The sequence below is a fragment of the Microbispora sp. NPDC049125 genome (genome assembly GCF_040802045.1).
In the GTDB taxonomy this organism is placed as follows: Bacteria; Actinomycetota; Actinomycetes; order Streptosporangiales; family Streptosporangiaceae; genus Microbispora.
On record NZ_JBEZDW010000010.1, the window covers coordinates 1 to 221755 of the forward strand.

Consider the following 221755-nt stretch of genomic DNA (forward strand, 5'->3'; position numbering starts at 1 on the left):
GGCGGGGGTGGCGGGGGTGGCGGGGGTGGCGGGGGTGGCGGGGGTGGCGGGGGTGGCGGGGGTCATGTCCCTGACGCCGGCGAGGCTGAACCTGCGCCCGAGGACGGCCCCGGCGGCGACCAGCTCACGGGTGGCCTCCGCGCAGGCCCCCAGCCTCGACGATACGGCCGCCGCCACGCGCTCGGGGGCGGGCAGCGGGCCGTGCCCGAAGACGATGGAGTGCAGGGGAAGCTCGTCCAGCAGATGCCGGACGTGGAGGGGGTGGCCGCCCGTGTGCGCGTGCAGGCGTGCCGCCCCCGCCGGGGACAGGCCGGGACGGCCGCACGCGACGGCCAGCCGGGCCAGTTCGCCCGCCGGCAGCCCGCCGAGCCTGAGGCGCAGCCCCCCGTCCGCCTCGAACAACCTCCGCCATCCGTCGCCCACCCCGTAAGTGGGCGGCGGCGCGACGCCGGTGACGCCGCCTCCCGTCCCGTGGACGACGACGATCATGACCGGGTCGGCGAGCAGCCGCCGGGCGGCGACCCGGAGGGCGGCCATCGACGAGTGGTCGGCCCAGTGCGCGTCGTCGACCACGACGAGCAGCTCGCCGCCGTCCTGGAGGGTCCTGGCGAGGTCCTGCCCGACGAACAACGGGTCGGCCCGCGGGTCCCAGGGGCCGGCGCCGCGCGGCGTCCCGCCCAGAGCCCGATGGAGCTGGGCGAGCACGCCCCACGGGAGCCCCGCCTCCACCTCGTCGCCGCTGACCCAGACCCGGGCCCGGGGGGCGGCGAGCTCGGTGAACCTCCGGACCAGGGCGGTCTTCCCGATGCCAGGGTCACCCTCGATCCCGGCGATCACGGCCTCGCCCCGACGGGCGCGCTCCCATGCCGCGCACAGGCGTCCCAGCTCGTGCTCGCGCCCGACGAAGCCCGCTCCGCCCGGTTCTGTACTCACGCGCGGCCTCCCTTCCGTGGACGAACGCCCGCGAAACAGGCTGGACCGTTTCTACTCCAGATCCGGTCTCCCGTAGAGGGCCCGGCCGCACCGGTTCATCCGGACACGGCCGCCGAGCCGTCCCGTACAAGCCGAGCCGTCCCGTACAAGTGGAGAAGGGGGTTCTTCTCAAGGCTGCCCGGCGAGCGCACACTGGAATGGACAAGATGGGCGATTTTCTGGAGTAGCTCGTGCACGGTCACATGCCTCCGGCAATGCCGATGCTGTCGCGCGGCAAGCATCGCAATCCCAGCAAGGGCGCCTGCTTCATGGAGCTCGCGTCCTACCTCGCAGGTGAGCGGTGGAGCGACCATCCATCGTGCACGCATCCGCTCCTCGCCGGGCTCGCGCGCCTCGTCAACGACCACACGTCGGACGAGGCCCGCCCCGCCCTCGCCGGGCTCATCCCGTCGGTGATCGGGCTCACCGGCGACGACCCGCGGATCGACGCCCGGATCGCGCTGCGCTGCGCGACGGCGGCGCTGCCCGTCGTGGCGCACGAGCGCCAGCTCGCCATGGCGGTCTCCGTCCTGTCGGCCGAGTACGTGCTGGCCGAGATGGAGGGGCGGCCCGCGGGCGACCTCGGCGAGCGGAGCAGACGGGCGCTGGCCCAGGTGCCCGAGGCGGCACGCTGGGCGCACACCTTCGGGCGTGGCGTGCGGATCTCCGCCAAGGGGTTCCGCAGGTACGCCGCCCCGAACACGGTGCAGCTCGCGGTCCGCGGCATCGCGCAGGCCTGCGTGCCCGATCCCGACCCGTTGCTGCGGGACCTGCTGGCCGGGACGATCGACGACTGCTGGGCTCTGGTCGAGCCGTCCCCCGGGCGGGAGGCCGCCGTCGACCCCGCCCGCTGGGCCGACGCCTGCCGCCTCACGGGCCTGACCGGCCTCACCGTCTGACCGGCCTCACCGTCTGACCGGTGCATGCCTGAGCCGCCCGGCCGGGGTCGCGTCCCCTGGCCGGGCGGCAGCTCGCATGAGTCCGCGTCAGGTGGCGGCCGCGTCGGCGCGGGCCCCGGTGGGTACGGCGGGCGCCGAGCGCCGGGACGCCGCGGTCACCGGCCGTATCAGGAGGGCGTGGCCCAGCACCGCCAGGCAGACGACGCCGAGGAGGAGCCCCCAGCTCACGTCCGTCAGGTGGTGCATGCCCCGGTAGAGCCGCGAGCCGGCCACCGAGAGGGAGGCGCCGAGGCCGAGGAACCACCACAGCGCGTTCAAAATGGCGTGCCGGTGGGTGTGGAGCGTCAGCACGAGCGCGACGCCGCAGTAGAACGCCACCGCCGCGCTGGTGTGACCGGAGGGGTAGCTCGATGTCGGCGGCGCCGGGTCCAGATGCTTCACGTACGGCCGGGGGCGCTGGGCGAAAACGGTGGCCAGCAGGAAGATCGCCGACTGTGCGCAGACGACGAGGACCAGGAACAGCGACTCGCGCCAGCGGTGGAACGCCAGCCGGAAGACCACGACCATGATGGCCGTGATCACGATGATCACGGGTGTGTCCGACAGGCGGGAGCCGTAATGGGTGACGTCGTTCCAGAACGGCGTGCGGTCCTGCGCGATCTCCCGGCTGACCGCCTCGTCGCCGGCGATGAACGCCGAGTGATTGAGCACCTTGGTGATCAGGAGACCGACTCCCAGCGTGGCGGCTGCCATGAGCACCAGCGGCAGGAGGATGCGCCGTGCCACCTCGGCCACCACCACCCGCGCCGGGGCGCCGCCCTCCTTGTCGTGGTCGCTGTCGCTGCTCACGTCGTCCTCCCTTTCGGTGAGATCTTGCGTCTGGCCTCCGGCTCGACGCCTTCCTTGTACGTCTCGGCCGGCCGGCGGCCGAGGTCCCTGCGCCAGGCCTCGAACGCGACGGCGGTGGCCGCCACGACGGCGACGCCCAGCACGAGCCCGGCCAGCACGTCGCTGACCCAGTGCACGCCGAGCGCGACCCGGCTGAAGCCCACGGCCAGCGAGATGACCACGGCGAGCCCCCAGGCCAGCGCCTTCCAGCGCCCCTTCACCAGGGGGAGGACGAGCAGCAGCAGGATCCCCGACCCGAGCGTCGCGTTCACGGTGTGCCCGGAGGGGAACGACGCGCCCGGCGCGAGCGCGACGGGGTCGGGCAGGTGCGGGCGGGCCCGGGCCACGAGCACCTTCAGGCCGAGACCGAGCAGCCCGCCCACGGTGATCGTGGTGGCCGCCCAGATGGCGAGGTTGCGCGCCCGGCGGTAGAGCAGCCACGCCACCGCGGCGCCGACCGCGACCCGCCAGGTCAGGGGCTGGAAGACGTCACTGATCAGCTCCATCGACCGGGCGAACGCGGGATGCGCGATCGCCTGCGCGTGCAGGTCGTCGGCCGCGCCCTGGTCGAGCCGCTTGAGGGGGGCGAACGAGGTCTCGACGAGGACCAGCAGAGCCGTGAACGGCACCGCGGCGACGGCCAGCGCCCCCGTCGCCTGGATGAGCCGCCGCCCGAGCCTGCGCTCGGGATTGATCCGCCTGTTCCACCAGCTCATCGGCCGCTCACAACGGGCTGCCGCTCCTGCTGGGCGGTCGGTCCCGGGTCCGGCGCCGCAGGTTCGCCCCGGCCCGCCCGGCACGCCTCCAGCTGGGCCGAGAACGCCAGGCCGAGGAAGAGGGCCATCGAGCTGAGGAACGACCACAGCAGCAGCGCCATGACCGCGGTCAGCGGGCCGTAGGTCGCGCCGAACGTCCCGCTGCTCGCTGTGTAGAAGGCCAGCAGCCAGGTGAACAGCGTCCACAGCAGCACGGCCACGGTGGCGCCCACCGCCAGCCACGTGTGACCCGGCTGCCTGCGCCGGGGCGAGGAGCGGAACAGAACCGAGATGGACAGGACCGCGAGCAGGAAGCCGACCGGCCAGCGCAGCAGGCTCCACCACGACTTGCCGGCGTCGCCCCAGCCGTAGACCTGGGCGGCCGCGTCGCCGACGGCGCCGCCGCCGACGAGGATGACGAAGCCGACGCTCATGAGGATGCCGGCCGTCACGGCCATCAGCAGCGCCCTGCCGTACTTGCGTTTGAAGGGGCGGTCGCGCTCGACGCCGTAGATGCGGTTGGCGCCGCGCTCGAACTGGCCCATGGCGGTGGTGAGCGACACCACGGCGGTCAGCAGTCCTAACCACAGCGCGAGCGTGCCGCCGGAACCGCCGTTGTGGTGGCTCTGGTCGAGCGTCTCCGTGATCACCTGCGAGCCGGTGCCCGGGGTGAGGCGGCGCAGCGTCAGCTCCAGGAGCCGCCCGAAGTCCTCCTGGTGGAGCACCGAGCTCAGGCCCACGACGGCGATCGCCCCGGGGATGATGGCGAGGAGGACCTGGAACGCCAGAGCGCGGGCGTGGCTCACGCCGTCGCCGTATCTGAACCGCACGATCGAGTCCCGGACCAGGTGCCAGCCGCCGTACCGCTTGATCGCGGCGTAGGCGTCGTCGGCCGAGAGCTCGTCGCCGCTCATGGACCGGGTCTCCGGCACCTTTGTCGCGGTTCCCATGTCAGTTCTCACCTCGGTATCAGGGGGGACGCCGCCGCGGACCGGGTCGCGGGCCGGCCGCGGCGGCTCCTGTGGGGACTCCAGCTACCCCGTTCGTGACCTTTCGAACGCTTCCGGACCGAAAGGACCACACCGGGCACCCGAAAAGATCGGGCCGGGGAAAGCGCGGGAAGCCGTCGTAGCATCGCGACCAGACCCCCTCGAAAGGACTTGACTCAGATGAAGAAGGTCTTGTCGATCGTCGCCGGCGTGATCATGGTCGTGGTCCCGCTCAACGCCCTCCCCGCGCCCGCGCAGGCGGCCACCTGCTACGCGCTGGCCGAGACTCCGTACTGGGACGGCGGCTACATGATCGCCATCGGGTCCGGGCACTGCTCCAGCTCAGTCAACATGTCGGTCACCGTCGCGCTCTACCGGGACGGCACGAACGTGGCCATGGGCACCGACACCTGCACGGGGACGAGCTGCGCCACGGCTGTCCTCTCGAGGAACCTCGCCGGAAACCAGAAGTGGTGCGGCAGGACATGGCTGTACCAGAACGGCTCCATCGTCGCCTCGTCCGGGATGGAGTGCGAGACGACCGGCTACATCTCACCCAGGTAGGGCCCGTGGATCCCGCCCGGAGCCCGGTGGGACGGCGAGAAGCCGGGCGCCCATCCGGGCGCACCGCACGAATGGACCGGCCCAGGAAGGGCCGGTCCATGTAGTGGGCGGGTGGTCGAGGCGGGCGCGGACGGTCAGAGCACGGCGCAGCCGACGCGGACCGGGACACGGGCCGACCAGCGGCCGGAGAGCACGTCGTACGCCTGGGCGTAGGCGTTGGCGGGACGGCCCGGTGCGGCGCAGTCGAACGCGCCGGTCTTCTTGCCGAAGCTGCCGCCCGCGTAGCCGGTGTGGGCCGTGGCGTTCACCGTTCCGCTCCAGTACAGCCGCCCGGTGGTGTAGCGGATGTACAGCCTGACCTGGCCGAAGTTGTAGTGGTCGCCGTTCAGCTTGAGCCGCGGGATGTCGTCGACCGACGTGCTGGTCGAGGTGCCGTCGCCGTTGTCGCGCGGCGGCACGGTGTACCGGCTGATCCACAGGCGGGCCGAGACCTTGCGGTCGGCGGCCGCGGCGTTGTCGGCCCGCGCCTGGGAGCGGACCGCAGGGACGACGCAGACGTCGTCGCCGGCGAAGGCCTCACGCCAGACGTAGCCGGTCACGCAGGTGTGCGGGCCGAACGGGCCGGAGGTCCAGCGGCTCGCCTTGACGCTGTTGTCCGCGGCGGTCTGGGTGCGCGTCGCACCGGTGACGCAGACGACGTCGCCCGTGCGGGCCTCCCGCCAGACGTAGCCCTCGCGGCAGGTGTCGGGGCCGTAGTCGCCGGTCGCGGAGGCGGGGCCGGCCATGATCGTGAGAGGAGCGGTGACGGCCAGACCTGCGATCGCGGCGGCGGCCAGACCGAGAAGGGTGCGCTTCATCGTGATCTCCTGGTGCGTGTGGTTCCCGGTCTGGCCGTTGCCGCCCGGGGCTGCACCTCATTGATAGGCGGGCCTGCCTGCAGGTCCCTTGAGCGCCGCTTGCCGCCGCAAGGCCGATCGCGTGCAAGCGGCACGCAAGCCCGCGGCCCGGTGGAGGCCCGCTCACGCGTCTGTGCGGACCTACCCGTCCGGCTGATGTGGGCCCCGGAGAGCACCGGCGACGATCGATGCCATCCCGCCATCCCCATGCGGCGGAGCCGACCGGAGAAGGAGATCATCGATGAAAGCCCTGACCGGCTTGGGGGACGACCGCGTCCCGCGCGAGGACGAGCTCGCGCGGACGATCCAGGCCCTGACCAGCAGGACCCGGGAGCTGGAGGGGCGGCTCCAGCGGGAGCGGCGGTTCGTCGCCGACGCCTCCCACGAGCTGCGCTCTCCCCTCGCCGCGCTGCGCGCGGATCTGGACGAGGCGCGGTTGCATCCCCGCCACACCGACCTCGGCCATCTCGTCGGACGGGCGCTGAGGAACGTGGACCGGCTGGAGGCCATCATCACCGACCTGCTTCAGCTCGCCGGGCTCGAGGAGGGCCGGACCCGCGAGGCGCGTCCGTTGGACCTCGCCGCGCTGGTCCGCGGCGAGGTCGCCCGGAGGGTGGACCGCCTGCCCGTCGGCGTCCGGCTTCAGACGGGGGTGACCGTCGACGCCGTCGTGTCCCAGATGACCCGCGTCCTCGCCAACCTGCTCGACAACGCCCAGCGGCACGCCGAGAAGACGGTGCTCGTCGAGGTGGCCCGCCGCGGCGACGCCGCCGAGCTGACCGTCGACGACGACGGCGACGGGATCGCCGAGGCGGATCGGGAGCGGATCTTCCAGCGGTTCACCCGCCTGGACGCTGCGCGCCGCCGGGACGACGCGGGAGTGGGGCTCGGCCTGGCGATCTCGTACGACATCGTCCGGGCGCACCGGGGCACGCTCCACGCCGCGGACTCCCCCGCCGGCGGGGCGCGGTTCGTGCTCAGGCTCCCCGTTTCCGGCGCCCGGGAATCGGACGTCGGCGACGGCGCGGCGCGCGCCTTCCCACGGTGAGCCCGCCTTCCACATCCCCCGATCGGGCAGGAGACAAAGGACTGGGTACGTTGGAGATGTCGTGTTCCAGCAACCCGCGGACGCCCTCGCCGGCCACGCGTCATCGCCGGGCAGGCGCGGCCGGGCCCAGGAGTGGGCGGTCGTCGCCGGTCTGCTGCGGACCGCCGAGAGCAGCCGGGGCGGGGTGCTGCTGGTCGAGGGCCGGCCGGGGATGGGCAAGACCCGGTTGCTGGACGGCGCGGTCGAGGCCGCGGCGGAGCGGGGGTTCGCTCTCGCACGGGCCGCGGCGGACGAGCCGGGCCGGCTGATGCCGCTTGGGCCGCTGCTGGCGGCCCTCGGGAAGTCGGCCCTGACGCTCCGGGCCGCCATGTCCCCGCCGCCTCCGGATGTCGTGGACCTCCGGTTGTCGCTGGTGGAGCGGCTACAGGCGTTGCTGGAGGAACGGGCGGCCGCCGGCCCGCTCCTGATGGTGCTCGACGATCTGCACTGGGCCGACCCGACGACGATTCTGGCGCTGCGGTCGCTCATCCCCGAGCTGGCCTCCTACCCGCTGGCGTGGATCCTGTCCCGCAGGACCGGCGGCGGCGAAGTGGAGCGCCTGTTCGACGTCCTGGAGCGCGACGGCGCGTGGCGGATCGTCCTGGGGCCGCTGGACGACCAGGCGGTGGCCGAGGTGATCACCGATGTGCTGGAGGCGGGCCCCGAGCCTGAGCTGCTCGCTCTGGCGGCGGGAGCGGGAGGCAACCCGTGCATGCTCGGCGAGCTGCTCGGCGGGCTGTGCGAGGAGAAGGCGATCGAGATATCGGGCGGCCGGGCCCACCTCGTCTCGGAACGCCTGCCGCGGCGGATGAAGGAGATCTGGCGCCACCGGTTGGCCAGGCTCTCCCCGCACGCCCGGCACCTGCTCCAGGTGGCGGCCGTGCTCGGCCGCTCGTTCTCGGTGGACGACCTGGCGGACATGCTGGGCGAACCACCCAGCCGGCTGCTCCCGGCCCTGGAGGAGGCGGAGGCCACGGGGGCCGTGGTCCCCGGCTCCGACACGCTGAGGTTCCGGCACGAGATGCTGTGGCAGGCGGTGACCGAGACCATCTCCCCTCCGGTCCGCCAGGCCCTCCACCGGCAGGCCGGGGAGATGCTGCTCGGACGCGGCGGCTCGGCCATCCCCGCCGCCGCGCACCTGATGTGCCAGGCCCGGCCCGGCGACGCCCGGACGCTGGACGGCCTCGACCGGGCCACGCACGAGGTCCTGCCCTCCTCCCCGCAGACCGCGGCCGACCTCGCACTTCGTGCGCTCGATCTCACCCCCGTCACCGACCCGGACCGGTTCGACCGTACGATGACCGCCGTCTACGCCCTGACGACCACCGGGCGGCTGGCCGAGGCTTCGCAGCTCGCCCGCTCGGCGCTGAGACACGCCGTGTCACCCTGCCAGGTCGCCAGGCTGCACTACGAGCTGGCCCACGTCCTGCTGCTGACCGGACGGCCGGTGGACGCGGTCACGGAGGCGGACGAGGCGCTCACCGAGGAGGACCTTTCCGGCGAGCTGCGCGACCTGGCGGAGCAGGTGCGGTTCCAGGGGTTGTTCGCCAGCCACGACCACCGGCGCGGGCGGGAGCAGGCGGAGGCCGTCGTCGCCGCGGAGGAGCGCCACAGCGCCCTGGCCCTGGTGGGGGCCCACCTGCTGCTTACCATGATCGCTGTGGTGGAGGGTCGGGCGGCCTGCGCGGTCGACCACGTGCGTGCGGCGATGCGCATCGCGGCCGGCGGGCCGATCCGGGCCCGGCACGCGCACCCCGTCCTGCAACTGGTCACCCTGCTCACGGACGCGCGCCGGTTCGACGAGGCGGAGACCGCCCTCCAGGCCGCCGCCGAGGAGATCACAGCGCTCGGGCACACCGCGTTCGGCGCCTGCCCCGCGCTCTTCCGCGCCCGGTTGCGGCTCGCCGAGGGCCGCCTCGACGACGCCGCCGCCGAGGCCCAGAGCGGGCTCGCCATGGCCGGCGAGCTGGGCACGGACGCCTTCGCGATCATGGGGATCGCCGTGCTCGCCATCGTCGCCGTGCGCCGCGGCGACATCGACGCCGCCGCCACCTACGCCGAGCGGCACGGGTCGCAGCGTCAGGCCAGCCAGGGCGCGCAGTGCGGCATCGGGTGGGGCGACTGGGCCGCGGCGCTGGCCGCCGAGGCGCAGGACGGCCCCGGCCGGGCGATGCGGGTGCTCGGCGCGGTGTTCGGCGACCCCGCCGAGCGGTGCTGGCTCCTCATGTCCGAACCGGCCGCCGCCGCCTGGCTGACCCGGACCGCCCTCACCGCCGGCGACCGGTCCGGCGCGCAGACCGTGGCCGCCGCGGCCGGGCGCCTCGCCGCCCGCAACCCCGGCTTCCCCACCCTCACCGCGGCCGCCGCCCACGCCCACGGCGTCCTGCACCAGGACCGCGCCGCCCTGTGCCGCGCCACCGCCCACCCGGACCCCTGGAGCCGCGCCTCGGCTTCGGAGGATCTCGGCGTGCTTCTCGCCCGCTCCGCCGGCGAGCGGGAGGCGGCGGTCCACGCCCTGGACCGGGCGCTCGACGGCTACCAGGGCACCGGCGCCACGCGGGACGCGGCCCGCGTCCGGGCCCGGCTGCGCGAGCTCGGCGTCCGCCGCCGCCACTGGATCCAGGCGGAACGGCCGGTGTCCGGATGGGCGAGCCTGACCGACACCGAACGCGACGTCGCCGTGCTCGTCGCCCGGGGGCTGACCAATCCCCAGGTGGCGGCGCAGATGTTCGTCTCCCCGCACACGGTCAAGTTCCACCTCCGCCAGGTCTTCCGCAAGCTCGGCATCGGCTCCCGTATCGAGCTCGCCCGCCTCGCCGCCGAGGGCGTCCCGGAGGGCCCATGACCGGGCGCGCCCGCTCGCCCCGCGTCAGGGACGGACGGGCGCGCCGCCTCGCCCCTCCGTGCCCCGCCGGGCCGAATAGGCGGTGGCCAGCAGCGCCTCGGCGTCGTCGAGGTAGCTCTCCAGGGCACTGGCCGCCTGCTCGGCGCGCCCCGTCTCGATCAGCTCGGCCAGGTGGCGGTTCCGGGCCACGAACGGCTCGTGGAACGACCTCGGGTTGTCCATGGCGTGGAAGACGAGCCGCAGCTCGGCGAGGAGCTGCCGCATGATCTCATCCAGCCGGCGGCTGCCGCCGAGCCCCACCAGCGCCTGGTGGAACCGGATGTTCGCGGTGCCGACGTCGCTCCACCGGCCCTGCGCCGCCGCGCGCTCGGCGTCGTCCACGGCCTCCCGCATCGCGGCGACGGCCGCCCGGCCGCCGTCGCCTCCGGGGTCTCCTCCCCGCCGTACGGCGGCGCACTCGATGGCCCTGCGGACCCGGTAGACGTCGACCAGGTCGGTCTGGGAGAGCACCCGGACGAAGACCCCGCGGTTGAGCTCGTGGACCAGCAGCCGTTCGTGGACCAGCAGCCGGAACGCCTCCCGCAACGTGTTGCGGGAGACGCCGAGGGCCGTGCCGATGGCCTCCTCGGACAGCCGCTCCCCAGGCCCGAAGATCCCCTCCGTGATGCGGTCGCGGAGGATGTCGGCGACCCGCTCGGCGGTGCTGGTACGCCCCAGCCGCATCCGGTCCTGCTCAAGCCGTGCGACGGCGGCGTCCCTGCCCACGTCCCTGCCCACGTCCCTGCCCACGCCGCCGCCCACGCCGCCGTGCACGTCCCTGCCCGCGCTGCCGTCCATGTCCATGCTCACGTCCCTGTCCACGGATCGCAGGAAATCATCCGCCAGTTCTCTTGTCGAATTGTTGAACGATTCTTATGTTGGATGAAATCCCCCATCCAAGGAGCGTTCTCCATGGGACTGAGCCGAGCCCTCACGGCGGGGGCGATCGCCGCCGCCGGCCTCTTCGCTCTCGTGACGCTTTTCGGGGCGGCCACCGGCTTCGACCGGACCGACGGCGGCGAGATCGCCGTCGTCCGGGACGGCGGGCCGTTCGACGACAGCGGGATCCGCCAGATCATCGACCCGAGCTCGGGCCTGACGTGGACCGGACTGTGGTCCTCGTCGCACAAGTACCCGGCTCAGCAGCGCTTCTACACGATCACGGCCGATCCCAAGCGGGCCACCAACCTCGGCGTCGACGTGGTGACGGTCCCGAGCAGCGACGGGGTCAACCTGGGGATCGAGGGCACGCTCTACTTCACGCTCAACCTCGATCACGAGACGCTCAAGCGGTTCGACGACAAGTTCGGCACGCGGACGTTCCGCGGCCAGGACGACGAGCAGCGGTACGCCTGGGAGGACGGCGAGGGCTGGTCGGCGTTCTTCGGCCAGGCCGTCCGCCCGGTGGTGGACAACGCCCTGCGCGTGCAGGTGGGCGCCATGCGCTGCGCGGACCTCGTCCCCTCGTGCGAGATGGTCGACAGCGCCAGGCGGGGCGTCACGCTCCAGCCGCGCGACGCCAACGGGGGCATCGCCCGCGTGCAGAACGCGATCAACACCACCCTGGAGCGCGATCTCGCCCAGATGCTCGGCGACCGGTTCCTCACCGGCCTGCGCTTCAACCTCGTCCGGGTGACGCTGCCGCAGGACGTGCAGAAGGCCGTGGACGGCTCACTGGCCGCGAGCGCCGCCGTCGCCCAGGCGCAGGCCGAGGTGGACTCCGCCGAGGCCAGGGCCAGGGCCGACCAGGCCCGCCAGACCGGCTACGAGAAGTGCCCGGCCTGCGCCGAGATCGACAAGCTCAAGTCGCTGCCGCAGGGCATCACGGTCTACGCGCCGGGCAACTCCGAGATCGTGGTGCCCAGCAAGTAAGGCAGGCGCGGCGCCGGGGTCAGCCCCACCAGAAGGCGGCGGCGATCACGCAGTAGAGCACGATCAGCGTGGCGCCCTCCAGCCAGTTCGACTCGCCGTCCAGCACCACGATGACCGTCACGAGGACGGCGATGATGAGCGCGGCGATCAGCAACGGCGGCAGCACGAGTGTGAACGACGCCCCGACCAGCGGCGACAGCAGGACGAGGGCCGGCGCCACGACCAGAGCGACCTGCAGCGGGCTCTGCAGGATCACCGACAGGGCGTAGTCCGACTGGTTGCGGGCCGCGAGCTGGATGCCGACGGCGTTCTCGACCGCGTTGCCCGCGATGGCGACGATCACCAGACCGGCGAACGCCTGGGAGATGCCCAGCGTGGTCATGGCGGGCTGCAGCGCGTGCACGAACCACTCGGAGACGAACGCCGCGCCGATCGCGGCGGCGGCGAGCATGCCGAGGGCCAGCTGGAGGGGCCACGCGGGCCCGTGATGCCCCTGGTCGCCCCCTTCCTGCGCGTTCTCCGCCTGTACGTGCTCCTTTTGTGCGTGCTCCTCCGCGGCCTTCGCCCCCGCCGGCACCGCGCCACTCGCACCTGGCCCCGTGCGCGCGGAGGCGGTGACCCCGGCGGTTTCAGGTGCCCCGGCGGTTTCGCGGGTCCCGGCGGTTTCCGAGGGCCCGGCGGCGGTCTCCGTTTTGGTGCGGCGGCGGATGGCCGCCGGGAGCGACGCCACGAAGAGCGCGAGCAGCAGGATCGACACGACGATCGACAGCCCGCGCTCGTGCCCGGCCGCCGGCGTGTGCAGGGCGGCGGTGAGCGCCGGGATGAGCAGTGCGAAGACGGCGAGCACCAGCAGCAGGCTCATGGTGCGGGCGGACTCGGCGACGAAGCGCTGGGTGCCGTTCTTGAGGCCGCCGACGACGAACGACAGCCCCAGCACGAGCAGCAGGTTCGCGAGGATCGACCCGACGATCGAGGCGCTGGCCAGCTCGTAGAGGCCGTCACGCAGGGCGAACAACACCACGAACAGCTCGGGCAGGTTGCCCAGCGCGCCCTGCACCACGCCGGTGGCACCGGCGCCGAGCCGGTCTCCGAGCGCCTCCACGCTGCGGCCCACCAGGCTCGCCAGCAGCGCCAGCGCGACAGCCGCGATCACGAAGGGCAGGACGGTCCCGCCACCGGCGAAGCGGGTCACGCCCGTCCCCGCGACGGCCACAAGGCACAAGATGATCAGACGCCAGTCGGATCGCGTGAAGACCATGACGCCCGATCGTAGGGGCATGGCGATCAGGATTGAAGGCGGGGCCTCAGGCCTGGAGCCACACGTATCCGGCGAAGCGGCCCGTGCGGTGCTCCCGCCGGTACGAGTAGAGGCCGGGGGTCTCGATCGTGCAGCGGCCGTCGTGCCTGACGTCCGGCACCCCCGCCCGCGCCAGCTGGGCCGCGATTCCGGCCCGCAGGTCGAGGGCGGGCGTGCCCGCCCTGGTGACCGACCACGTCTCGGGGACCCGGCCGGCGACCCTGTCCCTCAGGTCGGCGGGGACCTCGTAGCACAGGCCGCAGGCCGACGGCCCGATCATCGCGACCATCCGGGCGGGCTCGGCTCCGCGCGCCGCCATCGCCTCGACCAGCGCGGGGACGACCCCCGCCTCGGTGCCGGGGCGGCCGGAGTGGGCGCCGCCGACGACGCCCGCCACGGGGTCGGCCAGCAGCACCGGGGCGCAGTCGGCCACCAGGACGGCCAGCCCGAGGCCGGGCCGGTCGGTCAGGACGCCGTCCAGAGCGGGCGGCTCTCCTTCGAAGGGCGCGGTCACGTGGGCGACGTCCGCGCCGTGGACCTGGCGCATGAACACGACCTGGTCGAGGCCCAGCTCCGCAGCGGTCTTCGCCCGGTTTTCTGCGACCGCCTCCGGGTCGTCCCCCACCGCCCCGCCCAGGTTGCGCGTGCCGTACGGCCCGGCGCTCACGCCGCCATGCCGGTCGGTGAAGGCCATCTTGACCCGGTCGATCGCAATCACCGGACCAGCGTACTGAGCCGCGTGCCGGCCGGGTCGCGGCACCCGGTTACCGCAGCCCCCGGTTACCGTGGCACCCGGACGAGGAGGCGGCGATGCGCGCTGTGGTGTACGAGGCGTTCGGCGGGGAGCCGCGGGTACGTGAGGTGGCGGATCCGGCCGTCCCCGTGGACGGCGCGGTGATCAGGGTGGAGGCCACCGGGCTGTGCCGCAGCGACTGGCACGGCTGGATGGGGCACGACCCCGACATCACCGCCTTCCCCCACGTGCCGGGGCACGAGCTGGCCGGCGTCGTGGAGGCGGTGGGCCGGGACGTGACGGGCCCGCGGCCGGGCGACCGGGTGACGGTCCCGTTCATCTGCGCCTGCGGACGCTGCCGGGAGTGCGCCTCGGGGAACCAGCAGGTCTGTGAACGGCAGACGCAGCCCGGTTTCACCCACTGGGGGTCGTTCGCCGAGCGGGTGGCCGTCGGCCACGCCGACGTGAACCTCATCCGGCTGCCCGGCGGCATGGACTTCCCGACCGCCGCCGGGCTGGGCTGCCGGTTCGCCACCGCCTTCCGCGCCGTGGTGGCGCAGGGCCGGATCGGGGCGGGCGAGTGGCTGGCCGTGCACGGCTGCGGCGGCGTCGGGCTGTCCGCCGTGATGATCGGCGTGGCCGCCGGCGCCCGGGTCGTCGCCGTCGACGTCTCCCCCGCGGCGCTGGAGCTGGCCGCCGGCCTCGGCGCGGCAGAGCTCGTCCAGATCGCGCCGTACGCGCCCGGCGAGCCGGACGGGATCGGCGGGCGGCAGGGGCGGGACGAGCCCGGCGAGCACGGCGGCCCGAGGGACGCGGCGGCGTGGGTCAGGGAGGTGACCGGCGGAGGCGCCCACGTCTCGCTGGACGCCCTGGGCAGCCCCGGCACGTGCGCCGCCTCGGTGGGAAGCCTGCGCAGGAGGGGCCGGCACGTCCAGGTGGGCCTCCTCCCAGGCGAGACCGTCCTGCCGATGGGCCGGGTGATCGCGCACGAGCTGGAGATCCTGGGCAGCCACGGCATGGCCGCCCACGCCTACCCGCCGATGCTGGACATGATCGCGGCGGGCACGCTCCGCCCCGGCCTGCTGGTCACCCGCACGATCGGCCTCGACGACGCCCCGGCCGCCCTCACCGGGCTCGGCGGCCCGGCGGCGGCTCCCGGGATCACGGTCATCGTCCCGTGAGCCGCCGTCCGGCGAGCGGCGTCCCCGCCGTCGGCAGGCCTGCGAAAAACGGCAGACCCGCGTGAGCATCAGGCGCGCGGCAGACCCGCGTGAGCGTCAGGTGCGCGGCAGGCCCGCGTAGAGCGCGTGCGTGCGCTCCGCGATCCGTTGCCAGGAGAAATGCTCGATCGCGCGGGCGCGGCCGGCCTCGCCCATGGCCGCGGCCAGCGCGGGATCGCCGAGGAGCCTGCCGACCCGCTCGGCGATCGCGGCGGCGAAGGCCTCCGGGTCGTACGGCTCGCCGTCCGGGCCCTGGTCGATCGGCACCAGCAGCCCGGTGGAGCCGTCGGCCACGACCTCGGGGATCCCGCCCGTCGCGGTGGCGACGACGGCGGTCTCGCACGCCATGGCCTCCAGGTTGACGATGCCCATGGGCTCGTACACCGACGGGCACACGAACACCGTCGCGTGCGTGAGGATCTGGATGACCTCGGGGCGGGGAAGCATCTCGGAGATCCACACCACCCCCTTCCTCGTCGCCGAGAGCTCGCGGACCAGGCCGGCGACCTCCTCGGCGATCTCGGGGGTGTCGGGGGCGCCCGCGCACAGGACGATCTGCGCGGCCGGGTCGAACGCCCTGGCCGCGCGCAGCAGGTGGACCAGGCCCTTCTGCCGGGTGATGCGGCCCACGAAGACGACGTACGGCACGGCCGGGTCGATGCCGTGCCGCACCAGCGCCTCGGTGCCCCGGGAGGGGGCGTACTCGCCGGTGTCGATCCCGTTGTGGATCACCTGGACGCGGTCAGGGGAGACCTCCGGGTAGGCCGTGAGCACGTCGCGCCGCATGCCCTCCGACACCGCGATGACCGCGTCCGCCGCCTGAAGGGCGGTCCGCTCGGCCCAGGACGACAGCGTGTAGCCGCCGCCGAGCTGCTCGGCCTTCCACGGCCGCAGGGGCTCCAGGCTGTGGGTGGTCACGACGTGCGGCGTGCCGTACAGCATCTTGGCGACATGGCCGGCGAAGTTGGCGTACCACGTATGGCTGTGGACCACGTCGGCCCCCGCGCAGCCCGCCGCCATCTCCAGGTCGACCCCGAGCACCTGGAGGGCCGCGTTGGCGTCCGCCAGGCCGCCGGGGACGCGGTAGGCCCGCACGCCGGGCTCCTCGCGGGGGGCGCCGAAGCACCGCACCCGCACGTCCGCCAGCCCGCGCAGCTCGCGCGCGAGGTACTCGACATGGACTCCGGCACCGCCGTACACCTCGGGCGGGTACTCGCGGCTGAGCAGATCGACACGCATACCAGGAGCTTAGAGTCATCGGGCGCGTCATCAGGCGGGTGGAGATGATGCCGTTTACATGGGCCCCGGGTGTTTGTTCGTTGTTTGGCGGGTTAAGGTCCTGGCTATGAAGGTGCTGGCGATCGTGCTCGCGGGTGGTGAGGGGAAGCGGCTGATGCCGCTGACCGCGGACCGGGCCAAGCCCGCCGTGCCCTTCGGGGGGATCTACCGGCTGATCGACTTCGTGCTGTCGAACCTGGCGAACGCGCACTACCTGCAGATCGTCGTGCTGACGCAGTACAAGAACCACAGCCTGGACCGGCACGTCTCCCGCACCTGGCGGCTGTCGGCGATGCTGGGCAACTACGTCACCCCCGTGCCCGCCCAGCAGCGGCTCGGGCCGCGCTGGTTCGCCGGATCCGCCGACGCGCTCTTCCAGAACCTCAACCTGATCTACGACGAGCTGCCCGACCACGTGATCGTCTTCGGGGCCGACCACATCTACCGGATGGACCCCCGGCAGATGGTGGAGCAGCACATCGACTCGGGGGCCGACGTCACGGTGGCCGCGATCAGGCAGCCGATCGAGCTGGCCGACCAGTTCGGGGTGATCGAGGCCGACCCCTCGGGCCGCCGGATCGTGGCCTTCAGGGAGAAGCCGAAGGACGCGGTGGGCCTGCCCGACGCGCCCGACCAGGTCTTCGCGTCCATGGGCAACTACGTCTTCAAGACCCAGTCGCTGATCGAGGCCCTGCGCGAGGACGCCCTGGACCCCAGCAGCAAGCACGACCTCGGGGGCAACATCATCCCGATGTTCGTCAAGGGCGGCGGGGCGGAGGTGTACGACTTCGCCCACAACATCGTCCCCGGCTCCACCGAGCGGGACAGGGGCTACTGGCGTGACGTCGGGACGCTCGACGCCTACTACGAGGCCCACATGGACCTCATCTCGGTGCATCCGATATTCAACCTGTACAACGACCGGTGGCCGATCTACACGGGCCACGACCCGCTGCCGCCGGCCAAGTTCGTCCACAACGAGGGCGACCGCGTCGGCCAGGCGCTGGAGTCGCTGGTGTCGCCCGGCGTGATCGTCTCGGGCGGCACCGCCCTGCGCTCGATCCTGTCGCCGGGGGTGGTGCTGCACTCCCATTCCCACGTCGAGGACTCGGTCCTGATGGGCTGCGTCAAGGTCGGCAGGGGCGCGATCGTACGTCGGGCGATCATCGACAAGAACGTCGTCATCCCCGACGGCGCCCGGATCGGCTTCGACCTGGAGCACGACAGGCAGCGGTTCGCGGTGACGCGCAGCGGCGTCGTGGTCATCGGCAAGAACGAGATCATCGACCGCTGAGGACCCGGCCGAGGACCGCCCCTGGCCGGGTGGTCGTCACCGGCCGTTGATGCGCCACATCGGCTCGACCACGCTCCACTGGGCCTCCCACGCGCGCCGGGCCCGGCGCTGGTTCACCGTCCTGACGAGGAGGACCAGCACGGCCAGCCCCGCGCTCGCGGCCATCGGGACCCCGGTGCCGACCGTCAGGGCCGCGACCACCGTCGTCTCCCTGTCCTGCGGGCGCGGGGTCAGCGTGCCGTGCTCGTCGGTCCATACGCGGATGACGTCGCCGGCGTGTTTGCTCGGGGCCGCGTCGACGACGCCCGTCCTCTGGACACCGTCGGGTGCGGTCCATCGCGCCTGGGCGTGACCCACCGCCGCACCGGCCGCCGAGAGCCGCGGCGTGGTGACGTCCTCGACCAGCGTGGCGGTCACCTGATGGCGCGACCGCTGCTGCTGGGCCTCCGTCCGCACGCCGTCGTCGTACGCGCGCACGCTCAAGGCCATGCCGAAGACGACCGCGGCCATGAAGCCCAGCACGGCGACCAGCCGGACCAGCGCTTCGACGCGGTCGCATCGGCGGCGCAGCGGATTTCTATCCAGTCCGAGCCACCGGGCGAACCTGGCGAATGGATTCTGCGACATCTCACACCTCACAGGGTCATTACCACTGCGAGTCCTGTTTATGCCTATTTTGACGTCCAAGGAACGTAGAGGAAACACCCCTCCCCATACAAGCGCACATCCTCGCGGATCGGCCTGCCCCACAGGGCTTCCCGGCGCCGGGCGACGGGCTCGCCCGCCTCTTCGGCGGCCGGCGATCCGGCCGCCGGAGGAGGGCCGCGAGCGCGGGCACGGGCGAGCCGGGAAGCGCGGACCAGGAGTCCTCATGCCTCCCCGCGCCTGGTTCGGGAAAGTCCGCCGGCACGCTCGCGCGGCATCGAGCGCCGCATTGAAGGTGGCATTGAGGGCGGCACCGTATGGCCAAGCACAAGAAAGGCCCGAAATATCCTTTTAATGGCAAAGTGCGGCATTCTCCGCTCGGCACCGCGATCTGCACCACACCGTCTCGTACGGCCCCTTGCCTGTGGGCCACTCGGTGGCATAATCGCCCGGAAACGGGATGATCCCGTCCGCGCGACCATCAAGGATGGTTTGGGTGTTCGGGATCCTCCGTCCGTGTGCCCGTCACAGCCGCCCCTCCGTTCACGAGGCCTGGCGGGCCCACCTGTGCGGGCTGTGCCTGACCCTGCGCGACCGGCACGGGCAGGTGGCAAGGGCCGCCACCAACTACGACGGGCTGATCCTCTCCGTCCTGGCGGAGGCGCAGCGGCCGGACGGCCGTGAGCGCCGCACAGCGGGCCCGTGCGCGCTGCGGGCCTTCCGGACGGCCGAGGTGGTGCCGTCCGCCGCCGAGGGGGCCCGGCTGGCGGCCGCCGTGTCGCTCGCCCTCGCGGCGGGGAAGATCCGCGACCACGCCGCCGACGGGGACGGCGTCGCCGGCCTGCCCGTCCGGGGAGCCCCGATCCGTGCGGTCGCCGCCTCCTGGGCCGCCGCCGCCGAGCGCGGCGGTCGTTCGATCGGCTTCGACACCGCGGTCCTGACCGAGGCCGCCGGGCGTCAGGCCGTCCTCGAAGGGACGCCGGGCCTCACGCTGCTCCAGCTCACCGAGCCGACGGAGGCCGCCGTCGCCGCCGCCTTCGCCCACACCGCCGTGCTGGCGGGCAGGCCGGGCAACGCCGGGAGCCTGCGCGAAGCGGGGCTCCACTTCGGGCGGATCGCGCACATCCTCGACGCGGTGGAAGACTTCGACGCCGACCAGGCCCGCGGCGCGTACAACCCGCTCGCGGCCACCGGCACCTCCGTCGAGGAGGCCCGGCGGCTTTGCGAGCGGTCTCTGCACGGGCTCGCCCTGGCCGTACAGGACCTGGACCTGGCTGATCGGCACCTGGTGGAGGCTCTCCTGCGGGACGAGACCCGGCGGGCGGTGCGTCGCGCGTTCCCGGCACACCCGGGCGGCTCGCCCCACCCGGGCGGCATCGCACAGGGCTCGCCCCACAGCGGCGGCGCGGCACACCCGCAAGCCTCGCCACACCCGCAGGCCTCACACCCGTACGGCTCGCCCCACCCGGGCGGCTCGGCCTGCTCCGGTCACGCACGCCCTTCGGCCGGCCGGGCCGTTCCGGAGAACTTGGCCGGTTCAGGGCACCTGGGCGGTCCGGCGAGCCCCGGAGCGGTGGGCAAGGTGCTCGCCGGCGGCCTCACCTTCGTGACCTGCGGGCTCTACCGGCCGCCCTGGAGCCCCTACCGCGACGCGCCGTGGCATGCGCGCTGCTACCTGGACGGGTGCGACTGCTGCCCTTGCGACGAGTGCTGCTGCGACGGCTGCTCGTGCGATGGGTGCGGCTGCGACGGGTGCTGCTGCGACTGCGACTGCTGTTCCTGCGACTGCTGAGCCTCCAGCCCCGCTCAGCCCCGGCCCCGCTCAGCCCCGGCCCCGCTGAGACCCCCGGCGGCTGAAGGCTGCCCCCGCCGGGGCCTCCAGCCGGTGGTAACCGGGGCGGATCACCCGATCCGACGGTATGGTCCCATCGTGCGTGGATCACGGCCTTTCCGGTGGCTGACACCGGCCGAGCGGAAGCTGTGGGAGGCGTACCCGACCGGCGCCTGGGTGGACCTGCGCGGCGGCTCGGCCGGCAGGGACGGCGGCGCGTACCACGGCCCGGGCGAGGTCGCGGGCGGCGCCCCGGAGACCGGCGGGTCGTGGGGGCGGGCGCGGACCGTCCGGGCAGAGCTGATCGCCGCACTGCTCCTCGGCCTGCGAGGCGACGAGCCCGGCCAGGTGCCCGGGGTCCGCCTCGCCGGGGCGCGGATCACCGGCGACCTCAACCTGTCCGACGCGACCATCGAGGCGAAGATCCACCTCCTCGGCTGCCACATCGCGGGGACCGTGTCGCTCGACGACGCGCGAACCCGGGGCGTCCGCCTGAGACACTGCGACGTCCACCGGGTCAAGGCACGCCGGGCCACCGTCGACGGCCTGCTCGACCTCGACGGATCGACCGTACGGGAGGCGCTGCATCTGGACAACGCCCACGTCACCGGGCAACTCCGGCTGTGCCACTCCGAGCTGTACGCGATGGAGGAGCTGTCACGGCCGCCGCACCGCCTCCCGGAGGGCACGGAGGGCCCGCCTGCCCCGGGCGGCGCGCACGGGTGGGAGGACTGGCGTGATCCGCCCGGGCGGGGACCGGTCGCCCTGTGGGGCGGAGGGCTCATCGTGGACGGCGGCGCGTTCCTGCGCGACCTGCGGGCCGGCGGATGCCTGCGGCTGGTCGGCGCCCGGTTCAACAGCGGCCTGCACATCGAGCGGGCCGTCGTCACCAGCGCCGGGACGCACGCCGTGCAGGCCGACCACATGCAGGCGACGGCCGCGGAGTTCAGCGGGGGCTTCACCGCGTACGGCACCGTGAGGCTGCGGGGGGCCAGGATCACCGGGGTGCTCTCGTTCAGCGAGGCCGTGCTGGCGGCCCCCGCCGCGCTGCCCGAGGGCCGGGCGCTGCACCTGAGCCACATGCAGGCCGACGAGCTCATCCTCCTGCCGGCCTCGATCGAGGGGGAGGTGAATCTGGCCTACTCCCGCCTCGGCGTCCTGTTCGACCAGCCGGCCAGCTATCGGGAGCATGTGCACCTCAACGGCCTGACGTACGAGTCGCTGCGCGGACCCGCCTCCCTCGCCGACCGCCTGTCGTGGCTGCGCCGGGACCCCGCGGGCTACCGTCCCCAGCCGTACGAGCAACTCGCCGCCTACTACCGGCGGATCGGTCACGAGCCGGACGCCCGCAGGGCGCTGCTGGCCAAGCAGCGCGCCCGGCGGCGGACGCTGCGCCTGCCGGGCCGCCTGTGGGGGCGGCTGCTCGACGCCGCGGTCGGGTACGGCTACCGGCCCTGGCTGGCCGGGGTGTGGGCGGCCCTGCTCCTCGCCGCAGGGACGGCGGCCTTCTCCCACTGGCCGCCGCACCAGATCGGGCTCGACGAGAGCCGGCACTTCAACCCGTTCACCTACACGCTGGACCTGCTGGTGCCGGTGAGCGTGTTCGAGCAGCGGGCCGCGTGGGAGCCGTACGGGTGGACGCTGTGGCTGGCCAACGGCCTGATCGCGGCCGGCTGGATCCTCGCGACGGCGCTCATCGCCGGCGGCACGCGGGTGCTGCGCGGCTCCGGCACGTCCTGAGCCGGCCGGGCGGGCCCGTCACACGAACCCGCCGGCCGCACGAACCCGCCGGTCAGGCGGGCCGGTCGACCCGGAACCGGGGAATGCTCTCGGGGTACTTCTCGCGGATGAACGTGACCATGTGCTCGCGGATGTCGCACCGCAGGTCCCAGGCGCTGGCCGAGTCTGCCGCGCTCATCAGGGCCCGCAGCTCGATCAGCCCGGTGGGTGTGACGTCGGTGACCTGGAGGGTCCAGTCCTTCTGGTCCCAGAGCGGGTTGTCGCGAAGCGCGCGGTAGAGCTCGGCCCGCAGCTCCTCCACCGGGACCGACCAGTCGGCCCGCAGGTAGACGCTGCCCAGTATCCGGCTCTCGTGCCGGGTCCAGTTCTCGAACGGGTTGGTGGTGAAGTAGGACACCGGGAGGATGAGCCGCCGCTCGTCCCACAGGCGCAGCGCCACGTAGGTCAGCGTGAGCTCCTCGATCCTGCCCCACTCCTCCTCCACCACGACCACGTCGTCCAGCCGCAGGGCGTCGCTGAAGGCGAGCTGCAGCCCGGCGAGCAGGTTGCCCAGCGTGGACTGGGCCGCGATGCCGCCCACCACACCGGCGATGCCCGCGGACGCGAGCAGCCCGGCGCCCAGCGCCCGAACCTGCGGGAAGGTGAACAGCATCGCGCCCAGGGCGACGACCACGACGACCGCCGCGGACACGCGGCGGACGAGCGTGATCTGCGTGCGGATCCGGCGGGCCCTGCGGTTGCGCTCACCCTCCACCCGGGTGAGCCGGTCGAGGACCACGTCGGTGACCGCGTACGCCGCCTGGATCACCAGCCACGTCACGCAGACGATCAGCAGCAGCGTGAACATCTGCCGGAGGAAGCTTTGCGAGAGCCAGCCGGACATGCCGGGGGTGTAGACGGCGCTGACGGTCGCCAGCACGGCCGTCGCGAACCCCGGCCAGGTGCACCGGCGGACCACCGGCCCGGCGAGGGCCCAGCGCTCCCCGATGAGCCGTGATTTCAGCACCCGCCGGACCATCTCCACCGCGACGATCGCGGCGGCGACGGCGATTCCGAGACTTGCCCAGTTCCACGCGGCCGTCAGGACGGCGCCCCCTTTCGTCGTCATGGCGGGCCCCTTGCCCGCCCAACAAAGGCATAAAACCGGTCAAAAGTGTGATCAGAATGACTCGTCGAAGCTCACATCGCCCTCGACGGCCACCTGGTAGGCGGATACCCGGCGCTCGAAGAAGTTGGCCAGCTCCTGCACGTCCTGGAACTCCATGAAGGCGAACGGGTTGGCCGTGCCGTACCTGGGGGGCATGCCGAGCCGGGCGAGACGGCGGTCGGCGACGTACTCCAGGTACTCCCGCATGTGGCCGGCGCTCATGCCGCCGAGGCCGTCCCCGCACAGGTCGCGTGCGAAGGCAGACTCCGCCGCGACCGCCTCCTCCATCATCCGGACCACCTGCCCCGCCAGCTCGTCGTCGAACAGCTCCGGCTCCTCCCGGCGTACGGTGTCCACGACCTCGAAGGCGAACTCCATGTGCATCGACTCGTCGCGGAACACCCAGTTGGTGCCGGTCGCCAGGCCACCGAGCAGGCCGCGTGAGCGGAACCAGTAGACGTAGGCGAAGGCGCCGTAGAAGAACAGGCCCTCGATGCAGGCGGCGAAGCAGACGAGGTTGAGCAGGAAGGCCCGCCGGTCCTCCCGGGTGCCGAGGCGGGACAGGCCGCCGATCGAGTCGATCCACCGGAAGCAGAACTCCGCCTTGGCCCTGATCGAGGGGATGTGCTCCACCGCGGCGAACGCCTTGGCCCGCTCGTCGTGGTCGGGCATGTAGGTGTCGAGGAGGGTCAGGTAGAACTGGACGTGCACCGCCTCCTCGAACAGCTGCCTGCTGAGGTAGAGCCGCGCCTCCGGCGCGTTGATGTGCTGGTAGAGGTTGAGCACCAGGTTGTTGGCGACGATCGAGTCGCCGGTGGCGAAGAACGCGACGAGCCGGTTGACCAGGTGCCGCTCGCCGTCGCCGAGCCTGGCCAGGTCGGTGAGATCGGTGTGGAGGTCCACCTCCTCGACCGTCCACGTGTTCCTGATGGCCGCGCGGTACCTGTCGTAGAACTCCGGGTACCGCATCGGCCGCAGGGTGAGGTCCATCCCGGGGTCGAGCAGCATGGCACGCCTTTCAACGGTGGTTCCTGAGTTGGTCCCTGAGTGGGTCGCTGAGGTGGCCGCGGTCACTGGCAGGCCTCGCAGATCTCGGGGTTCTCCAGCGAGCAGGCGACCGCCTCGCCGGGCTCCGGGCCGGTCTCCGCGGAGGACTCCGCGGCGGGCCGTACGGCGGCCACCGTGGTCTGCGCGATCCTCGTCGCCGGGCGGGACCGCAGGTAGTACGTCGTCTTCAGGCCCGACCGCCAGGCGTAGGCGTACATCGACGACAGCTTGCCGATCGTCGGGGCGGCCATGAAGAGGTTGAGCGACTGCGACTGGTCGACGTACGGCTGCCGGGCGGCGGCCAGGTCGATGAGCGCCTTCTGCGGCAGCTCCCAGGCGGTGCGGTAGAGCGCCTTGAGCTCGTCGGGGACGTCCGGAAGCCCCTGGATCGACCCGTCGGCCACCTTGAGCGCGTCCCGCACGGCCCCGGTCCACAGCCCGAGCGCCTGGAGGTCGCGGACCAGGTACCGGTTGACCTGGAGGAACTCCCCCGACAGGGTCTCCCGCTTGAAGACGTTGGACACCTGCGGCTCGACGCACTCGTAGCACCCGGCGATCGAGGCGATGGTGGCGGTCGGGGCGACGGCGACCAGCAGGGAGTTGCGCAGGCCGGTCCGCTCGATCCTGGTGCGCAGCTCCGCCCACTCCTCCGGGTGCACGGGTCGCGCCGGGAAGTGGTCCGGGTGCAGGATCCCGCGCGCCGCCCTGGTCTCGCCGTACGAGGGGTGCCGCCCGCGCTCCACCGCGAGGTCCGCCGAGGTCCCGTACGCGGCGAGCGCGATCTCCTCGGAGATCCGGGTGGACAGGGCGAGGGCCTCCGGCGAGTCGAACGGCAGCCGCAGCGCGAAGAACACGTCGGCCAGGCCCATCACGCCGAGGCCGACCGGACGCCACTTCAGGTTGGCCGCCTCCGCCTCGGGGGTGGGGTAGAACCCGAGGTCGATGGTCCGGTCGAGGAACCGCACGGCGGTGCGGACGGTCGCCCGCAGCCGTTCCCAGTCGACGCCGCCGTCCGTGAGGTGCGCGGCGAGGTTGACCGAGCCGAGGTTGCAGACGGCGGTCTCGCCGTCCGAGGTGACCTCAAGGATCTCGGTGCACAGGTTGGACAGGTGGATGACGTTGCCCGCGAGCGCCGTCTGGTTGGAGGTGCGGTTGGCCGCGTCCTTGAACGTCATCCAGCCGTTGCCCGTCTGGGCGAGCGTCCGCATCATCCTGCCGTACAGAGCCCTGGCCGGGACCTGCCGGACGTACCGTCCGGCGGCCTCCAGTTCCCGGTAGCGGACGTCGAACGCCTCGCCCCAAAGATCCGTCAGCTCGGGCGCCTCCTTGGGGTCGAACAGCGACCAGGTGCCGTCCGCCTCGACCCGGCGCATGAACTCGTCGGGCACCCAGTTGGCCAGGTTGAGGTTGTGCGCGCGCCGGGCGTCCTCGCCGGTGTTGTCGCGCAGTTCGAGGAACTCCTCGATGTCGGCGTGCCAGGTCTCCAGGTAGACGCAGGCCGCGCCCTTGCGCCGGCCGCCCTGGTTCACCGCGGCCACCGAGGCGTCGAGGGTGCGCAGCCACGGGACGATGCCGTTGGACAGCCCGTTCGTGCCCCGGATGAGCGAGCCACGCGACCGGACCCGGGTCCAGGAGACCCCGATCCCCCCGGCGTACTTGGACAGCCGGGCCACCTGGGCGTACCGCTCGTAGATGCTCTCCAGCTCGTCGCGCGGCGAGTCGAGCAGGAAGCACGACGACAGCTGCGGCCGGCGGGCGCCGGAGTTGAACAGCGTCGGGGAGCTCGGCAGGTAGGCGAGGGCCGACATCAGCCGGTAGAGCTCGGCGGCCTCCTCCACCGACGACGACAGGCCGCACGCCACCCGGAGCAGGAAGTGCTGCGGCCGTTCGAGCACGCGGCGGGTGACGGGGTGGCGCAGCAGGTAGCGGTCGTAGACCGTGCGGAGCCCGAAGTACTCGAAGCGGTCGTCGGCTCCCTTCTCGGTCTGCGCGTCGACCAGTTCGTCGAGCGCCGCGGCGTTGGCCGCCACGAACGCCGCGACGCCGTCGCCGAGGAGCCCCGCCGCGTGGGTGGCCGCCACCGACTCGGCGAACGTGCGGACCCCCTGCCCGGCCGTCTCGTCCGCTATCAGGGCGCCCAGCAGCCGGGCGGCCGTCTTCGATTTCCCGGGGTCGGAGATGACCCCCGCCGCCGCCTCCTCGATCGCCTGCCACGCGTCGTGCGCGGCGCCGAGCGCGTGTGCCGGGGGCGCGCTCGTCGTTTCCGCGGTCGTCGTTTCCGCAGTCGTCGTGTCGGCGGTCGTCGTGTCGGCGGTCGTCGTCAGTGTCAACGTGCCCTCTTCCTCGCGAGCTCAGGTCCTGGCCGGAGCCGCGGGGAGGGCATGCGTCAGCGCACGCGCACGCCGGTGGACGTGCCGCGCCTGGCGGGCCCTCCCACGAGGCCCGGCATGGCCGCGCGGACATGGGTCCGCGCGCGTCACCGGCAGGTCTTCGGACTCGCGGGCGTCCGGCGCGGCCTCGGGGCCGGCCGGTCCTACTGGCCGTCGCTTCCCAGGCGCACGGCGCCCAGTGCTCAATGACGGCGGTCGTTCCCGCTCACCGCTGCGGGGCAGTCCCGGACTCGCACCGGGTTCCCTCTTGCCTCACCCGTAGGCGAACCAGCGACTCGATGATCCTACATGTAGTGGCGCCCGGCGCAACAACCCCTACAGGTTGTGTCTGCCGGTGGAGTCACCGCAATCCGAGATCGGCCAGCAGCCGGGTCGTACGGCGAGCCTCAGCGGCCAGCCACTGCCGGAAGTCGTCGCCCTCCAGATAGAGCGGGGTCCACCCGTTGCGGGCGCAGACCCGCTCCCAGAGGGGCGAGCCGCCGATGGCGCGGCAGAGGTCGAGTAACCGCTCCCGGCCTCCCGCGGCCTGCGCGAGGGGGGTGAGCAGGCCCCACCAGTTCGCGAACACCACCCCCACGCCGGACTCCAGGAGCGTGGGCGCGTCCACCCCCGGCAGGCGCTCGGGCGACGACACCACCAGGGGACGCAGCCGTCCCGCCCGGATGTGGGGGACGACGTCGCGCTGCCCGGCGAACCCGGCCGCGACCCGGCCGTCCAGCAGCGCGTCCACGGCCTGCGCCCCGTCCTCGAACGCCGCGTAGTCGATGAGGCGGGGGTCCGCCCCGAGGCCCACGGCGGTCAGGCCGAAGGCCTGGTGCTCGGGCCCGCCCACGGCCCCGCCCGCCACCTTCCGGCCGCCCGGGTCGCGCACGAGGTCCCGGGCGAACCGCTCGAACGTGCCGACGCCCGAGCCGGGCGCGGCGACCAGGACCTCCCACTCCCCCGCGAGCCTGACCAGCGGCGCCGTACGGGTCGCCGGGAGCGGGCCCCGGCCCATCGCCGCCTGGGCCAGCAGGGCGGGATCGGCGACCATCAGCTCGGCGCTCGGGGCGTCGGCCGGCCGTGAGCCGACGGCGGAACCGCCGCTCCGCCGGCGCTCGAACCCGCCGCCGGGATCGCGTCCGGCATCACGGCCAGGATCACGTCCGGGCTCGCCGTCGGTCTCGTCGGATTCCGGCTCGCCGCCGGATCCGCCGCCTCGCGACCGGCGGATCCGCACGGCCCGGGCCCACCTGCGGGCCTCGATGAGGGCCTTCAGCTCGCGGGCGACCACGTCGCCCCGTCCGGCCCCCGGCACGACCAGCGAAATCGCGCTCTGGTACGGCGGTGCCTGCGTCCCGCATCCCCCCGCGAGGGCCAAGACCCCCAGTGCGAGAACCGTACGGCGTCGCATGTCCGGCACCCTCCCCCCGAAGAGCCCCTTATGCGCACAGACTATGGCTTACTACACCAAGTCACTACATATCGGACGCTAGGGGACGATGAACTCATCGGGATGGGTGCGCGGGGGCCCGATCAGGGGCCGGAGTCTCCCGCCGCGGCGGGCTCCGGCGCGACCGGCGGGAACGGGATCCCGGTCAAGACGGGCAGCAGCGCCTCCTCCTCGTAGTCGAGGTGCGCCGTGAGCTCCTCCGACAGCCGGTCCAGCTCGGCCAGGAACCGCCGGGGGTCCGCGACGCCGACGCCGGCCAGCAGTGCGCTCAGCTCACCCTGGATGCGCGCCACCGTCCGATGCTCGGCGCGGAGCCTGTCCAGAGCGTCGCGCAGGTGAGGGTGCTCACTCGCGAGCGCGGGGAAGATGTACGCGTCCTCGCCGGTGTGATGCGACTCCAGGCCCTGACAGAAGGCCAGGCAGTGCTGCCTGATCTGCATTCCGAGCCCCGGCGCAGGGGGGTCGCCCGGGCCCTGGTGGGCCGCGCGCTCGGCGAGGTGGGCCTCGGCCTCGGCGCGCAGGTTCCGCAGTTGCGCGCGCAGCCAGGTGTGGATCTGCACGAGCTTGCCGCCGAGAGTGGTGACCGGCCCCTCCCCCGCGTCGAGCGACGGGCGCTCCAGCACCACGACCGGCAGCGTACGGGCGGTGCCGGCCTGGTAGCCGGCGAACCCGGGTGCGGCGCGCACCACCTGCTCGAACAGCCGCTCACGACGCGCCCCCTCGGCGGGGACCGCGATCGCCTCGAACACCTCCGTGCCGATCTCCACCCGTACCACGGGGTGGGCGAGCAGGTTGTGGTACCAGGCGGGATGCCTGTCGGCGCCGCCGGCGGACCCGACGACCAGCAGCAGGTCGCCGTCACGGACGTAGCCGAGGGGCACGGTGTGCTCCCGCCCCGACTTCGCGCCGGTCGTGGTGAGCAGGAGGAGGTCGCCGCCCTCGAAGGGACCACCGACCTTCCCCCCGTTGGCTCGGAACTCCTCGATGACGCTGTGGTTAAAGGACATACGGTGTCAGATCTCCAGAAAAGTGCATGGGTAGAAAAGCGCATGGGTCAGCGGTGACAGTCGCTGAGTGATCACGGTGTCGTGATGACGTGATGACGTGATGGCGGTGACGCGCGGCTTATGGCGCCACCGCACACCGGCCCTCGTCTGGAGAAGGACATCGATCCGGCGCCCGAGGCCGTAAGGGGCCCGCCCGGACCCCGCCGGCCGTCGAGGAGGCCGTCGAAGAGGCCGCCGCGAAGCTGCGGAGGGCGTGGGCGTGCCGGATGTCACGCGGCGGTGCCGGGCACCGGGGAGGACGAGGGACGGCGCGCGGAGGCGCTCAGATCATGCGCGCGGCGCGGAGTGCGACCTCATGGCAGCGGTCCCTTCGTGAAGGTGCTCGCCCGGTCGCCGGCCTGGCCCATACATGCTCTCTGCTCGTCGGGGCCGGCGCCACGCGGCACGCCGACCATTACACCCACCCGGTGACCGACTGTCAACGGCCCGCGCCCCCACCCGGGGGACGCGGGCCGTACCGCACGGAGGAGCTACTCGACGGTGACGCTCTTGGCCAGGTTGCGCGGCTTGTCCACGTCACGGCCGAGCGCGACGGCGGCGTGGTAGGCGAACAGCTGCAGCGGGATCGTCAGCAGGATCGGGTCGAGCTCGTCCTCGCTCTTCGGCACCACGATGCAGTCGTCGGCCGCGTCGGCGGTCCGGTGGCCGACCATCAGGATGCGGCCGTGGCGCGCCCGGATCTCGCCGAGCGTCGTGAGGTTCTTGTCGAGCAGGTCGTCGTCGGGGACGATCGCCACGGTCGGCAGCTCGGGGCTGATCAGCGCCAGCGGCCCGTGCTTGAGCTCGCTCGCCGGGTACGCCTCCGCGTGGACGTAGGAGATCTCCTTGAGCTTCTGGGCGCCCTCGCGGGCCACCGGGTAGCCGCGCACCCGGCCGACGAACATCATGCCGGGGGCGTCCGCGTACTTGATGGCGAGCTCCCTGATCTGCTCCTCCAGGGTGAGGATGTCCTTGATCTGCTCGGGCAGCCGGCGCAGCCCCTCGCAGATCCTCCGGCCGTCCGCCGGGGACAGGTCGCGTACGCGGCCCAGATGCAGGGCCAGCAGGGCGAAGGCGACGGCGGTGGAGGTGAACGCCTTGGTGGAGGCCACCGAGACCTCGGGCCCCGCGTGCAGGTAGACGCCGCCGTCACACTCGCGGGCGATGGCGCTGCCGACGGTGTTGACGATGCCGAGCACGCGGCCGCCCTTGCGCTTGAGCTCCTGGACGGCGGCGAGGGTGTCGTAGGTCTCCCCCGACTGGCTGATCGCGACGTACAGGGTGTCGGCCTCCACGACGGGGCTGCGGTAGCGGAACTCCGAGGCGGGCTCGGCGTCGGCGGGGATGCGGGCCAGCTCCTCGATGAGCTGCGCGCCGATCTGCCCCGAGTAGTACGCGGAGCCACACCCGATGATCTTCACCCGGCGGAACGAGCGGGTCTCGCGCGCGTCCATGTTGAGGCCGCCCAGGTGGGCGATGTGGAACCGGTCGTCGACGCGGCCGCGCAGCGTGCGGGCGACCGTGTCGGGCTGCTCGGAGATCTCCTTGAGCAGGTAGTGCTCGTAGCCGCCGTTGTCGTAGTGCCCGGCGTCCCAGTCGACCGTGAACGGCTCCTTGGCCGTCTCCCTGGCGTCGCTGGTGAACGTGTGGAACCCGTCGGCGGTGAGCACGGCCAGCTCGCCGTCCTCGAGGTGGACGACCTGGCGGGTGTAGCGGATCAGGGCCGCGACGTCGGACGCGGCGAACATCTCCTTCTCGCCGATCCCGACGACGATCGGGCTGCCGTTGCGCGCGACCACCACCTCGCCGGAGCGCTGCGCGTCGACCACCGCGATGCCGTACGTGCCGACCACGCTCTTGAGCGCCTTGCGTACCGCGTCCTCCAGGGAGTCGGTCTCCTTGACGGTGCGGCCGATGAGGTGCGCCAGCACCTCGGTGTCGGTCTCGCTCTCGAACTTGACGCCGTCGGCCTCCAGGCGGCGGCGCAGCTCGTCGGCGTTCTCGATGATGCCGTTGTGGACGACCGCGATGCGCTCCTCACGGTCGAGGTGGGGGTGCGCGTTCACGTCGCTCGGCACGCCGTGCGTCGCCCAGCGGGTGTGCCCGATGCCGATCGTGCCCTTGAAGCGGGCCGGCATGGCGCTCGCCAGGTCGGCGACCCGGCCCTTGACCTTGCGCATCTTCAGGCTCTTGGCGTTGACCACGGCGAGACCGGCCGAGTCGTAGCCCCGGTACTCAAGGCGCTGGAGACCTTCGAGGAGGATGGGTGCCGCATCCTTCGGGCCGACATAAGCGACGATTCCGCACATGTGCGCTCCTATCCGTAAACGATCCGGCGGAGCTGGCGCAGGGTCAGCTCCGGTGCCGTGACACGCCTTCCCGACAGCTCGGCGGAGATCCGGGGAAAGATCTGGTCGTTGGTCAGCCCCCTCGACTTGAGCTCGCCGTGGCGGCGCCGCACGTAGTCCTCCGCGGACTCGCCGAAGTACGCCAGGACGTCGGCCACCACGCGGGCCGCCTCCCCCGGGCCGAGCGAGGTGGTCCGGATGAGGTGGCCGATCAAGTCCTCGAAGGGATGCCGTGTCGTCGACACAGAGCAGGACCCTAACGCAGTACGGATGCCGACTAACAAGTTTCTTGCCCGTATTCGGGCAGGATCAGTCCCAAAACCCTCTTGGCCGGATCTGTACGGACGGGCGACGGCCTCTTTCCCGTCCTTCCACGGCCGTCAGGTTCCCTCTACGGCGAGTCAGGTCACGTCACGCGGCCGGGCCGACCAGGTGTCGCAGGATCCCGGCCGTCCCGAGCGGAACCCCTTCGTCAGCCATCGCAGCCGGGTCGCGAGACGCCCGTGGTCACGGACCCACCGCGGCGGACTCACCCCCGCGAACGCGTCCTGGAACCGGCTCCACGGCGGCATCACCTTCCGCATCGCGTGGAGCGCGACGCCGGAGAAGCACTCGGCCTGGAGCTCGAGCCGTCTGCTCACCAGGTCCTTCTCCTGCCGCGTGCCCGCCTGGCCGGTCATCTCGTCGGCCCGCCTCATGAGGCCCGCGAGGTGCTGGATGCGGTGGCCGTACTCGTGCGCGACCACCTCCGCCACCCACGCGGCGGCGACGGCCTCCCGGTCCTCGGGCAGGAGCAGCACGTAGTACGTCGCGGTGCCGCCGCAGTAGGTGCCGGCGGCGCCGTCGGCGGGCATCCTGCCGCACACCGAGTCTTTTTCGTGGCGCTTGACGAACCTGCGCAGCGGCGGCAGGAAGTCCATCCCCACCTTTTCGAACTCCGTCGCCCAGATCACGTCCAGGCAGTCCGAGACCGACTCCATGTAGCGCTTCATCGACGTCCAGCCCCCGGCGGGAGAGCGGACGTCACAGGAGGCCTTCGCCGCCGGCGCCGTGTAAAGGGTGCTCCCGGAGTCGGCGGCGTCCCGCTCGTCGTCCGGCGCGAGCAGGTGGAATCCGGCGTCCGGCGGCGTCCGCGAGGGCGTGGCCGTCCACTGGGCCACCCTCATGGGGAAGGGCTCGGGGGAGGTCTCCCCCGCACAGCCGGCCACGAGAGCGAGCAGCCCCAGCACGGGGAGAAGACGGCGCATGATCGGGAATCGTATGCACCGTTAGTCACGACATGATCCTTCTTGTGCAACACATTCCCATCCGCGCCGGGACACCGCGACGCCCCATGCCAGGGCCGCTCACAGCGAGGGCGGCCGCGCACGTCGCAGGGGGACGGCACGGCCGCCGCCGCGGGCGCCGCGGCGGTCAGCCCGCTGGGGCGGCGGCGCGCAGCACCTTCATGAACTCCCGCATCCAGGCCGGGTGGTCGGGCCAGGCCCGCCCGGTCACCAGGTTCTGGTCGACGTGCGCCTCGCTGTCCAGCCACGTGCCGCCCGCGCTCTCGACGTCGACGGCGCAGGCGGGGTAGGCGCTGCTCTCCCGTCCCTTGAGCACGCCGGCCGCCGCCAGGACGAGCGGCCCGTGGCACAGCGCCGCGATGGGCTTGCCCGCCTGCGCGAAGTGGCGGACGATCTCCTGGCAGTCCAGGTCGCCCCGGATGTACTCCGGCGCCCGGCCGCCCGGGATCACCACCGCCGCGTAGTCCCCGGGGGTGACGTCGCCGAACGCGACGTCGGCCGCCCAGGTGTGCCCCGGCTTCTCGGTGTAGGTCTCGAATCCGTCCACGAAGTCGTGCACGACGAACTGGAGCTTCTTGACCGCCGGTGCGGCGATGTGGACCTCGTAGCCCTCCTCCAGCAGCCGCTGGTACGGGTACATGACCTCCAGGTCCTCGGCCGCGTCGCCCGTGATGATCAGCACCTTCGCCATGGCGGATCCCCTCCTCGTACGGTTTCCGCCTCGATCCTGCGCGCGGCCCCGCCCGCCGGTCAACGCCTTCTCCGGGTACGGCCCGGCTTTGGTACGGCCCCGCCCGCCACGCCGGCGACCAGGCCGTGGACGGGTAGAGTCACCACGTGTCCCGGCAGCGGGACCCTGGTGGAGTGGCCGAGAGGCGAGGCAGTGGCCTGCAAAGCCGCGCACACGGGTTCGAATCCCGTCTCCACCTCTTGAGGCTGAGACTGACAGACGGCTCCGGCAGCCCGCCGGATCCGCTAGAGTTGAGCATGCGCCGCGGGGGAAACCCGAGCGGCGGTCGCGGAAGTGGCTCAGTGGTAGAGCATCACCTTGCCAAGGTGAGGGTCGCGGGTTCGAATCCCGTCTTCCGCTCGAAACCCGATCTTCGGTCGGGCCCGGGCGATTAGCTCAGCGGGAGAGCGCTTCCCTGACACGGAAGAGGTCACTGGTTCAATCCCAGTATCGCCCACCATAGGTGTCTTATCAGAACCTTGGCCGCAGAGGGCTGGGGCTGGCGGGGCCACGTGGTTGTCTGCAACGCCGTACCCGGTTCCGGGTGCGGCGTTGTTGTGTTGTAGGGCCTGTGCGCCGTGAAGGGGCGTGCGTGGCCGTGTGGCCGTGCTGGGGCGTGAGTGCCTGCTGGTGGTGTCCGCATCCTCCCCGGCCGCCACCACTCGTACGCCGGTCGTGGCTCACTCCGCCCTGAGGATCGGGGCGATCGCGAGGCGGGCCACGGCTCGGGCGGGCCGCGCGGCGACGGCCGCGGCGGCGGCCAGGGTCACCGGGGCGATGAGGGCCAGCGTCGTGACCGGGACCGGGGGCACGTAGACCATGGGGGTGTTGTCGGCCACCAGCCGCCACAGCGCCCGGCCCGTGACCAGGCCGAGGGGGACGCCGGCGAGCAGGCCGATGGCGGCGAGCGTGCCCGCCTGGGTCAGCGTGATCATGCGCGCCTGGACACGCGTCATGCCGAGGGCCCGCAGGACGGCGATGTCGTGCCGTCTCCTGCGTGCCGTGATCGTCACCGCGTGCGCGGCGGCCGCCACGGCAAGCAGTGCCAGGAAGGCCGCGAGCGCGCCCGGCAGGACCCGCACGTCCCTGATCTCGTTGAGCTGCGGCGGCATGATCGCCGGCACCAGGCCGACGTCACGGCCAACGAGCCGGGACAGCCGCGCGGAGACCGTGCCGACGTCGGCGCCCGGGCCGAGCACGACCAGTCCCATATTGACATCGAAGGAGTGGAAGACCCGGTCGTAGCCGGCCGCGGTGACCTGCGCACCGTCGTCGTAGGTGTTGGAGACCCCCATGGGGACGAACCCGATCGCCGAGACTCGGAAGTCGGCCGCCGCCTCCCGCCCGGTGAGCCTGATCACATCACCGACCTTGGCATTCAGGCGCGCCGCCGTGGTGACCGCGAGCAGGACGTCGGCATCGGTCACCGGTGGACGGCCGGTGACCACCACCGGCGGGACCTCGTTCCTGACGGGCCTCGGCCCGTACACCATGTACGGGTTCCCTCCCGTGGACGCGGCGGCGACGCGCTCGTCGGCGACGGCCAGCACATCGGGGTCCGCGGCCACCTTGGGCAGCACACCGGTAGCGCCCTCCCTGTTGTACCCGAGGAAAACGAGGAGCTGATGAGTCTGCCCGAACCGCTCCGGATGCTCCGCCGCGTCCCCCACCCCTGCGGAGAAGGTGAACGCGGCCGTCACCCCGAGAACCCCCGCCAGGGTGCCGGACATCGCCGAACGGATCGGGAGCGCCTGCCCGCGGCCCAGGGCGTACCGGAGACCGGTCACCACCGGCACGGGCAGTCCGGCCCGCGCGGCCGCCGACACCAGGGCCGAAGCGCGCGGTCCCCGGTTCCGCCCGGTGGCGAACCGGCCGATCCAGGCGCCGGCCACGGCCGTGCCCACGGCCAGCAGGGGCACGATGATCAGCGGCGGCAGCAGGACCACCGGATCGATGTCGAGCCCCGGATGGGGCTCGAAGTTCGCGGCGGCCCCGATCGGCATCCAGGGGGACGCGGCCGCCGCCCCACAGACCCCGAGAACGGCCCCCACCGCCGTGGCGGCGGCGGGACCGAGGGCCGCCGCGAGGGCCTCCTGCCGGGGCGTCAGCCCGCTCACCCGCAGGGTCCGCAACTCGGCGAGGGTCCCGCCGATCGACCGCAGGAGATGCTGGCCGATGAGCAACGTGGCGGCGGCGAGGGCGGCGAGCGCGAACGCCAGCAGGCTCACCGCCTCGTAGTTCAGCAGCCGGTCGTAGCGCCGCCCGGTGTCGGCGAGCCTGTCGATCGGGATCGGATGCCCGGTGAGCGCCGCCATACGGGTCCGGAGGCGCTCCACTCCGTCGGCCCCGTCCGTGAGCCTGACCAGGGCGACGGAGAACCCTCTGTGGTCGGCCCCCATCAGGTTGTCGCGATATTTCCGGAACAGTCCGGGCGATGGGAGGACGACCCCTGGGCCGTCGACGCCGTCGGAGAAGTACGGCGACCTTATGATCCCCACGATGGTCGCCGTCACCGTCGGCCCCTGCCCGCCCTGCATCGCGCCCCCGGCGTCCGCGACGAGATCGACCTTCTCGGGCGTGTTGAGCTGGATCCGAACGGTGTCGCCCACGCCCTTGCCGTACAACCGGGTGAACCGCCACTGCACCACGACCTCGTCCGCCCGGCGGGGGTCCGGCAGCCGCCCCGCGAGCACGACCGGTCGCTCTAGATCCCGCCACATCGCGTCGTCCACGGGCGGCACGCACAGCCAGTTGAACGGCATGTCGTCGATGTGCAGACCGGTGATCGCGTAGGGCGCGACAGCCTCGACGCCCGGCAGTGCGCGCACCCGGTTCCAGTCGAGATCCGGATCCTGGTTGGACACCAGCGCGTCCGCGGGCCTGGTCACCGCGCGCAACCTGTCGAGCGCGCCGGCCCCGCGGCGTGCCCCCGCCACGGCTGTCAGCACGGTGGCCAGCGCGAACGCCACCAAGAGGGTCAGCGCCAGCCACATACGCCAGCGGCGCCGCAACTCCAGCGCCAACCAGGCTCCCAGGAAACCCACGCTCAAACTCTGCTACGGGCCTGTCACGGGGTGAAGTGTGCTAGCACCACTCCGAGTCGTCAGCGACGCGACCGGAGTGCGACCACCGCGACGGCCCACAGGAAGACGGCCGCGATGAGACCCGCTGCACCAGTCCGGCATAGGGGGTGACGAACGGCGGTTCGATGACCGTTCGGCGCCTGGCGGAGGACCGTCCGACGCCGGCAGCGGGCGCAGGCCCGAACCTTCGAGGCGTCCTCGCGCTAGATGACATCACCGATGTGGTGCACGACCCCGATCGACCAATTTAATCATTCTGTACCCGGGATGCTTCAGTCGCCAATCGCGCCACAACCGATCTTGCACCTCGGAGTTACCGGGCCCTGTACCCATACTCATCGATGAATGGCTGGAGATCAGGAATACCGAAAATGCCGGCCATCAACTCAAGCATGCCGACTTTATCTTCCCCGAAACGGCGAATATAAGCCGAATAGGAGCCAAGAGAGACGAACGATGGAGGGTCGCTCTTACTGTGAAACTTGTCCGCGTACATTACCAGCATTTCCTCGTTCGATTCTGCAAGATAATCGGCCGGGGGCAACGGCAGACGCTGCCTCACCACGTCATCCCGACTTATTCCCATTCCCGTGTGGCACGAGCAGAAACGACAGATCACATCCGGCAGGCCCTCCTCGCGAAGCAGTTCGTGACCGAGAATGCCGTGCATTACATAGCGAGCGTGATCAAGTCGTCCATCGGTGTCGTACAGTCGATAGACTCCAATGTCATGGAGCAGGCTTCCAACCTTCACTAAATTCACGTCGACACGAAGGCTGGAGTGAGAAATCAGCTGCTCTGCGATTCTGGACACGATTTCGCAGTGGGTATACACGAGATTGAACGCTTCCCGGTTGGGGGCGTATTTCATATGCAATGAACGAATTTCATCGTCGTTTGGAAGCCGCACGCAGGGAGTCTAGCAAGGTGCGATCACGGCGTACTGACTGCTAGCGGCCGGCATGAAGCGAGGAAATCTCCTCGTCCACACCCTTGACCGACCACCCTGGAAGCACAGCAATCAGAACTCGTTATGGCAGGCGACCAAGGCCCAGGCTGTACACGTCATCTCGGCCTGAGCTCAGCTTTCGGCCGGAGATTTCCCCGCTCGGTGAACAGACGGAACTTCTGGGAGACGATCGCCTACCCTTTCCGGGTACGGTCAGCACTTCGTACCGGTGGGATCCAGGCGGGGATCGATCGGCGTCAATCGCGGAGTCCGCGCCTCGATCTCGGCGGCGGCGTCCAGGCACAGGTCCTCGCGGAAACGCGGACCGATGATCTGCACGCCCTGCGGCAGGCCCCCGGCCTCTCCGGTCGGCACCGCCACCGCGGGCAGTCCCAGCAGGTTCACCACCACGCTCATGCGGAGCGCCGCCGGCCAGCCGGCGAGCCATTCCGGGTCGAGGTCGGCGCCGACCGGGAACGCCGGACTGGCGCAGATCGGCGCGAGAACCAGCGGGGTACGGCTCATCCAGTCGTTCCAGGCCCGGGCGATCGCGGCGCGCTCCATCATCGGATCGAAGGCGCGGTCGCCGGCCGCCCGTTCCCAACTGGGCTGGTACGCGGCCCAGAAGCGCACGAACTCGTCGGAGGCGAGCGTCTCCACCGGTGGCTGTTCTTCGTGCGCACGGCTGTGGTCCGACATGATCTGGGTGTAGATCTCACCGGCTCGGGTCAGCGCCGGGGCCTCGTGTTCCTCGACCAGGTAACCGGCGTCCGCGAGGAGCCCGGCAGCCCGCCGTACGGCGTCCGTCACCTCGGGATGCACGCCGCCTCCCTGCTGGTCCATGACCACCGACACCCGTATCGGCGTCGCCATGGGCGGTCCTTGGAGGGCGACCGGCGCGTACCAGGGATCACCGCCCGCGCGTCCGCACATGTGCTCGAAGGCCAGGCGCAGGTCGCTCACCCGCCGCGCGATCGGTCCGTGTACGCCGAGCAGCTGGAACGCGAACGGGGCCGGTCGCCCCGGCAGGCCCGACTGGGCCACGCGGCCCAGCGAGGGCTTCAGCGCGCAGACGCCGCAGCACAGAGCGGGCCAGCGCAGCGAGCCCGCGCCGTCGTTGCCCATTCCCACCGGGGCCATGCCGGTCGCCACCGCCACCGCGTCACCGCCGCTGGATCCACCGGGCGTGTGCCCGGCCGACCAGGGGTTGCGCGTCGCACCCCGCAACCCGTTGCCGGTGTGCCAGCGCATGCCGAACTCCGGCATGTTCGTCCGGCCGACCGGGATCGCGCCCGCCGCCCGCAGCTCCGCGATGTGCGGGGCGTCGCACGGCGCCACCGCGTCGCGCAGCGCGGCGATTCCCAGCGTCGTCGCCGAGCCCGCGACGTCGACGTTCTCCTTGATCGTCATAGGGACGCCGCACAGCGGACCGGCCGCCTCACCTTCGCGCAGGGCCTTGTCGGCGGTGTCCGCCGCGCGCAGCGCCTCCTCCCCGAGCACCACGGTGACCGCGTTCACGCGCGAGTTCACCGCGTCGATCCGATCCAGGTGCGCCTGGACCACCTCACGGCGCGACACCTGCTCGTCCCGGACCAGCCGCGCCAGATCCCCGGCGTCCAGCTCCCACAGTTGCGCCACGGCGTTCTCCCTCGGTAAGCCTGCCGCAGAACGTAGGACCGGAGTTCACGAAAAGGCAGTCTTGTTCTTCCGGGCGCCTTCAGCCGGGTCCGGTTCGTCACTCCGCGGCATCGGCGGGTGAGCCCAGGATCTCCAGGTAGTGCGGGTTCCGCATGACGCCGAGGATGTTCCCGAACGGGTCGACCACCGAGGCGGTGACGAATCCGGCGCCGCGCTCCCGCGGCCCCTCGTACTCCTTGGCCCCCTTGGACAGCAGCTCCCCGAACGCCGCCGTCACGTCGTCGACGTGCCAGTACACGATGGCCCCGCCCGGACCGGCCGGGGCGCCCGCGGGGGCGTGGCGGCTGTCGATCAGCCCCAGCTCGTGCTGGTAGTCGCCGAGCCGGAACTCGACGTACCCGGGCCGTTCGAAGTAGGGGTCGACGCCCAGCACGTCGGCGTACCAGGTGGTCGCGGCGGCCAGATCGTCCGCCCAGAGATTGATGGTGGCGAGTCCTCGCAGCATGGGTCTTTCCTTTCGTCTCCGTCTTCGTCGTCTTGGAATCTAGGCACCCAACAGGTCAGTGAATGTCCTATTGGCGGGCCAGAATGAATTCATGCGTGATCCATCCGGCAGGCTCCTGCGACTGCTGTCGCTGCTGCAGACTCCGCGCGAGTGGACGGGTGCGGAGCTGGCGGGCCGTCTGGACGTCACGGCCCGCACGATCCGGCGCGACGTCGACCGCCTGCGGGAGCTCGGCTATCCGGTCCACGCCACCCAGGGCAACACGGGGGGCTACCGGCTGACCGCGGGGACGGCCATGCCTCCGCTGCTGCTGGACGACGACGAGGCGATCGCCATCGCCATCGGCCTGCGCACCGCCGCCACCGCCGCCATCACCGGCATCGAGGAGACCTCGCTCCGCGCCCTCGCCAAGCTGGAGCAGGTCCTCCCCGAACGGCTCCGCCATCGCGTGAAGGCGCTGTCGGAGGCGGCGGTTCCCCTGCCGTACGGTGACGGCCCGGTGGCCGACGCGGACGTCCTCGCCTCGCTCGCCGCCGCCTGCGTGATCTCCGAGAAGGTGCGCTTCGCCTACACCAAGGCGGACGGCGAGACGACCCGGCGGCTGGCGGAGCCGCACCGGCTGGTGGTGGCGAGCCGCCGCTGGTACCTGGTGGCGTTCGACGAGCACCGGGCCGCCTGGCGGTCATTCCGGGTGGACCGGATCACCGAGGTGCACCGCACGGGAGTCCGCGTACGCCGCCGGGATCTGCCCGACGGCGTGGACGTCACGACCTGGGTGACCACGGCGATGGTCGGAGCGGATCTCCAGAGCCGGCCGGCCACGCGGGGGCGTGCGCGGGGACCAGGGTGAGCGGCACGGGCGTGCGCGCCGGCGCCCGGCCGGCCCCGTGGCCGAGTGCCGGCCGCGCGAGCGAGCCCTGAGGTGCACCGCACGGAGTCCGCGTACGCGGCCGCGACCCGCCCATCGGCCCGGCGAGGCGGCAGGGCTCTACCCGGACTCGCCCCGGCGAGGAGGCTCGCGGGCATTCCGTGAGGGGCCCCCGACGGCTTCATGGCCCGGAGCCGACCTGCCCGTGGGTACTGTGATTCGAGGGTTGACATCCCGACCACGGAGGGCCGGCGGCGATGGTCGACAAGTGGGCAATCAAACGTGGGCTGGCCGACGCGATCAACGCCCACGACATGCAAGCGCTGCTCGATCTCTTCAGCGAGGATGCCGTGCTCGTCTCTCCCGCGGGAATGGCGGAGGGACGCGAACAGATCGCGTGGCTCTACGAGCAGTTCTTCAGGGGCTTTCCAGACCTCCGCCTGACGGTGTGGTACGAGGCCACCGACACCGACCGGCCCATGATGGTCGAATGGACGGCGACCGGCACGCACACCGGGCCGTTTCTGCTGCCCGACGGACGAGAACTGGAGGCGACAGGCCGCCGCATCACTCTGCGCGGCTCCTGCGCGTCGTTCGTCGAGAACGAGAAGGTCGTCACGCACCGGGAGTACTTCGATCAACTGGAGCTGTACACACAGCTCGGCCTCCACCTCTCAGGCGACGGTCCGGCCCCGTGTGGCTCCGCAGCCAATGGCTCGCCGGGCTCCCATCGACAGGCCGGCCCGGTAGGCGGAAGCGGCGCGGCCGGTCACCAGGCGAGGGCGGACACCGAGGGGTCGCCGCGCCAGACGACGCGTCCCGGCAACGTGAACACAGGTGGCTCTTCGGCGTAGGCGGAAAGGGCGTCTGCGGGGAGGTCGATGCGGACCAGCTCCCTCCACGCGTCGGCGCACTTCCGCCCGGCCGTCTCGTCGCCGGTCCCGCTATGGAAGACGAGGAGGTGGCGCCCTGTGGAGTCGGTCGCGAGCGCGGCGCCCGTCGCGCCGCACGCGGACTGGTCGACCAGGCCGACAACCCCGCCGGCGCCGTCCACGAGGGCGAGCCTCGGGTCCTGCCTGCCGTCGACGTCCCCGATGCTGGCGACTACCCACCCGGTGGCGGAACCGGCAACCATCGCGGATACTCCCATCGCCCGCACACGCAGGTGCCTCCGGGGGCCCCCGCCAGGCGCCGCCGTGTCCAGTGCCAGCAACTCCATCCATTCCGAGGCGGTGACGCCCTGGAAGACCAGGGTGGCGGGGCCGTCCCAGACGAGGCCGCGGACGCCGTCCGTCCCGGTGCCCCGCAGCGGCCACTCCCTTGCCGGGCCGAGGACGCCGATCACCGCGGCCCACGGGCCGTCGCCGGGATCCGCGTACTGGCCGTCACCCGGATCGACGTTCTGGCGGGCGTACGCGATCCGGCCCTCGGGGGAGACGGCGAGATCGCGGACGAGGCCGTCGAGATCTCCGCCCACCGGCCCGTCCACCCGCGCCACGCCGCCGCCGTCCACGCTGATCCGGTAGACGCGGGAGCGGGCCGGGCCGAGCCCGTCGCGCCGGAGGGTGCTCGCCGCGGCGACGTAGTGTCCCCGGCCGACGTCGCGGGCGACGGCCGTGTAGTTGTAAAGCTCGGGGTCGGCGGCCGGGACCCTGCCCACCTCCACCCCGCGCTCGAGGTCCAGCACGATCAGGCGGCGGCCGGAGATCATGAGCGCGTGACGGGGCGTGCCGTCGGCCGCGACCGCCGCAGGCGACGGAGCCGTCCACTCGACCTGTACGGCCACGAGCGTCGCGGCGGCCACGACCACGGCGGCTGTGACGAGGCCGATCCTCCGCCAGGGCAGCGGACTCCGCCGCAGCGGGTCGCGCAGCCCCGTCCAGGCGGCGGCCATCACGAACAGGGCGGGCCCGAGCGACCATGCGACATCGGCCGGCGAGAGGATCGACAGGAGGTCGGGGTCGACCGAGCAGGCGGCTTCCTCGGGCAGCGGATCGAGCCAGGCGCCGATCGCGGTGATCACATAGCCGAGCGCGACGGCCAGCGTCCCCACACCGGCCGCCCACTGGTGCACCCGGGGGCGTCCCCTCCCCCGTACGGCCACGGTCCAGGCCAGCAGGGCGAGCAGGACCGGCGTGCCGGTGACCAGCCAGCTCTGGATCGCCGACAGGAGGTCCACGAGCTTCTCGTGCTGAGGGTCCTCCATCGGGCCGTACGACGTCCAGCCACAGGTGACCGTCTCCAGGAGTCCGGACGGCAGCAGCCCGGGGGGCAGGAACACGACGAAGCCCCCAGCCAGGGACCACAGGGTCATCCCGGCCGCGAGGCACCACCAGAACAGGGGGACACGGCGCGACGTGGCAGCCATGACAGGCACAGCGGACACGGCAGGCGGGGCGGGGGCCAAGGGGGGTGCCTCCGGAATGGACGCGGCAGGAAGTGATCAGCGAAATGCCGGGACTCTACCAAGAGGCGACGACGCGATCCCTTTCGAAAGCACCGGCCGTCACGAGGTGACGGACTCCTCGTCGGCGCCGTCTATCAGGGGACGACGACGAGGGCCTGCGGCGCGGCCTGGCGGATCCGAGTGCGGAGCCACCGCAGGTGGACGGTCGTCTCGGGGCCGCAGTGGCGGACCACGTCCAGCAGCTCCTCGTCCCTGACCCCCTTGGCGGCCTGGGCGACGACCCCCCACGAGACGTCGCACACGGTTGCCAGGAGGTACAGGTCGTGCAGGTCGCGCAGTAACCCGAAGCCGCCCCGCCGGGCCCCGGCGAACAGCGGGGCGTGCAGGCGCTCCGGCTCCTCCGGAGCGAAGTCGGAGTAGTGCCTCAGGAACGGCTCCACCCGGCGGGCGTGGGCGCTGCACTGCCCCGCCAGGCGTTCGCAGACGCCGTGCAGGTCCGGCTCCCGGGGGTGCCCCCGCCTGACGGCGCGGAACGCGTCCGCCAGCTCGTTCTGCGACCGGTGGAGCAGCCCCAGGTAGTGGGCGAGGTGCACGGGCTCACACCTCCTCGAAGCGTTCGGACGCCTCCGCCGGGGCCCGGGCCGTCGCGGTCACTCCGGGCTCGCCCCCGGCCGCCCCCAGACGGCCGTGCAGGGCCGGCGCGGCGGGGCACGCCTCCTGGGCTCCGGCCGTCTTGGCGACCCGCACCGCCGCCACCGTACGGAGCGGCTGCCGGGAGACCGGGTCCCACGCGGTGAGCGTCAGCTCGGCGGCGGCGCGCGCGGCCTCCCCCCTGTCCGCGTGACCGAGCGGCAGGATCACCACCCCGGGCCGCAGGCCGGACAGGCGGGCCCTCGCCTCCAGGGCGCCGAGGGGCGACTCCACGCGCACCAGGTCGCCGTCGGCGATCCCCAGCGCGGCGGCGTCGCCGGGATGCACCTCCAGGACGGGCTCCCGGGTCCTGTCGCCGAGCGGGGCGAGCCGGGTGGGGAAGCGGCGCAGCGCGCGGCTCGTGGTGAGCACCAGCGGGTACTCGTCCCCCGCGACCTCCGGAGACGGCTCGTAGTCGGCGGCGAGAAGGAAAGCCCTGCCCCCGGGGGCCAGCGCCGTGTACCGCTCCTCGCCCCACTCGGCCCCCGTGGCCAGGTCGTGCCCGTACGTCTGGCAGCGGCCGGCGGACGTCGCGAAACGGCCTCCGGCGTACAGGCGCTCCACGCCGTACGAGCCGCCCGGGGTGCAGGGCCACTGGACGCCGCCGCCGCGCAGCCGGTCGTAGGTGATGCCGGTGTAGTCGCAGGGACGGCCCTTCGAGCAGGCCTTCCACGCCTCGAACGCCTGCTCGGGGCCCGCCCAGCCGACGAGCGGCCCGCCCTGCCTGTCCCGGAGGTCCATCCGCCGGGCGTAGTCGAGCAAGATGTCGAGGTCGGGCCTCGCCTCACCTGGTGGGTCCACCGCCCTTTCGCACAGGTGGACGGTGCGGTCGTCACCTGTGACCGTGCCGGTCTTCTCCCCCCACGCGGCGGCCGGCAGCACGACGTCGGCGACGCGGGCCGTCTCGGTCAGGTACAGGTCCTGCACGACGACGAACGTCTCCTCGGCGGCGAGGACGCGGGCGAGGCCGGGCATGGCGTCCACCGGGTCGGAGGCGCAGACCCACAGCAGCCCGATCGAGCCCTCCTCTGCATACCTGAAGATCTGCGCGGCGTGGCTGGGCGGCCCCCAGTGGGGGATCGCCGACGTGTCGACGTTCCACAGCCGGGCCAGCTCCCGCACATGCCCGGCGTTCGCCCAGTTGCGCAGGCCGGGCAGGTCGCCGGTCGCGCCGGTCTCCAGCGCGTTGCGGCCGGACGGCGGCCCGCCCATCTGGAGGACGCCCCCTCCGGGGCGGCCGAGCATGCCGCGCAGCAGGTGGAGGTTGTTGACCTGGCAGGCCGCGGCGGTCGCCTGGTTCGACCGGTGGAATCCGCCCTCCACGGTCGAGGTCAGCCGCTCGGCCGCACCCAGGATCTCGGCCGCCCGCTCGACGAGCCCGGCCGGCACCGCGCAGATCTCCGCCGCCCGCTTGGCGGGATAGGCCTCCACCACCCGCCAGAGCTCGGCGAACCCGAGGGTGTGGGCGTCGACGTAGGCCGCGTCGTACCAGCCGTTGGCGATGAGCTCGTGCAGCAGGCCGTTCATCAGCGCCACGTTGGTGCCCGGCCGTACGGCCAGGTGGACGTCGGCCTCCCTCGTCACCGGCGACTCCCGCGGATCCACGGCGATCATGGCGGGTGGCGCGGGCCCCAGGCGGCGGTCGAGCATCCGCTCCCACAGCACCGGGTGCGCGGCGGCCGCGTCGTGGCCCCACAGGGCGAGCGCGTCGCAGTGGTCGACGTCGGCGTACGTGCCCGGCTGGCCGTCGGAGCCGAAGCTCGCGGCGAGGGCGGCCGACGCGGTGGCCGCGTGCCAGCGGGTGTCCCCGTCCATGTGCGGCGTGCCGATCCCCGCCTTGCCGACGACCGCGAGCGTGTAGAGCTCCTCCAGGAACAGCCGGCCGCCGGTGTGGAAGCCGAAGCGGCCCCATCCTCCGGGGCGGGCCAGGAGCTCCTTCGAGCGGGCCACGATCCGGCCCATGGCGTCGTCCCAGGTCGTCTCGACGAGCCGGTCGCCGTCCCGGACGAGCGGGCGGGTCAGGCGTCCCGCGCGGGCCTGCCAGCCGTGCCGCTCCCCCGGGTCGAGCCTGCCCTGGCCGACCCGATCGCCGGCCCGGCCGCGCACCCCGACGATCCGGCCGTGGCGGACCGCGACCTCCAGGCCGTCGCCGCCGGAGCCCGCGGCGGAGGCGGCCGGCACCCAGCGCTCTACGTCGGCCTCGTCGACTCCGTCCTCCAGGAACACGTCGACCCGCGCCGGCCAGGGGCTTCCCAGGCGGATCACCGGGGGAAGCGCGTCGCGCATGCGTCCCGGAAGTGCGGCGGCCAGGCGTTCCACCGCGTCCGGAGGTCCGTACGGGGTGCGCCGCCCCCTGGGATCGGCGATCCGGTCCAGCACCTGGCACCTCCGCGGTGACGATGTGTGAACGAGGCTCCCCTTACCCGGTCAGACGGGCCCCTGATCCCCGAATCGCCCGAACTGACCGGTTCCTTTTCGAATACTTTCCATCGGGTGTTAATGCTGGGCTCTGTCGCCTCTATGGCCGACTGATCTGTAAAGTGCATTTACTCGTCGTTGTCGGCGCGGCTGATCGGTCTGACGGGTCCGCGCGTCGTGTGGGGTGGGAATGGATGGACGTACGGCCCAGCCGGTCGTAGCGGGCCCTCCCACGCCGCTCGTGGGGCGTGCCGGCGCCCTGACCGCTCTGGACGAGGCTCTCGACGCGAGCCGCGACGGGTTCCACTTCCTGGCGCTGGTCGGCGAGCCCGGCGCGGGCAAGACACGGCTGCTCGGCGAGCTGGTGGCGATGGCCGACCGGCGCGGCCTGCCCCGGCTGTGGGGCCGGGCCGCCGAATACGAGCAGGTGATGCCGTTCAGCGCGCTCGTCGACGCGCTCGACGACCACCTCGACGCGCGGCGCGGCGACGTCGCCGGATGGGTGGACGCCGCCGAGGCGGAACTGCTGGCGAGCGTCTTCCCGGCGCTCGGCCCCCCGGACGGGCCCGCCAAGGCTCGCGCGGGCGACCGCAGCGGCCTGGCCCGCTACCGGCTCTACCGGGCCCTGCGGCACCTGGTCGACGCTCTGGCCGCACCGGCGGGGCTGCTGCTCGTCCTCGACGACGTTCACTGGGCCGACGACGCCACGCTGGAGTTCCTCGACCACGTCGTGCGCCACCCGCCGCCGGGGCCGGTGCTGGTCGCGGTCGCCTACCGCCCGGCCCAGGCCGCCCCGCGCCTGGCGACGCTGGCCGGGGCGGCCGGGCCGCGCGGTCACGAGGTGAGCGTGGGCCCGCTGAGCCCCCAGGAGGTCGAGCAGTTCCTCGGCCCCGCGGTGGGCCCCGGCCGCAGCAGGGCACTGTACGAGGCCAGCGGCGGCAACCCGTTCTACCTGGAGGCGCTGGCCCGGATGGGGGACACCGAGGTGGCCGCGCTGCCGCCCACGGTGCTCGCTGCGCTCCGGGTCGAGCTGGGCGACCTGTCCCCGGACGCCCTGCTGGTGGCGCAGGCCGCCGCCGTAGCGGCCGACGAGTTCGAGCCGGCCGTCACCGCCGTCGCGGCCGAGGTCCCCCACGGCACGGCGCTGGCCGCGCTGGACGAGCTGGTCGTGCGTGACATCGTCCGCGCCGCCTCAGGCCGGTTCCGCTTCCGCCACCCGCTGGTGCGGCGGGCGGCCTACGAGTCGGCGGCGGCCGGTTGGCGGCTCGGCGCGCACGCGAGGATCGCCGCGCACCTGGCCGAGCTGGGCGCCCCGGCGACCGTCCAGGCCCACCACGTGCAGCACTCCGGCACGTTCGGTGACCGGCGGGCCGTGGACGTGCTGGTCGCCGCGGCCCGCACGGTGGCGACGAACGCGCCGGCCACCTCGGCGCACTGGCTGCAGGCCGCGCTGCGGCTCATGCCGGACGACGACGCCACCCGCGAGGAACGGCTGGCGCTGATGATGGAGCTGAGCTGGGCGCAGGGCGTCAGCGGCAGGCTGGCCGAGGGCCGCGACACCGCCCGCCGGCTGCTGCGCATGCTCCCCGAGGACGACTTCCCGCGCCGCGCCCGGGCCACCCGCGTGTGCGCGCTGATGGAGCGCCAGCTCGACCGCCCGCAGGAGGCGCGGGCGCTGCTGCTCGACGAGCTCAGCCGCATGCCGAGCCCCAGGGCGGCGGCGGCCGTGCCGCTGCGGATGCGGCTGGTGGCCGAGAGCATGATGCGGGTGGACTTCCGCGCGGCGCAGGCCGTCCTCGACCTCATGCCGGACACCGCCGACGACTGGGAGCCCGGCCTCGCCGTGGCGGTGGCCGCGCTGCGGCCCATGCCCGCCCTGGCCGCCGGGCGGGCGGAGGAGGCGCTGCGCTACGCGGAGACCGCCGACCGGCTGCTCGCCGCCGTCCCGGACGACCACCTGTCCGAATGGCTCGACGCCATTGCGTGGCTGTGCTGGGCGGAGACCAGCCTCGGCCGGTACGACGACGCCCTGCGGCATTTCGACCGGGCGGCGGCCGTGGCCCGCTCGACCGGCCAGAGTTACATCCTGACCAACCTCCTCGCCGGCCGGGCCAAGACGCTGGTGGCGATGGGCCGCCTGGAGGAGGCCACGGCCGCCGCGGAGGAGTCGGTGGAGGGCGCCCGACTGCTCGACTCGGGCCAGCAGCTCGTCTTCGCACTGACGCAGCTCTGCCTGGCGGCCTCGTGGACAGGCGCGGACGAGGCGGCGATCCTCGCGGGCGACGAGGCCGTGCAGTGCGGTGTGGGCGGCGGCGAGGTGTGGGAGGCCAGCGCACGCTTCGCCCGCGGGCAGGCCCTGGTCAACGCGGGCAGGCTCGCCGAGGGCGCCGAAGCCGTCCTCGACGCCTGCGACGGGTTCGACGAACCCTCACTCGACCGGGGGACGCTGCTGCAGGCCTGCGAGACCCTCGCCCGGGCCGCCGCCGGCCTGGGCGACGCCGACGGCTTGACGACCTGGGTGTCGCTGGCGGCCCGGTTCGACGACCCCGGCCTTCCGTCCTTCTCCGGCTTCGCCTCGCTCGCCCGGGCGCACGCGCTGCGGGAGGCCAGGCCGGAGGCCGCGGCGGCCGCCGCCGAGACGGCGGCGCGGATGCTGTCGTCGAGCGAGCGGCGGCTGGACGCCGGCCGCGCCCTGCTCGCCGCCGGGCTCTCCTATCTGGAGGCCGCCCACCGCGGCCGGGCCCGGGAGAGCCTCAAGGCCGCCGCAGAGATCTTCGACGCGTGCGGCGCGCGCGGCCTGAAGGCCCAGACCGACCGTGAGCTGCGCCGCCTCGGCGTCCGGGTGAGCGCGGGGGTGAACACGGCCGCCGCCGGCGGCGCCGCCGAGCGGCTGGGGCTGTCGCGCCGGGAGCTGGAGGTGGCCCGGCTCGTCGCCGAGGGTCTCACCAACCAGCAGGTCGCCGAGCGGCTGTTCCTCAGCGTACGGACCATCGAGACCCACCTGTCGCGCATCTTCGCCAAGCTTGAGGTCACGTCACGGGTCGGCGTCGCCACGGCCCTCAACCGGCTGCGCTGACGGGCGCCGGCCCCGCGGACGACCGTGGGCGCCTCGCGGTCTCGGCAAATGTACGAGTTTTCCACGATGCCGCCGGTAGGTAAGTGATTGGGATGGTTGCCCTGGCCAAGGAGGCTGATCGGATGAAGCACCGGATACCCCGGTTCACGCTGGAAGGTGTGCGGGAAGCCGAGGTGACGGTCCATCCGTTCTCCACCGAGGACGAGCTGGGGCTCACCCTCACCCGGTTCCGCCGGGCGGACAGCCCGGCGCCGGACGACGTGGTGCTGCTGGTGCACGGCCTGACCTCGTCGAGCGACATGTTCATCATGCCGGAGCACGAGAACCTGGTCGCGTTCCTGCACGACAACGGGTTCGGCGACGTGTGGGCGCTCGACTTCCGGATGAGCAACCGGTTCACCTACAACGTCGAGACCCGCAGGCACACGCTGGACGACATCGCTCACTTCGACCACCCGGCAGCGCTTCGTGAACTCCGCCGCCATGTGGGGGCGCGGCGGATACACGTCGTGGCGCACTGCCTGGGGTCGTTGTCGTTCCACATGAGCCTGTTCTCCGGCGCCCTGGACGGGATCGCCAGCTTGGTCGCCAACAGCGTCGCGCTGACGCCGCGGGTGCATCCCTGGGCGCGGGTGAAGCTCACCCTCGGGCCGGCCCTGCTGGAGTACGGCACCGGCCTGCCGTACCTGGACCCCCGGTTCAGGGACGCGCCGCCGCTGACCCGCCGCAGGCTGATGGCCTGGGCCGTCTCCCGCTTCCACCCCGAATGCCGGGAGGCGGCCTGCCACATGCAGAGCTTCATGTGGGGCAGCGGGAAGCCCGCCATGTACCGGCACCGCAACCTGCGGCCGCAGACCCACCTGCACGAGCGGCTGGCCGACCTCAACGGGGCCTGCGCCCTGCACTACTACCGGCACGTCCGGAAGATGGTGGCGGCGGGGCGGGCCGTGAAGTTCGACCCGCTTGACCCGCGGCACGCCGCGCTGCCTGACGACTACCTGGCAGGCGCGGCCCGCGTGGACACGCCGATCCTGTTCCTGACCGGCGACCACAACGACGTCTTCACCGACTCCAACGTGGTCTGCCACCGCCTTCTGTCCGAGGCGGCCCCCGGCCGGCACGAGCTGCGCGTCCTCCCCGGTTACGGGCACATCGATCCGCTGATCGGGCAGAACGCGCACGTCGACGTGTTCCCGCACGTCCTCCACTTCCTCAAGCGGCACTCCGGCGGCACCGTCATCGGCGCCTGACGCGGCACTGAGAGCACATCCATGGAACACGTCGACACGGTGGTTGTCGGTTCGGGCTTCGGCGGCGCGGTGGCGGCCTACCGGCTCGCCGAGGCGGGCAGGCAGGTGGTCGTGCTCGAACGCGGCCGGCCGTACCCCCCGGGATCCTTCCCCCGCACGCCGGCCCAGCTCGGGAAGGCCTTCTGGGATCCGGGCGCGGGCCTGTACGGCATGTTCGACGTGTGGAGCTTCGGCGACTGCCAGTCGATCGTGTCCAGCGGGCTGGGCGGCGGCTCCCTCATCTACGCCAACGTCCTGCTGCGCAAGGACGAGGAATGGTTCGTCCACGAGGAGGCGCTGCCGGGAGGCGGCTACGAGTCGTGGCCGGTGACCAGGGCGGAGCTGGACCCGCACTACGACGCCGTCGAGCAGATGATCGGCGTGACGCCGTACCCGCTGAACCGCCCGGCGTACGCCGACACGCTGAAGACGCTCGCCATGCGGGACGCCGCCGCCGAGCTGGGGCTCGACTGGCGGCTGCCGCCGCTGGCGATCAGCTTCGCCCCGTCCCCCGGGGCGGAGGCGGAGCAGGGCACACCCGTGACCGACCGCGAGTACGGCAACCTGCACGGCGTGCCCCGCCGTACCTGCCGGCTGTGCGGGGAGTGCGACATCGGCTGCAACGACGGCGCGAAGAACAGCCTGGACCACACCTACCTGTCGGCGGCCCGAAGGCACGGCGCCGAGCTGCGGACCCTGCACGAGGTCCGCGGCGTCCGGCCGCGCCTCGGGGGCGGGTACGACGTCGAGTACGTCGAGCACATGCCGCCGGCCGTGGCGGGCGGCGACGACCGCCGCGCGCCGAGGCGGACCGGCCCGCACACGATCAGCTGCGACCGGCTGGTCCTCGCCGCGGGCACGTACGGCACGTCGTACCTGCTGCTGAAGGACCGCGCGGCCTTCCCCGGCCTGAGCCGGACGCTCGGGACGCGTTTCTCGGGGAACGGCGACATGCTGGCGTTCCTCCTGCGGGCCACCGACCGGAGCAGGACCCGGCCGGTCCAGGCCAGCCGGGGGCCGGTCATCACCAGCGCCATCAGGCTGGAGGGTGAGGCCGGGGGCCGGGGAGCGTACGTGGAGGACGGCGGCTATCCCCAGTTCGTCGACTACCTGGTGGAGGGCGCCGACGTCGGCGGCGAGCTCGGCCGGGCGGCGCGCTTCCTGCTGGAACGGCTGCGCGGCCGGCTCACCCACGACACCAACCTGTCGGCGGAGATCGCCGGGCTGATCGGCGAAGGCGAGCTGTCGGGCTCGTCGCTGCCGCTGCTCGGCATGGGCCGCGACGTCCCCGACGGCACGCTGCGGCTGCGCGACGACCGGCTCGACGTGGACTGGGACGCCCGGACCAGCCAGCAGTACTTCGACGGGCTGCGCGCCACGATGCGGCGGATCGCCCACGTCCTCGGGGCCGAGTACGCCGACACCCCCTCGTGGCTCGGCAAGCGGGTCATGACGGTGCATCCGCTGGGCGGCGCGCCGATGGGCCGGCACCCCGGAGAGGGCGTGTGCGACCCGTACGGCGAGGTGTTCGGCTTCCCCGGCCTCTACATCGCCGACGGCGCCGCCATGCCCGGCCCGGTCGGGGCGAACCCGGCGCTGACGATCGCGGCGCTGGCCGACCGCATGGCCACGCGCATGCTGGAGACCACCGCCCCCGCGACGGCCGCCGCCAAGCCGGGCTCCGGACCGGACGCCGAGCCGGCGGTCTACGGGGACCGGACGTCGCTGTGGTTCGTCGAGGAGATGCGGGGAGCCCTCCAGCCCGGCGGGGACGACCCGCGCTCCCAGGCAGGAGTGCCGGGAAGCGGGCCCTTCGCCTTCCGCCTCATCATCACCGTCGACGACGTCGACCGTTTCCTGACCGAGCCGGACCACCAGGCCCGGGCGGAGGGGTGGATCGACGCCGCCGTCTGCGGGGGCCGCCGTCCGATCTCCCGGGGCTGGTTCAACCTCTTCACGCCAGGGGACGCGCCGGACCGCCGCCGGATGCTCTACCGGCTGCACTTCTGGGACGGCGACGACCGTCCCCGGACGCTGGCGGGCTGGAAGGACGTCCACCACGGGCCGCCGACGCGGCTGTGGCTGGACACCTCCACCCTGTACGCCCGGCTGCTGGAGGGCCACGTCGAGGAGGGCGCCGACGAGGGGGCGCGGGCGGTGGCCGCCGGAACGCTGCGCATCTCGCCGGCCGACCTCGCCCGGATGCTCGCCACGTTCCGTACGGCGGGGCCCGGCGGCGCGGCGGCGCTCGCCCGCTTCTGCGGGTTCTTCCTCGGCGAGCTGTGGGACGTCTACCGGCCCCGCCAGGGGTCGTAGTCGACCTCCAGCGGCTCCTGGGCGGGCCGCTCGGCCTCGGGGACGTGCTGCAGGTTGACCCTGATCCGCGTCCAGGTGGAGCTTCGCCCGCGCATGGAGTTGACCAGGACGTCGGCCGGTTCCAGGTGCCCCGCCACGCCGGGATGGCGGGCCTTCCACCGCTCGAACCCCGCCATCGCCTCGTCCTTGGTCTCGGCTCTGGCGATCTCGATGAGCGGCATGAGCTGCCTGCGCCGGCCCTCCCCCTTGGGGGCGGCGGGCCTGGGGCCCTGGGCCCGCGCCAGCTCCAGGAGCCCGTCGAGCGAGCCCACGGCGTCGTCCATGCCCGCCCACGGGTCGCCCACCTCGGCGTACCGGTCGGGCACGCCGGCGATGGTGAACCGCCCGGGATCGCAGTCGCCGACCTCGTCCCAGCTCAGCGGGGTGGAGACCAGGCCCGTCGGCCGGACGGAGTAGGCGGAGGCGACGGTCCTGTCACGCGCGTTCTGGTTGTAGTCGACGAAGACGCCCCACCGCTCCTCCTTCCACCACCGGCTGGTCGCGATGTCGGGAGCCCGGCGCTCGACCTCCCGTGCCACGGCCTCGGCGGCCCGCCGCACCTCGGCGAACGTCCAGCGAGGCTCGACCCGGGCGTAGACGTGGAAGCCGCGGGAGCCGGAGGTCTTCGGCCAGGCGGTCAGCCCGTGCTCCTCCAGCACCTGCCTCGCCACCAGGGCCACCCCCACGATCTGGTCCCACTCGACGCCCGGCACCGGATCGAGGTCGATGCGCAGCTCGTCGGGGTGGTCGAGGTCCCCGGCGCGCACGGGATGGGGGTTGAGGTCGACGCAGCCGAGGTTGACGGTCCACAGGAGCGTGGCGAGATCCCGGATGACCACCTCGTCCGCCGTCCGCCCCGAGGGATAGGCCAGCTCGACGACCTCGATCCACTCGGGGCGCTTGGCCGGCGCCCGCTTCTGGAAGAAGGCCTCCTTGTCCACGCCGTGGACGAAGCGCTTGAGGATCACCGGACGGTCGGCCACGCCGCGCAGCGCCCCCTCGCCGACCACCTGGTAGAAGGAGATCAGGTCCAGCTTGGTGTGCCCGGTCCGCGGGAAGACCACGCGGTCGGGGCTCGTGATCGGCACGACCCTGCCGTCGAGCTCCAGCGTCATGCGGCCACGATACGCCGGGGGCCCGCCCGGGCCAGGGGTCCGGCGCGCAGGCCGCGGGGAGACCGCATTCGATCGCCCGGCCCCGTGAGGGAGCTCCTCAGGCGGTCCTGGAAGCGAGCCGGCGGGCGAGCACCCAGGTGCCCGGCCCCGCCGCGCCGCCCGGCCCGGGAACCGCGGTGACATCCTGGGCGGTCACCGCGCCGCCGCACTCCGAGCAGGTCACGCCGGGGGTGAACACGGCGCCGCACGCGTCGTGCCGCAGGCGCAGCGGCGGCCCCTCGTCGGGCGCCGCCCACCGGTCGCCCCACGCCGTCAGCGCGAACAGGATGGGCACCAGCTCACGGCCGGGCTCGCTGAGCCTGTACTCGTACCTGACCGGCCGCTCCTGGTAGCGGACGCGCTCCACGATTCCGTGGCCGGCCAGCTCACGCAGCCGCGTGGTGAGCAGGTTGCGGGAGATGCCGAGGTCTTCGACCAGCTCGTCGAACCGGTTCACGCCCAGATGGAGGTCCCGGAGGATCAGCATCGTCCACCAGTCGCCCATCACCTCCAGGCTGCGGGACAGGGAGCAGCGGAACTCGGCGAAGCTGGTGCGGCGCATGAGCCGAGACTAGTCCGTTGCCAGACTGAACTCACTTGTCTACGGTGAGTTCAATACCAAGACTCACTGGAGGCGGCATGTACCACGCGCTGGTGGCGGCGAGAGTACGCGGGCTGTGGCGGAGGATCGAGACGGACGGCTTCGAGGTCGCCGTACGGCAGGCCACGCCCGGCATGACGTTCACCTTCGTCGGCGACACGCCTCTGGGGGCCCGCCTCACCGGGCGCGAGGAGTTCCGCGGCTGGTTCGAGCGCGCCGTGGCACTGCTCCCCGGGCTGCGGATCAGTGCCGAGGACGTGACCGTGGCCGGGCCGCCCTGGAACACCCGCGTGGCCGTACGCCTCGCCGTACGGGCGACGCTGCGGGACGGGACCGTCTACACCAACCAGGGCGTCCAGTGGATCCGGCTTCGCTGGGGGCGGCTCGTCGACGACTGGGTGCTCGAAGACACGCTGGCCCTGGCGAGGGCGTGCGCCGTCCAGCAGGCGGAGCCGGTGCGGCCCACCTGAGCTCGCTCGCCTGACCTCGACGGCCCGGCCACGGGGGCGCGGGCCGCCCGGGATGCCGGCTCGCCGGCTTGCCTGGAGGGGTCAGGACTCCGCGGCGCGCAGGGCGTCTTCGAGGGCCGCCCGGTTGGCTCGCTGGTCGGCCACGGCCCGGGCCGGTCCGGGAGGCCCGATGTCCCTCACAGCCTCGTCGTTCCCGGACGGCGCGGGGATGTCCTGCTCGACGACGATCCAGCCCTCGTAGCCGGCGCGGCGCAGCTCGGCGGCGACCGCCGGGAGGTCGAGGTCCCCTGCGCCGAGGGGCGGGAAGCCGCCGCCGCCGACCACGTCCCACAGATCGCCGCCGGCGGCGCGGACGCGGGCCAGCGCCGCCCGGACGGCGTCCTTCACATGCACCTGCCGGACCCGGGAGCCCCAGTCGCGGATCGCCGTCACGGGGTCGCCTCCCGCCAGCCACAGATGCCCGGTGTCCAGGCAGAGCGAGACGTCCGTGAGCTCCAGCAGCCGCTCGATCTCGTCCGGCGTCTCCACGTCGGTGCCGAGATGGTGGTGGAAGACGGGCTCCAGGCCGCGCTCGCGGCAGCGGGCGGCCGCCTCCCCCACCCGGGCGGCGAAGGCCGGCCACTCGGACGGGGCGAGCCGCAGCCCGGGATCGGCGGGCATTCCGGGGCGGGCGAACCTGGCGGGGTGGTCCGGGCAGGCGAGCGTCGGCCTGGGGGCGAAACGGGCGTCGCCGGCGAGCGGTGGCACGCCGGCGAAGACGTCCAGCGCCGTCTCCAGCGCGGCCACGTCCTCCGCGAACCCGCCCGGGTCGCCGTACCGCAGGTCCACCCAGCCGCCCGCGAGGGCGAGCCCGTGCCGGGCGAGCCGGTCCGCGAGCTCCTCGCCCTCCCCCAGGTAGCCGATCGGGCCGGAGTCCGTGCCGTCGTATCCGGCCGCCCGCATGGTGGCGAGCAGCTCGTCCGGGCCGGGGAACGCCGCGTCGGCGCGGTAGACGCCGAAGCTGACGGGCGCGCTCGCGATCCGGAGCCCGCTCCGCCACCCACCGGTCATCCCGTCATTGTGCCGCCCGCGTCCGCCGCCGTCACGCCCGCGGCGGTCCGTGCCGATCGCGGTCCGGGTTCGGAGTGGTCCGGTTTCTCGCGGTGATCCGGTTTCTCGCGGTGATCCGGTTCGGAGTGATTCAGAGTGATCCGGTGAGGTAGCGCTCGGCCAGCTCGCAGCTGCCGCGGGTGTAACCGGCGCCGAGCTCCCTGGCGACGTCGACGGCGGAGTGGGACCCGATCCAGGCGACGAGGAGGAGGCGGCGGAACATGATGAACGTCCAGATCTCGGCCGCGTCGTCCTCGGGCAGATCGAGCACCGACCGGTAGCCGCGGACCCAGGAGTCCGCCATCCGCGGCACCTGGGGGTCGTGCTCCATGAAGCTGACGGCGGCGCCCAGGTCGTAGAGGTACCAGCCGAGGCCGCAGTCGTCGAAGTCGATGACACCGGTGCCGGCGTCGTCGTCGGCGAGCAGGTTGGCCGGGCGCAGGTCGGCGTGGATGAGCCCGTAACGCTCCGGCCCCCTGCCGAACCGGGCGAGCCGCTCGCGCAGCTCGGCCTCCAGCCGGGACAGCACATCGTGCGCCTCCTTGTCGACGCCGGCGCCGTCCTGCCACCTGCCCCACCTCGCGACGGAGCCGAAGGCGGCCTCGCAGTCCCAGTGGAACCGGGTGAACGACGCCGGACGCGGCCACTGGCGGGCGTGCCTGTGCATGCGCGCGGTGATCGCCCCGAGCTGTTCGAAGTCCTCCACCAGGCGGTCCTGCGCCGGCTCGCCGCCGGAGAGGAACTCGAACATGACGCAGTCGCGCGGCTCGGCCCCCGGGTCCTCGACCGTGAGCACCCTCGACCCGTCGCGGGCGGGCAGCACGGCCGGGGTCCGGATACCCTCGTCGGCGCGCAGCGCCTCCAGCCAGGCCAGCTCGGAGGCGATGGCGTCGCGGGAGTGGTAGCCGAGCCGGTGGACCCTCAGGATCGTCCGGAGGCCGCCGTCGTCCACGGTGAACGTCGCGTTCTCCGACACGTTGACGAGCGTCACCTCGGCGTCCGGTGACACGTCGTAGTGCCGCAGGGCGCGGCGGGCGACGCTCTCGACGCGGGTCAGCACGTCGTCGCCTGCGGACAGGTCGTGCACCTGCATTGCTCTCCTCACGCTCCCCGGCAGGGACACCGCCCGGGGGTCGGCTGTTCTCGGTGTGAGGACTACGAAACACCGGGCGCCTTGCCCGAACAAACGGACAACTGCCACGATTCACGCATCTACGGTGATACCGCACACCCGGCTGCAGGCGCGACGGTGAAGTACGTCATCATCGGACGGATCGTGCCCGACCCGACGGAGCGCGACAGATCGCGTCTCGCCTGACCAGTTCCGAGGAGAGCCGATGGCCGTCTCGTACGACCCCGACCCGGACGCCGACCCGGCGAGCCTGACCTACACCTTCGGCGGCGCCGCTCCGGTCATGTCGGTGCGGCCGGGGACGGTGCTGTCGACCTGGACCAGGGACTGCTTCGCCGGGCGGGTCCGCTCCACCGGGGACCTGGTCTCCAAGGTCTGCGACCCCCGGTTCATCAACCCGCAGACCGGCCCCTTCTACGTCGAGGGGGCCGAGCCGGGGGACACCCTCGCCGTCCACTTCGTCAGCATCGAGCCGAGGGAGGCGCGGGGCGTCAGCTCGACCGTGCCGTTCTTCGGCGCGCTGACCGGCACAGGGACGACCGCCCTGCTGCACGAGGCGCTGCCCGAGCGCACCTGGATCTACGACATCGACAGGGACGCCCGGCTGGTCCGCTACAGCGCGCTCGACTCGCCGTACGAGGTGGACCTGCCGCTGGACCCCATGCACGGCACGGTCGGCGTCGCCCCCGCCCTCGGGGAGGTGCGCAGCTCCCTCGCCCCCGGCGACTGGGGCGGCAACATGGACACCCCGGAGATGCGCGCGGGGACCACCTGCTACCTCGGCGTGAACGTCGAGGGCGCGATGTTCTCCTTCGGCGACGGCCACGCCCGCCAGGGCGAGGGCGAGACGTGCGGGGTGGCGGTGGAGACCGCCATGGACACCGTCGTCGTCATCGACCTCATCAAGGGCGCGCCGTGCGCGTGGCCGCGGCTGGAGAGCGACGACTTCATCATCACGACGGGCTCGGCCAAGCCGCTTGAGGACGCGTTCCGCATCGCGCACGCGGAGCTGACCCGGTGGCTGGCGGCCGAGACCGGCCTGTCCACCCTGGACGCCTACCAGCTCGTCTCGCAGGCGGCGCTCAGCCCGGTCGCCAACGTGGTGGACACCGTCTACACGATGACCGCCAAGCTGCCCAAGGCCGTGCTCAAGGGCGTCGCGCCGATGGGCGGCACTCACGCGCGCCTGCGCGCCCGTGCGGCCCTCCTGTAGCCGCTGGAAGCGCCGGGCGCCCAGCCCTGTGGCCGGATGCCGCCCGGCGGCCCGCTGGAGGCGCCACGGCTCACAGGGCCGCGTCTATCTCATGACGGCGTCTATCTCATCGCGGCGTCTATCTCATGGCGGCGGGGCATCGACGTGCTGGCGCCCTCCCGCTGGACGGACAGCGCCGCGGCCGCCACGGCGAACTTCAGCGCGTCCTCCGGGGCGAGCCCCTCGGCCCTGGCCACGGCCAGCGCCCCCGCGAACGTGTCCCCCGCCGCCGTGGCGTCCACCGCCCGCACCGGTACGGCGGGCACGCGCAGGCGCATGCCGTCGCGGGAGCCGTACAGCACACCCCGCGCCCCCAGCGTGACGACCGCCTCGGGCACCATGTCGAGCAGCGCCTCGACCGCGGAGCCCGGGTCGGCGAGGCCGGTGATCGCCGCCGCCTCGTGCTCGTTGGGCACGATCAGCCGCACGGCCTCCAGCAACTCCCCGGGAAGCGGGACGACCGGCGCCGGGGTGAGGATCACGTCGGCCCCATGCACCCTGGCGGCGGCCGTCACGGCCTCCATCGGCAGCTCGAGCTGGAGGAGGAGGGCGTCGGACCGGGCGATGACACGCGCGTCCTCCTCCGTGGGGCCGGTGACGGCGCCGTTCGCCCCCGGCACCACGATGATCGAGTTGTCGCCGCCGTCCTCGACGACGATGTGGGCGACCCCCGACGGCCCCGGCACGGTCCGCAGGAGGCCGGCGTCCACACCGGCCTCCTCCAGGGCGGCGCGCAGGCCGGGGGCGAAGGCGTCGTCACCCACCGCGCCGATGAACGCGACATCCGCTCCCGCCCGGGCCGCGGCGATGGCCTGGTTGGCCCCCTTCCCCCCGGGGACCGTGCGGAAGGCCCGCCCCGTCACGGTCTCCCCCAGCCGGGGAGCCCGCGCGACATAGGCGACGAGATCCATGTTGGCGCTGCCGAACACCGAGATCACCGGCCGCTCCTCTCCCCCGAAAATTCAGGAAGACCCACCACAAACCCGGACATATCATCAGGCGTACGTAACAGCCTCGTGAACTTACTAGATCACCCATCAGCAACAAGCCGCGCGTTGGTTCCGCTCTTCGACCCAATTCGCCCTAGAATCCGCCGGTGTGAACGAAGGTCACGACGACCCGCCGAAGCTTCCCACCCGGGAGCGATCGTCCCGGCCCGGGACGGGGCGCCACCGGCGGCCGCTGCCGGCCGAGCTGCCGCACGACGCGCCGGCTCTGGTCCTGGCGGTGCCGGGAAGGCCCACGGACGCGGCGGAGGCGAGCGAGGACGTGGCCGCCGAGGTCGCCACCATCGTCCGGCTCGACAACCCGCAGATCGACCTTCGCATCGTCTCGCTCGGGGACGGCGGCGCCGACCTGACCAAGGAGTTCTCCACCATCGCGGCCGAGCGCTCCGCCGACGGATACGCCGCCGTCGTGGTCCCGCTCGTCACCGGGCCGCACCCCCGGGTCCTGCGTGCCGTACGGGACGCCGTGACGCAGAGCGAGACCGCCGTCAAGATCACCGAGCCGCTGGGGCCGCATCCCCTGCTGGCGGAGGCCCTGCACGTCCGGCTGGCGGAGGCGGGCCTGGCCCGCGCCGACCGGATGCGGCTGTTCAACGTGTCGTCCCCGGTCGACGGGATCATCGTCGCGACCGCCGGAGGCGACGAGGCGGCCCGGGGGGCCGACGCGACCTCCGTCCTGCTGGCCGCGCGCCTGACCCTTCCCGTGGTCCCGGCCGCTCTCGACGGGGTGCCCACCATCCGCGACGCCGCCGAGCGGCTGCACAAGATCGGCGCCAACCGGCTGGCCGTGGTCCCGTACGTGATCGGGCCGGAGGCCGACCTCGATCGCGTCATGGCCTCGGCCGAGGCGATCGGGGCCGGATGCGCGGCGCCCCTCGGCGCCCACGAGGCGGTGGCCCGGATGGTGTGCGTGCGGTACGGCGCCGCCTTCGGCGGCTTCGACGGTTTCGACGACCTGTCGGAGTGACCCCGGCGCCCCGGCGACAGCCGGTCAGGCGCCTTTCCCGACCCGCGATCGATCTTTCCCCGCACCGGAGAACGCCTTTCATCGGAATTCATTCGAACGCCGATCCCGTTCGCCGGCCCCGCTATGCCGGTGCGGCGCCGATCCTGCGGGACGCCGAACCACCCGCTACTGTTGCGAAAAGGCCAGCTGCACAGTGCGGACCAGGGTAGTCGTCGTATGCCACGGGTCCGCGAACGGTGATCGAGGCGAGGGCGGCCTGACAGTGAACGATGCGGTGAACGACCTCGGCGGCAGCGTGCCGGCGGGCTCCGGCGGCGGCGTGCCGGTCGACGCGCGAACGCTGATCTCCGTGATGGGGGAACTGGCCGTTCCGCCCTGCGGAATCGAGCGGACATCGGTGGTCCCCCTGGGCGCCGGCCGCCGGGAGAACGACGCGGAGCACTCCTTCGCCCTCGGCCTGGTGGCGCTCTGCCTGGCTCCGCTGGTCGACGGCACCCTCGATCTGGGGCTGATAGCGAAGTACGCGCTCGTTCACGACCTGCCGGAAATACACTCCGGCGACGTCTCCGTCTACGCGGACCCGGCCGACCTGGAGAAGAAGGCCCTGCGCGAGGAGGAGGCGCGTGAGACCATCACCCGGGATTTCGGCGAGCTCTTCCCATGGCTCATCCAGGAAATGTACGGCTACAAGGCGCAAGGCGATCCGGAGAGCCGGTTCGTCTACGCCCTGGACAAACTCCTTCCCCATGTCAATGTGCTGCTGGCCGATTATCATCCGGTGCGGCCCACCTGGGAGGCGTACAAGCACACCGAGGAAGTGGCCAGGCGGAAGATAAATGCGAGCTGCCCGGCTCTCATTCCGCTGTTCGAGGAGCTGTGCCGGGAGTTCGCACAGCGCCCGCATCTGTTCTCCGGCGTGCCGGGCTCCTCCGGCGTCTCCGGCGCGACCCGGAGCTCACGCGGCGCGCGGGACGACGATGGTCGCGAAGGCGAGCAGGGCGGCCCCGGCCACGGCTGACAGCACCCTCGCCGGCAGCGGGAAGTCCAGCCCCACGACGGCCGGCAGGGCGACGAGGAAGGCTCCCGCGGAGCTCGCCGCCACCCGCGTGAGCAGCCGTGAACGTGAGCGCCGTACGATCACCGGGAAACCGGCTCTGGTCGTCAGGGAGTCGCCCGCCGGGGACGGGGCCCCCTTGCTCTCCTCCAGCCGGACGGTCACCCGGGTGAGCGCGTCGAAGCCGAGCATCGCGGGCTGCAGCCAGAACTCGACGGCGTCGTAGCTGAGAGCCACGTCGCAGGAGTCGTCGGACGAGGTCTTGAGATAGGTGCCGTCCGTGGCGCAGACGAGCCGCTTCGTGGTCTCCGAGTATCTGTCGCAGTAGAAGCTGACGCGCATCTTCACCGACATCCTGTCGCTGAGGGTCAGCCGGCCCGAGGCGTCGAACCGTACCTTTCTGTCGCCGGTCAGCGTCGGCTCCTCGATGCGGACGAAGTAGGAGGAGCGGAACGTCGGGTGCTTCGCGAGCCGCCTGGCGACCCCCAGCCACAGCTGCGGGTCGTCGCCGCCGCCCTCGTGGAGGTGGAGATCGGGGAACCGGGCGGTGGCCGGGTAGTAGCGATGGCCGTTGGCCTCCGCCAGCTTGTCGACGAACCGCCTTCCCTCGGCTCTGATCCCCGCCTCGGTCAGCGGGAGCTCCTCCACGTTCGCGTACTCCTCCACCCGCAGCCGGAACAGGAACAGGTCGGCCACGCAGACGGCGCCGACGACCGAGGCGAAGCGCACAGGCACGACGAACGGCATCTGGGACGGCGACTGGGACGGCGGCTCGGACGGCGACTCGGACAGCGACTCGGACGGCGGCTCGGACGGCGGCTCGGACGGCGACTCCACGTCGGCGACGAAGCCCAGCAGGCAGCGCCGGCCGACGACGGAACGGTCGGCGATCATCTGCTGCAGGGACGGGACCACGTAGTCGGCCTCGTACCGGAACTGGATGAGGGCCCCTCGCGGCAGGGCCAGGGCCGACAGGACGTCCTCCGCGTACCTGCGGCGGTGGTTGGACGAAAGCAGGAGGACGAAGGGCCGAGTAGCTGGCATGTGACCGGTTCCTTGCGGGGAATGTGCCGCTCCGCCGAAGACAGTCCTAGACGGCGGTGGCGAGCCCGTCGTCGAGAGCGAGGAAACGCAGCCACACCCGGTCCCGGGGCAGCTCGTCGAGGCGCAGCCGGGAGACGGGCTCGTACCGCACTCCCCTGCTTCGCAGCGCGTGGTGCTCACCCATGACGACGGGCCCGGCGGCGCCGTCTCCCCGGTCGCCCGCCCCCTGCCGGCCCGCCGCCCGGTCGCCTGCCAGGTCGCCCGTCAGGTCGACGACGAGCCGCCGCGGGTCCGAGGGGCGGCCGATCTCCACCCAGCAGTGGTGGCTCACGTCGTCGAGGTCGTCGCGGTCGAACCGCAGACGCCCGTAGCAGTACGTGGGGTCGAGCAGCAGGTCCGTCTGGAGCTTGCGGGTGAGCCAGACGGAGGCCACACCGCACTGCCCGCCGGGCTCCCGGGTGGAGCCGTGCACCTCGTGGCACCGCGGGTGGACCGTCGCGGACGACCAGTGCGCCTCAAGCAGCCTGCGGTAGGAGGTGAGCCGCTCCCTCCACTCGGGGGAGGCGAAGTCGACTCCGGCCGGCGGGACGGGGTCACCGCACGAATGATCCCGGCGTGGAATCTCGGCCATGCCTTTGATCGACGCGACGGATTGTTTGTCCCCCGCGTTCACCGCGAGAATCATGAGAATGTTGTTGGGCGTGTCCAACCGCTGCGGCACCGGGCTCCGGGATATCCGGCGAGTGTGGAACAGCCCTCTCTCGTCATAGGTGTACGCCACCGGTGCGGACGCCATGGGTGTGAATCCAGAGGCGCGGAACGACGAGCCCGTGAAACCCAGCATCGGATTGTAGGCGGTGATGACGTAACGCCCGGCGTTTCGCGTTCTGATCTCCCTGACCGCACGGCTGATCGTGAGGCTCATGAGATTGGCGGGAATACCCGCCAGGCCGTGCATCCTGGTGAGAACGAGTATCTCCTCCGGCCGGGCCGCGAGCCCGTGCCAGGCGAGCGCGTCCATCACGTACCGGCGGTCGCACCGGGAGAAGGCCACGTACGTGAGCGGCATCGCGGCGCCCGGCAGGAACAACCCGAACTGCAGGACGGTGTCCGCGCGCTCGCTGCGCAGGTAGTGCAGCCGGGACTGGACGACGTGGCCCGCGCTGGGCCTGACCTCGCCGAAGAGCAGCGTGGTCCGGTAGCCGTCGGTGAACGACAGGCTAAGGTCCCTGCGCACCTTCTCGACGTCGAACAGGACGCAGGCGTGCGCCCGGCGGGCCGCGTCCTCGGCCGACTGGCAAATCTCCGCCGCCCGGATCAGGGCCTGCGCCCGAATGTCGTCGTAAACCGTCGCGGGTGACCGGTGCGCGATGTCCGCCCTGCTCAGCCGGGGCAGGTGCAGCCGCACCTGGATTTCGTACGTTCTGTGGTCCACACCTGTCGTCGCGGCGTCGGCGGAGACAAGCGGCCGTGCAGCGGAAATGAAGCGTTCGACGTCTTCGTCGCGGAGCCCGGCCGCTCGCGCGTTGTCGTTCCGGTCTGCCGGACGTGGGGAAGCCTCCATTGACGGCGCGTAAATGGTCTTGTGCACGTCTTCTCCCGACGTCACGGCACCACTCGGTTTACCCGCCCAAGGATAGAACTCGCACTGCGCCGTGTCAGGGATTCCACCCCGGTATGACGTTCTGGTATCAAGTGCCCGTATAAGCGGCCCCGGGGGCGCCGGAAAACGGTTTCGGCCGCCGGTATTTCGAATGCCGGAAATCAACCGCCACTCGCGGGGCGCCGCGCCACGGCCGCGATCAGGGCAGCGGACGGCGGCCGGGGAAGCCGAGGTCGCTGCGGTGGTACCAGCCGAGCGCCGTCTCCCCCTCCAGCCAGCACAGCCGCACCGAGACGCCCTCCAGGTCTGCGGGGAAGTCGACGAGCAGCGGAGCCACACCCTTGATCTCGATGCCCTCGGCGTCGAACCAGCTCAGGATCTCGTCCATCCGGGCCTCCAGGCCCTTCGCCTCCGGGAGCCCGCCGATGGACGACCGGCCGGAGTGCCGCAGGTCGTGGGTGAGCTCCGCCAGGTCGGCCCTGACCGCCACGAAGGCCCGCGCCCGCTCCAGCAGTGCGGGCATCAGCGACCTGGCCCCGTCAACGGTGAAGATCCTCGCCACGCACCGGACGCTATCGCATATGGCGCCCCGGTTCTCAGAGGCGGCGGCGCAGCAGGCAGAACTCGTTGCCCTCCGGGTCGGCCAGCACATGCCAGCTCTCCTCGCCGGTCTGGCCCACGTCGACGGGGACGGCACCCACCTTGAGCAGCCGCTCCAGCTCCGCCGCCTGGTCCCGGTCGGTCGGGTTGACGTCGATGTGAAGGCGCAGCTTGCCGGTCTTGGGCTCGGTCGTGGGACTGAAGACGATCGTCGGCTGGAGGCCGCCGAAGCCCTCCGCCTCCGGCCCGATCTCCACCGCGCCGTCCTCCCGGCCCAGCACGGCGAAGCCCAGCACCTCACACCAGAACGCGGCGAGCCGCTCGGGATCGTGGCAATCGAGGACGAGTTCACTGACGCGGCATGCCATGGTCGGCCAGATTACCCGCCTACCGCTGGTCATGCCTCGCGCAGTGGGTGACATCCGGATGACTTCTCAACCACTCCACCCGCTCACGGCTCTCGTCGTCCATAGGGGTGTAGACGACGATGCGCGTCTCGGACGGCGCCGCGAGGGCGAGGCTGGTCGACGAGAGCCGGATCGTGCCGACGGCGGAGTGCTCGAAGAGCTTCATCCGGGTCCCCGGCCTGGCCACGTCGTGAGTGGCCCACATCCGGGCGAAATCCGGGCTGGCCGCCGACAGCCGGGTCACGAAGCGATTCCAGACCGGCTCACCCGCGTGCCTGGCGAAGGACGCCCGCAGCGTGGCGACCATCGGCGGAAGCTCCTCCTCCCTCCTGGCCATGGGACAGCAGCACTCCGGCAGGGTGAACAGCCGCCACAGGATGTTCCGCTCGTACGGCGGCTGGGCGACGACGGCGCCGAAGACCGTCCTGTACGTGGCGTTCCATGCCAGCACGTCGTACCGGGCGTTGTAGACGCCGGCGGGGAGCGGGTTGAGCTGCCGGAGGATCGCGTGCACCTCGGGCTCGAGGCCCTCCCCGTCCCCCGGGTCGATCACCTCGGGCACGTCGGCCAGCCGGTAGAGGTGCTCGCGCTCCGCCGGGTCGAGCCGCAGCGTCCGCGCGATCGCGTCGAGCACCTGCACCGACGCGTTGATCGGCCGGCCCTGCTCCAGCCAGGTGTACCAGGTGACGCCCACGCCCGCGAGCTGGGCGACCTCCTCACGGCGCAGCCCCGGCGTACGGCGGCGCAGTCCGGGCGGCAGGCCCACGTCCTGCGGCCGTATCCGCTCACGCCTGCTGCGCAGGAACGCGCCGAGATCCTCGCGCCTGGTCCGCCTCGTATCGGTGCCGGTCGTCACCCCACCCATCCTGACGGGTGGCCGCCGGCCGTGCCAGGTGGTGCCAGTACCAGTATGAGCAGGCACTCGTTACCGGTACCGGCGCCGCCTCATCGTCGTGTCATGACCACTGTCGCCACCCGCACCTCCACCACATCCCGGCGCTCCACATCGTGGCCACTCACCGTGATCCTCACCGGGCAGTTCATGGCCATTCTCGACGTCTCCATCGTGAACGTCGCCGCGCCCACCATGCGGACGGATCTCGGGGCCACCGGCTCCGGCCTCCAGCTCGTCATCTCGGGCTACACCATCGCCTACGCCATGTTGCTGATCACCGGCGCCCGCCTCGGCGGCCTGCTCGGATTCCGGCGGCTGTTCCTGACCGGGCTCGTCGTCTTCACCGCCGGCTCGCTGATGTGCGGGCTCGCCCCGTCCACCGGCCCGCTGATCGCCTTCCGCCTGCTGCAGGGTGCAGGAGCCGCCCTGATGGTGCCCCAGGTGCTCAGCCTGATCCAGAGCACGTACGAGGGCGCCTCACGGGCGAGGGCCCTCGGTGTCTACGCCACCGTGATCTCGGTGGGAGCCGTCGTCGGCCAGGTGCTCGGCGGCCTTCTCGTCACCGCGGACCTGTTCGGCACGGCATGGCGGCCGGTGTTCCTGGTGAACGTCCCGATCGGCCTGGTGCTGCTGGCGGCGGGGGCACGCCTGCTGCCCGCCGAGCACGTACGGCGCGAGAACGGCCTGGACCTGCCCGGCCTGGTGACGCTCTCCCTCACCGTCTGCCTGCTCGTGGTGCCGCTCGTGCTCGGCCACGAAGAGGACTGGCCGGTCTGGGGCTGGGTGTCCATGGGCGCCTCCGTCGTCACGTTCGGCGCGTTCCTGCTCATCGAGCGCCGCGCGTCGCACCCCCTCGTGCCGGGCCGCCTGCTGCGCACGCCCGGAGTGGCCCTGGCGGCCGCCGCCGTCTTCCTCGTCATGGCGGTGTACGGCGGCTACCTGTTCAGCATGGCCCTCCACCTGCAGGGCGGCCTCGGGGACAGCGCGCTGCGGGCCGGCTGCCTGTTCATCCCGGCCGCCGGCGCCTTCGCCCTGGTCAGCCTCAACTGGAAGCGGCTGCCCGCCCGGCTGCACCGGCCGATGATCGTGGTCGCCGCCCTGGTCACCGCCGCCGGCGAGCTGGCCCTGGCCGCGACGTTGTCCGGCGGCGGGCACGGGGAGCCGCTGCTGGAGATCACCTTCTTCTTGATCGGCGCCGGCATGGCGGGCACGTTCAGCCCGCTCATGGCGGTGGCGCTGGCCCACGTCCCCCCGGGGGAGGCGGCGGACGCGAGCGGCCTGATGGCGATGATGCTCCAGCTCGGGCAGGTCGTCGGCGTGGCGGCCTTCGGAACGCTGTTCCTCAGCCTCACCCCTTCGGCGCACGCCATCACGGTCACCGCCGCCTGCCTGGCCGCGACCTCCGTTGCGGCCGGCGCCTTCGCCGTGCCGCTTCTGCGCCGCCGGACGTGACGGTAACGGGTGCCCGAGGTTGTCCCGGCCGGAGCGCTGCGCCAGGGTGGGCGGATGCTGATCCGTCGCGAGACCGCCGCCGACATCGCCGCCATCCGCCGCGTGATCGCCGCGGCCTTCACCGTCGCCCGTGAGCGGGGCTCCGTGCCCGGAGGTCCCGTACCGGAGGGAACCCTGCCCGTCGAGGCCGTCCTGGTGGACGAGCTGCGCGCGGACGAGGGGTGGCTGCCGGCGCTCTCGCTCGTGGCACTCGCCCCCGGCGGCGACGTCGTCGGGCACGTGGTCTGCAGCCGTGCCCGCGTGGGGGCGGCGCCGGCGCTCGGGCTGGGGCCGCTGAGCGTGCTCCCCGGCCACCAGGGGCGCGGTGCGGGCTCGGCGCTCATGCACGCCGTGCTCGGGGCGGCCGAGGCGCTCGGGGAGCCGCTCGTGGCGCTCCTCGGCGCGCCCGGCTACTACTCCCGTTTCGGCTTCGAGCCCGCCGGGCGGCACGGCGTCATTCCCCCGGTCGCCGAATGGGGGCCGTACTTCCAGGTCCGCGTCCTGGGCCACACGGCCCGGCCGCCCCGCGGCGAGTTCACGTACGCCGAGCCCTTCTCCCGCGTCTGAGCCCGCCCCTGAGGATCGGCGCAGAAGATCGGCTCATGTCTTCCGGTGCAAATGACCCGGTTCGCGGTCGCGTGATGAACAATTGGCAACCATGGAACCAGGCGAGATCATGGAGCGGCTGACCGGCGGTCAGCGCGTATACGGCGAGCCGTACGAGAAGGACGGGGTCACGGTCATCCCGGCCTTCGTCGTGTGGGCGGGCGGCGGGTTCGGCAGCGGCAGGAAGGCGGACGAGGGCGGCGAGGGTGGCGGCGGCGGGGTGATCGCGCGGCCGGTCGGGTCGTACGTCATCAAGGACGGCGACGCGCGCTGGGAGCCCGCGCTCGACCTGAACCGGGCGATCATCGGCGGCCAGATCCTGGCGGCCCTCGCCCTGATCGTCTACGCGGTCACCCGCTCCAGGCGCTGACCGCAGGCTCTCCGGTCCCGCGGCGGGCCTCGGACCTCACACCGGAAGGCGTGACCCGGCACCTCCATGTGAGTCAAGCTCACATTTTTGCCATGATCGGTTCTCAAAGACGATCACATGCGGTAGAAGAGCTTCTGCACCTCCCTACTTCTCTCCGAGGTCTACGTGAAGAAGCTCCTCCGACTTCTCGCCGTCCAGATGTTCGCCGCGGTTCTCGCCGTCGCGGCCGTCGCCGGCCCCGCCGGCGCCGACACGACCGAAACCGACGCCGAGATCGCCGCGCAGTGGCAGAACGCCTGGAACACCTACAAGTTCTACGACACCACCCCGCCGGCCCCGGGCTCCGGGCGCAGCCGGGTGACCACCAGCATCTCGATCCAGATCGACGCCCCGATCATGCACGTCTTCGCGGCGTACTCGAACATCAACAACCACATCGGCCGCGCGGCGTTCCTCAAGCGCGTCATCACCCACAAGGACTGGTGCGCGGGCGGCACGCGCTACATCAACCTCACCGCCATCGAGGACATCCCCTACGAGGGCGCCGTCGTCTCGCTCAAGACGTTCGCCCAGCAGCGGATCCACTCCGACGACTATTACTACGAGACCGACACCTGGTCCGAGCCGAACGTCGTCACACACCAGAAGATCGTGTTCAAGCGGGTTCCCGGCAACAAGACCGTCGTCACCGAGAACCTCACCTTCGACGCCGACGCCACACTGATCGACTTCGTCGTCCAGAACGGCGTCGCCTCCCACCAGCAGACGCAGACCGCCATCAAGCAGGCCATCGAGAGCGGCCAGCTCTGACAGCCGGCGGACAGGGGCGCCACCCACCCGGTGGCGCCCCTGTCCCATGCCCGCCGGGGCCCGGCTTTCAGTGGTAGACGTGGATGACGGCGTGGCCGAGGCCCCGCGCGATCATCCACCGGTTGACCGGCACCGTGACGACGAAGGCGACGGCGAGGGAGCCCGCCAGGGCCGCCCAGAACAGGACGGTCGCCAGACCCGCGTCCATGGCACCGGGGACGGCGACCACCACGGTGTTGTCCACGACCTCCATCACCGCGATGGAGACGGTGTCGGCGGCCAGAGCCACCTTGAGCGCCTCACGCACGGGCAGCCCGGCCCGCAGGACGCCGCGGGCGGTCAGCGCGTACCCGAACACGAAGGCCAGCACGATCGACAGCACGACGGTGGCCGCGTTGTTCAGGCCCGCCGCGGTGCCGACGGCCATGCCCAGCACCTCCCCGATGGCGCAGCCGGTCAGGCAGTGCAGCGTGGCCTGGACGGCGCCGCGCCAGCCGGAGCCCGCGCCGTGACCGTCATGCCCGTCATGCCCGTCATGCCCGTCATGCTCGTCATGCCCGTCATGACCGCTGCCTGCCACATGTCCGCCATGGGCCGCAGCCGCGCCGTGAGCGTCGTCGTGGTCCCCTCTTGTCATCGGTGCCCTCCTGAGGACGGATGCGTACGTGCTCGCATCCAACACGATACCCCCATGGGGTATTTCCGGCGCGGAAGAATTCGCCCGCCTCTTACTCCACCCCCTCCTGAAGACACCGGAGAAGATCGTGATGAGATGTCGGGAGGAGGTGTGGTCATGGAATACACACGACTCGGTACCACAGGCATGAAAGTCAGCAAGATCTGCCTTGGCATGATGAGCTACGGCGATCCCGGCAAGGGTGGCGGCTGGGCCCTCGACGAGGAGCAGGCCGAGCCCATCGTGCGCAGGGCCGCGGACGGCGGCGTGACGTTCTTCGACACCGCCGACGTGTACTCGGGCGGGGCCAGCGAGGAGGTCACCGGCAGCCTGCTGCGCAAGATCTTCCCCCGGCGGGACGACTACGTGCTGGCGACCAAGGTCTACTTCCCGATGGGCGGCGGCAGGAACGACTACGGCCTGTCGCGCAAGCACATCCTGTCGGCCGTCGACGCCTCCCTGACCCGGCTCGGCACCGACTACGTGGACCTCTACCAGATCCACCGGTGGGACGACGAGACGCCCATCGAGGAGACCATGGAGGCGCTGCACGACGTCGTCCGCTCCGGCAAGGCCCGCTACATCGGCGCGTCCAGCATGTGGGCCTGGCAGTTCGCCAAGGCGCAGCACACCGCCGAGCGCCACGGCTGGACCAGGTTCGTCAGCATGCAGAACCACTACAACCTCCTTCAGCGGGAGGAGGAGCGGGAGATGATCCCGCTCTGCCGCGACCAGGGCGTCGGAGTGATCCCGTGGAGCCCGCTCGCACGCGGCCTGCTGGCCCGGGCCGGCTCCGGCGGGGAGACGACGGTGCGGGAGACGTCCGCCGACGCCGGGCGGCGCGAGCAGCTCTACGGCGGGTACGGCGACGCGGCCGTCCTGGAGCGGGTGGCGCAGACCGCGGCCGAGCGCGGTACGTCCGCAGCCGTAGTGGCCCTGGCCTGGCTGCTGAGCCGCCCGGCCGTCACCGCCCCGATCATCGGCGCGACCAAGGCGCACCACGTGGACGACGCGCTCGCCGCCGTGGAGCTCACCCTGTCTGACAAGGAGATCGCCCACCTTGAGGAGCCGTACCAGACCCGGCCGGTCCAGTTCTGAGATCCTCCGCCTGACCGATCTCCTCGCGTAAGGCCTGGCCGACAGAGCCGTACACCCGTATGGGCGGGGAGGTCGCGATCAGGTCGAACAGCCCCAGCAGCCGCCGGAGCGCGGGCGTCGCCTCGGCGATGGCCAGGCCGCCCCCGGCGGCGGCCATGGCGGTGTGCACGCGGTACATGGCTCGCAGGCCGGACAGATCGCAGAAGCCCAGCCGCGTGGCGGCCACTACGAGACGGCGCACTCCCTTGCCGGGCAGCGGGCCGATCACCGCCTCCAGCAGCGCCACCGTGCCCACGTCGAGCTCACCGGTGACGGTGACGACGGCGGTGTCCCCTCCGCCGACGGACAGCTCCACCGCCAGGTGCATCGCGGGGAGGCGCTTGACGGCGTCGTCACGGCCGGAGGCCGGCCCGCCGAGCCTGCGCGGACGATCGATTCGAGACGTGTGGCTCACCCCTGCCGGGCATGACGGTAAGGCGGCCACGTCTCTGGACCACCGCCAGCCTACCCCCATCCGGCGTGGGCCTTCCGGCGTGTGCGAGGGTGGAAGCGCCGCCGAGGGCACCTCGCATGCGCCGCACTGGCGTTTCGCCGCCGGTGGCCGGTGGGACGCACCCCCGGAAATTCCAGCGATCATGCCATCGCTTCAACCGGCCTCCTCCGACTCCGCCTGGCCGGGGTCGTTGCTGACGCTCCTGCTGTCCACGGACACCTACGACACGTTCCTGCACGAGCTGACCCTGCTGACGGTCCGGGCACTGCCCGAGGGGAGCATGTGCGGCATCACCGTCACCCACGGCTCGCAGCCGGCGACCATCGCGAGCAGCGACGACCTGACACTGGCCGTCGACCGGATCCAGTACCGCACCGGGCAGGGCCCGTGTCTGGAGACCCTCACCACCGGCGTGATCCACAGCGTGGACGACACCTCGGCCGAACCGCGCTGGCGCACCTTCTGCACCGAGGCCTTCGCCCACGGCGTGCGCAGCTGCCTGGCGCTGCCGCTCGCCGGCCCCCACGGCATCGTGGGCGGTCTCAACCTGTACAACCCCGACGCCGGCGCGTTCGCCGAGACGACCTGGGCGCGGACGCAGGTCTTCGCCGGCAACGCCGCCGGCGCCGTCGCACTGGCGCTGCGCCTCACCGACCAGGCGAAACTGAACGAGGACCTGCATGCCACGCTGGCCTCGCGCAGCGTCATCGACCAGGCCGTCGGAATCGTCATGGCCCAGCAACGCTGCCCCGCCCCGGACGCCTTCGCCCTGCTGAGCCGGGCCTCCCAGAACCGCAACATGAAGGTACGCGACCTGGCCACGGAGATCGTCACCGCGGTCGGCGGCGTGGCTCCCGGCCTCGACGTCTTCGATCCGCCGGGGTGACCAAGCCGCCGGGGTGACGAAGCCGCCGGGGTGACGAAGCCGCCGGGGTGACGAAGCCGCCGTCCCGGCCAGGGCGCTCCGGCCGCGCCGGGGCCGCCCGCCGTCCCGCTGATCCACGTGCGGCGGGCCCTTCTCCCCTGTCCGGGACGAGCATTATGATCACGAATCGGACGGCGGGTGTGGAGGCGACTGTGGCGCAGCTCGAGCGGGTCCCTGACGGTGTGGACGCTTCGGTGCCGAGCTCGGCCCGGGTCTACGACTATCTCCTCGGCGGGAAGGACAACTACGCCGTCGACCGGGCGGTCGCGGACCGGCTCCTGGCCCTGGCGCCGGACACCCGTGCCGTGGCGAGGGCCAACCGGGCCTTCCTGGCCAGGGCGATGCGATTCCTGAACGACGAGGGGATCCGGCAGTTCGTCGACCTCGGCACCGGTATCCCGACCTCACCCAGCGTGCACGAGCTGGCCTGGGAGGCCGACCCGTCGGCACGCGTCGTGTACGTCGACAACGACCCTCTCGTGAAGGCGCACAACGACGCCCTCCTGGCGACCGACCCGGGGGTGACCACCATCCTGGCGGACATCCGCCGCCCCGACCTGATCCTCGCCGACCCCGCCCTGCGGGCGACGGTCGACCTCTCCCAGCCGGTCGCGGTGCTGTTCCTCACCGTCCTCCACTTCGTGACCGACGAGGAGGGCGCCCACGACATCGTCGCCCGATGGCGCGGCCAGATGGTGCCGGGCAGCTACGTCGTCATCTCCAACATGGCCGCCGAGAGCGATCCGGAGGCCGTGCGGCGCCTGCACGCGGCGACGGCGAACACCCCCGCCCACTCGACGTTCCGCCCCCATGACGAGCTGGCGCGCTTCTTCGACGGGTTCGAGCTGGTGGAGCCCGGCCTGGTCCCCGTGCAGCGGTGGCGTCCCGACATGGAGTCCGTGCCCACGCGGATGGTGGTGGAGGGAGGCGTGGGCCGCACGCCCCAGCGCGTACGCTGACCTTCATGGGACGGGCGAACGACGATGCCGCGGCCGCGCTGCAGGAGTACGCCGAGCTGTTCGCGCTGAACGGCGGCGACGCGTTCCGGGTGCGGAGCTACCAGAAGGCGGCCAAGTCGATCGCCGGGTTCCCCGAGGACCTGCGCGAGGCCGACGTCCGCGCGATCCCCGGCGTGGGCGAGGCCATCGCCAAGAAGGTCGAGGAGTTTCTCGACAGGGGCAGCTTCCGCCAGCTCGACGACCTGCGCAGCAAGGTGCCCGAGGGGGTGCGCAGGCTCACCCGCATCCCGTCGCTGGGGCCGAAGAAGGCGCTGTTCCTCTACCAGGAGCTCGGCATCGACTCGCCCGCAGCCCTGGCCGGAGCCATCGAGGCCGGGCGCCTGTCGGGCCTGCGCGGCTTCGGCGCCAAGACCGAGGAGAACCTGCTCAAGGGCATCGAGCAGATGGAGCGGTCGGGCGACCGGGTGCACATCGGCGTCGCCATGGACCTGGCCGAGCGGGTCATCGCCTCGCTGCCCGCCGACAGGATCGCCTTCGCCGGGTCGCTGCGCAGGATGCGCGAGACGATCGGCGACATCGACATCCTGGCCGTCGCCCCGCCCGGCGTGATGGAGCTGTTCGCCCGCCAGCCGTACGTCACCGAGGTCATCGCCGGGGGCGAGCGGAAGACGTCGGTGCGGACCGACCGGGGCCTCCAGGTGGACCTGCGCGTGGTGCCGGCCGAGTCGTGGGGGGCCGCGATGGTCTACTTCACGGGCAGCAAGGAGCACAACGTCCGCATCAGGGAGATGGCGGTCAAGAAGGGCTGGAAGCTGTCGGAGTACGGGCTGTTCGACGGCGACGACCGGCTCATCGCGTCGGAGACCGAGGAGGACGTCTACGCCGCCCTCGGCATGGAGTGGGTGCCGCCGACGCTCCGCGAGGACGGCGGCGAGGTCGCCGCCGCGCTGCGCGGCGAGCTGCCCCGGCTGGTCGAGCTGGGCGACCTGCGGGGCGATCTGCACACCCACACCGACCTCACCGACGGCATCGCCTCGCTGGAGGACATGGTCGCCGCGGCCGCCGCGCGCGGCTACTCGTACTACGCGGTCACCGACCACGCGCCCGACCTCGCCATGCAGCGGATGACGCTCGACAAGGCGCTCGCCCAGCGGGCACGTCTTTCCGAGCTTCAGGCGAAATATCCGGACATGAGGTTGCTGCACGGCAGCGAGCTCAACATCGCGCCAGACGGCTCGGTGGACTGGCCCGCGGAGGTGCTCGCCGGTTTCGACGTGTGCGTGGCGTCGGTCCACTCCCACTTCACGCAGCCGCGCGAGGAGATGACCCGGCGCTTCATCGCGGCCTGCGAGAACCCGCACGTCCACGTCATCGGCCACCCGACCACCCGGAAGATCGGCAAGCGCCCGCCGGTGGACGCCGACTGGGACGCGGTCTTCCGCGCCGCCGCGCGGACCGGCACGATCATGGAGATCGACTCCTACCCCGACCGGGCCGACCTGCCCTCCGACCTCGTACGGCTGGCCCGCCACCACGGGGTGAAGTTCTCGATCGACAGCGACTCCCACGCCATACCGCATCTGGCGCACCAGAGGTTCGGGGTCGGCATCGCGCAGCGCGCCTGGCTCACCACCGACGACGTCGTCACCACCTGGCCTCTCGACCGGCTCCGGGCCTTCCTCGGCAAAGACTGACCCGTGTTCCCCTCCCGTCCACTCTCCAGCTCTTCCCTATTCAACTATTGCCTGGTAGGTAATACATAAAAGAGGGAGGTGGCCAGATGGACCTTCACCAGCGCCGCCAGATGCTCTGTACCTTGGGAGACATCCCCCCGCTCGCCCAGAGCACACCGTTTCCCATAATCAAGCCGCTCCCCCCGGACCTGTTCGCCGTACACGGCGCCAGCGCGGAGATGCGCTGGGAGGCCATGCGGGGCCAGGGTCACCTCGTCCCCAACGACCGCTTCTTCGTGCGCAACCACACGGCCACCCCGCTGATCGACCTCACCACGTGGCGGCTGCGCCTGCACGGCTCGGGCCTGCGCTCCCCGCGCGACCTCACGTACGCCGATCTGCTCGCCCTGCCGGCGACGACCGTCGACTGCGCGATCGAGTGCGCAGGCAACGGACGGTCGTTCTTCGGGACGCAGCAGGGGCGCCCGGCCGCCGGCACGCCCTGGAGGCTCGGCGGCATCGGCGTCGCCCGCTGGCGCGGCGTCCGCCTGTCGGCCGTCCTCGCGCTCGCGGGCCTCCGTGGTGACGCCGTGGACGTGCTGCCCAGCGGGCTCGACCCCGAATACGTCGACGGCGGCGTGAACCTGGGCCACGTCCGCCGCCCGCTGCCCGTCGCCAAGGCGCTCGGCGACGTGCTGCTCGCCTACGAGATGAACGGCGAGCCGCTGCCGCCCGACCACGGCTTCCCCGTCCGCGTGGTGGTCCCCGGCTGGACGGGGATCGCGTCGGTGAAGTGGGTCGGCGACATCGAGGTGTCCACCACGCCGCTGTCGTCGCCGTGGAGCACCGGCATGTACCGCATGTTCGGCCCCGGGTCGCCGCCCGGCGGCGGGCCGCCGCTCACCACGCAGGTGGTGAAGAGCGCCTTCGAGCTGCCCTGGGAGGCCGTCCTGCCGGCCGGCCGGGCCCACCTCCTGAGCGGCAGGTCCTGGTCGGGCACCGGCCGCGTCACCCGTGTCGAGGTGAGCGACGACCGCGGCGCGTCGTGGCGGCCCGCCCGCGTCCGCGACACCGGCCACTCCGCCGCCTGGGTGCTGTGGGACGCCGAGTGGACGCCGGCCCGCCCCGGGCCGCACACGCTGATGGCCAGGGCGACCGACGAGACCGGCGCCGGTCAGCCTTTGCGCACGGCATACAACACCATGGGTTATCTCTTCGACGCGATCGTCGAGCATCCCGTTACCGTCGTCTCATGAGCGGGAATGTCACCCCGCAGTCAGCTGGGCGGACGGTGCGCGGACAGACGCGATCGGAGCGCGCGCTGAAAGACGCTCACGGAGATGGCCGGGAAACGAACCGGTAACCGCACGCCGCGATGATGGCCACCTCCGCGGAGATGAGGCAGGGAGGACGGCCATGCGCCAGCTGACGGCACTCGACGCGCAGTTCCTGAGCGTGGAGTCGGCCACGACCGCCGCCCACGTCGCGGGCATCGCGATCCTCGACCCGGCGACCGCGCCGTCCGGCACGGTGACCCGGCGATGCCTGGTCGCCCTGCTGCGCGAGCGGCTGCACCTCGCCCCGGTGCTGCGCATGCGGCTGGCCGACGTGCCGTTCGGGCTCGACCGGCCGTACTGGATCGACGACGCCGGCTTCGACCCCGGCGACCACGTGTTCGAGACGACGCTGCCCGCGCCGGGCGACGACCGGCTGCTCGCCGCCCACGTGGCGCGCATCCACGCGCGGCGGCTGGACCGGGGACGGCCCCTGTGGGAGGCGCACCTGATCCACGGCCTGGCGGGCGGGCGGATCGCCCTCTACACGAAGGTCCACCACTGCGCGATCGACGGGGTGTCGGGGTCGGAGATCCTCACCTCGATCCTCGACCCCTCCCCCGAGCCCCGTCTCGTCGAGGCTCCGCCCGAGGAGCGGCCCGAGCGCGCCCCCGGCCTGATCGCCATGCTCGCCGGGGCGCTCACCCGGTCGATCGTGCAGCCGGTCGAGACGCTGTGCTCGCTCGCCCGCGCGGCGGCCGACATGGACGCGATCCCGGTCGTCTCGGGCCTGCCGGACGCCCGGCTCGTGGCGCAGGCGACCCGCGCGCTCACCGGTGACTCCCGGCCGCTGCCCGACTCTCCGCCGCTCGCCGTGCCGCGTACGCCGTTCAACGGCCCGATATCAGCGGAGCGGGGGCTCGCGTTCGCCTCGGTGCCGCTCGCCGAGGTCAGGCGGGTGGGCAGGGCCTTCGGGATGAGCCCCAACGACGTCGTCATGACGCTGTGCTCCTCGGCGCTGCGCCGCTGGCTGCTCGCCCACGACGCGCTGCCCGACCGCCCCCTCGTCGCGGCGGTCCCGGTGGCCCTGCGTCCATCGGGAGGCTCGCCGCGCGGCTCGTCGGGAGGCGACGGGATGGTCGGCAACCAGATCTCCGCCATGATCACCTCGCTCGCCACGGACGTGGCCTGCCCCAGGGAGCGGCTCACCGCCGTGCGCTCCGCGATGGCCGCGGCCAAGCGCCGTTTCGTGCTCTCTCGCAGGAGCTGGCTGAACGACCTGTGCGCGATGGTCCCCAGCCCGCTTTCCACGCTGGCCACCCCGGCGGTCTTCCGCCTGGCGGGGGCGGCCGGGGCCGGGGTCAACCTGATCGTGTCCAACGTCCCCGGCCCGCGCCGCCCGCTCTACCTCTGCGGCGCCCGGATGCTGGCCTACCACCCCATGTCGGTGGTGACGGACGCCACCGGCGCGATCAGCATCACCTGCGCGTCGTACGACGGGCGGCTCGACTTCGGCGTCGTGACGTGCCCGACACGGGTGCCGGACGTCTGGAGCGTCATCGATCATCTGACCGGCGCGCTCGACGAACTCCTGGCGCTGCTCCCCGCCGAGACCGCTGAGGCCGTTGAGGACGCTGAGGACGCCTCGCCGCAGGTCGGTGAGAAGGTGCCGGCGTAGCCGTGAGCCGGGGCCTCAGCGCCGTTAGCCCAGGGCGTGCGCGATCAGCTCGGCCACGGCGTCGGGGTCGATGTGATGGCCGGTGAGCAGGCAGATGCTCTCCTGGTAGAGCAGCACGGCGGCGAAGGTCGCGGCCGCGGCCTCCAGCCGCGCCGCGTCGCCGCGGCTGCCCGGCAGGGCCAGCTCCAGGGCGAACCGGGCCCGCCTGATGATCTCCGCGTTGAGGCGGCCCAGGCGGTCCCGTACGGAACGGTGGGTGTCGGCCTCCCGGAACAGGATGCGGCGCATCGCGGGGGACGCCCGCAGCGGCAACCGCCTGGCCAGGCGGGACAGCGTGCCGGCGGCGTCGCCGGGCACGGCCTCGACGTCCTCCTCGGTCACCACCGTCCGCTCGTCCACGAGCGAGATCAGCACGTCGATCTTGCGGGGGAAGTAGTGGAAGACCAGGCCCTTGGGGACCCCCGCCACCTCGGCGATGCGCGCCGTCGGCGTCGCGTCGTAACCGCCGCCCGCGAACAGCTCCTCGGCCGCGTCCAGGATGCGCGTCCGCGCGTCGCCGTCGGCGGGCTCCTTACTCCGGCGGGAGCGGGACCACGCCTTGGCACTCTGGAGAGGGCTGTCCACAGGCCGACCATAGCCATACCGGGTGCCCCAACACCATGCCGCCACGGTCAGGGGACCCTGCGAACGAGCCCGGCCGTGAGCGTGGGGCTCACGGCCGGGCGGTTGGGGGGTGCGAGGGCTGCTGGGGGCGCCGGGGATCGCGGCGTCAGTGCGAGGTGGCCTTCTCGGACCCGATCCCGGTGAGGGAGCGGACCTCGATCTCGGCGTACTTCGCCGCGTTGTACTCCTTGCTGAGGATCGTGCCGAGGTAGCCGCAGAGGAACCCGATGGGGATGGAGAAGATGCCCGGGTTCGACAGCGGGATCAGGTCGAAGTCGGCGTCAGGGAACATGGCCGTGGGCGCGCCCGACACGGCCGGCGAGAAGATCACCAGAACGAGGGCCGAGACCAGGCCGCCGTAGATCGCCGAGACCGCGCCCGCCGTGTTGAACCTCTTCCAGAACAGGCTGTAGAGGATCGCCGGCAGGTTGCCCGAGGCGGCGATCGCGAAGGCGAGGGCCACCAGGAAGGCGACGTTCAGCGCCTGGGCGCGGATGCCGAGGATGATCGCGACGGCGCCGATGACGAACGCGGCGATCCTCGCGACCAGGATCTCCTCCTTGTCGGTGACCTGGCCCCGCTTGAACACGTGGGCGTACAGGTCGTGGGCGAAGCTGGAGGAGGAGGCGAGAGTCAGTCCGGCCACCACGGCGAGGATCGTGGCGAACGCGACGGCCGCGATGACGGCGAGCAGGACCGTGCCGCCGACGTCGCCGAAGATGTCCGCACCGATCTTCTCGGCCAGCAGCGGCGCCGCCGTGTTGCCCGCCTTGTTCGAGTCGGAGATCGTCTTGGTGCCCACCAGGGCGGCCGCGCCGAAGCCGAGGACCAGGGTCAGCAGGTAGAACACGCCGATGATGCCGATCCCCCACAGAACCGACTTGCGGGCGTCCCTGGCGGTCGGAACGGTGTAGAAGCGGATCAGGATGTGCGGCAGGCCGGCCGTGCCGAGCACCAGGGCGAGCCCCAGGCTGATCAGGTCGATCTTGCCCCAGATGCCCTGGGCCTCCGTGCCGTACTTGAGGCCCGGGATGAGGAAGGAGTCGCCCTTGCCGCTCTGCTGCGCGGCGTCGCCGAGCAGGCCGGACAGGTTGAAGCCGTACTTGCCGAGGACGAGCAGCGTCACCAGGGCGGCGCCGGTCATCAGCATGACGGCCTTGACGATCTGCACCCAGGTGGTGCCCTTCATGCCGCCGATGACGACGTAGATCACCATGAGCAGGCCGACCGCGACGATCGTCCACATCTTGCCCGCGTCGGACTTGATACCGAGCAGAAGGCCCACGAGCGCGCCCGCGCCGACCATCTGGGCGAGCAGGTAGAAGATGCTGACCGTGATGGTCGACACGCCGGCGGCCGTGCGGACCGGGCGCGGCGACATGCGGAACGCCAGCACGTCGGCCATCGTGAACTTGCCGGAGTTGCGCATCAGCTCGGCCACCAGCAGCAGCGCGACCAGCCAGGCCACGAGGAAGCCGATGGAGTAGAGGAAGCCGTCGTAGCCGGACAGCGCGATGATGCCCGCGATGCCGAGGAACGACGCGGCGGACATGTAGTCGCCGCCGATCGCCAGGCCGTTCTGCGCGCCGCTGAACGAGCGGCCGCCCGCGTAGTAGTCGGTGGCGCTCTTGTTGTTGCGGCTCGCCCAGAAGGTGATCGCCAAGGTGCCCGCGACGAACACCAGGAACAGGATCGTGGACAGCGTCTCGTGGCTCACTTGACCGTCTCCTCGGCCTCGTTGCGGAGCTCGTCGGCGAGCGGGTCGAGGTTGGCCGCCGCCTTACGGGAGTACAGCCAGGCGATGAGGAACGTCGAGACGAACTGCAGCACCCCGAAGACCAGGGCGACGTTGATGTTCCCGAACAGCTTGGTGCCCATGAAGCCGCGGGCGAAGCCGGACAGCACCACGTACAGGAGGTACCAGGCCAGGAACGCGATGGTCATCGGGAATGCCCAGGAACGATATCTGCGGCGCAGCTCCTGGAACTGCTCGCTGGCCTGTATGCGCTCGTAGACCGATGAGTCATGCTGAACGGTCACATGCGTCTCCTTCAACAGTGATCTGGATCACCTCAACGTAGGAGCGCGGGCCGCCCCGGCACGAGCCCCGTCCCCCGCCGTATCGCCCAGCCGTACCGGCCGCTCGTTCACGGGCCGCCGCATGCGACGAAAGGTCGGTTGCGCGCGCCGAACGGTCACGCGCCTCACATGGCCCGGGGATGCCAGTCGCCGCGGTCGACGTTCAGCGTCTCCGGCGTGTGCAGGCGGACCATCGTCCGCGCCACCCCCGGCGGCACCCGTGACGGCGTCAGCAGCGAGACCACCACCATCACGGTGAACGACACGGGCACGGTCCAGGCCGCGGGTTGTGCCAGCAGCGCCTCCGCCCACCCCGTGTGCGGCCCGGCGATGATGGTGGCGAGCACCGCGCCGCAGGCGAGCCCACCCCCCGCGACCAGCCCGGACAGCGCGCCGGCCGTGGTGAGCCTGCGCCACCAGATGCCGAGCACGAGCAGCGGGCAGAACGACGAGGCGGCCACCGCGAACGCCAGCCCCACCACTGTGGCGACCGGCAGCGACCGGGCCGCGCCCGCCAGCCCGAACGGCACCACCACCGCCAGCAGGGTCGCGAAGCGGAACGACCGCACCCCGCCGCCCAGGATGTCCTGCGCGATGACGCCCGCCACCGACACCGTCAGCCCCGACGACGTCGACAGGAACGCCGCGAACGCCCCCGCCGTGACCAGCGCGGTCAGCAGCTCCCCCACGACCCCGCCGACCAGGCGCCCCGGCAGCGTGATGACCACGGTGTCGGTCGCCGGCAGCCCGTAGACCCTCCCAAGGAAGCCGTAGACGGCGGGCATCAGGTAGAAGGCGCCGAGCAGCGTCAGCACGACGAGGGTCGTGCGGCGGGCGGCCCGGCCGTCCGGGTTGGTGTAGAAGCGGACGAGCACGTGCGGCAGGCCCATCGTCCCGAGGAACGTCGCCAGGATCAGCGAGTACGTCTCGTACACCGGGTGCTCCCGGCCGTGCAGCGGCAGCGACCACGGGTCGCCGGGCGCCAGGCTCGGCAGGCCGTCCGACCACCAGGCGAGCAGCATGAACACCAGCGGCACGGCGAGCGCCGTCAGCTTCAGCCAGTACTGGAACGCCTGGACGAAGGTGATCGACCGCATGCCGCCCGACAGCACGTTGACCGCCACCACCACGGCCACCAGCAGGCTGCCCGCCCACGACGGCGCCCCCGTGATCGTACGGAACACCAGCCCGGCGCTCTGGAACTGCGGCATCAGGTAGAGCCAGCCGATCAGCACGACGAGCACGCTGGACAGGCGGCGCACCGCCATCGACTCCAGCCGCGCCTCCGCGAAGTCCGGCAGCGTGTAGGCCCCCGAGCGGCGCAGCGGCGCCGACACCAGCACGAGCAGCACCAGGTAGCCGCCGGTCCAGCCGACCGGGAGCCACAGCATGTCCGCGCCGTAGGTGAGGATGAGGCCGGCGATGCCGAGGAACGACGCCGCCGACAGGTACTCCCCGCCGATCGCCGAGGCGTTCCACAGGGGCGACACCGTGCGGGAGGCGACGTAGAAGTCCGACGTCGTGCGCGACATCCGGATGCCGAACGCCCCGATCAGCACGGCCGCCAGCATCACCGAGACGATGGCGACGATGCTGCTCACCGGGGGCCCGCCGCCGATGTCACCGGCGCTCCATCAGATCGGCGAAGTCGCGCTCGTTGCGCTCGGCCTGCCGTACGTAGAGCCAGGCGCCCACGACGAACGCGGGATAGATGAGCCCCGCCAGCACCACCCACGGCGCCGGCAGCCCGAGCAGCCGGGCGGCGCGCAGCTCGGGCACGAGCAGGAACAGCAGCGGCAGGCCCCCGATCACGCAGGCCAGGACCGTGCAGACGAACAGCGCCAGGCGGAACTGCGTCCGCACCAGCGAGCGCATGTAGACCTCGCCGAGCTGGGTCTGCTCGTCGATCTCACGGGTGAGGGGATGGCGCGGCCGGCGGGCGGCGGCGGTGCGCGGGCTGGTCACCACCACCCGGCGGGGCTTGCCCGTCATCGGCCGCTCACCGCCGGCCGCCCGCGCCGGCCGCCCATGGACCGCGCGCCGCTCATCGGCCGCCCGCCGCTCATCGGCCGTTCACCGCGCCCTGGCCCTTGCGCGCCCGGCGGACGAGCAGGTCACGCAGCTCACGGGTGTGGCGGCGGCTCACCGGGATCTCGGCGCCCCCCACCCGGACGACGCACCTGCCCGAGTCGATGTGCAGCTCGTCGATGTGCTTGACCGCGACCAGGTGGCTGCGGTGGACCCGCAGGAACCCGGCCGAGGCCCAGCGCTCCTCCAGCGTCGCGAGCGGGATGCGGACGAGATGGCTGCCGGTGGCGGTGTGCAGGCGGGCGTAGTCGCCCTGCGCCTCGACGTACCGCACCTCGGTGCTGGCCACGAACCGCGTCACCCCGCCCAGCTCGACCGGGATGGTGTCCGCCTGCGGCCCCGGGCCGGGCTCCTCGCGGCCGCCGCACACCCGCCTGATCGCCTCGGCCAGCCGCTCGGGCCGTACGGGCTTGAGCAGGTAGTCCTCCGCCTTGAGCTCGAACGCGTCCACCGCGTGATCCTCGTACGCGGTCACGAACACGATCTTCGGCGGCCGGGTGAACTGGGTGAGCAGCCGCCCGAGGACGACGCCGTCCAGGCCGCGCATCCGGATGTCGAGGAAGACCGCGTCCACCGGCCTGCCGTCAGCGATCGCCCGGTCGAGCAGCCGCAGGGCCGCGGAGCCGTCGCGCGCGGTGAGGACCTCGCCGATCCGGGAGTCGGCCCTCAGCAGATAGGCGACGTCCTCGAGCGCGGGCTGCTCGTCGTCGACCGCCAGGACCCGCAGGCCGCTCACCGACCACCCCTCTCACGGAACAATCCCCTAGAGAGTGATGACGCGGACATCCGAAAGTCAACGCCTCCCGCCATCACGACCCTGTCACGGCCGGGATCACCCGTGCGTTCAGTGGACGGAGACGCCGGGGTGGTACTTGGGGACGCGGACGGACACCTTGGTGCCGGCGCCGGGGCCGGTCTCCACCACCAGGCCGTACTCGTCGCCGTAGACCTGGCGCAGCCGCTCGTCCACGTTGGCCAGGCCGATGCCGCCCGCTCCGGAGCGGTCCTCCCCCGCCAGCACGCGGCGCAGCCGCTCGGGGTCCATGCCGATCCCGTCGTCCTCGACCGTTATGCCGCACTCGGCCCCGGCGTCCTCGGCGACGATCGTGATCCGGCCCGTCCCCGGCTTGCTCTCCAGCCCGTGCCGCACCGCGTTCTCCACCAGCGGCTGCAGGCACAGGAACGGCACCGCCACGGCCAGCACCTCGGGGGCGATGCGCAGCGTCACCTGGAGCTGGTCGCCGAACCTGGCCCGCTCCAGCGTGAGATAGCGGTCGATGGACCTCAGCTCCTCGGCGAGCGTGGTGAAGTCGCCGTGCCGCCGGAACGAGTAACGGGTGAAGTCGGCGAACTCCAGCAGCAGCTCCCGGGCACGCTCGGGGTCGGTCCGCACGAACGACGCGATCGTGGTGAGCGAGTTGTAGATGAAGTGGGGCGAGATCTGCGCGCGCAGCGCCCGCACCTCCGCCTCCATCAGCATGGTCCTCGACCGGTCGAGCTCGGCCAGCTCAAGCTGCGAGTCCACCCACCGGCCCACCTCCTGGGCGGCCCGCACCAGCCCCGCCGAGGCGTGGTCGCCGTACGCCGCGAGGGAGCCGACGACGCGGTCGTCGGTGGTGAGCGGCACGACCACGGCGTGCCTGACGGGGCATTCCGGCAGCCCGCAGTCGAGCGCGAGCACCTGCGTGCGGCCGTCCTTGAGCGTCTCGGCGGCGTGCTCGAACGCCTCGCCCGCGTGGTGCTCCCCCGCGCCGTCGTAGACCAGCAGCTCCTCGCGGTCGGTGATGGCGATGGCGGGCGAGCCGAGCAGCTCCCGCAGGTGCCGTGACGCCTTGAGCGCCCCCGTCTGGCTCAGCCCCGCGCGCAGCGGTGGCGCGGCCAGCGACGCCGTGTGCAGGGTCTCGAACGTCGCCCGCTCGGCCGGGCTGCTCCCCAGGTCGCGACGGCCCCGCAGCACCCGCCACAGCACCACGGCGGGCACGCTGACGAGCGCGGCGACGACGAGCGCGGCGACGAGCGGTTCCACGCCGCCGGAGCCTACTCGCCCACCGGCCGGCGCGCTCCCGTGCCCGCGCGCTTCGGGCCGGGGCCTCGCGGATACTTCGGGCCGGGGCCCCGTGGATGCTTCGGGGCGGGGCCCCATGGATGGGGAGGCGTCAGGTTTGACCCGCTCCGCTCAGGTCAGCAGAAGGGCCGATCCGCTTCCACGGATTCCAAGGAGAGGACTCGCGATGACGACCGCGCATCAGGCCGGCCGGCGACTGGAGGGTGCGGCCCGGCAGGCCGCCAACCACCCCGTCCTGGAGAAGCTGGCCAAAGTGGGGTTCGCCGCCCGTGGCGTTCTGTACGCGATCATCGGTCTGGTCGCGCTCCAGATCGCCCTCGGCAGCGGCGGGGAGGCCGACAAGAGCAGCGCGATCCACATCGTGCGCGACTCGCCCTTCGGCGACGCGCTGCTGTGGGTGATGGCCGTCGGCCTGGCCGCGCTGACGATCTGGCAGGTCTCCGAGGCCGTCTGGGGCCGGCCGGAAGTCAGGAGCCGCGTCGAGTCCGTCTCCAGGGCCGTCGTCTACGCCGGGCTGGTGTTCTCGATGGTGGCCCTGCTCACCCAGAACAAGGCCGCCACCTCCACCGACAGCCAGTCGCAGGACGCCACCAAGGCGCTGTTCGAGCTGCCCGGAGGCCAGTTCCTGGTGGGCCTGCTGGCGCTCGGCGTGATGGCCCTCGGCGTCTACTGGATCTACGAAGGCTGGACCGAGAAGTTCATGAAGGACATGCGGGTGACCGAGCCGCGCGCCCGCGGCGTCGTGGTCAAGCTCGGCAAGGCCGGCTACATCGCCCGCGGTGTCATCGCCATCGCCGCCGGCGCGCTGATCGGCCAGGCCGCCCTCACGTACGACCCCGACAAGGCGGCCGGAATCGACGGCGCGCTCAAGTCGCTCGCCGACACCCCGGCCGGCCCGTGGCTGCTCGTCGTCGTCGCGATCGGCCTGGTGCTGTTCGCCGCCTACTGCTTCGCGGAGGCCCGCTGGCACCGCGTGTGAACCGTCCCGTCGAAGGCGCCGGCTCCGGCCGGCGCCTTTACGTTGTAGATCACGACATTGCCGCTTTGATCCTTGCCGCGTAGTCCGCGATCTCCGCCTCGTCGGCGTACTTTGTGCGCGGCCAGAAGAAGCCGCGCAGGCCGTCCTTGCGGTTGCGCGGCACCACGTGGACGTGCAGGTGCGGCACGCTCTGGCTGACGCGGTTGTTCATCGCCACGAAGGTGCCCGCCGCCTCCAGCCCCTCCTCGACCGCCCGCGCGACGGCCTGCACCCGCGCGAAGAACGGGCCCACCGCGTCGGGCGGCAGGTCCGGCAGGGTCTCGACGTGGCCGTCGGGGACGACCAGGACGTGCCCCTTGAACACCGGCCGCGTGTCGAGGAAGGCGGCGGCGACGCCGTCGGAGAGCACCATGTGGCCGCGCCTGTCCCCCGCGACGATGTCGCAGAACAGGCAGCCCGGCACGCGAGGTCCGTTCACGCGTCACCAGCCCAGCACGGTGTCGCCGGCGATCAGCGACCTGGCGATGACCAGGCGCTGGACGTCGTTGGTGCCCTCGCCGATCGCCATCAGGGGCGCGTCCCGGTAGAGCCGCTCCACCACGAACTCCTGCGAGTAGCCGTACCCGCCGTGCACCCGCATCGCCTCCATCGTCGTCTTGAGCGCCACCTCGGACGCGAAGTACTTGGCCATCGCCGCCTCGGCGCGCACCGGCCCCGCCTCCGACCGCGACGCCGCCCAGTACGTCATCAGCCGGGCCGCCTGGATCTCCGTCGCCATGTCGGCCAGCTTGAGCTGGATCGCCTGGAAGTCCGCGATCGGCTGCCCGAACGCCTGCCGCTGACGGGAGTAGCCGAGGGCGGCCTCGTACGCGCACTGCGCCACGCCGACCGCCCGGGCGGCGACGTTGACGCGGCCGAGCTCCATCGCCGACAGCACCTGCTGCATGCCCCGCCCCTCCACGCCGCCGAGCAGCGCGGAGGCCGGGACGCGGACGTCGTCGAGGACGACCTCGCACGTCTCGGTGCCCTTGTAGCCGAGCTTGGGCAGGTCCCGGCCGATCGTGAAGCCGTCCGTGCCCGCGTCGACGAGCAGGACCGACATCCCGCGGTGCGCCGGGGTCTCGGCCGAGGTCTTCACCAGCACCGGCAGCGGGTCGGCGTGCCGTGCGTTGGTGATCCACGTCTTGGTGCCGTTGACCACGTAGTGGTCGCCGTCCCGCACGGCGCGGGTGGCGATGCCCTGCAGGTCCGTGCCCGCGCCTGGCTCGGTCAGCGCGATGCCCGTGCGGCGGGCCCCGGTGGCCAGATCGGGCAGGTGACGCAGGCGCTGCTCCTCCGTCCCATACCGGGCGATCATCCAGGACGACAGGGAGTGGGAGCCCAGCACTCCCGCCACGCCCATCCATCCCCGGGCGATCTCCTCGAACACCAGGGAGAACGACACCCGGTCGAGGTCCAGGCCGCCGTACCGCTCGGGAATCGCGATGCCGAACAGGCCGAGCTGCGCGAACCGCTCGATGATCTCGGCGGGGTGGCGTCCAGAGCGCTCCCACTCCGAGGCCACCGGCACGATCTCCTTGTCGACGAACTCCCGCAGCGTCCGCTGGAACAGCCGCTGTTGATCGTTGAGCTCGAAGTCCATCAGGCCTCCATCGGGCCGGTCTTGGCGCGGGGGAAGTACCCCTTGTCGTGCGGCGCGTCCCGCTTGTAGACCATCACCGAGCGCCGCCAGGACATCACCTCGTCCCCGTCCTGGTTGAGGCCGCGGGTGCGGCAGGTGACGATCCCCGCGTACGGCCGCGACCGGGACTCGCGGACGCCGGTCACGATGGACTCGGCGTAGAGCGTGTCGCCGACGAAGACCGGATGGGTCAGCCGGATCTCCTCCCAGCCGAGGTTCATCATCGCGGTCTGGCTGACGTCGATGACCGACAGGCCGAGGACGATCGCGACCGACAGCCCGGAGTTGACGATGATCCGCCCCACGGGGGCGCGCTCGGCGAAGTGCGCGTTGAAGTGGTTCTGGTTGGTGTTCATCGTGATCAGCGTGAACCAGGTGTTGTCGGCCTCGCTGATCGTGCGGCCGAGCGGGTGCTGGTAGACGTCGCCGACCACGAAGTCCTCGTAGTAGCGCCCGATGCGGGCTTCATGGAGCGTCACACCAGAAGGCTATTCCGCCGCGACGGCCCGCCCTGACGACCCGGCCGCGTACGCGGCCGGCGCGCGGCCTGGTCGGCGTAGTCGGGGTCAGCGTGGTCGGCGTGGGCGTAGTCGGCGTAGTCGGCGTGGGCGGGGTCGGCGTGGTCGGCGTGGGCGGGGTCAGCTCGGGGCGTGGCGTGTCCCGGCTTCCCCGGACAGGTCGTCCAGCGGGGCCGGCTCCTTCGGAGGGTCGCGGGGCTCGACGAACGGCTCCGCCGCCGAGCCGCCCTCCGCGATCTTCCGCCCGCGAAGGAGCTCCGCGTCGACCTCCGCTCCGAGGAGGATCGCCATGTTCGACAGCCACAGCCAGATGAGGAAGACCACCACCGCGGCCAGCGTGCCGTACGTCTTGTTGTAGGAGCCGAAGTTGGCGACGTAGATCCCGAAGCCGGCGGAGACCACGATCCACAGCACGACGGCGGTGAGACTGCCGGGGCTGAGCCAGCGGATGCCGGGCTGGCGCACGTTCGGCGCCGCGTAGAACAGCACTGTGATCATGCCGGTGGCCAGGAGCACGAGCACCGGCCACTTGGCGATGTTCCACGCCGTCACCGCGGCGGGCCCGAGGCCGATCACGTTCCCGGCCAGTTCCGCGAGGCGCCCGGTGAACGTCACGGCGAGCGCCGAGGCGGCCATCAGGACCACCAGCAGCAGCGTGAGCCCGACCCGGAGCGGCGTGACCTTCCAGAACGGCCGGCCCTCCCGGATGTCGAAGATCGCGTTGCTCGCCCGGATGAACGCCCCGATGTAGCCGGAGGCCGCCCACAGCGCGAGCAGCAGGCCGCCGACGGCGAACACGCCGGCGGTCCCCTGGCTCTTGTGGACGTTGGACAGGCCGGTCCGCAGAAGCTCCTGGACCGGCCCCGGCGTCAGCGACTTGATGTTGGCGAGCAGCGGGTCGATCACGTCCTGCCCGAGCAGGCCGAGGAGGGAGACCAGCACGATCAGCCCGGGGAAGATGGACAGGACGGCGTAGTAGGTCAGCGAGGCCGCCCAGTCCTGAACGTTGTCTTCCTTGAACTCCTTGACGGTGCGCCTGAGCACCCCCTGCCAGTCACGGCGCGAGAGCCGGTCGACGGGACCCGGCTCGTCGTCTGGACCGCTCATCGGCGCGCGGACCTCCTCCTCGCCCGGCTCGCCGCCTTGCTCCCGGCCCCCGCCCTCCAGCTCGTCCAGCCCGCCCGGCTCCTCCGGGCCGCCCGGCCGGCCATGAGCCGGCGCAGCACCAGCACTCCCGTGCCCGCCGCGACGATCACGGCGAGCACGGCGGGACGCCGCCTCGCCTCCTCGCCGACCTTCCCCGCCGCGCCTCTGACCGGCTCGGGGGTCACCTCGCGCACACGCCCGGCGACGAGCCCCGCCCGCTGTCTGGCGATGTTCGCCGTGGCCTGCACACGCTCCTGGGCCCGCGCCTTGACGTCGGCCTTGGCGGCCAGCGCCTCGATCGTCTCGCCCAGGTCGTCGCGGGTCCGCTCGATCTCCTGCCGGACCTCGGCGATCTCGTCCCGCCCCTTCGTGTGGCCGGCGTCCTCGTCTTCGTCCGCGGCCTCGGAACCACCGGGTGTCCCGGTGGTCCCACGGGTCCCGGCGGTCTCAGCGGTCTCAGCGGTCTCAGCGGTCTCAGCGGTCCGCCGCTGCGGCGCCGCGTTCAGCGACTCGGCGTCCGCCACGGGCTCGGTCGCGTCCTGCCTGTGCACTCCCACGCCTCCGGCGCCGGGCCGGGCCGCTCCGGGATCGGTCTCGGTCATCTGCGCGCACTCTCCTTCATCACGTCGATGTCGGCCTTGAGGCTCCGCATCGCCTCATGCGGGGTCGGGGGACCGGCCTGGGACACCTGCCGCTTGCCCACCAGGCCGAGGACTCCGGCCGCCACCAGCAGCACGGCGCCCACGATCGCGGCGCTCGCCCAGGCGGGTAGCACCATCGCCAGCAGCATGATCACCGCGGCGACGAGCGCGCCTCCGCCGAACAGGGCGACGACGCCCGCCCCGCCGAGCAGGCCCGCGCCGAGTCCGGCGCGCCTGCCCTTCCGGGCCATCTCCAGCCGCGCCAGCCGCAGCTCGTCGCGGATCAGCCGGGAGACGTCCTCAGACAGCCGCCGTACGAGCTCACCGGTCGAGAGCGACTCCATCTGGTTGGTCATGGTCTGCCTCCCATCCAGGTTGGGAGGCGCCTACCCGCAGCCGAGAGCCCTAACCACACGTCTCCGCAGGGTGAACGGACGGCCCGATACGGATGAAAGTTTCAGTCATCACACGTCGGAGGCTTTTCCCGCACCGGATAAAAGGCCAGTAAGGGAAGGTGGCTCACCGCCCGCGGTCGGGCCGGGGTGATACTTCCGCAACCGGTGATTGACATACCGGGGGCCCAATCCACAATCCTGTTGTGGGAGCGCTCCCATATTAGTCCTTCGATTTCGCCATGTCTCACCATCGTCTCACCATCGCCCCGCATCGGCCCGGGAAGCTGCTACGTCGCAGCTCTTCGCCCGATGCATCCATCCCCGACGCTCTTTGGAGACCCCCCAAAAATGCGAACGAGAGCTCTTAGTACGGGAGCGCTCCCACGGTCACGGAGACGGATCGCCTTGCTGGCGGCCGCCACCGTGTCTGGTGGCCTCCTCGCCGGACTGGCGCAGACGCCTGCGTCGGCGGCCGTCTCGTGCGACGTCACCTATGCCACCAACGACTGGGGCTCCGGCTCCGGAGGGTTCACCGCGTCCATCGTCGTCAAGAACCTCGGCGACGCGCTGTCGAACTGGTCCCTCAAGTTCCGCTTCCCCTCCAGCCAGCGTGTCGACAACGGATGGTCGGCGAACTGGAGCCAGAGCGGCGCCGACGTCACCGCGACCAGCATGTCGTGGAACGGCAACCTCGGCACCGGCGCCTCCACGAACATCGGCTTCAACGGCTCGTGGACCGGCAGCAACCCCAAGCCCACCTCGTTCTCGATCAACGGGGTGACCTGCGGCGCCGCGCCGTCGCCCTCGCCGAGCCCCTCACCCTCGCCGAGCCCCAGCCCGAGCCCGTCGCCCTCGCCGAGCCCGAGCCCGAGCCCGTCGCCCTCGCCGAGCCCGAGCCCGTCGCCGTCGCCAGGGACGGAGAATCCGTACGTCAAGAACTTCCTGGCGATGTACAACAAGATCCACGACCCGGCCAACGGGTACTTCTCGCCCCAGGGCGTGCCGTACCACTCGGTCGAGACGCTGATGGTCGAGGCGCCCGACCACGGGCACGAGACGACCTCCGAGGCCTACAGCTACTACCTGTGGCTGGAGGCGATGTACGGCAAGGTCATGGGCGACTGGACGAAGTTCAACAACGCCTGGGCCTCGATGGAGAAGTACATCATCCCGTCCACGGCGGACCAGCCCACCAACGCGAGCTACAACGCGAGCAAGCCGGCCACCTACGCCGGTGAGTGGGACGACATCTCGCAGTATCCGAGCAAGCTGGACAGCGGTGTCAGCGTCGGCACCGACCCCATCGCGGGCGAGCTGAAGAGCGCCTACGGCACCAGCGACATCTACGGCATGCACTGGCTGCTCGACGTCGACAACACCTACGGCTTCGGCCGCTGCGGCGACGGCACCACCAAGCCGGCGTACATCAACACCTACCAGCGCGGCCCCGAGGAGTCGGTCTTCGAGACCATCCCGCAGCCCTCGTGCGACACCTTCAAGCACGGCGGCCCGAACGGGTTCCTCGACCTGTTCACCGGTGACGCCTCCTACGCCAAGCAGTGGAAGTACACCGACGCGCCGGACGCCGACGCCCGCGCCGTCCAGGCCGCCTACTGGGCGCTGACCTGGGCGACCGAGCAGGGCAAGCAGTCGCAGGTCTCCGACTCGGTCACCAAGGCCGCGAAGATGGGCGACTACCTGCGCTACTCGATGTACGACAAGTACTTCAAGCAGCCGGGCTGCACCAGCACCTCCTGCCCGGCGGGCACCGGCAAGAACGCGTCGAACTACCTGCTGTCCTGGTACTACGCCTGGGGCGGCGCGTACGACACGTCGGCCGGCTGGGCCTGGCGCATCGGCTCCAGCCACAACCACGCCGGCTACCAGAACCCGCTGGCCGCGTGGGCGCTGTCCAACGTGAACGCGCTCAAGCCCAAGGGCTCCACCGCCGTGACGGACTGGTCGACCAGCCTCACCCGGCAGATCCAGTTCTACAAGTGGCTGCAGTCGGCCGAGGGCGCCATCGCCGGTGGCGCGACCAACAGCTGGCAGGGCCACTACGCGGCGCCGCCGACGAGCCTGCCGAAGTTCTTCGGCATGGCCTACGACTGGCAGCCCGTCTACCACGACCCGCCGTCGAACCAGTGGTTCGGCTTCCAGGCGTGGTCGCTGGAGCGCGTGGCCGAGTACTACTACGCCACGGGCAACGCCGACGCCAAGTCCGTCCTCGACAAGTGGGTGACCTGGGCGCTGGCGAACACCACCGTCAACGCCGACGGCACCTTCCAGATCCCGTCGACGCTGCGGTGGACCGGTCAGCCGGGCGCCAGCTTCAGCGGGACCGGCATGCCGCCGGCCAACACCGGTCTGCACGTCACGATCGCCGACTACACCAACGACGTCGGCGTGGCCGGCGCGTACGCCAAGACCCTGATGTTCTACGCGGCCAAGTCCGGCAACACCGCGGCCAAGACCACCGCCAAGGCGCTGCTCGACGGCATCTGGAAGAACAACCAGGACACCAAGGGCGTGTCGGTGGCGGAGACCAAGACGGACTACAACCGTCTCGACGACCCGGTCTACGTCCCCGCCGGCTGGAGCGGCAAGATGCCGAACGGCGACACGATCAACAGCAACTCGACCTTCATCTCCATCCGGTCCTTCTACAAGCTCGACCCGGACTGGCCGAGGGTGCAGGCCTACCTGGACGGCACGGCCCCCGCGCCGGTCTTCCACTACCACCGGTTCTGGGCGCAGGTCGACGTGGCCACCGCGCTCGGACAGTACGGCCTGCTCTTCCCGGCCGGCTGAGCACCACCGATGAGCTGGGGTGCGGTGTCGCCTGACCCTTCACCGCACCCCAAGTAAGCCGGGGCGCGACGGCGCCTGACCCGCCGTCGCGCCCACCACCCCCCTGATGCGAGGCATATACATGCGGCGTACGTTCCTGGCTCTGGCGACGCTGATGCTCACCGCGGTGGTCCCCGCCGTGACTCCCACCGCGGCGTCCGCCGCGCCCGCGTTCAACTACGGCGAGGCGCTGCAGAAGTCGCTCTTCTTCTACGAGGCCCAGCAGTCGGGCAGGCTGCCCGCCACCAACCGGGTGAGCTGGCGCGCCGATTCCGCCCTTAACGACGGCAAGGACGTGGGGCTCGACCTGACCGGCGGCTGGTACGACGCGGGCGACCACGTCAAGTTCGGCCTGCCGATGGCCGCGAGCACCACGATGCTGGCGTGGGGCGCGGTGGAGTACCGCGACGCCTACGCCTCCTCCGGGCAGCTCACCTACCTGCTCGACAACCTGAAGTTCGTCAACGACTACTTCATCAAGGCGCACCCGTCGCCGAACGTCCTGTACGGGCAGGTGGGCAACGGCGGCACCGACCACGCGTGGTGGGGGCCGGCCGAGGTCATGCCGATGGCGCGGCCCGCCTACAAGATCGACTCTTCGTGCGGCGGCTCCGACCTCGCCGGGGAGACGGCCGCCGCGATGGCCGCGTCCTCCATGGTCTTCCGCCCGACCAACCCGTCGTACGCCGACACCCTCCTGACGCACGCGAAGCAGCTCTACACCTTCGCCGACACGGTCAGGAAGAAGTACAGCGACTGCATCACCGACGCCGCCGCGTACTACAACTCCTGGAGCGGCTACAACGACGAGCTCGTCTGGGGCGCCATCTGGCTCTACCGCGCCACGAACGACTCCTCCTACCTCGCCAAGGCCGAGTCGTACTACGCCAACCTGGGCACCGAGCCGCAGTCGACCACCCGGTCGTACAAGTGGACGATCGCCTGGGACGACAAGTCCTACGGCGCGTACGTGCTGCTGGCCAAGCTCACCGGCAAGCAGCAGTACGTCGACGACGCCAACCGGTGGCTCGACTTCTGGACGGTCGGCGTGAACGGGCAGCGCGTCGCGTACTCGCCCGGCGGTGAGGCCGTGCTCGACACGTGGGGCTCGCTGCGGTACGCCGCCAACACCGCCTTCGCCGCGCTCGTCTACAGCGACTGGCTCACCGACGCCACCCGCAAGGCCCGCTACCACGACTTCGGCGTCCGTCAGATCAACTACGCGCTGGGCGACAACCCTCGCAAGTCTTCGTACATGATCGGGTTCGGGGCGAACCCGCCGAAGAACCCGCACCACCGGACCGCGCACGGCTCGTGGTCCAACAGCATGAACGAGCCGGCGAACAGCCGCCACATCCTGTACGGCGCGCTTGTCGGCGGCCCCAAGTCGGCCGACGACGCCTACGCCGACAGCCGCAGCGACTACGTGATGAACGAGGTCGCGACCGACTACAACGCCGCCTTCACCGGCGCGCTGGCCCGGCTCTACAAGGAGTACGGCGGGACGCCGCTGACCGGCTTCCCGGTCAAGGAGACCCCCGACGGCCCGGAGATCTACGTCCAGGCGTCCGTGAACGCCGTGGGGAACGGCTTCACCGAGATCAAGACGCTGGTCGTCAACCATTCGGCGTGGCCGGCGCGGGCACTGTCCGACGGCTCGTTCCGCTACTACTTCACCCTCGACGGCGACACGACGCCGAGCCAGATCACACTGACGGCGGCCTACAACCAGTGCAAACCGCCGACCGGGCCCACCCTGTTCTCCGGCAGGACCTACTACGTGACGATCGACTGCTCCGGGCAGGTCATCGCGCCGCAGGGACAGTCGGAGTCGCGGCGGGAGATCCAGTTCCGCATCGCCAGCTCGGGCACGTGGGACCCGTCGAACGACTGGTCGTACTCCGGAGTGCCGACGACGCCGGGGTCCACACCGGTGAACGTGCCGAACATCGTGCTCTACTCCGGCGGCACGAAGATCTACGGCACGGCGCCGGGCAGCGACCCGTCTCCCTCGCCGTCGCCTTCCCCCAGCCCGTCGCCTTCCCCCTCCCCCAGCCCGTCCCCGTCTCCCTCACCGTCTCCCTCACCGTCTCCCTCACCGTCACCGAGCCCGTCTCCCTCACCCAGCCCGTCCCCGTCGCCTTCCCCCTCGCCATCCCCGTCTCCGTCTCCCTCGGGGAAGGCCTGCACCGCCACGTACAAGGTCCCCGACCAGTGGCAGGGCGCGTTCCGGGGTGATGTCACGGTGGTCAACAGCGGTGGCTCCGCCATCTCCGGATGGACGGTGACCTGGACGTTCCCGAACGGTCAGACGATCAGCCAGCTCTGGAACGGAGCCCACACGCAGTCCGGCGCGAACGTGACCGTCAAGAACATGTCCTACAACGGCAACCTGGCCGCCGGCGCCTCGACGACTTTCGGCTTCAACGGGACCTGGAACGGCTCCAACGCCGTGCCGTCGCCGGTCACCTGCACACCCGCGTAGCCCTTACCCAGGGCTTCCCCCAGCCGCTCGCCTTCCCTGGACGGACCCCTCTCCGGGGAAGGCGGGCCTCCAACCTTTCCGGGATCACACGCTCACCACGACTCGGGGGGCAGGCTCACGTCTCCCACGCGGTCGTAGATCACCGTTTCGTCCGCCAGGCGGACGACCACGACACGCCTGGCCAGGCCTGCCCTCTCCAGGGCCTTCGCCGACTCCACCGCGTTCTTCGCGAAATGGTAGCGATCACGGCTGCCGGTGAACGGGCTCTCTCTGTCGCACCTGACCTCGTAACGGTCCGTCGGCCACGGATGAGGAAGCTCGTTGTTGCTGCGGCGCTCGGTAGCCGTCGCGGTCATCTGACACCTCTCAAGTCGCGGAGGGATCTCCGCTCGCAGAAGAACCTCCCTGCCCAACGATCCCCGATCTATTCATCTTTCGCCACACTGGTTTTATTCCCCACCGGTACGTCCAGTGCACGAAACGGTTCATCCCGGGGGAAGAGCACGCGGAAGACGGTGCGGCCGGGGCTGCTGTCCACGTCCACCGTGCCGCCGTGGGCGGCCACCACGGCACGGACGATCGCCAGGCCGAGGCCGCTTCCTCCGGAGGCCCGGGAGCGGGCCCTGTCCGCCCGGACGAACCGTTCGAAGATCTCCCCCTGGACCTCCGGCGGTATCCCAGGGCCGTCGTCCGCCACGGTCAGCTCGACCCCGCCGGGCCCCGGCTCCCTGACGGCGACGGTCACCGTGGTGCCGGGCGGGGTGTGGGCGACGGCGTTGCCGAGCAGGTTGACGACGACCTGGTAGACCCGGTCGGCGTCACCGGCCATGGTCACCGGCTCCTCCGGAAGCTCCAGCCGCCACCGGTGCCCCGGAGCCGAGACCCGCGCGTCACCGGTCGCGTCGATCACCAGCCGCGTCAGATCGGTCTCCTCGCGGGCCAGCGGCCGGCCGGCGTCGAGCCGGGTCAGCAGCAGCAGGTCGTCGACCAGCTTGCCCATCCGGGCGGACTCCGCCTCGATCCGCCCCAGGGCGTGCCGTACGTCGGCGGAGGTCTCGCCGGGATCCCGGCGGGCCAGCTCGACGTGGGCCCGGACGGTCGCGAGAGGCGTGCGCAGCTCGTGGCCGGCGTCGGCGGCGAAGGTCCGCATCCGCTGCTCGCTGGCGTGGCGGCTGGCCAGCGCGTCCCCCACGTGGCCGAGCATCCGGTTGAACGCCTCCCCCACCTGGCCGACCTCGCTGCGCGGGTCCTCGTCCGGCACCCTGTCGGGCAGCGCGACCTCGCCGTCCGCGAGCGGGAGCCGCGCCACCCGCCTGGCCGTCGCCGCCACCCGCTCCAGCGGACGCAGCGACAGCCGTACCCACACCGTGCCGGCGATCCCGGTGACCACCATGACGACGGCGAACACCGCCACCTCGGCGAGCTGCAGACGCCGCACGGTCGAACGGATGCCCTGCAGCGGGAGCCCGGTGAGCAGCACGTCGCCGTCCCGGCCGGCGATGGCCATGATCCGGTACGGGCCGAGCGACGGCAGCACCAGGGTGTAACCACGCCTGTCCTGGGGGACGGCGGCCACGAGCGCCACGTCGCGATCCGGCGGCCGGACGCCCGCGCCGGCGGAGCCCACGACCGCCGACTGCATGACCTCGCCGGCCACGAGCCGCACGCCCAGCGTCCCCGGGGCCTGCCCCCGGCTGTCGCCGTACTCCTCGTTCTCGTCCCCGTCCTTGTGGTGCTCCAGGCTCTCGGCGAACCTTCCCACGGACATGGACAGCTGCTGGTCCAGCCCGTCGACCAGGAACCGTTCCAGCATCAGGGAGCACGCCACGCCGACGGCTGCGCAGGCCAGCGCGAGAAGCACGAGCATGCCCGCGACGAGCCGGGCTCGCAGCGTGCGGGGCCTCACGGCTTGAGGACGTATCCCACGCCCCGCACGGTGTGGATCAGCGGCGTCCGGCCCGCGTCGATCTTCTTGCGGAGGTAGCTGATGTACAGCTCGACCACATGCGCCTGGCCGCCGAAGTCGTAGGACCAGACCCGGTCGAGGATGCGGGCCTTGCTCAGCACGCGGCGCGGGTTGCGCATGAGGAAACGCAGCAGCTCGAACTCGGTCGGCGTGAGCTCCACCAGGTCGCCGTCGCGAGTCACCTCCCGGGCGTCCTCGTCCATCACGAGGTCGCCCACGACCAGCCGGTTACCCTCCACCGTCCGCGCGGCGCCGGCGCGGCGCAACAGCCCCCGCAGCCGGGCGAGGACCTCCTCCAGGCTGAACGGCTTGGTCACGTAGTCGTCCCCGCCCGCCGTTATCCCGGCCACCCGATCCTCCACGGCGTCCCGCGCGGTGAGGAACAGCACGCAGACCTGGGGAGACTCGGCGCGCAGGCGGCGCAGCACCTCGATGCCGCCGATGTCGGGCAGCATCATGTCGAGCAGCACGGCGTCGGGACGGAACTCGCGGGCGGCGCTCACCGCCTCCGCGCCGTCGGCGGCGGTGCGGACCTCCCAGCCCTCGTAGCGGAGCACCGCGCCGAGGACCTCGAGGAGGTCGGGCTCGTCGTCGACCACGAGGACCCGGACGGGAGTCCCGTCCGGGCGCAGCAGGTCGGGGGGATCGTCGGCCGTTGTGCGCATGATGATGCCAGCGTCCTCCCCGCATGGGTGTCGGTACCTCTGAGCCGCCTCTGAGAATCCTATGAATCGTTGGCCGGTGCCCGATTCATAGGGAAACGAGAGGTTCGGCTGGCACGGTGATGCTCAGATCGATGAGAGGGGACATCCGTGAGCACCACCTTGGCCGGGTCGCCGACCACCGGAGCGCACCGGGCCGTCCGGCCCGCGAGTGGCGGGGCGCGTCCGGAAGCGGTCCTGACGGTCGTCGCGGCGGGGGTCGTCGGCGTCGTCGCCCTGTGGTGGGTGAACACCCCCGGCGTGTCGGGTCTGGACGGCTGGCTGACCGGCGCCGGCCGGATCAGCGGGCTGCTGGCCGGATACGCCATCGCCGTACTGCTGGCCCTGATGGCCCGGATCCCCGCGCTGGAGCGCGGAGTGGGATCGGACCGGCTGGCCCGCTGGCACTCCATGGGCGGCCGCTACGTGGTCGGCCTGTCGGTCGCGCACGCGCTCCTGATCATCTGGGGGTACGCGGTGACCGAGCGCACCGACGTGGTGAGCGAGACCGTCACCCTGAACCTGTCCTACCCGGACGTGCTCAAGGCGACGGTCGCGCTGCCGCTCCTCGTGGGCGTCGGCGTGATCTCCGCACGTGCCGTCCGGCCCCGGCTGCGCTACGAGACATGGTTCCATCTGCACTTCTACACCTACCTGGCGACCTGGCTGGCGTTCGGGCACCAGCTCGCCACCGGGAACGAGTTCGTGGCGGCCCCGGCCGCCCGGACCGCGTGGTACGCCCTCTACCTCACCGTCGCCGCGGCGGTCGTCTGGTACCGGTTCGTCACGCCGGTACGGCAGGCCGTACGGCACCGGCTCCGCGTCAGCAGGGTCGTCGCGGAGGCGCCGGGCGTGGTGTCGCTGCACCTGTCGGGGCGGCGGCTGGAGCGGCTGCGGGCCGAGCCCGGCCAGTTCTTCCGGTGGCGGTTCCTCACCCGGGACCTGTGGTGGTCCCCCAATCCGTACTCCCTGTCGGCCGCGCCCGGGCCCGGTGAGCTGCGGATCACGGTCAAGGACCTGGGCGACCAGAGCCGCTCGCTCGCCCGGCTGCGCCCCGGCACCCGCGTCCTCGCCGAGGGACCGTACGGCGCCCTGACCCCGGCGCGCCGCCGGGGACGGCGGGTGCTGCTCATCGCGGGCGGGATCGGGATCACCCCGCTGCGCGCGCTGTTCGAGGGGATCCCGGCGGCGCCCGGAGAGCTGACATTGCTCTACCGGACCCGGACCACCGACGACCTGGTGTTCCGGGACGAGCTCGAGTCGATCTCCGCGACCCGGGGCGCCGCGCTGCACTACTGCGTCGGCCCGCGCAGCCTGGTCGGCGACCCCTTCACCCCTCGAACGCTCACGCAACTGGTCCCGGACCTGCGCGAACATGACGTCTACGTCTGCGGACCGGAGGAGATGACGGCGGGCGTCATGGCGGCCCTCCGGGCGGCCGGGGTGGCCCGCCGCCGCGTCCACCGCGAATCGTTCGAGTTCTGATCGCTTGTCCTCGATCTTGTTCTGGCTATCGACATTGGAGGGGAACCGAATGCGCAGAGCTGTTCTGGCCGTGCTCGTGACCGCCGTCGGCCTGGTGCTGCTGCTGTCCTTCAAGCCCCATGAGATGACGGCCGCCGCCGAACGCCCGGCCGTGGTGGCGCAGGACGACGGTTCGGCGGGAGGGCCGGGAACCTCCTCGGACGACGGCGGCTCGCGAGGCTCGGGGGACGCTTCGAGTGACGACTCGAACTCCGGGTCCGGGTCTGACAGCTCGTCCGGCGGTTCATCCCGCGACTCGAAGAGCGGCCGCGCCTCCCTCGCCTCGGGCAGTTGGACGGGCGGCGGTGCCCAGGCGGGCGCCACGTCCGGGGAGAAGGTCGTGACCGGCGGCGTCGCCGACACCCGCTGGGGTCCGGTGCAGGTCCAGATCCTCCTGTCGGGCGGAAAGGTGACCGGCGTCTCGGTGCTGCAGGCACCCGACGGCAATTCACGGGACTTCGCCATCAACGACCAGGCTCTCCCGACCCTCGACGACGAGACGCTGTCGGCGCAGTCGGCCCAGATCGACGTGGTGTCCGGCGCCACGTACACCAGTGACGGGTACATCAGCTCCCTGCAGAACGCGCTCGACAAGGCCGGCGTGTGATGCGCCACATCGAGCATGTGATGGGCACCGTTGTCTCCTTCGACGTCCGAGGCCGCGAACCCGGCGACCCGGTCGCCGCCGAAGCCGTGGCCGAGGCGGTCTCCTGGCTCCATCGGGTGGACGGGACGTTCTCCACGTACCGGCCGGACAGCCCCGTCAGCCGTCTCGGCAGGGGGGAGATCTCGCTGGCGGAGTGCCCGCCGGAAGTGTCCGAGACCCTCGACCTGTGTGAGGAGATGGCCGCCCTGTCCAACGGCTACTTCACCGCCCGTCCAGGTGGCCGTCTCGACCCCTCCGGCATGGTGAAGGGCTGGGCGATCGAGCGTGCGTCGCGCATCCTTTCGGCCGCCGGGCTCGCCGACCACTGTGTGAACGGCGGCGGCGACGTGCAGACGGCGGGTTACCCCGCCCCCGGCCGTCCCTGGCGCGTCGGCATCGCCCACCCGTCGCGCCCCGGCATGCTCGCCGCCGTCGTCGCCGGTCCCAGTGGTTCGGCAGACGCGGCGCCCGCCGCCCCCGAACACCTGGCCGGCGCTGCCGTCGGTGTTCCCGGCGCCCTCCGCGCCGCCGGCGCTCCTGACGGTGCTCTCCCCGGTGCTCTCCCCGGTGCTCTCCCCGGCGTTACCGGCGTCCTCCGCGCTGCCCTGGCCGTGGCCACCTCGGGCACGGCCGAACGTGGCACGCACATCCTCGACCCGCATACCGGCCGGCCGCCGACGGAGCTCGCTTCGATCACTCTCGTCGGCGCGGGCCTGACGATCGTTGACGCCTGCGCCACCGCGGCGTTCGCCATGGGGAACGCCGCTCGCGACTGGGTCGAGGGACTCGACGGCCTCGAAGCCTTCGCAGTGAGCGCCACGGGCGAGACGTGGCGTACCAGCGGCTTCCCGGCCGGATCAGCCGGCCCCACCTGACTTTCCACTAGGCAGCGACGTGCCGGCCTTCGCTGTGGATTGTCGGCTCGTGCCGTACCGGGAAATTCACAGAACTGGCTATAAAGCAAGACTTGTGGGCATCTTCGTGCAGCTTGGCGGCGGCGTCCACCATGTCGGGCGACGCCACGGTGACCATCGGCCGTAGCACCACTTCGGTGAAGTGGCCGCCGTCCCCCGTCTCGGCCATGGTGCCGACCGCGTTGTCGACGTACTTGGTGACAACGACGCCCGCCACGGAACACTTGTGCAGATACCACAGCATGTGACACTGCGAGAGCGAGCCGACCAGCAGCTGCTCGGAGTTCCAACGTGACGAGTCGCCGCGGAAGGCCGGGTCCGAGCTGGCCGCGATGGCCTGCGGCCCCTCGGCGGTCAGCTCGTGCTCGCGGCCGTAGTCGCGGTAGCCGCTGGTGCCGGTGCCCTTGTTGCCGGTCCAGGTCACGACGATCGGATAGGTGTGCTGGCGGGTCATGCTCACTCCTCCTCGCCGCGGGCGACGGTATGGGTGTCGAGTACGTGTGCGCGGGCCACCCGGGCGGCCTCCCCCGCCTGGCCGTGGACGATCGCGGCCACGAGCTCCTCGTGCTGGTCTGAGACATGCGCGGGCCGCGACGGCGGCACGAGCGAACGCAAGGTGGACACCTGGATCTGGTCCCAGATCCGCTCCAGCGCGTGCAGCGCGATCGAGTTGCCCCCCAGCTCCGCGATCAGCCGGTGGAACCGGCGGTTGAGCCGCACGGCGTCGGCGAATCGCCCCTCGGCGGTGGCGGTCGCCGTCTCGGCCGCCAGGTCACGGAGGGCGACGAGGTCGACGGGAGCGATGCGGCCCTCGCGTTGACGGGTGGCGGCCAGCTCGGCGGTGAGCGCCTCCAGCGCCCCCCGTACCTGATAGGCCTCCTCCAGGTCGCCTCGCTCCAGCGCCACGACCACCACGCCGCGCCCGGAAGGCCGCACGAGGCCGTCGGCGGCGAGCGCCCGCAACGCCTCCCGTACGGGGGTCCGGCTCATCTCCAGAGCGGCCGCGGCCTCCGTCTCGGTCAGCCGCGCCCCCGGCGGGTAGGTGCCGTCAAGGATCAGCTCCCGCAGCCGGCTCTGTGCCACAACGGTCTGCATGCGACCAAGGCTAGTGGTCTGCATGCATTGCATGCAATGTATACAACCCGATCGGCGCACGCAGCGCGGGGAGGTCTCCTCGACCTCTGTGATGGTGCCACCGGCGGCGGTGCGGAGCCCGATCGCAGCCGCGCCGAGGTTTCCCGCATTCCCCGGAGTCCACCAGGTCATTAGGAACGGTTCTTACCTGATTGATGTCTACCGTGATGACCATGACGAACGACAGCCCAAGACCACAAGGCCGACTTCGGCGGCTGACCGGCCGGGGCAGGGGGATGAAAACCGCCGCCCCCTTCCCCCAAGAACCGAAAGGAGTCCGTGATGCCGCCGGTACTTGAGCGGCGCCGACTGTCGCGAGCACTGCTGGCCCGCCAGATGCTGCTGGAGCGGGGCGACGCGACAGCCGAGGAGGTGATCGCCCGGCTGGCCGGAATGCAGGCGCAGGCTCCGTACGCGCCCTACTTCGGGCTCTGGACCAGGTTGCAGGGGTTCGGTACCGATGACCTGGCGGACGCGCTGACAGGACGTCGGGTGGTGCGGGTCGCGCTGATGCGCAGCACCGTCCACCTGGTCACGACGGCGGACTACCGTTCGTTGCGGACGTGGGTCCAGCCCGCGCTCGACCGGGAGCTGGACACCGCGTTCAACAAGGCCCTGGCCGGTCTGGACCGCGCAGCCGTGGTGGAGGCGGGCCGCGTCCTGCTCGGCGAGCGGCACCTCACCCCCAGAGAACTCGGACAGGCGCTGAACGAGCGGTGGCCCGACCGCGAGCCCCGCGCGCTCGCCACAGTGGTGCGGAACCTGGTGCCACTGGTTCAGGTGCCGCCACGGGCCGTCTGGGGCGCCGGCGGCGCCACTCGGTACGCGATGGCGGCGCTCTGGACGGGAACCGTGCCCGCACCGGTGCCGGACCCCGAAGGCATCGTGCTGCGCTACCTCGCCGCGTTCGGCCCGGCCTCGGTCAAGGACGTGCAGACGTGGGCGGGTCTGACCCGGCTGCACCCCGTCATGGAGCGGCTGCGGCCACGGCTGGCCGTCTTCCGCGACGAGCAAGGGGTGGAGCTGTTCGACCTGCCGGACGCGCCGCGCCCCGGCGCCGACACGCCCGCACCGGTTCGCTTTCTGCCCGAGTACGACAACCTGCTGGTCTCCCATGCCGACCGCACCCGCGTCATCTCGGACGAAGCTCGCCGACGCGTGACGACCCGCAACGGCATGCGCGCGACCTTCCTGGTGGACGGCCAGGTGAGAGGCGCGTGGAAACTCGACACGGACAGGGCGGCAGCGACTTTGGAGATCGACTCTTTCTGGCCGCTTTCGGCCGCCGAGCGCGCCGAGGTCGAGGCCGAAGGCGCCCGGCTTCTGGAGTTCGCCGCGCCCGAAACCACACACGACCTCCGCATGACCACGTGATACCGAAATAAAAATACATCAGACGGCATTGGCGATAATTGAATTATGCGGATAAATCCGGATTTAGGTGCTACTCCGAGACGGAGGGTTGCAGGTGTGCCGCGCTGCTAGCGTGCGATAGACGGAGACGGAAGGGGGCGGCAGTGCTGGTGGTTCACGGGGCGTGGGCCGAGGGCCGGTTGGCGCTCTGGGCGGAGGACGGCATCCCCGGCCCCGGCACGCGGACGTCACACGGCCGCACCCCGCCGCCGCCCAGCCCCGGCAGCGGCGCCACGACGAGCGGCCGGTCCGCACGGGCGACGGGCGGTCGACAGGGGGTACGCCTCCACCCGTATGCCGCCGACACGCGGCTGATCGCCGCGGAGTTGGCACTCTGGGGAGAAATTCCGGCGGCGATCGCCGACGCCGCCATAGCGGCAGAACTGGATATCTCACTGCCGAGTGGCGCGAAGAATCCGATTCCTTCAGCCGAGTCGGGAATCGCGGTGACTGTACGAACGCCGAGAATATCGGTCTGGCGCGTTCCGGCCCTGTTCATCGCGCCGCGAATGGCGCTCACCCTGCTCGACGTCATCGACGAGATCGCGCATCGGCCCGCGGCGGCGTACGAACCGGACGAGTCGTCGGCAGGTGCGGCGACGGCTCCCGCGTCGTCGCTGCGCTACCTGGCGGTCGTCGCCGCCTACGTCCGGGACCTCGTCCGCCGCGGCAGAGTGCTCCCCCAGCTTGTCCCCGAGGCGGGGGGCCACGCGGCCCGGTGGCGGCCTGTCCTCTCCGGGACGGACGCCGCCCGTTTCCGCGACCTCGCCACCGCGATGCCGCCCGTGTGCCGGGCGGGGGGTGCCCGAACGGAAAGTGCCCGAGCGGAAAGCGCCCGGGCTGGGCACGCCGGGGTCGGGGACGCCGGGATCCGGAGTGCCGCCATCGAGAGCGCCGCAGTTGCGGGCGGGGAGCGCGCCTCGGCGGACGTGCTGATGGACGTCGTGGCCGGCCTGGCTGACGCCGCTGTCCGCCAGGCGCTGCCCGAACGCCTCCTGGGCGGCCACCGCCCCGGGGCACGCAGTCCGCTGGCCGACCGCTGGATGGTGGCCCTGACCGCCGAGGACGCCGTCCTCCCCGGCGTGGCTCCCGAGCAGGCGGAAGAGCTCGCCGCCCCTCTCCGGGAGTGGCTCGCCCAGGCGCACCGGTCGGTGGGCCCGTTCCGGGTGTCCTTCCGCCTGACCGAGCCCCCCGCACCCGAGCCCCCCGCACCCGAGCGCCCCGCACCCGAGCGCCCCGCACCCGAGCCCCGTCACGAGTACGAGCCCGCGCGAAGCGGGCACGAGGACAGCGAAACGACCGAGGGCGGGGGGGATCTCTGGCGGGTGGAGTTCGCCGTCCAGTCGACGGACGACCCGAGCCTCTACCTGCCTGCGTCTGTCGTGTGGGCGGGCGAAACCGTCCCCGGGATGCCCGGCAGACCGGAGGAGACCCTGCTCGCCGGCCTCGGTCGCGCGGCCCGGCTGTACCCGAAGGTCGACGAGGCGCTGCGGGAGGCCAGGCCCGCGGGCGTCGAGCTGGACACCACGGGCGCCTTCCACTTCCTCCGTCACGCCGCTCCCCTCCTCCAGGCGGCGGGGTTCGGCGTCCAGCTTCCCGCCTGGGCCGGACGCGCCCGGCTCGGTCTCAAGCTCACCACCCGCTCCCGGAAGGCCGGCCCGGGCGCGGCGTCGGACCAGGGGTTCGGGCTGCAGCAGCTCGTCGACTTCCGCGTCGACCTGGCCGTCGGGGGCGAGACGGTCTCCGAGGAGGAGCTGGCCGAGCTGGCCCGGCTCAAGCTGCCGCTGGTCCAGGTGCGCGGCCGATGGGTCGAGCTGGACGAGCGGCAGCTCAAGGCGGCGCTCAGGGCCGTCGAGGGTCGCCGTTCCGGGCAGATGACGGCCGCCGAGGTCATCCGGGAGGTCGTGCACGGCGGCGACGGGGAGCTGCCGCTGGTGGAGGTGGACGCGGACGGCGCGCTCGGCGACCTGCTGTCCGGCGAGGCCGACCGGCGGCTCACCCCCGTCCGCACACCGGACGGCTTCCACGGCGTGCTGCGGCCGTACCAGGAACGCGGCCTGTCCTGGCTGGCGTTCCTGTCGCGGATCGGGCTGGGCGGGATCCTCGCCGACGACATGGGCCTCGGCAAGACGGCCCAGACGCTGTCCCTGCTGCTTGATGAGAGGTCGGGCGGCGACCGGCCGGCGCCGACGCTGCTGGTGTGCCCGATGTCCCTGCTGAGCAACTGGCAGAAGGAGGCGGCCAGGTTCGCGCCCGCGCTGGAGGTGTACCTGCACCACGGCGCCTCCCGGCTGCGCGGCGACGACCTCGCCGGGCGGACGCGGGAGGCCGACCTGGTTCTCACGACGTACGGCACGGCTCTGCGCGACCGGGAGGCGCTCGCGGCCCTCGACTGGGAGCGGGTCGTCTGCGACGAGGCGCAGGCCATCAAGAACAGCGCGGCGCGGCAGGCGCAGGCCGTGCGGTCGCTCCCCGCGCGGACCCGGCTCGCGCTGACCGGCACGCCGGTGGAGAACCACCTGGCCGAGCTGTGGTCGATCATGGAGTTCTGCAACCCGGGCCTGCTCGGACCGGCGAGGACGTTCCGCGACCGCTACCAGGAGCCGATCGAACGGCACGGCGACGAGGCGGCGACGGCCGCGCTCAAGCGGGCCACCGGGCCGTTCGTGCTCCGGCGGCTGAAGACCGACAAGACGATCATCTCCGATCTGCCCGACAAGCTGGAGATGAAGGTCTGGTGCACGCTCACCCCCGAGCAGGCGAGCCTCTACCAGGCCGTGGTGGAGGACATGCTGGGCCGGATCGCCGCCAGCGAGGGCATCGAGCGGCGGGGCAACGTGCTGGCCGCCATGGCCAAGCTCAAGCAGGTCTGCAACCACCCGGCCCACCTGCTGAAGGACGGCTCCCGCCTCGCCGGGCGCTCGGGCAAGCTGGCCCGCCTGGAGGAGCTCGCCGAGGAAATAGTCGACGAGGGCGACAAGGCCCTGGTCTTCACGCAGTACGCCGAGCTGGGCGCCATGCTCCAGCCGTACCTGGCGGCGCATCTGGATCGGCCGGTCCTGTGGCTCCACGGGGGGCTGCCGAAGGCGCGGCGTGACGCGCTGGTCGAGCGCTTCCAGGGCGACGACGAGCCGATGCTGTTCCTCCTGTCGCTCAAGGCCGCCGGCACCGGCCTGAACCTGACCGCGGCCAGCCATGTGATCCACGTGGACCGCTGGTGGAACCCGGCCGTGGAGGATCAGGCCACGGACCGGGCGTTCCGGATCGGGCAGACGAAGAACGTCCAGGTCAGAAAGTTCATCTGCGCCGGCACGCTGGAAGAGCGGATCGACGAGATGATCGAGCGCAAGAAGGCCCTCGCCGAGAGCGTCGTCGGCGCCGGCGAGGACTGGATCACCGACCTGTCCACCGCGGAGCTGCGTGAGCTGCTGCGCCTGTCGCCGGAGGCGGTGAGCTGATGCCACGCGGGCAGGACGGCTGGTTCGAGGCGGCCCGTCCGATCAGAGTCGAGGGCGGCATCAAGGCCCGTTCGAAGCGGGGCACCATCGGCGAGCGCTGGTGGTCGCGGCGGTTCATCGACACGCTGGAGCGGATCTGCGACCCCGGCAGGCTGAGCCGGGGGCGGGCCTACGCCCGGAAGGGGCAGGTCCTCGACCTCGACGTGGGGCCGGGGCGGGTGGCCGCCCGGGTGCAGGGGTCGCGGCCCGCGCCGTACCGGGCGGTGGTGGAGATCGGCGCCTACGGCGCGGATGAGTGGGAACGCCTGACGGAGGCGCTGGCGGCGCGGGCGCTGTACCGCGCCAAGCTGCTCGCGGGCGAGATGCCGCCGGAGATCGAGGAGGTCTTCGGCGAGTGCGGCCTGCCGCTCTTCCCCGGCGAGCGGGGCCTGGAGATGCGCTGCTCGTGCCCCGACTGGGGGCTTCCCTGCAAGCACTTGTCCGCCGTGCTGTACGTGCTGGCCGAACGGTTCGACGACGATCCGTTCCTGGTGCTGGCCTGGCGGGGGATGACCAGGGACACGCTGCTCGCCCGCCTGCGGGCCGAGGGACCCCTCACCTCCGGCGGCGGTGGTGAGACCGGCGTCGAGGTGGTGGACATGCCGTTCACGGAGCGCCTCGACTCCTTCTACGACCCGGGGGCCTCACTGGCACGACTCCGGGAGCCGGCGTCAGGGGTTCCCGTCCCGCCGGACCTGCTGCTGCGTACGCTCGATCCCCCGCCGGTGAAGGCGCGGCACATCCCGCTGCTCGACCTCCTCAGGCCCGCCTACCGGCGGCTCGCGGAGGCCGCCGCCCCGGAAACCGAGACGGAGCCCACCCCGGAGACCTAGGCACAGCCGATCAGGCTGTTCTCAGCGGCACGCCGTCGTGGTGGGCACCGACGACCACGCCAACCAGGACGGCGGGCTCGTCGAGGTCGTTGCGGCAGCTGTGCGGCACGCCGTTCACGACGCCCATCAGCTCGGCGAACACAGCGCGCAATGCTTCCCCTTGGGCGGGAGACCACGGCGCGGTGCTCCCGCCCAAGGGGGACGACTCACAGCCCGGCCCCTCCCGTCGCGTCGACGACCCGGCCGGTCACCCAGCGCGCGTCGTCGGAGGCGAGGAAGGCCACGATGTCGGCCACATCTTCCGGCTGCCCGACCCGGCCGAGGGCGGCCAGGGATGCCGCATGCGCCTCGGCCTGCGGATTGCCTCGCAGCCAGGCCGCGTTGACATCCGTATCGACGATCCCGGGGGCCACGGAGTTGGCCGTGATGCCCCGTGGACCCAGCTCCTTGGCCAGGTTGAGAGTGAAGGTGTCCAGGGCGCCCTTGGTGGCGCCGTAGGCGATGATCTCCGGCATGGCCAGGCGGGCCGCACCACTGGAGATGTTGATGATCCGGCCTCCGTCACGCAGACGCGACAGCCCCTGCTGCACGATGAAGAACGGCGCGCGCACGTTCACTGCGAAGACCTCGTCGAAGCCGTCCTCGGTCAACGAGGCCAGCGCCGCGCTGCGTCCTATGCCGGCGTTGTTGACGATGATGTCGAGCTTCCCCTCGGGCGCATGATCCTTGCCTGCGGCGTCGAAGGCAGCCCACAGGCGAGCCGCGTCGCCGTGCCGCCCCAGCTCCGCGTGTAGTGCGAAGGCCCGCCCTCCGTTCTTCCGGATACGTTCGACGGTCTCGCTCGCCGCCGTCTCATCGCGGGCGTAGGCGACGCCGACGGCGGCGCCGTCCCGGGCGAGCCGTTCCGCGACAGCCCGGCCGATGCCCCGGCTGCCGCCGGTGACCAGTGCGACCTTGCCCTCAAGTGCTGCTGCCATGGCAGTTGTCCGCCTCCATTTCTTGAGCGATGACTCAAGAATGAATGTAGCACGGGTTATTGAGCGACCGCTCTAAAATGAAGGCATGAGTGGACCAGGCGCGAAGCGAGGACGGCCGCCGGCCTTCGACCGCACGACGGCCCTGGCAGCGGCCACCCGGCTGTTCTGGGAGCACGGCTACGAGGCCACCTCCATCGGCGAGCTGACCCGGGCGATGGGCATCAAACCCGGCAGCCTGTATGCGGCGTTCGGGGACAAGAAGTCCCTGTTCAAAGAGGTCGTCCACACCTACGGACGCTCTCCCGCCGGTGCATTCGTCGGTGCCGCCCTGGAGGAGGAACCCACAGCTCGCGGCGCGTTCCGCCGCATCCTGCGCGAGGCGGCGGCCGTCTACCCCGACCCGTCCCACCCGGCCGGCTGTCTGACTATCAGCGCCGCCACCAACGTCACCGTCCAGGACGCCGAGGTCGCGGCGTTCCTGCGCGACCTGCGCAACGCGAACCTGGCCGCCTTCGAAGCACGTCTGAAGACCGCGCAGCAGCAAGGCGAACTGTCCGCCGCGGCCAACCCCGGCGCCCTGGCCTCGTACTTCGCCGCAGTCATCCAGGGCATGTCACAGCGCGCCCGCGATGGCGCCACGACCACAGAGCTCACGGAAACCGCGGAACTGGCACTGGCCGCCTGGCCTTGATGGGGCAGCTCAGGTCACTGGTCCACGAACTCCTGGGGGACCATCACCCTGACCCCGTTCGGGATCGTCTTGATCACCAGGGGCGTGCGCAGCCGCACCTCACCGTCGATGTCGGCCGCCATGGGAGGGTCGGTCTCCAGCAGCATCTCCTGCGCGGTCACGAACGGCCCGCCGGCCAGGCTGCGCCATCGCCCGGTGGTGGCCCTGACGAGGGTCTCCCCGAGAAGCCTGAGCCGCTTGCCCGAGCCGAGCTGGTAGGCGACAAGCCGGCGGTTGTCGATGCTGACGTCCCTGGCGATCTGCCAGCCGCCGTGGAAGCGGCCGTTGGCGATGTTGAGCTGGTGGGTGAGCAGCTCGTGGCGTTTCCCCTCCACCGTGATGTAGGCCCGGAACGGCCGGTGCCTGGGCAGGATCGTCATCGCGGTCAGCGGGTAGGCCGCCCGGCCGAGTGCCCGCTTCACCCAGGGCCGTACCGTCCCGGCGACCTCGACCGACACCCCGAAGCTCGCCAGGTTGGCGAACGGGCGGTCGCCGCACATCCCGAGGTCGATGTCGGCCACCTTGCCCTCCGCGAGCACCCGGACGGCGCCGGCGAGGTCGAGCGGCAGGCCAAGGCTGCGGGCGAAGTTGTTCGTGGTGCCGAGCGGCAGCACGCCGAGCGCGACGTCGAGCCCGGCGACGTGCCTGATCGAGCTGCTCAGGGTGCCGTCGCCGCCGCCGACGATCAACAGGTCCGGCTTCTCCGCCAGCGCCCGGTCCACCAGGTCGCGCAGCTTGGCCGGGTCGGTCACCGGGTGGACGCCGGTGAACCGGAAGCCCTGGGCGTCGAGCAGCCGGAGCACCTCCGGGTAGAGGCGCCGGCCCCGCCGGGATTTGGTGTTCACCACCAGGGCCGCTCTCCGATGCTCGTGGACAGCCGCCGTATGATCCGCCTTGCTCCGCACGGATCACATGCTAGGCGGGGCCGGGCGGTTCCGCGCATCGACGCCTTTCGCCCACAGCGCCCGCCGTCCCGCCGCCACCCCGCCGCCACCCCGCCGCCGTCCCGCCGCGCAGCCCTGAGCGGCCCCGGCAGCACGCCAAAGACCACCGGAACGTCCATCGTCACGCGGGTCGATCCTGGAACACCCCTGGGACGGCCACGGAACGCGCGTGCCCGGCGGCCCGTGAGGGGCCGCCGGGCACGCATCCCGGTGGAACGGTGTGGTGTTACTTCTTCGGCGGCGTCACCTGGACGATCACGCCGAGGTTGCCGGGCAGCGGGCTGATCAGCTTCAGCACGGTGCCGAGCTGCTTGCCCTCGTCACCCGGGTTGCCGGTGCCGAGGACGGCGCCGCCGATGTCGGTGCCGTAGAGCTCCGTCGCCGGGCTGCCGTCGGCGTGGACAGCCCTGGTGCTGTACTGCTGGTTGTCCTTCGACGGGACGACCGTCGAGGCGTCACGCAGCCGGTAGAACAGGTTCCCGTCCCTGACCTCGATGCCGGGGTACCAGCCCTTGGCGTCGGTGAACGTGGTCACCGCGGGCTGCTTGGCGAACGAGGTGCAGTACTCCGTGAACGGCTCACCCTCCAGGCACTCCTTGAACGGGTAGGTGCCGGCGAAGTTGAAGGCCGCGTTGGACGACTGCGGGCGGGACGGCAGGTTCTTCAGCGTGGTCGGGTCCTTCGCCGCCGCCGTGCCCGTACGGCGCAGCGGGTCGAAGTGCGAGTCCACGATGAGGAGCTCACCCTTCGGCCCGACGGACGGCAGGTCGAAGGTGTCGCCCGCGACGTTGTTGTTGGTGCGTGAGGTGTCGCGGTACCAGACCAGCAGGCCGGGGGCGTTGTACTTGATCTTCTCGACCTTCCAGGCGCCGTCGCGCAGGTAGGTCGTGTCGTAGGCGTACTGCAGGCCCTTGTCGAACCCGTCGAAGTTACGCCACTCGGCGAGGTAGTACTGCGCGGCCTGCGACTGGCCGGGGTGGATGACCCATCCGGCGCCGCTCGTGTCGGTGAAGGTGCCGGTGGTGGCGGTCCAGCCGTTGGCCCCGCCCTCGACGTCGTCGCTCCAGACCGTCGTGGTGCCGCTGGTCACCGAGAAGTCGTCGTTGAACCACCCGCGCTCCACGCCGGCGGCGTCGGTGGCGTAGCGCAGCCGGACCTGGACGGACTTGCCGGCGAACGGCGTGAGGTCGGCGTACAGGTGCACCCAGCCGCCGCTCTCGCCGGTGAGGCCGTACTTGAGGCCTCCGTAGTCGTGCAGGCGGCCGTTGGGGTCCTCGTAGTCGTCGCCGGTGCTGGCGAGGGTGCCGTCCTCCTTGTAGATCTTCTGGTCGGTCCAGGTGGCGCCGCCGTCCGTGGAGACCTCGAAGAAGCCGTAGTCCCAGTCCGCCTCGATGCTCCAGTCGCTCCACCACTGGAACTTCGGCTGGGTCGCGGGCACGGCGACGGTACGGGTGAGGCGGGTGTCGGCCCAGTCCTGGTCGCTGTTCGACCACCACAGGTTGGAGCCGCTGTGCGGGGTGGACATCACGACGTGCTTGTCCGGCAGGTTGATGCGCAGGCCGTCCTCGGTGCCCTTGGGCGTGCGCGAGGTCTGGCCCACCGCGACGAGCTTGCTGGCGTCACCCGGGTTGACGATCTTCGGGTTGGCCCAGCCGAGGACCCACTTGTCCCACAGGCCCATGTGGGTCGGCAGCGACTGGAAGATCGGCCCGGAGTGCGAGCCGCTGGACATGAGGTCCCAGAAGTCCACGTCCGAGTCGCCGTTGCCGGAGGTGTCGTACAGGTCCGGCAGGCCGAGGTCGTGGCCGTACTCGTGGGCGAAGACGCCGACGCCGGCGTCCTCGGGCTGGAGGATGTAGTTCGAGATCTTCACGCTCGTGCCGGGGACGGTGTACCCGCCGGTCACGTCGCTGGAGTGGGCCCAGAGGGCGAACGTCCCCTCGTTGCCGCCGCCGCCCGACTTGTCCTCGCCGGCGTGGATCAGCACGAGGTGGTCGACGACGCCGTCCGGCTCGTCGAAGTTGCCGTCGCCGTCGGCGTCGGCGACGTCCTCCTTGTCGTAGTCCGCCCACGGGAACGACGGGTTGGCCGCCGCGAGGGCGTTGACCGCGTCGATCGGGAGCTGGGCGGCGCCGCTCGGGTTGTCGGGGTGGCCCGCCATCTCCTGCGGGTAGGTGCCGCACTTGCCGGCGCCGTACCACGCCTCGGAGTGCGGGACCTTGATCCACCCGACCGCTTCGCCGGTGACGGTGTAGGCGCCCTTCGACAGCTCCTCGTACATGTTCTTCATGGTGGAGCCGGAGATGTCGATGCCCTTCTTGCCGTCCCGGGGGTCGGTCAGGTCCGGGCGGACCCGGGTCGTGATCCCCTTGGAGGTGTAGAGCATGTTGTTGTAGTGGGCCGTGTTGAAGTCCGGCACCCACATCGAGTTGTTGTCCTTGCCGCCGCCTGCCGCGGTGGCGGGGTTCTCGATGTGGTTGTGCAGCGGGCCGTTCAGCTTGGTGCCGGCCGGCTCGGTCACGCAGTCGGTGACGTCGTCGATCGTCTTCGGGTGCGACCAGCCGGAGAAGTCGTCGTTCGCCTGGTCGTTGAACTCCACCAGCAGCGTGAGGAGCTTGGCCGTCTTGGTGGTCTTCGCCTTCTTGTAGATGAAATCGAAGGGGTTCTTCCCCGTCCTGAGGGCCTGCTTCTCGTGCTTGACCAGCACGCGGGCCGCGACGGGGTTGCCGCTGGCGAACTTATGGTCGATCGACTCGGCGAGGGCCGCGGTGCGCCTGGCCGCCTTCGAGGGAACCTTCTCCTCGATGGTCGAGGTGTCGCTCTGCACGCGCGGGGGCGCGAAGTTGATGTAGTGGTCCGAGGCGGACGGCTGGTAGCCGGCCGTCGGAGTGGCCGCGCCCGCAGCCGCAAGACCTGCTGCCGCCAGGCCCAGCGCGGGCACGATCGCGGTGAGGCGCCGCATTCTTCTGGACAACGAGGATCCCTTCCCGTCCGGGTTCACCGGACAACCCACATGCAGCGCGCGCCGGGATGAGCACGCACAGCCGGACTTTAGGCGACCGGGTAAAGGGAAGGTAAAGTGACGCCAATGATGGTTGTCAAAACGTGATCTGCACCTAAATGATCCAATAATCCGGTTACCCCCCGGACGGGTTCCGTGCCGTAAAGTCCAATCGTGAACAGCCCTCTCGTGACCGAACTACTCGCCACGCTGCCGGAGGGACGACTCCTTACCGACCCGGACGTCACGGAGTCGTACGCCAGGGACCGCACGTTCCTCGCGCCGGGCAAGCCGGTCGGCGTCGTCCTCGCCCGGTCGCGCGACGACGTGGTCGCCACGATGCGCGCGGCGACCGAGCACCGGGTGCCCGTGGTCCCGCGCGGGGCGGGCACCGGTCTCGCCGGCGGGGCCACCGCCACCGATGGCTGCCTGATCCTCTCCCTCGCCCAGATGACGGCGATCCGCGAGCTGTCCCCGCAAGACGAGATCGCCGTCGCGGAGCCGGGCGTCATCACCGCCGACCTGGACCGCGCGGCCCGCGAGCACGGGCTGATGTACGCGCCCGACCCGTCGTCGTACGAGATCTCGACGATCGGCGGCAACCTGGCGACCAACGCGGGCGGGCTGCGCTGTGTGAAGTACGGCGTGACCCGCGACTCGGCGCTCGGGCTGGAGGTCGTGCTGGCCGACGGGCGGGTGCTGGACACCGGCAGGCGGACGATGAAGGGCGTGACCGGCTACGACCTCACCGGCCTGTTCGTCGGCTCGGAGGGGACGCTCGGGATCATCACGGCCGCCACGCTCCGCCTGCGCCGGGCGCCCAGCGAGGTCGCCACGGTCGCCGCGGAGTTCTCCTCCCTGGTCGACGCCGCGGCCGCCGTGTCCGCGATCATCGCGGCCGGCTGCCAGCCGTCGCTGCTGGAGCTGATGGACCGCACGACGCTGCAGGCCATCGACGAGTGGAAGAACATCGGGCTGGAGCCGGGCACCCGGGCGATGCTCATCGCGCAGTCGGAGGGCTCGCCGGACGCCATGGCCGCCCTGTGCGGCGCGGCCTCGTTCGTCGCGGTGTCGTCGACGCCGGAGGAGGCGGCCGAGCTGATCGGCGTCCGGCGGCTGGCCTACCAGGCCAAGGAGCGGCTCGGGCAGTGCCTGGTGGAGGACGTCTGCGTGCCCAGATCCGCGCTGCCCCGCATGATCGCCACCATCGAGGAGGTGGCGGCGCGGCACGGGGTGATGATCGCGACCGTCGCCCACGCGGGGGACGGCAACCTGCACCCGGTGTTCATCTTCGAGCGCGGCCTCGCGGAGCCGCCGCCGGCGGTCTGGGCCGCCGCCGACGAGGTGTTCCGGGCGGCCCTGGCCCTCGGGGGGACGCTGACCGGCGAGCACGGCGTGGGCCTGCTCAAGAAGCGCTGGCTCGGCCTGGAGGCGGGGCCGTTGGCGACCGAGCTGCACCACGGCATCAAGCAGGTCTTCGACCCGCTGGGCATCCTCAATCCCGGCAAAGCCATCTGACCGGATCCGTTACGCCACGCCGGCGCTGCTAACGTCTCTCCCCTAATGTCGCGTTCTTTGGCACCGGGGTAAAAGTGGCGTTGCAGGCAGGCGATCCGGTCGCACTCGGCCCGTTCGAGCTGGTGGACCGGCTCGGCGAGGGGGGCCAGGGCGTGGTCTACCTCGGCCGGGGACCGGCGGGCGAGCAGGTGGCGGTGAAGCTGCTGCACACCCGGCTCGCCAGTGAGCCCGAGGCGAGGCAGCGGTTCCTCCGCGAGGTCGCGCTCGCGCGCCGGGTGGCGCGTTTCTGCACGGCCCCCGTCCTCCACGCCGACCTCGCCGGCAACCAGCCGTACATCGTCAGCGAGTACGTCCCCGGGCCGTCGCTGCGGCAGCTCGTGGAACGGGAGGGCCCGCGCCGGGGCGCCGCGCTGGAACGGCTCGCCATCAGCACGGCGACCGCCCTCGCCGCCATCCACCGGGCCGGGATCACGCACCGCGACTTCAAGCCGGCGAACGTGCTGATGGGCCCCGAGGGTCCCGTCGTCATCGACTTCGGGGTGGCCCGCGCGCTGGACTCGCCTCAGGCCACCGCCACGGGAGCGACCCTGGGCACCCCCGCCTACCTCGCGCCGGAGCTGCTGTCGGGGGGTGAGGCCACCGGGGCCGCCGACGTGTTCGCGTGGGGCGTCACGATGGTGTTCGCCGCGACGGGCAGGCCCGCCTTCGGGGCCGACACGATCCCCTCGGTGATCACCCGCATCCTGAACAGCGAGCCGGACCTCGGCACGCTGGCCCCGCCTCTCAGGGACTTCATCGCCGCGTGCCTGTCGAAGGACCCTGCCCTGCGTCCCACCGCCGAGGAGGTGGTCGGCCGGCTCACCGGCGGGCCGACAGTCCCGGTACAGGTACAGATGCAGGCGCCGCCGGCGCACCACCCCGGCCCGTCCCACAACGCCCCCGCGCCCGCTACATCGCAGCCCGCCACGTCACAGCCCGGCGCGCCCCGGTCCGGCAGACCACAGCCCGGCAGGGCCCGGCCCGGCGTACGGCGGCCGGGCCGGCGGCGGACCGCGATCCTCGCGGGGGTGGGGGCCGGGATCCTGGTGCCCGTCCTGGCGGTGACCGCCGTGTTCGCCGCGCGGCAGGCGGGCGACGGCGGGACATCGGCGGCCGCCGGGGCCGCCTCTCCGGCAATGCCCCCGGCCGGATCGGGCGGGCAACCGGAGGTCCTCCCCATCGGATCGGGCGGGGCGTCGCCGTCCCCCTCGGCGAACCGCCACCGTCCGGACGCCGTCCCCCCGACGGGCAGGGCATCGCAGCGGCCCGAGCCGAGCACGCGATCCGGCTCCACGCCTCCGGCGACGCCTCACGCGAGCCCGGCGGCCACCCGCACGCCGGCCCGCACGCCCACCCCCGCGCCGAGCCCCAAGCCGACGGCCACGCGTTCCCCTTCCCCCGCGCCCGTCCCGAACCCGTTCACGGCGGCGGGCGTGTGCGGGCCGGGCTTCGCCGTCGTCGGCTCGCACTCCTTCGGCGGCCGGGCGACGACGTACCTGCTCTACCAGGCCTCCACCGGGAAGAACTGCGTCGTCACGCTGTCGAGGTACAAGGTCCCGGGGAAGGTCAGGATGGGCGCGGTCCTGAAGGTCAAGGGCGGGGCGTCCGGCGCCGACTGGGGCAGGTACACCGCCTATGCGGGACCGCTCAGGCTCACCGCCAAGGGCACCTGCGTGATGTGGGGCGGCGGGTACGGCACGGCGACCTGGAGCAGCGCGTGGTCCCACTGCGGCTGACCCCCGGCCTCTTTGACGCGGGCGGCGCCGACCCCACAAGATCTACTCGTGCGGAACAGGGCCGGGTGAAGCGATGACGGTGCTCGTGAGCAGGCTGGACGTCTCGGGGCCCGAGTACGGCTCCCGCCGGGAGGCCATGCTGGCCAAGATCGCCGAGCTGGAGGCCGAGCAGGCCAGGGCCGTGGCCGGCGGCGGGCCGAAGTACGTCGAGCGGCACAGGGGCCGGGGCAAGCTCCTCGCCCGCGAGCGGATCGAGCTGCTGGTCGACCCCGACTCGCCGTTCCTGGAGCTGTCCCCGCTGGCCGCGTGGGGGACGGAGTTCCCCGTGGGCGCGAGCGTGGTGACCGGGATCGGCGTCATCGAGGGCGTCGAATGCGTCATCACGGCCAGCGACCCCACCGTGCGGGGCGGCGCGTCCAACCCCTGGACGCTGCGCAAGACCCTGCGGGCCGCCGAGATCGCGCTGCGCAACCGCATGCCGCTGATCAACCTGGTCGAGTCGGGCGGCGCGGACCTGGCCACGCAGAAGGAGATCTTCATCCCGGGCGGGCAGGTCTTCCGCGACCTGACCCGGCTGTCGGCCGCCGGCATCCCGACGATCGCGCTGGTCTTCGGCAACTCGACCGCGGGCGGGGCGTACGTGCCCGGCATGAGCGACCACGTGGTCATGGTCAGGGAGCGGGCCAAGGTGTTCCTCGGCGGGCCGCCCCTGGTGAAGATGGCCACCGGCGAGGAGTCCGACGACGAGTCGCTGGGCGGCGCGGAGATGCACGCCCGCGTCTCCGGCCTGGCCGACCACCTCGCCGCCGACGAGCACGACGCGCTGCGCATCGGCCGCCGGATCGTACGGAGGCTCAACTGGCGCAGGGCCGTCCCCTCTCCCGCTCCGGGCCCCGCGCCCCTGTACGACGCCGGCGAGCTGCTTGGCGTCGTCCCCGAGGACCTGAAGGTGCCGTTCGACCCCCGGGAGGTCATCGCCCGGGTGGTGGACGGCAGCGACTTCGACGAGTTCAAGCCGCTCTACGGGGCGAGCCTGGTCACCGGGTGGGCCGCCGTGCACGGCCACCCGATCGGCGTCCTCGCCAACGCGCGGGGCGTGCTGTTCGGCGAGGAGGCCCAGAAGGCCGCCCAGTTCATCCAGCTCGCGAACCAGTCGCGCACCCCGCTCGTCTTCCTGCAGAACACCACCGGCTACATGGTCGGCAAGGACTACGAGCAGGGCGGGATCATCAAGCACGGCGCCCTGATGATCAACGCGGTGTCCAACTCGACGGTCCCGCACATCACGATCGTCATGGGCGCCTCCTACGGCGCGGGCAACTACGGCATGTGCGGCCGGGCCTACGACCCCCGGTTCCTGTTCACCTGGCCCAGCGCCAAGTCGGCCGTCATGGGGCCCGCCCAGCTCGCCGGCGTAATGTCCATCGTCGGCCGGGCCGCCGCCCAGGCACGCGGGCAGGACTACGACGAAGCGGCCGACGCGGCCATGCGCCAGGCCGTCGAGGCGCAGGTCGAGGCCGAGTCTCTGGCGTTCTTCCTGTCCGGAAGGCTCTACGACGACGGGGTGATCGACCCCAGGGACACCCGTACCGTGCTCGGCCTGTGCCTTTCCGCCGCCGGCAACGCGCCGGCGCCCGAGCCCGCCGGCTACGGCGTCTTCCGGATGTGAGCCGCATGATCTCGACGTTGCTGGTGGCCAACCGCGGGGAGATCGCCCGGAGGGTGTTCCGCACGTGCCGGGAGCTCGGCATCGCGACCGTCGCGGTCTTCTCCGACGCCGACGCGGGCTCGCCGCACGTGGCCGAAGCCGACCACGCCGTACGGCTCGGCCCCCCGCTGGCGTACCTGGACCCGGAGCGGATCGTCGAGGCGGCCCGGCGGGCGGGGGCCGACGCGGTGCACCCCGGTTACGGCTTCCTGTCGGAGAACGCCGCGTTCGCCCGGGCGGTCCTGGACGCGGGGCTGACCTGGATCGGCCCCTCCCCCGAGGCGATCGCCGCGATGGGCTCCAAGATCGAGGCGAAGGCGCTGATGACGGAGGCGGGGGTGCCGGTCCTGCCGACCCACCCGGTCACCGCCGGGCTCCATCCCGTCACCGGCGAGCTCCCCCCGGTCGCCGACGAGTTGCCGCCCGAGCTGGACGGCCCGCTGCTGATCAAGGCCTCGGCCGGGGGCGGCGGACGCGGGATGCGGGTGGTCCGCGACCCGGCGGAGCTCGCCGAGGCCGCCGACTCCGCCCGGCGGGAGGCGCTGTCGGCCTTCGGCGACGGGACGCTGTTCGCCGAGCCGCTGCTGGAGGGCGCCCGCCACATCGAGGTGCAGATCCTCGCCGACACCCACGACACGGTGTGGACGCTGGGCGAGCGGGAGTGCTCCATCCAGCGCCGGCACCAGAAGGTGATCGAGGAGGCCCCGTCCCCCGCCGTCGGCCCGGAGCTGCGCCGGGAGCTGTGCGAGGCGGCCGTCAGGGCCGCGCGTGCCATCGGGTACGTGGGCGCGGGGACCGTCGAGTTCCTCCTCGCCGGGGACCGCTTCTACTTCCTGGAGATGAACACCCGCCTGCAGGTCGAGCACCCGGTCACCGAGTGCGTTTACGGCGTCGACCTGGTGCGGCTGCAGATCGAGGTCGCCGAGGGCGCGCGGCTCGCCGCGCTGCCGCCGAGCCCCGTCGGCCACGCGATCGAGGCCCGCCTGTACGCGGAGGACCGGGAGGGCCGGCCGCAGAGCGGAGTGGTGCACCTCTTCGAGGTGCCCGGCGTGGACGGCGAGTTCGGGCTCGGCTACCGGCTGCGGCTCGACTCCGGCGTGATCTCCGGGAGCGAGGTCGGCGTCCACTACGACCCCATGCTGGCCAAGGTGGTCTCGTACGGCCAGACCCGGGCGGAGGCGGCCAGGCGGCTGGCCGGCGCGCTCGCCCGGGCGCGGATCCACGGCCCGGCCACCAACAGGGATCAGCTCGTCGGCGTGCTGCGGCATCCGGAGTTCCTGTCCGGCGCGCTCGACACCGGCTTCCTCGACCGGCATCCGCAGACCGTGCCGCTCGCCGGCGAGCGGGCCGTACGGCTGTCGGCCCTGGCGGCGGCGCTCGCCGGAGCCGCCGCGAACCGGGCCGCCGCGCCGGTCCTCGCCGGGCTGCCCAGCGGCTGGCGCAACGTCCCGTCCCAGCCGCGGCGGGCCGCGTTCGGCACCGAGGACGGCGAACGGCTGGAGATCGCCTACCGGCACACCCGGGAGGGGCTGCGCGCCGAGGGCTTCGACGGCGTGACGCTGGTCGCGGACGCCCCCGGCCTCGTCGTGCTGGAGGAAGAGGGCCTGCGCCACGAGTTCACCGTCGCCGCCTACCCGGGAGGGGCCGTGCACGTGGACTCCCCGCTCGGCCCGGTCCGGCTCACGCCGGTCGACCCGCTGCCCGAGCCGGCCGAGGAGGTCGCTCCGGGCTCGTTGCTGGCCCCCATGCCGGGTACGGTCCTGCGTGTCGACGTCGGGCCGGGCGACACGGTGGCCGCCGGGCAGCCCGTCCTCGTGCTGGAGGCGATGAAGATGGAGCATCGGATCGTGGCCCCCGTCCCGGGCACGGTGTCCGCGCTGAACGCGGCGCCCGGGCTGCGGGTCGAGGCGGGAGTGGTGCTCGCCGTCATCGAGGAGCGGTGATGGCACCGCTCCCCGGAACCCCCGGAACCCCCGCCCCCGGACGGACTCCGGACAGCACCGCGTCACAGACCGCGCCAGGGGCCGCGGAGCCGCTCGTGCGCCGGGAGGCGTCCGGCGGCGTGGCCACGATCACGCTCGACTCGCCGCACAACCGGAACGCGCTGTCGGCGCGGCTGCTCGGCGAGCTCGACGCCGCGTTGACCTGGGCCCTGGCGGAGCGGGACGTACGGGTGATCGTGCTGACCGCGACCGGGCCGGTGTTCTGCTCGGGGGCGGACCTGAAGGAGCAGCGGAGCGGGCAGGCGCCGGTCACCGCGTCGTTCCCCGACATCATGAGCCTCATCTGGGAGAGCCCCAAGCCGGTGATCTGCCGGCTGAACGGCACGGCCCGCGCGGGCGGGCTCGGCCTGGTCGCCGCGTGCGACTTCGCCGTCGCCCCCGACACCGCGTCGTTCGCCTTCACCGAGGTGCGGCTGGGGGTGGTCCCGGCGATGATCTCGGTGACGTGCCTGCGGCGCCTCGATCCCCGGGCGGCCGCGGAGTACTTCCTGACCGGCGAGGTCTTCACCGCGCGGCGGGCCGTGGAGATCGGGCTGCTCACCCGGGCCGTGCCCGAGGAGGACCTGGACACGACCGTCGCCCACTACACCGGCATGCTGATGCGCGGCGGCCCGGAGGCGCTGGCGATCACCAAGCGGCTGGTCCGCGAGGTGCCGCTCATGCCGGTCGACGAGGGCTTCCGCACGATGGCGGAGCTGTCGGCCGAGCGGTTCACCTCGGCGGAGGGACAGGAGGGCATCCGCGCGTTCGCCGAGAAGCGGCCCGCCGCGTGGGTTCCCGCTCCGGCCCCGGAGGGCAGCGGTCCGGCTTCCGCGGACGCCGGTCCCGCCGGGCCGGACGGCGCGCGATGACGCTGCGTGTCGCCAACTGCGGCGGCTTCTACGGCGACCGGCTGTCGGCGGCGCGGGAGATGGTCGAGGGCGGCCCGATCGACGTGCTGACCGGTGATTGGCTCGCCGAGCTCACGATGATGATCCTGGCAGGCGCCCGGCTCAAGGGGCGCCCCGGTTATGCCACCACGTTCCTCGACCAGATGGAGCAGGTGCTCGGCACCTGCCTCGACCGCGGGATCAAGGTCGTGTCCAACGCGGGCGGCCTCGACCCGGAGGGCTGCGCGGAGGCGGTCACCGCCCTCGCCGCGCGTCTCGGGCTTCGCGCGACCGTCGCCCACGTGACCGGCGACGACCTCATGCCGTTGACCGGCCCGGTCGTGCACGCCGGCACCGGCGAGACGCTGACCGCCGCACCGCTCACCGCCAACGCCTACCTCGGCGGGCGGCCGATCGCCGCCGCGCTCGCCGAGGGGGCGGACGTCGTGGTCACCGGGCGCGTCACGGACGCCGCGCTGGTCACCGGGCCGGGCATGTGGCGGTACGGCTGGCGGCCGGAGGACCTCGACGCGCTGGCCGGGTCGGTGGTCGCCGGGCACGTCATCGAGTGCGGCTGCCAGGCGACCGGCGGCAACTTCGCGTTCTTCGAAGAGGTGCCGGACCTCGCCCACTGCGGCTTCCCGATCGCCGAGCTCCACGCGGACGGGTCGAGCGTCATCACCAAGCATCCCGGCACGGGCGGCCTCGTGTCCGTCGAGACGGTCACGGCCCAGCTCCTGTACGAGATCGACTCGCCGCGCTATCTCGGGCCTGACGTGACCGCCCGGTTCGACACGATCCGCCTGGAGCAGGAGGGCCCCGACCGGGTGCGGATATCCGGCGTGCGCGGGGAGTCCCCGCCGCCGGCGCTGAAGGTGGCGGTCAACCACCTCGGCGGCTACCGCAACACGATGACGCTCGTGCTCACCGGCCTGGACGTCGCGGCCAAGGCGAGGGTGGCGGAGGAGGCGATCTGGGCCAGGGTCCCCAAGGAGTCGTTCGAGCGGACCCACGTGGAGCTCGTCCCGCTCTCCCCCGGCGGCGCGTACGGCACGGCGGCCGGGAGCGACACGGGTGGCGGAGAAGGGACAGGGGCCGGCGACGGCACGGGCACGGCCCTGCTGCGGATCACTGTCATGGACGCCGACAGGCGGCGGGCCGGCCGCGCGTTCTCGTCGGCGGTCGTGGAGACCGGGCTCGCCTCCTACCCCGGATTCCACGGGCTGGCGCCGCCCGGTGACGCCTCCCCCTACGGCGTCTACTGGCCCTCGCTCGTCGACGCGGGAGCCGTACACCCCGCGGTGACGATCGAGGGCAGGCGGATCGAGGTGCCGCACGCCCCGCACGGCGGCGTCACCCTCCCCGGGCCGCGGCCGGACGTCCCCGCCTTCGAGGGCGACCTGGACGGCTGGGAGAGCGGCTCAAACGGCGGCCGGATGGCGCCGCTCGGCACGGTGGCGGGGGCCCGTTCGGGCGACAAGGGCGGCGACGCCAACCTCGGCGTCTGGGCGCGCACGCCGGGCCGGTACGCCTGGCTCGCCGCGTTCCTCACCGCCGATCGGCTGCGGGAGCTTCTCCCGGAGACCGGCGCCCTGCCGATCGAGCGGTACGAACTGCCCAACCTGCGCGCGCTCAACTTCGTGATCCGCGGGCTCCTCGGCCGGGGGGTGGCCGCCAGCCCCCTCCTCGACGCCCAGGCCAAGGCCCTCGGGGAGCGACTCCGGGCGATATCCGTCCCGATCCCCCCGTAACGCCCCTACAATTGCGCGCAATTGCCTCAATGGGGGAGAAGGACATGAGACTCCGGTTCCTCGGCTCCACCTCGGAGGCGGGCGCCTGCCCCTCTCTCTACGAGACCGACCGCGGCACGATCGTCGTCCAGGGCCTGGAGGTCGTCGACGGCGAGGCGCGGGCCGACCTGCTGCACGTGCTCGACGGCGAGACGGCCGTCGAAGTCCCCCGGGAGTTGCTCCTGGAAATCGCCCGGCGCGTGCTGGTTGATCACGATTAGGGACTTCCCTATGGCTTGATCCTCCGGCCCAGGTCTACTTTTGACCGCACCACGGCCGGGAGGTGTGAGTGAGCGGTTTCCAGCAGGCGCGCGTCGATCTGGGAGCCCGGCTGCGCCAGTTGCGGGAGGACGCCCACCTGTCCGGCAAGGACCTCGCCGAGCGGCTCCGCTGGCAGCCCTCGAAGGTCTCCCGCATCGAGAACGCCCGGCAGACCGCCACCGAGGACGACGTGGTGGCGTGGGGGCAGGCCGTGGAGGCCGACCCCGAGACGATGGAGACGCTGATCCAGTCGGCGGCCGCACTGGTGGACCGCCACGACTCCTGGCGGCAACGGCACAAGAGCGGGCTGAGCGGCCTGCAGGAGGACGTCAGGGAACTGGAGGCGAGCACCCGGCTGTTCCGGGTGTTCGAGCCCGGCGTGGTGATCGGCCTGCTGCAGACGGCGGAGTACTCCCGGCACATCTTCGCCAAGGTCCGCCGGCTCTACCAGACGACCGACGACGTCGACGCCGCCATCCGCGTGCGCATGCAGCGCCAGGAGATCCTCTACGACCAGGCGCGGCGTTTCCGGTTCGTCATGCCGGAGTCGGTCCTGCGCTACCGGCTGGCGCCCCCGGACGTGATGCGCGGCCAGCTCGACCGGCTCCTCGCGGTGACCACGCTGCCGAACGTGGAGTTCGGCATCCTGCCGTTCGAGGCCCCGCTCCCGGCGGCGTTGATGAACGCGTTCTGGATCTACAACGACTCCCTCGTGGGCGTGGCGACCAGGACGAGGGACCTGCTCCTGCGCGACCCGGAGGACATCGCCTTCTACGCCCAGGCGTTCGAGGAGTTCTGCGAGGTGGCGGCATTCCGGGACGCCGCGAGGACGCTGATCGTCCGCGCCCTCGACGACTACACATCACAATCGCCAGGCTGATCGGTGCAATTGCTTGAACATCGCCCGCGCGGCGTGCAATTCTTGGCTCCCTGAACGGGAGGTGACGGGCGTTGGTCGACACGGTAACCGGCATCCAGGAGTTCGCCTCCGCTGTGAGCGCTCACATGGACCTGTCGGTCCGGGTGCTCGGTGGCGCGCCCCCGCGGGTGCAGGTGCGCAACCGCTTCAGCGACACCCTGTGCGAGACGGTGACCTGTTCCGAGAGCGGGGCGTTCATCACGTCGTGGGGCTATCGGCTGGGCACGGTGGAGGGCGTCAAGGACGCCGCCGCCCGGCTGGCGTACCTGCTCGCCGCCCTCCCCGCCTAGGTCGCCCCCGCGCCAGGCCCTCGATCACCTGCCCAGGATCGTCTGCAGGTCCATGACGTGATCCTGCGTCTGCTGGAGCAGCGGGCGCAGCGCCTCGGCCACGTCGCTCAGGCCCAGCTCGCCCGCCTGCTCGACCCGCTCCCGGTAGCGCCGCAGCTGCTCCTGCTCCAGCTCCAGGTCGAGCTCCAGGGCCTGGGCGCTGCCGGTGGCCTCGGGAATCTCGGGCACCCGGACGCTGGGCACCCCGCCGAGGAAGTCGATCTGCTCGGCGAGCGTGCTGGCGTGGGTCAGCTCCTGCCCCAGGTGCTCCTTCAGCTCCGCGATGACCGACAGGTACTCCGCGCCCTTGATCGTGGCCGCGTGCTGGACGTACTGCACGATCGAGCGGTACTCGCTCTCCAGGTCCTCGTTGAGGAGCGCGATGAAGGCCTGCTTGTCCATATCCGATCACCCTTTCGTCACAGGAGGTTCGTGCCGGGAGGCTCCTCCTGTACCCGGCCGGCGGCCCGCCGAACGCGCCCGGCCGGTCTCGTGGACGGCGGTGCCGGCGTGCCGCGGGTACGGCCGTCCGCGTACCCGGCCGGGGTCCACCTTCACCCTGCGGCTCCCGCCTGACCTGGTGGCGCCGATATGAGGCCTGGCCACGTGGCACGCTCGTTCTCGCGTCCAGGGTCACGTCGGTGAGACGCTCCAATCACCCCGCCGGAAAGACGGCTCACGTCGTCGACGTCGCACACGTTGGCCTCTGACGGGGAACCGCGGGCAGGCAGCGACGTTTGCTGCGCTCAGCCCGCCATGTCTGTGCCCCGGCTTCGACCATGAAGGATGACAGTGACGCAGGCGAGTACCGGCCCCATGGCCGACGTTCGTGACATGTATCTGGCGCACACGATGATGCGCCGTGAATTCCGCCTCCTGCCCCAGCTGGTCCGGGATGTGGCTCCGGGAGACACCAGACGAGCCGCGGTCGTCTCGGACCACGCGGAGATGATCTGCCGCGTGCTGCACCTGCATCATGAGGGCGAGGACATCGTCCTGTGGCCGCTTCTGCTGGAACGGGGTGGCGCGGAGACGGCGGCCGTCGTTCCCACGATGGAGGAGCAGCATCACGGCATCGAGGCCGCGCTGAAGCGTGCGCAGGAGCTTCTGCCGACCTGGAAGGCCACGGCGCGAGGGGGTGAGGAGCTCGCTGCCGCTTTCGAGGTGCTGCTCGACGGCCTTCTCGAGCACATGGCTCTGGAGGAGAAGGAGATTCTCCCCATGGCCGAGAAGTACGTGACCTCAGCCGAATGGAGACGCTTGGGGGAGCACGCGCTGAACCACAGCCCGAAGAAGGCCCTGCCGCTCGGCGTGGGCATGGCGATGTACGAGGGCGACCACGAGGTCGTGAGGGAAGTGCTCACCCACGCGCCTCTCCCAGCCCGCCTGATCATGCCGGTACTGGCCCCACGTCTTTACGCGTCACACGCCAAGAAGGTGTACGGCACCCGCACTCCACCTCGCGTCGGGAAGTGACGACACCGTCCCACTCGGGAATCCACTTCGGGGCCGCCCGTCGGCCGGGGCCCCGTCATCACGAGAGCAGGCAATGCAAGAGGAAGCTTTTCAGGCGTTCGAGGACCACGTGATCCACGACATGCTTCGCGTCTGCGCGGAGATGCGCCCGCCTGTGGACATCTTCGTCGAGTGAGCTGAATCCGCCGCGGTCGCCGGTCCATTCTCATCGGTGGACCGGCTCGCGCTAGATGGCGTCCAAGCCCTGCGCGCGAAGGCGCGTGTTCCGATCCATCTTCCGGTACTGCGTCGGCGTGAGCCCGAAACGCTGCCGGAAGGCCCGGGAGAAATGGGCCGCGTCGGCGAACTGCCACCGCGCCGCCAGGTAGGTGATGGTGACCGAGGAGTCGTGGGTGGCCATCTCGATTCGCGCGTGGTCCAGCCTGCGCCGGCGCACGTAGGCCATCACGGATTCATCCGATTCCGCGAAGGCCCGGTGCAGGGTGCGCAGCGAGACGCCGAGGCCCTTGGCGATGCTTCTGGGGTCGAGGGAAGGATCCCGGAGATTGCGGTCGATGTACCGTTCGGCGCGGCTCCGCATGTGGCACGAACGCGCCTGTGACGAGAGCTCGGCGTCGAGGATCCCCCGGATGAGGTGAAGAGTGGAGTTCCGGGCTCTCTTCGCGGCCTTGGCGGTCAGTCTGCCGGCGGTGTCGCCGAGCGCGTCGAGCTGGGCGAGCAGCAGGCGGGCCTTCGGAGAGAACGAACTCACCGTCACGAAGGAGCTGAGCCGTTCGAAGGACACCCCGGACAGCGCCTGTCTGGGAAAGATCAGGATACGCGAGGTCGTCGCATCGCCCGTTGTATATCTCCAGTCGCCCCCGAAGTCACGAACGCAGATCGTTCCCGGGCCGATCACCACGTCGTTCCGGGCATCGGTGATGCGAACCGAGCCGGCGGTGACGTGACACACGAGCATGAGCTTCGCCCACCCGCTTTCGCGTGACCGCCAGGAGAAGTGCGCGCTGTGCGCACCGCTGACCCTGCTCACGACCAGCATGTCGTCGAGACTCTGCCAGGTCACCTCATCGTGGTAGTCCACCACCGCGGGCACGGAGATCTCCGGAGGGACCGCCGAGAGTCCCATCTGCGTGGATCCCTTTTGCCACAGGCGCTGAAGCAGTTTGTCGCGCAGTGGCATATCCCGCGGTATTGCGATATGCCAGGTAACCAATTCGGACAGCTTTCCTTTCCATCCCGGCCACTTGGTATCGCCGCACCAAGCCGGCCAAAATCCCCAGCCGGAAAGTCGGGCCGCGACGAAGCGACAGTAAGGCCCAGGAGAGGATGGCCTCGCTTGCGCTCCATCGATCCGAACGTCTCATTGACCTCTCCCCTCGCCCACGCGCAAGCCGGCTTCGCACCGTTCCCACCGGGACGCCGCACGCGCGGGCGATCTCCTGATAGGAGTTCACCTGCGTGAAATACCGCAAGATCGCCACCTCGCGTACGGTCGGGCTCAAGCTCATCAGGCCGGACCAGATCCAGTCGCGCGTCGCCTGACGCTCGATGACCTCGGCCGGATCGCCGGCACCGCCTGTCACGATCGACTCGTCCGGAAGACCGACGGGAACCGGCAGCCTGCTCCGGAGTCGCATACGGCATGTATTGCGCACGATCGCCTTGAGCCAGGATCCCGCCGCGGCGGGATCACGAAGATCCGCCAGCCGGGAGATGGCCGTGACGGCGGCGTCCTGGCAGGCGTCTTCGGCATCGGCGCCGTTGCCAAGGATGCCGTACGCCACGGCGTACATCGCTCCGCGATTCAGCTTGAGCAGGAGCCCGAGGCTTTGCGGATCGCCCTGCTGCGCCGCACGGACCAGATCGATCTGCGCACGCTCTCTCCGGTGAGGGTCCCAGGAGGGCTCTGACCTCGGCATACGGGTCGATGTATCGTTGCGAGGGGGTGGCTTATGGACATCCGGCAGATCGAGTTCTTCATCGCGGTAGCGGAGGAGCTCAGCTTCACCCGGGCCGCCGAGCTGATGTACGTCACCCAGTCGGGGCTGTCCTCCTCGATCCGCGGTCTGGAACGCGAGCTGAACGTCCGGCTTTTCGACCGCACGCCCCGGACCGTCGCGCTCACTCCGGCGGGTCATGCCCTCCTCCCCCGCGCCCGCCGCATGTTGCGCGACGCGCGGGCGGCCCTGAGGGAGCTCGCGGACGAGTCGGCGACAGGCAGCCTCTCGGTCGGCTCCGAGCAGTGCCTGGGCGACTTGGTCGATCTGTCCGAGCTGATCGCGACGTTGCACTCACACTTTCCCGGCGTCTCGATCCGGTACGAGCAGCTCGGGTGCCAGGAGCTCTTCGACCAGTTGCTCCGGGGCGAGTTGGAGGCGGCGTTCCTGGCCCGGCCCGGCGAGTTCGTCGCGCCGTCCAACGGCAGGAAGCTGGACTCGTTCGAGGTCGCCCGCGAGGACTTCGATCTCGTGCTGGCGACAGGGCACCCACTGAGCTCTCGTGACGAGATCACCTGGTCCGACCTCGAAGAGCACCTTTTCGTCGACTTCGACACGACGTGGACGGGGCGGCGGATCGTCGACTCCGCCTTCGCCAGGCGGCGCCTCGTGCGGCGGGTCGCCTTCACCGTCAACGACATGCACATGCTCATGGACCTGGTGCAGAAGGGCCTGGGTGTCGCGCTGGTCCCGGCTCCGCTCGCCGGCAAGCCGCAGGCAGAAGGCCTGGCGCGGCGGCCGTTCCCCGAACCGGACCTGCAGTGGGTCGTGCACTTCGTCACGACCGAGGACAGCGGCCCGCCGGCACGCCTGCTCGCCGAGATGGTGTTCACCGCCGAGACCCTGACCGCGACGCGACGCGATGTCGAGGCGAAGGCCGCGGAGCGTCCCTCCGGCCCCGCTGAGGTGACACGGACCGGCTCCGCCTAGGGAGGCGCCGAGCCGGCCGCGCCCTCCCCCCGGAGTACCGGTACCGCAAGGCATCGCTCCTTCCATCGTTCCGCGGACCACGTTAGGCGGAGCCCTTCGAGGGCGTCCAACACGAGTCACTCATGGCTGTCATGCGAAATCGGTGTGGCACGGCACGGACACACGGAACGGCTTTTGGATTTAAAAAACTGACACGCACATTCTTTTCCCGGGCGACGACATCGAACAGAGTTTTCAGGGTGTTGTGAGCGTATCGAGCGAGCAACTCTTCTGACTGTCATGGCAAGACATGCAGCGGCCATCCTGCGATCACGGGATGGCCGCTCGATTTGTGAGGGGGCACAATGGGCCGGCAACGTGTCCGGGCCGCGGCGAAGTGACCGCAGCCCATGGAACTGGCTGTTGATCCTTCCGGTCGTCGTCCCGCTGTTGACGTTCGTGTTCAACAAGAGCACCCCGCGGCTGGCCGGTCTCCCGTTCTTCTACTGGGTACAGTTCGCCTTCGTCATCCTCGGCGTCGGGTGCACGACGATCGTCCACCTGGCGACCCGTGACGCGCGCACCGGGTCGCACGCCGCGCCGAAGGAGGACTGAGCCGATGTCCGGACGGCACACCACCGAACTCGTCATATTCATCGTCCTGTTCGCGCTCGTGAGCGCGATGGGCTTCGTCGCCGCGCGCTGGCGGCGGCCCACCACCATGCGGTCCCTGGACGAGTGGGGCCTGGGCGGCCGCAGGTTCGGCTCGTGGGTCACCTGGTTCCTCGTCGGCGGCGACGTCTACACGGCCTACACGTTCGTGGCGGTGCCCGCGCTGGTCTTCGGGGCGGGCGCGGCCGGCTTCTACGCGGCGCCGTACACGATCGTGGTCTACCCGCTGGTGTTCCTCGTGCTGATCCGGCTGTGGTCGGTCTCGCACGTGCACGGGTTCGTCACCCCCGCCGACTTCGTCCGGGCCCGCTTCGGGTCCTCCACCCTCGCCCTGCTGGTCGCGATCACCGGCATTGTGGCGACCATGCCGTACATCGCCCTGCAACTCGTCGGTGTCCAGGCGACGCTGGAGGCGATGGGCGTCGAGGGCCACTGGCCGTTGATCATCGCGTTCGCGATCCTGGCGGCCTTCACCTACCAGTCAGGCCTGCGGGCGCCCGCCTTGATCGCGTTCGTCAAGTATGTGCTGATCTACGCCGTCATCCTCGTCGCGATCTTCTACATCCCGCATAAGCTCGGCGGCTGGAGTCACATCTTCGACTCCGCCCAGGCCAAGTTCGACAAGACCCCGCGCCGGCCGACGGCATCCTGCTGAACCACAACAACCAGCTCAACTACGCGATGCTCACGCTCGGTTCCGCGCTCGCGCTGTTCCTCTACCCCCACACCGTCACCGGCGCGCTGGCCGGCAAGAACCGCAATGTCATCACGCGGAACATGGCGGCCCCCCCTGCCTACACTCTCCTGCTCGGGCTGATCGCGCTGCTCGGCCTGATGGCCATTGCCGCCGGGATCACGCCCGTCACCGGCGGCAACGGCAAGCCGGACGGCAACACGATCGTGCCGCTGCTGTTCGACCACGTCTTCCCCGGCTGGTTCACCGGGATCGCCTACGCCGCGATCGGCATCGGCGCGCTGGTCCCCGCCGCGATCATGTCGATCGCCGCGGCGAACCTCTTCACCCGCAACGTGTACAAGGAGTACATCCGCCGGAACGCCACCGACTCCGAAGAGGCCACCGTGAGCAAGCTCGCCTCGCTGGTCGTCAAGGTCGGCGCGGTGCTGGCCATCCTGCTGCTGGACCCGCAGTTCTCCATCGACCTGCAACTCATCGGTGGCGTCGTCATCCTGCAGACGCTCCCCTCGGTCGGCCTCGGCCTCGTCACCCGATGGTTCCACCGCGGCGGCCTGATCGCGGGCTGGGTCGCCGGCATGGCTGCGGGCATGTGGATGCTCTACCGCATCCCCAACCCCGCCAACGGTCACCAGCACTTCGGCAGCTCGGCCTACCCCCTCGGCGACATCGGCCTCGACACCAAGATGACCGTATACACCGGCGTCATCGCCCTCGCGGTCAATCTCGTCGTCGGCGTCGTGGCGACCCTCGTGCTCAAGGCGGTCAAGGCCGCGGACGGCCTCGACGCCACCCGCGCCGAGGACTACGTCGCCGACGAGGGCGACCCGAAGATCGTCCGCGGCACCCGCGCGGTCGAGGAGCAGCTCGTGATATGAGCCACGCCGGCGACCCGGCGGACGCACGGCGGTGCTGATCCGGGCCGCTGAACGGCGCGGCAAGAGGGCCTTCCGGCCGATGTGGATGTGGCGATCCATCTCGAGCCGGAAGGCCCTGCGCGGAGCCGGCTCATCGCCGAAGATCCAGCGGTCTCGGGGCATCCTCACGCACCGGCACGAGAGCTACCCGGCGGTCATGAGAGTCCGGTCAGGACGGCCATGGCGGCGTTGTGGCCGGGGATGCCGCTGACGCCGCCGCCGCGCCGGGCCCCCGCGCCGCACAGCAGGATCCGTTCGTGCGCGGTCTCCACCCCCCACGGGCCTGGCCGCGAATCCTCGCGTGGTTCGGCGTACGGCCAGGACAGGTCGCGGTGGAAGATGTGCCCGCCCGGCAGGCCCGCCTCCCGCTCCAGGTCGAGCGGGGTCTTCGCCTCCAGGCACGGCTCGCCCGACGGGGCACGCAGCAGGCACTCCTCGATCGGCTCGGCCAGCACGGCGTCGATCGACGCGATCGTACGGCGGAGCGCCTCCCGCCGGGCCTGCGGCCCGGCGAGGGGGTCGCGGAAGAGGCGGGCGGGCATGTGCAGCCCGAAAAGGGTCATGGTGTGCGCGCCGGAGCCCCGCAGCGACGGGCCGAGGATCGACGGGTCGGTGAGCGAGTGGCAGTAGACCTCGGCGGGCGGGAGCTCGGGGACCCGTCCGGCGGCCGCCTGGGCGTAGGCCGCCGCGAGCTGGTCGCGGCCCTCGTTGATGTGGAACGTGCCGCTGAACGCCTCGGCCGCCGTCACCGCGGGGTCCTTGAGGCGGGGCAGCCGCGACAGCACCATGTTGATCTTGAGCTGGGCGCCCTCCGGCGTCTCGGGCTCCTCGCCGAGCAGCCGGGAGAGCACGGCCGGAGGCAGGTTGGCCAGCACCTTCCCGCCCGTCACCGTATGCTCCGGGCCGCCGCTCCCCAGATGCTCGGCGCCGCCGGTCAGCTCCGTGCCGCCGGTGAACGTGACCTCGCCGCCGACCGGATCGATGGCGACCACCTCGGCCCCGACGCGGATCTCCGCGCCGTGCCGGAGGGCGACCTCGGCGAGCTCCGCCGTGACCGCGCCCATCCCGCCGACGGGGACGTTCCAGTCGCCGGTGCCGTCGCCGACGACGTGGTAGAGGAAGCACCGGTTGGCGAGCAGATCGGTGGCCGGATCGGCGAACGTGCCGATCAGCGCGTCGGTGAGGACCACCCCGCGCACCGTGTCGTCGGCGAACCGCTCGTCGACCACCTGGCCGATGGGCCGTTCGAAGAGGTCGCGCCAGGCCTCGTCGTCGCCGATCGCGTCGCGCAGAGCCGTACGCTCCGGAAGGGGTTCGAGCAGGGTCGGCGCGACCCGCCGGGCCACGTGCGCCGTCATGCCGTAGAACCGCTCCCAGGCGTCGAGGTCGTGGCGCCCGCCCGTGACGGCGGCGAAGGAGGCCGCGGTGCGCTCCGCGTCGCCGCCGTCGACGAGCAGGCCGGTGCCACCCGCAGGCGTGTAGGAGGAGAAGCGGCGGCGGCGCAGCTCCAGGCGCAGCCCGAGGTCACGCACGATCTTCGCGGGAAGCAGGCTGACGAGGTAGGAGTAGCGCGACAGGCGGGCGTCCACTCCGGGGAACGGCCGGGCGGAGACGGCGAGGCCGCCGACGTGGCCCAGGCGTTCCAGCACCAGCACGCTGCGCCCGGCGCGCGCTAGGTACGCGGCGGCCACCAGACCGTTGTGACCGCCACCGGCGATGACGACGTCGTAGTGCGAGCGAGGCATGAGGGCTCCCGGGAGACTCGGCGGGGGGAACGGCGTCACGGCGTGCCCCATGGGCCCACCGCCTCGGGAGGGAGGTCAGAGACCGGTCTGCCAGTGGGGATCCGGCTGCGAACCCCCAACCACCACAAATGCCACCATGACCGGCACAATAGCCCGAAGCGGACACCTTCCGCCATGCCCGGAACAGGAGAGTCATGCACGTATCCGACGAGGTCGCCGAGGCGCTCGCCGCCGGCCGCCCGGTCGTCGCGCTGGAGTCCACCATCATCTCGCACGGGCTGCCGCAGCCGAGGAACCTGCGGGTCGCCCTGGAGCTGGAGGAGATCGTGCGGGAGGCCGGGGCGGTGCCCGCGACGATCGCCGTCCTGGACGGCGTCCCGCGCGCGGGCCTCGACAAGGCGGGGCTGGAGCGGATCGCGACCGAGCCGGGGCTGCGCAAGCTCGGGTTCCGGGATCTCGCCCCGGCCGCCGCTCTCGGGCTGAGCGGCGCGACCACTGTGTCGGCGACCTCGTTCCTCGCCGCCAGGGCGGGCATCCGCGTGTTCGCCACGGGCGGCCTCGGCGGCGTCCACCGGGGCTGGACGTCGGTCCAGGACGAGTCGGCCGACATCGACACGCTCAGCCGCACACGGATCACGGTCGTCTGCGCGGGCGTGAAGTCGATCCTCGACGTGCCCGCCACCCTCCAGCGCCTGGAGACCCGGCAGATCACGGTCGTCGGCTACCGGACCGACCGGTTCCCCGGCTTCTACCTCCACAGCTCCGGCGAGCCCGTCGACTGGCGGATCGAGACCCCCGGGGAGGCCGCCGGCATCATGCGGGCGCAGGACGCGCTGGGCGGGCTGGACGCCGCGCTGATCGTGGCCAACCCCGTCCCCGCCGATCTGCAGCTCGACCCGGCGCTGCACGACCGGGTGCTGGAGGAGGCGCTGAACGCCGCCCAGGAACGGGGCGTCACGGGGCAGGCCATCACGCCGTTCCTGCTGGAGCGCCTCGTGGACGGCACGGGCGGGGCGTCGCTCGAGGCCAACCTGGCCGCCGTACGGGGGAACGCCCGCCTGGCCGGGGCGATCGCGGCCTCCTGGGCACAGGGAGCCTAGACCGTGGCCGTGACAACGGCCGGGCTGCTGGTGATCGGTGACGTGGTCACCGACGTGGTGGCGCTGCACGACGGGCCTCCGGCCACCGGCACGGACACGCCCGCCGACATCACGCTGCGCGCGGGCGGCTCGGGGGCCAACACGGCCTCCTGGGCCGCCCGCCTCGGCGCCGACACCCGCTTCCTGGCCCGGGCGGGCTACGACACCGGGGAGTGGCACACGGCCGAGCTGGCCAGGTGCGGGGTGCGGCCACACGTCCGGGTGGACCCCGAGCGGCCCACCGCCGTCGTCATCGCCCTGGTCGACGCGACCGGCGAGCGCTCCATGCTCACCAACCGCGGCGCGGGCGGCCACATCGGGGTGGACGACTGGACGCCCTCGCTGCTTGACGGCGTGAGACACCTCCACGTCTCGGGATACGTCCTGTTCTCCGAGCCGGGCCTGGAGCTCGCCAGGCTCGCCATGCGGCAGGCCCGCGAGCGCGGGGCCACCGTCAGCGTCGACCCCGCCTCCGCCGGCTTCCTGCGCGGATTCGGGCCGGAGCGGTTCCTCGGCGAGACGGCGCCCGCCGGGATCGTGATCCCCAACCTGGAGGAGGCCCTGCTGCTCACCGGGGAGCGGGACGCCGAGGCGGCGGCGACCGCCCTCGGCGCGCGGTACGGCACGGCGGCGGTGAAGCTGGGAGCCGCGGGGGCGCTGCTGGCGCTCGGGAGCCGTATAGTCGCCAGGGCGGCCGCGCCCGCCACCGAAGTGATCGACTCGACGGGCGCGGGCGACGCGTTCGCGGCCGGATTCCTCACCGGAACGCTGGCCGGGCTGCCGCCGGAGGAGGCCCTCGTGAGAGGGTGCGAAGCCGGTGCCGCGGCGGTCGCCCAGGTCGGGGGCCGCCCGAGCGCTGGAACTTTACCCTATTGACACCAATTGCCGGTTTGCCGCGTAAGCTGCACCATTAGCAACATGCGTCACTCTCGGGAGGGTGCGGTCATACCGATGGACGCCGAGTCAACGATCTGCCTGAGCGACCTGGTCCCGGCCCTGCGGTGGAGCCGTCCTCAGCAGGTGGCCGAGATGCTGGCCGACCCCCGCCTGCCCGGCGGCTGGTGGGCGTCCGTCGCCCTCGGCCGGGCGATGGACGCGACGGGAGTGGACTGGCTGTGCGAACGGCTGGCCAGGCTCGCGATGGGGCGATGGGACCATCTCCCCCTGACCGACCTGCTTCCCGCACTCCAGGTGCACACCATGGACCCGGCCCTTCCCGGCTGGCCCGAGCCGGCCCGCTCCGCGGTCGCCCGGCTGGGCGGCTGGTACCGGCTGCGCCGCCTCACCCCGCTGGACCTGCAGTCCCCCGGCGTCCCCGACTCGTCCGAGGCGCTCCTGACCACCGTCTTCCGGGAGATCTTCACCCACCTCCAGGCGCAGGCCCCGCTTCAGGAGCGGAAGATCGCGGCGCCGGCCGTCCCCGTGACCGCGCCACCGGCCGCCCCGGGAGAGGCGCCACGGGGGCTGCCCACCGGATCGACCGGGTCGACCGGCCCCTTCACGGGACCGGCGGGGATCGTCGCGGCGCCTCCTAGGGGCGCCAACGGGCACCACCCGGCGGGCCCCGCCACCACAGGACCTCCCATCACAGGACCGGCCACCGGGCCCCTCCCCACACGGCCCAGCCGCGCCACCACGACCGGCCCCCTCCCCGTACGGCCCGCCGCCGCCGGCCCTCTTCCCGGAGGCGCCCTCACCCCGGGACCGTTCACCACAGTCGCCTTCACCACGGGACCCACCACCACGGGACCCGCGCCCGCCCAGGACCGTGTCCCCGCCGCCGCCCCGCTGCCGGCACCCGTTCCAGCGGCGGCACCCGCCCCGCCGGCCGCTCCGGCCGCCCCGCCGGCCGTGCCGTCGCCGAGCGAGCACCCCATGGTCTCCGTCGTCGACGGCCTGTTCCGGGGCTGGGACCCGATCACCAAGGCCGTCGCGGCCCAGCGCCTGTTCGCCGCCGAGCCGGTCGGCCTGCGCGCCCTCGCGCACGACCTGCAAGTCGACAGGGAGATCCTCTCCCAGGCGCAGCGGGCCGCCGAGGAGCGGGTCCTCGTGTGGCTCCGCTCCTCCGACTCCGCCCCCCTCACCGGCCACATGTTCGGCCTGACCGAGTGGCTCGGGGCGGCCGCGACCCAGGAGCAGCTGATCGCGGCCGATCCGTCCCATCCGGTCGAGGTCCCCGCGCTCGGCACGCCCCTGTGGCGGGTGCTCGTCACGCTGATGCCCGACCGCCGCCTTCAGGACGGCTGGCTCGTCGTGGGCGACCTCGCCGGCCTGCGGGAGAAGACGCGGCAGCTCCTCACGAGCAAGCCCGCCGACGCCGACGTGATCGAGCTGCTCGGCCGGCTCGGCATCCGCGCCCACTCCGCCAAGGCGTGGATCGACTCCATGCCCGAGATCTCCGGGCAGGACCAAGGCCAGCTGGCGGGCCGGCACATGCAGGAGGAGCTCGCCGAGGCCGCGGGCAAACCGGCGCCGCTCCCCCGCAGGACCCCCGGCGTCAACGGCCACCACCACCATCGGGGCGGCGTCCCCGTCCCGGTGCAGGCCAACAACGGCCCCGACGCGGCCACGGCTCTGGCGGCGCTCAGCGCGCTGAGCGCCGGCGTGCCCCGGCCGCACCTCGTCCCCGGCCCCCGTACGCCCTCCAGCCCCGCCTCCGACCCGCGCCGCTGGCAGCGGATCGACGTCACCAGCGGCCACCTGCGGGGCGACCCGGTCCCCGTCCCCGAGGGGTACGCCGCCCAGCTCGGCATGCGCCCGGGCACGCTCCTGTCGGTCACCGGGCCGGGGGACAACGCCGTGGTCCTGGTCTGGCGCGACCGGCAGCCGGTGTTCGACTCGCTGCAGCCGGTGCTCATGCGGCTGAACGCGCGCCCCGGCGACTCCGTCTACGTGACCGTGGACGGCTACCGCCTGGAGGCCCAGCTCACCTGACGTCCACGGCGGCACCCCGCGGCCCGTGCCGCGGCCGTTCAGGTGACGAGTTCGCCACCAGCGCAGGGCCGGGCCGTTCCGCCGGCCGGTGCGCGCCCCTAGCGTGGGGACGCGGCGATCCGGACGGCAAGGGGCTGATGAGCATGCGGCAGATCGAGGCGATCAGAGGCACGGCCGCGGGGGTGCCGTTCACGGCGCTGCCGCCGGCGGTCCCGGACGCGGTGCCGGCGCCGCTCGTGGTGACCTGGCACATGATGGACGCGCCGCGCACCGACGCCGCGTTCGCGGCGGCGCTGCCGCTGGCCCGCGTCCCGGCCTGGCGGGTGCACCTCGGCATGCCGTGGTGCGGGGACCGCGCGTGGGACGGCGGGCGCGATGAGGCGTTCGCCGATCCCATGATGCGGTACGTGCACCCGGTCGTCCGGCAGGCCGCAGAGGAGTTCCCGGCGGCCCTGTCCGAGCTGCGCGGGCGGTTCCCGGTGGACGGCGGCCCGATCGGGGTCGTCGGCGGCTCGCTGGGCGGAGCCGTCGCCCTGTCCGTCCTGGCCGGAGGCGACGTCCCGGTCGCCGCGGCCGCCCTGGTCAACGCGGCCGTCCGGGCGCGCTCGGTGGTCGCGGTCATCGAGGGAGCCGGCCGCGAGCCGTACGAGTGGGACGAGGAGTCGCGGGCGGCCGCCGACCGGCTCGACTTCGTGGCGCACGCCGGCCGGATCGCGGCCCGCGCGCCGCGGCCGCCCGTGCTGGTCGTCAACGGCGAACTGGACTTCCCCGGCTTCCGCACGGACGCGGGCGAGCTGGCCGAGGCGCTGCGCGTACGGTACGACCAGCCGGACCACGTGCGGCAGATGACGGTTCCCGGCCTGGCGCATCCACTGGCCGAGCAGCCAGGCGTGGAGCCCGCGCCTCAGCTTCCGGCGGCCGCGGCGGTGGACCGGGCGATCAGCGAATGGTTCCTCGCGCACCTCGTCTGACCGGCCGGCGGGCACCACCACGACGGTGCGGCGGTGGTGGCCGCTCCGCCCGCGTCGGGCCAAAAGAGCTCCACCGCCAGGCCAGGAGGCCTCCGCCCGCCGTCAGGCGCACCCGTGCCGCCGGAGGCGTCACGGGCCGGGCGGTGATCGTCTAGGAGCGGCGCGGATCGTAGTTCTGGAACTCGAACAAGCGGATGTCGCTCCGCGGCAGGAGGGGCACGCCGCTGCTGGAATCCAGCACCACCCGGCGGCCCAGGGGCTCGCGCAGGGTGACCCCGATCGTGTCTGTCTTCCCCATCGCGTTGCAGAACTCCACATCGTCCTGCCGGACGTCGACGTCCACGACCACCGCTTCGGATGTCTCGTAGGCGCGCGCGCCGTACGTCGTGTCGCAGGTGCCGTGCCGGTAGCTCAGCTGGAGCTCAGCCGGCGCGCGCACCTCGTAGGTGCTCACCTCCTGGGTCCCGCGATCCAGCGGGCGGGGCGGCCCGCCCATCGCGGCCGGGTCCACCGCGACCCGCCGGAACGGCTCCGGCACGCCCTTCACGGTGAAGTCCCATGTGGGCACCCGTACGTCCCCCCGGCTGCTGGGCACCGTGGCCTCTCCCCGGGTGACCGCGACCACGCGCAGCGGCCGGCAGCCCTTCGCCGGGCACTTCTCGTCGGCGAAGGACTTGGGCTTGCTGAGCCCGGCGTAGGCGGCTGCGGCCGCCAGGACCGGCACGCTCAGCGTGCTCCCATCGGCCCAGCGCAGCCCGGCCGGGGCAGGCGCCCCGGCCGGGAGCTCGGTCTCCAGCTTCCAGGCGCTGTTGATCGCGCTCCGCCCGACCCACCGGGGCACGCGCTCCCAACGGAGCTCCATGGTCAGGTTCCGCAGCGGGACGAACCCCTCGATCCATGGCTCGCGCTCGGGGGAGCTCTGCCAGTGCTCGGCGACCTCCCGGGCTCGGTCGGCGAACTCGTCAGCGGTGACCGGTGCTCGAGCGGTACCGCAGGCCGCCGCGAGCATGAGCAGCACCGCGGCCGGAAACAGTCGCATATCCGTCAGACGCGCCGGCGACCGGCGCGGTTCGCCTCCGTCAGCCCGATGACACGACGGCCTTGCCGACGATAACGATCATGAGGCAAGGCCTGCGCTGTGGTTCCCGCTCCTGATAGGCCGTCGTCGTACGGGCCGTGGTCCACTGTCTATGACAGGTTGAGGTCGTGGGCGATGGCGGGTGTCTTCGATCGGTTGATGCAGGCGATGATCGCTGAGACCTTGAGCCAGTACACGAGTTTTGGCACGGCACACGCCGACATGATCTTGCAACGGGTCGGTGCTCGTGGTGGCGGATGCTGTCGTGAGCACGTTCGGTCGATCAATCACTCCACAATTCGTTGGACGTCTGTCGGACATCTTGCGACCATCCGCACTGTGACAGATGAAGCCGATCGCCAGACGTCGTTCACCACCAGTTCGAAGCATGTGCGCTTTGTCGAGTTGTCGCGCACTGTGATGTCCGCTCTGCTCGATGGGGACCTGCCCGCGGCCAGCAACACGGCCGGGGTCGCTCTGACTGAGTACTTCGTGACAGACAGAGCGCGGTGGCTGTGGCGGATTCGGATCGACCAGATGGCCGCCGATCCCCGCCACGCACAGTGGATAGTGCGGCAGGCGGTAACCGGGCCTGAAGGTGTCGTCATCGGTCATGCCGGGTTTCACGGACCGCCCGATGAGGCGGGCATGGTAGAGATCGGCTACGCGGTTGCTCCCGACTTCCGTCGCCAGGGGTATGGCCGAGCCATCCTGATCGAGTTGCTGCGTCGGGCCGCGGCCGAACCGGCGGTCGAGACCGTACGGGCGACCATCAGTCCCGACAATGTGGCGTCCCTGGCCACGATCGCCGGCTTCGGCTTCGTCGAGGTCGGCGAACACTGGGACGAAGAGGACGGTCTCGGACTCATCTTCGAAGTCCCCGCCAACCGCGGCCGCTAAGGCTGTACGGAGTTCGAGTCTTCGGGTGGGTCAACCGATCGAAGACACCCGCCATCGCCCACGACCTCGACCTGTCATAGACAGTGGACCACAGCCCGTACTCGGCAGGCAGATCCCGCCACGGGCCGCCCGCGCCACATCACCGCGTCGGACTGCTGCCGCAGGTCCGGGATCGGGCCCCGCGCACCCAGCAGGTGCGGCTCGATCAAGAACCATTCATCGCCCGTGAGCTCTCCACCCGCCATGACGACGGCCTGTCAGGAGCGGGAACCCCACAGCTCAGGCAATCCCTCTGATCTCAACTCCACGGCGGCATCCCAGCCCGCGGTCCACTCTCAGCAAGACATAGCCGTTAATACTTCACATACGTTGTTTCGGCCGGTCGGGTCGAAGCCCTGCGGGACTGCCTCGGTCGGCAACCTGGGACGTACGGGGAAGTCGACTTGAGGACAGAGCCCGACCCGGCCACTGGACAGACATAGACAATCTGATTACGCTTCTTTCATGCTCTGAGCCATCGGTCGTCCGACCGATCGGCGGGGCCGAGGTGAGGAACGAGCCATGCGCGCGATTGAATACGACCGGTTCGGCAGCTATGACGTACTGGAGTTGCGGGACAGGCCCCTGCCGGTGCCCACCGAGGGGCAGGTGCTCGTCAGGATGTCGGTGGCCGGGGTCAACCCACTGGACGAGACGGTGCGTTCGGGAAAGCTCGCGCCCGCCCTGCACAAGCCGCTGCCGATCCGGCCGGGTGGCTTCGGTGTGGGGCGGGTCGAGGAGCCCGGCGCCTCGGGACTGGCCGCAGGTGACCGTGTCGTGCTGAGCGGAGGACGGTACGGGGTGAGCACCGACGGTTCGTGGGCCGACTACATCGCGGTCGACGCGGCACATCTGGTGCGGATCCCGGACGGTGTCGACGACGAGACCGCCGCCGCGCTGACCACCGGCGCCGGTTACCTGACCGCTTACCTGGCGCTGAACGAGTTGGCGGGCTTCCGCGGCGGCCGGAGCGTACTGGCGCCGGGCGTCGGCGGTGCGGTCGGTCAGGGCGGCGTGGAGGTCGCCCGTGTCCTGGGCGCGTCGCAGGCCATCACCACGGCCACCACCACCGAGAAGGCGGAGCTGGGCCGGTCCGCAGGGTATAAGGTCATCGACCTCACGCACGAGTCGCTGCGTGAAGGGGTGGCGCGGCTGACCGACGGTAACGGCGTGGACGTCGTGCTGGACGGCGTCGGGGGATCGGTCACCGGGGAGGCACTCGGCTCGTTGGCCGTGGGCGGCACCCTCGTCAGCATCGGTTACTCGGCTGGAGTGCGTGCCGAGATCAACGTGACCGACCTGATATGGAAGAACGCCCACATCCACGGATTCAGGTTCGCCTTGTTCACCCCCGAGCAGGTCAACGCCGCCAACACGGCCCTGCTCGACCTGGTCTCGCAGGGTGAGCTTCACCCGAAGGTGGCGCAGGTTTTCCCACTGGAGAAGGCTTGCGAGGCGCAGCGCCTCCTGGCCGAGGGCGGCCCCTTCGGCCGCATCCTGCTCGCTCTGTGACCCAGCACGCCGCAACAGGGTGACACGGGGCGTATGTCACAGCGCCAAGGGAGGACCTGACGGGCACGTCGGCAGTGCGGACATGTCCGTTAGGATCCGCGGATGTCGTGTCCCTGGAGAAAGGACGACGCCATGACGTGGTCGGCCACGGAGCGCTACGCCTTGGAGCCTGCTCCCGGCGGTCTCGCGTTCGTCCAGGACCTGCTCAACACCTCGCCCGCTGGCAGGCCGCGCCATGCTGACTGGCTCGACGACCCCACCACCGCGCAGGCGTGGCTGAGCGAGGCGCTCGCCCGGTGGAGCACGGCTTCCGGTCGGCCCGCTCCTGCTGTGGACCTCACAGATCGTGACTGCGAAGCGCTGCGGGATCTGAGATGGGCTCTCCGCAGGCTTTTCTCCGATCAGAGCGACGGCGCCGAGGCCGTTTCCGCGCAGGTACTGGCCGCACTTCCCACACTGTCCGTCTCGATGCGGGTCGACGAGCGTGGCACCGTCGTCGCAGAACCTTCGGGTACCGGATGGCGGAGGGTCGCATCGCTCGCACTGATCGAATGCCTCCAGGCCCAGCAGACCGACCAGCGGCGGCGACTGAAGATATGCCGCAACGAGCGCTGCCCGTGTGCGTTCTACGACCGTTCACGCAACAATAGCGGCGTCTGGCACGACGTACGGTTCTGCGGCAACGCCGCAAACCTGCGCGCCTACCGCGCCCGCAAGCGGGAACAGGCCGCCTCCGGCGAGTGACCCTCGCACCACCCCTGCCATCGGCGGCCGAGCAACGGGGCGCCTGCCGGCCGAGCTTGTTCTCCCCCCTTTTCCGATCTTGGTGTGCGGACATGGGGTTTGATCGACAACAGAACGGCCAGTGGCGTTAGCGAGCCGACATGGGCGGAGTTGCCGCTATCCGCTGTTCGGATGTCGGTGGGTGCCGGGCGGCTACAGCCGGCGGCGCCCCTGCCCTCACATCGAGACAGGCTGACCAGGAAGAAGGGGCAGGAAGGGGTGACGCCAGAACGGCCCCACACTCGCCGTCGGGTGCTCGATTAGGGCCGGAGCAGCTTCCGGTAGTAGGTGGCCGAGACCTCGTATCCGAGCGCGCCGTAGAACTCGGCGGCGCGGCGCGTGGCCAGCGAGACGTAACCGGCGTCCCGGGAGCGGGCCCACGCCTCGAACTCCTCCAGCAGCCTGCGCCCGATGCCGTGCCTGCGGTAGGCGCCCTCGATCATGGCCTCCTCCACCCACGCGACCCGGCCGTTGGCGAACAGCGTGAGGTTGGTGAACCCGAGCAGGTAGCCGCGGACCGTCCCGTCGACGGTGCCCACCATGAGAAAGGCGTCCTCGTTCTCCAGAAGCCGCGTGAGCGCCGCTTCGAACGGCGCCCGCTCCGGCCGGAAGGTCACCGCGAACTCGCGGGCCAGCGCGAAAATCTCGTCCGCGTCGGTCTTGTCGGCCTTGCGTAGCTGGAGATCACCAGACGTCATGAAAGGGACTCTAGGATTTCGGCGGCACATACGTCCAATCGGCTCATAACCTGGCCTGACGGGCACAGCCTGAGGCCGTCGGCCGGGCACGCCGGCCCGCCATGACTCCGACCCGCGACTCCACCCCCACGGGCCCGCCGCCGAAGGATGACCGACCTGATCCGCCATGTAACTTCAACTTCTAAGTTAGCATGTTAAGTTAGCTCGCATGGAACGGAACCTGAGTTTCAACCTGCACGCGCTCACCGCACGCCTCGACCGGGCGGCCGACCGGATGCTGAAGGACTACAACGTGTCCTACAGCCGTTTCCTGGCGCTGACCCTTGTGGGCGAGTTCGGCGCCTCGACGCAGCGAGCCCTCGCGGACGCCCTCGGTGTGACCGAGCCGTCGGTGAGCCGCATGACAGGCGTTCTCACCGGGGCCGGGCTCCTGGAGGCGGGGCCCGATCCGGCCGGGGGGAACCGCCACCGGCTGACCCTCACCGACGACGGGAAGCAGCTGGTCACCGATGGCCTGCGGATGTTCGAACAACGCCTGGCCGCACTGGTCGCGCACAGCGGCGTGCCGTACGCCGAGTACGCCGCGCACACCGAGCGGCTGCTGGCGTCGCTCGACCACTTCGAACGAGAGGGAGCGAAATGAGCCGGGAAGTCCAGGACCGGCCGATGGTGCGCCTGCACACGGTCACATCGACCGACGGCACATCGATCGGCTGCCACACGCTGGGCAAGGGACCGGACGTCATCGTGGTCGGAGCCGGCCTGCGCAGCGCGTCTGACTACCTGCCGCTGGCGACCGCGCTCGCCGTCCGCCACACCGTGCACGTCGTCGACAGGCGCGGGCGCGGCGCCAGCGGGCCGCAGGGTTCCGAGTACGACCTGGGGAAGGAGGTCGACGATCTCCTCGCGGTTCAGGCGGCGACCGGTGCGCGATTGGCGTTCGGCCACAGCTACGGCGGGCTCGTCGTGCTCGAAACCGCCCGGGTGACCCCGGTGTTCGAGCGGATCGCGGTCTACGAGCCGGGCGTGCCGGCCGGGCCGATCTCCACCGGCTGGGTGGAGCCCTACCGGGAACGGCTGGCCGCCGGTGACGCGTACGGCGCGTTCGTGCACTTCCTCCGAGGGGTGGACGGCGTCCCCGCCTTCCTCGCCAAGCTCCCGTACTGGTACCTGCGCGCCGCCCTGCCCATCGGCTTCCGGGGGCGGCGCTGGGAGCGGATGAGGCCACTCCTGGACGCCAACCTGGGCGAGCACGAGCAGCTGGCCACCCAGGTGGGCCGGCTCCCCGAGTTCGCGGCCGTCACCGCCCCCGTCCTGCTCATGTGCGGAAGCCGCACCGCCGGGGTCGGCGGCGCCGGGCCCTTCGACGCTCTGCGCGACACCTTGCCGGCCGCCACGCTCGAAACCTTCCGGGGCCTCAACCACTTCGGGCCGGAAGGGAAGTCCGCCGGAGTCGTCGCGCGACGCACGCTGGCCTTCTTCTCCGAGGCGTCTACCGGACACGAGACCGGGCCGGACCGGGCCGGCCGGGACCACGCGCCAGGCCACGCGTAGGTGTGTGCAGGGCTGCCGGGACGCCGCGCGTGCGACCCGATGAGCCGGCGAAGAGGGAGCTGGTCTATTTCAAAACGGAAGACGCGGACTTGAACGTTTCACATTCCAATCGGCAGGCCCAGTGAAGATCCTCATTCTTCTGAGCTGCCGGTTCCCACTTGATTATCGGCTGTTGAATTCGCGCGCCGCGCCGGGCGGTTGACGGAGTGATCCGCGATTTTTAGCGTCTTGAGGGGCATCAGGACAGTGATGCGAACGTGGCGCCGGATGTCCAGCCATGGGCGCCCTGGCGGTACACGACGCCCGGCGAAGGAAGAGGCGAATGAACCTGATCCGACGACGGGCCACCACTGTGATCGCGTCCGCTGTCGCGGCGCTGACCGGGGCCCTGACCTGGCTGAGCGGCGCGCCGAGCGCCGGCGCCGCCGCCACCGGGTGCGCCGTCACCTACCGGATCACCAGCCAGTGGTCCGGCGGGTTCGGCGCGGACGTCACCGTGACGAACCTCGGCGACACGTTGAACGGCTGGGCGCTGACCTGGACCTTCACCACGGGCCAGAGTGTCACCCAGGCGTGGAACGCGACGGTGACCCAGTCGGGGACCGGCGTCACCGCCAGGAACACCGACTACAACGGCACCATCGCGAGCAACGGATCGGTGAACTTCGGGTTCAACGGCGCGTGGACGGCGAGCAACCCGGTGCCCGGTTCCTTCGCGCTCAACGGCACCACCTGCACCGGAGTGCCCGGCACCGCGTCGCCGTCCCCGAGCCCCAGCGCCACACCGACCCCGAGCCCGAGCCCCAGTCCCAGCCCCAGCCCGACGCCGTCGCCGTCGCCGAGCCGGATCACGGTCTGGCTGGCCGGCGACTCCACCATGGCGAACAGCGCCGGCAGCGGCATCGTCGGCTGGGGACGGGAGTTCGGCCAGTACTTCACGGCGAACGCCACCGTGGCCAACAACGCCGTAGGCGGCCGCAGCATCCAGACCTGGCTGTACGAATCGGCCGTCACCGCCAACCAGAACTCCGCAGGCGAGTGCGTGCTCAGCTCGACGGCGTACGCCTCCCGCTGGCAGGCCATGCTGAACGCGTCGACCGGGATGAAGGCCGGCGACTACCTGTTCATCCAGTTCGGCATCAACGACGGCTCGGCCACTTGCCCCCGGCACGTCGGCGCCGCCAGGTACCGCGAACTGCTCACCGCGATGGTCACCGCGGCCCGGCAGCGCGGCGCGAATCCCGTGCTGGTCACCCCGGTGGCGGCCCTGACGTGCAGTGGAAGCACGGCGACGCCCAACCGCGGATTCGTGACCGACACGTTCACCGTCGGCACGGCGACCGGCGCCCCGGTCGTCGACCTGCACAAGCTGAGCTACACGCTGTACAACAGCCTGCATTTCTGCCCGTACAGCGGCGACTACACGTCCGGCCCGGTGGGCGCGTTCTTCGCCGGCGATCACACCCACTTCGAGGCGGCGGGCGCACGGCAGATCGCCGGTCTCGTCGCCACGGCGGTGCGCGACCAGCGGCTCGGCCTCGCGGCGTACCTCCGATAGCGCGGCCGAGCGCATGCCCTGAACCGCCACATGCCGGTCAGGCGGTGCGGCGGGAGCGGGCCAGCTCGCCGGCGACCACGCCGGCCAGCCCCGTCCGCCTGCGACTGGGACGTTCCTGATCATGTCCGCCGGACCCGCCGCCGGTCGTCCGGCGCAGGCAGGTGCTACGTGCTGCCGCCGTTGCCGCAGACGGCTGCCGTGGACGCCGCAGGAACCGCGGAAGTACCGCGCGCGCAGTAGGCGGCCGGCCCCCGTGCGCGGGATTCGCCTGCGCGGACATCCGGCTAGGGTGCGCGCATGAGCACAGGACGGCTCCGTGTCCCGACCGGTGTCACAGACTGGGCGATAGCCGTCGGAGTGGCGGCGACGCTGCTGGTCACCGGGCGCTCCGGGCACTCCGCCACGTACCTGGACCTGCTCGGCTACGCGCTGCTGGCGACCGGCGGCCTGGTGCTGGCCGCGCGCCGCCGGGCGCCGGTCGTCGTCCTGGCCGTCACCGGGCTGTGCACGGTGGGTTACCAGGCGGCCGGGTTCGACGTGCCCGCCGTCGCGTTCCTGTTCGCGGTGTACGCGGCCGTGCGGGCGGGGCACCGCACCCTCACCGTGGCGGCGAGCGTGACGATGCTGGCGGCTCTGCCCCTCGCGGCCATGGCCTCGGGCCTGCACGACACGGGCGAGGCGTTCGCGCAGGCCCGTGGCGCCCTGGAGCTGGCCTGGCTGATCGCCGCCGGCGCCGCGGGTGAGGCGCTGCGGCAGGCCGAGCGGCGGGCGGACGAGGCCGAGCGCACCCGGGAGGAGACCGCGCGGCACCGCGCCGCCGAGGAGCGGCTGCACATCGCGCGGGAGTTGCATGATTCGCTCACCCACCAGATCTCCGTCATCAAGGTGCAGGCGGAAGTCGCCGTCCACGTGGCGCGCAAGCGGGGTGAAGCGGTGCCGCCGGCTCTGCTCGCGATCCAGGAGGCCGGACGTGAGGCGACCCGGGAGCTGCGCGCGACCCTGGAGGCGCTGCGCGACGACGACACGACCCCGCCGCGCGGGCTCGACCACGTCGCGGAACTGGTGGAACGGGCTCGGGCGATCGGCCTGGACGCGACGTTGATGATCGAGGGACAACGACATGACGTGCCGGCCGCGGTGGACCGGACCGCCTTCCGGATCGTTCAGGAGTCGCTGACCAACGTCGCCCGTCACGCCGCCGCCGCGACGGCGTCGGTCCGGATCGACTACCGTCCCGGCGCCCTGGTGATACGGGTCGACGACGACGGCAGGGCCACACCGGGCACCGCCGCCGTGCCCGGCGTAGGGCTCCTCGGGATGCGCGAACGGGTCACCGCCCTCGGCGGTCACCTGCGCGCGGCACCGCGCGGCGAGGGGGGCTTCACCGTGCACGCCGAGCTTCCCGTGGACCGGACGTCATGATCCGTGTCCTGCTGGTCGACGACCAGCCGCTCCTTCGCAGCGGATTCCGCGCGCTGCTCGACCTCGAAGACGACATCGAGGTGGTGGCCGAGGCCGCCGACGGGGAGAGGTGCCTGGCTCTGGCCAGGGAACACCGGCCCGACGTCGCGCTCATCGACATCCAGATGCCGGTCATGGACGGCATCGAGGCGACCCGGCGCATCACCGCGGACCCGGATCTGGCCGGGGTGCACGTCGTCATCCTGACCAACTACGGCTTGGACGAATACGTCTTCGACGCGCTGCGCGCCGGCGCGGCCGGATTCCTCGTCAAGGACATCGTGCCGGATGACTTTCTGCACGCCGTACGCGTCGCCGCACGCGGTGACGCGCTGCTCGCCCCGTCGATCACCCGCAAGCTGATCGACCGGTACGTCACCCAGCCGCTTCACACCAATGCCGGCGCGGGGCTGAAAGAGCTGACCAACCGTGAACGCGAGGCCGTCGCCCTGGTCGCGCAGGGCCTGTCCAATGACCAGATCGCGGACCGCATGGCGATCAGCTCGCTGACCGCGAAAACCCATGTCAACCGGGCCATGACCAAGCTCCACGCCCGTGACCGCGCTCAACTGGTGGTCCTCGCCTACGAGTCCGGCCTGGTGGTCCCGCGCGACTCCTGACGTCCACGATCCGGATGCGGGACCAGCCCTCAGGCCGCGCCAGGTCACGGATGAAACCGCCACCGGCCTTCGGAGACGACGTCCACCTTGTCGTCACTGACGCGGACGGCCGTGTCGTCGTCGACGAAGTAGATCGGGAAATCCGCCCGCTCGGCGATGCGATCGGCCCAGGCGTCGTCCCGCTCCGGGAAATGGGGCGAGTACAGGTGCGGCTTCAGATACCAGTCGAAGAGACCGAACGGCGGCTCCACCGTCGTCGCGCCAAGCACGCGCAGGTCCGCGGCATCCCCCATGACGTCGGCGGACCGCCCGGTGAGATTCCGGCTGAAGACCATCGATCCGGCGCTCGCCCCCACGTAGACCCGGCTCTCCAGCGCTTCCAGGAAGCCGCCGGCGAGGCCGTTGCCGGTGATGCTGCGCGCGAGGTGGTAGTGGCTGCCGCCTCCGACGTAGACGACGTCGGCGTGCAGCAGCCGGTCGAGCACCATCCGCCGCGGCAGGCCGTTCAGCTCAAGGATGTCGAACTCGCGCCAGCCGAGACCGTGCAGCCGGCTCAGATCCGCGACGGACCACGTGTGGTCACCGGGCTCGGCGACGGACGCTGTGGGGACGTACACGACGTTCGCCGACTCGAACGGCTTCGCCAGCAGGTCCCGCAGCGCATCCCGCAGCGTCTCGTTGCGCAGGCCGCTCGCCGTCAACAGAAGCCTCACCAGGCGACCCAATCATGGCCCGGCCGGCGTACGCAACGCGCCGGCCTGCGCGGGAGAGGACGGCCCCGACCGCAGCGGGCAGACCCGCGGCATCCCAGGCCGACCGGCCTCCGAAGATCCGAAGAGAAGCCACACCCGCCGGTCACCGGATGCGGCCGTCGCACTGGTCTGGCTAGGCGCCCAAGCCCAGCTCGCGGGCGATCAGGATGCGCTGGACCTCGCTCGTCCCCTCGCCGATCTCCAGGATCTTGGCGTCGCGGTAGAAGCGGCCCACGGGGAACTCGTTCATGAAGCCGTAGCCGCCGAAGATCTGTGTGGCGTCGCGGGCGTTGTCCATGGCCGCGTTCGACGAGACGAGCTTGGCGATCGCGGCCTCCTTCTTGAACGGCAGGCCCGCCAGCATCCGCTCGGCCGCGTGGTAGTAGGCGAGCCGCGACGTGTGCACCCGGGCCTCCATATCCGCGATCTTGAACTGGATGGCCTGGTTGCGGCCGATCGGCCGGCCGAACGCCTGCCGCTCCTCCGCGTACCGCAGCGACTCGTCCACGCACCCCTGCGCCAGCCCCACCGACAGGGCGGCGATCGCGACCCGCCCCTCGTCGAGGGTCCGCAGGAACTGGGCGTACCCCCGGCCACGCTCGCCGAGCAGGTTCTCCGCGGGCACCCGGCAGCCGGCGAACGACAGCTCCCGGGTGTCGGAGGCCGACCAGCCCACCTTGGAGTACTTCTTCGACACCGTGAAGCCGGGTGTGCCCGACGGCACGAGGATCGTGGAGATCTCCGGCCTGCCGCCCTGGCGGCCGGTGATCGCGGCGACCGCGACGACCACGGTGATGTCGGTGCCCGAGTTGGTGATGAACGCCTTGGTGCCGTCGATCACCCATTCGCCGCCGTCGAGGGTGGCGGTGGTCCGCATCCCGCCAGGGACGTCGGAGCCGCCGCCGGGCTCGGTCAGGCCGAAGGCGCCGAGGGTCTCCCCCGCCGCCATGCCCGGCAGCCACCGCTCCTTCTGCTCGGCCGTGCCGTACCGGAGGATGGGCATCGCGCCCAGTGACACGGCGGCCTCCAGCGTGATGGCCACCGAGGAGTCGACCCTGGCGAGCTCCTCCAGGGCCAGGCACAGCGCGAAGTAGTCTCCGCCCATGCCGCCGTACTCCTCGGGGATCGGCAGGCCGAACAGGCCCATCGCGCCCATCTTCCGTACGACGTCGTAGGGGAACGCGCACCGCTCGTAGTAGTCCCCGATGACGGGGGCGACCACCTCGCGGGCGAACTCGGCGACCGTCGCGCGCAGCTCGTCGTGCTCTTCGCTGAGCATCTACATCTCCTTGGCGAGGGCCTGGACGACACGGGAGGGGCTCGGCCGGCCGAGCCGGTCGGCGAGCCAGAGGCTGGTGGCCACGAGTGAGCGGAGGTCGACGCCGGTCTCGACGCCGAGCCCGTCGAGCATCCACACCAGGTCCTCCGTGGCGAGGTTCCCGGTGGCGCTCCCGGCGTACGGGCAGCCGCCGATGCCCCCGGCCGAGGCGTCCACGACGGTCACCCCCCGGCGCAGGGCGGTCAGGGTGTTGGCGAGGGCCTGGCCGTAGGTGTCGTGGAAGTGGACGGCGAGCCGCTCCGGCCCGACGCCGCCGTCGCCGAACGCGTCGAGCAGCGCCTCGACGTGCCGCGGCGTGCCGACGCCGATCGTGTCGCCCAGCGACAGCTCGTAGCAGCCGAGGTCGAGCAGCCTGCGGCCCACGGCCACCACCTGCGCGGGCGCGACCGGCCCCTCCCACGGATCGGCGAAGCACATCGAGACGTACGCCCTGACCCGGACGCCTGCGGCCAGCGCCCGTTCGACGACGGGGGCGAACATCTCGAACTGCGATTCCAGGGTGCGGTTCAGGTTGCGCTGGGCGAAGGTCTCGGTGGCGCTGCCGAAGACGGCGATCTCGCTCACGCCGTGCTCCAGCGCCCTTTCCAGCCCGCGCTCGTTGGGCACGAGCACGGGATAGCGGACGCCGGGGGCCTTCGGCAGGTCCTCCAGCAGCTCGGAGGCGTCCGCGAGCTGCGGGATCCACTTGGGGTGGACGAAGCTGGTCGCCTCGATGACGCTCAGCCCCGCCTCCGCCAGCCGGCCGATGAACTCCCGCTTGACCTCGACCGGCACGGTGACGGCCTCGTTCTGCAGGCCGTCGCGCGGGCCGACCTCGTAGATCGTCACTCGCATGGCGTCACCGCCGCGTCTCCCGAGGTCACAGCCGGCTCGCCGGGCGTCGCCGCTGCCTCGCGGGGCTTCACAGCCTGCTCGCCGGGCGTCACGGTCGCGAGCACCGCGTCGAGCTCGACGGTCTGCCCCGGCCTGGCCCGCAGCCCGGTGAGCGTCCCGTCGTGCGGGGCGGTCAGGGTGTGCTCCATCTTCATCGCCTCCACCACGATCAGCGGCTGGCCCTCGGTCACCCGGTCGCCCTCCGCCGCCTTCACCAGCAGGACGGTGCCCGGCATGGGGCTGCGGACGGCGCCGTCACCGGCCCGGCCGCCGCTCTCGCGATCGCCGGGATCGCCGGGCTCGTGCCTGGTGACCTGCCAGACCTGCCCGCCCTCCCCCAGCCAGACGGCGGCGCCGTCCCGGGCCGCGGCGTACCGGCGGGTGACCCCGCCCAGCGTCACGGCGATCTCCCCGGCCCACCCGGCCGCCGAGCCGTACGACCCGGCTACCGAGCCGTACGACCCGGTCGTGCCGGTCGTGCCGGTCGTGCCGGTCGTGCCGGACCGGGGGGACCGGACCGTGAGCCGGGCCCGGCCAAGTGAACGACCATTAACTTCGATCTCCGCGTCGTCCACCGGCCCCCGGACGCGCACGGGCACGCCGAGATGGTGGACGGCCCAGGCGCGCTCGCCGAGCCGCCACCCGTCCGCGACGTCCCACGGGTCGCCGGTGTCACCCGCGCCGACCGGACCGCTGACCCGGCCGCCGCCTGGCCCGGCCTGGAGGACGAGCGCCGCCGCCGCCAGGACCTCGTCCGGCACCGGCCCGCCCGTCAGCTCCGCGAGGTGCCGCTCGACCAGCCCGGTGTCGAGCCGCCCCGCCGCGACCTCCGGATGGGTGACCAGCGCCCGCAGGAAGGCGACGTTGGTGGTGACGCCCAGGATCACGGTGGAGGCCAGCGCCCCGTCGAGCGCGGCGAGAGCCCCCGCCCGGTCCGGGGCCCAGGCCACCACCTTGGCCAGCATCGGGTCGTAGTCGCTGCCGACCACCATGCCCTCGGCGAGACCCGAGTCGACCCGCGTACGGGCACCCCCGCCGGTGCCCGTGCTCACGACGGCCGGGGAGCCGGGCTCGCTCAACGCCAGAATCCGGCCGCCGGTGGGGAGAAAGCCACGCGCCGGGTCCTCGGCGTACACCCGGGCCTCGACGGCGTGCCCCCGCAGGGAGACGTCCCGCTGCCCGAACGGCAGCGCCTCCCCGGCGGCCACCCTGAGCTGGAGCTCGACGAGGTCGAGACCCGTCACCAGCTCGGTCACCGGGTGCTCGACCTGGAGCCGGGTGTTCATCTCCATGAAGAAGAACTCGAACGGCCCGCCGGCGCCGGGGACGATGAACTCGACCGTTCCCGCGCCGACGTAGCCGACCGCCCGGGCGGCCTCGACGGCGGCGGCGCCCATCCGGAGCCTCGCGTCCTCGCCGAGCAGCGGCGACGGCGCCTCCTCGACGATCTTCTGGTGGCGGCGCTGCAGGCTGCACTCGCGCTCGCCGAGGTGGACGACGTTGCCGTGGCCGTCCGCCATGACCTGGATCTCGATGTGCCGGGGCGTGTCCACCAGTCGCTCCACCAGCAGCGTGCCGTCGCCGAACGCCGCGAGGGCCGTCCGGCGGGCCGACTCCAGCGTCCCTGGCAGCTCCCCCGCCGACGCCGCCACCAGCATGCCCTTGCCTCCGCCGCCGGCCGACGGTTTGACCAGCACCGGGAAGCCGATGCGGGCGGCGGCCTCGGCGAGGTCGTCGTGCGGCTCGGCGCCGCCGGGCACGACCGGCACGCCGGCGCGCGCGACCGTCTCCTTGGCGCGGATCTTGTCGCCCATGGCCTCGATCGCCCCGGGCGGCGGGCCCACGAACACCAGCCCCGCGGAGGCGCACCGGCGGGCGAACTCCGCGTTCTCCGCCAGGAAGCCGTACCCGGGGTGCACGGCCCGCGCCCCGGTGAGCAGGGCGGCCTCGACGACGCCGTCCATGTCGAGGTAGCCGCGCGGCAGCCGTACGGCGAGGTCGGCCTCGCGCACGTGGCGCGCGTCGCGGTCGGCGTCGCTGTGGACGGCGACCGCGCGCACCCCCATGGCGCGCAGCGTCCGGATGACCCGGACCGCGATCTCTCCCCGGTTGGCGACCAGCACGCTCGCGAACATCACGAGCCGTCCCGGCGAGGTGAGCGCCCGCGAGGCGGGTGAGGAGCCGACGCAGAAGTCATGAGCACGACCTCACATCCGGAAGACGCCGTAGGCGACGGGTTCGAGGGGGGCGTTCGCGGCGGCGCCGAGCGCCAGGCCGAGAACGGTGCGGGTGTCCACCGGGTCGATCACGCCGTCGTCCCACAGGCGCGCGGTGGAGTAGTAGGGGTTGCCCTGGTGCTCGTACTGCGCGCGGATCTCGTCGGCGTCGGCGTCGCCGACGGTCGACAGCACGGTGGCGGCCTGCTCGCCGCCCATGACCGAGATGCGGGCGTTCGGCCACATCCACAGGAAGCGCGGCGAGTAGGCCCGGCCCGCCATGGCGTAGTTCCCCGCGCCGAACGAGCCGCCGACGATCACGGTGAGCTTCGGCACCCGCGCGCAGGCGACCGCCGTGACCATCTTCGCGCCGTGCTTGGCGATGCCGCCGGCCTCGTACGCCTTGCCGACCATGAAGCCGCTGATGTTCTGCAGGAAGACCAGGGGGATCGCCCGCCGGTCGCACAGCTCGACGAAATGGGCCCCCTTGAGGGCCGACTCGCTGAACAGGATGCCGTTGTTGGCCACGATCCCCACCGGGTGGCCGTGGATCCGGGCGAAACCGGTGACCAGCGTCGGGCCGTACTCCGCCTTGAACTCCAGGAACCTGCTGCCGTCCACGACCCGGGCGATCACCTCGCGCACGTCGTACGGCGTGCGCGTGTCCCGGGGCACGATGCCGTACAGGTCGTGGGGGTCGAGGGCGGGCGGCTCGGCGGGCACCACCTCCCACGGCCGGGGCGGGCGGGGGGCCAGCGTCGCCACGATGTCCCTGACGATCTTCAGGGCGTGGGCGTCGTCCTCGGCGAGGTGGTCGGTGACGCCGCTGACCCGGGCGTGGACCTCGCCGCCGCCCAGCTCCTCGGCGGTGACGGTCTCGCCGGTCGCCGCCTTCACCAGCGGCGGGCCGCCGAGGAAGATCGTGCCCTGCCCACGGACGATCACCGCCTCGTCGCTCATCGCGGGGACGTACGCCCCGCCGGCGGTGCACGACCCGAGGACGGCGGCGATCTGCGGGATGCCGCGGGCCGACATGGTGGCCTGGTTGTAGAAGATCCGCCCGAAGTGCTCGCGGTCGGGGAAGACCTCGTCCTGCCTGGGCAGGAACGCGCCGCCCGAGTCGACCAGATAGACGCAGGGCAGGTTGTTGTGGAGGGCGACCTCCTGCGCGCGCAGATGCTTCTTGACCGTGACGGGGTAGTACGTCCCGCCCTTGACGGTGGCGTCGTTGGCCACGATCACGCATTCGCGGCCCGAGACGCGCCCCACGCCGGTGATGATCCCCGCGGCCGGGGCCTGGTCGTCGTAGAGGCCGGTCGCGGCGAGCGGGGACAGCTCCAGGAACCGGCCGCCGGGGTCGAGCAGCGTGTCGACCCGGTCCCGCGGCAGCAGCTTGCCCCGCTGGACGTGCCTGTCCCTGGCCCGCTCGGGGCCTCCCCTGGCGGCCGCCGCCAGCCGCTCGCGGAGCTCGGCCGCGAGGCGCTCGTTCGCCTCGGCGTTCCGCTTGTACGGCTCGCCGCCGGGGTCGCACCGGCTCTCCAGCACCGGCCAGGTGTTCAGGCTCATACCCGGAATGTTAGTCATCATTAACACGCCTCGTCTACCATGGTGCCGTGACCCAGACCCCTACCCGCAACCGGCGCGCCGAGATCCTGGAGGCGGCGGCGTCCCTGTTCGCGGCGCGCGGCTTCCACGGGGTGCCGATCGAGGACATCGGCGCCGCCGTCGGCGTCTCCGGCCCCGCCCTCTACCGGCACTTCGCCGGCAAGGAGGCGCTGCTCGGGGAGATGCTGCTGGACATCAGCGGGCGGCTGCGCGAGCAGGGGGCGCGGCTGGCGACCACCGCAGACCCCGCGACGGCGGAGGGCGCGCTCGACGCCCTGCTGCGGGGGCACATCGGCTTCGCCCTGGCCAACCCGGCGCTGATCAGGGTGCACGAGCGGGAGCTCGACAACGTGCCGGAGCCCGCCCGCCGGGCGATCAGGCGGCTCCAGCGGCTCTACGTCGAGGAGTGGGTGACCGTGCTGACCGAGCTGCACCCGTCGGCCGCCCCGGCCCGGCTGCGGGCCGCCACGCACGCCGTCTTCGGCCTGCTCAACTCGACACCCCGCAGCGCCGGGGAGCTGCCGCACGACGCCATGGCCGACCTGCTCCACGGCATGGCCCGCACTGCCCTCGCCGCCCTCTGAACGGTTACGATCGCAGGGTGTTCCGCCGTGGGCGCAAGCATCAGGACCCGATCGTCGCGCGGCACATGCGCGCGTTCTTCGCACAGCTCGGGCGGCACGACCGCGCCGTGCCGGAGCAGGTCGCGAAGCGGTACGCGTCCCATTTCTGGGACCGGGCGCACGGCACCCTCCGCGACCAGGACCAGATCGCCTCGTCCCCCTTCCATGTGGGGCTGGGAGTGCGCGACGGCGACTTCCACACGCTCACGAAGAGGGTCGCCCTCGTCACGGACTCGCTGGTGCTGTCCAACCACTGGCGTGGGACGTACCACGAGGTGGGGGCGTATCGGTCGGACCACTACGGACTCGCCCCCGAGGCGGTCATGCGGATGGTGTCGCGCGAGCACACCGAGGGGAGCTACGGGATCACGACACCCGACCTGGGCGAGCTCGGGAGGTGGATCACGGCCGCCGAGCCCCTCCTGCGCGCCGGGCTGGTCTGGTACCTGCCGAGCTACTCCACGGTCAGGCGGACCGAGGTGGACGGGCGCCGGTGGCCACCCGTCTCGGTCCGCCAGAAGGACATCGTCGATCTGTTCGTCACCGGCCGCAGAGCCGTCGACGCGTCCGGGGTCAATCCGTTCACCAGCCGTTTCGTCCGCGCCATCCTGGAGATCGACCTGCCGTTCGTGGACGGGGTGGGCCTGCGCGACTTCGGCCGCATCACCGTCGATGAGTTCGATTCCTACCGGGCCTTCCGGGACTTCGCGCGTCTGAAGTTCCTCGACCTGGATCAGGCGATGGACAGCGTCCAGTCGCAACGGGAACTCCTGCGCATCGGCTTGGAGATACGCGATCAGGTCCGGGCCAGCCATGCCGAGATGGCGCGGGTCCGGACAACCCGTGCGGTCGCGGCCGGCGGCGCGGTGATCGGCACAGTGGGAGCGGCGCTCGTCGCCGTGTACGGTCCCGCCATCCAGCCGGCGCTGGCCACCCTCGGCGCCACCGGCGGCCTGTGGGGAATCGTGCACGCCGCCACCGGCAACAGCGTGCGGTCCCTGCGGGAGGGGACGCCGTGGTACTACGTCTGGGCCCTCACCAGGGCCGCCGGCCGCAACGGCCTCCGCTAGGCCGTGGCGCCCTGGTGACCGCCGCCCCGCGACGGCGGCGTCCCTCAGGAGAGCAGGCGGCGGGCGGCCTGCTCGATGTCGGCCTCGGACAGCAGCACGGTGTCGGCGGCCGGGCCCAGCGGGACGAAGCTGTCCTGGGAGGTCACGCGGGCGATGGGCCCGGTGAAGCCGTTGTCGACAAGGGCGGCGGTCACGCTCTCCGAGACGCCGCCGCCGCGCCGGGTCTCGTCGGCGATGAGCACCCTGCCGGTGAGCTCCGCCGCGCGGAGCAGGTCCTCCACCGGGAGGGGCGACAGCCACCGCAGGTCGAGGACCCGGCAGCCCACATCCTCCGCGGTGAGCCGGACGGCGGCCCGCAGGCTCATCCGCAGGCCGTTGCCGAACGTGACGATCGTCAGGTCCCGGCCGTCCCCGTACGCGCGGGCCCGGCCGATGGGCACGTGGGTCTCCGCCCAGCGCGCGGGCGGCGCGTACGGCGCGAGCCAGCCGCCGTCGCCCTCGTCGAAGAGGTCGCGGGCGTGGTAAAGCGCGATCGGCTCCAGGAACACGCACACGCTGCCGTCCACCCGGGCCGCCGCCAGGCAGGTGCGCAGCATGGCCGCCGCGTCGTCCGGGCGCGCGGGAGACGCCACCACAATGCCGGGAATATCGCGCAATGCCGCAATTGAGCTGTCATTGTGGAAATGCCCCCCAAAGCCCTTTTGATAGGCAAATGAGGCGACACGTACCACGAGCGGGTTGCGGAAGGCGCCCTGCGAGAAGAACTGCAGGGTCGCCGCCTCGCCCCGGATCTGGTCGAGCGCGTTGTGCAGATAGGCGAGGTACTGGATCTCGGGCACGGGCAGCAGCCCCGACACCCCCGAGCCGAGCGCCAGGCCGAGGACGGCCTGCTCGTCGAGCAGGGTGTCGAAGACGCGCTCGGCGCCGAACCTGCGCAGCAGCCCCCGGGTCACGCCGTAGACCCCGCCCTTGCGTGCCACGTCCTCGCCGAAGACCACGACGCCCGGGTCGAGCGCCATCGCGTCGGCGAGGGAGCGGTTGACCGCCTGGGCCAGCGTCAGCTTGCCCTCCAGCTCGGGCGGCGTGGCCAGGGCCCTGTCCCGGGCCTGCGCCGGGGGCACCCGCGCCGCCTCGGCGGCCACCAGGTCCGGCCGGCGCGGCGCCAGCGGGGCCATCACCTCGTCCGCCGTCAGCAGCCGTGGGCGGCGGGCGCACTCCATGGCGAGCTTCAGCACGTGGTCGCGCTCGGCCTCGTAGCGGGACAGCAGGTCGTCCGGCTGGGCCAGGCCCGCCTCGACGAGCAGCCGCGCCGTACGGACGAGGGGGTCGCGCTCCAGGTCGGCCGCGATCTCCTTGCGGGTGCGGTAGCCGATCTCCACGTCCGAGCCCGCGTGGCCCATCAGGCGGACCGTGCGCAGGTGCAGGAACGCCGGAGCCCGGTTTTCCCGCACCCAGTCGGCCGCCCGCCGGGCGGCGTCGTAGGCGTCGGCCAGATCGCAGCCGTCGGCGTGGAAGTACTCCAGGAGGGGGTGCCTGGCCTGCTCGACCCAGCCGGGCGGGGTCTTCACGCTGATGCCGATGCCGTTGTCCTCGCAGACGAAGAGCACCGGGAGCCGCATCCCGCGGTACCGGCCGTACGCGGCCGTGTTGAGGCCGCTCAGCGCGGACGCGTGGTTGACCGAGGCGTCACCGAAGCTGCAGACCGCGATCGCGTCGCCCGGCCAGGGCGACGGCACGCCCAGCGACCTCGCCCGCTCGATCGCGAAGCCGACCCCGGCGGCGCGGGGCAGGTGGCTGGCGATCGTGGAGGTCTGCGGGATCACGGCGAGGTCCGGGTGGCCGAAGACCTTGTGCCTGCCGCCCGCGCCGGGCTCCTCGGCGGCCGCGCTCAGCCCGAGGAGCACGTCGCGCAGGCCCTCCTCGGCCAGGCGGCCCTTCTGCGCCGAGCGGGCCAGGTAGAACGCGCCGGACCGGTAGTGCAGCAGCGCCGGGTCGGTCTCGCGGACCGCCGCCGCGACGGCCGCGTTGCCCTCGTGGCCCGCCGAGCCGATCGTGTAGAAGCCCTCGTCGCGCTCGCGCATCACCCGGGCGGCCACGTCGAGGAGGCGGCTGCCGAGCTGGACGGCGAACAGCTCACGACATCGGACGCCGGTGAGAGTGGTGCCCTCACGCACCGGAAGGTCCGGATCCCTGGGGGATCCCGGCGTCAGCGCGCCGACAACCTCGGCGAAATGCGTCTCCACAGCGTCCCGCACCACAGGCCCGATTATGTCGCAGGATGCACGCTCCGTCCTGGCACCCCGGCATCTCCGTCCGGATCCGGCCGTGGAACGATCCCTTTTGACATGAATTGATAACAAACCGTCAGTCACCCAACCATTCCGGGTAATCCGCCGTCTACTTGAGGAGAACCACGTGGCACCCTCATGCCGCGTTCAACCCCCGGAAGGATGGTTCACCGGAATGTTGAAGCGCATCCAGGCCTTGGTGGCCGCGGTGGCGCTGGGAAGCGCGGCGTTCGTCGCGCTCCCCGCCGCGGCGGCCACGGCGGCCGACGCGCCGCCGAAGCCCACCGGCCTCACGGCGGCCCCCAGCCCCGTCGTCGTCAGCAGCGACGCGGGCACCACGGCGACGTTCACCTTCAAGACCGGCGACACGGGCTCGGCCAGGCTCATCGACCGCAACGACAAGTCGGTCCCGCTGACGGTGACCGGGTCGTCGGGCACCTACACCGCGCAGTACACGTTCAAGTTCTCCGACGAGCCCGGCGTCTGGAAGCTGGAGGCGAAGGCCACCAAGGGCTCGGAGTCGTCGGTGGAGACGACGACGTTCCAGGTCCACTGGGTCACCGACCTCGACTTCGACGCGACGCCCGACGCCGTCGAGCAGGGCGGTGCGGTCACCCTGCGGGGCGCCCTGACGTACAAGGAGGGCTCGGCCTGGAAGCAGTACGACGGCCAGAAGGTGTACATCGCCTTCAAGCCCGCCGGCGGCTCCTACAGCCGGGTCGACTCGGCCACGACGGACTCGCACGGCCGCTTCTCGGTCACCCGCAAGTCGTGGAAGACCGGCTGGTGGCGTGCGGAGTTCGACGGCGCGACCGACACCCAGCCCTCGACGAGCGACAGCGACCGGGTCGACGTCAAGGCCTCTTCCAAGGCCACGCGGATCAGCGGCTTCGACGCCTACCCCGAGCCCGTCGACAAGGGTGACACGCTGCACCTGCGCGGCACGCTGGAGATCGGCTCCTGGAAGTCGTGGGACGGCTACAAGGGCCGCCGGGTCGAGATCTTCTTCAAGGCCGACGGCGGATCCGGCTGGCGGTACGTCACCTCCGACTGGACCGACTCCCACGGCCGGTTCTACGCCGACGCCGAGGCGCAGGCCTCCGGCTGGTGGCGGGCCGAGTACGACGGCTCGTCCGGGATCAAGGGCTCGACCGGCGCGGCCGACCACGTGACCGTGCGGGCGCCCCAGCCCGCGCCGCGCGCCGCCACCCGGATCATCAAGTTCGACGCCGGCCCCGAGCCCGTCAAGCACGGCAGGTACCTGTCCCTGCACGGCAAGGTGCAGGTCTGGGACGCCGGCTGGGAGGGCTACGGCCACCAGAAGGTGAGCCTGTGGTTCAAGAAGGCCGGCGGCGGCTGGAAGTACGTCAAGACCACCTGGACCAACGGCTCCGGCAAGTTCTGGACCAAGGCCAAGGCGGTGCGGTCGGGCACCTGGAAGGCGGTCTTCGGCGGCGACGACGAGGCCCGCGGCTCGGCCAGCAGGCAGGACTGGGTCCGGGTGAAGCACTGACCGGGCTCTGCCGGCAACAGATCTGATCCCTGAGAAGACGAACGGCCCGGGGCGCGTGCCCCGGGCCGTTCGCGCTCCGGTGCGGCTACTCGCTGCGCCGGAACTGGATGACGGCCACGCCGAGCAGGACGGCGCCGATGACCGCGACCAGGCCGATCTCCAGACCGATCGGCAGCTGGTTGCCGAACCACGAGACCCCCGGGTTGAGCATGGCGTTCGCCTGCGCCGGGATGTCGATGTGGCCGAAGACGGCCTGGCGCATCGGGTCGACGGCGTACGTCAGCGGGTTGACCGTGGTCAGCACGTGCAGCCACGACGGCAGGTTGGCCAGCGGGAACATGGCGCCCGACAGGAACATCATCGGCATGATGGCCATCTGCATGACGCCGAAGAAGCTCTGCATGTTCTTCATCCGGGCGGCGAGCAGCACGCCGAACGCCGTGATCGTGAACGCGGCCAGGAACATCTCGGCGAGCAGGGTCACGATCAACCCCGGCGAGTACGGCACGCCGACCAGGCCCGCCATCGCGAGGATGATGACGCCCTGGGCGGTCGCGACGACGGCGCCGCCGAGGCACTTGCCGATCACGATGGAGGCGCGGCTCACCGGGGCGACGAGCATCTCCCGCAGGAAGCCGAACTCGCGGTCCCACACGATGGAGCCGGCCGAGAACATCGCCGTCATGATCACGGTCATCGAGATCATGCCGGGGTACATGAACGTGCGGTAGTCGACGCCGGGGATGGACCCGCGCACCAGCGTGCCGAGGCCGGTGCCCATCACGAACAGCCACAGGATGGGCTGGATGAGCATCGAGACCATGCGGGTGCGGTCGTTCACGAACCGCAGCAGCTCCCGGTGCAGGACCACCTTGATCGCGCGGAGGTCGTGCGCGCCGTTCGTGCGCGGCACGCTCACACTCACCACTTCGGTCGCCATCGTGTCACCTTCCCCTTGCCATGGCGCGCATCCACTGGTTTCCGTCTCCCGACTCGGCGTCGCGGATCGTGGAGCCGGTGTAGGACATGAAGACGTCGTCGAGCGAGGGGCGGGAGACGCTCACCGAGCGGATCGCCACGCCGAGGTCGGCGAACAGGCGGGGCACGAACTGCTCCCCCGACGCGACGGCGAACGTCACCTGGCCCTCCCGAACCGCGGCGTCGACGCCGAACCGCTCCTTGAGCAGCCCGATCGCCTTCTCGTCGTCGGCCGTCTGGATCTGCACCCGGTCCTTGCCGATGCTCGCCTTCAGCGCCTCAGGCGAGTCGATCACGACGATCTCGCCGTGGTCGATGATCGCGATGCGGTCGCAGTACTCCGCCTCGTCCATGTAGTGCGTCGTCATGAAGATCGTGATGTCCTCGGTGTGCCGCAGCTTGTTGATGTAGCCCCAGATCGCCGACCTCGTCTGGGGGTCGAGGCCGACGGTGGGCTCGTCGAGGAACAGCACCCGGGGCGAGTGCAGCAGGCCGCGGGCGATCTCCAGCCGGCGCTTCATGCCGCCGGAGAACGTCATGACCTTGCTGTCCTTGCGGTCCCACAGCGCGACCATCTCCAGGACCTGCCGCATCCGGTCCTCGACGGCGTCCCTGGGCACGCCGTACAGCTCGGCGTGGAAGCGCAGGTTCTGCGCGGCCGTCAGGTACCCGTCGAGCGTGGGGTCCTGGAAGACGAGACCGATGTTGCGGCGGACGTCGTCGCGCTGCCTCACCACGTCGTGCCCGGCGACCTCCGCCGTGCCTCCCGTGGGGTTGATCAGCGTGCACAGCATGCTGATCGTGGTGGTCTTCCCGGCGCCGTTCGGCCCGAGAAAGCCGAACACCTCCCCGGGGGCGACCTCGAGGTCGACGCCCTTCACGGCCTCGACCTTGCCGTACGTCTTCTTCAAACCGTGTACGGCCACCGCCGCTTCCATCACTCGTCCTCCGAAAGAATCCTGAAAATCGCCTGGCGGGTGCTCCTGAGCACCTTCTTGGTCTCGGCCACCTGCCGGTCGTCGGCCACGTGCGTCAGATGGACGAACGCCTCGACGAGCTGGCCCCAGAGCAGCCGCAGCTCGTGGCGGTCCTCCGGGAGGCTTCGGGCCACGTCGGCCCACGGCTCGGCCCGCTCGTCGGCGTGCGCGCGTCCCTCGTCGGTCAGCCGGTAGATCCGGCTGCCGGCGGACTCCTCGCCGTGGACGAGGCCCTCGTCCTCCAGTTGCTGGAGAGCGGGATAGACCGAGCCGGGGCTCGGCCGCCAGACGCCGCCGCTGCGCCGCGAGATCTCCTCGATCATCTGGTAGCCGTTGCGCGGCTGCTCGGTCAGCAGCCGCAGCAGGGCCGTCCTGACGTCGCCCCGCCGTACTCGCGGGGACAGGTCCGGGGGCATCGGCGCCGGCGGCACCATCGGCGCCATCGACGCCATCGGCGCCGGGGCGCCGGGGAAAGGCGGAGCGCCGGGAAGAGGAGGGCCCGGCCAGTGTGGACGATCGTCGAACAACCTCATCACCTCTACTATCGAGATAGGCCAAAGATATATCTAGATAGTTGGCAGAGCAAGGCGGTTTTCCCCTGGCGTGGCGGGGTCAGAGCCAGTCGCGGCGCTTGAAGACCAGGTAGAGGGTGAGGCAGACCAGGCCCATGAGCATCACGGCCATCGGGTAGCCGAAGAGCCAGTGCAGCTCGGGCATGTAGTCGAAGTTCATCCCGTAGATGGTGCCGACCAGCGTCGGCGCGAACAGGATGGCCGCCCAGGCGGAGATCTTCTTGACCTCGTTGCCCTGCGCGATGCTGGCGCTGGTCAGCTTGGTCATCTCCTCGTTCTGCTGCTGGCTGACCAGGGTGGAGTTGACGATGAGGATGTCCTGGAGCATCTGCCGGAAGCCGGCGACCCGCTCGGTGACCGTGATGGCGTGGTCGGACACGTCACGCAGGTAGCGCTGGAGCTCGGTGTCCACGCCGTACCGGGGGGAGGCCGCGATGAACCCGTCGAGCATCGGGACCAGGGGGACGGCGGCCCGCTGGAACTCGATGACCTCCCGGGACAGGGAGTAGATGCGCCGGGGCGCGGCCGGGTCGCCGCCGAAGACCTGCACCTCGATCTCGTCGATGTCGTTCTGCAGGCCCGCCACCACCGGGGCGTAGCCGTCCACCACGGCGTCGAGGATGGCGTACAGCACGGCCTGCGGGCCCTGGCGGAGCAGGTCGCGGTCGGCCTCCATGCGGCGGCGCACCTTCGACAGGTCGGGCGCCTCGCTGTGCCGCACGGTCAGCACGAAGTCGGGCCCGACGAAGACGTGCAGCTCGCCGAACTCCACCTTCTCCGGCTTGTCCAGATACTGCGCGGCCCGGAGGACGACGAACAGCGTGCTGCCGTACCGGTCGGCCTTCGGACGCTGGTGCGCCACGATCGCGTCCTCGACGGCGAGCTCGTGCAGGCCGAACTCCTCGGCCGCCTTCAGCAGCTCGGACTCCTCCGGCCGGTAGAGCCCGATCCACGCCATCGCGCCCGGCCGTGAGCGCAGCGAGGCGATGGCGTCGCTCAGCGACAGCGGCGAGTCGACGCGCTCCCCGTCGACGTACACGGCGTTGTCGATCACGCTCTGCCTGGCCGTCTCGGCGACGCCCGCCCGGGGGTCCATCGAACGCTCGGGAGGCGGCTCCGGCTTGGCCTTCATGAGTCCACTGAATCCCCGTAGTCCACGCATTCGACGCTCAGTCACACATAGACGGTAGCGTCGCCCGCCGGAGCGCCGGTCGCCGTGCGCGCCAAGGGCGGCGCAGGCCGTACGATTCCCGCGGAGGTGACCCCCTGAAAGGCCTGTGGAACGAGCTGACCGCGACTCAGGTCGCGCCCCCGCCGTGGCTGGTCGTCGTGTCCGCCCTCGCCGCGCTGGGGGTCGTGGCCTACCGGCCCTCCTGGCACGTCTCGCGGGGACTGATCACGATCGCGCACGAGGGAGGCCACGCGCTCGTGGCCGTCCTCACCCGGCGCAAGCTGCGCGGCATCCGGCTCCACTCCGACACCTCGGGGGTGACCCTCACCAGGGGCAATCCGACGGGCCTCGGGATGGTCGCCACCGCCGCCGCGGGCTACGTGTCGCCCTCGCTGATCGGGCTCGGGGCGTCGTGGCTGGTCGCCGCCGGGCGCATCACGCTGCTGCTGTGGGCCGTGCTCCTGCTGCTGGCGTGCATGCTGCTGATGATCAGGAACTTCTTCGGCGCGGTGAGCCTGCTCGCCGTCGGCGGATCGGTCTTCGCGCTGTCGTGGTTCGCACCGGCCAACGTGCAGGCCGCCTGCGCGTACGTCGCGGCGTGGTTCCTGCTGCTCGGCGGGGTGCGGCCGATCCTGGAGCTGCAGTCTAAGCGCCGCCGCGGCCGGGCGCCGGACTCCGACGCCGACCAGCTCGCCCGGCTGACCCGCGTGCCCGGCTCGCTCTGGGTGCTGCTGTTCCTGATCGTCTCCACCGCCTCCCTCGCCGCCGGCGCCTACCTCCTCGCCGCCCACTGGCTCCCCCCGGACGTCTGAGCGATCCGGCGCCCGCTATCGTGCGCCGGTGAGCATTCAGTCGCCCCCGGGCAACCGCGGCACGCTTCCCCGCCACGGCGCACCTCCGCGGCCGGAGGGCTCCCGGAGCGTGCGGGCGGCCGCGGTGCTCCTGCCGCCGTTGCTGGCCCTCGCCCTGGGCGCATGGCGGATCACCGTTCCCTCGCTGTGGCGGGACGAGTCGTTCAGCGGCGTCGCCGCCCGCCTTCCCCTGTCCACCCTGCGGCTGCTGCTCGCCGACATCGACGCCGTACACGCGCTGTACTACACGCTGCTGCGGCCGTTCGCCGCCGTCGGCCAGACGGAGCTGATGCTGCGCCTGCCGTCACTGCTCGCCTTCACCGCCGCGGCGTACGGCGTGGCGGTCCTCGGCCGCCGGCTGGCCGGGCCGCTCGCCGGGCTGTGCGGCGGCGTGCTCTACGCGCTGCTGCCGATGGCCGACCGGTACGCGCAGGAGGCCAGAAGCTACGCGCTGGTCAGCGCGGTGGCGGTGCTGGCGACGTGGCTGCTGCTCCAGGCCCGGGAGAGCGCTTCCAAAAGGTGGTACGCGTGGTACGCCGCGAGCCTCGCCCTGCTGGGATGGCTGCACCTGTACGCCCTGCTGCTGGTGGCCGCGCACGCGGTGGCCGTGGGCCTGTCGAGGCCGAGGCGGCTCACTCCGTGGCTGGCGGCCGTCGCGGCGGCCGGCGTCGCGATCCTGCCCCTCGCGGTGGTGGCGTCCGGGCAGCGCGAGGCCCAGCTCTTCTGGCTGAAGCCGCCGTCCCTCGCCGAGCTGGCGCAACTCCCCGGCGAGATCGCGGGCGGCCCCGCGGCCGCCCTGCTCCTGGTCGCTCTGGCGGTCTGGGGCGCCTGGTGCTCCCGCGGCACCCCGGTGGCGACGGCGTGGGCGGTGCTGCCGGTCATCCTGTCGTTCCTGATCTCCCAGGTCTATCCGGTCTACGACCCCCGGTACGTGCTCTTCGTGGTGCCGGCCCTCGCCCTGCTCGCGGGCATCGGCGTGAGCGGGCTCGCCACGGCGGTCGGCGGGTTGGTCGGCGGGTTGGTCAGCGGGGCGGTGAGCAGGGCGGCCGGCACGGCGGGGCGCGCGTCGTGGGGCCACGTGATCGCTCCGGCTGTCGTCGTGGTCCTCATGGCGGCCCTCACCGCCCCGGCGCAGGCCGCCATACGCCTGCCGGACAGCCGTCCTGACGACCTGCGTTCCCTGGCCGTCACGCTGTCCGCCGACCGGCGACCCGGCGACGCGGTGCTGTTCGTCCCCCGCCGGTTCCGGATGTTCGTCAGCGTGTACGGCGAGCCCTACCGGCACCTCACCGACCTCACCAGCGCGCCGGGCGCCTACGAGCCGCGCACGGCCGCCCAGTTCGACGAGGCGGCCGAAGGCGTCAAGCGGATCTGGCTGGTCTCGCCGCGGCTCAGCGCCCGGTATCTGGGAGACCCGCGCCTTCAGGCGCTGCGGCGCGCGTTCGTCGTCGCCGGGCCCACCCGGACGTTCGGGAGCATCCGGCTGACGCCCTACACCCCGCGGTAGACCCCGGCGCTTCGAAGCGTGCGAGCGACGCCCATGGCAGGCGTCGTACGCGGTTGACCTTGACGCGGCGTCAATGTCTGTAATCGGAGCATGCGCATCGGCGAACTCGCCGCGCTCGCCGGGGTGTCCACCCGGACGGTGCGGCACTACCACCACGAGGGGCTGCTCCCCGAGCCGCCCCGGCTCGCCAACGGCTACCGCCGGTACGGCCTGCGCGACGCGGTCCGCCTCGCGCGGATCCGCCGGCTGACCGAGCTCGGGCTGTCCTTGGACGAGGTCAGGGACGTGCTCGCCGACGACAAGGGGCGTGACCTGCGGGAGATCCTCCTGGAGCTCGACGCCGACCTGGCCGGGCAGGAGGCGGAGATCCGGAGCAGGCGGGAGCGGCTCGCCGTACTACTGCGGGAGGCCTCCCCCTCCGCCGACGACGTCGTCTCGCCCGACATGGCGGCGGTGCTGAGAAGGATCCCGTCGCCGGCGCCCTCCCGGCTCGCCGCCATCGACGCCGAGCTGCTGGCGCTCATGGACACCGCCGCCGATCCACGGGAGCGTGACCGCCTCATCGCGCTCATGGAGCCACTGACCAGGCCGGCGGCCATGGAGCGCGGGGCGCTGCTCTACCGGCGGCTGGAGGAGCTGGAGAACGCCGATCCCGCGGATCCCCGCGTCGCGTCGCTCGCCGCCGACTTCGCCGCGCACCTTCCCGGCGAGCTCGCCGCCGAGCTCGGCCGCGCGCTGCCGGCCGGTGGACCCGAGCATCCCTTCGCCGTCGCGTTCCTCGCCGACCTGTCCCCCGCCCAGGCGCAGGTCGTACGGCACGCCATGGCGCATCTCACCGGGAGGGCATCGTGACGAGGCGGTCCGCCGGGCACACCCGCTCCATCGGGTACGCGAAGGAGCAGTCCCCCATGATGGCGGTGCTGTCGTGCGTGCTCCTCGGGGAAACCACGGGCGTGGACGTCCTGCTGCGCGGGATCGGCGTGCCGTCCGTGATCCGATTCGTGGTGCTGGCGCTGGACGCCGCCTCGGCCGCCGCGGCGCTCGTGATGATCGTCTTATGCGCCAGGCGTCCCCACACGGTGGGTCCGGGATGCGCGGCGCCCTCCGGGTCGTGGCGGTCGTGGGGGTCGTCCGCCCCGGCGTGCTCCGGCGAGCTGCGGTTGCGGTACGGACCGCTGTTCGACCTGCGCGTCCCGCTGAGCCTCGTCACCTCTGTCCGGGTGGAGCGCCGCTACGACGGCACCCGGCTGCTTCGCCTGTCGGAGGGCGAGCTGTCCCTGGCGGTGTCGGCCCAGACGAACGTGGTGGTCGAGCTGGCGGAGCCCGTCCGTGTGCCGCGCCAAGCCGGTGAGGCCCGCAGGCTGCGCTTCTTCGCCGACGACCCGGTGGCGGCGGCCCGTCTGGTCAGCGAAGCAGCAGCGTCGAGCCCGACCGGCCCTTGACGACCTGGAGCTGGGCGGGGATGCGCACCCGCAGCTCGGCGACGTGGCTGACGACGCCCACCGCCCGGCCGCCCTCCCGCAGGCCGTCGAGGATGTCGAGCACGTCGTCGAGCGTCTCGTCGTCGAGCGTGCCGAATCCCTCGTCGACGAAGAGGCTGCCGATCTCGGCGCCGCCCGCCTCCGCCGTCACGACGTCGGCCAGGCCGAGCGCCAGGGCGAGCGAGGTGATGAAGCTCTCCCCGCCGGAAAGCGTCGCCGGGTCACGCTCGACGCCGGTCCAGGCGTCGAGCACCCGCAACCCCAGCCCTCCGCCGGACCTGCCGCGGTCGCCCGCCGCCCTGCCGAGGTCGTGGCGGAGCAGGTAGCGCCCGTCCGACATCCGGTCGAGACGCTCGTTGGCCGCGTCCGCCACCTGGCGGAGCCGCTCCCCCAGCACGAACGACGACAACCGCATGTGCCACTGGTTGTCGGTGGAGGTGCCGCCCGCCAGCTCGGCGAGCCGCCGGGCCAGGCGGTGGCGCTCCTCGGCCGGGCGGTGGCGCCGCACCGCGGCCTCCAGCTCGGCCGCGAGGGCGGTGAGCTGGTCGAGACGGCCCTGAGCCCGGTCACGCGCGGACACGCGGGCGCCGTTCTCGGCCTCCGCGCGCTCGTGGGCGCTCTCAAGCCCGGGGAGGTCGGGGGCCGGGGCGGCGGCCGCGGCGGCGAGCTCGGGGTCGGCCAGCAACCCCTCCACCGTGGCCCGCTCCGCGTCGAGCGACTTGAGCCGCCCGGCCATCGCCTCGCGGTCGGCGGCGGGGCGGGCTGCGGCCGCGGCGTGCTCGATGCCGTCGAATCCCGCCTCGGCCGCGGCCCGCCTGGCCTGCGCCAGCGCCGTCTCGCTCTCCCGGCCCGCGGTCGCGGCGGCCAGCGTGGCGTCGGCGGCCTCCCGGATCAGCGCCGCCTCCTCCGACAGCCTCTCCAGCCGGGCGGTCGGCGAGGGGTCGTCTCGCCGGGCGGCGTCGATCAGCGCGGCCAGCCTGCGCTCGTCGGCCGCCAGCCGGTCCCGCCGCGCGCGGGCGTCGGCCAGCTCCAGCCCGGCCCGGCCCGCCCTGGCGCCGAGCTCCTCCTGCTCCGCGGCGAGCCTCGCGGCCTCGCGGGCGTGCTCCTCCTCGCGGGCGGCCGACGCCCGGGCCGCCTCCAGACGCGGCCCGGCGTCCGCGCCGTCCCCGTCCAGCCCGGCGGCCAGGCGCTCCCGCTCGGCCAGCAGCCCGGACCTGCGGGCGCGGGCCTCGGTCACGAGCCCGGCCAGCTCAGTGGCCCGCTCCCGCGCCTCCTCCAGACCGGCCGCGAGCCGCTCGGCCTCGGCCGCGGCGGCCGGCTCCTCCCCGGCGGCGCGGCGCAGCCCGGCCAGCTCCTCCTCGGCCCCCGCCAGCACGGCCGCCGCCTCATCGCGGGACAGGCCCCCGGCGTGCGACGCGGCGGCGTCGAGCCTCGACGACAGGGCGGCGACCTCGGCCTCCGCATCCTCCCGGGCCGCCTGGGCGGCCTCGAAGGCGTCCTGTGCGGCCTGCTCGTCGTCGGCGCCCGCGCCCCCGCCCGCGGGCAGGGCGGGCGCCGGGTGGTCGGCCGAGCCGCACACGGCGCACGGCTCCCCGTCGACGAGCGCCGCGGCGAGCTCGGCGGCCATCCCGTCGATCCGGCTCTGCCGGACCTCCTGCAGCCGGTCCCTGCACTCCTGCGCGCGGTCGACGGCCGATCGGCGGGCCTGCTCGGCCGTGACGAGCCCGGCCGCGAGCGCGTCACGCAGCTCCGCCGCGTCCAGCCGTTCGCCCGCCGACCGTACGGCGGCCTCCAGAGCGGGGATCGACGCCACCTGATCATGCAGAGCCCTCAGGCGCTCACCGGCGGCCGCGAGGGCCTCCGGCAGCTCGGCGAGCGCCGTCCGCGCCTCCGCCTCGTCGTCGGCCAGCCGCGCCAGCTCGGCCTCCAGCCGCCCGGCCTCCTCCGTGACCTCGGCGAGCCGCCTGGCCGCGTCCCGCGCGGCCAGCAGGCCCGGCAGGCTCGCGGCGGCCAGGCGCGCCCGCGCGACCCGGTCGTCGGCGGCGAGGCGCTCGGCCGGCAGCACGGCGAGCCGCTCGGACAGCCGGGCCTGCTCCTCCACGAGCTCCGCGACCCGGCGGCCGGAGACTTCCAGTTCGGCCCGCGCCTCCGCCAGCCGGGGCTCCTCGGGGAGGACCTGCCGGACCCGGGCGATCTCGTCACGGCAGCGCCGTTCCAGCTCCGCCAGCCACTCCGCGGCGGGCGGCCGTGCCCCGGGCCCGTCCACACCCGCGTTCACCCCGGAGAGCGGCGCTCCCGGCACCCCGGAGAGCGGCGCTTCCAGCCCGTGCGGGACGCCGGCCTGTCCCTGCGGCCGTCCCCCCGGCCGACCCTCCGGCCGGGCGCCGTCCGGGTACGCCGCGCCCCGCCGCTCTCCCCCGGACAGGGCACGCTGGGTCGCCTCGGCCGCGAGCGCCTCCGCCTTGCCGGCGGCCTCGGCCCGCTGCTCGGCCTGCCGGATCAGCGGGAGCACGCGGTCGGCCCTGACGGCTTCGTCGAGCATCGTCTCCAGGTCGGACCGCTCGTCCGCGGCCGCGGCGAGCTCCTGCCCGCGGGCCAGCGCGGCCGCGTGCCGGCGCCGCCTGTCGGCCAGCGCCCTGCCCTCCTCCAGCCGGGCCCGGGCCGACAGCAGGGCGGCCTGGCTCGCCGTACAGGCCTCGACGGCGTCCGCGAGCACCCCCCGGGCGAGGGCGAGCAGCTCGCCCGACCACTCCGCCGGTCCCGCCACGTCGGCCGGGACCGCCAGGCCGTCCCCCGCGGCCCCGCGCATGCGGTCGACGACGGAGTCGACCCTCTGACGGAGCTCCTGCACCTCGCGACCGGTCCGCGTGCGGTGGTCGGCCAGCCACCTCTCCACGTCGGTGAACAACCGTACGGAGAACAGCTTCTCCAGCAGCTTGCGGCGATCGTCGCCGTCGGCTCGCAGGAACCGGGCGAACTCCCCCTGGGGAAGCATCGCCACCTGGCAGAACTGGTCGGCGTTCATCCCCATGAGGTCGCCGATCAGGTGGCCCGCCTCGTCGCTGCGCGTGCTCCGGGCCGTCCAGCCGCCGCCGGACAGCTCCTCCAGCACCACCTTGGCCTTCTCCTCGACCAGACCGGCCCCCTTGAGCTTGGGGCGCATCCACGCCGGTGACCGCGTGACGCGAAAGCGCCGCTCACGCAGGGTCACCTCGAGGACGACGGCGGGCCCCCGGCCGGGAGGCGCGTGGTCGCAGCGCAGGCTGCGGGCGCTGTCGCGCTGCCCGGGGACCCGGCCGTACAGGGCGTAGCAGACGGCGTCGAGCACGGTCGTCTTGCCCGCGCCGGTCGGGCCGTGGACGAGGAACAGGCCAGCCTCTCCGAGCGCGTCGAAGTCGACCTCCTCCGTCCCGGGGAAGGACCCGAACGCGACCAGCCGCAGCCGATGCAGCCTCACGGCGCTCCTCTCGCCGGCCGGAGCGGGACGGCGGCCCGCCCGCTCACCGGCTCTCCTCGATCCGGCAGGCTTCGAGCGCCTGTTCGAGCACGCGTTTCTCGTCGGCGTCCGCCGGCTCGCCGCGGACCTCCCGGACGAAGTCGAGCGCCACGTCGATCTCCGCGCGCCCGGCCATCCGGGGCCGCGGCACGGGCGCCGCGGCGCCCTCCGGCTCGAACGCGAGGGCGAGCGTGTGCGGGAAGCGACGCCGCAGGCGCTCCATCGCCTCGCGGGGACGCACCGGGTCGGTGAGCGTCACCTGGAGCCAGTGCTCCTCGTGGCCGGCGAACCGGGAGCCGGACAGCAGCTCCTCCAGGCACCCCCGCAGCCTGCCGACCGGCCGTGGGACGGGCGCGGGGACGAACTCCACCCGCTCGGCGTCGAGGTCGACCAGCCAGGAGCCCTTGCGGTGGCCGGTCTCGGAGAAGGAGTAGGCGATCGGGGAGCCCGAGTAGCGGACGGTCTCGGTCATGACCTGACGCCCGTGGAGGTGGCCCAGGGCCACGTAGCCGACCCCGGAGAAGGCGCTCAGCGGCACGTGGGAGACGCCGCCGACGCTGATGTCCCGCTCGCTGTCGCTGGCCTCGCCGCCGGTGACGAACGCGTGGGCGAGCACCACCTTGCGCGGGGCCGGGTCGGCCCGGACGCGGTCCATCACGTGGGAGATCGCGGCGGTGTGGCTGCGCTCGGCCAGCTCCCACGGGCCCCGGACCAGCTCGGGCTCCAGATAGGGGATGCCGTAGAAGGCCACGCCGCCGATGACGACGGGCTCCCAGGCCCGCCCGGGGTCGGTGCGCAGGTGCACCCGCTCCATGAGGTCGGCACCGAAACCGAGCCGCACGGCGGAGTCGTGGTTGCCGCTGATCAGCACGGTGTGCACGCCGAGCGCCTTCAGCCGGGCGAGCGCCTCGTTGCACAGCGCGACCGCGTCCACCGGCGGCAACGCCCGGTCGTAGACGTCTCCGGAGATCGTCACGACGTCGACCCGCTCGGCCCGCGCCGTCTCCACCAGGTGGTCGACGAAGGCCGCCTGGGCGCTCAGCAGGCTCTCGCGGTGGAACGACCGGCCGAGATGCCAGTCGGAGGTGTGCAAGAGGCGCATGTCGCAGGAAGCTAACAGGTCCCTGCGACAAATGTGGCCCCATCGGCACCACGACCGGCCCGGCCGTTTGATCGAGTAATGACTTATCCTTGAGCCCGAAGAGGAAATCTGGGGAGCTGCCTCATGAATGTCGGGCGGGGCGCCCTGAGCATGATCGCCGGGGCGCTGATGGTGGTTCTTGCCGTCCTCGGTCACCTGTTGTCCCCGCCCGCGTTCGACCCCGCGCCGCTGTCCTCCGCGCAGGAGTTCCGGTCACTGCCCCCGCAGCCCGCCGGCGAGGTGCGCCCCGTGGCCACCACGGCCAGGTTCCGTACCGAGACCGTGAACGTGCCCGCCAGGAACGAGACCCTCAGGGCGACGATCCGGTCGCCCCTGACCCCGGGCAGGCACCCGGCGATGGTGTTCGTGCAGGGGTCGGGGTCGGGCGACGGCGGGGAGTTCACCCAGCAGGCCGAGTGGCTGGCCAGGGCGGGCATCGTGACCGTGGCGTACGACAAGCGCACGGTGGGCTACTCCTTCCGCAACCGCGACTTCTCACTGCTGGCCGACGACGCGACGCGCATGCTCGACGTGCTCAGGCGGCGGCCCGACGTGGATCCCGCCAAGACCGGGATGTGGGGGGTCAGCGAGGGCGGGTGGGTCGTGCCGATCGCGGCCGCCCGCCATCCCGAGGTCGCCTTCGTGGTCCTCGTCTCGTCTCCGAACGTCTCGCCGATGCGCCAGGTGGCGTGGGCGCTCAACGAGCAGCTGGTGCGCCTGCACGCCCCGACGGGGGTCCGCGACCTGCTGACCAGGGTGATGGGCGGGGTCGGCTTCGACTTCCTGCGCTACGACGGCGTCCCCGCGCTGCGCGGGATCACCCAGCCCGTCCTCGCGCTGTACGGCACCGACGACCCCTCCATCCCGTTCGTCGAGAGCACCGAGACCCTCACCCGCGCCCTGGAGGACGGCGGCAACGGCGACTACACGATCCGGTTCCTGGCGCAGGCCAACCACGCCATGCGGACGGGCGGCGGGAGCTTCGCCCACGACTACCTGCCCACGCTCGCCAACTGGATCGACGGGCTCCCCGGCGACGCGACGGCGGCACCGCGAATAGCGGGGGCCACTCCCGTGCAGCGGTTCCAGGCCAGCGACGTGCCGGACGCCCCGTGGTGGGGCGACAGCACGTTCCTGTGGCTCACGCTGTGCCTCGCCGCCGTCGGCTACGTCGCGGCGCCCGTGACGGAGATGGTCGTCCGGCTGCGCGGCCGCGACCCGCGGCTCCAGGCGAACGTCCAGCTGTGGCCGTCGATCCGCCGCCGCCTGCGCAGGATGGCGTGGACCGGCCTGGGCGAGCTGGCCGCGGTCATGGCGTTCGTCACGCTCATCGTGCTGTTCTCGGTCAACCAGGCCGGGGCGTGGCCCGCGGTGCAGGCCGGGTGGCTGGTCGTACGGCTGCTGGTGGTCGTGATGCTGGTGCAGGAGGTGACCACCGTCATCGCCGTCGCCGCCGGCCTGCGGGACGGGTGGGAGCCGACCCTCTGGCAGCGCTGCGTGCTCGCCGGCGTCCTCGGCGGCACCGCCCTGCTGCTGCTAACGGCCGCCTACTACGGGCTGTTCGCCTTCCCCTGGTAGGCCGTGCTTTCTCTCGGGCCGGCGATCGCCGTTCCCGGGTCAAATGGCGGCATGGACTCGCCCGGCTGTCGTCATGCGTCCGTCCCCGGCGGTGGCGGGCGCCTTGAATTGACACGTGTCTTCCTCTGGTGCGCCGGACGTCCCCGCGCCGAACGCCCCCGCGCCGGACGTCCCGGCGCGGACGGCGGCCGCGCTGATCGGCTGGGTGGCGCTCTCGGTGGTGTTGCCGGGCGCCGCGCACCTGCGGGGCGGGTGGTGGCGCACCGGCGCCCTCCTGCTCGGCTCCTACCTCACCACGGTCGTCTGCCTGATCGCGATCTTCACCGGGGCGGACGCGGGGCTCGCCGGCCGGGCGCTCAACTGGCTGACACAGATGAGCCTCGCCGCCGCCGTCTGCGGCGCCGCCTGGTTCTGCCTCGTGATCCACTCCTTCCTCGTCCTGCGGCCGGGGACCCTCCCGCGCGGCGGGCAGATCGTGACCGGGGCGGTCTGCGGGTTCCTCGCCGTCGTGGTGGCCGCGCCGTTCGCGCTGGCGGCGCAGTACCTCTCCGTCTCCCAGCGGACCCTCGACACGGTCTTCACCGGGGACGGCGCGAACGGGCAGGGGCGCGACCCGTGGGCCGGCCGCGACCGGGTCAACGTGCTTCTCCTGGGGGGCGACTGGGGCGAGGGCCGGGTCGGCGTGCGCACCGACAGCATCAACGTGGCCAGCGTCGACCTGCGCACCGGCAAGGCCCTGCTGCTCGGCCTGCCGCGCAACCTCGAACACGTGCCCTTCCCGCCCGGCAGCCCCATGGCCCTGCGGTTCCCCTACGGCTTCGAGCTGCCGGAGAGCCGGCCCGGCTGGCGTGAGGATCTGCTGTTCTCCGTGTGGCAGTACGCCGACGACCACCCCGAGCTGTTCGGCGGCCGCAGGCACATGGGGGCCGAGACGCTGAAGGAGACGATCGGCTACATCCTCGGCATCAGGGTCGACTGGTACGCCCTCGTCAACATCTGGGGTTTCGCGAAGATCATCGACGCCCTCGGCGGCCTGGTCCTCACCGTCGACCGGGACATCGTGTTCGGCAAGTACGACGAGGGCGTGGTCCGCGCGGGCACCCGCCGGCTGAGCGGCGCCGAGGCGCTGTGGTACGCCCGATCTCGCACCTACAGCGACGACTACAACCGGATGCGGCGTCAGCGGTGCGTGTTCGGCGCGCTGCTCCGCCAGGCCGATCCGCGAGCCGTGCTGGGCCGGTTCACCGAGATTGCGTCGGTCGCCCGAAGGATCGTGCGCACCGACATCCCCCGGCCGATGCTGGAGCACCTGGTGCCGCTGGCCTGGAAGGTCAAGCACGCGGAGGTGACCAGCCTGCAGTTCGTGCCGCCGCTGATCAGCACGGCCTACCCGGACTGGGAGCGGATCCGCCTGCTCGCCGCGAAGGCCGTCCGCCAGTCGGTCCGCGAGCCGGACGGCCCCTCGCACCCGCGCCTGCGGCCCGGCCCCACGCCGGAGCCCGCCTCCGGGCCCATCGACGAGGGCTGCGGCGCGCTGTGACTGGCCGGACGTCACCGGCCAGAGGTCCACACGGGGAGCATATCTGCGCCGGCATTGCGTCACGGATCACTTCTGCTCATCAGGGTGGAAGAACCTCATCCCCACACAGCCATCACCGTGCGCGAGGGATTCGTCGCTGTCGGTAGTGTGCGGCTCATGCCAGGAATCAGGCACGAGATGCCTCTCGAGTTCATCCGCAACCGCCCCATGACCGCGGTCGAACTCTTACGCGACGCCGCCGGCGTACCGCCGCCGCCGTTCGCCACCGCCACCGTGGAGGAGGTGGACTGCACACAGCTCACCCCGGTGGAGTTCCGCGCCGACTCTGTCGTCGTCCTTCGCGACGAGGCCGGCCGGCCCCGCATGGCGCTGATCGTGGAGGTGCAGAACCGCCATGACACGCGCAAGCGGTACAGCTGGCCGGTGTACGCCACGGCGTTGCGGGCCCGCCTGGGATGCCCCACCACGCTGATGGTCATCTGTCCCGATCAGGCGATGGCCCGCTGGTGCCGGCAGTCCATCGTCCTGGGCCCCAGCGGGGTGGTGACGCCGGTGGCGATCCATCCCGGGCACGTCCCGATGATCACGGACGTGGAGCGGGCCCGGGAGTGTCCCGAGCTGGCCGTGCTGTCGGCGGTCGCGCACGGAGAGCGGCCGGAGGGTTCGGAGGCGCTGGCGGCGATGCTGGCGGCCCTGGAGACCCTGGACGCCGATCAGGCCAAGCTATATTTGAACTACGTGTTCACCGCGCTACCCAGCGTGGCGCGCAAGCACCTGGAGGGGATTGTGACCACGCTCGCGGAGTACTACGAGAACCAGGCCCAGCAGTACCTGTCGCACTGGGTCGACCGCGGCCGTGAACAAGGCCGTGAAGAGGGTGAGGCACGGGGAGAGGCGAAGATGCTCCTGGCGGTGCTCCACGGCCGGGGGCTCGACATCTCGCCGGAGGTCCGCGAGCGCATCACCGGCTGCTCCGATGTGAACCTGCTGGAGGCCTGGGGCCGGCGGGCCGCCGTCGTCGCGTCCGCCGAGGACCTGTTCACCTGATCGCGGGTCCCCGATCCGCGAGGAAGGGAACGCCAGGCGACGACATCCCCCGGGGGCAACGCCCGGGCGGCGCCCCCGGGCTCGTGCGCCCGTCGCGCCCGGGCCAGATCACCGGTCGGGACGTGCCCCTTCAGACGCGACATCAGACGCACCCCCGCCGGCGTGACCCCGGCCGGCGTGCCCCTCAGGCATGACCCGTCAGACCCGGAACGACTCCCGGGCCATGCGGCGCACCCGCGACTCGTCGACGGTGTGACCCAGGCCGGGCTGGGTGAGCGGCACGGCCACGACGCCTCCCGAGGCGTCGACCGGCGGCATGACGACCTGCGCGCTGCGCGGCGGCTCCGCCACGTCGCTGGGCAGCGAGCACCCCGGCAGGCTGGCCACGGCGACGGTGGCCGCCCTGGCGAGCCCGGCGCCGAGGCCGCCGGCGCAGACGATGTCCCACCCGGCCGCCACCGCCCTGTCGTGCGCCTGCCGTACGGCGCCGAGCGAGCCGAACCTCGCCGGGCGCAGCAGCAGCGCCCGGCCCGCCCGGACGTCGACGGCCTCGTCGAGCCCGGCGACCGTGTCGACCTCCACCGCCACCGCGGCCGACACCCGGTCCTGGAGGTCGGCGCTGCTCAGCAGATCCTTGAACGGCCGTTCGATGGCGACCACGCCGTACGCGTCGAGCGCCTCCAGCTGGGCCGTCTCCGTGTAGGCGCCCCGTCCGTCGACGGCGATGGCCAGGCCGGGATAGGCGGCCCGTACGGCACGCAGCGGCTCGACGTCCCAGCCGGGGTGGATGTCGAGCGTGACGTGCCCGTACCCCGCGCAGACGTGCCGGTTGACCCGCGCGACCATGCTCTCCAGCGATCGGTCAGCGGTCAGCCGTACGGTCGCGATCAGGGAGGTGCGGCTTCCGCCGAGCGCGTGGGCCAGGGGGACGCCGGCCATGCGGCCCCACAGGTCCCAGCAGGCCATGTCGCCGGCGGCGCCGCCGGGGATCGCGCCGAGGTCGTACGGGTGCTCCCAGTCGACGCCGAGCAGCGCGGGCAGGGAGCTCTCGAGCTGCCCGCCCTCCGCGGGCTCGACGACCTCACCCCAGCCGACCATGCCGCCGTAGTCGGTCAGCTTCACCAGGACGGTCTCGGGACGCCTGCCGTAGGGCAGGGTCATCCTGAAGACCTCGAGCTCCCGGACACGCGGCAATGGAAATCCCCCTCAGTCAGATCTCCATGGTGCCCGGTGCGCGGGGGTGCTCAGGCACGCGCCCCCGGGGATTCTCGGCGCGGCCGGCGACAAGGGCGCCGGCTCCTGCCATGACGACCAGCAGTGCGAAGCATGCGAGGTAGACGAGCGCCGTCCCGCCGTACGCGGCGAACAGGGCGCCGGTGACGGCGACGGCGACGATCGCGAACACCGACTCCCCGATGCTGAGGGACGCGCTGTTGCGGCCGGCCTCGCCGGGCGCGGACAGCTCCAGGACGAGGACGGACAGCGTCGGGAAGACCAGGCCGATGCCCAGCCCGGCCACCATCCATCCCCCGAACGCGACGAGCACCGGGGTCGCGTGGACCACCGTCAGCGCCGTGACCGAGATCCCCGCCGCGATCAGCGTCGTCCCGGCGCGGATGGTGAGCACCCGGCCGTGCGGCCGGCGCCCCTGGATCCACGACCCGGCGGACCAGGCCAGGGCGCCTCCGGTCAGGGCGAGACCGGACTGGGCGGTGCTGAGCCCCCGCTCGTGGGTGAGCGTCAGCGGCACGAACACCTCGGCCGCGAAGAACGCCCCGGCGGCCAGGCCGCGCAGCGCCACCACCGTGGGCAGACCCCGTGCCGCCCTCAGCGTGCCGGACGGCAGCAGCCGGGGGAGGACGAACGCGAGGACCGCGAGCCCGGCGACGATCAGCGGAAGCCCCTGGCCGGGGGTGCCGCTGCCGTACTGGAGCAGGGCGGCGCCGACAGCCGCGAGGACGCCCCACGCGAGCCTCGGCAGGAAGGTGCGGCCGATCGGCTCCCGTTCCTGCTCGCCCCCCTCGGGGATGCCCCGCCACATGACGAGGGCCGCGGGGGCGGACAGGACCGCGACACCGAGGAAGATCCACCGCCAGCTCCACGTCCCGGCCACGAAGCCGGTGATGGCCGGGCCGACCACCGACGGCAGCACCCATGCCGCGGCCAGCAGCGAGAACACCCGGGGGTGCATCGGGGCGGGGTACACCTTGGCGACCAGTACGTAGAGGGCCACGTTGAACAGGCCGCCGCCGAACCCCTGCAGGAACCTGCCCGCCAGGAAGACCTCCATCGTGGGCGCCAGCCCGGACACGGCGAGGCCGGCGATGAACCCCCCGACGCCGGTCCAGAGCGAGGCGGCGGGCCCCCGCGCGTCGCTCCAGCGTCCGCCCATGACCGTCGCGATGACATTGGCGGCGAGGCCGCCGCTGAACGCCAGGCCGTACAGGCGGTAGCCGTGGAGCTCGGCCCCGATGACGGGCATGGCCGTCGCGACGGCGAGGTACTCGAACGCGACGAGCATGACGAGCGCCACGATGCCGATGCTCAGGGCACGGTAACGCGGGGCGAAGACAGGGGTTGCGGTCACTACCGAATTCACTCTACGGACATTACGGATCAGCGGCCTGGAGCCGCCATGCGAATTTGGTCGTAGGACCTTCGTTCTATGGCGGCGGCCATGAGGTCGGGGAAGGCGTCCGGAGTGCAGGCGAACGCCGGGACGCCCATAGCCGCGAGCGCGGCGGCGTTGTCGTGGTCGTACTGCGGCGCCCCGTCGTCGGACAGCGCGAGCAGAACGATCACCTGGACGCCGGCCGCCGTCATGGCCGCCACCCGGCGCAGCATCTCCTCCCGCACCCCGCCTTCGTACAGGTCGCTGATCAGCAGGAAGATCGTGTCGGCGGGGCGGGTGACGAGGCCCTGGCAGTAGGCGACGGCGCGGTTGATGTCGGTGCCGCCGCCGAGCTGCGTGCCGAACAGCACCTCCACGGGGTCGGCCAGGCGGTCGGTCAGGTCGGCCACGGCGGTGTCGAACACGACCAGCGAGGTCCGCAGCGAGCGCATGGACGCGAGCACGGCGGCGAACACGCCCGAGTAGACGACGGAGGCGGCCATGGAGCCGCTCTGGTCGACGCACAGGACGACCTCCCGCTGCACGGCCTGCTGCCGCCTCGCGTAGCCGACCAGCCGGGACGGCACGACCGTGTTCCGCTCGGGAAGGTAGTTCCTGAGGTTCGCCCGGATCGTGCGGCCCCAGTCGATGTCCGCCGCGCGTCTCGGCCGGTGCGTCCTGCCCGACCGGTCCAGCGCGCCGGTGACCGCGGCGCGGGTGCGCCGCGACAGCCGGGATTCCAGCTCGGCGACCACCTTGCGGACGACCGCCCGCGCCGATTCCCTGGCCCGGTCGGGCATGAGCCGGTTGAGGGACAGCAGGGTCCCGACGAGGTGAACGTCGGGCTCGACTGCCTCCAGCATCTCGGGCTCGAGCAGGAGGCGGGTGAGGTCGAGCCGCTCGATCGCGTCCTTCTGCATCACCTGGACGACGGTCGACGGGAAGTACTCCCTGATGTCCCCCAGCCACCTCGCCACCCGGGGCGCCGAGGCCCCGAGCCCGGCGCCGCGGTCACCTTTCCCGTCGTACAGCGCCGCGAGGGCCGCGTCCATCCGGGCGTCGGCGCCCTCCAGCTGTCCCGCCGCGGCGCCGCCGAGCGCCAGCCGCCAGCGGCGCGCCCGCTCGTCGTCGTGTCCCATCAGGCCCTCCCCACGGTGTCCAGCCCAAGGATGTCCAGCACGGTGCGTACGGCCGCCGCCGCCTGGGCGTCGTCGCAGGCGGTCTCCTGCGGGCCGCCCGCCACCGGCCCGGACCGGACCCGGTCGCCGATCATGCGCCGCTCGGGAGCGGCGAAGGCGCCGAACGTCCGCCGCAGCAGGGGCAGGACGTCGACGAACGTCTCGGCGGACAGCCCGGTGAGCCAGCCGTCCACGGTGGCCAGCAGACGGGCGTCGTGGACGAGCAGCAGGCCGCCGCCGGACAGGAAGCCCTCCATCCACGCCGCGGCCCGCGCGGGCGGGTGGCCCGCTGACATGGAGCGGGCCATGCGGACGGAGACGTCCTCCTCCAGAGCGCCCGCGTCGAAGAGCAGGCGGACGACCTTGCCGTCCACCAGCCCCGGCAGGTCGTCGCGCCGCGCGACGGCGGCCAGCGTCTCCAGCCACGGGCCGGTCTCCATGAGCCCCACCGCCGTGTGGACGCCGTCGATCAGGGCCGTCATGGCCAGGGCCGAGTCGTCGTCCAGCCCGGTGAGGGCCGGCGACAGTCCGGCGCAGATCCGCGCCAGCAGCGAGGCGGTGATGGCGGGCAGCCCCTCGCTGCCGCGTACGTCGCCGTACCGCTGCGCGCGGACCAGGGCGGGGAGCGCCGCCATGAGGTGGCGTACGTCGCTGTCGAGCGCGGCCCGGTCGGTGATGGCACGCAGCACGTGCGGCAGGGCGTCCGGCAGGTGGGCGAGCAGGCACCGCTCGACCAGCGCGGTCAGGTCGGCGAGCGACGGCGCGCCGGAGAGGTCGCGGGCCCGCGCGGTGGCCGCCCCCTCCACCGTGACGCCCCAGGGGGCGGCCTCGATGAGGGCGACGTCGAACTCGGGGTGCCACTCCAGCGTCCACGACTCCTTGAACGTGCCCTTGCCGCGGGCCTGCCGCGGCGTCCCCCAGGGCACGCCGAGAAGGCCGAGGCGGTGCAGGAGCCGGCTGCGGTCGAGATCGAGGGGCCTGCGCAGGTCGAGGTCGTGCTCGCGGGCGACGGCGTCCGGCTTGAGCCGCACGCGCCGCTGCTCCGCCCTGAGGTCGCGCTGGAGGGGCACCATCGGAGTGGAGTCGGGCACATGGCCCAGCCGCTCCCCCACGACCATGCGCCGCTGGATCAGCCCGACTGGCAGCTCGTCGCCCTCGCACAGCACCGCTCTGACCGCCTCGGTGACCTCCGACAGGCCGGCGAGTGGCCTGCCGCGCAGCACGGCCAGCGTCGCGGCCAGCCGTACGGCCTCGATGACGTGGGCGGAGGAGACGGGCAGGTCCTCCTCGCGGAGGATCGCGGCGGCCCGGGCCAGCCAGCGCTCGATCGGGCGGTCGGGCACGGCGAACAGGTGGTCGTACCAGCCGGGCGAGGCGACGCCCGCGCCGTACCCGGCGGCGGAGGCGAGCCGGCCGTGCGTCCACGGCACCCACGTCATCTCCACCTTCACCTTGGGCATCCCCCGCAGGACGCGGTCGTCCTCCGCGACAGGGGGAAGCGTCGTGATCGCGGGCAGGTGCCAGGCGCCGCAGACCACGGCCACGGTGCGGAAGCCGTCCTGCAGGGTCTTCCTGAGGACCTTGCGCATGTGGGCCTCGCGCCGCTCCTCGACGCCCTGAGGGGCGTGGCCCTCACGGACGGCCTCCATGGCCTCGGCGACCACGTCGAGCGTCCCGGCCTCCCCCCGATGCTCGACCAGGTCCTCCCACCACCGCTCGGCGTCGTCGTAGCCGGCGGCCGTGGCGAGCTCCCCGATCGGGTCGCGCGGCACGTCGTCTCCGGACGTCATCGCGAGGCTGTGCGCCGCGGGCAGGTCGCAGAACCGCACCGCCGCCCCGGCCTCCAGGGCGTACGTCATCGCCTGCCACTCGGGGGAGAACACGGCGAACGGCCAGAAAGCGGCCTTGGACGGCTCGCCCGGCACGTGCGCGAGCAGCGCGACGGGTGGCCGCATCGCGGGGTCGGCGGCCAGGCCCACCAGGGCGTCGGCCTCCGGCGGGCCCTCGATCAGGACCGCGTCGGGCCGCAGCCGTTCCAGCTCGGCGCGGACGGCCCTCGCCGAGCCCGGGCCGTGGTGCCGCACCCCGAGGACCGACACGTGGGCGCCCATCCGCTTCGCGCTCCTCGGACCGCCCGTCCCCGAGTCGCGGTCCCCGCCGGCGCCGGTACCGGAGGCGACGCCCGCGACGGCCGGGGACGCCGTGGCGGGATGCCCGGCGGCAGGCTGCACGGCGGCAGGGTGCACGGCGGCGGGGTCAGCCGGCATCGCGGCAGGCCCGGTAGAAGTCGCGCCAGTCCTCCCGGTCGCGCACCACGGTCTCCAGGTACTCCTGCCAGACGACGCGGTCGGACACCGGATCCTGCACGACCGCGCCGACGATCCCGCCCGCGATGTCGGAAGGGCGCAGCACACCGTCCCCGAAGTGAACGGCGAGCACGATGCCGCTGGTCACGACGGAGATCGCCTCGGCCGTGCTCAACGTGCCGCTCGGCGACTTCACCTTCGTCCTCCCGTCGCCGGTCACCCCGGAGCGCAGCTCGCGGAAGACGGTCACCACCCGGCGGATCTCCTCCAGCCCGGTCACGGCCTCCGGCAGCTCCAGTGAGCGGCCGAGCTGGGCCACCCGGCGGGAGACGATGTCCACCTCCTCCTCCGCGCTGGCCGGAACGGGCAGGACCACGGTGTTGAACCGCCTGCGCAGCGCGCTCGACAGGTCGTTGACCCCGCGGTCGCGGTTGTTGGCGGTGGCGATGACGTTGAAGCCCTTCGCCGCCTGGACCTCCTCCCCCAGCTCGGGGATGGGCAGGGTCTTCTCCGACAGCACGGTGATGAGCGCGTCCTGCACGTCCGACGGCATGCGGGTGAGTTCCTCCACCCGGGCGAGCCGCCCCTCGGCCATCGCCCGCATGACCGGGCTCGGCGTGAGCGCCTGCCGCGACGGCCCCTCCGACAGGAGCCGGGCGTAGTTCCACCCGTAGCGGACCGCCTCCTCGGCGGTGCCCGCCGTGCCCTGCACCAGCAGGGTCGAGTCGCCGCTGATGGCCGCGGCGAGGTGCTCCGACAACCAGGTCTTGGCCGTGCCGGGCACGCCGAGCAGCAGCAACGCGCGGTCGGTGGCGAGCGTCGCCACCGCGACCTCCACGATCCTGCGCGGGCCGATGTACTTCGGGGTGATCGGGCCGCCGTCGCCCAGCACGTAGGTGGTGACCGCCCAGGGTGACAGGCGCCAGCCTGGCGGCCGGGGGCGGTCGTCGGTCTTGCCCAGCAGGGCCAGCTCCTCCGCGTACAGATCTTCCGCGTGGGGGCGCAGGACGGTGGTCACACGAGCTCCTTCGACATGTCAGAACGGAACCGGAGGACGGCGGCCAGGTCGGGGACCTCCTCGACCCGCGCGTGCACGGCGGGATCGAGCCTCTCACCGGCGAGCCGGATCAGCTCGCCGGCGTTCCACGGCTGGGCGTCCGCGGTCCGCAGGATTTTCTCGACGACGGCGCCGGCCAGCTGGGGGCCCCACGGCGCCGCCACGCCGCCGAGCATCATGATCAGCTGGCCGTCCACGGGGTGATCCCTGACCAGCCCGGCGGCGCGGTCGGACTGCTCACGCGGCGGGAGGACGGCGAGCAGGTCGGTCAGCGGCTCGACCTCGAACAGGGCGCGCGCCCACTCGGGGTCGTGCTGCAGGATCGCGGCCCGCGTCCAGCCCATGCGGACCTCGCGCGCCCAGTCACCGATGCGCAGGCGGACGATCTGGCCAGGCGTCCGGCCGCCGAGGTGACCGGCCCAGAACGACAGCGGCGTGTGCGCGACGACCTGCTGGAGCCACCAGCCCCGCTGGGCGGTGCCGGCGGGCGGCCGCGCCCTGACGCCGTCGCGCTCCATGGTGCTGTCGCACGCCTTCGGCGGCACCGCCCGCAGGCCGCCCCGGCCGTCGTCGGTGAGGAGGCGGGCCGCCCGCCCCGCCATGCGGCGGCTGAGCCGGGACCCCGGAAGCCGGGTGAGCAGGTCGGCCGCGGCCTGCCGCGCCTCCCGGCGGCGGTCGTCGAGGGCGGCCTCAAGGAACGGCTCGTCGTCCATGGACAGCCCGTCGGCGAGGATCGCGACGAACGCGGCCCGGTCCTCCGGCGTCTCCGCGCCCCAGCCACGTTCGAGCAGCTCACGGGCGCCCGCCGGGTCCTCGCCGCGCAGGCGGGACAGGTAGGCCCGCCTGTCGCCGCTGGTGCCGAGCTCCCACACCTCGCCGGGCGGCACGTGCGCCGGCTCGGCCAGCAGGTAGGACCAGGCGGAGTTGAGCCCGGCGAGCCAGCGGCCGCGCGCGCCGGTGACCGCGCCGAGGTGAGCCCGGATCGAGCGGTCGCGCGCGCCGAGGTCGAGCAGCTCGGGGATCAGCCGGGCGGGCACCCGGACCTCACGCCGGGCGGCGAGCGCCAGCCATTCCGGCAGCAGCCGCGCATGCTCGCCCGAGAGCAGCCGCGCCAGCCGGTCTCCCGCGGCCCGGGGAGCGAGTGGCAGGGTCTCGGCCGGGGCGGGCGCCGGAGCCCGGCCGCTCAGCGGCCGCCGGCCCGCGCGCCCGCGCACCACCTGCACGGCCGCCTGCTCCAGCACGCTCCCCGGTGGCACCGCCCGGCGCTCGGCGCCCACCAGGGCGGCCGAGACCAGTTCCTCCCACGAGGCGTTCACAGCGGCACCACCCTTTCCTCCTCGTCCCAGGTCGTGAGCGGTCTGAGGCCGCCCGGCGTCCATTCGGCGGCGACGGTGACCGGACGGCCGCCGGACACGGCGAGCAGCCGCCAAGGCGGAGCCGACGACGGGTGCAGCGGCAACGCCGCCCCCTCGCCGTCGGCGAGCGCGTCCTCCGACGGCGTGACACCGGACAGGACCACCGGCCAGGAGTCGGCCCACGGGTCGCCGGCAAGCACCTCGGCGATCCGCGCCGGGACCTGGGAGAGCGGCATGCCCGGAGGGGGGCCGGCGGCCACGTGGCCGTGCCTTCCGGCCACCAGGGCCCGGAGCGGCGACGCCCCGGGATAGAACGCCAGGTCGGCGTCGATCGTCGTGCCGGGCACGAGGGACGCGTCGAGGGCCTGCCCCACCGGCGCGAACGACAGAACCATCGCCGGCCGCCCGGTCTTCCGCCCGGCCAGCCAGATCCGGCGGGCGACCAGGCGGTCCTGCTCCTCGTCGCGCCCGCCGAGCACGTCCCAGTGGTCGCGGACGGGGGGCGACGCCAGGACGCTCTCCCTCGTGACCGGGAACCCGATCCTCGACCGCACCGTCTCCCTGAGCTCCGCGGGCAACTCCGCCGTACGGCGGTGCGCCACGGCGAGCAGATGGATCAGGGCGTACTCCCCGAGCAGCAGGCCGGGCCAGTCCTCCTCGCGCAGCAGCCGGGAGAGCCGGGAGACGACCCCCGCGACCCCGGGCGCCTGAGCGTCGACGAGCCGCCGGGCCAGGTCGTCCCAGTCGGCGAGACCGGTCTGGCGAGCCTGCGCGACGCCCTGGGCGATCTGGTCGCACAGCCACCGCTCCAGCTCAGACAGACCCGAGGTGACCCGGCTCTCCCGCTGCTCCGCCGCCGGCCGGCCCTTACCCGGCCGGGGCCCGCGCACGCCGCCGTCTTCCGGGCCGCCACCCTCGGGAGCCCCGCCGCCCGCGTCATCTCCGGCCGGACCACCTAAAGAATCACCCGCGCGATCATCGCCGCCTGGCCCGCTCGTCGCGTGCCCGGCCCCGGTGTCTCCCGCACCGGCCGCCGTGGCGCCCGCCTTCTTCGCGGCGCGGTCCCGGCGCTCGTCCAGCCACTCCGCCGCCCAGGCGGGGGGCGAGGCCGCCGTGGCCATCCCGTCCGCCGACCACAGGAGCAGCAGGCCGAGGGCGTGCTTGCAGGGGAACTTCCGGCTGGGGCAGCTGCACCTGTACGCGGGCTCCGACAGATCGACGCACGTCCGGTACGGCGTGGCGCCGCTGCCCCGGCACTCCCCCCACACCGCCTCCGGAAGCGCTCCCGTTCCGGACCACTTACCGGCCGCGCTGACGCCGGCGGCCGCCTTCCGCGACGCCGCGTCGGGCGCCAGGGCGAGCACCTGGTCCCGGCTCCACCGTTCCATCACGCGCCGCACACTAGCCAGCCCCGCCGACAAAACCGCTCCGCCCGGATCCCGGCGGCCAGAGGTGGGGAAACCTCCTCTGAGGCACGCGGCACACGCGCCTCCCGCACGTCTCGGCGAGGATCCCCGCCCGGCCGCGACGTCAGGCCGCTGGGCGACGGCCAGCAGGCACCGGGGTCGAGCGGTGGTGGTTCCGCGTCCAGTTCGCCGGCGAGGACGTGGCGATGCTCTACTACTCCGACAACTGGACTTCGGAATCTGGGCGGCGGCGTCGGCGAGGCGTCCGCGGTGTGGCGGGCCGAGTGCGACCGGGCGAGGTGGGTCGTGGTCCGCGTCCTCCCTCGACGCGACGGGCACGCACCGGGCGAGCGGCGGGCCGATCACGCTGCGCAGGATCCTCTTCGTCGCCGTGATCGCCAAGTACGCGCGGCACAACGGCCACGCCGACCTGCTGCGGGAGCGGATCGACGGAGCCACCGGCTACTGAGCGGAGGGCCTTGTCGGTGCCGCGTGACATACTCACCAGCGTGATGGCGCGAACGGCGCAAAAGGTTTTGATCGGGCGCTCCCGAGAGCTCAGTCGACTCCGCGACGTGCTCGACGCCGCCGCATCGGGGCTCGCGGGAGTCGCCCTCGTCGGCGGCGACGCCGGGATCGGCAAGACCCGGCTCGTCACCGAGCTGTGCGAGCGCGCCCAGCGGCAGGGGTTCGTCACGCTCATCGGCCAGTGCGCCGAGCTCGGCGACGCCCTGCCGTACCTGCCGCTGGCGGACGCTCTGCGCGGCGCCGCGGCGGACCCGGAGAATCCGGTGGCCAAGGCCCTGAACGCACGGCCGGCGCTCAGGCGCCTCCTGCCGGGGTCCGATCACGGGCCGTCGGACGCGTCGGCCGGAGCGCTGGCGCAGCAGCGGCTGTTCGGATCGGTCCTCGACATGCTGTCGGAGGTGGCTGACGGGCGGCCGGTGCTGTTCGTCTTCGAGGATCTGCACTGGGCCGACCGCTCCACCCGTGACCTGCTGGTCTTCCTCACCCGCATGCTGCAGCGCGAGCGGGTGTGCCTCGTCGGCACCTACCGCACCGACGATCTCCACCGGCGCCACCCGCTGCGGCCCGTCCTGGCCGAGTTGCAGCGGCTGCCGCTGGTCACCGCCGTCGAGCTGCCGCCGCTGAAGAACGACGAGATGGCGGAGTACCTGTCGACGCTCGGCGAGCCCGGCGAGATTCCCGGCACGGGGCCCGGCGGGAGCCTCATCGGAGGGGTGGTCGAGCGGGCCGGCGGCAACCCCTTCTTCGCCGAGGAGCTGCTGGCAGCGGCGGCCGACCACACCCGGCTGCCCGGCACGCTCTCCGACCTGCTGCTCGCCAGGGTCGAGGCGCTCTCGGACACGGCGCGCCAGGTGCTGCGGGTCGCGGCCGTGGCCGGCCGCCGGGTCGATCACGACCTGCTCCGCGACGCGACCCGCCTCAGCGACCTCCCCCTGGAGGACGCGCTGCGCGAAATCGTCTCCCATGGGCTGCTGACCGCCGGCACGGACGGGTACGTGTTCCGGCACGCCCTGCTGCAGGAGGCCGTCTACGACGACCTGCTCCCCGGCGAGCGGACACGCCTGCACGCGGCCTTCGCCGAGCTGCTGGCCGAGCGGGGACGCTCCCCCGCCGAGCTCGCCCATCACCACCTGGCCAGCCACAACCTCCCGGGCGCGCTGAAGGCGTCGGTCGAGGCCGGCCGGCTCGCGGTGGAGCTGGGGGCCCCCGCGGAGGCGCACCGCCACCTGGAGCGGGCCCTTGAGATCTGGGAACAGGTCCCCGGAGCCGAGGAGCTGGCCGGGGACACCAGGGCCCGGATCGCGCTGACCAGCTCGACGGCGGCCGCCGGCAGCGGCGACTACCACCGGGCCGTCTCGCAGCTGCGCAGGCTTCGCACGCTCGTCGACGACCCGATCCTGATCGCGGAGACCAGCGAGCGCATGGCGTACTACATGGCCGACGCCGACGACGACGGGCCGGCGATGATCGCCGCCGCCCGGGAGGCGGTGGATCTCGCGCCTGAGAGCCCTCTGCTCGCCCGGGCGCTCGCCACGTACGCCCGCACATTGTGGGGGAACTACCGGGCCGACGAGTCCGCCGCCACGGCGAAGCGGGCGCTGGAGGTGGCCCAGGCGACCGGCGCCCGCGACGCGGAGGCCAGCGCGCTCGTCTCGCTGGCGCTGTTCGAGGAGGCGGCGGGGACCGCGGAGTGCGCCGAGGAGCTGCTCGCCCGGGCGACATGCAAGCGGTCCGGCGACCTGTCCATCGACCTGCGCGCGCGGTTCAACCACGCGCGCGTGCGGTATGAGCGTGGCGAGCTGCAGGGGGCGGCCGAGATCGCCGCGGCGGGCGTGGACCTCGCCCGCGAGACCGGGCTGACCTGGAGCACCTACGGGACGGACCTGCGCTTCCTGCAGTACCTCGTGCACTACGCGGACGGCGACTGGGACGCGGCGGAGCGGCTGGCCGGCGAGTTCGGCGTTCGCGTCGGGACCCGCGCGGAGGCGCGGCTGTCGTCCTTCGCCCTGTTCGTCGAGGTCGGCCGGGGGCGTCCGGGGGCCGACGACCGGCTCAGGTGGCTCTCCCGCTTCTGGCCGGATGAGCTCGTCACCTACATGGCGCGGGGGATGGCGGCCGAACAGGCGCTGTGGCGCGGCGACCCGGACACCGCGCTGGAGCACGTGTCCGCGATCGTCGAGGTGCTGGAGCCGTTCGACTCCGGGCTGATCCGCATCGCCGCCACCGGCCTGTGGGCGCTCGCCGAGCAGCGGCGGACCGGCGAGCTCGCCGACGACCTGCTGAAGCGGGCCCGCTGGGCGGCGGCCAACAGCCTCACGGGCCCGCGCGTCCAGCTCGGCCCGGAAGGGCATGCCTGGCTGGCCAGGGCGGAGGCCGAATGGCACCGCGCGCACGGCACGGGCGGCGTCGACGTCTGGCGCAAGGCCACCGACGCGTTCGGATTCGGCTTCGTCTACGAGGAGGCGCGGTCCCGCCTGCGTCTGGCGGAGGCCCTGCTGGAGGCCGGTGACCGTGCCGCGGCGCACGCCGAGTGGAGTGCCGCCGCCGCGGTGGCCCAGTCCCTCGGAGCCGAACCGCTGAAAGGCGCCCTCGCCGAGCTGGGGCGGCGCGGCCGCTTCGCCGGCACAGGTCAGAGCGCGGGTCACGTCACGGGCGGCGTCGATGGCCACAGCCCAGGTGACAGCACGGGTCCCGGCACAGGTCGGAGCACGGGTCACGGCACGGGTCGGGGCACGGGTCACGGCACGGGCGGCCGGCTCGCCGGTCTGACCAGCCGCGAGCGTGAGGTCCTCGGGCACGTGGCGGCGGGCCTGGCCAACCGGGAGATCGGCGAGCTGCTGTTCATCTCCCAGAAGACGGTCAGCGTCCACGTCTCCAACATCTTGGCCAAGCTGGGTGTCGCCAGCCGCACCCAAGCCGCCGCCGTCGCCCACCAGGAGGGGCTGCCTGCGGGCGTTCCGGACGAAAATACTGTGTAATCGAGACGCCAGACAGCAAATCGTTCCGGAGGTCAGCGGTGACTCGGCAGATCGTTTCCGTCGTCGGAGGCAAGGACGTCCCCGGGGGCGCCGCCTACGAGTCGATCAACCCGGCGCGGCCCGCGGAGACCGTCGCGACGGTCCTGCTCGCCGACTCCGGCGCGTTCGCCGGCGCCTGCCGTACGGCCGCGGCCGCGCAGCGGGACTGGGCCCGGGTGCCGGCGCCGGTGCGCGGCCGGGTCGTCGCGTCCATCGGGCGGCTGGTCGAGGCGAACGCCGAGACGCTGGCCCGCCTCGTCACCGAGGAGATCGGCAAGCCGTACGCGGAGGCGCTCGGCGAGGTACGGGAGATCGTCGACACCTGCGACTTCTTCCTCGGCGAGGGCCGCCGCCTGTACGGCCAGACGGTGCCGTCCGAGATGCCGGACAAGAGCCTGTTCACCTTCCGCGTCCCGGTGGGGGTGGCCGCGGTGATCACGGCGGGCAACTTCCCGGTGGCCGTCCCCTCGTGGTACCTGGTGCCGGCGCTGCTGTGCGGCAACGCCGTCGTCTGGAAGCCGGCGGAGTACGCCGCGGCCTCGGCGCACGCGCTGTTCCGGCTGTTCGCCGCGGCCGGCCTGCCCGACGGCGTGCTGAACGTCGTGTTCGCCGGCGGCGAGGCGACGTACGAGGGCCTCGACCGGGCGCTGGACGAGGGCACGGTCCACAAGGTCGGCTTCACCGGCTCCAGCGCCGTCGGGCGCAGGATCGGCGAGCTGTGCGGCCGCCACCTGCAGTCGCCCTGCCTGGAGCTCGGCGGCAAGAACCCGATGGTCGTCATGCCCGACGCCGACCTCGACCTCGCCGTGGAAGGTGCCCTGTTCGCCGGCTTCGGCACGGCGGGGCAGCGGTGCACCTCCCTCGGCACGGTGATCGTGCACGAGGACGTCCACGACCGGTTCCTCGCCGCGTTCACCGAGGCCGTCCGCGACGCCAAGATCGGTGACCCGGCCGGCGACGTGCTGTACGGCCCGATGCTCGACCACCGGTTCGCCGAGCGGTACGAGGAGTACCTCGGCTGGATCCAGCCGCACCACCGGGTGCTCCCCGGGCCCACCGGCCGGATGGACGGCGAGGGCCTCTTCTACCACCCGGTGATCGTCGACGGCGTCCGTCCCGGCGACCGGATCTTCCTGGAGGAGACGTTCGGGCCGATCGTGGGGGTGACCACCTTCACCACGCTCGACGAGGCCATCGGCCTGGCCAACCGCCCGGGCTACGGGCTGTCGTCGTCGATCTACACGAGCGACCCGAAGGCGGCCTTCCGGTTCCGCGAGGGCGTCTCGGCGGGCATGGTCAGCGTGAACAACTCGACGTCGGGCGCCGAGGCGCACCTGCCGTTCGGCGGGAACGGCAAGTCGGGCAACGGCAGCCGGCAGAGCGGGATCTGGGTGCTCGACCAGTTCACCCGCTGGCAGGCGATGAACTGGGACTACTCGGGCCGCCTGCAGAAGGCCCAGATGGACGTGGCGGACATCACGCCCGACCTGGCCTTCCGGATCTGACCACGCCTGGTCCCGTCGGCCCTGATCACGCCTGGTCCCGCCGGCCCTGACCACACGCGGGCGGCCTTCCGGATCTGATCACGCCCGAACGGCCGGCCCGCCCCCCTCGGCGGGCCCGCCGACGGGCCGCCGGACGTCAGGGAGCGTCGGGGCCGCGACGGCCGTCGTAGCCGAGCAGCCGCATGGCGACCTCCGGGTCCATGGCCGCCGCGAGCAGCTGGGCGCGTTCGGCCGCGCGGTCTCTCGCCTCCTCCGCCTGCCTGCGCCCGCTCTGATGGGTTCGCACCACCATGACGGCGACCGCGATGCCGCCGACCACCGCGATGAGCGCCACGGTCAGCAGGACGGCCGTGGCCGCGGACACGCCGCTCCGCGCACCCGTGAGGGCCATCCCGTTCGACCCGCTCGCGACCATCATGCCGAGCAGCAGGAACAGCGCCACCGCGAGGACGACGCCGACCACGGCCCACAGCATGCGCCCCGAGCTCCTGCGCGGAGCCGCCGGCGGTGTGGCCAGGGGTGGGGGGACCGGTGACGGCTGGCCGTTCCATGGGACGAACTCCGGCTGGACCGGCTGCAGCACGTGGCCCCCGTTGTAGGCGCCGTTCGGCTGCACGGTGCTGAGACCGGAGGACGGCGCGCCCGCCGACGCCACCACGATCGAGTGCTCCAGCGTCCGCACGACCGGGACCGGCAGCTCGACCGGCACCGCGCTGTGGCCCTGGTGGGCCTCCACGGCGGACCGGTGGTAGGCCTCGATCTCCTCGCAGAACTCGTCGGAGTTGTACACCGTGCCGTCGATGAGCGGGCCGGGCCTGCCCTCGATGACCGCGACCACGTCGTCGCCGTTGAGCGTCTTGTGCTGCTCCAGGGCGTGCGCGACCGACAGGACCGTCCGCCGGTTCTCCCTGATGAGGTCGGCCGTCTTCTCCAGCAGCTGCGCGAGGTTGAACTCGATCCGCTCGGGGAGCATGTCGGGCACCATCTCGTCGGACCTGGCCACCGGGCTCGCGGTGAAGCCGATGCCTCCCCCGCCGCCCCCGCCGGGCCGCTGCGACGACGCCTTGCCCTCGCGCAGGCCCAGCTCCTGCAGGGCGGGCAGCGAGGCGACGCCGATGCCCATCCCCCAGTGGGCCTCCATGAGGCCGGTCAGCATGGTCGCGGACATCAGGTCGCTGGACACGCCGGAGGAGTTGTCCTCGCCGAAGAACATCCGCTCGCCGGCCAGCGAGGCGAGGGAGACCATGATGTCCGCCTCGTACTCCGACTTCCAGCGGGTGAACTGGTCCTCCGGCTTGATGCTGGCGACCATGCCGAGGTAGTCGGCGCCCTTCTCGATCGTCGCGAGGTCGATCTCCAGGTGGTGCCGGGTGCGGTAGGCCACGACCGCGTGGCAGGCCTCGTGCACGGCCACCGCGTGCCGTTCGCGCTCGATGTACTCGACGTCCTCAGGCGGGCCGAGCTGCTTGAGCCGCTTGGCCCGCATCACGTCCGACCAGGTGATGACCTCGCGGCCGTCGCGGATCGCCGTGATCAGCGACTCGTTGACGAGGTCCTTGATCGTGGCGCCGGTGGCGTACGGGGTGATGGTGGCCAGCTTGTCGAGCTGGTCGTCGGTGAGCTGGTGGCTGACCTTGTCGAAGTACCCCTTGTAGGTGCGGATCCGGCCCGCCTTGGACGGGTAGCCGACCTTGTAGATGCGGTCGATGCGGCCGGGCCGCAGCAGCGCCTCGTCGAGGGCCTCCGGCAGGTTGGTCGCCATCATGATCAGGATGCGGTACTTCGGCGGCGGCTTGGGCCGCATGCCGAGCAACCGGCGGACGTGCCGGTTGATGAACCCGCGGGGCTTCTTCAGGCCGGAGATCTCGGTGAGCAGCGCCTCCAGCGTGCCCATTCCGCCACCGCCGCCGCCCATGCCCCCGCCGTACATGATCCGGTTGACGAGCATGCCGGTCCTGGGCATCCGCGCGGGGGCGGCGGGCTCGGCGGCCGACTGGCGCCCCAGCACGGTCCGCGTGTGCGGGTCGAGGTAGGCGAAGCCGTGGCAGCCGGCGTTCTCGAACGGCGCGGGCGCCGAGCGTCCCCAGCCGCCGGGGCCGCCCTGGGCCAGCGCGCCGCGGTTGCCCAGCGCGTCGGCCTCGTCGAAGAAGACGATCACGCCGCCGTACCGGAGGGCGAGCTTGCGCAGCTTGCGGAACAGCGACTTGACCTTCAGCACGCCCACGCCGAAGAACATGTTGATGAACGCGCCGGGGTCGACGAAGACGTACGGCTTGCCGGTCGATCCGGCGACGGCCTCGGCCATCAGGGTCTTGCCGGTGCCGGGCGGGCCCCACAGCAGGATGCCGCTCGGCACGTAGCCGCCCCTGGCCTCGATCTCGTCTGGCCTCTCCAGGAAGACGATGTTCTCCTTGACGCGCTCGACCACGTGGTCCTGGCCCCAGACGTCGGAGAAGCGCGTCTTGATGTCGTCGGGGTAGTAGACGTCGACGCCGCCGCGCGACAGGAACCAGAAGATGGCCACGAACTGGCCGACCGCGACCAGCATGATCAGCACGAGCTGCAGGACGGTGGGCAGGAAGCCCCAGATCGTGGCGGGCACGTTGGCCAGCGCCTCGAAGGGCGACACGCTCTGCACCTTGGCCAGCACGAGCGCGATGACCGCGATCCAGACGACCCACTTGATGGCGCGGGCGATGCGGTAGCGGTTCCAGTCGTTGAACCGGCGGTGCGACCAGCGGTTCCAGCCGCCGAACACCTTGCTGGTCCAGAAGCGGTGGTAGCCGGCCCACCGCTCGCTGACCAGGAAGTGGATCTGCCGGAGCAGCTCGATCCCGGCCAGCCACAGGATCCACGACGCGTCGCGCACGGTGAGCAGGAACGCGTCGGAGAGCGTGATGATCCCCTGGTAGGTCGCCGCGGTGTTCCACACCAGCACGCCGAACGCGATGGCCAGCAGGAGCAGGAACTTCGTGCGGTCCCACAGCGCCAGCCGTTTCCTGGTCGCGGGGTCGCGGTCCTCGGGACCCGACCCCGGCTCGCGGAGCCCCTCAGCGTGGTACTGCGGTGGGAGGGCCGTGCTCATATGAGGAGCTCCTTCATTGGTTAAGAAGGCGCTTGACCTTGAAGGACTGCGCGATCATGTCGATTTCCGCGGCCTTTTCGCGATAGCACTTGGCCGAGCAGCGGATGAGCAGCGTGGAGACCTGCGTGCCGTCAGCCGACAGGAACGCGGTCTGGTCGAACGTCTGCACCGGTCCGCCGGCCAGGCGGAAGTTGAACACGCTGCGCACGCCACGGACCCCGTCCTGGACGGGCAGCACCTTGTCGTCCAGGAGCTCGAACTCCTTGAACGGGTTCTCCACGTCGGTCTCCATCTTCTGCCGTTCGGTCTCGGAGATCGCGACCGGCAGGTTGATGGAGTTGCGCAGCGTGTTGAGCGAGACCTGGTTCATCTCGGTCTCGGTCAGCTTGCGGACCTTGGCCAGGGCGAACGGCTTGTCGTCGGCGCCCTCCGGCCCGATCAGCAGATGGTCGGCCGACGGCGGGGCCTGCGCGTCGTAGGCCACTATCCAGGTCAGCTTCTTCAAAGCCTGCACGGTGGCGGACTCGGTGTCTCCGAAGAGCTTCTGCTCGAGGACCCGCTGGTCGATCTGGCGCCAGCTGGACGGGACCTTGAAGTAGGTCGCTCCGTCGTCGTCGCGCACATACGTGTACTGGGGGCCGGCACAGCCGGACAGCGACGGGGCGACCAGGGCCGCTGCCACAGCCGCTCCCACCACCCCGGACCTTACGCGCGGTCTTTCCACCAGGGCGCAACCTCCGCTTTACGGACCTACGCGGTAGTAGTGCCCGTTTTCCGATTATCACTCCCGCCTTGGTTCGGCGCCATCTTGGAAAACTTGACCAAATCTTGGCCGAACCTTGGCTCCTCTTGTGACTTGCCGTCGAGGCCGATCCGGGCAGGAATAGTTGAGATGTCAATAATTGTTCCGAGGAACACTATTGGCATCCCAGCTGAGGAGACCTCGATGCCCGCCGTCACCGCCGACACCCTCACTCTTCCGCGCCTGCCACGCCTTCCGGAAGACGGCACGCGGTGGCGCAAAGTCGCCCGTGTCATCACCGCGCAGCGCCACCTCGAAGGCGAGGGATTCGCCGTACGACGTCCCTTCCCCGGTGTGGACCTCTCACTCGCCGATCCGTTCCTCCTTCTCGACCACATGGGCGCGGTCGAGTACGCGCCCGGCGAGGCCAAGGGCACTCCGTGGCACCCGCACCGCGGCTTCGAGACCGTGACGTACATCATGGACGGCGCGTTCCAGCACCGGGACACCCATGGCGGCGGCGGTCTCATCACGGATGGCGATACCCAGTGGATGACGGCGGGAAGCGGGCTGCAGCACATCGAACAGCCGCCGCCCGAGCTGGTGGCCGCGGGCGGCCTGTTCCACGGCGTCCAGCTGTGGGTGAACCTGCCGCGCGCCCAGAAGTGGACGCCTCCGCGCTATCAGGACATCCGCGGCGGGGACGTCACGTTGCTCGCCGGCGACGACGGCTCCTCGCTCGTCCGCGTCATCGCGGGATCGCTGGCCGGCCACGAGGGGCCCGGCGTCACCCACACGCCGATCACGCTCCTGCACGCGACGGTCGCGCCCGGCGCCCGGCTCACCCTGCCCTGGCCGCGCGAGTTCAGCGCGATGGTGTACGTCCTGAGCGGCGACGGTCACATCGGCCAGGACGACCGGCCGCTCGCGGAGGGCCGCCTCGGCCTGTACGGCCCCGGCGGGGACGCGCTGTCGATGCGGGCGGCCGACCGCCAGCCGGTCGCGTCCCGGCAGGGCTGGGAGATCCTGGTGCTCGGCGGCCTGCCGATCCGCGAGCCGGTCGCCCGCTACGGGCCGTTCGTCATGAACAACCGCCAGGAGATCGTCCAGGCGTTCGAGGACTTCCAGGCGGGCCGCATGGGCGTCGTCCCCGCTGAGACGGTGCCGCACCGCACGGCCGCCGACGAGGCGCTCTGACACAACCGGCCGGCCCCTGTAACACCCGGCCATCCCTAACACGACATCTTGATGCATGTGGTGAGGAACGTCAGGCGACCGGACACGGGGGGCTGGAGAACATGAAGCAGGTCAACGAAGGGGACGTGCCCGGCGAGGAACCGGACGGCTTCTTCGGGGTGACGGTCGAGCGCATGTTCTCCGAGGTGTGGTCCCGGCAGGTGCTCTCGACGCGTGAGCGCCGTCTGCTGCTCCTCGGCCTCCTCGTCGGCCAGGGTCTCGACGACGCCATCGAGCGCCATCTGGACACCGCCCTGCGGGTCGGGGAGCTCAGCGCGGAGGAGTTGCGGGAGACCGTGGTCTTCCTCACCCTGTACGCCGGCTGGCCCCGGGCGGCGAAGCTCAACGCGCAGGTGGAGGAGCTGATCGCCCGCTGCGGGCGGACGTAGCGGCGGGGGTGGGTACGCTGCCGTCATGCCCACCGCACTCATCACCGGCGCGACCGCCGGGATCGGCGCCGCGTTCGCGCGCCGCCTCGCCGCCGACGGCTTCTCCCTGGTCCTCGTCGCCCGCGACGAGCGCAGGCTCGCCTCCTCGGCGTCGGCCCTGCACAAGCGGTACGGCGTGGACGCCGAGGTGCTGGCGGCCGACCTGTCCCGCGAGGAGGGGCTGGCGGCCGTCGAGGAGCGGCTCGGCCGGGGAGTGGACCTGCTGGTCAACAACGCCGGCTTCGGCCATCCCGGCGGCTTCCTGGACACCCCCGTCGCCGACGAGCTGACCATGCTCCGGTTGCACTGCGAGGCCGTTCTCCGGCTCACCCGGGCGGCCCTGCCGTACATGATCGGGAAGGGCCGCGGGGGCGTCGTCAACGTCGCCTCGGTGGCCGCGTTCTTCCCGCGCGGCACCTACAGCGCGTCGAAGGCCTGGGTGGTGAGCTTCAGCGAGTCGGCCGCGGCCGAGGTCGGCGGCGCAGGCGTGCGCGTCATGGCGCTGTGCCCGGGCTTCGTGCGCACCGAGTTCCACGAGCGGGCGGAGATCGACGTGTCCGGCATTCCCCGCCCGCTGTGGCTGCCGGCCGGGCGCGTGGCCGACGACGCGATGCGCGACCTCGCCCGCGGCGTGCGGGTCAGCATCCCGTCGGCGCGCTACAAGGTGATCGCGGCGATCGGCAGGTACGTGCCGAGGTCGCTGATGAACCTCGTGGCGCAACGGCTCGGCCGCTGAGCCGAAGCCCTCACTCAGGACATGGCGGCCTTAATCGGTGTAGTTCTGCCCCAGAGGCTTGCCGGGGACCGGCTTGGCGATGACGGCGACGGGGATGAAGAAGCAGATCTGGCCGATCGCCATGGTGAGCGTCCAGAGCGCCTTGTCGTCGTAGTGGGCGGACACCTCGGCGTACAAGTCGCCTGGGACGCGCTCCCCGGACGGGTTCGGGGTGAGGACGGCCTCCACGAGCGCGAGCGCGGCCCGTTCGGCGGCGGTGAAGTAAGGGGCGTCCCGCCATGACGCCACGGCGGTGATGCGCTCCTCCGTCTCCGCCGCCTTGCGGAGGTTCTCGGTCTGCCGGACGGTGTGGTAGGTGTTGCCGGCGATCTGCCCGGCGCGCAGCTGCACCAGGAAGACGGTGGTGTGCGGGATCGAACCGTTCATGACGGCCTTGGACATGGCCGCGGCGATCGTCCCCACTTCGGGGAAGAACCGGCTGGGGTCGGGCAGACGCGACTTGAGTGCGTCCTGCTCGGCCGTCGTGGGTGTGGACATCGTGAGGTGTTCCTTTCTCGGGCGGCGATCCGCGTACGGGCCGGGGTCGCCGAGCCTTTCCGCGTGCCGGATGGTGTCTCAGGAGTCCGACGACACGACCGCCGGGAATGTGAGGCGGCCGCCGGCCTCACAGTCCGGCGCGCTGTCTCGTCGATCTGGTGAGGGCAGCCGCACCGAGGGAGCCGACGACACCATGACAACCCCATCCGAGCCGGGACACGCCGAGCCCGACCCGAACCTGGACGCGATCGTCAGCGAGCGTCGTCACCTGATCAATCTCGCCTACCGGCTCCTCGGCTCCCTGGCCGACGCCGAAGACGTCGTACAGGAGACGTACGCCCGCTGGTACACCATGTCCCGGCAGGGGCAGGAGGCCATCGAGTCCCCCGGCGCCTGGCTGACGAAGGTCGCGGGCCGCATCTGCCTCGACCTGCTCGGCTCGGCACGGGCCCGGCGGGAGCGCTACGTGGGCGAATGGATCCCGGAGCCGCTGCCCGATCGTACGGAGTGGACCGGCGGGCGGCCGGGCGGCGCCACGGCCGACCCGGCGGACCGGGTCACCCTCGACGAGTCGATCAACATGGCCTTCCTCGTCGTGCTGGAGTCGATGACCCCGGCCGAGCGCGTCGCGTTCATCCTGCACGACGTCTTCCGCTACTCCTTCGCCGAAGTGGCCGACGTCGTGGGCCGCAGCCCGGCGGCCTGCCGCCAGCTGGCCTCCTCGGCCCGCCGCCGCATCCGCGCCGCTCAGGCTCCCACGACCCCGGCGGCCAAGCAGGCCGGCGTCGTCAGGGACTTCAAGCAGGCATGGGAGGCCAAGGACATCGACGCCCTCATCGGCCTGCTCGACCCCCACGCCACGGCGATCACCGACAGCGGCGGCCTGGTCAACGCCGTGCTCCGCCCGATCGAGGGCCCCAGGCAGATCGCGCGCTACGCCATCGAGATCACCGGCAGGATCCCCGGCCTGACGATCCTGGAACGTACGGTCAACGGCCTGCCCGGCCTGGTGGCTCAGCAGAACGGCGTCACCGTGACCGTGATGGCCTTCGACGTCGCGGGCGACCGGATCACGCACATCTGGGCGGTGCGCAACCCCGACAAGCTCCGGCCGTGGACGCAGCAGCCACAGCAATAGCCAGACGTCCGGTCGTGGTCACGCCCGGCGGCGGTGAGCGGTGACGATCCAGGCGCGGGAGCCGAACCAGACACCGTCGTCGCTCAGGCGCGCGGCGAGCGCCTGACGTAAACGCTCGTCCGCGCGGGCCGCGGCGGCGGGATCCAACCTTTTCAGGGCTTCGCTGGTGCACGTGAAGCCGTGGACCCAGTCGAGGGCGGCGGCCACGTCCGGACCGTAGTAGACCGGTTCCCGGACGTCGGTGAACGCGACGCCGGCGAACCCCGCGGCCTCCAGGATCTCCCGCACGGCCGGCGGGTCGGCGAGCGAGAACGGATCCGGTCTCGCCGGAGCACCAGCCACCGGCCCTTCGGCCGCTTCGAGGGACCGGCGGATTGCGACGTCCCACTCGTTGCGCTCGTGAGCCTGCCAGACCATCATCACCAGGCGCCCGGCCGGGCGCAGCGCCCGCCCGATGTTGGCGAACGCGGCGACGGGGTCGCCGAAGAACATCGTGCCGAACCTGCTCATCGCCAGGTCGAAGCGCTCCCGCGGAAAGGGGTGGGCCTGCGCGTCGGCATGCTCGAAGGCGACGTTGCCGACCCCTTCCGTCCGGGCCAGCTCGCGGGCGCGCTCGATCGCGCGCGCCGAGACGTCGACCCCGAGCGCACTGCCCGCACGCGCCGCACGCGCGGCCTGCCGGGTCGTCTGCCCGGCGCCGCAGCCGATGTCGAGGACGTGGTCGCGGGGCTGGACGCCGGCGGCCCGGCGCAGCACCTCGTTGTGCCGCCGCAGTTCGGCGTCGTAGCCGCTGGGGCCGGGCGTGAGTTCTCCTGAGGCGTGTCGCATCGTGGTCCCTTCACGGCATCGTGGTCCCCTTCACGGCGGCGGGCGCCGCCCGGGCGCTGTCGGTCACCGGCATCCATCATGAACGCCCCCCGGCCGTGGTCCGCCGCGATTCGCGCCAAGGCGCCGGTGGACCGCCCACGGCCGGATACCGGGCCGCGCGTCGCCTCACATTCCCGGCGGTCGCGTCGTCGGACTCCTTGGGACACCGTCAAGCACGCGGATCGTCTCCGTCTTCACCCGTCCCGCAACCGTCAAGGAGTCACCCGTGTTCTTGCGTGTCGCGATCATCCTGCAGACCCTGGCCCTCTTCGCCGCCCCGATCACCGCCGGCCTGTTGCTGTCCTCGCCCAGTGGACGGGCATGGCACAGCGCCGCGGCGTACGGGGTGTTCACGGTGGCGGTGCTGCATCTGGTCACCGCGATCCTGGTGTGGCGGCCGGGCGGCGGCTCGCCCGGGCCCATCCTGTACGCGGCCGGGTTCCTGGGGCTCACGCTGGCCCAGATAGCGCTGGGCATCGCGCACATGAAGACCCTGCACGTCCCGCTGGGCGTGCTGTTGTTCGGCCTGAGCGTCCTTCAGCTCAGCCGGGTCGCCTCCGGCCGCCGCGCTCCCGTGGCCGCCGCCGCGGGCCGCAGGGGCGCCTATGACCTGGACGCGCCGATGACACGTCCGTCGTGATCCGGCCTTCTCACCGGGTCACAGCCGCTCGACGTTGGCGCCGCGGCAGCGGCCCCGGGTGTCGAGGACGAACCGGGCGGTCCGCTGCACACGGTCGTAGTCGAAGCGGTCGTCGCCGCTCAGCACCACGACGGCGTCGGCCCGCGCCAGCTCCCCGCCGGTGGGCTCGGCGAGCTCGACCCCGGCCGGCAGCAGCAGGTCGTCGGCGTCCGGCTCGGCGGCCCGCACCCGCGCGCCCATCCTGCACAGCGCCTTGGCCACCTCCATCGGGGACAGGCCGAGCAGGAAGACGCGGCTGCCGCGGATGGAGCGGCAGCGGCGGTTCAGCGCCAGGCCGAGCCGGGCGACCACGTGGTCGGCCATGTGCCGGTTCACGTCGTTGGCCACCTCGACGAGCCGGAACGTGCGCCCTGTGCCGCGGGTGACCGCCCACGGCACGTACGACGGGTCGAGCGGCAGGCAGGCGCCGTCCACGTCGGGGGTGGGCGTGAAGACGGCGTGGCCGAACGGCTTGGTCCCCGCCGCCTCGACGGCCTCCCCCACGTCGACGCCGAGCCGGCCGGCGAAGACGGACAGCTCGTTCACCAGGGCCATGTTGACATGGGTGAACGCGCTTTCCAGCAGCGCGCACAGCTCCGCGACCCGCGGCGAGGAGACGGGCACCGTGTCCCGCACCAGCCGGCCATAGAAGTCCCCGACCTTGGTGAGAGAGGCGGAGTCGACGCCGGACACGACCTTGGGCGTGTTGCCCAGACGCCACCGGCGGCTGCCCGGCTCGGCCCGCCGGGGGCTGTGGCCGAGGTGGAAGTCCTCCCCCGCGCGCAGCCCCGAGCCGGCCTCCAGCAGCGGCCGGAGGAACTCCTCGGTCGTGCCGGGATAGGTGGTCGACTCCAGCACCACCGTCACGCCCGGCCGCACCAGCGGCGCGAGCCGTTCGGCGGCCGACCGGAGGAAGCCCAGGTCGGGGGCGCCGTCGCGCAGCGGCACGGGAAGGGTGACGACGCAGACGTCGAACCCCGCCGCGTCGGCGTAGTCGGCGCTGGCGCGGTACCTCCCGGAGGCGTGCGCGGCGGCCAGGTCGGCCTCGCCGACGTCACCGGCGCACGGCTCCCCGGCGTTCAGCCGCTTGACCCGCCACTCGTCCACGTCGACGCCCACGACGCGGAACCCCGCCTCGACCGCCCGCATCGCCAGGGGCAGCCCCGCGCGGCCCTGGCCCACCACCACCAGCTTCTCCGCCATGGGGACGACTGTAGGAGCGGTGCGGTGGCGCCGCGCCGATTGGCCGACACGCCGGGCGTAAGGCTTGGGCAGGGATTGGGAAAAGTCTCCACCGGCGGCGTCCGGAACCCCGGCCGCGCATGGGGCGGCGGGCTAGCTTCTCCGGCATGATCAGGGAGGAGCCAGCATGAAACCGGACGACCGGATTCGTGTCATGGAAATCATCGCCCGGATGAACGTCGGCGGTCCCGCCACCCAGGTCACCGGGTTGTGCGAGCGACTCAACCCGGAGGAGTTCGACCACCGCCTGTACACGGGCTACGTCGACGGCGGCGAGGGCGACCACCTCCAGCTGCGCGACGAGCGGATCCCGGTCCACCGCGTCGCCGGTCTCGGCCGGTCCATCAAGCCGGCCGACGACTACCGGGCCCTGCTGAGCCTGGTCGACGCGGTGCGCGAGTTCCAGCCGCACATCATCCACACGCACAGCACCAAGGCCGGCACGCTCGGCCGGGTCGCGGCCCGCCTGTCCGGCGTCGGCGCCGCGCGCATCCACATGTTCCACGGCCACCTGCTGCACGGACACCTGCACCACGGGCACCTGCACCACGGGCACCTGTCCCGCCTGAGGCGGTCGCTCTACGTCCGGACCGAACGGCATCTCGCGTCCGTGTCCGACCGGCTGGTCGCGGTCGGGGCGCGGATCAGGGACGACCTGCTGGCGGCCGGCGTCGGCCGTCCCGAGCAGTACGTCGTCATCCCCCCCGGAGTCCGGCTCGGGCCCGTCCCGGACGGCGCCGCCGCCCGGGAGTCGCTCGGCGTGCCCGCGGGCGTGCCCGTCGTCGCGTACGTCGGGCGGCTGAAGAAGTCGAAGCGGCCGGACCGGTTCGCCGAGGTGGCGAAGGCCGTGCTGGAGCACGTCCCCGACTGCCGCTTCCTCGTCTGCGGCAGCGGCGAGCTCAAGGAGGAGCTGGAGCGGGCCGTCATGCCCGTATGGGACAGCTTCCGGCTGCTGGGATGGCGGCGGGACGTCGAGACGGTGTACGCGGCGGCCGACGTGGTCGTGCTGACCTCCGACGACGAGGGCACCCCGCTCTCGCTTGTCGAGGCGGGCATGGCCGGGCTCCCGGTGGTCGCCACCCGCGTGGGCAGCGTCCCCGAGGTCGTCATCGACCGCCGTACGGGGTTCTTGACCACTCCCGAGGTGACCGAGCTGGCCGGCCACACCGTACGGCTGCTGACCGACCCCGGGCTCGCCCGGCGGATGGGCGAGTCGGCCCGCGCGTGGACGGACCGCGCCTTCCCCGTCGACCGGCTCGTCGCCGACACCGAGGCGCTCTACCGGTCGCTGCGTCCCGCACGGCCCCGTCCTGGGGTGGGCAGCCGGTGAGCGCCCTCCTCTCGGCCGCCGCCGCCTTCCTGCTGGCGATGGCCGGGCCCCGGATGCTCCGGCGCCCGCCCCCCTGCCTGTACGGCCTCGCGGTGGCGGCGGCCACCGTGACCGCCGCCCTCGCCGTCCTCGGCCTGTCCGACCGGCGGGTCACCTCGATCCTGCTCGCCGCCGCTTCGGTCGCCGTGCTCGGGCTGATCGTGGACGTGGGCTCGCTCCCGCCGGCCACACGTGTGATCGTGGAGTCGGTCGCGGCCGGCGGCGTCGTGCTGTGCGGCGTGCAGGTCACGCTGACCGGCGAATGGATGGACGGGCCGGTCAGCGTGATGTGGATCGTCGGGCTGACGAACGCGTTCGCCCTGCTCGGCCGCGTCGAGGGGGCGGTGGCGCCGGTCGCCGCGACCAGCGCCGCGTTCCTCGCTGGCACCGCGCTGCTGCTGGGCCATCCCGCGCCGGCGGCGGCGCTCACCGCGCTGACGGGGGCGTTCCTCGGATTCCTCGCCTACGACCGGCGCCGCCTCGCGGACGGCCGCGGCGGGAGGAGGGCGGGGCTGGGGTCTCCGGGCTCGCTGTTCGCCGGGTTCGTCCTCGCCTGCTCGGCCGCCGACCTCACGGGCGGGCGGAGCACCGAGGCGATCGCCGCCGGGCTGCTCCTGACCGGGTTCGCCGCGATCGTCGGCGCCGTCGCCGTCTGCGCCGCGCCGTACGGCATGAGGCGGCTGGGCCGCGCCCGCCGCCGGCTGGTGGTCAGGGCCCTGGCCGGCGCGGCGGCGGTGACCGGCGCGGCCGGTCTGGCGGTGACCGCCGGCTGGATGCCGCCCGGCGGCACCGCGGCCGGTACGGCGGCGGCCGCCTCCGCCGTCCTGGGCGGCGTCCTGGCCGGCGTCAGGCTGCGGACGGCCGGCAGGGCCCGGGCAGCGGAAGGGCCCGCGGCCCGGCACACCCCGCCGGTCGGCGCCGGACGGGGGTGATCGGGGCGGCGGGCCCTCCTCAGTGGATCAGCGGCTGATCAGCGGCCGACGTTGGCCTCGTGGCCGATGGACAGGCCCGAGTCGACGTCGAAGAAGTGCAGGTTGTGGGTGTCCACGACCAGCTCGATGTCCTGACCGGGACGGACGTGGCTGCGGGCGTTGACGCGGGCGGTCCACAGGGACTTGTCGCCGGTCAGCGGCAGCGTCGTCTCTTCCTCGTCACCGTCGTTCGCGGCGGCCACGGTGTCCTTGTGCTCGACCGGCGGGGCGTCGATCGTGAACAGGACGTTGATCTCGGAGCCCAGCTCCTCGGTGACGTTGGCGCGCACCGGGACGCGCACCCAGCCGCCCGAGCTGCCGTTGGCCGCCGTGGAGTCCTCGAAGTCGGACGGGCGGATGCCGAGGATGATCTTGCGGCCGATGTACCGGTCGAGCCCCGGCTTCTCGGCGAACGTCGAGTCCGGCACGGGCAGCCGGTAGCCGGCGAAGGAGACCGCCGTGCCGCCGTTGTCGCGGACCAGCTCGGCGTAGGCGAAGTTCATGGCCGGGGAGCCCATGAAGCCGGCGACGAACAGGTTGACCGGGCTGTCGAACAGGTTCTGCGGGGTGTCGACCTGCTGCAGGATGCCGTCGCGCAGGACGCAGACGCGGTCGCCCAGGGTCATGGCCTCGACCTGGTCGTGGGTGACGTAGACCGTGGTGACGCCGAGACGCTCGTGGAGCTGGTTGAGCGAGGCGCGCATCGAGACGCGGAGCTTGGCGTCGAGGTTCGACAGCGGCTCGTCCATGAGGAACGCCTGCGGCTCGCGGACGATCGCGCGGCCCATGGCGACACGCTGGCGCTGGCCGCCGGACAGGGCGGCGGGCTTGCGCTTGAGGTACTGCTCGAGGCCCAGCATCTTGGCGGCCTCGCCGACACGCTTGGCGATCTCCGCCTTGGGCATCTTGCGGAGCTTGAGGCCGAAGGCGAGGTTCTCCTCGACCGTCATGTGGGGGTAGAGCGCGTAGTTCTGGAAGACCATCGCGATGTCGCGGTCCTTCGGCGGCAGGTGGTTGACCACGCGGTCGCCGATCGAGATCTCGCCGCCGCTGATGTCCTCCAAGCCGGCGATCATCCGCAGGGCGGTGGACTTGCCACAACCCGACGGGCCGACCAGCACCATGAACTCGCCGTCCTTGATCTCGAGGTTCAGGCCGTTGACGGCCTTCACACCACCCGCGTAGATCTTGTCGACACCGTTCAGAACGATTGCAGCCATGCCAGTCCTTCGCGCTTCCGGAACAATGGGAAGTGGATACGTTTTCAGCACTTTCCCGTGAAGTGCTGCCCAGTGTCAAGATTTTACTGGTGCAAACGATGGAAGTCTGTTGGAATCGTTTCCATGAACGACGCGGGACAACGGCGCACGACGATCAAGGACGTGGCGGAGGCGGCGGGCGTGGGCATGGCCACGGTGTCCCGCGTCCTGTCGGGCGGATCGGCCAGCGCGCAGGCGCGGGAGAAGGTGCTGGCGGCCGCCGCGCGGCTCGACTACCGGCCGAGCGCCCTCGGCCGCAACCTGCGGCAGCAGCGGACCGGCGGCATCGGCCTGCTGATCCCGGACATCACCGACAGTTTCTACGCGCGGCTGGCCGACGGAGTGCTGTCGTGCGCCCGGACGTACGGCGAGCCGGTCACGGTCGGCGTGACCGGCGACGACCCCGAGCGCGAGGCCGAGCTGATCGGCACGCTGATCGAGCAGAGCATGGACCGGGTCATCGCGGTGCCGTCCGGCGACGGGGAGACGTGGGGGCCCGCGCTGCGCGCCGGGCTGAACGTCGTCTTCGCCGACCGCAGGCTGCGGGGGGACGTCCCGAGCGTCATCGCCGACGACAGGACCGGGGTGCTGACCGCCGTGGAGTATCTCGTCGGCCTCGGCCACAAGAAGATCGCATTTCTCGCGCGGCACGGCCAGTCGCAGCGGGTGGCGGCCTTCAGCGGCGCGCTGGCCTCGCTCGGCCTCCCGCTGGACCGCGAGCTCGTCGTGCACGCGCGGGCCAGCCGCGACTCGGCGTACGCGGCGGCGGCCGGCCTGTTCCAGCGCCGCCCGGACGTCACGGGGCTGCTCACCGGGGGGAACGTGCTCGGGGAGGCGGCCGTGCTGGCCGCGCGCGAGCTCGACGTGCGCATTCCGAGGGACGTGTCGCTGATCATGTTCGACGACGTCCCCTGGGCCGAGCTGTGCTCACCGCCGCTGACGGTGATCGCCCAGCCGGCCCAGGACATCGGCTACCGGGCGGCGGAGCTGGTGCTGCGGCGGGGACGGCGGCCCCCGACCGTGATGCTGCCGACCGAGCTCGTCGTCCGGGCGAGCTGCGGGCCTAGGAGATGACCTTCTCGATGGCCTCGGCGACCTCCGGGGCCTCGGGCTCGGTGCGGGGCCGGAACCGGGCCACGACCTCGCCGAAGGGGCTGACGAGGAACTTCTCGAAGTTCCACTGGACGTCCCCGGCGGCGCCCTCCGCGTCGGGGGTCTCGGCCAGCACCGCGTAGAGGGGATGCCTGTCCTCCCCGTTGACCTCCGTCTTCTCCAGCAGCGGGAAGTCCACGCCGTACGTCGTGGAGCAGAACTGCTGGATCTCCTCGGCCGAGCCGGGCTCCTGGCCCATGAACTGGTTGCAGGGGACGCCGACGACCGTGAAACCGCGGGCGCCGTAGGCCTCCTGCAGCCGGACCAGGCCGGCGTACTGAGGGGTCAGGCCGCACTTGGAGGCCACGTTCACCACGAGGGCGGCGCGGCCCCCGAGGACGCCGCCGAGCGTCGTCGGCACCCCGTCGAGGGTGCTCACCGGAATTTCGAGAATGCTCATGGCGCGACTCTAGGCGGTTAACGCGCTGCCCCGGGAACCGCCTGGAGCCGGGGGGTGAACGGCAAAGATCTGTCCGCCGCGTGTCGCGGTTGCGGCGTCCGGGCGGGGTCGCCGTATTTCAATCCGGCGTAAGGACCCGTCGCGGCGCCTCCCGGGAGTTCTCGTGATCCGGTGCAGGCCGAGCGGGCGGTCGCGTCCACGCCATGGGCGCGGTGCCGTAGCGGCGAGGCGCACCCGTGCGCCCCGCCTCCGCACGCGACCCGACAGCAAGGACCGACTTGGACAGCAGAAGCGTTCTACGCAGCACAGTCGCGGCCGCTGTGACGATCACCGTGACGTTCACCGTGGCCGGGGCCGTCGGCGAAGTGCCGGTGTGGGCCGAGGAGGCCATCCGGCCGGCCGTCCACATGGGCGTGTGGAAGATGCGGGTCAAGCTGGACACCCGCAAGGTCAGGCACGCGCCGACCAGGATCCGCAACAAGGCCTACGCCTTCCGGATGGTGACCCGGAACACGTGGTCGGGCGAGCAGTTCCAGTGCCTCGACAGCCTGTGGACCAGGGAGAGCAACTGGGACCACCGGGCCTACAACCAGGGCTCCGGGGCCTACGGGATCCCGCAGGCGCTCCCGGGCGACAAGATGGGGTACGTCGCCAGGGACTGGCGGTTCAACCCGCAGACCCAGATCAAGTGGGGGCTGCGCTACATCAAGGGCCGGTACGGCTCGCCCTGCGGGGCGTGGGGCCACTTCCGATCCCACAACTGGTACTGACGACGCCGGGGACGCCCGGGTCACCCTCGGGCGTCCTCCGCTCCGGGGCCGCCCGCGACGCCCGACGCCCGCCGCGCCGCCCGCACCGTCATCGCCTGCACGAGCAGCTCCAGGCCGAACTCGAACTCCTCGTCGTGGTCGCACTCCATCAGGTGCGGCGCCAGCTCGCCGACCACCGGGAACAGCGCCGGGTCGACCTCGGCGATCCGGATGTCGGGGCGGACCGGGGCGAACGTCGGGGTGACCCCGACCTCCCGCAGCAGCGAGCCCACCACGTACGCGATGTACACGCGGAGCATCTGGACCGCCTCACGACCGTCGAAGCCCGCCTCCAGCAACGTGGACAGGGCGCGCTCGACGGGCAGGATCCCGGCCGTCGACTGGAGTTGCCGGCTGACCACGACCATCGTCGAGCGGGGGTAGTGATGGGCGATCTGCCGGAACGCCCGCGCCTGGATCCGGACCCGCTCCGTCCAGTGCGCCGCGGGGTCGTCGGTGAACTCCACCTTCGACAGCACGCTCTCGGCGACGGCGTCGAGCAGGGCCGACTTGTTCGGGACGTGGTTGTACAGGGACATGACGCCGACGCCCAGCTCCGCCGCGATGCGGCGCATCGACACCGCGTCCGCGCCCTCGCGTTCTATGAGGTCGACGGCGGCGTTGACGATGCGGGTTCTGCTGAGCATTGCTCGATTGTCTCCCACCTGTTGACGCACGTACAGCGTACGTGCCACGCTCAACAGGATACGTACGGTGTACGTCGAGGAGGCCCGGATGTCGACCCACGAGCTCTACACCATCCCCGCCGAGCTGTCCACGTGGGACGTGCAGATGGCCGGGGCCAGCCGCTTCACGTGGGAGTACGACGACGGCCGGGACCGCATGCTCGCCCTGTACCAGAAGGGCAAGGACAAGCAGTGGGACTCCGTCAAGCGGATCGACTGGGACCTCGAGGTCGACCCGTACGACGTGCTCGGCGTGCCCGACGAGACGATCTCGATCTACGGTACGCCCCTGTGGGACCGCATGGACGACAGGCAGCGCAAGGAGGTGCGGCGGCACAGCGCGGCGTGGCAGTTCTCCCAGTTCCTGCATGGGGAGCAGGGCGCGATGATCTGCTCGGCCCGCATCGTCGAGTCGGTGCCCGACCTCGACTCCAAGTTCTACGCCGCGACGCAGACCATGGACGAGGCCCGGCACGCCGAGACCTACGCCCGGTTCCTGCAGGAGAAGGTCGGCCTCGCCTACCCCATCAACGAGCACCTCAAGGCCCTGCTGGACAGCACATTGAGCGACTCCCGCTGGGACATGCCGTACCTCGGGATGCAGGTGCTGATCGAGGGCCTGGCGCTGGCCGCGTTCGGCGTGATGCGTGACATCACCGCCAAGCCGCTGCCCAAGCAGATCCTCGCGTACGTCATGCAGGACGAGGCGCGGCACGTGGCGTTCGGCCGGATGGCGCTGCGCGACTATTACGCCGGCCTGTCGGAGAGCGAGCTGCGCGAGCGCGAGGAGTTCGTGATCGAGGGCTGCTACCTGATGCGCGACCGGCTCCGGGGCCGGGAGACCTGGGAGAACCTCGGCCTGTCCAAGGGCGAGGTGGCCGAGGCCATGGAGGCCACCGACCAGTCGGCGTACCTCAGGCTCTTCCGCTCGCTGCTGTTCAGCCGGATCGTGCCGTGCGTCAAGGACATCGGCCTGTGGAGCCCCCGCCTGCAGAAGGCCTATGCCGACATGGGCGTGCTCGACATGGCCGGGCAGAGCCTCGACGTGCTGATGCGGCAGGACGAGGAGATCGCGGAGCGGCTCGACGCCGAGCGCTTCGCGCAGGAGGAGACCGAGCGGCACGCCGAGGTCGCCGAGACCATCCGCGCCGCCGCCGACTGACGGACGCCGGAGAGTGTGCGGCCGCCGTCGCGGCGGAAGCTCCGGCGGGGCGGATACCGGCGCGGCGGAAGCTTCGGCGCGCACGGCGGCGCGGACCACACCGGCGGGGCGTCAGGACGGAGGTTCCGGCGCGGCGGGCGCCCGGGGCGCCGTGGGCGCGTCCGGCAGCCGGCTCCCGGCGGGCAGCAGCGACTGGCACGCCTTAACGGCCGCGCCGTACTTCGCGGAGAGGGCGTCGACACGCTCCCCTCTGATGTCGAGGTTGACCAGTCCATCTTCCGAGAACGTCACATCGGGGAAGCCGGGCAGCCCGTGCGCACGCATGCAGCAGGTGAACGCCCTGCCGCCGCCCCCGCAGTTCCCGCCGCCTCCGGCGTCACCGGCCTTCCCGGCGGCCACCGCCACCGGGGCGGCGACCGCCGCCACCGCCGCGCCGAACACCGCGGCGGCCAGGACCGTCCTTTTCATCCTCAAGCCGTCCATGTGGCTCCCCTCAGTCCGTGTCGTCGGCACAAGACAAGCCGAAACCCGGTTACAGCGGGGCGACGGCGGCGGTTACCACGCTGTTACCGGCGGGAGGGCATCCTAGGAAGGTCATGAGGGTGTTGATGGTCGAGGACCACGAGGAACTGGCCCAGACGGTCGCCACGGGACTGCGCCGCGAGGGCATGGCCGTCGACGTGGTGTTCGACGGCCACGCCGCGCTCGACCGCACCTCGGTCAACCACTACGACGTCGTCGTCCTCGACCGGGACCTGCCCGGTTTGCACGGCGACGAGGTGTGCAGGTCGCTGGCCGGCGGGGGGCACCCGGCGCGGGTGCTGATGCTCACCGCCGCCGGGACGATCGACGACAAGGTGACCGGGTTCGGCATCGGCGCCGACGACTACCTCGCCAAGCCGTTCGCCTTCGCCGAGCTGGTCGCGCGGATCCGGGCGCTGTCCAGGCGGGCGGCCACGGCCCTGCCGCCCGTGCTGGCCCACCGCGGCCTCCGGCTCGATCCGGCCACACGGATCGTCACCCGGGACGGGCGGCGGCTGTCGCTGAGCCCCAAAGAGTTCGCCGTGCTGGAGCTGCTGCTGGCCGCCGGGGGCGCCGTGCTCTCCGCCGAACAGCTTCTGGAGCGGGGCTGGGACGAGTTCGCCGACCCGTTCACACAGACTGTGAAGGTGACGATCAGCCGCCTGCGCCGCAAGCTCGGCGATCCGCCGCTGATCGAGACGATCCCGCAGGCGGGGTACCGGATTTGAGACCGACGGTGGGGCTGCGCCTGACCCTGCTCTACAGCGGCCTCTTCCTCCTGGCGGGGATGCTTCTGGTCGCGGTCATCTATCTCTTGGTCGATCGCTCCCTCTTCATCGCCCCGCCGGCCCCGCCCGCACCGCCCGGCGGGCTCCCGGGGCCCGACCAGGTCGTTCCCATGCCGTACGCGGAGGAGCAGCGTGCCGGGACTCTGCGGGTGCTGCTGATCGACTCTCTGGTCGCCCTGGTGGTCATGGCGTTCGCGTCGATACTGCTGGGCCGGCTCATGGCCGGGCGCGTGCTGCGGCCGCTGGGCGAGATGACGGCCACCGTCCGGCGCATCACGGCCGACCGGCTGGACCGCCGGCTGGCCGCGTCCGGGCCCGACGACGAGCTCAAGGAGCTGGCCGACACCTTCGACGAGCTACTGGACCGGCTGGAGGCCGCGTTCACCGCGCAGCGGCGGTTCGTCGCCAACGCCTCTCACGAGCTGCGGACACCGCTGACGTTGCAGCAGGCCATGTCCGAGGTCGCGCTCGCCGACCCGGACGCCGACGTGGACTCGCTGCGGACCGTGCTGGAACGCCTGCTGGCGGCCGGCAAGCACCAGGAACGGCTCATCGAGGCTCTGCTCACCCTGGCCCGCAGCCAGCAGGGCCCGCATCACCGGGAGGACCTCGATCTGGCGGCGATCGCGGCCCAGGCCCTCGGCCCGCGCGAAGACGCCGGTGTCCGGATCCACTCGGCGCTCTCGCCGGCACCGGCGCACGGGGAGCGGGCCCTGATCGAACGCCTCATTGTGAACCTGCTGGACAACGCCGTACGGCACAACGTCCCCGGCGGATGGATCACGGTGGCGACCTCCATGGAGGCCGGGCGTCCCACCCTGCGGATCTCCAACAGCGGCCCGGTGATCCCTCCCGACCGCGTCCACACGCTCCTGCAGCCCTTCCAGCGGCTGAACAACGGCAGGAAGGCCACCGGCGACGGCCTGGGGCTCGGCCTGTCGATCGTCGACGCCATCGTCGACGCCCACCACGGAACGCTGGACGTCCTGCCCCTGCCGGAGGGCGGGCTCCAGGTGACCGTCACCCTGGCGCCGTGACGCCGCATCGCGTTTCAGCGCCGGCCGCTCAGAATCAGGGGCCGCCGCCCGGTCCGCCGCTCAGTCGCGAGGGCCGCCGCCCAGTCCGCCGCTCAGTCGCGAGGGCCGCCGCCCAGGATCCGGGCCGGGATTCAGGGCCGGCCGGCCAGGATGAGGACGATGGCCAGAGCGCCGCCCGCCAGGGCGAGCCCGCCGAGCCACGCCAGCGCGGCGTCGAGCCGGTGGTCGAGCGGGCGTCCCTCGCGCAGAGCCCGCTCCACCTCGCGGTACCGCACGCCGGTACGGACGAGCAGGATCGCCCCGGCGAGGATGGCGACGGCGAAGGGCGCGGAACCAGCGGGCACATGGTGGCGCAGGGCGATCCCCGCGGCTCCCAGCCCGCACGCGGCCATCGCGGCGCCGGTCCTGACCCAGGCGAGGCGGGTCCGCTCGCTGTGCAGGCCCGGCGAGCCCGGCACCCCGTCCCCGCGCCCGTCCCCGCCGCCCCCGTGCGTCTCGTACGGCACCTCGCCGGCCCTGTCATCGGGCCCAGTCATCGGACCTTGCCATCGGGCTCCGTCATCGGACCCTCTCATCGGGCCCGTCACCGGGCCAGGATGAGCACGAGGGCGAGGAGCGCGACGGCGGCCACGCCGTACCCGACGAGGGGGGCGAGGGCGGGCGGCGGGAGCGGCTCCTCACGGCGCAGCGCCCGCTGGATGCGCCGCCAGCGCGGGTATGCGGTGGCGGCCGCCGCGGCCGACAGCAGGACGAGCATGAGAGCCAGCATCGTGCGCACCCACGGCACGAAGACGTCCTCGGGCACGACGGCGATCCCGATGCCGCCCGCGCTGAGGGCCAGGGACGTGCTGATCCACGTCAGGAACGTACGCTCGTTGGCCAGCGTGAACCGCGGGTCCGGCTCGTTCCCATGCAGCATGGATAAAGGGTAGATTTGCCCCTTTACCCATGGATTTGCCGGGTTAGAGGCAGGCCTCGCTGACCTTCTTGAGGTAGGTCGCCCCGTCGGTGGCCGCCTTCTGCGCCGCGTCCACCGCGGCGTTCGCGTCGTCCACGTCCAGCTTCTTGAGGTTGTCCGCCAGGCCCTGGAGGGCTTCCCTGAGCGTGGTGTCGGCGGCCTTCCCCGCCACGTCCTCCAGCTTGCCGACGCCCTCCTCCAGCGCCTTGCGCATGGCCGCCGGATCGTCGGCGACCTTGCCGATCTCGCTGACGGTCTGGCTGATCACCTTCGTCGCGTCGGCACATGACTGGGCCTTGTCCGCGGTGGCGCATCCGGAGGCGAGAAGGACGGCGGTCGCGGCGACGGCGAGCGGGAGGAGTCGCATGCCCGCAACCCTACCCAACCGCCCGCCACGGGGCGCGGGACGCGGCGGGAAGATCAGGCGCCGGCCGTGGGCCGGGGGGGTGGCACATCCCCGCGTGGCCGTAACATCGGGCGCATGGGGATCTGCGAACACCTTCTTGAGGCGAACGACCCGGCGCCGAACACGCCGCAGGGCTGCGAGGAGTGCCTGAATCTCGGCATGCGCTGGGTCCACCTGCGTAAGTGCCTCGACTGCGGCCACATCGGGTGCTGCGACTCCTCGCCCGGACGTCACGCCACCGCCCATTTCACACAGGCCGGGCACCCGGTGGTGCGCTCGTTCGAGCCGGGCGAGGAGTGGCGCTGGTGCTACCTGGACCAGACGCTGGCCTGAGCCCGCTCACCTCCGTTCGAGCGTGGCCTCCTCGAAGTCGAGCTCCTGCATGACCCGGTGCAGCACCTCGTCGTCGATCCGGCGCTCGTCGCGCAGCCGGACGAACACCTCGCGCTCGGCTGACAGCATCTCCCTGCGGAGCCGCCGGTAGAGGCGTGCCGGGGTCTCCTCGCCCTCGGGGCCCGTGCCTCCCCCGAGCCGCTCCCAGGCGTGCATGGCCCGTCGCTCGGCGCGGTTGCGAAGCTGCTCGACCACGTCCTCGTGGACGTCGAGGACGCCGTCGGAGGTCAGCTCCTCCAGGCGGGCCAGCGCGGCGGCCGCCGCGGCCTGCTGGGCGCCCGCCTCGGCGAGGTCGTCGGCGTACCGCTCCCGGGCGTTGGACACGCCGAGCCGCCTGATCAGCCAGGGGAACGACAGCCCCTGCACGACCAGGGTGCCGATCACCACGGCGAACGTGAGGAACAGCACGAGGTTGCGTTCGGGCATCTTCTCGGGCAGGCCGAACGCCGCCGCCAGCGAGACGACCCCGCGCATCCCGGCCCAGCTCGTCAGCGCGACGTTCTGCCAGGACGGCGTCTTGGGCTCCCGCTCGCGCACCCGCCTGGACAGCATCCGCGGTAAGTAGGTCGCGGGCGGCACCCAGATGATGCGGACCACGACGACCACCAGGAAGAGCACGACGGCGTACGTGACGAGAGTCGCCGCATCCTCCCCCTTGAGGTGGGCGATGATCGGGCGGAGCTGGAGGCCGATCAGGGCGAAGACGATCGACTCCAGCACCAGGTCGACGACCTGCCAGACGGCCCCCGACATCAGGCGCGTGCCGTACGAGGTGCGGCTGAGCTGGTGACCCAGGTAGATGCCGACCACGACCACGGCGATCACGCCGGAGGCGTGCATCGCCTCGGCCGCCAGGTAGGCGGCGTACGGCACGAGCAGCGAGACGCCGTTGGCGATCAGCGGGTCGGTGAGCCGGCGCAGCAGTAGGCCGGCGGCGTAGGCGAGGGCCAGGCCGATCGCGAGGCCGGCGCCGGCCGCCAGGAGGAACTGCAGGCCCGCGTCCACGATGGTGACGGACGTGCCGAGCACCGCGGCCACGGCCACCCGGTAGACCGTCAGGGCGGTGGCGTCGTTGAACAGCCCCTCCCCGATGAGCACGGTGAGCGCCCGCCGCGGCAGGCCGAGCTTGCGCCCGACGGCGACGGCCGACACCGCGTCCGTCGGGGCCACGATCGCGCCCAGCGCGAACGCCGCGGCCAGCGGCAGCTCCGGGATCATGGCGTGGGCGACGAAGGCCACCACGACGGTCGTGAAGAGCACCAGCCCGACGGCGAGCAGGCCGACGGGCCGCTTGACGTCGCGCAGGCGCAGATAGGAGCTGTCCAGCGCGGCCGAGTAGAGCATCGGCGGCAGGAACACCGACAAGACGATGTGCGGGTCCAGCTCGTAGCTGGGGATGCCGGGAACATAGGAGGCGGCGAGGCCGGCGAAGACGAGCAGCAGCGGGGCCGACCAGTCCCGCCACCGGGCGAGAGCGGCGACCGCCAGCGCGGCGGCGGGGAGCAGGAGCAGTTGTAACGCCGTTGACGTGTCCATCAATCGACGAGATTACTTACGGCTGGGACTCCTGATGACCGCCGGCCGCCGTCACCAGCCGCGCGCGTCCTCCCACGACTCGGCGGCGGGCTCCGGCCGGTGCTCCCGGTGCCCGCGCTGGCGGCCACCGCGGTGCCCGCCCTCGTCGCCGCCCTCTCGGCGGCTCTCTCCGTGCTGGTCGGGCCACGGCTCATGACGGGGCTCATGACGGGGTTCACGGCGCGGCTCGGGGGCCGCGTTCAGACGCTCGCCCGGCCACTGCTCGAAGGGCTGCGGCCGGTCGAGGGGCGGCTCGTAGCGATGGCCGCCGACCGGCTGGTCATAAGGCTGCTGATCGTAAGACTGCTGGTCGTAGGACTGCTCCGGCCTCAGCCGCTCCCCCGTCGTGTACAGCGGCTCGGAAGCGTACGGCCGGACGGCCCCGAGGCCGAGAGGGTCGCTGGGGTCGAGGTCGGCCGCCGGGGGCTGCTGCTGCGTGAAGTATTCGGGCTCGGGCTGCGGCGCCACGTACCGGGTGGCGGCCCGCCGTCCCGGAGCCGGCTGCGCGGGGCGCTGGGGCGCGGGCCGGGGGACGGCCGGCTGCGGGGCCGAGGAGGCGACGAGACGGTCCTGAGCAGGAGTGCCACGGGCGACGAGCACGTCGTTCGGCCCCAGGGCGGCGGGCGGGGTGGGTCCATCGGGGGCCGGGTAGGCCCCCGAGCCCGCGTATGTCTCGGCCGGATAAGCCCCTGAAGCCGGGTACGTCTCGGCCGGATGAGCCCCGGAGGTCGCGTATGTCTCGGCCTGGTACGCACCGGAGGCGGCGTAGGTCTCAGGGGCCGCGTACGTCTCGGGGGCCGCGTACGCCTCGGGGGCTGGTGCGGGCGGCGGCACCGCCTGCATGGCAGGCACTCCACCGGGGACGCCGAGCGGGCCGGGAGCCGGGGCGGGCGGAGGCGCGGCGGCCCGCACGGGCGGCCGGGCGTACTGTCCGGTGCCGGGATAGTCCGGGTAGTCGGGATACTCCTGATAGTCCGGCTGTTCGGGACGGTCCGCGCGGCCGTCGCCGGAGACGTAGCCGTCGTGCGCCGCGTAGCCCTCCTCGGCGTAACGCCCCTCGGACGCGTAGGCGTCCCGCGGGTGAACCTCCTGCGCGTAGGCGTCCCGCGAGGGAGCACCCTGCGCGTAGGCGGCCTCGGGCCGTGCGTCCGGCGAGAAGGGGATCATGTCGGCGGCCTCGGCGTACCCGGCCTGCGCCTGACCGGCGTACACCTCCTGCTCCCGGTAGCCGTCCTCCCGGGGGCCGTCGCCCTGCTCCTCCGCATGCTTGGGGAAGGGGCCGGTGGTGGCGTCCTCGACGAGGCCGCCGGCGTCCGCGAAGCCCTCGTCGAGGGTGTCGATCAGGCGTCCCACATCGCTCATGGGCATGCGGAAACTCGCCGTGCACATCTCGCCCCGCCACAGACTCAGGACCAGCGTGCCCTCGTGCCAGGTGACCCGCAGCACGCGGTCTTGCCCGCGGGCGTCGAAGAACACCTCGCCGAACGATGGCAATGGGACAACTTCCGACATGGCAGACATAGTGCCTTTACCTGCCCTTATCCGTCCACTCGACCTCGGGAACCACTTACGAAACGTCCGTCTAGTGCGTGTTGACCCTACTCGTAGATCCTCGTTGACCAGGAGAGCGTGATTTCAGTGTGCCACGCGCGGCGGGTGGGAGTTCTTGGAACGCCAGGATGTGGTGGGCTGGTCACGGAGCGATTGTCGGTGGCAGCGGGTAGCGTTCTCCCGTGCCAAAGGACCGCCCCGAGCTTCCATCCGTCGACGAGCTGCTCGCCGCAGCGGTGAGCGGGCTGGGAGGAGCCGACCGCCCCGGCCAGGTCAAGATGGCCCAGGCGGTGCAGGAGGCCGTGGAGAGCCGGGAGCACCTCGCGGTCCAGGCGGGGACCGGCACCGGCAAGTCCCTCGCCTACCTGGTGCCCGCGATCAGGCACGCGGCCGAGACCCGCGACGCCGTGGTGGTGTCCACCGCCACGATCGCGCTGCAGCGCCAGCTGGTCGACCGCGACCTCCCCCGGCTCGCCGACGCGCTGGCGGGCCTGCTGCCGCACCGGCCGGAGTTCGCCATCCTCAAGGGCCGCCGCAACTACCTGTGCCGCCACAAGACGAGCGTCGGCATGCCGGAGGACGAGGACGACCAGCTCTTCGACCCCCGCGAGGTCAGTGCCACCGGCCGGATGGTCCAGCGGATCCAGGACTGGGCCGACGAGACCGAGACCGGCGACCGCGACGAGCTGGTTCCCGGGGTGAGCGAGCAGGCGTGGCGTCAGTTCTCGGTGAGCGCACGGGAGTGCCTCGGGGCCCAGCGGTGCCCGAGCGGCGCGGAGTGCTTCGCGGAGCTGGCCCGGGCCCGCGCCGGGGAGGCCGACGTCGTCGTCACCAACCACGCGCTGCTGGCCATCGACGCGATGGAGGACTTCCCGCTGCTGCCCGAGCACGACGTGGTGGTGGTGGACGAGGCGCACGAGCTCGTCGACCGGGTGACGTCCGTCGTCACCGGGGAGCTGTCGGAGACCACCGTCGCGCTGGCAGTCCGCCGTGCGGGGCGGCTGATCGAGCAGGGTGTGGCCGACCGGCTGCAGGAGGCCGGTGAGGACCTGCGCGCGCTGCTGGGAGTCGCGCCCCCCGGCCGCGTCGACGACCTCCCCCAGTCCCTGGGGCTGACGCTCGCGCTGGTCCGCGACTCGGCCGCCGCGTGCGTCACGGCGCTCGGCCCCCGCAACAAGGACAAGGACGACCCGGAGAACGCCGGGCTGCGCAAGGCGGCGTTCACGGCGCTCGACGAGGTCCACGACACGGCGCAGCGGATGCTCGACGCCTTCGGGGGGGCCTCGGAGGCCGACCGGGCGGAGGTCGTCTGGCTGGAGGGCGAGCACCAGCAGGGGCGCGGCCGGATCCCTCCCACACTGCGCGTCGCGCCGCTGTCGGTGGGCGGGATGCTGCGCGACAAGCTGTTCGGCGCGCGGACCGTGATCCTCACCAGCGCGACGCTGGCGCTCGGCGGCTCGTTCGACGGCCTGTCCCGCCAGTGGGGGCTCGGGCCCGACGACCTCACCGGTCTCGACGTGGGCTCGCCGTTCGACCACCCCCGCCGGGGCATCCTCTACGTCGCCAAGCACCTTCCCCAGCCCGGCCGCGACGGGCTCCCCGAGGCGTACGTGGACGAGATCGCCGAGCTGATCGAGGCCGCCGGCGGCAGGGCTCTCGGACTGTTCTCGTCCATGCGGGCCGCCAAGGCCGCCACCGAGGCGCTGCGCGACCGGCTGGACGTGCCGTTGCTGTGCCAGGGTGACGACTCCACCTCGCTGCTCGTGAAGCAGTTCGCCGCCGATCCGGCCACCTGCCTGTTCGGCACGCTGTCGCTGTGGCAGGGCGTCGACGTCCCCGGTCCCTCGCTCACGCTCGTCCTCATCGACCGGATCCCGTTCCCCCGGCCCGACGACCCGCTCGCCTCCGCCCGGCAGCGCCATGTCGCGGCCACCGGAGGCAACGGCTTCATGGCGGTCGCCGCCACGCACGCCGCGCTGCTGCTGGCCCAGGGCGCGGGCCGGCTGCTCCGCTCGATGGACGACCGGGGAGTGGTCGCCGTCCTCGACCCCCGGCTGGCCACCGCCCGCTACGGAGGGTTCCTCCTCAACTCGCTTCCCCCGTTCTGGCGCACCACCGATCCCGCGAAGGTCCGCGACGCCCTGCGCCGCCTCAGCACCGAGACCTGAGGCCGGCACAGCCGGTCAGCCGGGCGGGCGGGCGGCCGGAGGGGTCGCGTCGCGGTGGTTGCTCAGAGGCGCGTGACAGCGTCTCCGACCCGGATCGTGCCGGTGGATCGCGGGACGAGCCGGATGCCGAACCAGGTCTTGCCGTCCCACCTCCGGTGCCGGGCGAGCGTGCGGATGGGTTCCTTGCCCTTCACCGCGGTGTCCGGGTCGATCGTGGTGACCGCGCAGCGGTCGCAGATCTCCGACACCCGGAAGTCGACCTCGCCGATCTGCACCTCCGCCCATCCGTCCTCCTCGTACGGCTCGGCGCCGTCCACCACGACGTTGGGACGGAACCGCGCCATCGACAGCGGGGCCGGGGGCTCCTCCCCCCGCTCCCCGGCCCCTCCGGCGATCCATTCGTCGAGAAGCCGGAGGGAGGATCGCGAGGTCAGCAGCAGCGGGGCGTCCCAGGCGAAGCTGACGACGTCGCCGGGGAGCCCGCCGTGGGCCGGGTCCACCGACCGGCGGCGCGGGTCGTCCAGCCAGACGAGCCGGGCGGGGCGGCCGAGCAGCCGTGTGAACCATTCATGGGCCGCCTGGTCCGCCTCCACCGCCTCGTCCAGGCCGGTGAAGCCGACCGGGACGCGTTTCCCCTCGGCGGGCGGGACGGTCAGGCCGGGACAGCCGGGCGCCGACAGGGCCAGCCCCCCGTCCTCAAGGGAGCGGGCACGCACAGTGATCATGCGGGGGTGCTCGCCGAGCCACAGGTTGTCCCCGTCCTCGCCGATGACGGCCCAGCGCCGGTCGCCGTCCAGGCCCCACGGCTGAATGACGGCGGCCTCCTTCGCGATCCCCGACCCGGATTTGATGGGATATATCACGATATCGGTGAGCTCCACGTCGGGAGGATACGACAGCTCCCCGCCCACCGTCCTCCCTGTGCACCGTCCTCCCTGTGCACCGTCCTCCCGCCCGGCGGGCGTCACGTCCGGCTCCACCCGGACGGCTCTCTGAAAGACCCTCTGAAAGACGCCCGCCGCGGATCCTCAGTGGATTTTCAGCGCCCCAATTGAACCTTTCGGTGTCGGAACACGAAAGTTCTCCACCGGAAGGCTCCCTGTGAAATTCAATCGCCTGATCATGCGCGCGCTCACGATGATGGTGACGGCGATCCTCGGCCTGACAGGCGCCGTGGTGACCGCGGTCACGATCGCGGCCCCCGCGCACGCCGCGTCCACGGCCGGCGGCCAGATCGCCCCGTCCGAGGTCCTGTCCCGCGCCCAGTACTGGGTCGACAAGGGCTACACCTATCTGAACAGCTCCGACACGAGCACCTGGCGCACCGGCCCCACCGGGACCGAACGATATCGCCGCGACTGCTCGGGGCTGATCTCGATGGTCTGGCACCTGCCTGAGGGCTACTACGACACCAGCGTCTACGAAAGCTGGCTCGGCGGCAGGCTCACCCGCCTCGGCAGCTTCAACGACCTGAGGCCCGGAGACGCCATCTTGCGGGTGAACTTCAAGGGCCTGTCGGACCACACCGAGCTGTTCGCCTTCTGGGCCAGCGACGCCGACCACTCCAAGGGCGCCTACTTCTACTCGTTCAACTCCACCGGCTACACCGTCCGCAACCCGTACAAGAACAACACCGAAAACAAGCTGGGCTTCCGCTCGCTGAGCGACATCACCACCAACTTCGAGCACGCCATCCACTACAA

191 protein-coding genes, 3 tRNA genes, 2 pseudogenes and 1 riboswitch are annotated in these 221755 nt (G+C 72.2%); of the genes and pseudogenes, 95 read left to right on the forward strand and 101 right to left on the reverse strand.

Annotation, left to right across the window (positions count from 1 at the left end; all coding sequences use genetic code 11):
- The coding region (locus tag AB0B72_RS14160) for an AAA family ATPase (RefSeq protein ID WP_367739139.1) at positions 1-933 on the reverse strand (933 nt) is incomplete at its 3' end.
- A gap of 254 nt (positions 934-1187) precedes the next feature.
- On the opposite strand from AB0B72_RS14160, the gene AB0B72_RS14165 reads away from it, so the two are divergent.
- Positions 1188-1871, forward strand: a complete 684-nt coding sequence (locus AB0B72_RS14165) for a hypothetical protein (protein ID WP_367739140.1) — start codon at positions 1188-1190, stop codon at positions 1869-1871.
- Positions 1872-1958: 87 nt separating this feature from the next.
- Here the strand turns inward: AB0B72_RS14165 and AB0B72_RS14170 are convergent, their stop codons facing one another.
- From AB0B72_RS14170 to AB0B72_RS14180, 3 genes are read right to left on the reverse strand one after another with little or no spacing between them, the layout of a single operon-like run.
- A complete protein-coding gene (locus AB0B72_RS14170) occupies positions 1959-2720 on the reverse strand; it encodes a phosphatase PAP2 family protein (protein WP_367739141.1) in 762 nt (253 codons plus the stop codon).
- On the reverse strand, positions 2717-3475 hold the full coding sequence (locus tag AB0B72_RS14175; RefSeq protein ID WP_367739142.1) for a phosphatase PAP2 family protein: 759 nt from the start codon (positions 3473-3475) through the stop codon (positions 2717-2719). The genes AB0B72_RS14170 and AB0B72_RS14175 overlap by 4 nt, the downstream gene beginning before the upstream one ends.
- A complete protein-coding gene (locus AB0B72_RS14180; protein ID WP_367739143.1) occupies positions 3472-4464 on the reverse strand; it encodes a YihY/virulence factor BrkB family protein in 993 nt (330 codons plus the stop codon). The genes AB0B72_RS14175 and AB0B72_RS14180 overlap by 4 nt, the downstream gene beginning before the upstream one ends.
- 219 nt (positions 4465-4683) lie before the next feature.
- Here AB0B72_RS14180 and AB0B72_RS14185 point away from each other — a divergent pair, with 219 nt between their 5' ends.
- Entirely contained in the window at positions 4684-5067 is a 384-nt protein-coding gene (locus tag AB0B72_RS14185; RefSeq protein ID WP_367739144.1) for a hypothetical protein, read from the forward strand.
- 134 nt (positions 5068-5201) lie between these two features.
- On the opposite strand, the gene AB0B72_RS14190 is transcribed toward AB0B72_RS14185, so the two are convergent.
- Positions 5202-5924, reverse strand: coding sequence for a hypothetical protein (locus AB0B72_RS14190; RefSeq protein ID WP_367739145.1), 723 nt, complete (start codon positions 5922-5924; stop codon positions 5202-5204).
- Between the two features lie 280 nt (positions 5925-6204).
- On the opposite strand from AB0B72_RS14190, the gene AB0B72_RS14195 reads away from it, so the two are divergent.
- Together AB0B72_RS14195 and AB0B72_RS14200 are read left to right on the forward strand one after the other, a co-directional pair.
- A complete protein-coding gene (locus tag AB0B72_RS14195; protein ID WP_367739146.1) occupies positions 6205-7011 on the forward strand; it encodes a sensor histidine kinase in 807 nt (268 codons plus the stop codon).
- 61 nt (positions 7012-7072) lie between these two features.
- Positions 7073-9895: an AAA family ATPase gene (locus AB0B72_RS14200; RefSeq protein ID WP_367739147.1), complete on the forward strand. Its 2823-nt coding sequence runs from the start codon at positions 7073-7075 to the stop codon at positions 9893-9895.
- 24 nt (positions 9896-9919) lie between these two features.
- Here the strand turns inward: AB0B72_RS14200 and AB0B72_RS14205 are convergent, their stop codons facing one another.
- Positions 9920-10756, reverse strand: coding sequence for a GntR family transcriptional regulator (locus AB0B72_RS14205; protein WP_367739148.1), 837 nt, complete (start codon positions 10754-10756; stop codon positions 9920-9922).
- A gap of 90 nt (positions 10757-10846) precedes the next feature.
- Here AB0B72_RS14205 and AB0B72_RS14210 point away from each other — a divergent pair, with 90 nt between their 5' ends.
- A complete protein-coding gene (locus AB0B72_RS14210) occupies positions 10847-11806 on the forward strand; it encodes an SPFH domain-containing protein (RefSeq protein ID WP_367739149.1) in 960 nt (319 codons plus the stop codon).
- A 19-nt stretch (positions 11807-11825) separates the two neighbouring features.
- Here the strand turns inward: AB0B72_RS14210 and AB0B72_RS14215 are convergent, their stop codons facing one another.
- Both AB0B72_RS14215 and pgeF read right to left on the reverse strand, forming a co-directional pair.
- Positions 11826-13064, reverse strand: coding sequence for a hypothetical protein (locus AB0B72_RS14215; protein ID WP_367739150.1), 1239 nt, complete (start codon positions 13062-13064; stop codon positions 11826-11828).
- 46 nt (positions 13065-13110) lie between these two features.
- Positions 13111-13797, reverse strand: coding sequence for a peptidoglycan editing factor PgeF (gene pgeF / locus AB0B72_RS14220; RefSeq protein ID WP_367739323.1), 687 nt, complete (start codon positions 13795-13797; stop codon positions 13111-13113).
- A 116-nt stretch (positions 13798-13913) separates the two neighbouring features.
- Between pgeF and AB0B72_RS14225 the strand changes: the two genes are divergently transcribed.
- Positions 13914-15017: a zinc-dependent alcohol dehydrogenase family protein gene (locus AB0B72_RS14225; protein ID WP_367739151.1), complete on the forward strand. Its 1104-nt coding sequence runs from the start codon at positions 13914-13916 to the stop codon at positions 15015-15017.
- Between the two features lie 96 nt (positions 15018-15113).
- Here the strand turns inward: AB0B72_RS14225 and glgA are convergent, their stop codons facing one another.
- Positions 15114-16295 (reverse strand): glycogen synthase, encoded by a 1182-nt coding sequence (gene glgA, locus AB0B72_RS14230; RefSeq protein WP_367739152.1) that lies wholly within the window; start codon positions 16293-16295, stop codon positions 15114-15116.
- 106 nt (positions 16296-16401) lie between these two features.
- Here glgA and glgC point away from each other — a divergent pair, with 106 nt between their 5' ends.
- Positions 16402-17628 (forward strand): glucose-1-phosphate adenylyltransferase, encoded by a 1227-nt coding sequence (gene glgC / locus AB0B72_RS14235; protein ID WP_367739153.1) that lies wholly within the window; start codon positions 16402-16404, stop codon positions 17626-17628.
- Between the two features lie 36 nt (positions 17629-17664).
- On the opposite strand, the gene AB0B72_RS14240 is transcribed toward glgC, so the two are convergent.
- Positions 17665-18255, reverse strand: coding sequence for a hypothetical protein (locus AB0B72_RS14240; protein ID WP_367739154.1), 591 nt, complete (start codon positions 18253-18255; stop codon positions 17665-17667).
- Between the two features lie 505 nt (positions 18256-18760).
- Here AB0B72_RS14240 and AB0B72_RS14245 point away from each other — a divergent pair.
- A complete protein-coding gene (locus AB0B72_RS14245; RefSeq protein WP_367739155.1) occupies positions 18761-20065 on the forward strand; it encodes a DUF5685 family protein in 1305 nt (434 codons plus the stop codon).
- Positions 20066-20203: 138 nt separating this feature from the next.
- Positions 20204-21844 (forward strand): hypothetical protein, encoded by a 1641-nt coding sequence (locus AB0B72_RS14250; RefSeq protein ID WP_367739156.1) that lies wholly within the window; start codon positions 20204-20206, stop codon positions 21842-21844.
- A gap of 52 nt (positions 21845-21896) precedes the next feature.
- On the opposite strand, the gene AB0B72_RS14255 is transcribed toward AB0B72_RS14250, so the two are convergent.
- The 9 genes from AB0B72_RS14255 to AB0B72_RS14295 form a co-directional block, all read right to left on the reverse strand.
- The gene (locus AB0B72_RS14255; protein ID WP_367739157.1) at positions 21897-22952 is read right to left on the reverse strand and encodes a mechanosensitive ion channel family protein; all 1056 of its coding nucleotides are present in this window, start codon (positions 22950-22952) and stop codon (positions 21897-21899) included.
- Positions 22953-23003: 51 nt separating this feature from the next.
- Positions 23004-23999: a ribonucleotide-diphosphate reductase subunit beta gene (locus AB0B72_RS14260; RefSeq protein WP_367739158.1), complete on the reverse strand. Its 996-nt coding sequence runs from the start codon at positions 23997-23999 to the stop codon at positions 23004-23006.
- Positions 24000-24061: 62 nt separating this feature from the next.
- The gene (locus AB0B72_RS14265) at positions 24062-26368 is read right to left on the reverse strand and encodes a ribonucleoside-diphosphate reductase subunit alpha (protein WP_367739159.1); all 2307 of its coding nucleotides are present in this window, start codon (positions 26366-26368) and stop codon (positions 24062-24064) included.
- Positions 26369-26501: 133 nt separating this feature from the next.
- Positions 26502-26715: riboswitch (cobalamin riboswitch) on the reverse strand.
- Between the two features lie 53 nt (positions 26716-26768).
- A complete protein-coding gene (locus AB0B72_RS14270) occupies positions 26769-27821 on the reverse strand; it encodes a Bug family tripartite tricarboxylate transporter substrate binding protein (protein ID WP_367739160.1) in 1053 nt (350 codons plus the stop codon).
- Positions 27822-27943: 122 nt separating this feature from the next.
- Positions 27944-28867: a nitroreductase/quinone reductase family protein gene (locus tag AB0B72_RS14275; RefSeq protein ID WP_367739161.1), complete on the reverse strand. Its 924-nt coding sequence runs from the start codon at positions 28865-28867 to the stop codon at positions 27944-27946.
- A gap of 530 nt (positions 28868-29397) precedes the next feature.
- Entirely contained in the window at positions 29398-31215 is a 1818-nt protein-coding gene (gene glmS / locus AB0B72_RS14280) for a glutamine--fructose-6-phosphate transaminase (isomerizing) (RefSeq protein ID WP_367739162.1), read from the reverse strand.
- An 8-nt stretch (positions 31216-31223) separates the two neighbouring features.
- On the reverse strand, positions 31224-31499 hold the full coding sequence (locus AB0B72_RS14285; RefSeq protein WP_367739163.1) for a hypothetical protein: 276 nt from the start codon (positions 31497-31499) through the stop codon (positions 31224-31226).
- Between the two features lie 156 nt (positions 31500-31655).
- The gene (locus tag AB0B72_RS14290) at positions 31656-32501 is read right to left on the reverse strand and encodes a neutral zinc metallopeptidase (RefSeq protein WP_367739164.1); all 846 of its coding nucleotides are present in this window, start codon (positions 32499-32501) and stop codon (positions 31656-31658) included.
- A 166-nt stretch (positions 32502-32667) separates the two neighbouring features.
- The gene (locus tag AB0B72_RS14295; RefSeq protein ID WP_367739165.1) at positions 32668-33231 is read right to left on the reverse strand and encodes a DJ-1/PfpI family protein; all 564 of its coding nucleotides are present in this window, start codon (positions 33229-33231) and stop codon (positions 32668-32670) included.
- A gap of 167 nt (positions 33232-33398) precedes the next feature.
- Here AB0B72_RS14295 and AB0B72_RS14300 point away from each other — a divergent pair.
- The 3 genes from AB0B72_RS14300 to AB0B72_RS14310 all read left to right on the forward strand — a co-directional run bounded on the left by AB0B72_RS14300 (position 33399) and on the right by AB0B72_RS14310 (position 33730).
- Positions 33399-33469, forward strand: a tRNA-Cys gene (locus tag AB0B72_RS14300).
- Positions 33470-33558: 89 nt separating this feature from the next.
- A tRNA-Gly gene (locus AB0B72_RS14305) sits at positions 33559-33630 on the forward strand.
- Between the two features lie 25 nt (positions 33631-33655).
- Positions 33656-33730, forward strand: a tRNA-Val gene (locus AB0B72_RS14310).
- Positions 33731-33950: 220 nt separating this feature from the next.
- Here the strand turns inward: AB0B72_RS14310 and AB0B72_RS14315 are convergent.
- From AB0B72_RS14315 to AB0B72_RS14330, 4 genes are all read right to left on the reverse strand, one after another.
- The gene (locus tag AB0B72_RS14315) at positions 33951-36314 is read right to left on the reverse strand and encodes an FtsX-like permease family protein (protein WP_367739166.1); all 2364 of its coding nucleotides are present in this window, start codon (positions 36312-36314) and stop codon (positions 33951-33953) included.
- 352 nt (positions 36315-36666) lie between these two features.
- On the reverse strand, positions 36667-37263 hold the full coding sequence (locus AB0B72_RS14320) for an HD domain-containing protein (protein WP_367739167.1): 597 nt from the start codon (positions 37261-37263) through the stop codon (positions 36667-36669).
- A 252-nt stretch (positions 37264-37515) separates the two neighbouring features.
- Positions 37516-38940, reverse strand: a complete 1425-nt coding sequence (locus AB0B72_RS14325; protein WP_367739168.1) for an amidase — start codon at positions 38938-38940, stop codon at positions 37516-37518.
- Between the two features lie 97 nt (positions 38941-39037).
- A complete protein-coding gene (locus tag AB0B72_RS14330) occupies positions 39038-39445 on the reverse strand; it encodes a VOC family protein (RefSeq protein ID WP_367739169.1) in 408 nt (135 codons plus the stop codon).
- 91 nt (positions 39446-39536) lie between these two features.
- Here AB0B72_RS14330 and AB0B72_RS14335 point away from each other — a divergent pair.
- Together AB0B72_RS14335 and AB0B72_RS14340 are read left to right on the forward strand one after the other, a co-directional pair.
- Positions 39537-40196: pseudogene (locus AB0B72_RS14335) on the forward strand (helix-turn-helix transcriptional regulator); the annotation flags it as partial.
- A gap of 374 nt (positions 40197-40570) precedes the next feature.
- Complete coding sequence (locus AB0B72_RS14340) at positions 40571-41167, forward strand: ester cyclase (protein WP_367739170.1); 597 nt, start codon at positions 40571-40573, stop codon at positions 41165-41167.
- Here AB0B72_RS14340 and AB0B72_RS14345 read toward each other — a convergent pair.
- The 3 genes from AB0B72_RS14345 to AB0B72_RS14355 form a co-directional block, all read right to left on the reverse strand.
- Positions 41083-42681 (reverse strand): hypothetical protein, encoded by a 1599-nt coding sequence (locus tag AB0B72_RS14345; protein WP_367739171.1) that lies wholly within the window; start codon positions 42679-42681, stop codon positions 41083-41085. The two genes, AB0B72_RS14340 and AB0B72_RS14345, sit on opposite strands and share 85 nt — an antisense overlap.
- Before the next feature lie 173 nt (positions 42682-42854).
- Positions 42855-43313, reverse strand: coding sequence for a hypothetical protein (locus AB0B72_RS14350; protein WP_367739172.1), 459 nt, complete (start codon positions 43311-43313; stop codon positions 42855-42857).
- A 4-nt stretch (positions 43314-43317) separates the two neighbouring features.
- Positions 43318-45789 (reverse strand): molybdopterin oxidoreductase family protein, encoded by a 2472-nt coding sequence (locus AB0B72_RS14355; protein WP_367739173.1) that lies wholly within the window; start codon positions 45787-45789, stop codon positions 43318-43320.
- 229 nt (positions 45790-46018) lie between these two features.
- Here AB0B72_RS14355 and AB0B72_RS14360 point away from each other — a divergent pair, with 229 nt between their 5' ends.
- From AB0B72_RS14360 to AB0B72_RS14370, 3 genes are all read left to right on the forward strand, one after another.
- Positions 46019-48904, forward strand: a complete 2886-nt coding sequence (locus tag AB0B72_RS14360) for an AAA family ATPase (protein ID WP_367739174.1) — start codon at positions 46019-46021, stop codon at positions 48902-48904.
- Between the two features lie 122 nt (positions 48905-49026).
- Positions 49027-50154, forward strand: coding sequence for an alpha/beta fold hydrolase (locus AB0B72_RS14365; protein ID WP_367739175.1), 1128 nt, complete (start codon positions 49027-49029; stop codon positions 50152-50154).
- Between the two features lie 21 nt (positions 50155-50175).
- Positions 50176-52509 (forward strand): GMC oxidoreductase, encoded by a 2334-nt coding sequence (locus tag AB0B72_RS14370; RefSeq protein WP_367739176.1) that lies wholly within the window; start codon positions 50176-50178, stop codon positions 52507-52509.
- Here AB0B72_RS14370 and ligD read toward each other — a convergent pair.
- Both ligD and AB0B72_RS14380 read right to left on the reverse strand, forming a co-directional pair.
- Complete coding sequence (gene ligD / locus AB0B72_RS14375; RefSeq protein WP_367739177.1) at positions 52485-53663, reverse strand: non-homologous end-joining DNA ligase; 1179 nt, start codon at positions 53661-53663, stop codon at positions 52485-52487. The two genes, AB0B72_RS14370 and ligD, sit on opposite strands and share 25 nt — an antisense overlap.
- Positions 53664-53760: 97 nt before the next feature.
- Positions 53761-54264, reverse strand: a complete 504-nt coding sequence (locus AB0B72_RS14380) for a winged helix-turn-helix transcriptional regulator (protein WP_367739178.1) — start codon at positions 54262-54264, stop codon at positions 53761-53763.
- A 77-nt stretch (positions 54265-54341) separates the two neighbouring features.
- On the opposite strand from AB0B72_RS14380, the gene AB0B72_RS14385 reads away from it, so the two are divergent.
- A complete protein-coding gene (locus tag AB0B72_RS14385; RefSeq protein ID WP_367739179.1) occupies positions 54342-54773 on the forward strand; it encodes a nuclear transport factor 2 family protein in 432 nt (143 codons plus the stop codon).
- Between the two features lie 81 nt (positions 54774-54854).
- Here AB0B72_RS14385 and AB0B72_RS14390 read toward each other — a convergent pair whose 3' ends face one another.
- Complete coding sequence (locus AB0B72_RS14390; protein WP_367739180.1) at positions 54855-55823, reverse strand: sugar phosphate isomerase/epimerase family protein; 969 nt, start codon at positions 55821-55823, stop codon at positions 54855-54857.
- 130 nt (positions 55824-55953) lie between these two features.
- Entirely contained in the window at positions 55954-56955 is a 1002-nt protein-coding gene (locus AB0B72_RS14395; protein WP_367739181.1) for a phosphotransferase enzyme family protein, read from the reverse strand.
- Positions 56956-57199: 244 nt separating this feature from the next.
- On the opposite strand from AB0B72_RS14395, the gene AB0B72_RS14400 reads away from it, so the two are divergent.
- Entirely contained in the window at positions 57200-58207 is a 1008-nt protein-coding gene (locus tag AB0B72_RS14400; RefSeq protein ID WP_367739182.1) for an acetamidase/formamidase family protein, read from the forward strand.
- 101 nt (positions 58208-58308) lie between these two features.
- Here AB0B72_RS14400 and AB0B72_RS14405 read toward each other — a convergent pair whose 3' ends face one another.
- Positions 58309-59184, reverse strand: a complete 876-nt coding sequence (locus AB0B72_RS14405) for a ribokinase (RefSeq protein ID WP_367739183.1) — start codon at positions 59182-59184, stop codon at positions 58309-58311.
- Positions 59185-59344: 160 nt separating this feature from the next.
- Between AB0B72_RS14405 and AB0B72_RS14410 the strand changes: the two genes are divergently transcribed.
- Positions 59345-60220: a sirohydrochlorin chelatase gene (locus AB0B72_RS14410; protein WP_367739184.1), complete on the forward strand. Its 876-nt coding sequence runs from the start codon at positions 59345-59347 to the stop codon at positions 60218-60220.
- 262 nt (positions 60221-60482) lie between these two features.
- On the forward strand, positions 60483-61238 hold the full coding sequence (locus tag AB0B72_RS14415) for an HD family hydrolase (protein ID WP_367739185.1): 756 nt from the start codon (positions 60483-60485) through the stop codon (positions 61236-61238).
- Here the strand turns inward: AB0B72_RS14415 and AB0B72_RS14420 are convergent.
- The 5 genes from AB0B72_RS14420 to AB0B72_RS14440 all read right to left on the reverse strand — a co-directional run bounded on the left by AB0B72_RS14420 (position 61176) and on the right by AB0B72_RS14440 (position 65784).
- Positions 61176-62318, reverse strand: a complete 1143-nt coding sequence (locus AB0B72_RS14420; RefSeq protein ID WP_367739186.1) for a hypothetical protein — start codon at positions 62316-62318, stop codon at positions 61176-61178. The genes AB0B72_RS14415 and AB0B72_RS14420 overlap by 63 nt on opposite strands.
- Before the next feature lie 46 nt (positions 62319-62364).
- On the reverse strand, positions 62365-63753 hold the full coding sequence (locus AB0B72_RS14425) for a hypothetical protein (RefSeq protein WP_367739187.1): 1389 nt from the start codon (positions 63751-63753) through the stop codon (positions 62365-62367).
- A gap of 367 nt (positions 63754-64120) precedes the next feature.
- Positions 64121-64483, reverse strand: coding sequence for a DUF2203 domain-containing protein (locus tag AB0B72_RS14430; RefSeq protein WP_367739188.1), 363 nt, complete (start codon positions 64481-64483; stop codon positions 64121-64123).
- A gap of 34 nt (positions 64484-64517) precedes the next feature.
- Positions 64518-64889 carry a VOC family protein gene (locus AB0B72_RS14435; protein ID WP_367739189.1) on the reverse strand — a complete coding sequence of 124 codons (372 nt, stop codon included), beginning with the start codon at positions 64887-64889 and terminating at the stop codon, positions 64518-64520.
- Positions 64890-64908: 19 nt separating this feature from the next.
- Complete coding sequence (locus AB0B72_RS14440) at positions 64909-65784, reverse strand: helix-turn-helix transcriptional regulator (protein WP_367739190.1); 876 nt, start codon at positions 65782-65784, stop codon at positions 64909-64911.
- Positions 65785-65886: 102 nt separating this feature from the next.
- Between AB0B72_RS14440 and AB0B72_RS14445 the strand changes: the two genes are divergently transcribed.
- The 4 genes from AB0B72_RS14445 (at position 65887) to AB0B72_RS14460 (ending at position 69100) form a co-directional block, all read left to right on the forward strand.
- Complete coding sequence (locus tag AB0B72_RS14445) at positions 65887-67275, forward strand: MFS transporter (protein ID WP_367739191.1); 1389 nt, start codon at positions 65887-65889, stop codon at positions 67273-67275.
- Positions 67276-67329: 54 nt separating this feature from the next.
- Positions 67330-67881, forward strand: coding sequence for a GNAT family N-acetyltransferase (locus tag AB0B72_RS14450; RefSeq protein WP_367739192.1), 552 nt, complete (start codon positions 67330-67332; stop codon positions 67879-67881).
- Positions 67882-67972: 91 nt separating this feature from the next.
- Positions 67973-68290 (forward strand): hypothetical protein, encoded by a 318-nt coding sequence (locus tag AB0B72_RS14455; RefSeq protein ID WP_367739193.1) that lies wholly within the window; start codon positions 67973-67975, stop codon positions 68288-68290.
- Between the two features lie 165 nt (positions 68291-68455).
- The gene (locus tag AB0B72_RS14460) at positions 68456-69100 is read left to right on the forward strand and encodes a hypothetical protein (protein WP_367739194.1); all 645 of its coding nucleotides are present in this window, start codon (positions 68456-68458) and stop codon (positions 69098-69100) included.
- Positions 69101-69167: 67 nt separating this feature from the next.
- Here AB0B72_RS14460 and AB0B72_RS14465 read toward each other — a convergent pair whose 3' ends face one another.
- Positions 69168-69737 (reverse strand): DUF4396 domain-containing protein, encoded by a 570-nt coding sequence (locus AB0B72_RS14465; protein ID WP_367739195.1) that lies wholly within the window; start codon positions 69735-69737, stop codon positions 69168-69170.
- 156 nt (positions 69738-69893) lie between these two features.
- Between AB0B72_RS14465 and AB0B72_RS14470 the strand changes: the two genes are divergently transcribed.
- Positions 69894-70874, forward strand: coding sequence for an aldo/keto reductase (locus AB0B72_RS14470; RefSeq protein ID WP_367739196.1), 981 nt, complete (start codon positions 69894-69896; stop codon positions 70872-70874).
- Here AB0B72_RS14470 and AB0B72_RS14475 read toward each other — a convergent pair.
- Positions 70807-71328: an STAS domain-containing protein gene (locus AB0B72_RS14475; RefSeq protein ID WP_367739197.1), complete on the reverse strand. Its 522-nt coding sequence runs from the start codon at positions 71326-71328 to the stop codon at positions 70807-70809. The two genes, AB0B72_RS14470 and AB0B72_RS14475, sit on opposite strands and share 68 nt — an antisense overlap.
- A gap of 181 nt (positions 71329-71509) precedes the next feature.
- Between AB0B72_RS14475 and AB0B72_RS14480 the strand changes: the two genes are divergently transcribed.
- The 5 genes from AB0B72_RS14480 (at position 71510) to AB0B72_RS14500 (ending at position 77876) form a co-directional block, all read left to right on the forward strand.
- Positions 71510-72253 (forward strand): ANTAR domain-containing protein, encoded by a 744-nt coding sequence (locus AB0B72_RS14480; protein WP_367739198.1) that lies wholly within the window; start codon positions 71510-71512, stop codon positions 72251-72253.
- A 191-nt stretch (positions 72254-72444) separates the two neighbouring features.
- Positions 72445-73251: an SAM-dependent methyltransferase gene (locus tag AB0B72_RS14485; RefSeq protein ID WP_367739199.1), complete on the forward strand. Its 807-nt coding sequence runs from the start codon at positions 72445-72447 to the stop codon at positions 73249-73251.
- Positions 73252-73256: 5 nt separating this feature from the next.
- Positions 73257-74945 (forward strand): DNA polymerase/3'-5' exonuclease PolX, encoded by a 1689-nt coding sequence (gene polX, locus AB0B72_RS14490; RefSeq protein WP_367739200.1) that lies wholly within the window; start codon positions 73257-73259, stop codon positions 74943-74945.
- Positions 74946-75067: 122 nt separating this feature from the next.
- Positions 75068-76180, forward strand: a complete 1113-nt coding sequence (locus AB0B72_RS14495) for a sulfite oxidase (protein WP_367739201.1) — start codon at positions 75068-75070, stop codon at positions 76178-76180.
- Positions 76181-76340: 160 nt separating this feature from the next.
- Positions 76341-77876: a wax ester/triacylglycerol synthase family O-acyltransferase gene (locus AB0B72_RS14500; RefSeq protein ID WP_367739202.1), complete on the forward strand. Its 1536-nt coding sequence runs from the start codon at positions 76341-76343 to the stop codon at positions 77874-77876.
- Between the two features lie 24 nt (positions 77877-77900).
- Here the strand turns inward: AB0B72_RS14500 and AB0B72_RS14505 are convergent, their stop codons facing one another.
- From AB0B72_RS14505 to AB0B72_RS14535, 7 genes are all read right to left on the reverse strand, one after another.
- Positions 77901-78500 carry a TetR/AcrR family transcriptional regulator gene (locus AB0B72_RS14505; protein WP_367739203.1) on the reverse strand — a complete coding sequence of 200 codons (600 nt, stop codon included), beginning with the start codon at positions 78498-78500 and terminating at the stop codon, positions 77901-77903.
- Between the two features lie 145 nt (positions 78501-78645).
- Complete coding sequence (locus AB0B72_RS14510; protein WP_367739204.1) at positions 78646-80256, reverse strand: cation acetate symporter; 1611 nt, start codon at positions 80254-80256, stop codon at positions 78646-78648.
- On the reverse strand, positions 80253-80579 hold the full coding sequence (locus AB0B72_RS14515) for a DUF485 domain-containing protein (protein WP_367739205.1): 327 nt from the start codon (positions 80577-80579) through the stop codon (positions 80253-80255). The genes AB0B72_RS14510 and AB0B72_RS14515 overlap by 4 nt, the downstream gene beginning before the upstream one ends.
- A gap of 164 nt (positions 80580-80743) precedes the next feature.
- Positions 80744-82219, reverse strand: a complete 1476-nt coding sequence (locus AB0B72_RS14520; RefSeq protein WP_367739206.1) for a cation acetate symporter — start codon at positions 82217-82219, stop codon at positions 80744-80746.
- Between the two features lie 19 nt (positions 82220-82238).
- Complete coding sequence (locus AB0B72_RS14525) at positions 82239-82610, reverse strand: hypothetical protein (protein WP_367739207.1); 372 nt, start codon at positions 82608-82610, stop codon at positions 82239-82241.
- Between the two features lie 70 nt (positions 82611-82680).
- Positions 82681-83442, reverse strand: a complete 762-nt coding sequence (locus tag AB0B72_RS14530) for a LytR/AlgR family response regulator transcription factor (protein ID WP_367739208.1) — start codon at positions 83440-83442, stop codon at positions 82681-82683.
- Between the two features lie 108 nt (positions 83443-83550).
- A complete protein-coding gene (locus AB0B72_RS14535; protein ID WP_367739209.1) occupies positions 83551-84732 on the reverse strand; it encodes a sensor histidine kinase in 1182 nt (393 codons plus the stop codon).
- A gap of 205 nt (positions 84733-84937) precedes the next feature.
- Between AB0B72_RS14535 and AB0B72_RS14540 the strand changes: the two genes are divergently transcribed.
- A complete protein-coding gene (locus AB0B72_RS14540; protein WP_367739210.1) occupies positions 84938-85750 on the forward strand; it encodes a DUF1206 domain-containing protein in 813 nt (270 codons plus the stop codon).
- A 49-nt stretch (positions 85751-85799) separates the two neighbouring features.
- On the opposite strand, the gene AB0B72_RS14545 is transcribed toward AB0B72_RS14540, so the two are convergent.
- The 6 genes from AB0B72_RS14545 to AB0B72_RS14570 all read right to left on the reverse strand — a co-directional run bounded on the left by AB0B72_RS14545 (position 85800) and on the right by AB0B72_RS14570 (position 90092).
- Entirely contained in the window at positions 85800-86228 is a 429-nt protein-coding gene (locus tag AB0B72_RS14545) for an HIT family protein (RefSeq protein WP_367739211.1), read from the reverse strand.
- A gap of 3 nt (positions 86229-86231) precedes the next feature.
- On the reverse strand, positions 86232-87392 hold the full coding sequence (locus tag AB0B72_RS14550; RefSeq protein ID WP_367739212.1) for an acyl-CoA dehydrogenase family protein: 1161 nt from the start codon (positions 87390-87392) through the stop codon (positions 86232-86234).
- The gene (locus AB0B72_RS14555; protein WP_367739213.1) at positions 87392-87910 is read right to left on the reverse strand and encodes a MaoC family dehydratase; all 519 of its coding nucleotides are present in this window, start codon (positions 87908-87910) and stop codon (positions 87392-87394) included. Before AB0B72_RS14555 ends, AB0B72_RS14550 begins: the two co-directional genes overlap by 1 nt.
- Positions 87911-88069: 159 nt before the next feature.
- Complete coding sequence (locus AB0B72_RS14560; protein WP_367739214.1) at positions 88070-89056, reverse strand: YihY/virulence factor BrkB family protein; 987 nt, start codon at positions 89054-89056, stop codon at positions 88070-88072.
- Positions 89053-89697, reverse strand: a complete 645-nt coding sequence (locus AB0B72_RS14565; protein ID WP_367739215.1) for a DUF3618 domain-containing protein — start codon at positions 89695-89697, stop codon at positions 89053-89055. The genes AB0B72_RS14560 and AB0B72_RS14565 overlap by 4 nt, the downstream gene beginning before the upstream one ends.
- Positions 89694-90092: a phage holin family protein gene (locus AB0B72_RS14570; RefSeq protein ID WP_367739216.1), complete on the reverse strand. Its 399-nt coding sequence runs from the start codon at positions 90090-90092 to the stop codon at positions 89694-89696. Before AB0B72_RS14570 ends, AB0B72_RS14565 begins: the two co-directional genes overlap by 4 nt.
- A gap of 387 nt (positions 90093-90479) precedes the next feature.
- Between AB0B72_RS14570 and AB0B72_RS14575 the strand changes: the two genes are divergently transcribed.
- Positions 90480-92942 carry a glycoside hydrolase family 48 protein gene (locus tag AB0B72_RS14575; RefSeq protein ID WP_367739217.1) on the forward strand — a complete coding sequence of 821 codons (2463 nt, stop codon included), beginning with the start codon at positions 90480-90482 and terminating at the stop codon, positions 92940-92942.
- Positions 92943-93063: 121 nt separating this feature from the next.
- Positions 93064-95466 (forward strand): glycoside hydrolase family 9 protein, encoded by a 2403-nt coding sequence (locus tag AB0B72_RS14580; RefSeq protein WP_367739218.1) that lies wholly within the window; start codon positions 93064-93066, stop codon positions 95464-95466.
- A gap of 92 nt (positions 95467-95558) precedes the next feature.
- On the opposite strand, the gene AB0B72_RS14585 is transcribed toward AB0B72_RS14580, so the two are convergent.
- The 3 genes from AB0B72_RS14585 to AB0B72_RS14595 all read right to left on the reverse strand — a co-directional run bounded on the left by AB0B72_RS14585 (position 95559) and on the right by AB0B72_RS14595 (position 98097).
- Positions 95559-95822, reverse strand: coding sequence for a hypothetical protein (locus AB0B72_RS14585; RefSeq protein ID WP_367739219.1), 264 nt, complete (start codon positions 95820-95822; stop codon positions 95559-95561).
- A gap of 68 nt (positions 95823-95890) precedes the next feature.
- The gene (locus AB0B72_RS14590; RefSeq protein ID WP_367739220.1) at positions 95891-97372 is read right to left on the reverse strand and encodes a sensor histidine kinase; all 1482 of its coding nucleotides are present in this window, start codon (positions 97370-97372) and stop codon (positions 95891-95893) included.
- The gene (locus AB0B72_RS14595; RefSeq protein WP_367739221.1) at positions 97369-98097 is read right to left on the reverse strand and encodes a response regulator transcription factor; all 729 of its coding nucleotides are present in this window, start codon (positions 98095-98097) and stop codon (positions 97369-97371) included. Before AB0B72_RS14595 ends, AB0B72_RS14590 begins: the two co-directional genes overlap by 4 nt.
- Before the next feature lie 147 nt (positions 98098-98244).
- Here AB0B72_RS14595 and AB0B72_RS14600 point away from each other — a divergent pair, with 147 nt between their 5' ends.
- The 3 genes from AB0B72_RS14600 to AB0B72_RS14610 are packed head-to-tail and all read left to right on the forward strand — an operon-like array spanning position 98245 to position 101178.
- Complete coding sequence (locus tag AB0B72_RS14600; RefSeq protein ID WP_367739222.1) at positions 98245-99618, forward strand: ferric reductase-like transmembrane domain-containing protein; 1374 nt, start codon at positions 98245-98247, stop codon at positions 99616-99618.
- A 49-nt stretch (positions 99619-99667) separates the two neighbouring features.
- The gene (locus AB0B72_RS14605) at positions 99668-100264 is read left to right on the forward strand and encodes an FMN-binding protein (protein WP_367739223.1); all 597 of its coding nucleotides are present in this window, start codon (positions 99668-99670) and stop codon (positions 100262-100264) included.
- A 20-nt stretch (positions 100265-100284) separates the two neighbouring features.
- On the forward strand, positions 100285-101178 hold the full coding sequence (locus AB0B72_RS14610; RefSeq protein WP_367739224.1) for an FAD:protein FMN transferase: 894 nt from the start codon (positions 100285-100287) through the stop codon (positions 101176-101178).
- A gap of 7 nt (positions 101179-101185) precedes the next feature.
- Here AB0B72_RS14610 and AB0B72_RS14615 read toward each other — a convergent pair whose 3' ends face one another.
- On the reverse strand, positions 101186-101671 hold the full coding sequence (locus tag AB0B72_RS14615; protein WP_367739225.1) for an OsmC family protein: 486 nt from the start codon (positions 101669-101671) through the stop codon (positions 101186-101188).
- Between the two features lie 2 nt (positions 101672-101673).
- Positions 101674-102312 carry a GntR family transcriptional regulator gene (locus AB0B72_RS14620; protein ID WP_367739226.1) on the reverse strand — a complete coding sequence of 213 codons (639 nt, stop codon included), beginning with the start codon at positions 102310-102312 and terminating at the stop codon, positions 101674-101676.
- Positions 102313-102633: 321 nt separating this feature from the next.
- On the opposite strand from AB0B72_RS14620, the gene AB0B72_RS14625 reads away from it, so the two are divergent.
- The 3 genes from AB0B72_RS14625 to AB0B72_RS14635 all read left to right on the forward strand — a co-directional run bounded on the left by AB0B72_RS14625 (position 102634) and on the right by AB0B72_RS14635 (position 108094).
- The gene (locus AB0B72_RS14625; RefSeq protein WP_367739227.1) at positions 102634-103725 is read left to right on the forward strand and encodes a winged helix DNA-binding domain-containing protein; all 1092 of its coding nucleotides are present in this window, start codon (positions 102634-102636) and stop codon (positions 103723-103725) included.
- 548 nt (positions 103726-104273) lie between these two features.
- Positions 104274-107222: a DEAD/DEAH box helicase gene (locus AB0B72_RS14630; protein ID WP_367739228.1), complete on the forward strand. Its 2949-nt coding sequence runs from the start codon at positions 104274-104276 to the stop codon at positions 107220-107222.
- Complete coding sequence (locus AB0B72_RS14635) at positions 107222-108094, forward strand: SWIM zinc finger family protein (protein ID WP_367739229.1); 873 nt, start codon at positions 107222-107224, stop codon at positions 108092-108094. Before AB0B72_RS14630 ends, AB0B72_RS14635 begins: the two co-directional genes overlap by 1 nt.
- Before the next feature lie 10 nt (positions 108095-108104).
- Here the strand turns inward: AB0B72_RS14635 and AB0B72_RS14640 are convergent, their stop codons facing one another.
- Positions 108105-108245 (reverse strand): hypothetical protein, encoded by a 141-nt coding sequence (locus tag AB0B72_RS14640; RefSeq protein ID WP_367739230.1) that lies wholly within the window; start codon positions 108243-108245, stop codon positions 108105-108107.
- A gap of 55 nt (positions 108246-108300) precedes the next feature.
- Positions 108301-109071, reverse strand: coding sequence for an SDR family oxidoreductase (locus tag AB0B72_RS14645; protein ID WP_367739231.1), 771 nt, complete (start codon positions 109069-109071; stop codon positions 108301-108303).
- Between the two features lie 85 nt (positions 109072-109156).
- Between AB0B72_RS14645 and AB0B72_RS14650 the strand changes: the two genes are divergently transcribed.
- On the forward strand, positions 109157-109762 hold the full coding sequence (locus AB0B72_RS14650) for a TetR/AcrR family transcriptional regulator (RefSeq protein ID WP_367739232.1): 606 nt from the start codon (positions 109157-109159) through the stop codon (positions 109760-109762).
- A gap of 14 nt (positions 109763-109776) precedes the next feature.
- Here the strand turns inward: AB0B72_RS14650 and AB0B72_RS14655 are convergent, their stop codons facing one another.
- Together AB0B72_RS14655 and AB0B72_RS14660 are read right to left on the reverse strand one after the other, a co-directional pair.
- A complete protein-coding gene (locus AB0B72_RS14655; RefSeq protein WP_367739233.1) occupies positions 109777-110706 on the reverse strand; it encodes a diacylglycerol kinase family protein in 930 nt (309 codons plus the stop codon).
- 265 nt (positions 110707-110971) lie between these two features.
- Complete coding sequence (locus AB0B72_RS14660) at positions 110972-113719, reverse strand: immune inhibitor A domain-containing protein (protein WP_367739234.1); 2748 nt, start codon at positions 113717-113719, stop codon at positions 110972-110974.
- Between the two features lie 201 nt (positions 113720-113920).
- On the opposite strand from AB0B72_RS14660, the gene AB0B72_RS14665 reads away from it, so the two are divergent.
- The 9 genes from AB0B72_RS14665 (at position 113921) to AB0B72_RS14705 (ending at position 124879) form a co-directional block, all read left to right on the forward strand.
- Positions 113921-115264 carry an FAD-binding oxidoreductase gene (locus tag AB0B72_RS14665; protein WP_367739235.1) on the forward strand — a complete coding sequence of 448 codons (1344 nt, stop codon included), beginning with the start codon at positions 113921-113923 and terminating at the stop codon, positions 115262-115264.
- Between the two features lie 74 nt (positions 115265-115338).
- Positions 115339-117039: a protein kinase gene (locus AB0B72_RS14670; RefSeq protein ID WP_367739236.1), complete on the forward strand. Its 1701-nt coding sequence runs from the start codon at positions 115339-115341 to the stop codon at positions 117037-117039.
- A 73-nt stretch (positions 117040-117112) separates the two neighbouring features.
- Positions 117113-118708, forward strand: a complete 1596-nt coding sequence (locus tag AB0B72_RS14675; RefSeq protein WP_367739237.1) for an acyl-CoA carboxylase subunit beta — start codon at positions 117113-117115, stop codon at positions 118706-118708.
- Between the two features lie 5 nt (positions 118709-118713).
- Entirely contained in the window at positions 118714-120690 is a 1977-nt protein-coding gene (locus tag AB0B72_RS14680) for a biotin carboxylase N-terminal domain-containing protein (protein WP_367739238.1), read from the forward strand.
- On the forward strand, positions 120690-121601 hold the full coding sequence (locus tag AB0B72_RS14685) for an enoyl-CoA hydratase-related protein (RefSeq protein ID WP_367739239.1): 912 nt from the start codon (positions 120690-120692) through the stop codon (positions 121599-121601). Before AB0B72_RS14680 ends, AB0B72_RS14685 begins: the two co-directional genes overlap by 1 nt.
- Positions 121598-123370, forward strand: coding sequence for an acyclic terpene utilization AtuA family protein (locus AB0B72_RS14690; RefSeq protein WP_367739240.1), 1773 nt, complete (start codon positions 121598-121600; stop codon positions 123368-123370). The genes AB0B72_RS14685 and AB0B72_RS14690 overlap by 4 nt, the downstream gene beginning before the upstream one ends.
- A 44-nt stretch (positions 123371-123414) precedes the next feature.
- A complete protein-coding gene (locus AB0B72_RS14695) occupies positions 123415-123630 on the forward strand; it encodes a hypothetical protein (protein WP_367739241.1) in 216 nt (71 codons plus the stop codon).
- A 68-nt stretch (positions 123631-123698) separates the two neighbouring features.
- Positions 123699-124550, forward strand: a complete 852-nt coding sequence (locus AB0B72_RS14700) for a helix-turn-helix domain-containing protein (protein WP_367739242.1) — start codon at positions 123699-123701, stop codon at positions 124548-124550.
- Positions 124551-124621: 71 nt separating this feature from the next.
- On the forward strand, positions 124622-124879 hold the full coding sequence (locus AB0B72_RS14705) for a hypothetical protein (protein WP_367739243.1): 258 nt from the start codon (positions 124622-124624) through the stop codon (positions 124877-124879).
- Positions 124880-124903: 24 nt separating this feature from the next.
- On the opposite strand, the gene AB0B72_RS14710 is transcribed toward AB0B72_RS14705, so the two are convergent.
- Positions 124904-125320, reverse strand: coding sequence for a ferritin-like domain-containing protein (locus tag AB0B72_RS14710; protein WP_367739244.1), 417 nt, complete (start codon positions 125318-125320; stop codon positions 124904-124906).
- Between the two features lie 390 nt (positions 125321-125710).
- On the opposite strand from AB0B72_RS14710, the gene AB0B72_RS14715 reads away from it, so the two are divergent.
- A complete protein-coding gene (locus AB0B72_RS14715) occupies positions 125711-126394 on the forward strand; it encodes a hemerythrin domain-containing protein (protein WP_367739245.1) in 684 nt (227 codons plus the stop codon).
- 226 nt (positions 126395-126620) lie between these two features.
- Here AB0B72_RS14715 and AB0B72_RS14720 read toward each other — a convergent pair whose 3' ends face one another.
- The gene (locus AB0B72_RS14720) at positions 126621-127520 is read right to left on the reverse strand and encodes a helix-turn-helix domain-containing protein (RefSeq protein WP_367739246.1); all 900 of its coding nucleotides are present in this window, start codon (positions 127518-127520) and stop codon (positions 126621-126623) included.
- Positions 127459-128313, reverse strand: a complete 855-nt coding sequence (locus tag AB0B72_RS14725) for an RNA polymerase sigma factor (protein WP_367739247.1) — start codon at positions 128311-128313, stop codon at positions 127459-127461. Before AB0B72_RS14725 ends, AB0B72_RS14720 begins: the two co-directional genes overlap by 62 nt.
- A gap of 33 nt (positions 128314-128346) precedes the next feature.
- On the opposite strand from AB0B72_RS14725, the gene AB0B72_RS14730 reads away from it, so the two are divergent.
- The 4 genes from AB0B72_RS14730 (at position 128347) to AB0B72_RS14745 (ending at position 131544) form a co-directional block, all read left to right on the forward strand.
- On the forward strand, positions 128347-129321 hold the full coding sequence (locus AB0B72_RS14730) for a LysR family transcriptional regulator (RefSeq protein WP_367739248.1): 975 nt from the start codon (positions 128347-128349) through the stop codon (positions 129319-129321).
- A gap of 402 nt (positions 129322-129723) precedes the next feature.
- Positions 129724-129915, forward strand: a complete 192-nt coding sequence (locus AB0B72_RS14735; RefSeq protein WP_367739249.1) for a DUF3311 domain-containing protein — start codon at positions 129724-129726, stop codon at positions 129913-129915.
- 4 nt (positions 129916-129919) lie between these two features.
- Positions 129920-130627: a hypothetical protein gene (locus AB0B72_RS14740; RefSeq protein ID WP_367739250.1), complete on the forward strand. Its 708-nt coding sequence runs from the start codon at positions 129920-129922 to the stop codon at positions 130625-130627.
- A 26-nt stretch (positions 130628-130653) separates the two neighbouring features.
- Complete coding sequence (locus AB0B72_RS14745) at positions 130654-131544, forward strand: hypothetical protein (protein ID WP_367739251.1); 891 nt, start codon at positions 130654-130656, stop codon at positions 131542-131544.
- A gap of 194 nt (positions 131545-131738) precedes the next feature.
- On the opposite strand, the gene AB0B72_RS14750 is transcribed toward AB0B72_RS14745, so the two are convergent.
- Complete coding sequence (locus AB0B72_RS14750; RefSeq protein ID WP_367739252.1) at positions 131739-133328, reverse strand: phytoene desaturase family protein; 1590 nt, start codon at positions 133326-133328, stop codon at positions 131739-131741.
- A gap of 194 nt (positions 133329-133522) precedes the next feature.
- On the opposite strand from AB0B72_RS14750, the gene AB0B72_RS14755 reads away from it, so the two are divergent.
- From AB0B72_RS14755 to AB0B72_RS14770, 4 genes are all read left to right on the forward strand, one after another.
- A complete protein-coding gene (locus tag AB0B72_RS14755; RefSeq protein WP_367739253.1) occupies positions 133523-134428 on the forward strand; it encodes a pseudouridine-5'-phosphate glycosidase in 906 nt (301 codons plus the stop codon).
- A 3-nt stretch (positions 134429-134431) separates the two neighbouring features.
- Positions 134432-135343 carry a carbohydrate kinase family protein gene (locus AB0B72_RS14760; protein WP_367739254.1) on the forward strand — a complete coding sequence of 304 codons (912 nt, stop codon included), beginning with the start codon at positions 134432-134434 and terminating at the stop codon, positions 135341-135343.
- A 75-nt stretch (positions 135344-135418) separates the two neighbouring features.
- Positions 135419-137401: a hypothetical protein gene (locus tag AB0B72_RS14765; protein WP_367739255.1), complete on the forward strand. Its 1983-nt coding sequence runs from the start codon at positions 135419-135421 to the stop codon at positions 137399-137401.
- 143 nt (positions 137402-137544) lie between these two features.
- Entirely contained in the window at positions 137545-138372 is an 828-nt protein-coding gene (locus AB0B72_RS14770; RefSeq protein WP_367739256.1) for an alpha/beta hydrolase family protein, read from the forward strand.
- A 151-nt stretch (positions 138373-138523) separates the two neighbouring features.
- Here the strand turns inward: AB0B72_RS14770 and AB0B72_RS14775 are convergent, their stop codons facing one another.
- Positions 138524-139411 carry a hypothetical protein gene (locus tag AB0B72_RS14775; RefSeq protein ID WP_367739257.1) on the reverse strand — a complete coding sequence of 296 codons (888 nt, stop codon included), beginning with the start codon at positions 139409-139411 and terminating at the stop codon, positions 138524-138526.
- 174 nt (positions 139412-139585) lie between these two features.
- Between AB0B72_RS14775 and AB0B72_RS14780 the strand changes: the two genes are divergently transcribed.
- On the forward strand, positions 139586-140350 hold the full coding sequence (locus tag AB0B72_RS14780; RefSeq protein ID WP_367739258.1) for a GNAT family N-acetyltransferase: 765 nt from the start codon (positions 139586-139588) through the stop codon (positions 140348-140350).
- 37 nt (positions 140351-140387) lie between these two features.
- Here AB0B72_RS14780 and AB0B72_RS14785 read toward each other — a convergent pair.
- A pseudogene (locus tag AB0B72_RS14785) lies at positions 140388-140499 on the reverse strand (transposase); the annotation flags it as partial.
- Between the two features lie 412 nt (positions 140500-140911).
- On the opposite strand from AB0B72_RS14785, the gene AB0B72_RS14790 reads away from it, so the two are divergent.
- Together AB0B72_RS14790 and AB0B72_RS14795 are read left to right on the forward strand one after the other, a co-directional pair.
- A complete protein-coding gene (locus AB0B72_RS14790; protein ID WP_367739259.1) occupies positions 140912-141901 on the forward strand; it encodes a zinc-binding alcohol dehydrogenase family protein in 990 nt (329 codons plus the stop codon).
- A gap of 132 nt (positions 141902-142033) precedes the next feature.
- Entirely contained in the window at positions 142034-142645 is a 612-nt protein-coding gene (locus tag AB0B72_RS14795) for a CGNR zinc finger domain-containing protein (protein WP_367739260.1), read from the forward strand.
- 299 nt (positions 142646-142944) lie between these two features.
- Here AB0B72_RS14795 and AB0B72_RS14800 read toward each other — a convergent pair whose 3' ends face one another.
- Positions 142945-143382 (reverse strand): GNAT family N-acetyltransferase, encoded by a 438-nt coding sequence (locus tag AB0B72_RS14800; RefSeq protein ID WP_367739261.1) that lies wholly within the window; start codon positions 143380-143382, stop codon positions 142945-142947.
- Between the two features lie 208 nt (positions 143383-143590).
- Here AB0B72_RS14800 and AB0B72_RS14805 point away from each other — a divergent pair, with 208 nt between their 5' ends.
- From AB0B72_RS14805 to AB0B72_RS14825, 5 genes are all read left to right on the forward strand, one after another.
- Positions 143591-144025, forward strand: coding sequence for a MarR family winged helix-turn-helix transcriptional regulator (locus AB0B72_RS14805; protein ID WP_367739262.1), 435 nt, complete (start codon positions 143591-143593; stop codon positions 144023-144025).
- Positions 144022-144936: an alpha/beta fold hydrolase gene (locus AB0B72_RS14810; RefSeq protein ID WP_367739263.1), complete on the forward strand. Its 915-nt coding sequence runs from the start codon at positions 144022-144024 to the stop codon at positions 144934-144936. The genes AB0B72_RS14805 and AB0B72_RS14810 overlap by 4 nt, the downstream gene beginning before the upstream one ends.
- A 322-nt stretch (positions 144937-145258) precedes the next feature.
- The gene (locus AB0B72_RS14815; RefSeq protein WP_367739264.1) at positions 145259-146494 is read left to right on the forward strand and encodes a cellulose binding domain-containing protein; all 1236 of its coding nucleotides are present in this window, start codon (positions 145259-145261) and stop codon (positions 146492-146494) included.
- Between the two features lie 297 nt (positions 146495-146791).
- Positions 146792-147916: a sensor histidine kinase gene (locus AB0B72_RS14820; RefSeq protein WP_367739265.1), complete on the forward strand. Its 1125-nt coding sequence runs from the start codon at positions 146792-146794 to the stop codon at positions 147914-147916.
- Positions 147913-148575: a response regulator gene (locus AB0B72_RS14825; RefSeq protein WP_367739266.1), complete on the forward strand. Its 663-nt coding sequence runs from the start codon at positions 147913-147915 to the stop codon at positions 148573-148575. The genes AB0B72_RS14820 and AB0B72_RS14825 overlap by 4 nt, the downstream gene beginning before the upstream one ends.
- Before the next feature lie 44 nt (positions 148576-148619).
- Here AB0B72_RS14825 and AB0B72_RS14830 read toward each other — a convergent pair whose 3' ends face one another.
- The 5 genes from AB0B72_RS14830 to AB0B72_RS14850 all read right to left on the reverse strand — a co-directional run bounded on the left by AB0B72_RS14830 (position 148620) and on the right by AB0B72_RS14850 (position 155315).
- Positions 148620-149288, reverse strand: coding sequence for a Type 1 glutamine amidotransferase-like domain-containing protein (locus AB0B72_RS14830; RefSeq protein WP_367739267.1), 669 nt, complete (start codon positions 149286-149288; stop codon positions 148620-148622).
- A 172-nt stretch (positions 149289-149460) separates the two neighbouring features.
- The gene (locus AB0B72_RS14835; protein ID WP_367739268.1) at positions 149461-150606 is read right to left on the reverse strand and encodes an acyl-CoA dehydrogenase family protein; all 1146 of its coding nucleotides are present in this window, start codon (positions 150604-150606) and stop codon (positions 149461-149463) included.
- Entirely contained in the window at positions 150607-151500 is an 894-nt protein-coding gene (locus tag AB0B72_RS14840; protein ID WP_367739269.1) for a hydroxymethylglutaryl-CoA lyase, read from the reverse strand.
- Positions 151491-153674 (reverse strand): biotin carboxylase N-terminal domain-containing protein, encoded by a 2184-nt coding sequence (locus AB0B72_RS14845; protein WP_367739324.1) that lies wholly within the window; start codon positions 153672-153674, stop codon positions 151491-151493. The genes AB0B72_RS14840 and AB0B72_RS14845 overlap by 10 nt, the downstream gene beginning before the upstream one ends.
- Before the next feature lie 72 nt (positions 153675-153746).
- Positions 153747-155315, reverse strand: a complete 1569-nt coding sequence (locus AB0B72_RS14850; RefSeq protein ID WP_367739325.1) for a carboxyl transferase domain-containing protein — start codon at positions 155313-155315, stop codon at positions 153747-153749.
- A 53-nt stretch (positions 155316-155368) separates the two neighbouring features.
- Between AB0B72_RS14850 and AB0B72_RS14855 the strand changes: the two genes are divergently transcribed.
- On the forward strand, positions 155369-155944 hold the full coding sequence (locus AB0B72_RS14855; RefSeq protein WP_367739270.1) for a TetR/AcrR family transcriptional regulator: 576 nt from the start codon (positions 155369-155371) through the stop codon (positions 155942-155944).
- A gap of 17 nt (positions 155945-155961) precedes the next feature.
- Positions 155962-157053: a hypothetical protein gene (locus tag AB0B72_RS14860; RefSeq protein WP_367739271.1), complete on the forward strand. Its 1092-nt coding sequence runs from the start codon at positions 155962-155964 to the stop codon at positions 157051-157053.
- 44 nt (positions 157054-157097) lie between these two features.
- Here AB0B72_RS14860 and AB0B72_RS14865 read toward each other — a convergent pair whose 3' ends face one another.
- The gene (locus AB0B72_RS14865; protein WP_367739272.1) at positions 157098-159311 is read right to left on the reverse strand and encodes a thiamine pyrophosphate-dependent enzyme; all 2214 of its coding nucleotides are present in this window, start codon (positions 159309-159311) and stop codon (positions 157098-157100) included.
- 205 nt (positions 159312-159516) lie between these two features.
- Between AB0B72_RS14865 and AB0B72_RS14870 the strand changes: the two genes are divergently transcribed.
- Positions 159517-160854 (forward strand): hypothetical protein, encoded by a 1338-nt coding sequence (locus AB0B72_RS14870; protein ID WP_367739273.1) that lies wholly within the window; start codon positions 159517-159519, stop codon positions 160852-160854.
- Positions 160855-160939: 85 nt separating this feature from the next.
- On the opposite strand, the gene AB0B72_RS14875 is transcribed toward AB0B72_RS14870, so the two are convergent.
- The 4 genes from AB0B72_RS14875 to AB0B72_RS14890 form a co-directional block, all read right to left on the reverse strand.
- Positions 160940-161794 (reverse strand): ABC transporter permease, encoded by an 855-nt coding sequence (locus AB0B72_RS14875; RefSeq protein WP_367739274.1) that lies wholly within the window; start codon positions 161792-161794, stop codon positions 160940-160942.
- 4 nt (positions 161795-161798) lie between these two features.
- Positions 161799-162770 carry an ATP-binding cassette domain-containing protein gene (locus AB0B72_RS14880; RefSeq protein WP_367739275.1) on the reverse strand — a complete coding sequence of 324 codons (972 nt, stop codon included), beginning with the start codon at positions 162768-162770 and terminating at the stop codon, positions 161799-161801.
- A complete protein-coding gene (locus AB0B72_RS14885; protein ID WP_367739276.1) occupies positions 162770-163342 on the reverse strand; it encodes a PadR family transcriptional regulator in 573 nt (190 codons plus the stop codon). Before AB0B72_RS14885 ends, AB0B72_RS14880 begins: the two co-directional genes overlap by 1 nt.
- Positions 163343-163421: 79 nt before the next feature.
- On the reverse strand, positions 163422-164513 hold the full coding sequence (locus tag AB0B72_RS14890) for a magnesium and cobalt transport protein CorA (protein WP_367739277.1): 1092 nt from the start codon (positions 164511-164513) through the stop codon (positions 163422-163424).
- Positions 164514-164647: 134 nt separating this feature from the next.
- Between AB0B72_RS14890 and AB0B72_RS14895 the strand changes: the two genes are divergently transcribed.
- The 4 genes from AB0B72_RS14895 to AB0B72_RS14910 all read left to right on the forward strand — a co-directional run bounded on the left by AB0B72_RS14895 (position 164648) and on the right by AB0B72_RS14910 (position 168352).
- Positions 164648-165364: a M50 family metallopeptidase gene (locus tag AB0B72_RS14895; RefSeq protein WP_367739326.1), complete on the forward strand. Its 717-nt coding sequence runs from the start codon at positions 164648-164650 to the stop codon at positions 165362-165364.
- A 28-nt stretch (positions 165365-165392) separates the two neighbouring features.
- On the forward strand, positions 165393-166910 hold the full coding sequence (locus AB0B72_RS14900) for a glycosyltransferase family 39 protein (RefSeq protein ID WP_367739278.1): 1518 nt from the start codon (positions 165393-165395) through the stop codon (positions 166908-166910).
- 90 nt (positions 166911-167000) lie between these two features.
- Positions 167001-167762, forward strand: a complete 762-nt coding sequence (locus tag AB0B72_RS14905) for a MerR family transcriptional regulator (protein WP_367739279.1) — start codon at positions 167001-167003, stop codon at positions 167760-167762.
- On the forward strand, positions 167759-168352 hold the full coding sequence (locus AB0B72_RS14910) for a hypothetical protein (protein WP_367739280.1): 594 nt from the start codon (positions 167759-167761) through the stop codon (positions 168350-168352). The genes AB0B72_RS14905 and AB0B72_RS14910 overlap by 4 nt, the downstream gene beginning before the upstream one ends.
- On the opposite strand, the gene AB0B72_RS14915 is transcribed toward AB0B72_RS14910, so the two are convergent.
- Together AB0B72_RS14915 and AB0B72_RS14920 are read right to left on the reverse strand one after the other, a co-directional pair.
- Positions 168315-171848, reverse strand: coding sequence for an AAA family ATPase (locus AB0B72_RS14915; protein WP_367739281.1), 3534 nt, complete (start codon positions 171846-171848; stop codon positions 168315-168317). The genes AB0B72_RS14910 and AB0B72_RS14915 overlap by 38 nt on opposite strands.
- A gap of 43 nt (positions 171849-171891) precedes the next feature.
- Positions 171892-172989, reverse strand: coding sequence for an exonuclease SbcCD subunit D (locus tag AB0B72_RS14920; protein WP_367739282.1), 1098 nt, complete (start codon positions 172987-172989; stop codon positions 171892-171894).
- A gap of 123 nt (positions 172990-173112) precedes the next feature.
- Between AB0B72_RS14920 and AB0B72_RS14925 the strand changes: the two genes are divergently transcribed.
- From AB0B72_RS14925 to AB0B72_RS14935, 3 genes are all read left to right on the forward strand, one after another.
- A complete protein-coding gene (locus AB0B72_RS14925) occupies positions 173113-174606 on the forward strand; it encodes an alpha/beta hydrolase family protein (RefSeq protein WP_367739283.1) in 1494 nt (497 codons plus the stop codon).
- Between the two features lie 115 nt (positions 174607-174721).
- Positions 174722-176146, forward strand: a complete 1425-nt coding sequence (locus AB0B72_RS14930) for an LCP family protein (protein WP_367739284.1) — start codon at positions 174722-174724, stop codon at positions 176144-176146.
- Positions 176147-176302: 156 nt separating this feature from the next.
- Entirely contained in the window at positions 176303-177193 is an 891-nt protein-coding gene (locus tag AB0B72_RS14935) for a hypothetical protein (protein ID WP_367739285.1), read from the forward strand.
- Between the two features lie 198 nt (positions 177194-177391).
- Here AB0B72_RS14935 and AB0B72_RS14940 read toward each other — a convergent pair whose 3' ends face one another.
- From AB0B72_RS14940 to AB0B72_RS14970, 7 genes are all read right to left on the reverse strand, one after another.
- Positions 177392-178354 carry an enolase C-terminal domain-like protein gene (locus AB0B72_RS14940; RefSeq protein WP_367739286.1) on the reverse strand — a complete coding sequence of 321 codons (963 nt, stop codon included), beginning with the start codon at positions 178352-178354 and terminating at the stop codon, positions 177392-177394.
- A 49-nt stretch (positions 178355-178403) separates the two neighbouring features.
- Positions 178404-179780, reverse strand: coding sequence for an MFS transporter (locus AB0B72_RS14945; RefSeq protein ID WP_367739287.1), 1377 nt, complete (start codon positions 179778-179780; stop codon positions 178404-178406).
- A gap of 29 nt (positions 179781-179809) precedes the next feature.
- Positions 179810-180943, reverse strand: coding sequence for a VWA domain-containing protein (locus tag AB0B72_RS14950; RefSeq protein ID WP_367739288.1), 1134 nt, complete (start codon positions 180941-180943; stop codon positions 179810-179812).
- On the reverse strand, positions 180943-183093 hold the full coding sequence (locus AB0B72_RS14955; protein WP_367739327.1) for a DUF5682 family protein: 2151 nt from the start codon (positions 183091-183093) through the stop codon (positions 180943-180945). The genes AB0B72_RS14950 and AB0B72_RS14955 overlap by 1 nt, the downstream gene beginning before the upstream one ends.
- A gap of 145 nt (positions 183094-183238) precedes the next feature.
- Entirely contained in the window at positions 183239-184306 is a 1068-nt protein-coding gene (locus AB0B72_RS14960; protein WP_367739289.1) for an AAA family ATPase, read from the reverse strand.
- Positions 184303-185661, reverse strand: a complete 1359-nt coding sequence (locus tag AB0B72_RS14965; protein WP_367739290.1) for a DUF5691 domain-containing protein — start codon at positions 185659-185661, stop codon at positions 184303-184305. The genes AB0B72_RS14960 and AB0B72_RS14965 overlap by 4 nt, the downstream gene beginning before the upstream one ends.
- Positions 185658-187088 carry an SWIM zinc finger family protein gene (locus AB0B72_RS14970; protein ID WP_367739328.1) on the reverse strand — a complete coding sequence of 477 codons (1431 nt, stop codon included), beginning with the start codon at positions 187086-187088 and terminating at the stop codon, positions 185658-185660. Before AB0B72_RS14970 ends, AB0B72_RS14965 begins: the two co-directional genes overlap by 4 nt.
- Positions 187089-187272: 184 nt before the next feature.
- Between AB0B72_RS14970 and AB0B72_RS14975 the strand changes: the two genes are divergently transcribed.
- Genes AB0B72_RS14975 through AB0B72_RS14985 form a run of 3 tightly spaced genes read left to right on the forward strand, consistent with a single transcriptional unit; the run spans position 187273 to position 192156 of the window.
- Complete coding sequence (locus AB0B72_RS14975) at positions 187273-187575, forward strand: DUF664 domain-containing protein (RefSeq protein ID WP_367739291.1); 303 nt, start codon at positions 187273-187275, stop codon at positions 187573-187575.
- A 43-nt stretch (positions 187576-187618) separates the two neighbouring features.
- Positions 187619-190612, forward strand: a complete 2994-nt coding sequence (locus AB0B72_RS14980) for a helix-turn-helix transcriptional regulator (protein ID WP_367739329.1) — start codon at positions 187619-187621, stop codon at positions 190610-190612.
- 38 nt (positions 190613-190650) lie between these two features.
- Complete coding sequence (locus tag AB0B72_RS14985) at positions 190651-192156, forward strand: aldehyde dehydrogenase family protein (RefSeq protein WP_367739292.1); 1506 nt, start codon at positions 190651-190653, stop codon at positions 192154-192156.
- 136 nt (positions 192157-192292) lie between these two features.
- Here the strand turns inward: AB0B72_RS14985 and AB0B72_RS14990 are convergent, their stop codons facing one another.
- On the reverse strand, positions 192293-195241 hold the full coding sequence (locus AB0B72_RS14990) for an AAA family ATPase (protein ID WP_367739293.1): 2949 nt from the start codon (positions 195239-195241) through the stop codon (positions 192293-192295).
- A gap of 13 nt (positions 195242-195254) precedes the next feature.
- Positions 195255-195923, reverse strand: coding sequence for a hypothetical protein (locus AB0B72_RS14995; RefSeq protein ID WP_367739294.1), 669 nt, complete (start codon positions 195921-195923; stop codon positions 195255-195257).
- A gap of 264 nt (positions 195924-196187) precedes the next feature.
- Between AB0B72_RS14995 and AB0B72_RS15000 the strand changes: the two genes are divergently transcribed.
- The 3 genes from AB0B72_RS15000 (at position 196188) to AB0B72_RS15010 (ending at position 198383) form a co-directional block, all read left to right on the forward strand.
- A complete protein-coding gene (locus AB0B72_RS15000) occupies positions 196188-197180 on the forward strand; it encodes a pirin family protein (RefSeq protein WP_367739295.1) in 993 nt (330 codons plus the stop codon).
- Between the two features lie 101 nt (positions 197181-197281).
- Positions 197282-197608 (forward strand): carboxymuconolactone decarboxylase family protein, encoded by a 327-nt coding sequence (locus AB0B72_RS15005; protein ID WP_367739296.1) that lies wholly within the window; start codon positions 197282-197284, stop codon positions 197606-197608.
- A 25-nt stretch (positions 197609-197633) separates the two neighbouring features.
- Positions 197634-198383, forward strand: coding sequence for an SDR family NAD(P)-dependent oxidoreductase (locus AB0B72_RS15010; RefSeq protein WP_367739297.1), 750 nt, complete (start codon positions 197634-197636; stop codon positions 198381-198383).
- Between the two features lie 30 nt (positions 198384-198413).
- On the opposite strand, the gene AB0B72_RS15015 is transcribed toward AB0B72_RS15010, so the two are convergent.
- A complete protein-coding gene (locus tag AB0B72_RS15015) occupies positions 198414-198920 on the reverse strand; it encodes a carboxymuconolactone decarboxylase family protein (protein ID WP_367739298.1) in 507 nt (168 codons plus the stop codon).
- Between the two features lie 193 nt (positions 198921-199113).
- On the opposite strand from AB0B72_RS15015, the gene sigJ reads away from it, so the two are divergent.
- On the forward strand, positions 199114-200058 hold the full coding sequence (gene sigJ / locus AB0B72_RS15020; RefSeq protein WP_367739299.1) for an RNA polymerase sigma factor SigJ: 945 nt from the start codon (positions 199114-199116) through the stop codon (positions 200056-200058).
- An 18-nt stretch (positions 200059-200076) separates the two neighbouring features.
- Here the strand turns inward: sigJ and AB0B72_RS15025 are convergent, their stop codons facing one another.
- Positions 200077-200886 (reverse strand): class I SAM-dependent methyltransferase, encoded by an 810-nt coding sequence (locus AB0B72_RS15025; RefSeq protein ID WP_367739300.1) that lies wholly within the window; start codon positions 200884-200886, stop codon positions 200077-200079.
- A gap of 265 nt (positions 200887-201151) precedes the next feature.
- Between AB0B72_RS15025 and AB0B72_RS15030 the strand changes: the two genes are divergently transcribed.
- A complete protein-coding gene (locus tag AB0B72_RS15030; protein WP_367739301.1) occupies positions 201152-201565 on the forward strand; it encodes a hypothetical protein in 414 nt (137 codons plus the stop codon).
- Positions 201566-201583: 18 nt separating this feature from the next.
- On the opposite strand, the gene AB0B72_RS15035 is transcribed toward AB0B72_RS15030, so the two are convergent.
- A complete protein-coding gene (locus AB0B72_RS15035) occupies positions 201584-202807 on the reverse strand; it encodes a nucleotide sugar dehydrogenase (RefSeq protein ID WP_367739302.1) in 1224 nt (407 codons plus the stop codon).
- A 166-nt stretch (positions 202808-202973) separates the two neighbouring features.
- Here AB0B72_RS15035 and AB0B72_RS15040 point away from each other — a divergent pair, with 166 nt between their 5' ends.
- Positions 202974-204176: a glycosyltransferase gene (locus tag AB0B72_RS15040; protein ID WP_367739303.1), complete on the forward strand. Its 1203-nt coding sequence runs from the start codon at positions 202974-202976 to the stop codon at positions 204174-204176.
- Positions 204173-205147, forward strand: coding sequence for a hypothetical protein (locus AB0B72_RS15045; RefSeq protein WP_367739304.1), 975 nt, complete (start codon positions 204173-204175; stop codon positions 205145-205147). Before AB0B72_RS15040 ends, AB0B72_RS15045 begins: the two co-directional genes overlap by 4 nt.
- A gap of 38 nt (positions 205148-205185) precedes the next feature.
- Here AB0B72_RS15045 and AB0B72_RS15050 read toward each other — a convergent pair whose 3' ends face one another.
- Positions 205186-206406, reverse strand: a complete 1221-nt coding sequence (locus tag AB0B72_RS15050) for an ABC transporter ATP-binding protein (protein WP_367739305.1) — start codon at positions 206404-206406, stop codon at positions 205186-205188.
- Positions 206407-206529: 123 nt separating this feature from the next.
- On the opposite strand from AB0B72_RS15050, the gene AB0B72_RS15055 reads away from it, so the two are divergent.
- A complete protein-coding gene (locus AB0B72_RS15055; RefSeq protein WP_367739306.1) occupies positions 206530-207519 on the forward strand; it encodes a LacI family DNA-binding transcriptional regulator in 990 nt (329 codons plus the stop codon).
- Here the strand turns inward: AB0B72_RS15055 and AB0B72_RS15060 are convergent.
- Positions 207509-207997, reverse strand: a complete 489-nt coding sequence (locus tag AB0B72_RS15060; RefSeq protein WP_367739307.1) for a glutathione peroxidase — start codon at positions 207995-207997, stop codon at positions 207509-207511. The two genes, AB0B72_RS15055 and AB0B72_RS15060, sit on opposite strands and share 11 nt — an antisense overlap.
- A 278-nt stretch (positions 207998-208275) precedes the next feature.
- Here AB0B72_RS15060 and AB0B72_RS15065 point away from each other — a divergent pair, with 278 nt between their 5' ends.
- Complete coding sequence (locus AB0B72_RS15065) at positions 208276-208767, forward strand: lytic transglycosylase domain-containing protein (RefSeq protein ID WP_367739308.1); 492 nt, start codon at positions 208276-208278, stop codon at positions 208765-208767.
- Positions 208768-208787: 20 nt separating this feature from the next.
- On the opposite strand, the gene AB0B72_RS15070 is transcribed toward AB0B72_RS15065, so the two are convergent.
- On the reverse strand, positions 208788-209453 hold the full coding sequence (locus AB0B72_RS15070) for a TetR/AcrR family transcriptional regulator C-terminal domain-containing protein (RefSeq protein ID WP_367739309.1): 666 nt from the start codon (positions 209451-209453) through the stop codon (positions 208788-208790).
- Positions 209454-209541: 88 nt separating this feature from the next.
- On the opposite strand from AB0B72_RS15070, the gene AB0B72_RS15075 reads away from it, so the two are divergent.
- Entirely contained in the window at positions 209542-210654 is a 1113-nt protein-coding gene (locus AB0B72_RS15075) for a ferritin-like domain-containing protein (protein ID WP_367739310.1), read from the forward strand.
- A gap of 111 nt (positions 210655-210765) precedes the next feature.
- Here AB0B72_RS15075 and AB0B72_RS15080 read toward each other — a convergent pair whose 3' ends face one another.
- A complete protein-coding gene (locus AB0B72_RS15080) occupies positions 210766-211122 on the reverse strand; it encodes a hypothetical protein (protein ID WP_367739311.1) in 357 nt (118 codons plus the stop codon).
- A gap of 128 nt (positions 211123-211250) precedes the next feature.
- Here AB0B72_RS15080 and AB0B72_RS15085 point away from each other — a divergent pair, with 128 nt between their 5' ends.
- Positions 211251-211904, forward strand: coding sequence for a response regulator transcription factor (locus AB0B72_RS15085; RefSeq protein ID WP_367739312.1), 654 nt, complete (start codon positions 211251-211253; stop codon positions 211902-211904).
- Positions 211901-213001 (forward strand): sensor histidine kinase, encoded by a 1101-nt coding sequence (locus AB0B72_RS15090; protein WP_367739313.1) that lies wholly within the window; start codon positions 211901-211903, stop codon positions 212999-213001. Before AB0B72_RS15085 ends, AB0B72_RS15090 begins: the two co-directional genes overlap by 4 nt.
- A 131-nt stretch (positions 213002-213132) precedes the next feature.
- Here AB0B72_RS15090 and AB0B72_RS15095 read toward each other — a convergent pair whose 3' ends face one another.
- The 3 genes from AB0B72_RS15095 to AB0B72_RS15105 are packed head-to-tail and all read right to left on the reverse strand — an operon-like array spanning position 213133 to position 214326.
- A complete protein-coding gene (locus AB0B72_RS15095) occupies positions 213133-213537 on the reverse strand; it encodes a YidH family protein (protein WP_367739314.1) in 405 nt (134 codons plus the stop codon).
- 47 nt (positions 213538-213584) lie between these two features.
- Positions 213585-213920, reverse strand: a complete 336-nt coding sequence (locus AB0B72_RS15100) for a YidH family protein (RefSeq protein WP_367739315.1) — start codon at positions 213918-213920, stop codon at positions 213585-213587.
- Between the two features lie 43 nt (positions 213921-213963).
- Positions 213964-214326 carry a hypothetical protein gene (locus tag AB0B72_RS15105; protein WP_367739316.1) on the reverse strand — a complete coding sequence of 121 codons (363 nt, stop codon included), beginning with the start codon at positions 214324-214326 and terminating at the stop codon, positions 213964-213966.
- 114 nt (positions 214327-214440) lie between these two features.
- On the opposite strand from AB0B72_RS15105, the gene AB0B72_RS15110 reads away from it, so the two are divergent.
- Entirely contained in the window at positions 214441-214698 is a 258-nt protein-coding gene (locus tag AB0B72_RS15110; RefSeq protein ID WP_367739317.1) for a ubiquitin carboxyl-terminal hydrolase 14, read from the forward strand.
- 6 nt (positions 214699-214704) lie between these two features.
- On the opposite strand, the gene AB0B72_RS15115 is transcribed toward AB0B72_RS15110, so the two are convergent.
- Entirely contained in the window at positions 214705-216294 is a 1590-nt protein-coding gene (locus AB0B72_RS15115) for a Na+/H+ antiporter (protein ID WP_367739318.1), read from the reverse strand.
- 51 nt (positions 216295-216345) lie between these two features.
- Positions 216346-217845 (reverse strand): hypothetical protein, encoded by a 1500-nt coding sequence (locus AB0B72_RS15120; RefSeq protein ID WP_367739319.1) that lies wholly within the window; start codon positions 217843-217845, stop codon positions 216346-216348.
- 221 nt (positions 217846-218066) lie between these two features.
- Between AB0B72_RS15120 and AB0B72_RS15125 the strand changes: the two genes are divergently transcribed.
- Positions 218067-220052 (forward strand): ATP-dependent DNA helicase, encoded by a 1986-nt coding sequence (locus tag AB0B72_RS15125; RefSeq protein ID WP_367739320.1) that lies wholly within the window; start codon positions 218067-218069, stop codon positions 220050-220052.
- A 62-nt stretch (positions 220053-220114) separates the two neighbouring features.
- Here AB0B72_RS15125 and AB0B72_RS15130 read toward each other — a convergent pair whose 3' ends face one another.
- Positions 220115-220933 (reverse strand): MOSC domain-containing protein, encoded by an 819-nt coding sequence (locus AB0B72_RS15130; protein WP_367739321.1) that lies wholly within the window; start codon positions 220931-220933, stop codon positions 220115-220117.
- Positions 220934-221153: 220 nt separating this feature from the next.
- Between AB0B72_RS15130 and AB0B72_RS15135 the strand changes: the two genes are divergently transcribed.
- Positions 221154-221755: hypothetical protein (locus tag AB0B72_RS15135; RefSeq protein WP_367739322.1), on the forward strand; the 602-nt coding region annotated here is incomplete at its 3' end.

Excerpts from the sequence above, each read along its gene's own strand:
- AB0B72_RS14825 (WP_367739266.1), top strand. The coding sequence starts at position 147,913 with ATGATCCGTGTCCTGCTGGTCGACGACCAGCCGCTCCTTCGCAGCGGA.
- AB0B72_RS15080 (WP_367739311.1), bottom strand. The coding sequence starts at position 211,122 with ATGAAAAGGACGGTCCTGGCCGCCGCGGTGTTCGGCGCGGCGGTGGCG.
- AB0B72_RS14575 (WP_367739217.1), top strand. The coding sequence starts at position 90,480 with ATGCGAACGAGAGCTCTTAGTACGGGAGCGCTCCCACGGTCACGGAGA.
- AB0B72_RS14645 (WP_367739231.1), bottom strand. The coding sequence starts at position 109,071 with ATGGCAGCAGCACTTGAGGGCAAGGTCGCACTGGTCACCGGCGGCAGC.
- AB0B72_RS14190 (WP_367739145.1), bottom strand. The coding sequence starts at position 5,924 with ATGAAGCGCACCCTTCTCGGTCTGGCCGCCGCCGCGATCGCAGGTCTG.
- AB0B72_RS14465 (WP_367739195.1), bottom strand. The coding sequence starts at position 69,737 with ATGACAAGAGGGGACCACGACGACGCTCACGGCGCGGCTGCGGCCCAT.
- AB0B72_RS15060 (WP_367739307.1), bottom strand. The coding sequence starts at position 207,997 with ATGAGCATTCTCGAAATTCCGGTGAGCACCCTCGACGGGGTGCCGACG.
- pgeF (WP_367739323.1), bottom strand. The coding sequence starts at position 13,797 with ATGGCCTTCACCGACCGGCATGGCGGCGTGAGCGCCGGGCCGTACGGC.
- AB0B72_RS14880 (WP_367739275.1), bottom strand. The coding sequence starts at position 162,770 with ATGGAAGCGGCGGTGGCCGTACACGGTTTGAAGAAGACGTACGGCAAG.
- AB0B72_RS14580 (WP_367739218.1), top strand. The coding sequence starts at position 93,064 with ATGCGGCGTACGTTCCTGGCTCTGGCGACGCTGATGCTCACCGCGGTG.
- AB0B72_RS14240 (WP_367739154.1), bottom strand. The coding sequence starts at position 18,255 with ATGTCGCAGAATCCATTCGCCAGGTTCGCCCGGTGGCTCGGACTGGAT.
- AB0B72_RS14755 (WP_367739253.1), top strand. The coding sequence starts at position 133,523 with ATGCACGTATCCGACGAGGTCGCCGAGGCGCTCGCCGCCGGCCGCCCG.
- AB0B72_RS14500 (WP_367739202.1), top strand. The coding sequence starts at position 76,341 with ATGCGCCAGCTGACGGCACTCGACGCGCAGTTCCTGAGCGTGGAGTCG.
- AB0B72_RS14450 (WP_367739192.1), top strand. The coding sequence starts at position 67,330 with ATGCTGATCCGTCGCGAGACCGCCGCCGACATCGCCGCCATCCGCCGC.
- AB0B72_RS14625 (WP_367739227.1), top strand. The coding sequence starts at position 102,634 with ATGCCGCCGGTACTTGAGCGGCGCCGACTGTCGCGAGCACTGCTGGCC.
- AB0B72_RS14480 (WP_367739198.1), top strand. The coding sequence starts at position 71,510 with ATGCCATCGCTTCAACCGGCCTCCTCCGACTCCGCCTGGCCGGGGTCG.
- AB0B72_RS15085 (WP_367739312.1), top strand. The coding sequence starts at position 211,251 with ATGAGGGTGTTGATGGTCGAGGACCACGAGGAACTGGCCCAGACGGTC.
- AB0B72_RS14340 (WP_367739170.1), top strand. The coding sequence starts at position 40,571 with ATGGTCGACAAGTGGGCAATCAAACGTGGGCTGGCCGACGCGATCAAC.
- AB0B72_RS14605 (WP_367739223.1), top strand. The coding sequence starts at position 99,668 with ATGCGCAGAGCTGTTCTGGCCGTGCTCGTGACCGCCGTCGGCCTGGTG.
- AB0B72_RS15110 (WP_367739317.1), top strand. The coding sequence starts at position 214,441 with ATGGGGATCTGCGAACACCTTCTTGAGGCGAACGACCCGGCGCCGAAC.
- AB0B72_RS14685 (WP_367739239.1), top strand. The coding sequence starts at position 120,690 with ATGGCACCGCTCCCCGGAACCCCCGGAACCCCCGCCCCCGGACGGACT.
- AB0B72_RS14845 (WP_367739324.1), bottom strand. The coding sequence starts at position 153,674 with ATGTTCGCGAGCGTGCTGGTCGCCAACCGGGGAGAGATCGCGGTCCGG.
- AB0B72_RS14675 (WP_367739237.1), top strand. The coding sequence starts at position 117,113 with ATGACGGTGCTCGTGAGCAGGCTGGACGTCTCGGGGCCCGAGTACGGC.
- AB0B72_RS14805 (WP_367739262.1), top strand. The coding sequence starts at position 143,591 with ATGGAACGGAACCTGAGTTTCAACCTGCACGCGCTCACCGCACGCCTC.
- AB0B72_RS14885 (WP_367739276.1), bottom strand. The coding sequence starts at position 163,342 with ATGAGGTTGTTCGACGATCGTCCACACTGGCCGGGCCCTCCTCTTCCC.
- AB0B72_RS15050 (WP_367739305.1), bottom strand. The coding sequence starts at position 206,406 with ATGGCTGCAATCGTTCTGAACGGTGTCGACAAGATCTACGCGGGTGGT.
- AB0B72_RS14790 (WP_367739259.1), top strand. The coding sequence starts at position 140,912 with ATGCGCGCGATTGAATACGACCGGTTCGGCAGCTATGACGTACTGGAG.
- AB0B72_RS14770 (WP_367739256.1), top strand. The coding sequence starts at position 137,545 with ATGCGGCAGATCGAGGCGATCAGAGGCACGGCCGCGGGGGTGCCGTTC.
- AB0B72_RS15010 (WP_367739297.1), top strand. The coding sequence starts at position 197,634 with ATGCCCACCGCACTCATCACCGGCGCGACCGCCGGGATCGGCGCCGCG.
- AB0B72_RS14540 (WP_367739210.1), top strand. The coding sequence starts at position 84,938 with ATGACGACCGCGCATCAGGCCGGCCGGCGACTGGAGGGTGCGGCCCGG.
- AB0B72_RS14630 (WP_367739228.1), top strand. The coding sequence starts at position 104,274 with ATGGCGCTCACCCTGCTCGACGTCATCGACGAGATCGCGCATCGGCCC.
- AB0B72_RS14225 (WP_367739151.1), top strand. The coding sequence starts at position 13,914 with ATGCGCGCTGTGGTGTACGAGGCGTTCGGCGGGGAGCCGCGGGTACGT.
- AB0B72_RS15025 (WP_367739300.1), bottom strand. The coding sequence starts at position 200,886 with ATGCGACACGCCTCAGGAGAACTCACGCCCGGCCCCAGCGGCTACGAC.
- AB0B72_RS15015 (WP_367739298.1), bottom strand. The coding sequence starts at position 198,920 with ATGTCCACACCCACGACGGCCGAGCAGGACGCACTCAAGTCGCGTCTG.
- AB0B72_RS15095 (WP_367739314.1), bottom strand. The coding sequence starts at position 213,537 with ATGACTGGGCCCGATGACAGGGCCGGCGAGGTGCCGTACGAGACGCAC.
- AB0B72_RS14165 (WP_367739140.1), top strand. The coding sequence starts at position 1,188 with ATGCCGATGCTGTCGCGCGGCAAGCATCGCAATCCCAGCAAGGGCGCC.
- AB0B72_RS14650 (WP_367739232.1), top strand. The coding sequence starts at position 109,157 with ATGAGTGGACCAGGCGCGAAGCGAGGACGGCCGCCGGCCTTCGACCGC.
- AB0B72_RS14690 (WP_367739240.1), top strand. The coding sequence starts at position 121,598 with ATGACGCTGCGTGTCGCCAACTGCGGCGGCTTCTACGGCGACCGGCTG.
- ligD (WP_367739177.1), bottom strand. The coding sequence starts at position 53,663 with ATGACGCTGGAGCTCGACGGCAGGGTCGTGCCGATCACGAGCCCCGAC.
- AB0B72_RS14570 (WP_367739216.1), bottom strand. The coding sequence starts at position 90,092 with ATGACCAACCAGATGGAGTCGCTCTCGACCGGTGAGCTCGTACGGCGG.
- AB0B72_RS14775 (WP_367739257.1), bottom strand. The coding sequence starts at position 139,411 with ATGCGACTGTTTCCGGCCGCGGTGCTGCTCATGCTCGCGGCGGCCTGC.
- AB0B72_RS14970 (WP_367739328.1), bottom strand. The coding sequence starts at position 187,088 with ATGGAACGGTGGAGCCGGGACCAGGTGCTCGCCCTGGCGCCCGACGCG.
- AB0B72_RS14935 (WP_367739285.1), top strand. The coding sequence starts at position 176,303 with ATGCCAGGAATCAGGCACGAGATGCCTCTCGAGTTCATCCGCAACCGC.
- AB0B72_RS14390 (WP_367739180.1), bottom strand. The coding sequence starts at position 55,823 with ATGACCGGTGGGTGGCGGAGCGGGCTCCGGATCGCGAGCGCGCCCGTC.
- AB0B72_RS14730 (WP_367739248.1), top strand. The coding sequence starts at position 128,347 with ATGGACATCCGGCAGATCGAGTTCTTCATCGCGGTAGCGGAGGAGCTC.
- AB0B72_RS14245 (WP_367739155.1), top strand. The coding sequence starts at position 18,761 with ATGGTTTGGGTGTTCGGGATCCTCCGTCCGTGTGCCCGTCACAGCCGC.
- AB0B72_RS14185 (WP_367739144.1), top strand. The coding sequence starts at position 4,684 with ATGAAGAAGGTCTTGTCGATCGTCGCCGGCGTGATCATGGTCGTGGTC.
- AB0B72_RS14470 (WP_367739196.1), top strand. The coding sequence starts at position 69,894 with ATGGAATACACACGACTCGGTACCACAGGCATGAAAGTCAGCAAGATC.
- AB0B72_RS14740 (WP_367739250.1), top strand. The coding sequence starts at position 129,920 with ATGTCCGGACGGCACACCACCGAACTCGTCATATTCATCGTCCTGTTC.
- glmS (WP_367739162.1), bottom strand. The coding sequence starts at position 31,215 with ATGTGCGGAATCGTCGCTTATGTCGGCCCGAAGGATGCGGCACCCATC.
- AB0B72_RS14620 (WP_367739226.1), bottom strand. The coding sequence starts at position 102,312 with ATGCAGACCGTTGTGGCACAGAGCCGGCTGCGGGAGCTGATCCTTGAC.
- AB0B72_RS14175 (WP_367739142.1), bottom strand. The coding sequence starts at position 3,475 with ATGAGCTGGTGGAACAGGCGGATCAATCCCGAGCGCAGGCTCGGGCGG.
- AB0B72_RS14800 (WP_367739261.1), bottom strand. The coding sequence starts at position 143,382 with ATGACGTCTGGTGATCTCCAGCTACGCAAGGCCGACAAGACCGACGCG.
- AB0B72_RS14780 (WP_367739258.1), top strand. The coding sequence starts at position 139,586 with ATGGCGGGTGTCTTCGATCGGTTGATGCAGGCGATGATCGCTGAGACC.
- AB0B72_RS15070 (WP_367739309.1), bottom strand. The coding sequence starts at position 209,453 with ATGCTCAGCAGAACCCGCATCGTCAACGCCGCCGTCGACCTCATAGAA.
- AB0B72_RS14210 (WP_367739149.1), top strand. The coding sequence starts at position 10,847 with ATGGGACTGAGCCGAGCCCTCACGGCGGGGGCGATCGCCGCCGCCGGC.
- AB0B72_RS14550 (WP_367739212.1), bottom strand. The coding sequence starts at position 87,392 with ATGGACTTCGAGCTCAACGATCAACAGCGGCTGTTCCAGCGGACGCTG.
- AB0B72_RS15120 (WP_367739319.1), bottom strand. The coding sequence starts at position 217,845 with ATGTCGGAAGTTGTCCCATTGCCATCGTTCGGCGAGGTGTTCTTCGAC.
- AB0B72_RS14525 (WP_367739207.1), bottom strand. The coding sequence starts at position 82,610 with ATGACGGGCAAGCCCCGCCGGGTGGTGGTGACCAGCCCGCGCACCGCC.
- AB0B72_RS14385 (WP_367739179.1), top strand. The coding sequence starts at position 54,342 with ATGTACCACGCGCTGGTGGCGGCGAGAGTACGCGGGCTGTGGCGGAGG.
- AB0B72_RS14950 (WP_367739288.1), bottom strand. The coding sequence starts at position 180,943 with ATGGGACACGACGACGAGCGGGCGCGCCGCTGGCGGCTGGCGCTCGGC.
- AB0B72_RS15115 (WP_367739318.1), bottom strand. The coding sequence starts at position 216,294 with ATGGACACGTCAACGGCGTTACAACTGCTCCTGCTCCCCGCCGCCGCG.
- AB0B72_RS15105 (WP_367739316.1), bottom strand. The coding sequence starts at position 214,326 with ATGCGACTCCTCCCGCTCGCCGTCGCCGCGACCGCCGTCCTTCTCGCC.
- AB0B72_RS15100 (WP_367739315.1), bottom strand. The coding sequence starts at position 213,920 with ATGCTGCATGGGAACGAGCCGGACCCGCGGTTCACGCTGGCCAACGAG.
- AB0B72_RS14835 (WP_367739268.1), bottom strand. The coding sequence starts at position 150,606 with ATGCTCAGCGAAGAGCACGACGAGCTGCGCGCGACGGTCGCCGAGTTC.
- AB0B72_RS14810 (WP_367739263.1), top strand. The coding sequence starts at position 144,022 with ATGAGCCGGGAAGTCCAGGACCGGCCGATGGTGCGCCTGCACACGGTC.
- AB0B72_RS14290 (WP_367739164.1), bottom strand. The coding sequence starts at position 32,501 with ATGCGCCGTCTTCTCCCCGTGCTGGGGCTGCTCGCTCTCGTGGCCGGC.
- AB0B72_RS14360 (WP_367739174.1), top strand. The coding sequence starts at position 46,019 with ATGGATGGACGTACGGCCCAGCCGGTCGTAGCGGGCCCTCCCACGCCG.
- AB0B72_RS14955 (WP_367739327.1), bottom strand. The coding sequence starts at position 183,093 with ATGGGCGCCCACGTGTCGGTCCTCGGGGTGCGGCACCACGGCCCGGGC.
- AB0B72_RS14270 (WP_367739160.1), bottom strand. The coding sequence starts at position 27,821 with ATGCGACGCCGTACGGTTCTCGCACTGGGGGTCTTGGCCCTCGCGGGG.
- AB0B72_RS14330 (WP_367739169.1), bottom strand. The coding sequence starts at position 39,445 with ATGCTGCGAGGACTCGCCACCATCAATCTCTGGGCGGACGATCTGGCC.
- AB0B72_RS14815 (WP_367739264.1), top strand. The coding sequence starts at position 145,259 with ATGAACCTGATCCGACGACGGGCCACCACTGTGATCGCGTCCGCTGTC.
- AB0B72_RS14595 (WP_367739221.1), bottom strand. The coding sequence starts at position 98,097 with ATGCGCACAACGGCCGACGATCCCCCCGACCTGCTGCGCCCGGACGGG.
- AB0B72_RS14260 (WP_367739158.1), bottom strand. The coding sequence starts at position 23,999 with ATGCTGCTCGACCCCGGGATGGACCTCACCCTGCGGCCGATGCGGTAC.
- sigJ (WP_367739299.1), top strand. The coding sequence starts at position 199,114 with ATGACAACCCCATCCGAGCCGGGACACGCCGAGCCCGACCCGAACCTG.
- AB0B72_RS15000 (WP_367739295.1), top strand. The coding sequence starts at position 196,188 with ATGCCCGCCGTCACCGCCGACACCCTCACTCTTCCGCGCCTGCCACGC.
- AB0B72_RS14255 (WP_367739157.1), bottom strand. The coding sequence starts at position 22,952 with ATGACGACGAAAGGGGGCGCCGTCCTGACGGCCGCGTGGAACTGGGCA.
- AB0B72_RS14750 (WP_367739252.1), bottom strand. The coding sequence starts at position 133,328 with ATGCCTCGCTCGCACTACGACGTCGTCATCGCCGGTGGCGGTCACAAC.
- AB0B72_RS14585 (WP_367739219.1), bottom strand. The coding sequence starts at position 95,822 with ATGACCGCGACGGCTACCGAGCGCCGCAGCAACAACGAGCTTCCTCAT.
- AB0B72_RS14180 (WP_367739143.1), bottom strand. The coding sequence starts at position 4,464 with ATGGGAACCGCGACAAAGGTGCCGGAGACCCGGTCCATGAGCGGCGAC.
- AB0B72_RS14635 (WP_367739229.1), top strand. The coding sequence starts at position 107,222 with ATGCCACGCGGGCAGGACGGCTGGTTCGAGGCGGCCCGTCCGATCAGA.
- AB0B72_RS14395 (WP_367739181.1), bottom strand. The coding sequence starts at position 56,955 with ATGCAGGTGCACGACCTGTCCGCAGGCGACGACGTGCTGACCCGCGTC.
- AB0B72_RS14920 (WP_367739282.1), bottom strand. The coding sequence starts at position 172,989 with ATGCGCCTCTTGCACACCTCCGACTGGCATCTCGGCCGGTCGTTCCAC.
- AB0B72_RS14565 (WP_367739215.1), bottom strand. The coding sequence starts at position 89,697 with ATGACCGAGACCGATCCCGGAGCGGCCCGGCCCGGCGCCGGAGGCGTG.
- AB0B72_RS14795 (WP_367739260.1), top strand. The coding sequence starts at position 142,034 with ATGACGTGGTCGGCCACGGAGCGCTACGCCTTGGAGCCTGCTCCCGGC.
- AB0B72_RS14445 (WP_367739191.1), top strand. The coding sequence starts at position 65,887 with ATGACCACTGTCGCCACCCGCACCTCCACCACATCCCGGCGCTCCACA.
- polX (WP_367739200.1), top strand. The coding sequence starts at position 73,257 with ATGGGACGGGCGAACGACGATGCCGCGGCCGCGCTGCAGGAGTACGCC.
- AB0B72_RS14455 (WP_367739193.1), top strand. The coding sequence starts at position 67,973 with ATGGAACCAGGCGAGATCATGGAGCGGCTGACCGGCGGTCAGCGCGTA.
- AB0B72_RS14840 (WP_367739269.1), bottom strand. The coding sequence starts at position 151,500 with ATGCGAGTGACGATCTACGAGGTCGGCCCGCGCGACGGCCTGCAGAAC.
- AB0B72_RS14990 (WP_367739293.1), bottom strand. The coding sequence starts at position 195,241 with ATGAGCACGGCCCTCCCACCGCAGTACCACGCTGAGGGGCTCCGCGAG.
- AB0B72_RS14215 (WP_367739150.1), bottom strand. The coding sequence starts at position 13,064 with ATGGTCTTCACGCGATCCGACTGGCGTCTGATCATCTTGTGCCTTGTG.
- AB0B72_RS14710 (WP_367739244.1), bottom strand. The coding sequence starts at position 125,320 with ATGGACAAGCAGGCCTTCATCGCGCTCCTCAACGAGGACCTGGAGAGC.
- AB0B72_RS14195 (WP_367739146.1), top strand. The coding sequence starts at position 6,205 with ATGAAAGCCCTGACCGGCTTGGGGGACGACCGCGTCCCGCGCGAGGAC.
- AB0B72_RS14365 (WP_367739175.1), top strand. The coding sequence starts at position 49,027 with ATGAAGCACCGGATACCCCGGTTCACGCTGGAAGGTGTGCGGGAAGCC.
- AB0B72_RS14400 (WP_367739182.1), top strand. The coding sequence starts at position 57,200 with ATGGCCGTCTCGTACGACCCCGACCCGGACGCCGACCCGGCGAGCCTG.
- AB0B72_RS15035 (WP_367739302.1), bottom strand. The coding sequence starts at position 202,807 with ATGGCGGAGAAGCTGGTGGTGGTGGGCCAGGGCCGCGCGGGGCTGCCC.
- glgC (WP_367739153.1), top strand. The coding sequence starts at position 16,402 with ATGAAGGTGCTGGCGATCGTGCTCGCGGGTGGTGAGGGGAAGCGGCTG.
- AB0B72_RS14345 (WP_367739171.1), bottom strand. The coding sequence starts at position 42,681 with ATGGCTGCCACGTCGCGCCGTGTCCCCCTGTTCTGGTGGTGCCTCGCG.
- AB0B72_RS14875 (WP_367739274.1), bottom strand. The coding sequence starts at position 161,794 with ATGGCGACCGAAGTGGTGAGTGTGAGCGTGCCGCGCACGAACGGCGCG.
- AB0B72_RS14820 (WP_367739265.1), top strand. The coding sequence starts at position 146,792 with ATGAGCACAGGACGGCTCCGTGTCCCGACCGGTGTCACAGACTGGGCG.
- AB0B72_RS14435 (WP_367739189.1), bottom strand. The coding sequence starts at position 64,889 with ATGGCATGCCGCGTCAGTGAACTCGTCCTCGATTGCCACGATCCCGAG.
- AB0B72_RS15075 (WP_367739310.1), top strand. The coding sequence starts at position 209,542 with ATGTCGACCCACGAGCTCTACACCATCCCCGCCGAGCTGTCCACGTGG.
- AB0B72_RS14680 (WP_367739238.1), top strand. The coding sequence starts at position 118,714 with ATGATCTCGACGTTGCTGGTGGCCAACCGCGGGGAGATCGCCCGGAGG.
- AB0B72_RS14560 (WP_367739214.1), bottom strand. The coding sequence starts at position 89,056 with ATGAGCGGTCCAGACGACGAGCCGGGTCCCGTCGACCGGCTCTCGCGC.
- AB0B72_RS14765 (WP_367739255.1), top strand. The coding sequence starts at position 135,419 with ATGGACGCCGAGTCAACGATCTGCCTGAGCGACCTGGTCCCGGCCCTG.
- AB0B72_RS14615 (WP_367739225.1), bottom strand. The coding sequence starts at position 101,671 with ATGACCCGCCAGCACACCTATCCGATCGTCGTGACCTGGACCGGCAAC.
- AB0B72_RS15040 (WP_367739303.1), top strand. The coding sequence starts at position 202,974 with ATGAAACCGGACGACCGGATTCGTGTCATGGAAATCATCGCCCGGATG.
- AB0B72_RS14725 (WP_367739247.1), bottom strand. The coding sequence starts at position 128,313 with ATGCCGAGGTCAGAGCCCTCCTGGGACCCTCACCGGAGAGAGCGTGCG.
- AB0B72_RS14870 (WP_367739273.1), top strand. The coding sequence starts at position 159,517 with ATGTTGAAGCGCATCCAGGCCTTGGTGGCCGCGGTGGCGCTGGGAAGC.
- AB0B72_RS15055 (WP_367739306.1), top strand. The coding sequence starts at position 206,530 with ATGAACGACGCGGGACAACGGCGCACGACGATCAAGGACGTGGCGGAG.
- AB0B72_RS14925 (WP_367739283.1), top strand. The coding sequence starts at position 173,113 with ATGAATGTCGGGCGGGGCGCCCTGAGCATGATCGCCGGGGCGCTGATG.
- AB0B72_RS14295 (WP_367739165.1), bottom strand. The coding sequence starts at position 33,231 with ATGGCGAAGGTGCTGATCATCACGGGCGACGCGGCCGAGGACCTGGAG.
- AB0B72_RS14890 (WP_367739277.1), bottom strand. The coding sequence starts at position 164,513 with ATGAAGGCCAAGCCGGAGCCGCCTCCCGAGCGTTCGATGGACCCCCGG.
- AB0B72_RS14610 (WP_367739224.1), top strand. The coding sequence starts at position 100,285 with ATGGGCACCGTTGTCTCCTTCGACGTCCGAGGCCGCGAACCCGGCGAC.
- AB0B72_RS15005 (WP_367739296.1), top strand. The coding sequence starts at position 197,282 with ATGAAGCAGGTCAACGAAGGGGACGTGCCCGGCGAGGAACCGGACGGC.
- AB0B72_RS14370 (WP_367739176.1), top strand. The coding sequence starts at position 50,176 with ATGGAACACGTCGACACGGTGGTTGTCGGTTCGGGCTTCGGCGGCGCG.
- AB0B72_RS14380 (WP_367739178.1), bottom strand. The coding sequence starts at position 54,264 with ATGCGCCGCACCAGCTTCGCCGAGTTCCGCTGCTCCCTGTCCCGCAGC.
- AB0B72_RS14940 (WP_367739286.1), bottom strand. The coding sequence starts at position 178,354 with ATGACCCTGCCCTACGGCAGGCGTCCCGAGACCGTCCTGGTGAAGCTG.
- glgA (WP_367739152.1), bottom strand. The coding sequence starts at position 16,295 with ATGCGTGTCGATCTGCTCAGCCGCGAGTACCCGCCCGAGGTGTACGGC.
- AB0B72_RS14905 (WP_367739279.1), top strand. The coding sequence starts at position 167,001 with ATGCGCATCGGCGAACTCGCCGCGCTCGCCGGGGTGTCCACCCGGACG.
- AB0B72_RS14720 (WP_367739246.1), bottom strand. The coding sequence starts at position 127,520 with ATGGGACTCTCGGCGGTCCCTCCGGAGATCTCCGTGCCCGCGGTGGTG.
- AB0B72_RS14980 (WP_367739329.1), top strand. The coding sequence starts at position 187,619 with ATGGCGCGAACGGCGCAAAAGGTTTTGATCGGGCGCTCCCGAGAGCTC.
- AB0B72_RS14695 (WP_367739241.1), top strand. The coding sequence starts at position 123,415 with ATGAGACTCCGGTTCCTCGGCTCCACCTCGGAGGCGGGCGCCTGCCCC.
- AB0B72_RS14745 (WP_367739251.1), top strand. The coding sequence starts at position 130,654 with ATGCTCACGCTCGGTTCCGCGCTCGCGCTGTTCCTCTACCCCCACACC.
- AB0B72_RS14420 (WP_367739186.1), bottom strand. The coding sequence starts at position 62,318 with ATGCCAGCTACTCGGCCCTTCGTCCTCCTGCTTTCGTCCAACCACCGC.
- AB0B72_RS14275 (WP_367739161.1), bottom strand. The coding sequence starts at position 28,867 with ATGTCCTTTAACCACAGCGTCATCGAGGAGTTCCGAGCCAACGGGGGG.